This window comes from Myceligenerans halotolerans, from assembly GCF_054782975.1.
In genome coordinates this window covers 52,153-277,562 of record NZ_BAAGRL010000021.1, presented here as the reverse complement: position 1 = coordinate 277,562, position 225,410 = coordinate 52,153, and the positions used below count along the sequence as shown (strand labels likewise).

Sequence of the window (225,410 nt, the reverse complement as noted above, 5' to 3'; positions counted from 1 at the left end):
CTCCTTCCGGCCGCCCTGCCTGCCGAGGGTGAGCCCTTGCCTATCGCGATGGCCACCCGCCTCGGCCTCGCCACCCGGAGCGGCGCCACGACCCGGCACGACCTGCCGCCGTCGTCCGAGAGCCTGGGCGTCTACCGCGGACGCACGCACTACGGCGCCGACGTCGGGGGACTTACCGAGCTCCTGTTGCAGGGTGCCTCGGACATCGTGGACCTCACCCTGGACGACGACGTCCGGCCCACCCTCGCGCGCTTCGGCGCCTCGACGCTGGTGCCGGTCGCGGGAGCGCGCCGTCTGGAGGCCACCGTCGAGACCTGGGGCCACGCCAACTTCGACGACGTGCGGCTGCCCGCCCTGCGGATGGGATCGCTGCGCGGGCTCGGGCAGGTGTGGTCCGTCGCCGGACGCGCCGACGTGTCCGCGCTGTGGGAAGTGACGGGGGAGGGTGCCTGGCCCGGTGAGCCCGCGCCTCTGCGGGCCCTGGCGGGCTGGAGCAGCACCCGCGTCGGCGGGCCCGTCACCTACCGGCGCGGCCTGCCGGTCGACGGACGGTCGCACCACGCGCTGCGCCTCGACGGGCTCGAGGGCTCGGCGAGCGTCGTCGTCGACGGCGTCACGCACGTCGTCACGCAGGACGAACCGTGGCTCTACCTCGCACCCGGGGAGGGAACGGACGTTGCCGTCACGGTGCCGCACAGGCCGGGGGCCGGGCTGCGCGCCGAGCTCCTTCGGGTCGAGCCGGTACGCGGCTGGGACGTCGAGCCGCAGCCCGACGGCGCCCTCCTGGCGCTCGCCGCGACCGCCGCGACAGGCGAGCCCGTGAGCCTCCCGCTCGACCTCGCACCCGGGGACGAGGCCTGGTTCGACGCCGACGTCCCCGCCGGCGGGCTCTCACTGCGGTTCGAGGGACGGCAGGTCCGCGTCAGTGCGTTCGCGGGCGGCGAACTGCTCGGCCGCGTCTGGCTCGACGACGACGCCCGGCCGCGCTTCACCGGAGGCGACCCCACCCGGCTCTGGCTGCCCGCCGCGTGGAATACTGGGGCGGTCCGACTCATGGTCCGTGGCACGCGAGGGAAGGAGTCCCCGCAGCTCGGACGCGTGCGAGCCACTGCGGCCCAGGAGTGAACATGGCCACCCCCAGGAGGACGTCGCGCGACATCCGCAGCGAGTCCAGGCTGGACGTCCTCCACGCCGTCCTCGTCGCGGGAGAGACCACGCGGAACGAGATCGTCCGGGTCACCGGCCTGAGCCCGTCCACGGTCGCGACCATCGTCGGCGAACTGATCGCCGAAGGCATCGTCGCCGAGACGAAGCTGACCGCCGGACGAGTCGGCCGCCCCACCGCCACCCTCACCATGAACGCCGCCCGCGGACGCGTCGTCGGCATCGACGTCGCCGAGACCTACGTGGGCGCCGTCATGTTCGACGCCGCGCTCGGCCAGATCGCCTCCGTCGAGGAACCCCGCGACGAGCACGTCCTCGACCCCGCCACCGTGGTCGAGGGCATCGGGAGCGCGCTCGACGACGTCCTCCACCAGGGAGGCGTCACCCGCGCCGACGTCCTCGGCGTCGGCATCGCCCTCCCCGGACTCGTCCAGGGCGCCTCCGGAGCGTCCGTCGTCGTACCGCACTGGAACTGGCACAAGGTCGAACTGGAACGCCTGCGAGAACGCGTCGGCCTGCCACTCATCGTCGACAACCCCCTCAAAGTCATCGCCACCGCCGAGCTCTGGCTCGGCCGCGGCCGGTACGGCTCCAGCATGATCACCATCAACCTCGGCACCGGCGTCGGCGCCGGAATCGTGCTCGAGAGCCGCATCCTGCGCGGCGCGACCAACTCCGCCGGCGAATGGGGCCACTCCCTCCTCGTCCTCGACGGACGCGCATGCCGCTGCGGGCGCCGCGGGTGCGTCGAGGCCTACGTCGGCGCCCCCGGCATCCAGCAGACCCTCCGCGAGATCGAGCCCGGCCACCCCCTCGCCGACCTCACCATGCAGCGCGACTTCATCAGCGCCATGGCCGACGCCGCCGCACGGCCCGACCCCGACCCCGCCGTCCGGCGCACCATCGAGCGCACCGCCTACTACCTGGGATCGGCGCTCGCGGACCTCGTCGCGATCATCAACCCGGAGATCGTGACGCTCACCGGCTGGACCACGTGGGCGCTCGGCGAGCATCTGCTGCCCGCGACCCGCGCCCGGCTCGTCGAGCAGGCGCCCGGCCGGTCCGCCGACGACCTGCGCCTCGACGTCTCGACCGTCCGCGGCAACCCGGTCGCGACGGGCGTCGGCGCGATCGCGCTGGAACGGTTCCTGACCGACGTCGGACTCCTGACGACGCGGATCCCGATCACGCTCTGACACCACGACACCAACTTGGGGTTGTGTGACACCACGGATGGTGTCATAGTGGTGCCATGGACATCACGCACTACGTCGACGATCTTCAGCGGCGCCTTGTCATCGCGGCGGAGGCCGGGAGTGACGACGCCCGGCAGCTCGCGCAGCGCTTGACCGCGCCGCTCGACGCCGCCGTCCGCCTCGTCCTGCTGGACGCTCTCTCCGAGGCGGCCGGCGAGATCTCCGCCGAGCTCGCGCCCGGCTCGGTCGACGTGCGGCTGCGCGGCGGGGAGCCGGAGTTCGTCGTCGCGCCGGCCGCTCCTGCGGAGCCTGCCGCGGCGCCTGCCGCGGCGAGCGCCGACGTCGACGGTGCGGCCACCACCCGCACCACGCTGCGCCTGCCGGACCGGCTCAAGGCGCAGGCCGAGGTCGCCGCCGCTCGGGACGGCGTCTCGGTCAACACGTGGCTCGTGCGCGCGGTCGCCGCCGCGCTCGAACCGTCCGCCGGCGGCCCGGCCCCGCAGGCCGGCACCGGCCGGCAGGCCCGGAACCGGCACACCGGCTGGGTGCGCTGAGCCCGCCGCGACACCATCTCCTGACCCGCCTGACACCACGCCGACACCACCCCGGAGGTTCCCATGCCCACATTCCCTGCCACCAGCCCCGTCCCCGTCGTCGTCGAGGTTCCCTTCGGCAACCTGCGCGTCGTCGCGAGCGAGCGGGACGACGTCGTCGTGACCGTCCTGCCCACCGACCCGGCCAAGTCCGGCAGCGTGCGTGCCGCGGAGGAGGTCCGCGTGGAGCGCGACGGCGAGTCCGTCCAGATCACCTACCCCGGCTCCTGGAAGCAGTGGGTGCTCCCGTTCGCCGCCGGCACCGCGGACATCACGGTCGAGCTGCCCGAGGGGTCCGACGTCCGGGGCAAGATCGGCTCGTTCTTCGGGGAGGGGCGCTTCGGTGTCGTCGACCTCACCGCGTCGGCCGGCGATGCCCGAATGGACGGGGCCGATCGGGTCGACCTCAAGGTCTCGGCGGGCAACGCCGTCGTCGGCCGGGTGAGCGGCACCGCGAGCGTCAAGGTGAGCACGGGCTCGGTGCGCATCGACGAGTTCGCGGGCGACGGCACGGTCCGGGCTACCAACGGCACCGTCACCGTCGGCGACGTCACCGGGTCGCTGGAGGTGACCGGGGCGCACGCCGAGATCGCGGTGAGCCGCGTGACCGGCACCCTCATCGCCAAGTCGGCCCACGCCGGGATCCGCGTGAACAACGTGGTGTCGGGCAGCGTCACGCTCAACACGTCCTACGGCTCGATCGAGGTGGGCGTCCCCGAGGGGACGGCCGCGTTCCTCGACGTCGCCTCCGAGCACGGCGCGGTCCGCAACCAGCTCACCCCCGCCGAGGCTCCCGGCGAGGAGGAGGCCACCGCCGAGATCCACGCCGGCACGGGCTACGGCGACATCATCGTCCGCCGGCCCTGAACGTCCGCCGGATGATCCCGCGGGGCGGGTGACACCACCCGTCCCGCGCCAAACCCGCACCGCACCGCCCGAGACCCGCATCCGAGAGGCCCCATCGTGTCCGATCCCTACCCGAGCGCGCCCGGAAACGCCCCCCACCCATCTGGAGGAATCATGTCAACCCCAGTGTCCGCCCCGGCGATCGACGTCGTCGGCCTGAGAAAGTCGTTCGGCGACAACGAGGTCCTCAAGGGCGTCACCTTCGACGTCCGGCCCGGCGAGATCTTCGCCCTGCTCGGCTCGAACGGCGCCGGGAAGACCACCACCGTGAACATCTGCACCACGCTGCTCCGGCCCGACGGCGGCCGCGCGTCCCTGGCCGGCCACGACGTCGTCGCGCGGCCCGAGAAGGTCCGCCGTTCCATCTCGCTGACGGGGCAGTTCGCCGCCGTCGACGAGGTGCTGACCGGGCGCGAGAACCTCGAGCTGATCGCGCGGCTCCGCCGGGTCCCGGGACCGCGGACGATCGCCACGGGCCTGCTCGCGCAGTTCGGCCTGACCGACGCCGCGGACCGCCGCGCCGGCACCTACTCCGGCGGCATGAAGCGCCGCCTCGACATCGCCATGAGCCTGGTCGGCTCCCCGGAGATCATCTTCCTCGACGAGCCCACCACCGGCCTGGACCCCGAGGCGCGCCTCGAGGTCTGGCGCACCGTCAAGGGACTGGCCGAGAACGGCACCACCATCCTGCTCACGACCCAGTACCTGGAGGAGGCCGAGCAGCTCGCGAACCGCATCGCGATCCTGCACGAGGGCACCATCATCGCGAACGGCACGCTCGCCGAGCTCACGACGATGTTCCCGCCGGCCACGGTCGAGTACGTCGAGAAGCAGCCCACCCTCGAGGAGATCTTCCTCGCCATCATCGGAAAGAAGGAGGCGAACTGATGCTTCGCGACACCTCGACACTCACCGGGCGCCTGATGAAGCAGATCCTGCGCAGCCCCGACACGATCATCACGGTCGCCATCACCCCGATCGCGATCTTCCTGCTGTTCCGGTACGTGTTCGGCGGGGCGATCGAGACCGGCGGGGCCAACTACACCAACTACCTGCTGCCGGGAATCCTGCTCATCACCATCGCGTCCAGCGTGGCCTACACGGCCCTGCGGATCTTCAACGACACCAGCAAGGGCATCACGGCCCGGCTCAGCACCATGCCGATCTCCCGCTCGGCGGTGCTGTGGTCGCACGTGCTGACCTCGATGGTGTCGAACGCGGTCACCGCGGTCCTCATCGTCGGCATCGCGTTCGCGATGGGCTTCCGCCCGGAGGCGAGCCTCCTCGACTGGCTGGCCGCCCTCGGCGTGCTCGCGCTGTTCACGCTGGCCCTGACCTGGATGTCGGTGATCCCCGGCCTGACCGCCACGACCATGGAGGGCGCGGGCGCGTTCTCCTACCCGCTGATCTTCCTGCCGTTCCTCAGCTCCGCGTTCGCGCCCACGGAGTCGATGCCCGGCCCGGTCCGCTGGTTCGCCGAGAACCAGCCGGTCACCTCCGTGGTCGAGACGCTGCGGGCGCTGTTCGAGGGGCGGCCGGCCGGCGACGACATCTGGGTCGCGCTGGCCTGGATCGTCGGCATCGGGGCCCTCTGCTACGCCCTGGCCCTCCGCACCTACCGCAAGAGGATCTGACCCACCTCAGGTGCCCAGGTGGCGCTCGATCTCGTCGACGATCTCGGCGGGGCCGGGCGCCACGTCGACGCTGATCCCGGGCTCGTCGTCCGCCAACGGTTCCAGCGTGGCGAGCTGGCTGTCGAGCATGGCCGGCTTCATGAAGTGCCCGGCGCGGCCCTGGATGCGCTCGCGGAGCAGGGCGTAGGAGCCGGTGAGGTGCACGAACCACACGTCGTCCCCGGCTCCCGCCCGCCCGGCCGTGCGCAGGATGTCGCGGTACTCGCGGCGCAGGGCGCTGCAGGGGACGACGGCGGTGCGGCCCTCCCGCAGTTCCCCGGCCAGCCAGTCGCGGATCTCGCGCAGCCAGGGGCGGCGGTCGTCGTCGTCCAAGGGCCGGCCCGCCGCCATCTTGGCGACGTTCTCGGGAGAGTGGAAGTCGTCGCCCTCGGCGAAGGCCGCGCCGAGGCGACCGGCGAGGAGGGCGGCGACCGTCGTCTTGCCCGACCCGGCGGTGCCCATCACGACGATCGCCCGGTGCCGCGAGCCGGCAGCGCCGGCAGGTTCAGTGCTCATGGCCTCATCATGGCCGTCGATCGGTGGTGCGCCGTCAGGCCGGTCGCGGAGTGAGTAGCCGCCGCGTCATCCGGGTTTGGGAGAGGGCTCGGACATAGGGGATGATGCTCCGCATGTTGTTCGAGTACTTCGCGAGCCCAGACGACGAGACCGCTGCAGGGACCATCGACGGGCGGTCCCTCGGCGCGACCGTGCAGTCGCACGTCGTCGACCCCGCATCGGTGCTCGGCCAGCTCGAGCGGCTGCTCGGCGCTCGCCGGGACGACGACGGCCTGCTGAGCGCGCAGATGATCGCCGAGAGCGAGGACGGCGCGCGCCTGGTGATCCGGCTCTCCGCGCACATCCTGTCGCTGTACGGGCGCGTGCAGCCGGACACGGTGAAGCTCCTGGTCGACCAGTGGTCGATGTCGCGCCGCTTCCGCCGCGTGTCGAACGGCGAGGACCTGTACCGCTTCGCCGCGGAACTGCACACGCTCTGCCGCGAGGTGCGGGGCGGCGTCTACTGCCGCGCCACGGCCGACGCCTCGGAGCTGGCGGCCCCGCCCGCCCCGGCCCCGGAGTCGATGGTCCAGGCCCGCACGGAGGACGGCGTCCTGAAGCCGCTGCCGCGCCGCGTCTGACGGCCGTCCGGGCGGACGCGCGGCCCTATTCGCCGCCTTCGTTGTCCGGGTCCCGCCACGTGCAGAGGCAGGAGCGGTTGCCCTCGGCATCGGCGAGTACCACGAACGACGGCTTCTCGCTGTCGTCGACCACCCTTCCTCCTGCGGCGACGGCCTGGTCGATACGGTCCTGGACCTGCGACGGGTCGACCCACACGTCCAGGTGCCAGCGCTGCCGCGGCTCCTCGCTGCCCGAGGCCTGGAACCAGACGACGGGCAGGCGGCCCGTCGGGTCTCCGATCTCGTCCCCGGCCCACGGCCGTGCGCCCTCGGCCGCGCCGTCCTCGTAGGCGAGAAGCTCGCGCCAGAACGGCAGCACGCCGTCCTGAGCCGGCGTGTCGAGCGCCAGCTCCACGCGTGACAGGCCGGTGCCGTCCAGGCTTACGCCGGCCTCGCGAGCCAGATCGGTGACGGTGCGGGCCATCGCGATGTCGCGCTCGGTGACGCCGCCGGCGTCGTGGCTCGTCAGGCGGATGTCGACGTGGGGGTAGCGCAGGTCCACGTCGGGGTGGTGGTTCGCCTCCTCGGCCGCGGCGTCGACGGCGTCGACCAGGGCGAGGCCCGCCGCGAAGGTGCCCGTGGCGGCACGCGTGTAGAGGGCGTCCCCGAGGAAGACCCAGCCCGTCAGCCCCAGGTTGTCGATCTGCTTTCCGGTGAGAGTGCTCATGGGACCGATCGTGCCACCGGACACCGACACGGACGACGGGACCGCGGCTGCCCGTGACCCCCACCCGCGACGTCGACGCGGAGGTCGCGCAGTGGCGTGCGCGCCGCGAGGCGCGCCGGGAGTCTCGGACGGCCCCGGCGGCGAGGGCGACGTCGGACGCCGCCCGGCGCGGCACGAGACGGTCTCGCGGGAGCGACGAGGGCAGCCGTGGCAAGGCCCGCGAGAAACCCAGGTGGCGGCCGTGGTGACCCGCGCACGTGATGTGTGCGAGCCCGCTCGGTGCCAGGATGGATCCATGGCGACCGTGACGGGCGAGGCCCCGGACTCCGGCCCGATGTTCGACGGCGTCCGCATCGGCCGGCCGGCGGCCGGCGCACTCCGGCACGCCGGCTATCGCGCGCTCGCCGAGTTGCCGGAGGAGCTCGACGAACTGCTGAGCCTGCACGGAGTGGGACCCAAGGCGATCCGGATCCTGGGGGAGGCGCGGAACACGCGCCGGTCGTGGTGAGCGGGCCGCCGGTGAGTCGCCTCCTCGATTACTGGAGTGGTTGCTCTATTATTGGCGCATGACCACGACGCGCATCCGCCAGTCGCCCGCCGTACCCGTCCTGCTCGTCGGCGGAGGAACGGCGCTCGGCATCCTGCTCGGCCTGTTCGGCCCGCAGCTCGCCCGCGGCCTGACCGCGCTGATCGAGCGGACGCCGTTCCCGGTGCACGGCCTCGTCGAACGGCTCGGCCAGATCGACCAGGCCTGGTCCCTGCCGATCCTCGGCGGCGCCGGCCTGCTCGGCGGGATCTTCCTCGCGATCGTCGCCGCCGGCGATGCCCCCGAGCTGGAGATCGCCCGCGACCACCTGGAGCACCGGCAGCAGAACCGCGAGGTCTGGGTCGAGCGCGCCGAGACCGCGGCCGCGTTCCGCGACCGCACGGACCTCGTGCTCCTCGGGGCCGACGGCGGCCTGCGCGCACGGCTCGACACCACCGACCTGCCCGGGGCGAAGATCCACGCCGCCCTGACGGGTGACGGCTGGCCGGTTCGCGACGACGACCCGTACGACGCCGACTTCCAGCCATGGGCCGACGGCCGGCCCGGATTCACGCCCGAGGAGCACGCGCTGCTGCGTGAGCGCCGCGGGGAGCGCAAGGACAAGGCGGCGCGGCGCAAGACCGACGCGGCGCTCGCGGAGGCCGGCCTGGTGGTGCGGGAGAGGGGCGACCGCCTGCAGGTGCGCCGGGTGCGCGAGGGCGTGCGTGGCGCGGACCGTTGATCCGGCCCGCCACGAGGCGCGACGCCTCGTCATCATCGACGCCGCGCTGACCGTCTTCGCCGCCCGCGGGTACGACGGCGCCACCACGGCGGCGATCTGCCGGCAGGCGCGGATCGGGTCGGGGACGCTCTTCCACTACTTCCCGATGAAGCTCGCCATCCTGCTGGGGATCCTCGAGTACGGTACGCGCGAGGTCCGGGAGTCGGCCGCGGCGTACGAGGGGCGTGACGACCCGCTCGGGGTGCTGCTGGAGATCGTGGGCCAGGGCGCCGACGAGGCCGCCGACCCCAGGATGCCGGGGTTCGTGCGCGCCGCCGCCGGCGTGATGCACCTGCCCGAGGTCGCCACGGCGCTCGAGGCGGACGCGGAGGCGCAGCGGGCGAGGATCCGGCCGTGGGTGGAGCGCGGACAGGAGTCCGGCGAGGTGCGGACGGACCTGGCGGCCGGGCGGATCGTGTCGTGGCTGATGCTGCTGACGGACGGCTTCCTGGAGCGCGTCGCGGTGGAGCCGGGCTTCACCGCGCTCGGCGAGAAGGACCTCTTGGTCGCGACTGCACGCGAGTTCCTCCGGCCGAGGTAGACCGAAGCCGGGCACCGGCGATCGCGGTGCCCGGCTTCGGGTGCGTCCGACCGGTGTCCGGTCGGCGGAGCCCGGACCAGCTGGGTCCGGGCGGGCGGATCAGGCTTGCGAGGTGGCCTCGGCCTTTTCCTCGCCCTCCTTGGCGGCGGCGATGATCAGCGCCGCGGCGACCGCGCCCACGGCCGCGACGGCGGCGACCGACGCGGCGATGGCGACCTGGGCGGCGACGCTCGCCGCGCCCCACTCGCTGCCGGCGATCTCCTCGGCGCGAGCCTCGGCGGCCTTCCGGTCCTCCTTGCCCACCACGTTGCCGACCAGGCCGGAACCGTGCAGCAGGGAGATCAGGGTCGCGGTGCGCTCGTCGGGCTCGGCGCCCTCCACGAGGACCTTCTTGAGGGTCGCGCGCAGGGTGTCCTCGTGCGTCGAGTCGGCGGCGGGCCAGCGGGTCTGCGGGAGCATGCGGAAGAGCTTGGTCTCCTCCTTCTCCAGGATCCCGCGCTCGACCAGCCCGTCCAGGAGGTTCTCCTCGGCGTTCTCGGCGATCCGCTCGACCACCTTGTGCGCGCGGCGCTCCTCGCCCTTGGCGGCTTCGAGGGCCGCGTCGAGCGCCGTGTTGCCGGTGGGGTCGGGGTTGGTGATGAGGATCTTGGCCTCGGCGGCCTCCTTGCGCTCCTCCTTCGTGGCGCCGGCCTCCGGCCCGCCCTGGGTGAGGATCCTGTTGGCGTCGGCGAGGTCGGCCAGAAGGGCGCCGGCGAGGCGGGCGTTCAGGTTGTCGACATTGGCGGTCTTGCCGGACTCGTCGTCGACGGCAAGCAGCAGCAGGTCTTCGGCAATCAGCATGGCCGCACCATATCTCGATTAAGGCGGATAACGACGATTCGTGCCGCGGCCTGTCTCTACCGGCCCAGGTACGTGGCGTCGCCGTTGCTCGTGGAGATCTCGACGGTCCGGTCGGCGTCCGGATCGGTCGGCCCCTCGACGGTCTCGGAGCCGTTGCTGGTGCTGATCGTGAGCCGCACGGGTTCGTCGTCGCCGATCACGGTGACCTCGCCGTTGCTCGTCTCCGCGCGCGCGTCCCCGCCGAAGCCGTCGATCTCGATCCGCCCGTTGCTGGACTCGGCGACGACGTCCCCGCCCACGTCCACGACGCTGGTCCGGCCGTTGCTCGTGGAGGAGTCGAACGTCCCGGCGATCCGCTCCGCCTCGACGTCGCCGTTCGACGTGCTCACCGAGACGTCGCCCCCGGCATCGCGCACGACGACGGCACCGTTGCTGGAGGTGAGGGTCTGGTGTCCCGAGTTGTCCGACGACTCCAGGTCACCGTTGGTCGTCCTCACCTCCAGCGTCCCGGCGAGCCCGGCGGCGATCACCTCGCCGTTGGAGGTGCGCACCGTCACCTCGGTCCCGGCGGGCAGGGTCACGTCGAGCTCGCCCGCGCATCGCGGGAAGCTCAGGAACGGCCGGCACTCGTGCGTGACGACCAGACGGTCGCCCTCCTCGCGGGTGGAGTAGTCCGGGCTCGTGAGGCCGCTGTGCGCGATGGCCTCGACCTCCACGTCACCCTCGGCCGCCCGCACGGCGACATCGCCGTCGGCCACCAGCTCGACCGTGCCGGCCGGATCGTAGGACTGGTGCGAGCTCTCCGTCCGGGCGTTCGACACGTCGGCGTAGAACAGCGCCCCGGCCGCGGCCAGGACCAGCGCGCCGATCCCGCCGACCAGCGCCGCGACCCGCCCGGCCGAGCCCTGCGCGGGCTGCGGCGGCGGGTACGCGCCGGGGACGGGGCCTTCCGGCCTGCTCGGGACGGACTGGGGCGGCTGGCTCTCTGCACTGCTCATGGTTCGACCCTAGGCTCCCGCCCCCCACCGGTCACTGGGGGAGCCCCCTGAACCGGGGTGGGGGGACAACCCCACCCGGGTGCACCGGCACGCACCATGGTCCCGGCCGAGTCGCGGACCGCAGGCTGGGAGCATGACCACCATGACCCTGCCCTCCGGCGCGAGGCCCGCGCCACCTCTCGCCCCGCGCGCCGGGTTCCTCACCGCGCCCTTCCGCACACGGACCTGGAGCGAGTACGGCTACCTGTGGCTCGCGCTGCTCGTCGCCCCGTTCGGCCTGGCGTACATGCTGGCCACCATCGCGCTCACCGCCGGGCTCGCGGTCACCGTCGCCGGACTCTGGGCCGGCGGCGGCATGGTGGCGGCAGCGCGCGGCTGGGGCGCCATGCACCGCGGGCTCATGCTGCAGACACTGGGCACCGAGATCGCCGAGCCGCCCCCGTTCCGGCGCGGGCGCGGGTTCTGGCGGGGCATGGGATCCCTGCTCGCCGACAGCACCGGCTGGCGCGCGCTCCTGTTCCTGTTCGTGGCGTTCCCGGTCACGGTGATGGGGTTCGTCGTGAGCACCGTGTTCGTCTGCGTGACGCTCGGGGCGATCACCTACCCGGCGTGGTACGGCTTGCTCCCGCAGCAGACGAGCGACGCGTACTCGCTCTGGGACCGCTGGTTCCTGCCTCCGGGGGGTGAGAGCTCCCAGGACAGCGCCGCCCCGTTCGGTGACTGGCTCGCGGACGAGCCGGCGCGCCTGGCGCTCACGGCCGCCGCCGGCGTCGTGCTCCTGTTCGTGTGGCCCTGGGTGATGCGCCTGTTCACGACGCTGCTGCGCGTCCTCGCCCAGGCCCTCCTCGGCCCGACCCGCGGCGCCCTGCGCGTCGCCGAGCTGCGCGCCTCCCGGGCCGGCGCCGTCGAGGGCGCCGACGCCCGCCTGCGCCGCATCGAACGCGACCTCCACGACGGCACGCAGGCCCGCCTCGTCGCCGTCGCCATGCAGGTCGACGAGGCACGCGAGCACCTCGCCGACGGCGAGCCCGCCCTCGCGTCCGGCCTGCTCGACACCGCCCACGCCTCCGCGCTCGAGACCCTCGCCGAACTCCGCGAGATCGCGCGCGGCATCCACCCGGCCGCCCTCGACAGCGGGCTCGCCGTCGCGCTGCGGACGCTCGCCGCCCGGGCGCCGCTGCCGGTGACCGTCGACATCGCACCCGACGTCGAACAACCCCGCCTCGCACCCGCCGTCGAGTCCATCGCCTACTACACGGTCGCCGAACTCGTCACCAACGCCGCCAAGCACGCCGCCGCGAGCGCCGTCGGTATCCGGGTGGACCGGCTGGACGGCACCCTGCGCGTCCAGGTGCGTGACGAGGGGCGCGGCGGGGCCGTCGTCGTCGGGGACGGAGGCGGTGAGCGGACCGGACTGGCCGGCCTCACCGAACGGGTGCGCGCCGTGGACGGCGCGTTCGACCTGGTCAGTCCAGCGGGAGGGCCTACGGTGGTGACCGTGACCCTCCCGACCAGCACCCGCCCGTGACGGCCGGGAGCGGCCTGCGCGTCGCCATCGCCGAGGACTCCGTCATCCTCCGCGACGGCCTCGGCGCGCTCCTGCTGCGCCGTGGCCACCAGGTGGTGGCGGCCGTGGGGGACGGCGACGCCCTCGTCGGCGCGGTGGGGGCGCTCGCGGACGCGGGTGCGCCACCGGACGTGGTGGTGGCGGACGTGCGGATGCCGCCGTCGCACACCGACGAGGGGCTGCGGGCGGTGCTGGCGCTGCGGGAGCGGCTGCCGGGCCTGCCGGTGCTGCTGTTCTCGCAGTGGATCGAGACGACGTACGCGTCGCGGCTGCTGGAGGCGGACGCCCGGGGCGTGGGGTATCTGCTGAAGGACCGGGTGGCGGACGTGCGGGAGTTCGTCTCGGCGCTGGGGCGGGTGGCGGCGGGGGAGACGGTGCTGGACCCGGAGGTGGTGACGCAGCTGCTGGGCGCGGCGCGCAGCAGCGCGGATCCGGGCCTGGAGCGGCTGACGCCGCGGGAGCGGGAGGTGCTGGCGCTGATGGCGCAGGGGAGGTCGAACGGCGCGATCGCGCAGGATCTGGTGCTGTCGTACGGCGCGGTGGAGAAGAACGTCGCGGCGATCTTCACGAAGCTGGACCTGCCGCAGGACGCGGCGGCACACCGCCGCGTCCTGGCGGCCCTGCGTCATCTGGGAGCGGACGGGGCGACGTCGTAGGAGCCGTGCCGCTCAGGCGGCGTAGAAGACGAGTTCGAGTCCGAACTCCGCCAGGATCTCCGGGAGGTTGCGGATCAGGTCGCGGTCCTTCTCCTTCTCGGGCGCGGGTAGGTCGTCCCACGGCACGCCGATCATGGGGTGCAGCCGCTTCTCGTCGTCGCGGACCGGGCCGTGCCGCCAGCCGAGCTCGAGGCGCACCGCCTCCCACAGGTCGTGCTCGGCCTTCGCGAGGCGGTCCAGCATGGGGCCCGCGATGGTGACGTCCGTGCCGCCGTCGCGGGGCGCGACGGTGCCGCCCACGCGGGCCAGCCGGTCCGGGAGGCCGATGACCCAGCGGCGGTTGGACTCGCGCAGGTCGTCGGTCAGCTCCTCCCACCGGCGCATCGCGGGGGTGCTCGCCCAGACGACGCCGCGTTCGAGCTGGTTGCGCAGGTAGACGTGGTGCACCGCGCGCGCGAGGCGCTCGTACACGTCCTCGTGGACGCGTGGCTCGGGGTGGCGGGTGTGGGCAAGCAGGTCGTGCACGACGACGGTCCGCAGGCGCCCGTCCAGGTCGTCCAGCACGCGCGTCCCGTTGCCGTCGAACACGCCCGCGAGGCCCGACAGCCGGTCGAGCACCAGCACGAGCGACCCCGGCGCGCCGTGCCAGAGCGCCGGGGTCGTCAGCGTGGTGTGCAGCGCGGCGTCCTCGTCGTCGGGGCAGACGTAGATCCGGTCGAGCGCCATCCCGTCCGGGAGGCTGGTCATCGCCCGCAGGTCGCAGGTGTCGGTGACCGCGCCCCAGCGGTTGGTCAGTTCCTCGGCGACGGTGGCGGCGTCGTCGGCCACGAGCACGATCGTCAGCCGGCTCCGCACGCCGGAGACGAGCTCCCACTCGCTGGCCAGTGCGACGACGAGGGCGCGGGCCAGGTCGCCCGAGCCGATCACCGCCACGGCCGACGCGGCGGCCAGCGACCCCGCCTCGCGTGCGGCGAGGCTCTGCGCGGCGAGCACGTCGAGCGTGAAGAAGTCGATGCCCGAGGTGGCGCACGCGAGGTGGCGCGCCTGCAGCGCGATCGCCAGCTCCGGGTCGCTGACGTGCGCGTACAGCCGCTGCGGGCCGCGGCCGCGCTCGCGCACGGTGTTCGCGACGCCGGCCACGGTCAGCACGTTGACGCTCGGGTTGCCCGAGTCGTCGGAGCACGCGTACAGGACGGCCGCGCCACGCAGGCCGGCGTCGTCCAGGTCGTCCTGCTCGGACGCGCGCAGGACGGTGTGTCCTCCGGTCCGGAGCGCGTCGGCGACCGCGAGGGCGGCATCGGTCTGCCCGACGACGATCGCGTGGCCCCGCGTCCGCCGTTCCCGCATCCGCCGCAGCCGCTCGGCGAACAGCGCGCGGACGGCCTCGACGATCGCCCAGACCGCCGCCGCCGGGGCGATGAAACGGGCAGCCTGGAGCTGCCACGACAGGCTGCCGCCGTCGCTCGCCGGATCGGCGCCCAGCACGAAGAGCTGGAGGTCGTGGTAGAGGACGTCGAGCCAGGTGCGGCCCGGCACGTCGGCGGTGTCGAGCGCGAGCCCCCAGCCGCCGAGCGCGAGTGAGGCGCCGACCAGGCCGACGAATCCGATCCGTGTCCAGGGGAGGCGCGCGCGGGTCACCGGGGAACGGTACCCCAATGTCCTGCTATGTCAGTCATTTCCCGCGCAGGTAGGCCGCGATGCCGTCCAGGTCCGCGAGCCGGCCCACGTGGCCGAGCTTGGCCGGGTTCACCACGCCGTGGGCCGCGACGATCCGCGTGGTGCCGTCGGGCTCCGTGCCGAACTCGAAGGACAGCGTGGCGAGCACGCCCCCGCCGAGAGCTTCGTCGGCCACGACGAGCAGGCCCGGGGCGCCGTTGATGTCCTCCGGCACGTAGTGCGCCAGGCCCGGCAGACCGCGCCGGGTGAAGCCGGCCAGGAGCTTCGCGACGCGCTCGCGGCCGGACATCGGCTTGGTGATGGCGAACCCGGGCGGGACGTTGCCGCCGCCGTCGCCGGTGAAGACGACGTCGTCGGCGAGGATGTCGACGAACGCCTCGATCTCGCCGTCCTCGACGGCGGCGAGGAACCGGCTCACGAGCCGGTTCGCCTCCTCCCTGTCCGCGGGGGCGTGCGTGCGCCGCAGCGTCTCGGCGCGCTTCGCCTCGATCCGGCGCCGCGCCCGTGAGGCGAGCTGGCGGGCCGAGACGGTGGTCGTCCCGATGATCTCGGCGGCCTCGCCGTGAGGGTAGCCGAGGACGTCGTGCAGCAGGAAGGCGGCCCGCTCGGTCGGCGTGAGGGTCTCCAGGACCACGAGGAACGCGGTGGAGAGGTCGTCGGCGAGCTCGGCGTGCGCGGCGGCGTCGGGCGGGGGAGCACCGTGCGCGACGGCGGGCGCCTCGTGACCCGGCCACTCCGCCGTCGTCCCCGGCACGAGCGGTTCCGGCAGCCACGGGCCCACGTACGTCTCGCGCCGCACGCGGGCCGAACGCAGCACGTTGATCGACAGCCGGGTGGTGACGGTCGTGACGAACGCCTCGGGGTTGCGGACGCCGCCGGGCTCGGCCGCCTGCTGCGCGACCTTGAGGAGGGCCTCCTGCACCACGTCCTCGGCCTCCGCCACGCTGCCGAGCATGCGGTAGGCCACCGCGAAGGCGAGCGGCCGGAGCCGGTCGAGCACGTCGTCGTCGATCGTCGGGGTCATGGGGCCATCTTCCCCGCCACCGACGGCGGTGCGGGCGCGGATCGTGTCCATGTCCCGGACGACAGGGTGGCTCAGCGGAATGTGACAGGCGGTCCGAGGTCGTCTGCCATGACGGTCGTCACACCGGGGGATTGGGGCGGTGCATGGCAGGGCTTGGACATATCGCCTAAATCGCTGCGTGTCAATTGCTGCCGTGGTATCGGGCTTTCTGGTGAATCATTACGGTTCGAGCCTGACATCCGGAAGCGTCGACCAGATGGGGTGAGCGGACGTGCGGGTCGCGGTCGTGGGAGCAGGGTTTGCAGGGCTCGCGGCACTCAAGGTGCTGCGGGAGCTGGGGCACGAGGTGGTGGTCTTCGAGAAGGCGCCGGACGTGGGCGGTGTGTGGAGCCGGACGCGTCGGTACTCGGGGCTGACGACGCAGAACAACAAGGACACCTACACGTTCTCGGACCATCCGATGCCGGCAGAGTACCCGGAGTGGCCGACAGGCGCCCAGGTGCAGGCGTACCTCGAGGCGTACGTGCGGAAGTTCGGCCTCGCGTCCGGCCTGCGGCTGTCGACGGAAGTGGTACGGACGGACCTGACCGATGCCGAGGACGGCTGGCTCGTCACGGCACGTCCGGCGGGGGGCTCGCTGCAAGCGCCCGAGCGGTTCGACCACCTCGTGGTCGCCAACGGGATCTTCTCCGACGCGGTGCTGCCGCAGTACAAGGGGTACTCCGACCTGGTGCGGAACGGCGGGCGGCTGCTGGCGCCGTCGCAGCTCAACGACATCTCGGAGGGCGCGGGCAAGCACGTCCTGGTCGTGGGGTACGGGAAGTCGGCGTGCGACATCGCGACGTCGCTGGGGCCCATCGCGGCGAGCACCCGCGTGATCGCCCGCAGCCTCCTGTGGAAGATGCCGAAGCGGATCGGCAACGTCCTGAACTTCAAGTACCTGCTGCTGACGCGGCTCGGCGAAGGGCTGTTCCGCTACATCACGCCGGTCGGGATCGAGAACTTCCTGCACGGCCGCGGGTACCCCGTCACGCGCGCGATGATCGGGTCCATCGCGGGGATCACCACCCGCCAGCTGAAGCTGCGCAAGCTCGGGCTGGTGCCGCACGGTGTGTTCACAGATATCGCCCGGCAGTCGGTCTCCCTGGTCAGCGACCAGTTCTTCGAGCAGATCGCCAAGGGGAAGATCATCGTGCACCGCGAAACGTTGATCGAGCGGTTCCTCGTCAAGGACGGGCGTCCCTGCGCGAAGCTGTCCGACGGACGCGTCGTCCGCGCGGACCTGGTCGTGTGCGGGACGGGATGGCACCAGCGGGTCCCGTTCCTCGACGAGAAGATCCAGCGGCGGCTGCACGACGACGAGGGCAACTTCCACCTGTGGCGGCAGATCCTCCCGCACGACGTGCCGAACCTGACCTTCAACGGCTACAACTCCTCGTACTTCAGCCCGCTGAGCGCGGAGGCCGGTGCCCTCTGGATCGGCGCCCACCTGGCGGGGAAGGTGCCGCTGCCGCCGCTGGGGGAGCGGCGGCAGTTCGTCGAGACCCGGCTGCGCTGGACCGAGGAACGCACCCAGGGGCATCACGCGCGCGGGACGTGCGTCATCCCGTTCTCGATGCACAACGTCGACGAGACCCTCGACGACATCGATCTGAACGTCTCGCGGAGCGTCAAGGTCAAGCAGTGGCTCCTCCCGATCGACCCGTCGGAATACCGGGGCGCGGTGGACCGGCTGAAGGCGCGGCTGGCGGGCACCTGACCACGTGGCGGTCCGGCGGGTAGGGAGCGGGGGTTCCGGGCAAAAGCGCTCGCCGTGGGTCGCGGCCGCCGCTACGGTCGCGGGCATGGTTCCTGACGGATGGATCCCGCACCGGCGGGACGACGGCGAACTGGTCGGCTGGATCCGGCCGGCGGGCGACGACTGGGTGGCGGTGTCGCTGCTCGGTCGGGACGCGTCGGACACCGTCGGCTGGGTCGAGGCCGAGGAGGCCCTGGAGGGGCTCGGGCTTCGCTGGCTGGCGGAGGTCTGGACCCTGGAGCGCCCGGACGGTGACCCGCTGCGGGTGCGGATCGTGGACGTGCGCCCGGGGCGCGTCGTCGTGCAGACCGACGACTTCGGCGCCCTGGACGCCGTCGTCGAACGCGTCGAGCTGGACTGGCCGACGCCGCCGGCCCTGCGCCCCCGCCGCCCGGACGACCCAGTCGTGTTCGGCGCGGCGTGACGACCCGCAGGGCCGGGGCCGCGGCGACCACGCCATTCTGGCGACCACGCGCTTCTGCCTCGTGGGAGCGCGGCCACGGGGCGGAATGGCGTGGTCGCCAAGATGGCGTGGTCGTCAGGCCGGGGAAGCGGGCGGCCTGGCGGCCGGCATGGTCAGCCCCGTCGGCGTAGTAGCAGCCCGCGCAGTAGTGCCGCTTGGCCCGCGTGCTGGGCCTCGTCGTCGAACACGCTGATCAGGCGGACGCCGAGGGAGACCGGCGGGTCCCAGGAGGTGTCGACGATCCGGTCGAGGTCGGTGTCCGTGAGGGCGGAGACGTAGTCGATCGTGCGCTCGTGGACGGCGTCGTGGTAGCCGGTGAGCAGGTCCGGGGAGGTGACGCGGACCGCCGCCACCTCGTCGGTGCGGTGCCCGTAGCCCGTGTCCCGGATCGGGAGCGGGAGGGCGAACCGCTCCGCCCAGCCCTGGTGGGACCAGACCTGGTCCGCGCGCGCGACGTCGGCCACGTGGTCGTCCTGGATCCGCGTGAGGTGCCAGACGAGCCAGGCGACCGAGTTCGCGTCGGGGTCGGCGCGCCACGCGAGCTCGTCCGCGGTCAGCCCCTCGACCGCGGCGTGCACCTCCTCGCGGATCCGGCCGAACGCGTCCACGAGCAGGTCCGCACCGTTCATGTCGATCTCCCCCTCCGCGGCGTCGCTCTGCTGCCACGATGCTATGGGGTGCGGGCGGCGGCCCCGCCCTCGAACTCGCGATCGGCACCGGCCGGATCGCGGCCCGCTCGCCGGGCGTGCCTCGTTCGGTCGTACCGACCACGGCCCGGGCCACGCTTCCGGTGCGGTGCAATTCGGGGAGATCCGGTGACATAGAGACGGTATGAACAGACACCGGGTCGTCCCGGCCTTTCCTGCGGTTCTTCTGATCGGGGCCCTGGCCGCCGGGTGCACCGGCGGAGCGCGGGGTGGCCCGCCTTCCGCGTCAGCGCCCTCGCCGACGATGACGATCTCCCATGGCGTGAACGGCGGCGCGGAGCCCTCGCCGTTCCGGGTGGTGTACGACGGTCATGAGCTGGAGCTCGGCCCGTACACCTATTGCTATGGGAACGAGTGCGCGGACGGGTTCGACCCTGACCCGCCGTCGATCGGGTCGCCCGGGGAGATCCATGTCCAGGTCACCGCGCGGGACCTCGACGAGTTCTCCGTGTCCTCGACCGACGACCTGCGGCCGGACGGCACCGCGAACGAGGACGCGGACTGGTCGGTGGTCCCGGCCGAGCCGGAGGGTGACGGCTGGTGGGTGGTCCGTCCGGACGGGCCCACCGGCGAGTACCTGCTCACGCTGACGGCCCGGGGCGACAGCACCGGGGACATGGTCGCCGACCTGCGGTGGGAGATCCCGGCCGGCGCCGGGTAGGCGGTGGTCACTCCCGGGCGCCGGGCGGTGGCGCGGTGCACCTGCCCGGCCCGGGCGGCTTTCGGTCGTGCTGGTCAGCGGGCTCCGATCGGTTCCTCTTCGCGGGGGCCGTGGGCCGGCGCATCGCCTTCCGGCCGTGGCGTCCTTGCCGGCCGCGATCCCCACAGGACGCCCGTGATGACGAGGGCGGCGCCCGCGAGCTTCAGCGGGCCGACCTCCTCGCCCAGCAGCAGGGCCGCGGAGCTCAGTCCGACCACCGGGACCAGCATCGAGAACGGCGCCACCATGCCCGCCGGGTGCCGGCCCATCAGCCAGGTCCAGATCCCCGAGCCCGCGAGTGTCGCGACGAGCACCGTGTAGGCGAGCCCCCCGAGCGCCGGCAGCAGGCCGGGGCCGGGCGCGAAGGACCGCACGATCGCCGTCGGCCCCTCGACGACCAGCGACAGCAGCGCCATCGGCACGGGCGGCACCACCGACATCCAGAGCGTCACGTGCAGCGGGTTGGGCCGCCGCGCCGCCCCGGCCATGGCACGGGCGTTGGACACGTTGCCGATCGCCCACCCGAACCCGCCGGCGAGGACGAGCAGGAAAGGTGCGAACGCGGCCTCGGCCGCCTGCTGCCAGCCGACGACGGCGAGCCCCGCGGTGGCCACGAGCAGCCCGGCGAGCTGTCGGCCCGAGACGCGCTCGCGGAACACCGTCGCGCCGAGCAGGACCGTGAAGGGCGCCGACGACTGCAGCACCAGCGACGCGAGCCCCGGCGGGAAGCCGGCCGCCATGCCCCAGTACAGGAACAGGAACTGGAGCGTGCCGAATCCGAGACCGTAACCGACCAGCCACTTCACGGATACCTGCGGCCGCGGGATCAGGAGGAGCGTGGGCACCGCGATGGCCGTGAACCGGAGCGCGGCCAGCAGGAAGGGCGGGAACTGCTGCAGGGACGCGTCGATGGCGATGAAGTTCAGACCCCACATGAGGGCGACCGAGAAGGCGAGCAGGCGGTGCGTGAGCGGCATGGCCCGAGTCTGCGGGCCAGTGCTCTGTAGGACAAGTGAAACTTGCTACATCTCTGTGTAGCCTGCCTTCATGGACATTCGGCGAGACGGAGGCGCGGGCCGGCCGCGCCGGATCGACCTGAGCCGTGTCGATCCGCGGCACCTGGACCTGCTGCGCGAGCTCGCGGACCGAGGCTCGGTGACGGCGGTCGCGGCGGCGACGTTCCGCACCCCGTCGGCGGTGTCGCAGCAGCTCCGGACGGCGCAGCGCGAGCTCGGCGGGACGCGGCTCGTCGAGGCCGACGGCAGGGGAGTGCGGCTCACCGAGGCCGGCCGGCTCCTGGCCGACGGCGGTCGCGACCTCGCCCGGGCCGTCGCGCAGGTGCAGGCGAGGTGGGACGCGTACGTGGGCGCGCCGTCGGGCACCGTGGCCGTGGCGACGCTGGCCAGCGCGGCGACGATCCTGCTGCCGGGCGTCCTGGACCGGCTGGCCGGGACCGACGTCCGGCTGGAGTGCACGGACGTCGATGTCGCCGAGACGACGTACGCGGAACTGGTGACGGACCACGACGTCGTGATCGGGCACAGCTTCACCTCCACCGTGCCCGAGGGAGCCCAGCACCTGACCACGATCCCGCTGCTGCGGGAGCCCTTGGACATCGCGATGCGCGCAGGGCGTCCGCTGGCGGCGCGGCCGGAGGTCACCCCGGTGGAGCTGGCCGGCTGCGAGTGGTACGGCGTGCCGGTGGGATACCCGTTCGACAGTCTGCGCCTCGCCGTCGAGACGGCGGCGGGCCTGCCGCTGACGGTCGTGCAGCGGCTGCGCGACAACCGGCTCATCGAGGCGCTCGTCGCGGCGAGCGACCGGGTGGCGGTGCTGCCGCGCTACACGACGTCGGACCCGCGGCTCGCGCTCCGGCCCGTGGCGGGGATCGCGGCGGGCCGGCACATCGTGGCGATGGCGCGCCCTGACCGGGCCGAACGGCTGGCGGTGCGCACGGTCCTGGACGCGTTCCGCGACGCGGGGCGGTCGGTCGGGTGAGGGGCTGGGCGAGGGGCCCTGGTCCCGTCAGTCGTGCTCCCAGGCGGCGATCGCCTTCTCGATCGCCTTGCGGTCGCGGGCGCGGACCCCGTCGAGCAGCGTGAACGGGGGCTCGTCCTTCTTCGGGGTGCGACGCCAGGTGCCGACGAGACGGCCGTCCAGCAGGATCGCCGGGCGGAAGACGCCGTTCGTGAACGGGACGACCGTCCTCATCGCCTCCTTCGAGGCCACGAGTCCGCGGTCCTGGTAGCCGAGCACGATCTCGTCGAAGGCCGGCACGAGCGTGACCTCGGCCCTGGACGGCCGGTGACGGGCCGGATCTGTGTGCCGAGCCGCCCTGTCCGGGACCACGGTGCCGCTCACGAGGGCTTCGGGTTCCCCAGGCCCGAGCCCGTCCTCGGTTCCGAGCTGCTCCCGTGCCGCGAGCATCGGTGTGCCCTCCACCTCGACCTCGTGCAACTCCCGGATTCCACCGGGCTCGTGCTCGGCCAGAACCTCCGTGACTGCCCCGCGCACGGGCGTCTTGGGGAGCCCGAGCCACCAGGCGAGGTCGTCGACCGTGGCCGGCCCGCGGGTGGCGAAGTAGGCGCGGGCGATGCGGCCCAGTTCCTTGTCGGGCGTGCTCGGCGTGCCCGGCGGGCCGGCGACCTGCGCACCCTCGGCGGCCGGCGTCCGGACGGCCGTGGCCGCGCCACGTGTGGCGACCATGAGCTGCTGTGTCCCCGCGAACGGTCCCCAGTGCAGCAGGCCGTCGAGCGCGAGCTGCACGATGAGGTGATAGCCCCGCTGCCCGCCGGTGGGGACGCCTTCCTGCTGCCACAGGTCCATCAGGGTGGCGCGTGACACCGCGCCGTCGGCCAGGGCATCGCGCGCCACCGCCGTGGCCTGCGCCGCGACGACGTCGTCGATCCCCTCCTCCTCGCGGACCTTTCGTCCTTGGTGCTTCACGCGCTCGGCCGTCAGCGACATGAGCGCCGCGAGATCCCGGGGCGTCGTGGCGAAGAGTGTGCCGCGCTGCGTCCAGCCGCGCACGAGCTCGCCGGAGTCGAACGCCGCGCGGACGTCGTCGACCGTCGTGCCGGGACGGGAACGGATCGCGATCGCCCGCAGCACCGCCGGGAGATCCTGCCCCTGCAGCGCGACCATGCGCCGCACCACCTCGGCCGGCGACAGGTCGCCGCGCGGCACCAGTCCTTGCGCGCGCAACCGCAGCCGACGGGCGGCATCCGGGGACAGAACCGTGGGTGATGACATGCCCTGAAGGCTATGCGCAGTGTCTGACACCGGGGTGGGACCCGTGCCGACGGAGTGGCGGGTGCGACGGCGTCATTGGGGGTCAGGCCGCCGCACCCACATGTCACTACGTCGGGCGCCCCCGAATCGTTGGGGCCCAGGCGCGGCGGATCTCCGGCCGTGTCAGTGCCTGCGACTAGCGTGGCTGCGTGACCATGAACAACTCGTCGCGCGGCATGGGGCAGGGCAGGACCATGCGCGGCTTCATGCAGGACCCCACCGTCGCGCGCCACCGGCTCGGGCGCGACACCGTCCGGCGCATCCTCGCGTTCGCCCGCCCCTACCGCGGGCAGCTCGTGCTCTTCGCGATCCTCCTCGTGCTCGACGCCGCCGCCGGCACCGCCGTCCCGCTGCTGTTCCGGTACCTCATCGACGACGGCATCGCCACGGGCGACACCGGCCTCGTCGTGACCCTCGCCGGCGCCGCCGCCGCGCTCGCGCTCGTGAGCGCCGGGCTCGCCGTCGCCGAACGCTGGGTCTCCGCCCGCATCGGCGAGGGACTCATCGTCGACCTGCGCACCGCCGTGTTCGACCACGTGCAGCGCATGCCCCTCGCGTTCTTCGCACGCACCCGCACCGGTGCCCTCGTGCAGCGCCTCAACGGCGACGTGCTCGGCGCGCAGCAGGCGTTCACCTCCACCCTGCAGACCGTCGTCTCCAACGCGCTGACCGTCGTGTTCACGCTCGCCGCCATGTTCGCCATGTCCTGGCAGCTCACCCTGCTCGCGCTACTGGTCACCCCGCTGTTCGTGCTGCCCGCCCGCTGGTTCGGGCGCCGCCTCGCCGACTACACCCACCGCACCTACGAGCTCAGCGCCGACGTCGGCCAGCTCATGAACGAGCGCTTCAACGTCGCCGGCGCCCACCTCGCCAAGGTCTTCGGCGACCCGGCCCGCGAATCCGCGGAGTACGCCCGCCCGGTCGAGGGCCTGCGTGACATCGGCGTCCGCCGCGCGCTCCTGAGCACCTGGTTCCGCGTCGGCCTCACCACGACCGCGTCCCTCGCCATCGCCGTCGTCTACGGACTCGGCGGCCTCCAGGCCATCGCCGGCACCCTCACCGTCGGCATCGTCGTCGCCATGGCCGCCTACCTGAACCGGCTCTACGGCCCCCTCACCGCCATGGCCAACGTGCAGGTCGACATCATGACCGCACTCGTCAGCTTCGAACGTGTCCTCGAGGTCCTCGACCTCGAACCCACCGTCACCGACACCGACGACGCCACCGACCTCCGCGATGCCGTCACCCGGCACGGCGCGAGCATCGCCCTCGACGCCGTCACCTTCCGGTACCCGGCGGCCGGCGACGTCGGGCTGGCGTCCCTCGAAGCCGTCGCCGTCCCCGCCCAGGAGCCGACGTCCGACACCCTGCACGACCTCACCTTCAGCGTCCCGGCCGGCGCCATGGTCGCGCTCGTCGGCCGCTCCGGCGCGGGCAAGACGACCATCGGCCACCTGGTCACCCGCATGTACGACCCGACCTCGGGCAGTGTGGCGATCGCCGGCCAGGACCTGCGCGGCGTCACCCTCGCCTCCCTGCGCGCCACGGTCGGCGTCGTCTCCCAGGAGGCCCACCTCTTCCACGACACCGTCGCCGCCAACCTCCGCTACGCACGGCCCGCGGCGTCCGACGCCGAGCTGGAGCAGGCCATGCGCCGCGCCCGCATCTGGGACCTCGTCTCCACCCTGCCGCAGGGCACCGACACCATCGTCGGCGACCGCGGCTACCGGCTGTCCGGCGGCGAACGCCAGCGCCTCGCCATCGCGCGACTCCTGCTCAAGGCGCCCGACGTCGTCATCCTCGACGAGGCCACCGCCCACCTCGACTCCGAGTCGGAGGCCGCCGTCCAGGCCGCGCTCGACGAGGCGCTCGCGGGCCGCACCTCGCTCGTCATCGCGCACCGCCTGGCCACGATCCGCGGCGCCGACCTCGTGGTGGTGCTCGACGACGGCCGCGTGGCCGAGCAGGGCACGCACGCGGAACTCCTGGCCGCGGGCGGGTTGTACGCGGAGCTGTACCGGACCCAGTTCGCGGCCGCGGACGGCGGCCCGGCCTGAGCCGCCCGGAGGCCGCCCTGCCAGCGCCTGATCCGGCACCCGTCCTGGCCGCGGCTACCGGTCTGCGCGGCCCGGCACCAGCTCCCCGACCGGGACCGGCACCGCGAGCGTATTGCCTGCCTGGGCCAGCGGGCAGGCCCACGCCGGGTCGTACGCGCAGGACGGGTTGTACGCGAAGTTGAGGTCCAGGACGAGGCGGTCGCCGGCGTCGCCGGACCCGCCGCCGAGCCACGCGCCCTTGATCGTGTCCACGAGGTAGCGGCCGCCGCCGTACGTCCCGCCGGGCCGGCCGGCCAGGGCGTCCTTCACGGGGATGAACAGCCCGCCTCCGTACGAGGCGAGGCGCCACACGTCCAGCGATCCGACGCCGGGGAGCTCGGCCACCCCGAGCAGCTCGAACGGGACGACGCCGTCCGTGCCGGTGGGGACCTCCAGGCGCCGCGGCTCGTGCGCGGCGACGATCCGGGCCTCGAACCGCCACGCCGGGTCGTAGGGTGCCACGCGCAGCCCGGCGAACCCGTCGAGGTTCGCGGGCAGGAGGGGCGACGCGGGATGCGTGGCGAACAACTCGTCTCGTCCGGCGACCCACGCCGCGTGCGCGCCAGCCGGGTCGATGTCCGCCCGCGCGCGGACGTCGTCGTACAGGGCGAAGACGCGCCGCCGCCAGTCGGTGACGGCTACGGCACCGGCGACCCCGGCGGTCGTGTCTCCGCCGGTCGTGCCGGAGAAGGGCATCACGTCGGGCTCCACGCCGGCGTCACCGGTTGCCGTACTCGTGCGTCGTCATGGTCGCACCGTGGGCGGAGAGGCCGACAGGGCTGGTCCGCGGCGTGCCGGAGACCTTGAGCCGACCGCGACGATCATCTCCACCGGGGTTCTTGCGAGCGCGATGGCGCTCGACGGCGTCGGCGTTGCCGCACCGCGCGCTGCAGTAGGCGCGACGGCCGTTGCGACTCGTGTCGACGAAGACGGTACGGCAGGTCTCACGCGCGCACGTGCCGAGGCGGGCACCCTCGGCCTCGACCGTGAAGATGGCCAGGCCTCCCGCGGTGACGGCGCGCACACGCCCGCACACGTCCTCGCTGTCCGGCGCGAAATGCAGGTGCGGCCGTAGCGAGTCGTGGGTGGTGAGGTAGACGTTCGCCACACCGTCGTCAAGGAGAGCGTTGATCACCGCGCACCGCTCGGCGGTGCCGACCGCCTCGAAGGCACTCCGCAATCTCGACGACCAGTCCCGCAAGAGGTCCGAGCTTGCCAGGGTCAGCCGGTGCCAGCGGATGTCGTGCGCGCGCAGCACCGCTTCAGCGGCATCGATGGTCCAGTCTCCGGAGCCGACGAGGTTCACCAGGTCGGCCGCGAGCTCGGCGCCCGTCATGTTGTCATGGTTGAACTGCACTGACCCATTGCATCACGGTTGTCGGCGTGCAACTCGTCACCACCGGGATCGTGCCGATCGTCCTCGTCCTCGCTCTCGGCGTCCTGCTGCGCAGGCGCGTCCTCACCGAGCCTGCGTTCTGGCGAGGCCTCGAACGGCTCAGCTGTCGCGTCTTCACCCCGGCACTCTTCGTCAGTTCCATCGCGGGGGCCGACCTTCGCCACCTCGAGCCCCTGCCGATCCTCCTGAGCCTCGCGATCCCGACCGTGGCGGTCGCGGGACTCCTCGCGGCCACCCGGCGCCCGCTGCGCCTCTCCGGCCCCGGGCTCACCTCGATGATCCAGGGCAGCATCCGTATCAATACCTACATCGGCCTGGTCTTCGCCACCGCCCTGCACGGTGCCCCGGGCATCGCCGCGTTCGCGATCGCGTCGGCCGTGGTCGTGCCGCTGGTCAACGTGGTGTGCGTGAGCAGCCTGGCACGCCACGGCGTGCCCGGGCGGACGGCGAGAACACGTCGCCTGTGGCGCGAACTTGTCACCAACCCCCTCATCCAGGCCTGCCTGGCAGGCCTTGCCCTGAACCTCGCCGGCCTTCGCCTGCCGGAAGCGGCCGCCGTCCCGCTCGACCTCCTCGCCGCGCCCGCCCTCGTCACCGGCACGCTCGTTGCCGGAGCGGCCATCACGTTCGAGTTCCGAAGGCGCGACCTGCTCGACGTCGCCCTCGCCTCAGTGCTCAAGCTCGTGGTGATGCCGCTCGCCGCCTGGGCGATCGCGTCCGCATTCGGCGTCGCAGGCCCGACGCTCACGGCGATCGTGCTCATCACCGCCGTTCCGACCGCGCCGTCGGCCACCGTCCTCGCCACCCAGATGGGTGGCGACATCAGGCTCATCGCCTCGATCACAGGAGTGCAGACGGTGCTCGCCATGGCGACACTTCCCGCCGCAATCAGCCTGCTCGCCACCTGAACGCCCCGGCCGGCGCGATCAACAGCGCTCCACCAGATGCTCGCGTCCCGCGGGCGGGTCGTACCGGACAGGCCAGAAGTCGCGGATGGTGGCTACCCTCCCCGCGCCGTCGAACGTGAAGAACGAGATGCCGGTCTCGGACTCGTCGCCGACATGGACCTCGACCCAGGAGACCGCACCGTCGTCGTCCGCGACGATGCGCCGGACCTCGGCGTGCCACTCGCCCGGGTACTCGGAGTTGAACCGGACCCAGGCGTCGCGGCCGACGAGGCGCTCGCGGGTCGGCGGCATGTCGACCACGAGGTCGTCGGCGAAGTACCCGGCGTAGGTGGTCCAGTCGCGGGACTCGGCGGCGGACCAGAGTGCCTCGACCGTGTCGCGGTATTCGTGTGCGGTCATGGCCCCCACCGTAGGGCGGGACACTGACACCGAGCCCGCGGCTATCGGTACGGCCGGCTGGATCGGCGGCATGCTGCGGGGCGACTTGCCTGGCCAGGGCGGAAATTGCGAAACGATTAGGTCGCCCCCGAGGGCTTGACTTCAACGATGTACGGGCTACCGTAAACCGGGCATTGTATCGTTTCAGTGGATGCATCTCGATGAGATCGGAGTGACCTTTGCACTCTCCCTCCTCCCGAAGAAGGAACCGCTGGCGATGGATCGCCGCCTCTCTCGGCGCGATCCTCGTCGCGGTGACCCTGCCCGGATTCACCTCCACGGCCAATGCGGCCGTCAGCCCCGGCACCTGGTACGCCATCGTCAACCAGCACTCCGGACTCGCGGTCGACATCGAGGGCCGTTCGACGGCGAACGGTGCCGCGGCGCTGCTGTGGACCCGCACCGATGCCACCAACCAGCAGTTCCGCTTCGTCGATGCCGGCAGCGGGTACCACCGCATCGAGGCCCGGCACAGCGGCCAGGTGCTCGACGTCTACGCCAGGAGCACCGCGAACGGCGCCGACGTCGTCCAGTGGCCGAACAACGGCGGCACCAACCAGCAGTGGCAGCTCAACGAGCAGTCCGACGGCTCCTACGAGATCGTCAACCGCAACTCCGGCAAGGCCCTGGACAACTGGGAGTGGTCCACCACCCCCGGGGACCGCGTCTCGCAGTACGACCGCAACGGCTCGGCCGCGCAGCGCTGGTGGCTGATCCCTCTCGGGGACGACGGCGGCCAGAGCGGCGACGGCTCGGTCTCGGACCCGAACCTCCAGTACTACGGCCGCTGGGCCGCGGACGGCTCCTGGCGCACGATGGGCTGGGCCGGCGGCTACGTCGAGGCCGCCTTCACGGGCTCCACGATCGGCGTCCACCTGCGGAACTCCATCGACATGTACTACTCGGTCGACGGCGCCCCCGAGCAGTGGCGGCGCAACGCCTCGGGAGACGTCACCATCGCCTCGGGTCTCGGCGGCGGCACGCACACGGTCCGCATCGGGTTCCGCGAGCGGGCCGGCTCGTACAACGGTGACCCGGCGTTCGGCGGGTTCAACCTCGCCTCGGGCGGTTCGACGACGTCGATGGCGCGTCCGGCCGACTTCATCGAGTTCATCGGCGACTCGATCACCGTCGGTCAGCCCAACGGGGACCGGCCCTTCACGGCCTACCCCTACCTGGTCGGCGAGGCGCTCGGCGCCGGCCACACCCAGGTCGCCCAGGGTGGCGCATGCCTGGTCAGTACCTCGGACGGCTGCTACGGGATGATGGACTGGTTCCGCCGCTCCTCGGCCTGGGTGGGCCAGGACGACTGGGACTTCTCGACCTACCAGGCCACCGCCGTCGTGATCAATCTCGGCACCAACGACGTCGGGCACGGCGTCTCCACCCCCGAGTTCCACGAGAACTACGTCGTCATGCTCGAGCGGGTCCGTCAGGCCTACCCGAACGCCGAGATCTTCGCGATGGGCGTCTTCCGGAACCGGTACGTGACCGAGACGCGGAACGCGGTCCAGGCACGAGTCGACGCCGGTGACACCCGGGTCCACTTCGTCGACACGAGCGGCTGGGTCGACCCGGCGACCGATACCCACGACAACGTCCATCCGACCGACGCCGGACACCGGAAGATCGCCGACCTGCTGACCCCGGTCATCGACCAGTACCTCTAGTCCAGAGCGCCATTCCTCCTGGTGGGCCCCGGTGACGGCGCCGGGGCCCACCACTCACCCACCTGGAGCACAGATGCGCACTCCCGAAATCCCCGGCCTGCTCAGCACCGGAGTGACCCGCCGGACCCTGTTCGGCCTCGCGGCCGGCGCCGCCGCCGCGACCGGCGGCCTCCTGGCGGCTTCCCCGGCGTACGCGGCGTTCCAGGCCAACACCTGGTACATCCTCCAGTCGCGCCACTCCGGCCTCGTCCTCGACATCGAGGGGAGGTCGACGTCGGACGGCGCGATGCTCGTGCAGTGGAACCGCACCGACGCGGCCAACCAGCAGTTCCGGTTCCTCGACGCGGGCGACGGCTACTACGAGATCCAGGCGCGCCACTCGAACCAGTTGCTCGACGTCTACGCCAGGAGCACCGAGAACGGGGCCGACGTCGTCCAGTGGCCGAGCAACGGCGGCACCAACCAGCAGTGGCAGATCATCGACGACGGCACCTACTTGCGCTTCGTCAACCGCAACTCCGGCAAGGCCCTCGACCTGTGGGAATGGTCCACCACCCCCGGAGACCGCATCTCGCAGTACAACTCCACCGGCGGCGCCAACCAGCAGTGGCGGGCGATCCCGGTGGGCGCACCGCCGGCGGACGGCACGCCGACGATCTACATCGCCTCGGACTCGACCGCCCAGACCTACAACTCCTCGCGCTACCCGCTGACCGGCTGGGGCCAGAAGCTGGCGACCTACTTCGACGCGAACACGACCGTGGCCAACCACGCCATCGGCGGGCGCTCGTCGCGCTCGTTCATCGAGCAGGGACGACTGGACACCATCCTCGACGCCATCCAGCCGGGCGACTACCTGTTCGTCCAGTTCGGTCACAACGACGCCAGCTCGGGCAACCCCGAGCGGTACACCTCGCCCGAGGACTACAAGCGGTACCTGCGCGACAACTACATGGCCGGAGCGACCGCCCGCGGGGCCACGCCGGTCCTGCTCACGCCGGTTTCCCGGCGCGACTACGACTCGAACGGCCAGTTCCGGGTCTCGTTCCCCGACTACGTCGACAAGGTGTACGAGCTGGTCGACGAGACCGGCGTCGCGATGATCGACCTGTCGGCACGCTCGCGGGCCTACCTCAACTCGATCGGGCCCGAGGCAGCCAGGGACGTCTTCATGCACCTGAGCCCGGGGGAGTACGAGGCCTACCCCGACGGCGCCACCGACGACACGCACTTCCAGGAGTACGGCGCCGACCAGATGGCGCGCCTCGTGTCCGAGGGCGCGGCCGCGTTGTCCCTTCCGATCGCGGACCACGTCCGGTAGCGGCAGGCCTTCTCACGGGCCGGGGCGGGCCCTGGGAGCAGTCCCAGGACCCGCCCCTGTCATCGGGTCATGCGGGCAGTTCGGTCAGGGCTGGATCGTGGGCACGAAGTTGTCCAGGAGGAACTGGCCCTCCTCGCCCGGGGGCAGCTCGCCCAGGAACCGGGTGACGACGCCCGTGCTCGCGGAGCGGACGTAGACCTCGTAGTCGATGTGCCCGGCCGCCCCTTCGACGCCTCCCTGTGCGGCCACGAGCACCGCCTCGGACGCCCCCCCGATCTCGATGGACGAGGCGTGGTAGCCGATCTCGTTCAGCTCGGCGGGGTCAGGCATCTCCTGGAACACGAAGGGCGACTGGACCAGGACCCGCCAGTGGTCCCCGAAGGGGTTGGACTCGGCGATCTCCGGGGACTCCCACTCGTGGCCGCTCCCGCCGTCACCCTCGATGGCGCGGCCGGACCAGTCCGCCGGGACCGCGTAGCCGACACCGGCCGTCTCCGTGGCCTGCCAGTCGTCGGTGGCGCCCGGCGTGGGGTCGCCGAGCTCGATCGGGGTCTCCACGTACTCGGGCTCGTCGGCCCCGTCAGGATCGTCGATCTGGGAGAGCTCCGCGGCCCGCTCGTCCTCGGTGAGCCCGAAGGCGTCGAGTTCGGCGGCCTCGGCAGGGTCGAGCTCGATCGACGGGTCGACTCCGGCGGCCTCCATCGCGGCGGTCTCGGAGGCCAGGGCGTCCTGGGCTCCCTCGATGTCGGCGCGCTGGATGGTGTCGAACTGGGTGGTGTCGAGTTCGGCGAGTCCGGTGGTCTCGTCCGTCGGCGACGGGTTGGAGACTGCGGCGGCGACGGCCGCCGTGCCTGTGGTCAGTCCGACGACGATGCCGGCGGTCAGAAGGATGCTTCGTCTACGTGTGTGTCGCATATCTGCAATGACGCAGCAGGTCAGGGCGAGGTTGTCGCCACCCGCACCGAATTTGTGGTGTCGCGTTGCCGTCTCGACGCACTCCCTCAGTAGCGCTCGACGAGATGCTCACGCCCTGTCGGCGGGTCGTACGAGACCGGCCAGAAGTCGCGGATCGTGTCAACCTTCCCTGCACTGTCGAACGTGAAGAACGAGATGCCTGTCTCGGACTGGTCGCCGATATGGACCTCGACCCACGAGACCGCCCCGTCGTCGTCCGCGACGATGCGCTGGACCTCGGCGTGCCACTCGCCGGGGTAATCAGAGTTGAATCGGACCCACGCATCGCGGCCGACCAGGCGTTCGCGCGTCGGGGGCATGTCGACCAGGAGGCCCTCGGCGAAGAAGTCGGCGTAGGTGGTCCAGTCGCGGGCCTCGGCAGCAGACCACAGGGCCTCCACCGCGCGACGGTAGTCATCAGAGATCATGGCCCCACCGTAGGGCGGGAGGCTGACACTGCCCCGGACAGCCATGAGTCAGTCCTCGCGCCGTGGCCGGGACGAGCGCAGCCGTTTGGTCTCGGAGCGCTGCTTCTTGGCGCTCAGCCGCCGTTCCTGGGAACCGCGAGTGGCGCGCGTGGCGCGGCGAGCCCGCGGGGGAGGAGCCAGCGCGTCGGCCACGAGGGTCGCCAGGCGTCGAGCGGCGGCGTCTCGATTCCGCCGCTGCTCGCGATGCTCGGACGCGACGACGGTGAGCACGCCGTCGGCCAGCCGGTCGGCGAGCCGCTCCATGAGGCGCTCACGCTGCGTGTCGCTCAGGACGGCGGACCGGCCGACGTCCCAGGACAGCTCGACGCGCGAGTCGGTCGTGTTCACGCCCTGGCCTCCGGGGCCGGAGGAGCGGGAGAACCGCTCGGTGAGTTCGGCCCGGGGGATCGTCAGCGCGGAGCTGACCGCGAGACCGGGGCGGACGGGTGAGGGCATGTTCCCATGCTCTCGCATGAATGCTGTACGCCGGGTGCCAGCGACGTCCGACGGCGGCATGCCTGTCCCGCAAAAAGCTGTGCGCCACCGGAGTGACCCTGGCAGTGTGCACAGAATGGACATGACGGATGAGATGACCCAGGCCGCGTGGGCGACGGCGTCGCGCAAGTACGAGGACGAGTACGACGAGCACCTTGACGTGGCACGGACGGTAGAGCTGCTGACCGACGAGGTGGCCGCACTCGGTGACCTGGTCGAGGGAGCCGAGATCGTGCATCCGATGAGCGGTCACGGCCTGGAGGACATCGCCCTGGCCCGGATGGGAGCGCGGTCGGTGCGCGGCCTCGACTACAGCCCTGCCGCCGTCAACAGCGCGCAGCGCCGCGCGGACGAACTCGGCATGCCGTGTCGGTACACACAGACGGTCCTGCCCGACAGCGGACTGCCGGCAGCGAGCGCGGACCTGGTCTACACCGGCAAGGGCGCACTGATCTGGCTCTCCGACCTGCACGAGTTCTTCGCAGAGGTACACCGCCTGCTCCGACCCGAGGGCTGGTTCTACGTCTACGAGGCTCACCCGCTCGTCCCGTTGTGGGCGTGGGACAGCGACGAGATCCGCGTCCGAGCCGATCGCGGCTACTTCGCGTCCAGCCACGTCAACGACTCCTACCCGGGCAACGGCGCGGTGGAGCAGCAGCACACCCTCGCGGAGATCGTCATGGACTGTCAGCGGGCGGGTTTCGAGATCACGCGGCTCGAGGAGCATCCGGAGCCGTTCTGGCGGCCGGAGGGAGTGGCTGCCGCCGCGTGGGACGGGCGGGTTCCCAACAGCTTCAGCATGCTGGCTCGCCGGAGGTGACACGGCGGTGAGCCGCGCGGAGCGCGCGGCGGGCTGAGTTGCGCGGTGGTCAGGCTGATCGGATCTTTTTCGGGAGTCGAGGCTCCTTCGGGGGAAACAGGAGCAACTCAGAAAGCGAGGTGGCGAAGTAGTCGATCGTGCCGTCGGCGAGAACGGGATCCACCGCTGTGCCGGCCCGGGCATGCCCTCGGGCACGGGGGATCGTCAGCGCAGAACTGACCGCGAGACCGGGGCGGACGGGTGAGGGCATGTGCCTATCGTCCCTCCTGTGGGCGCCGGACGTCACGCGGCGAGAAGCTGTGCAACAGCTTCAGCATGCTCGCCCGCCGCCACTGACGCGCCGCGCCCCCGGACACCGGCTTGCGTTCGAGCGCGCTCGAATCCCTACCGTCGGCGTCATGGCGACGACCGACGGCACCAGGACATGGATCATCACCGGCGCGAGCTCGGGCCTCGGCCTGGCACTGGCAGAGGCCGCGCTCGAGGCGGGCGAACGCGTGGCCGGAACCGCGCGACGCGTCGACAGGTTCGACCCGCTCCGGGAACGGTTCGGGGACCGCCTCCTCACGTGCGAGCACGACGTGCGGGACACGGAGGGCGCGGACGCCGTCGTACAGCGCGCCCTGGACGCGTTCGGGCGCGTCGACGTCCTGGTCAACAACGCCGGTACGGGTCAGGTCGGTGCGGCCGAGGAAGTCACGGACGCGCAGCTGCGGGACATGCTCGATCAGCACCTGCTCGGCCCGGCGGCCTACGTGCGGGCGGTCCTGCCGCACCTGCGGGAGCGCGGGTCCGGCGCGGTCGTGCAGATGAGCAGCCAGGGCGGGCGTATGTCGTTCCCCGCGGTCGGCAGCTACTCGGCCGGGAAGTTCGCGCTCGAGGGCTGGTCGGAGGCGCTCGCCGGCGAGGTCGCACCGTTCGGGATCAAGGTGCTGATCGTGGAACCCAGTCGCTTTCGTACGGCGTTCAACGCCTCGGACGTCCTCAACCTGGCGGAACGGAACACCACCTACGACGGCGTGACCGGCGCGGTTCGTGCCGACATGGCCGGCGCCGACGGCGTCCAGGAGGGTGATCCCGCCCGCGCTGCTGCCGTGATCCGCGAGGTGCTCGACGCCGACGACACACCGCTGCGCCTGCCGCTCGGCGCCGAGGCGGTGCGCAACCTGAGACGCACCTACACGCGCGCCCTGGACGACGTCGAGAAGTGGGCCGGCGTCGGCGAATCGGCCGACTTCCCCGGCCTGCCACCCGCCGTCCGGGCATACGGGCAGCGCATCGGCTCGGCCCGCACCGAGTGAACCTAGGCTGGAGAGCATGGCCACCGAAGAGCTGATGTCACGGGCACTGGCCGCGCTGGGCGAGAACGGCGCGCCGTCGGTCGCGGTGATCCACGCGCTCACCGGGCTGAACATGCCGTCCGATCCCATGACGATCGCCCAGGTCGCCGCACACCTCGACGTGTCGCCACACACGCTGCGCTACTACGAGCGCGCCGGCCTGGTCACGGTCGGCCGGGACGCCACCGGCCACAGGGTGTACGACGCCGCGGTGGTGCGCCGCCTCGTGTTCCTCACCCGCATGCGACTGTCGGGCATGCCCATGCGGGACCTGCAGCACTATGTGGCTCTGGTCGACGCGGGGACGCACACCGAGCCCGAGCGGCTCGACCTCCTGATGGAGCACCGCGACACGCTCCGCCGCCGGATCCGGGAACTCACGCTCTCCCTCGCGGCCACCGAGTACAAGATCGCCGCGTACGGAGGGTCGGCCGGACCGGACGTCGCCGCGGAGCCGATCGAGGGGCAGCCCTCGACGGCGGGTTAGGAATCGAAGAAGCCTGCCCGGGTGATCGACCAGATCACGTACACCGCGATCGCGATGATCAGCAGCGACCAGAAGGGGTAGTACGGGATGAAGAAGAAGTTCGACACCGCGGCGACCACCGCCATCGCGAGGGCGACCGCTGCGGCGACGGCACTTTCCGTGAACAGGAAGAACCCGGCGACCGCGACCAGGACGCCGACGATCAGATGGACCCAGCCCCACGCCGTCACGTCGATCTCGAACGCGTAGTTGGGCAGTACCACGAAGAACTCGTCATTGATGATGGCGGCCAGGCCTTCGAGGAACTGGAACAACCCGACCATGATCATGATGGTGGCGGCGAGGACAACGCCGCCGAGAGCCGAACTGGGCACGTCCTTGCGCTCATCGACCATGCCGTCCATGACGCCTCCTACCGAGTCGCACTCCGGTGCCCCACGGGGCGTGGAGCGCCGGATCCACGCTCGCCGAGCCCGCTCGGGCAGCGGATCACCCGCAACGGGTGAGTTCGACGTGGCCAATCGTCCGGTGGTTCGCCAGGTCGTCTGCCGGTCTCAGCGCCCGGCGACCGCGCGCCGCAGGACCGGCTCCGCCGCGGTGGCGGCGTCGGGCCCGGAGATCGCGCCGGACAGCCACAGGGCCGCGAAGCCGTGCGCCACGGACCACGCCGCGCGGGCGGCTTCGGCGTCGGGCGTGAGTCCCGTCAGCGTGGCGGACGCCTTCTCCTCGGCGGCGCGCAGGCCGGCGTCGTCCCCGTGCAGGAGGCTGCGGTCGAACATCACCGCGAAGTGCCCGGGGTGGTCGACGGCGAACGTCACGTAGGCGATCCCGGCGGCGAGAAGGTCGCCCCGGGCCTTGTCGAGCGCCGCCGCGAGCAGCGTGAAGCCCTCGGCCGCCACGGCCGTGAGCACGCCGGCCTTGTCGCCGAAGTGGTGGGCCGGCGCCGCATGGCTCACCCCTGCGAGCCGGGCCAGCTCGCGCAGGCTCAGGCCCGCCGGCCCTCGTTGCCCGACGGCGGTCGCGGCGGCCGCGATCATGGCCCGGCGCAGGTCACCGTGGTGGTAGTTCATCGGCGCTCCAATCTTTCCATTGACAAGATACTAGCCCGGGTGGTGAAGTAGCGCTCGGACTTGTCACCGTCAAGATTGGAACGCCATGCCCGTCCCGCTTCCCGTCATCCTGATTGCCATCACCGTCGTCGCTCGCCTGGTCGGCCTCGCGGTCCCCGCCCTCGACTCGTGGCACGACGCTCTCCGGGTCGGCCTCGCCGCTGTCTACCTGCTGGCGTCCTCCGGCCGCCTCATTCCGCGCGTGCGCCAGGACCTGGAGCGTATGGTGCCGCCCGGCCTGCCGCGCCCGGATCTGCTCGTGGCCGGCACGGGGATCCTCGAGGTGGCCGGTGCGATCGGCCTGCTCGTGCCCGCGACGGCGCCGGCCGCCGCGATCTGCCTCGGGCTCCTCACGCTCGCCCTGACCCCGGCCAACATCTCCGCGGCCCGGCGCGGCGTCCTGTTCGGCGGCAAGCCCGCCACACCCATCGGGCGCCGCCTCGTGGAGCAGGCGCTCTACGTGGGGGCGTGCGCCGCCGTCGTCTGGCTGCCGTTCTGATCGGGGTCAATCGCTCCGGGCGGCGGAGATGGCGAAGTCGACGGCCTCGGCCGGGGAAGCCGCTGTGGGAGGGGCGTCGGGAACGGGGTTGCCCTGCACGTCCAGGATCTGCCGGCCGCTCCACCGTAGCGGTCGGTGTGCCGACCTGGATCGCGAGGTGATCGGTCCTACCGCAGCCCGGCTTCCGCGTCGGCGAGCTGCGCGAACTCCTCCTCGGGGGCGGCGCCCACGACATGGCGGTGGCCCTTGACGGCGAAGTAGACGAGCCCGAGCACGAAGACGCCCGCGGTGATGCCGGCCGCCTGCATGTCGACGAAGAAGGTCGCGACGAGGGCGACGACCGCGAGCACGAGGCCGATGCCGGTCGTGACGACACCCCCGGGCGTCCGGTAGGGCCGCTCCATGTCGGGCTCGCGCAGGCGCAGCACGATGTGCGACAGGTTGAGCAGCACGTACGAGACGGCGGCGCCGAAGACGGCGATGTTGATGAGCTTGTCGCCGTCCTGCACGATCGCGGCGAGCAGGAAGCCGATCGCGCCCGGCACGACGAGCGCCCAGGTGGGGGTCATGCGCGAGTTCGTGCGGCTGAGCCAGGTGGGCAGGTAGCCGGCGCGGGAGAGCGCGAAGAGCTGGCGGGAGTACGCGTAGACGATGGAGAAGAAGCTCGCGACGAGGCCCGCGAGGCCGGCGTAGTTGACGAAGACCGCGAGCCCGTCGTTGCCGACGGCGCGCAGGGCGTCGGGCAGCGGGCTGCCCGACTCGCTCACCAGGGAGCTGCCGGCGCCGCCGGGGGCCAGCACGAGCACGAGCAGGCCGGTGACGACGAGCACCGCCATGGCGACGATGATGCCGCGGGGCATGTCGCGCTGCGGGTTGTCGGCCTCCTCGGCGGCGAGCGGCACGCCCTCGATCGCGAGGAAGAACCAGATGCCGAAGACGAGCGCGCTGACGACGCCGGGGATGCCGTGGGGAAGGAAGGCGGAGGCGCCCGCGGCATCCGTCACGGCCATGTCGAAGAGGTTGGACACCTCGAAGTGCGGGATCATGCCGGCCGCGAACGCGACGAGCGCGACGACGGCGATCGCCGTGATGGCGAACATCGCCTTGAGGGCTTCGCCCACGCCGACGAGGTGGATACCGACGAAGATCAGGAAGCAGGCGAGGTAGACGGGCCATCCGTCGGTGATGCCGAAGAGCCCCAGGCTCTCGACGTACCCGCCGATGAAGACGGCGATCGCGGCGGGAGCGATCGTGTACTCGATGAGGATCGCGAGTCCCGTCGCGAATCCGCCGAGCCGCCCGAGGGCGCGCCGGGCGAATCCGTAGCCGGCGCCCGCCACGGGGAGCGACGACGACATCTCGGCGAGGCCGAACACCATGCAGCAGTACATGAGGCCCATGAGCACGAAGGCGATGAGGAGCCCGCCCCAGCCTCCGGCGGCGAGGCCGAAGTTCCAGCCGGAGAAGTCGCCGGAGATGACGTACGAGATGCCGAGGCTGGCGAGCAGCAGCCAGCCGACGGCACCACGCCGCAGCGACCGCTGCTCGAAGTAGGTCTTGTCAGAGGGTTCCTGATCGGCAGGGGTGACGAGGTTGGTCATGGGTCTGGCCTCCAGAGGGATGGGTCACGACGACGGATGCCGCGAGGCGGTGAAGAGATGGGAAGAGCCGCGGCTCAGGCGAACAGCCAGGTGCGGTTCTCGAGATACCGCTGGGCGACGAGCACGGACCCGGGGATCTGGGCTTCCCAGAGCTCGGCGGGCAGCGCGTCGGCGCGGTGCGTGGTGGTCCAGCCGAGCATCGTGAGCCGGCGGATCATGCTCAGGGCGGCGGCGTGCTCAAGGTCGCGCGCCGTCAGCGGTCGGATCGTCCGGTACCCGGCGACCCAGCTCTTGGCGATGTCGGGCGCGTAGGGCTCGTGCTCGATGAACGACAGCGCGGACGCGAAGTCGTAGAGCAGCCACGAGAATCCGCAGTCGTCGAAGTCGATGACCGTGAGGGCGCCCTCGTGGATCATGATGTTCGACGGCCGGAGGTCGGCGTGCACGAGACCCCAGGTGGCGTCGTCGGTGGTGATGTCGCCGAGCTCGGCGAGCGCCGCGGTCTCGGCGGCCTCGAGTACTTCACGCCGGGAGGCGGTGAGCGTCGCGTCGCGCCAGTCACCCCAGCGGCTGGTCGGGCCGAGCATGTCGTCGAGCGTCCACGAGAAGCGGGTGAAGCCGTCGGGTCGCGACCAGCCCGCCTGGTGGTCGTGCAGCCGGGCGGTGATCGCGCCGATCTCGGTGTAGTAGGGGCGCGGGTCGGCGATGTCCTCGAGGATCTCGCCCGCGACGAAGGCGAAGACGACACAGAACCAGCGGCTTCCGCCCGCGCCGTCGAAGGTGAGCACCAGGTCTCCGGCGGCCGTGGGCACGACGTCGGGCACGGTCACGTCGCACTCGTCCGCGAGCCGGCGCACCCAGGTGAGCTCGCCCTCGATCTGGCGCGTGTCCCCGACGTGGCCGGGACGGTGCACCCGCAGCACGGCGTACGGGGCGTCGTCGACGTCGATGCGGAAGGTGGCGTTCTCGGACACGGCGATGAGCCGGATCCGGGTGCGGGCGGAGTCCAGGGACCATGCCTCGTGGACGGCGGTCGCGACCCAGCCGGGGGCAAGGTCGCCGCGCTGCAGCCCGTCGAACGCCGCGAGCGGTGCCGCGCCCGCGGGGGCGGTGGTCGTGGGGGTGCCGGACGTGCCGGTGACGGCGGTCATCGGATCTCCTCAGCGGGTGAGGAGGGTGGGTTCCGCTGCGCAGCCTGCCACGGCATCCGCCCCCGCCTCCATAGGGCGCCGCAGGATTTCACCGACCCGAAACGCGGGCGGCGTCCCGATACAAACCATTCACGCGCGACGGCGGTTTCGTAACCCGTGCGTCACGGCGGGACGTTCCGGCGCGCGGCGGCCGGGTGGAAGCTGATGCCATCGAAAAATCGTCTCGAGGGATGGGTTCCCGGCACGACCGACGGTTCGCCGACACGGCACCACACGCACCGCCACCGCCACACCGACCGCGACATCGAGGAGGGCCGTATGGCCATCCGGTCCACCATCATGGACAACAACAGCTTCCGGGCCGAGGACGCCGGGGCGCTCGACCCGCGGACCCGCGAGCTGACGAGCCGCCGGGAGGCCGTGCTCGGAGCCTCGTACCGTCTCTTCTACCGAAAGCCCGTGCACCTGGTGCGAGGTGAGGGCGCCTACCTGTGGGACGCCGACGGCCGCCGGTACCTCGACGCCTACAACAACGTCGCGAGCCTCGGCCACTGCCATCCGGCCGTCGTCGCCGCCGTGACGGAGCAGATGCAGCAGCTCAACACGCACACGCGATACCTGCACGAGCGGATTCTCGACTACACCGACGACCTGCTCGCGACGATGCCCTCCGAACTCGACAAGGCCATGTACATGTGCACCGGCTCGGAGGCGAACGACCTCGCGATCCGGGTCGCGAAGGCGTACAGCGACGGCGAGGGCATGATCGCCACGACCGAGGCGTACCACGGCACGAGCGAGCTGACCTCGGGGGTGTCTCCCGCGCTCGGCGCGGGCCAGCCGATCGCGCCGACGACGCGGCTCGTGCCCGCGCCCGACGCCTACCGTCTCGGGGCGCCCGGCTCGGGAGCCCTGGATGCCGCGGGGCGCGACGGCGTGGACGTGGGCCGCTGGTTCGCCGACCGCGTGCGGGCCGCGATCGCGGACATGGAGGCCGACGGCGTCCGGCTCGCGGGCTTCATCGCCGACTCGATCTTCTCGTCCGACGGCGTGCTGCCCGGCCCGGCCGGCTACCTCGCCGAGGCGGTCGAGGTCGTGCACCGCGCGGGCGGCGTCTTCATCGCCGACGAGGTGCAGCCCGGCTTCGCGCGCACGGGCGATGCGTTCTGGGGGTTCCAGCGGCACGGCGTCGTGCCCGACGTCGTGACCCTCGGCAAGCCCATGGGCAACGGCATCCCCGTCTCGGGACTCGTCGCGAAGGGCGAGGTCCTGGCGGCCTTCAGCGACCGCATCCCCTACTTCAACACCTTCGGCGGCAACCCCGTGTCGATGGCGGCGGCCCACGCCGTGCTGACCACGATCCGGGAGGAAGGCCTGCAGGAACACAGCCGCGTCGTCGGTAGCGACCTGCTGACCGCCCTGCGGGGCCTCGCGGCCGCGCATCCCGCGGTCGGCGACGTGCGTGGAGCGGGTCTCTTCATCGGGTTCGAGCTCGTGGCCGACGCCGGCAGCCGGACGCCCGACCGCGACCTCGCGCTGGCGGTGCTCGAGCAACTGCGCGAGCACGGGGTGCTGACCTCGGTGGCGGGCCCGCACGGCAACGTGCTCAAACTGCGCCCGCCGCTCGCGTTCCGGTCTGCCGACATCGACGTGCTCGTCTCGGCGCTCGATGCCTCGCTGACAGCGCTCGGGGCGTGAGGGGGCGGCGCTCGGCGGAGTGTCCAGGATTCGGCGCATGACGGGCGAGGAGATGCGGGCGGGTGCCGGGAGCGCGTCCGATCGCGCCTATGCCGAGCTCGTGCGCTTCTGCCACGCCGAGCGCTTCCACCCCGGTGAGCAGATCGGCAACGAGCGGGCCCTGGCCGAGCGTCTCGGCGTGGGACGTACCGTGCTGCGCCAGGCCATCGACCGCCTGGAGCAGGAGGGGTCCGTGCGCCGCGCGATCGGCCGCTCGGGCGGCCTCTTCTTCCACGACGGACGCATCCAGCGTCACCTCAACACGGTCGAGGGCGTGCCCGACATGGTGCTGCACCAGGGCCGCACGATCGCGACACAGGTGCTGCGGGCCGAGATCGCCGTCCCGGAGCCCGACGAGCGCCGGCGTCTCGCCCTCGATGCCGGGGCCGCCGTGGTGCGGGTGCGGAGGCTGCGTCTCGTCGACGGCGTCTCCTGGTCGCTCGACCACTCCACACTGCCGACGTCGCGGTTCCCCGGGCTGCTGTCGCGCGATCTGACGGGATCGCTGTATCGCGTGCTGGCGTCGGAGTACGCGCTCGAGCTGGATCACGCGGACGAGACGATCGAGGCCGTGCCGGCGACGGCCGAGCAGGCAGCGATGCTCTCGGTGTCGGAGGGTTCCGCGCTGCTCAAGATCTGCCGGGTCGCCTGGGACGTCACGGGCGCACCCGTGGAGTACGCGCACGACCTCTTCCGCGCCGACCGCACCCGCGTGCACATGCAGAACTACGGCACCAACTGGAAGCGGACGGTGCGGCTCGGGCGAGACCAGGCGGAACCGCGTGGCGCCGAACGAACATCGAACGCCTGAGGTCTCACCCGGCACCTACGAGGCGCCGTCGAGCTGGGAGGCGGCGTCCCGGATCAGGCGTACGACGACGTCACCGGAGAGGGCCTCGGCCCAGAGCTTGTCGAAGATCTCGGCGTACCAGCCGACGTACTCGCCGGTGTGCTCGACCTCGCACATGAAGGTCTCCACGGAGACGTAGGTGTCGTCGTAGATGTTGAACGAGTTCTGCGGGATGAGTCCGGCAGGCCGGTTCAGGGGGAGGACCCGGATCTCGACATGGTCGTACCCGGCTGCCTCGGCGATGCGATCGAGCTGCGGGCGCATGATCTCGTCGGGCGCGAGTCGCGCACGAATCAGCGGCTCGTGCAGGAGCGCCCGGTACGTCTTGCCCTGCCGGTCGGCCGTGACCCCTCGCTTCATCCGTGCGGCGACGGCTTCCTCGACGTCCGTGACGTGCACGCCGGGCAGTGCGGTCACCTCCGTCAGGATGCGTCGTGCGTACTCGGGTGTCTGAAGGTAGCCGGGCACGATGTCGGTGAGGAAGGAGCGGAACATCGTCGTCGTGGAGTGCTGACGATTGACTTCCTCCTGGATCGGGACCTCGCCGTCGTGCATGATCTCGGGCCAGGTGCGGACTATGACTGCCACAGCGGTTCTCCTTCTGCTCGGTCGGATGGCCGTCCGTTGGTACGTCGAGAGCCTTCCAGGTCGGGCCATGGTCGGACTCCGCGCGATGCGGGCTCAGTTCTCGGGGAGGTAGCGCAGGAGGACGCAGTCTCCGATGGCGCGGGTTTCGGCGAGGGTCATGCGGTGCGCCAGGCCCTGTGGGAACGTGCCGGGGCGGACGAATCGTGGGGCGTTCTGGTCGCCGACGAAGAATGGTGCGTAGACGAGGTGGAGTTCGTCCACGAGCCCGGCGGTGAGGAACATGGTGTGGATCCCGCCGCCGCCTTCGACCATGAGGCGTTCGATCCCGCGGCCGGCAAGGTCGTTCAGGAGGGCGGCCGGGGCGACGTCCGCGCCCAGAGGGACGACGGTCGCGACATCTGCGAGTCGCTCGGCGAGAGCCGTCGCTGCCTGGTCGGTGGTGTAGACGATCTTGTCGTTGTCGCCGGTGGTGAAGAACCGGGCGTCGGGGTCGAGGTCGCCGCTGGTGGTGAGGGTGATCTTTGCGGGAGTGGCGGGCTTGCCGTCGGCGACGCGCTTGGCGCGGCGTTCTTCGGAGCGGACCATGAGGCGAGGGTTGTCGGCGCGGATCGTGTTCGCGCCGACCAGGATCGCGTCCACCCCTGCGCGTACGGCGTCGACGCGGTCGAAGTCCTCGTCGTTGGACAGCAGAAGCCGATTGGTGCTGGTGTCGTCGATGTAGCCGTCGAGCGATGCGGCCACGGACAGCAGCACGTGCGGGCGTTGCGTCATCCTGGGTTCCCCGTCCTGGTTGAGATGGCTTGTTCGACGATCGCGCCGTAGGCAGCGGCGGTCGCGGCTTGGGTCAACGCGGTGACCGTACCTGCTGGGAGTAGCTGTTGGAAGGACGCTCTGTCCAGGCACGTCGCGGCCGTGCCGCCGGTCCGGGGAAAGGGTAGAACCGCCGTACCGGCGCCGGTCGCGATCGCGGTCTCGGCTGCCGTCCCTGCGCCCCCTCCGACGACCAGAACGAGGTCGACGCCGCCGACGACGTTCGCATGGCCGAAGCGCGCCGTAGTCCCGGTGAAGCCACCGGGCCGGAACTGGTCGGCCACGTACGTGATGACCTCGATCCCGATTCCGATCGGTCCGTGGCTCACATCGACGCCTCTCGACGCGACGATGCGCGCCAGTTCGGCAACCGTCGTGTCCATGAGGGCGGCGTCGTGACCGGGCTGGCGGCTGCCGCAGATCGCCACGGTCATCGCTGAGGATCGCTGAGGTGTGGGCAGGAGGAACTCGTCGAGGTCGTCTGCGGTGATCCCGAGGATCTTGATGATCGTCGGACGTGTCCACGCGGCCGGCTCGCTGATGCCGGATTCCCAGCGGGCCACGGTCGTGCGATCCACGCCGAGACGTTCGGCGAAGGTCTCCTGCGACATGCCCAGCGCCTTGCGCCTGCGGATCAGCCGGGCGCGGCGCTGAGGGGCAGATCCCGATCTACTCACACGGCCCCCTCGTGGCGCTCTGGATGATCGCGACAACGCTGCAACGGCTCGGTTGCGCGCCGAGTCCGTCGATTCTACTGAAAGTCTGCGTATCCGGATGAACAGGACGGCCGCAATGCGCAACGTATCTCCGCAGGTCACAAGCCCCTGTGCGGCAGACGCGCCACAAAAGTACGACGAACTCGCGCTGGTCCCGGCAACTGCACTGCCGTTCGATTGAGGACATTGCGACCGGCGTCCTCCACCGCCCGGTTTGCCTCCCACCATCGCCGAAGCGAACGTCGAAGGGACGGTGCTATGCCCCTGCCCGCAATCCCCACGCACCTCGGACGCGATACGACTCTGCGTGTCAAGGTCGGTGACGCCTGCGGGCTGACCTGCACCTTCTGCCACAACGAGGGCACCCCCGTCACGGCCGACAACCGCACCCAGGCGCCCGGAACGTTCACGGTGACCGGCCCGAGCGGACGCAGCTCCATCTACGCCGACACGAACGGGGCACGATTCCTCCCAGCGCCCATCCCCGCTGACAGGGAGTTCGGCCAGGTTCTGGAGTGCCTGCGAGACGCGCTCAGCCTGAGCGAGGTCCACCTCACCGGCGGTGAACCGACGCTCCACCCGGACGTTGCGGCGCTGACCCGGATCGCGGTCGAGGCCGGCCTGACCGTTGGCATGACGTCCAACGGGGAACGCGGCCGCAAGGTGCTGCCCGCCTGTGCGGACGCAGGCCTGGACCGCGTGAACTTCTCCGTCTTCGGAACCACCGCGGACGAGCTCGCCCAGGTCCAGCACGCCAAGTACCGCAACCCCCGGCTCGCGCAACGAAAGATCGACGAACTGCACGCCTCGATCGCCGCCTGCGACGAGCACGGCATCAAGGCCAGCGCGAACATCGTCGTCATCGACCACACTCACATTCCCCGAGTACACCGGCTGCTGGACGAGTACTCACCGCGCCTGTCAGTGCGGCTGCTCAACTCTCTCGACCACGGACGAGCATCGATCGATGCGATCCTCCAGGTCCTCAAGGAGCGGCGGGCCGTACCCGAGGCGAACTTCGTGACGGCCGGGGTCTCGGGCGCCCGAACCGCCTACAGGCTGCTCGATGGGCGACGCATCTACTTCAAGCAGATCCGGCCCGTCCGCCTGCCCGAGACCTGCTCCACCTGCCGGTTCAACAACGACACCGACTGCCAGGAGGGCTTCTACGGGGCGCGCCTCTACTACGATCGCGACGGCCAGTACCACGTCGGCGTCTGCATCCAGCGCATGGACCTGTGCATGCCCGTCGAGGAGTTCCTCACCAGCCCGCTGCGGGGCGAAATCCTCGCCCTGCGCGAAACAGAACACTCACGCCTCGCGGCACACGAGGCCGCATGACCGCCATCGAGAGTTCCAGGAAGGCCCCCGAATGCCTATCGAGCACGAAGCCAAGATCCTTGACATCGACCCGGCAGCCGTCGAGGACGCGATCCTGGCCCAGGGCGGTGTGAAGCTCGGCGAACGGCTGATGCGCCGTTACGTGTACGACATCGTGCCCGGCGACATGTCCAAGTGGATCCGCCTGCGCGACACCGGCAGCGAGGCCACTCTCACGGTCAAGGAGATCGCCTCCGACGCGATCGACGGCACCCGCGAGGTCGAGACAGTGGTGGGCAGCTTCGAGGACACCAATGCCCTGCTCGGCCTGATGGGCTTCACGCCGAAGTCCTACCAGGAGAACAAGCGCGTCAGCTACCGGCTCGGGAACGTGGAACTCGAGATCGACACCTGGCCACGCATCCCCACCTACCTGGAGATCGAGGCCGACTCCGCCGAGACCGTCATCAAGACCGCCGCCCTGCTCGGCTACACCGAGGACGACTTGACCGGAGAGAACACCGTCAAGGTCTACCAGCGTTACGGCATCGACCTCGGCACCATCCCGCACCTGACCTTCGCCGAGTGAGTGAGGACGATTCATGGGCAGTCTCGTGATCCGTGACGCCGTCGTCGGCGACGCCGAGCAGGTGGCCGTCGTCCATCACTCCACGTGGCGCCACGCCTTTGCCGACCTGCTGCCCGAGGGGCACTGGCTCACCGACACCGTCGAACGTCGCACTCACCGCTGGGGTGCGCGTCTCGGTAACGGTGACCGCGAGGGCTGGCCCGTCGTCGCCGAAGCGGGTGGTCGTCTGGTCGGCTTCGCCCAGGCCGGCCCGGCTCGCGCCAAAGAGGACTTCGCGCCCGTTCACGATCGGGAATTGTGGTCGCTGTATGTCCTGCCCGAACATCACGGGTCGGGCGCCGGCGCGGCGCTTCTCGGTGCAGTGCTTCGGTCCGGACCTGCGCAACTATGGGTAGCGGACCCGAACCCTCGTGCTCAGGCGTTCTACCGCAAGCACGGCTTCAAGCCGGACGGTGCTCGCTTCGTCGATCGAAACGCCATCACTGAGATCCGGATGCTCCGTCCTTGAGGCGCAACGGCGCCGCTACAGCGCGACCCATCGTGCCGTGCGGTCGTCGGCGTAGATGGCGTCGAACCGCTGACGAAGGACGGCGAGATGCTGGCGGGACTCGGCAGCGCGCTTGAGGGGCCCGGTCAGCTGGACCAGGTCGCGCATGCGCAGGAGAAGGTCGAAGGACGAGTCGTCGGTGAGGTCGTACCCGTAGGCGTCGATGAAGTCACGGGTCCAGGCGCGGTCGCGGCCGTAGCGGACCGCGGCGTGCCAGGTCGGGATGAGGTCGATCTCGCGGGGACCGATCGCGACGTTGTCCCAGTCGCCGAGGATCGGCTGGTTGCCGTCCCACAGGAGGTTCCCGGCCCAGGCGTCCGCGTGGATGGGTCCGGTACCCAGCGTCCAGGTGGTCTCCAGGACTTGTCGTGCGACGTCGGCCGTTGCGCGACGCAGCCACCGTGCTTCCTCGTGGGTGAGTCCGTGCGGGGGTTCGTCGTGCGCGAGTTCTGCGCGCAGGGAGGTCAGCGGCTCCCAGGCAGGTAGTTCGGCGTCGACCGCCGGAACGGTGTGGAGCTGGTACAGCAGCGCCGCGAGGTCTGCCGAGGTGAAGGGCCGGCTGCTGGCGGGCTGGGGGTAGTAGTGCCAGAAGGACGCGGCGATACCGGTCGGGAGGCGGACCGGAGGGCAACTGTCCAGGGGCGCCGTGGCTGGGAACGCGTGGTCGTGGACGAGGCGTGCGACGGCGGCTTGGGTGACGTCCAGGAACTGGGACGTGCGGCGGCTCGTGGTCAGCCGCACGACGACGTCGACGGCGGGCAGGACGAAGACGGCGTTGCTGTAGTGGTGCTCGAGGCGCGCGTCCTGGACCGGCAGGTCACGCTCGGCGCACGCTGCCGTCAGGGCCTGGCGCAGGACGGGTTCGGTGAACAGCGTCATGTCAGGCGGCGCCTCCGAGCGTCTGGGCGAGGTCGTGGTCGAACGCGTCGAGGCCTGGCAGGGGGCAGTAGCCGTTGAGTTGCGCGCGGGCAGCCAGGACCGAGGCGGTACCGCGCGGGCTGGACAGATGGGCCACGGTTGGTAGGACGCCGGCCAAGATCTGCAGAGCGCGTTCAGGCTCGGCGCGATGGCCTGCGCTCGGAGCCAGGCTTGCCGGCGGGGCGAACGCGCCGGCGATCGCGGCTGCGGCCAAGACGTGGCGCCGCTGCATCCTGCTGTTGGTGACAAGGACGGCGGGGGTCAGGCGCTCGACCTCTCGTGTGCGACCGAGCGCGCACGTGGCGTACAGGAATTCGGTCTGTAGCTGGACGGGGTCGAAGAATCGGATCCATGCGGGGTCGTCGTCGCGTGGCGGCTGGTCCAGCGCGCGTTCCGCAGCACTCATCATCGCGTTCGAGCCCGTCGCGTCACCCGCGCCCGCACGGGCTCGGGCTGCCAGCGCGGCCGCACGTGCCCGGACGCGGCCCGAGCCCGTCCTGTCGGCGTGGGCGACTGCGCCGTCGGAGAGCGCGACGGCCTGCCCGACCGCCCCGGTCTGGATGGCGTGCATCGTCATGTCCCCGAGGATGTGCGCGGTCAGCACATCGTTCTCGGCAGCGCGGGCCAGGCTGAGGGCCTGCGCGAAGTGGTGCTGGGCGGCCTCGTGCTGCTGGGAGTCGAACGACATGAACCCCGCCAGGTCGTGCAGCCTGCCCGCGGTGGCCAGCAGGGCGCGGCCGACGTCGTCGTCGGTGTGGTCTGCCAGGAGCGGGCGGACCGTCTGGTGCAGGTAGTGGCTGACCGTCGCCGACGCGTGTCCGCCGCCGAGCTGATGATCGGTTCGGGCGAACGCCTCAGCCATCACGTTCATCGCTGCGACATCGGCCAATCCAGCCCGCCAACGGGCCGGAGGCACCTGTTCGACGGACAGGTCCGAGCTGGTCCGATCTGCCGCCGGAACTTGCGGGGGCGTCGCGTGGCCAGACAGCAGCGTGTCGAGGCTATCCGCGGTGATGTCCAGGAGCTGCGCCAGGAGGGGGCGCACCCACGGCATCGGTGCCGTGTCGCCGGCCTCCCATCGGGCAACGGTGGACCGTTCGATCTGGAGCTGGGCGGCGAGGCCCTCCTGGGTCAAACCTCGGCTGCGCCGCCGAGCGGCAAGCTCTGCACGACGTCGTCCCATGACCCTCTCCCTCGGCTCGACTCCGAGCACCCGACGAACGCTCAGGCCGGTCGGGAAGCTCCTCACACCGCATGATCTATGACGGCTGCTCACAGATCCACCGTTGGGCCGTGCTCCAGCCAGGATGCGACATAGATGCCACACCGAGGCGACGATGGCCAGCCGCGCGGTCATGCCCGACGTCGAACCGACGATAGTGCCTGGACTCGCCGCAGTGTGGAGACCTCGCCGAGCAGGGTGCAGCGCACTCCGTGCTTCTCCAGCTCGAACGCGAGCCGGGTGTAGGCCTCGGCCAGGCGGGCCGATCCCGGGACGATCACGACGGCGGCCTGGCGGTGGCGGGCGGTCTCGGTGACCTGGCTGATGGTCAAGCCGTCGCGGGCGTCCTCGAGCACATCCGCCAGAGCGAGGCCTTCTGCCTGCGCGTACGCGGTCACGGCGGTGCGCTGCCGCTGCGCATCCGCGCCGTTGCGGGCGGCGATGTATCCGAGCGCGACCGGCCGCGGCCCGTTCACCCGTCTCTCCCGGCCAGTGCCCGCACGTGGCATTCCAAGCCCGAGACCGTTCCGCACCAGTCGGCCACGGTCGGTACCGCGAGGCGCTGGATGAAGCTCTCGGTGAGGCCGAGGTCGCGGGCAATGGAGGCGCCCTCGGACAGGTGGACGGGTTCGATCGAGACCGTGCCGCCGCGCAACAGCGTCAGGCGGGCGATGCGGTCCTCACCGAGCGTCTCCAGGATCTCGGTCAGCGCGACGAACATCGCGTGCAGTGAGGGCGACTTGGGGTTCGGCATGGTTCACGCTCCAGGGTTCGGCGTGAGCCCACGGGCGATGATCAGGGCGTGCTCTCGTACCGTTCCATCGAACCTGGCGTATGGAGAACTCTGTAGCGCATGCATGACGCGGTCGCTCCGCTTCGATGCCGCACGCTCCACACTTCGCGCGCCCTGGCGGTCGGTGGTGGCGAACTTTCGGAGGTGCCGACGATCTACGAAACCAATTGTCCAGCTGACGGCGAATTTCGTGGGACCGCCGTCCTGCCAGCGTGTGCTCTGCGGTGGCAATCCCCGTACCGGCTGGGTCCCGATCCGGCGTCAACGCGCGTCGCCTCCCACCGGTCTCGGCGACGCCCCCACCCCGCCCGCCCTCACCCAGCACCGCACCCCCGCCCCCACCCGCTCACCCTCCCCGGTCGCCAGCAGATCGAGCAGCGCCCCCCGCAGCACCGCGAGCGCGAGCGTCCGCCGCGCCATCCCTTCCGGGCTGTCCCGCTCACCCTCCGGCTGGCACCCGGCAAGCACGTCGAGCCAGTCCCGGACGGTCGCCTCCGCGAAGCCTGCCCACGCGCCGTCGGGCTCGACGAGCGACCGCGTGTACGCCTCCGCCCACAGCCGCAGGAGCGGCCGGTGCTTCTCGTCCGCGAGCCACGCCCAGACCCGCTCCACCGCCGCGTCCAGCCCGATCGCCTCCTCCTGCCGGTCCCGGAGGCGCTCGACGAGGGCCACCTCGTCCGCGCGCGCCCGCGCCAGCAGCGCCCTGACGAGCCCGTCCTTGTTGCCGAACAAGAACATCAGCACCCGGGGGCTGGAGCCGACGGCGGCCGCCACGGGTCGTAGCGACAGGTCGGTCAGGCCGTGGTCGAGCGCATAGGTGTAGGCGGCCTCCAGCAGCTCGGTCTTCCGGGCCGAGGGCCTTGTCGATTCCTCCGTCACGTGCTTAGCCTATCGTCTACTGAAACGACTGTGTCAGTCGGCGCCGAAGTGAGCGGCGCCGAAGTGAGCGGCGCCGAAGTGAGCACCGCACCGCTGGAGGAACCCATGACCCAAGAGGACACGACCCAAGAACCCATGACCCAAGAACGGCAGTCCCGCGAGGTCACCGTGCGCCCGGCCGACCGCCCGGGTGACCTCGGCTGGATCGTCCTGGCCCACGGCGAGATCTACCACCGGCAGTTCGGCTGGAACGCCGAGTTCGAGGCGATGGTCGCCCGGATCGTCGCGGACTACGCCGCCGGCCACGACCCCGCGCGGGAGGCGGCGTGGATCGCGGAGGTCGACGGCGAGCGCGCGGGGTGCGTCCTCCTCGTCTCCGGCGACGACCCCGGAGTGGCCAGGCTGCGGGTGCTGCTGGTCACCCCGCGGGCCCGGGGCCTGGGCCTCGGCACGCGCCTCGTCCAGGAGTGCGTCGGCCTCGCCCGGGCGGCGGGCTACCGCCGGATGACGTTGTTCACCACCGGCAACCTCACCTCGGCCCGCCGGATCTACCAGGCGGCCGGCTTCGTCCTGGCGGACGAGGAGCGGCGCCACAGCTTCGGCGACGACGTCGTCGCGCAGAACTGGAGCCTCGACCTCCGCCCGGAGTCGCCGTGACCGTGCCCCGGCTACCGTGATCCCGTGACCTTCACCGAGGTGGCCGACGGCGTGCTGGTGCGCACCAGCCGGCGCATGAGCACGACGACGACGCTCGTGCTCGGCCCCGACGACTCCGGTTCCCGAGCGCCCGGCTCCCGGGCGACCGACACGACGCAACCCGGCCCTACCGCGCCCGCCCCGACCCCGCCCCGGCCCGCCCTCCTGATCGACCCCTCCTGGGACCCCGACGAGCTCGAGGCGATCGCCGACGACCTCGACTCGATGGGCGTCGGGGTCGTGGCCGGCCTCGCAACCCACGCCCACCACGACCACCTGCTCTGGCACCCGCGCTACGGCCCCGACGTGGTGCGCTGGGCCTCGGCCGGCACCGTCCGCGTCGTCGCCGAGCACGGACCCGAACTGCTCGCGGAGCTCGCCGACGACGCCCCGGAGCCGTACCCGGACGCGGTCCTCGCCCTGTTCGGCCGGGTGACCGCCCTGCCCGGGACCGACCGGCCGCACAGCACCCGCATCCCCGACCCACACGGGCTGCTCCCGCCCCACGAGGTCGTGGTCCACGCCGCCCACGCCGCCGGCCACGGCGCCCTGTGGCTGCCCGACGCCGGCGTCCTGGTGGCGGGCGACATGCTCAGCGACACCGAGATCCCGCTCCCGTTCGCCCCGGACGACCTCGACGTCTATCTCGCCGGCCTCGACCGCCTCGAACCCTACGTCCGCGCCGCGTCCGTGCTCGTCCCCGGCCACGGCACGCCGTCGTACACGCCGGCCGAACGCCTGGACGCGGACCGGCGGTACCTCGACGCCGTGCTGAGCGGCCACGCGCTCGGCGACCCGCGCCTGAGCAACCCCGGTATGGCCGAGGAGCACGCTCGCGTGCTCCGGATCGTCGCGGGCGGTTCGTGAACGCCGGGCGAGGCCGTCGGAACGTGGAAGCGCGACCATTCGGGCAAACGCGTCCCGATCGAATTCGCGCGCGGCATGACGACGTCGGCGACGTCGCCACGTTGGTGCCAGCCAGGCCTGAACTGTCGGTCACGCCTACCCGACAACGCGAATATCCGCGCTGTCCCATGGACGTGATCAGTACGACCGCCCTAACCTCGACTCAGCAGCAGGGATCGGCCCTGCGCGGGACGAGGGGGCACCATGGCACGAGATGACCTGCACCGACTTACCGGCAACGATGGCGGTCCCGAGTGTGACGCCAACGATTGTCCGAACGTGTATGTCGACAAGTCGGACGGCGGGATCGTCGTTCAGGGCGACCTGTGTTCCGCCTTCCAGCCTCCGACCGGTGAGGCCCTGGTGAAGATCCCCGAGAGCGTACTCAGGGAGGCTGTCCGTGCTCTTGGATGGTGACTCCTGGGACAAGTTCTTTGACGCATTCGAACGTGAGACATGGCGATTCGAGGCGCAGCCGACCTATACCATGCCCAAGGAGCGCGAGAGCGTGACTCGCTTCCTTCGGGGCGAGCCCAAACCGAGTGAGCACAATGCGCGCTGGCACGAACGGGTCCGGAGTTACGTCGAGACCGGGCGCAGCATCGGCCGGGTTCGTGTTGTGCGCCGGCCCCTAACCGACTATCAGCGCTACCAGTTTGCGTGGGGCATTCCGGGGAACATCCAAGCCGGCGAGGACATCCGAGTGTTGGACGTGACGCACGACGACTACAACTTGCCCCTTACTGGTCGCGACTGGTGGATGTTCGACGAACGGCGCATCGTTCACCTGAACTTCCGCCCGGACGGTACACAGATCAACCGAGAGGTGTATGAGGGTGACCCTGCGCCCTACCTGGAATGGAAGAGGATCGCATTGGAGCACGCGGTCCCCTTCCAGGAGTACGTGAAGGGCCTTGACGTACTCCCCTGAGCAGTCGGGACAATCCAAGGCTGACCTAGCTGGATTACTCAAGGGGCTGCGCAAGCGAGCCGGGCTGTCACAGGCTCGGCTCGCTCAGCGCTGCAACATGTCTCAGACGAAACTCAGCAACATCGAGACCGGCCGCGTGGTCCCGAGCCTCGTCGACATCGAGTTGGTCCTGAGAGTCCTTGACGTTCCGCCGGACGTTGTAGCCGAGGTGATGGCGCTCGCGCGACTTGCCAACACGGAGTGGCAAGGTAAGCGAGAGTTATGGCGCAGAGGCATGGAGAAGCGCCAAGCCGAGCTGGCCGGTCTCGAATCGGAAACCACAGAGTTCCGGTATTTTCTCCCCGCGATGGTGACGGGGCTCCTGGCTACACCTGAATACATCAGGGCTAGCCTGAGCCATTCGCCCGGCGATATCTCCAAAACCGTGGCCGGGAAGCTGGAACGGCAGACCGTTCTTTATGACACGGCGAAGCGGTTTACGTTCCTGCTGACCGAGCAGGCCGTTCGATGGCCCATAGTTCCTCGGGCTGCGATGAGTGTCCAGATCGACCGGCTGATCTCGCTGTCCTATCTGCCAAATGTCCGACTCGGTGTGATCCCAATGGGAGTAGCTGCAAGCCGTGGCCCGATGAACACCTTCACGGTCTACGATCAGCGTCTCGTGACTGTAGAGACTTTCACTGGGAGGATAGTGTTTCAGGACCCCAGGGATATTGTGGATTATCTACAAGTGTTCGAACTGTATGAGCGGAGCGCCACGTTCGGTGAGGAGTTGCGGGGTCTGCTGGCGGAATGGGCGGATTCCTGCCGTTCATGATAGATGCCGTGGACGATTCTCTTTACCCGACAACGTGAATTATCCTTGCCATATCGCTGCGCTCGGTTGAACCATCGTGGCCATGGAGACGAAGGCGAATTCTGGCCCGGTAGATTCGACCCGACAGTTGGGCGAAGCATTCGATCACGTGACCACACGGGTGGTCGGTCGTGGCCGCGGAAGGCTGGCTGAGAAAGGTGCAGGACGGGCAGAGCTCCGGCAGTCGATCGGGGCAGCGCTGTGAACTGGCGGGACGCGACCATGACGACCACCACGACCACCCGACCGACGGCGGCGGGTCTGCTCGCGAGCGACATCGACTTCACGCTCCTGGTGACCGGAGGTCGGCCGACACCCAGAGTCGTGGAGGCGGTCGGGGATTTTCAGGCGGCGGGCCACAACTTCGTTCTCGCAACGGGCAGGTCGCTGGTGGGCGCGCTGGCGGCGGCGGTGGACCTGGAGCTCCGGGTGGCGTACGTCGTCGCCTCCAACGGTGCGGTCACCGCCTGGATCGCCGACGGGAAGTGCAAGATCCTCTCGACGCGCCAGGCGCCGGCGGAGAAAGCGTTGCGGCACGTGGCCCGGGCGGTCGTCGATGGCCGGCTCCAGGCCGCCGCCGAGATCGTCGGGCACGGGTACCGGGTCACCTCGAGGTTCCCGGACCACAAGCTGCCTGGCGTCCAGGTGCCTTCGAACCTCGAAGGGCTCTGGGCCGAACCGACACCGCGGATCGCGCTGTACGGGGACGGCGCGGCCGGGTTCGTGCCCGGGCTGCGCGCGCTGGGCGTGACCGCGCACGCGACCCGGCCGGACTGGGTGGACGTGACCTGCGGTGGGCTTTCGAAGGCGACGGCGCTGGGTGCGACACGAAAGTCGCATGTTGTGAGTGGATCACGTTGGAAGGAGGCGCCTGTGATGGTGACGTGATCCCCGGTCTGTGCTCGATGGCCGGTCTCCTCCCTGGCGTGCGTCGCGGGTAACTGCGGGGTGCGGAGCCCAGGGTTCAAGCCGAAGGGGCCTCGTTCCTCCCGAGGACCACGGGTGAGGAGAAGGACGGGCGGGCGAACGAGAGTGAATCCTTGGTTGATGCCTCGTCAGGTCGCAAGGCCCGGGTGGAGGAAAGCAGTACCGGGCCGGAGAGGGACGTGCCGCTGGAAAGCGGCGGATGTCGGCTGCTGACTAGCGAGCGGCTGGTTGAGCACCATCGTCCCCGGGGTATAGAGGGCGCCCATTCCGTCCGTGTCTCATGCATGTGGAACGTGGAAACCCCGTCTGGGTCCAGCCTCCGGGCTGGTAGGCGAACCGTAAGGAATGCGGAATTCCCAGCCGGGACAGGATGACCCGAGAAGCGAATGCCGGTGCGTCGAAAGGCGACGGGAAGGACATCCACGCAGGATGCGGCCGCCTCCTGGTCGTGGTGGGTGTCGAAACCGGCCGGATACGAGCGGTGTGCTCGGCCCGAGAGGGAGCCCACGCGGGTCAGGTGAGTCTGTGAAGAGAGGACGATGAACGCAACGACGGAACGCGCGGGGACGTTGGACGCCGCCACCTCGGTGGCGGTGAACGGACCGCGGGACTTCCCCGAGGACTGGGACCAGATCGACTGGGGCCGGGCTGAGGCGGAGGTACGACGGCTGCGGCAACGCATCTTCACGGCGTCAAGGGCAGGCGAGCATCGCAAGGTGCGTAGCCTGCAGCGGTTGATGCTGCGGTCTCGGGCGAACGCGCTGGTCGCGACGCGCCGGGTCGCGCAGGTCAACAAGGGGCGCAAGACGGCTGGGATCGACGGGCGCACCGCGTTGTGGGGATCGGATCGGGTGGAACTTGCCCGGTGGGTCCAGCAGCACGGACGAACGTCGCAGGTCCGGCCGGTGCGGCGGATCTACATTCCCAAGGCGAACGGCAAGCGTCGCCCGCTCGGCATCCCCGTGATCGCCGACAGGGCCGCGCAGGCCGTGGTGCTCAACGCGCTGGAGCCCGAGTGGGAGGCCCGGTTCGAGATGCGAAGCTACGGCTTCCGTCCCGGCCGGAGCTGTCATGACGCGATCGAGGCGATCTGGCTGGTCTGCAAGGGCAAGAGCCCCCAGCGGGCCTGGGTCTTGGACGCGGATCTGACGGCGGCGTTCGACCGGATCGATCACGACCGGCTCCTCGATCATCTGCACGGGTTCCCTGCCAGGGAACGCGTGGCCAGATGGCTGAGGGCCGGGGTGATCGAGAACGGATCGTTCGCCCCGACTCATGAGGGAACGCCGCAGGGCGGGGTCATCAGCCCGTTGCTGATGAACATCGCCCTGCACGGGATGGAGACCGCCGCCGGAGCCCGGCATTGGACCAGCCGGTCTTGGTACGGCCGGTCGAAGCAGGGCACTCCGGTGCTGGTGAGGTACGCCGACGATCTAGTCGCGCTCTGCTACTCCCAGGAGCAGGCGCAACAGGTCAAGGAACGCCTGGCCGAGTGGCTGGCGCCCCGGGGGCTGTCGTTCAACGAGGACAAGACACGGATCGTGGCCTTGTCCGAGGGGTTCGACTTCCTCGGGTTCAACATCCGCCACTACCGCAACGTCGGGAAACTGCTGATCAAGCCGTCAAAGGCAGCGGTCAAACGGTTCCGCGCCCGGCTGCGTACCGAGGTGCGCAGCCTCCACGGCACGAACGCGATAGCCGTGATCGGCACTCTCAACCCGATCCTGCGCGGCTGGGCCGGGTACTACCGCGCGGTCGTGTCCAAGAAGACCTTCAGCAGCATCGACAACACCCTGTGGTGGACGCTGATGAAGTGGGGCAGACGGCGGCACCCGGCAAAGTCGGTCCGGTGGGTCCTGCACCGCTATTTCGGGCGGTTCAATCCGTCCCGGCAGGATCACTCGGTGTTCGGCGACCAGGAAACCGGAGCCTACCTGGTGAAACTGGCATGGACACCGATCCGTCGCTACCAGATGGTCAACACCGATGCATCTCCGGACGACCCGGCGCTGACCCACTACTGGCAGCAGCGCCGTCTACGCCGAGTACCACCGGACACACCAGCACCCCAACGCCGCACCCCACGACGCCCGACGGGACTTGCTTGAGCCGGATTCGGTGAAAGTCGCACGTCCGGTTCTGAGGGGGCCCCGGCTCGGCAACGAGCCGGGGCTACCCGACAGGCCATCCGCACGGGACTGGGCGTGCACCCGGGCCGCACGGCGGCCATGGGCGACGCCCCGAACGATGTCGAGATGCTGCGATGGGCGGCGACTCCGGTCGTGATGGACAACGCCACCGACGAGGTCAAGGCAGCGGTGGCCGCGCTCGACGGTGAGACCACCGGTTCGGTGTGGCAGGACGGAGCCGCTTTCGCCTTGGACGCCGCATCAGCGTGGATGTCCGACTCGGCCACCTGCCAGTGGTGGACCGACCAGGCCGGACGGCACCGCTGCACCCGCCCCGCGATCGACAAGCTCGGCGCCTACTGGCGCTGCGCCGTGCACACCGACGAAGAACTGCGCCGCCGCGACGACATGGAGCAATGGGCCTCCGACTGGGAGTGAACAGCGCACGTGCTGGTCAGTCGGCGGTCCTCGTGGTGCAGGGCCCGCAGCCGTCGGCGGTTGCGCCCGGCGCTGTCGCCCGATGAGATGAGGCATGGCCACGAACGAGCACCCGACCCTCGCGATCACCGGCGCGACCGGATACATCGGCGGAGCCGTCTTCCAGCACCTGCGCCACTCGGGGCTCCCGATCCGCCTCGTCGTGCGCGACGCCGAGCGCGCGCCGGCCGATGCCGGGGAGGTCGTGGAGGCGTCCTACGGGGACCGCGGCGCAGCCACGGAGGCCCTGCGCGGGGCGGACGTGCTGTTCATGGTGTCGGCCGCCGAGAGCGCGGACCGGCTCGACCAGCACCGGACCTTCATCGACGCCGCCGCGTCCGCGGGGGTGCGGCACGTCGTCTACACGTCGTTCCTCGGCGCCGCCGAGGACGCCACGTTCACCCTGGCCCGCACCCACTGGGCGACCGAGCAGCACCTGCGCGCCTCGCCGATGGCGTGGACGTTCCTGCGGAACTCGTTCTACCTCGACGTCTTCCCGCTGTTCGCCGGTGAGGAAGGCGTCATCCGGGGACCCGCCGGCGACGGCCGGGTGGGTGCGGTCGCGCGGGCGGACGCGTCCCGGACCGCCGCGGCCGTCCTGCGCGACGTCGACGCGCACGCGGGCCGTACCTACGACCTCACCGGGCCCGAGGCGCTCACCCTGACCGAGATCGCCCGTGTCATCGCGCAGGCGACCGGTCGCGCGACCACGTACGAGGACGAGACCCTCGACGAGGCGTACGCCTCCCGCGAGCCCTACGGCGCGCCGGACTGGCAGGTCGAGGCGTGGTTGTCGACGTACACCGCGATCGCGGCCGGCGAGCTCGACGTCGTGACCGACACCGTCGAGCGGCTCACCGGCACCCCGCCGACGAGCCTGGCGGACCTGCTGCGCGGGACGTGACGGCGGGCCGGCCGCGGCCCAGCGCGGCGTGCGCCTGGTAGTTCTGGTTGCCGCCGGAGAGGTTGGCGACGTCGGTGAACCCGAGGTTGCGCAGCACGTTCTGCCCGGCGTTACCGGTGACGCCCTTGTTGCAGTACGTCACGGTCGGCAGCGCCGGGTCCAGCTCGGCGGCGCGTGTGCGCAGCTCGGCCAGCGGGATGTGCACGGAGTCGGGAACGGCCGACTTCGCGCGGTCCTTGGCGGAGCGCACGTCCACGACCTGGAGCTTCTCCCCGTCGCGGCGGCGCCGGTCCAGCTCGGCCGGGGTGATGAGCGGCGCCTGGCCGTGGATCGCGTTCGTCAGGGCCATCCCGGTGTAGTGCACCGGGTCCTTTGTGGTGGCGTAGGTGGGGGAGTAGGCGAGGTCGAGGTGGAACAGGTCGGCGACGTCGGCGCCGAACGTGATGGCCGTGGCCAGGATGTCGATCCGCTTGTCCGCGCCGGACGCCCCGATCGCCTGCGCGCCCAGCAGCCGGCCCGAGGCCCGGTCCGCCACCGCCTTGATCACGAGCGGGCGCCCGCCGAGGTACTCGGGGCGGTCGGGCTTGATGTTGTGCAGCACCTCGACGTCGTACCCGGCGGCGCGGGCCTGCTGCTCGGTCAGGCCCGTCTGCGCGACACCCAGGTCGAACACCCGCACCACGGAGGTGCCGAGGATGCCGCGATGCTCCAGCGCCCCGCCGGTCATGGCGTCGCCGGCGATCCTGCCGGTCTTGTTCGCCGTCGAACCCAGCGGCACCCACACGGGCTCGCCCGTGACGACGTGGAACGACTCCGCGACGTCCCCGACCGCCCAGACGTGGTCCACGGTGGTGCGCTGCCGCCGGTCGACGCGGACGGCTCCGGTGGGCCCGAGCTCGGCCCCGGCCTGCCGTGCCAGCTCGGTGCCGGGGCGCACGCCCACCGAGGCGATCACCAGGTCGGCGGCCACGTGGCCGGCGGTGCCGTCCGGCCCCTGGACGTCCGCGCCGGTCACGCCGTCCTGGCCGGTGCTGATCCCCGTCACCGCCGTGGACACCCGCAGGTCGACGCCGTACTTGCGCAGCTCGGCGTCCACCCGGGCCGACATGTCCGGGTCCATGCGCGGCATCGCGTGCTCGAGCGCTTCGACCACGGTCACCTCCAGGCCGCGGGAGGTGAGCTGCTCGGCCATCTCCAGGCCGATGTACCCGGCCCCGACGATCAGGGCGCGCCGCGCGTCGCGGTCGCGGATCCACACGTCGATCGCCCGCGCGTCGGACGGGGTGCGCACCGGGAAGACGCCCGGCGCGTCGATGCCGGGGATCGGCGGGATCACGGGACGCACACCCGTGGCGAGGACGAGCTCGTCGTAGCCGTCGTCGAACGTGCTGCCCGTGGCCAGATCCCGCACCGTCACGGTGCGTGCCGCGGCGTCGACCGCGACGACCTCGTGCCCGGTGCGCACCTCGACGCCGTACCGCGCCGCGAACCAGGCCGGGTCCCGCGGGGTGAGCCGGTCGATGTGCTCGACCTCGCCGCCCACGAAGTACGGCAGGCCGCAGCCCGAGTAGGAGATGTCGTGGTCACGCTCGTACACCGTGATGCGGGCCGCCTCGGTGTTGCGGCGGGCCTTCGCGGCGGCCGACGTCCCGGCCGCGACCGAGCCGACGACGACGATCCGGGGCGCCGTCGGCCCGTTCTCGGAGTGCTCCGTCATCGCCAGGACCTCCGTCGCCGGGAGAAGCGCTGTATCGACATGGCTCTATATTGACATTCGTCGATGCAGGACGCAACAGTGCGCTCCGAGCGAATCGGCCTGCCACGGCGCATCGTGCGCGCGTCAGGCGCGCGGCCCCGGCCCGTGCCCGCCCGTCGTCGTCCACGGGTTCAGAGCAGCCCGATCGCCGCCAGCACCGTCGCGGCGGCCGAGGCGACGGTCCGCACATGGTTCCAGGCGGTCCACGGGCGGTAGTAGTCGCGCCAGGCCGCCGCCTTGTCGGCGGCTGTCAGCAACCGGTTGTTCAGCGGCACGTTGCGCGCGACGGTGACGCCGAAGGCGCCCACCAGGTAGACGGCGGCCGCGGCGAGGACCCAGGCCGCTCCGCCGTCGTCGGCGACGAGTCCGTAGACGCCGGTCGCCGCCGGGACCAGGAGCGCCCCGAAGAACACGCTCATGAACGCGGGGCGGACGGCGGTGTCGTTGATGCCGGTCATCGCCTCGCCCGCGACCCGGTCGCCGGCCCGGTCGAGGCCGCTCATGACGAACGACGAGAACGCGTGGAAGACACCGGCCGACAGCCCGAGAAGGGCCACGGACGCGACGGTGAGCACCGTGTACATGGGCGTCACGCTAGCGGTGCGCGCTCGCGGGCTGCAACGGTCGCCGGCCGGACCGCGGCGGCGGTCAGGACGCAGCCCGCCGCCACGAGCACGCCGTGCGCGATCCGGATCTCCGGCCCGCCGTAGAACTGGGGCAGGAGGAGCAGCAGGCCGACGGCGAGCGGGACGCCGGCCCATCGTTCCCAGGTGTCCCGCCCGCGTCCCGCGAGGAACAGCGCTACGGCGAGGAGCACCCCCGCCGCCGCGAGGAGCAGCAGGCCCGTGCCGAAGAGGGCCACGGCCCACGGCTGCATGCGCAGCGTCTCGACGTCGGCGAGCATCGGGTCGGCGTCGGCGAGAATCCGAGCGACGTCGCCCGACGAGAGAGCGGCCTCGGCGAGGGTACGGATGCCGAAGATCTCCGCGCCGAAGTAGAGCGACGAGAACCCGGCGCCCGCCCACGCGGCCACGAGCGCCCACGTGGTCGCGGCGGTGCCGGCGGCCCCGGCGAGGACGCTGCGCAGGCCGAGCAGCGCGGGGGCGAGGAAGCCGAGTCCGAGGATCCCGCTCAGGTGCGCCAGGACCCAGCGGTCGGACGCGAAGGCGACGGCGAGGCCGGCCGTGGCGGTGGTCTCGTCGGGCCAGGGGCGCAGTACGGGGAACAGCAGGAAGGCGAGGCCGGCGGCGAGGAAGGCGGTCTGGGTCCGGCGTGCGGTGGTCATGGGGGCTCCTGGGGAGTGGGGTGAGGGGTCAGTCAGGCGGGCCCGGATTCTCGGGGTCGCCGGGTGCGCCGTCCTGCCGGGCGAGCGCCTCGACGCCCGCGACGAGCATCGTGAGCAGCGCGTCGAAGCTCCGGTCGACGTCCTCGCGCATCCGGAAGCCGCCGCCGAGTTCCAGCACGACGAACCCGTGCACGCTCGAGCGGACGGCGCGGATCGCGTCGACCAGCTGGTCGTCGGGGAGGCCGAACCCGTGCAGCACGGACGCGACGGCCTGGACGCTCTCGGCTCCCGCCTCCCGGAGCGGGGCGTCGGCGGGGTCGTCCGGGTCGGCGCCGATCTGCGTGGCGGCGTACCGCCCCGGATGCGCGACGGCGTAGCGGCGCCAGGCGTGCCCGAGCGCGCGGAGGGCGTCGGGCCCGGCCCGCCCGACGGTCGACGTCGTTCCCGCGGCCGTGAGCTCCCGGACGGCGATCACGGCGACCTCCCGCCGCAGGGCGGCCAGGGAGCCCACGTGTTTGTAGAGGCTCGGCGGTGCGACGCCGGCCTCGGCGGCGACCTTCGCGAGGGTGAGCTCGGCGAACCCGCGCGGGCCCGCGGTGTCGACGACGTCGCATGCGAGCCGCACCACGGCGTCGTGCGACAGGCCGGCCCTAGGCAACGTGCCCGCCGTCCTGCGCCGGCCGCGTCGCGGTCTCCCCGAGGCCGGCGAGGAACCGCAGCACGGCGGGTACCACGACGTCGGGCGCCTGGTGCTGCGGGTAGTGCCCGGTGTCGGGGACGAGGAGGGCGGTCGTGGCGGGGGTGCTGAGGGCTTCGGTCATCCGGTCGAGCTCGGCCGCGGGGTCGTCGTAGTCCGGGTCGAGTTCGCCGACGACGACGAGCGCCGGGGCGCCGACCTCGCCGATGCGCGCCTCGACGACCGAGTGGTCCAGGGCCACCGCCAGGTTCCGGAACGACCGCAGGTGTCCGGGCTCGCGCATTGCCTGGCGGACGGCGGCGACGTGCTCGGCGTGCCGCGGTGAGCGGCGCCCCTTCGTGATCGACGAGTAGTAGGACGCCCACGCGGCGGCGCCCCACGGCCCGGCGAAGAGCACGCGGTAGAGCACCCGCAGGAGCCGTTGCGTGCCGGGCGAGACGGTCTCGCGCAGGAACGGGCTGATCAGGACCAGACCGCGGACCAGGTCGGGCCGTTCGGCGGCGGCCCACACGGCGGCCGAGGCGCCCATGGAGTTGCCGAGCAGCACGGCCGGCCCGGCGCCGAGGTGCTCGACGAGCGCGAGGAGGTCGGTGCCGGTCGCGTCGTCGCCGTGGGTGCGGAAGGTGGTGCCGGAGTCGCCGTGGCCGCGCAGGTCGGCGACCGCGACGCGGTACCCGGCCTCGACGAGCGCCGGGACGACGTCGTCGTACGTGGAGCGGAGGTCGCCCATGCCGGGCACGGCCACGACGAGGGGTCCGGAGCCGGTATCGGTGTAGGCGATGGCGCCCTCGGGGCGCCGCAGGGTGTTGATGCTCATGTCCATAGCTAAAAAGCTACGCACATTAGCCAGCTTCTGCAAGAGGCTGGGGCTGCCGACCGCTCCGCCTGCACGCGCGCCGGATGAGCCACGTGGGCCTCGTTGCCCGTCAGGCCCGGGGCGATGTCCGGGCGGAGCGCGTAGTCCTCGCCGTAGTCGCCGCCCGCCAGGGTGCGGTAGGGGATCGGCGTCTCGTCCCCGGCCCCGTGGACGCGCTCGACCAGCCGGTCCACCTCCCGCGCGAACTGCCCGCCCGGCCAGTGGTGCACGCTGCTGAGCAGGTGGGCGGGCAGCGGCGCGGTTCCCGTGTAGTGGAACGTGCCGTGCAGCACGGGCCAGAGCACGTCGTCGATGTGCCCGCTGATGCCGCGCGGCCCGAGCGCTCCGGGCCGGTCGCCCGCGCTGACCACCGCCAGGCCGCGCCGGCCGGCCAGGCCGCCGTCGCCGTACTTACGGACGTGCCCCGTGGCGGGGTCCACCACCCCGAAGGCGAAGCCGTTGACCAGGGTGCGGTCGATCCAGCCCTTGAGGATCGCCGGGACGCCGTACCACCACAGCGGGAACTGCAGCACGAGCAGGTCGGAGCCGCGGATCTTGGCCTGCTCGGCGCGGATGTCGGACGCCAGGCGCCCCTCCTCGTGGCCGGTGCGCTGCCAGTCCGAGACCGGCGTGCCGGGCTGCGGAGGGTCGCCGAGCAGGTCCGCCGCGGTGAGCACCGGATCGAACCCCATCCGGTACAGGTCGGACTCGACGACCTCGTGCCCGAGCTCGCGCAGCCGCGGCACGACGGCGTCCCGAAGCCGCGCGTTGAGGGAGGCGGGGTCGGGATGGGCGAGGACCCAGAGGATGCGCACGGCGGGTCTCCTTCACGTGGTGGCCGGACGGGTGCTCCCAGCCTCGCGCCGCGGTACCGTGGTGACAAGTACGCACTTTCTCGTCCAGTAGTGACGGAACAGATAGCGTGCAGGTCAGAGCGCTACACGGAAGGAGCGGGCCATGACAGCCGAGGCGACAACGGCACAGGCGGAGCAGATGGTCGCGACGGCACCGGGGACGAGGACGGCGCCGCCGGCAACGACACCGGCGGCGCGAAGCGCGCAGGCGACAGAGGCGACCGGGACGGCGGACGCGGGATCCCACCCCGCGATGCGCGAGCCGGTCCGCCGTGCCGCGGAGGCGTGCCCGGTGGAGGTGGCGATCGCCGTCGTGGGCGGGTCGTGGAAGATGACCGTGGTCAAGCACCTGCTCGGCGGGCCCTTGCGGTTCGGCGTGCTGAACCGCGCCGTCGGCCCGGTGACGCCGCGCGTGCTGACCCGGCAGCTGCGCGACCTGGAGGCGGACGGCATCGTGCACCGCGAGGTGTACCCGGAGGTGCCGCCGCGCGTGGAGTACTCCCTCACCCCGCTGGGCGAGTCCCTCGCCGGACTGGTCGAGGACCTGAACCGCTGGGGCAAGACCTACGCGGACCGCCTCGCGGCCACCTGCTGACCCCCGGCCACTGAACGAGAGTCAGTTGCTGGGCGTGCCCGGCCGCAGCAGCTCCGCGATGAACCCGGGCCCGCACCCGCCCCGATCTCACACCGCCCCGCCCGGACGGTGAGATCTCCGTGCCAGAGAGGTTACGCCCGCGGGTGTCGGCGGAAACCGTTCACCCGGCACTCTTCGTGGCAGACCCGAGACGCCGGCCCGCCCTAGCGGGTCCCTACACCCGGAGACCGCATGACCTACGTCAAACCGACGGACCTCGTCACCGCCATGATCGACGCCGGCCGCTCCAAGGTGTTCCTGTCCACCCGGGAGACGCTCGTACGCGCCTTCATGGGCGGCGCGATCCTGGCGCTCGCGGCCGCGTTCGCCGTCACGGTTTCCGTCCGCACCGAGAACCCGCTGGCCGGCGCGATCCTGTTCCCGGTCGGCTTCATCCTGCTCTACCTGATGGGCTTCGACCTGCTCACGGGCGTGTTCACCCTGGTCCCGCTGGCGTGGCTGAACCGCGAGCCCGGGGTGACGTGGCCCGCGATGCTGCGCAACTGGGGCCTGGTGTTCGTCGGGAACTTCGCGGGGGCGTTCCTGGTCGCCGTGCTGATGGCGATCTACTTCACGTACGGCTTCTCCACCGAGCCGGACGCCGTCGGGCAGGCGATCGGCACCATCGGCGAAGGCCGCACCGTCGGCTACGCCGACCACGGCGCCGCCGGGATGCTCACGCTGTTCGTGCGCGGCGTGCTGTGCAACTGGATGGTCTCCACCGGCGTGGCCGCGGCGATGATCAGCAAGAGCGTGATGGGCAAGGTCATCACGATGTGGATGCCCATCATGCTGTTCTTCTACATGGGCTTCGAGCACTCGATCGTGAACATGTTCCTGTTCCCGTCCGGCCTGCTGCTCGGCGCCGACTTCACCGTCAGCGACTACCTGCTGTGGAACGAGATCCCGACGGTGGTCGGCAACCTCGTCGGCGGGTTCACCTTCGTGGGCCTCACCCTGTACCTCGCCCACGGCAGGCGGACGGACGCGGCACCGGCGTCGCCGGCCGCCACGTCGTCGTCGGACCGGGAGAAGGAGCTCGTCAGCTGATCTCGACCGATGAGGTTGCTGACGAACCATGAGGTTGCTTACGTCTCAACGGCCTGAGGCGCAAGCAACCTCATGGTTCGACGGCGCCCGCCCGTCGACAACCACGAGGCCGACTGACGGCCACGAGGTTGCTTACGTCTCAACGGCTTGAGGCGAAAGCAACCTCGTGCTGCGCAAGGAACCTCATGGCTCGCGAGCGAGGGAACGAGGGAGGGGAGCGGTGCGGACGCCGCGGGGGATGCGGACGCCGCGGGGGAAATCGCTGGGTGTCGTGATGCTTCCGCCGGTAGGCTCGGGCGGTTTCCCCCTCGCCACCCTTCAGGAGGTTCCCCGTGTCTGGCGCTGCATCCCGGACGGCCGAGCACACCCGCGGCGCAGGGGCCGAGCGGGAAGGGGAGGAACTGGAACGGGAGCGGGAGTTCCTCGCGGAGGCTCGCGCCGGCCTCGCCCGGATGCGCGAACGCACCGCCTCCCTCGGTGCGGGGCTGGCGGGCGACGCGTTCGGGGCCGAGATGCTGGAGGCGACGCTCGCCCGCCGGCTGGCCCAGCTCGCCGACGACCCTGAGGTCCCGCTGTTCTTCGGGCGCATCGACCACACGGCCGGGTCCGGCGGCGAGACGTTCCACGTCGGGCGCCGTCACGTGACCGACCAGGTGGGCGACCCGCTGGTCGTGGACTGGCGCGCACCCGTCAGCGTCCCCTTCTACCGGGCGAGCCGGACCGAGCCGATGGGCCTCGCGGTCCGCCGTCGCTACGGCTTCGCTCGCGGCGTCCTGACGGGGTACGAGGACGAGGCGATCGACGCGCCGGCCGCGCGGCCCGGCGACGCCCCGCACCCGTCCGCCGACCGCCCCGCCGCCCGCAGCGCGATCCTGGAGGCCGAGATCGAGCGGCCCCGCACCGGCCCGATGCGCGACATCGTCGCCACGATCCAGCCCGAGCAGGACGTCATCGTGCGTGCCGGGCTGGACCGGACCGTCGTCGTGCAAGGGGCGCCCGGGACGGGGAAGACGGCGGTCGGGCTGCACCGGGCGGCGTACCTGCTGTACGCGCACCGGGAGCAGGTGACGCGGCGGGGGATGCTCGTCGTCGGGCCGAACCGGTCCTTCCTGCGGTACATCCGCGACGTCCTGCCCGCGCTCGGCGAGATCGACGCGACCCAGACGACGATCCCCGAGCTCGTCGCGGACCACGGCCGGCTGCGCGGCACCGAGCCCGCGGCGGTCGCGACGCTCAAGGGCGACGCCCGGATGGCCGGCGTGCTGCGCCGCGCCCTGTGGTCGCACCTCGTCGAGCCCACCGAGCCCCTGGTCCTGCCGCGCGGCTCGCGCCGCTGGCGCGTGCCCGCCCACGAGGCGCGCGAGGCGATGGTGCGGGTGGTCGGGCGGGAACCGCGGTACGACGACGGCCGCGGGCACCTCCGCCACGCCCTGGCGCACCGGATCCTGCTGCAGATCGAGGCGTCCGGCGACGCGCTCGACGAGACGGCGTGGGACCGGATCGCCCGCACCCCCGCCGTGCGGAAGTACGCGGCGGAGCTGTGGCCGGCCGTGACACCCGCCAAGCTCCTGCACCGGCTGCTGTCCGACGCGGAGTTCCTCGCCACGGCGGCCGGCGCGGACCTCACGCCCGCCGAGCAGCAGGCCCTGCTGTGGGAGCGCCCGCCCCGGATGCCGGGCTCCGCCCGCTGGACGCTCGCGGACCTCGTCCTGCTCGACGAGATCGCCGACCTGCTCGACCGTGCCACCTCGCTGGCACACATCGTCGTCGACGAGGCCCAGGACCTGTCCGCGATGATGCTGCGCGCGCTCGGCAGGCGCGCCCGCGCCGGCTCGCTCACCGTGCTCGGCGACCTCGCCCAGGCCACCACGCCGTGGGCGAGCACCTCGTGGACCGAGGCCCTGGACCACCTCGGCCAGCCCGGCGGGCACGTCGAGGAACTCACCGCCGGGTTCCGCGTCCCGGGCGACGTCATCGACTTCGCGGCCCGCCTCCTGCCGCACATCGCGCCGGACCTCGAGCCGCCGGTCGCCGTGCGCCGCGCCCGCGGGCAGCTCACGCTCACCACCGAGGCGCTCGGACCGGTCGTCTCCGGGCTGGCCGGTGCGGCGGGTTCCATCGGCGTCATCGTGCCCGACGACGGTCTCGCCGCCGCCCGCGCGGACCTGACCCGGGCGGGGCCGGCGTTCGCCGTCGTCGGCGAGGAACCCGCGGAGGGCGCCGGCGCCCAGGCCGACCTCACCGAGTTCGACGCGCACCTGGACCTCGTCCCGGCCTCCCTGGCCAAGGGCCTGGAGTTCGACCACGTCGTGCTCGCCGACCCCGCCGGCATCGTGGCGGGCGAGCCCGGCCGCGTGACCGGCTTGCGGCGCCTGTACGTCTGCCTCACGCGCGCCGTGACGTCGCTGGTCGTGCTCCACGCGGGCGATCTCCCGCCGGAGCTCGGTGCCGTGAGCGGGGCCCGGCGGTAACGTCGTCGTCGTACCTGTCGATCGGCCGCCCGCTCGATCGTCACCTCGGTGTCCACGCAGTCGCACGACATCGGAAGGAACGACATCATGCGTTACACGATCCTGCTGCACTACCCGGAGATGACGCCCGAGGACATCGGCTCCGAGGGCTGGAGCGAGGGCCAGGACGCGTTCGACGCGTACGCCAAGGCGCTGGACGGCGCGGGCGTGCTGCTGTCCGCCGAGGTGCTGCAGCCGTCGTCGGCCAGCACCACCGTGGCGGTGCGCGACGGCGAGCTGCGCGTCCAGGACGGACCCTTCGCCGACACGAAGGAGCAGCTCGGCGGCACGTTCGTGATCGACGTGCCGGACCTGGACGCCGCGATCGCCTGGGCGGCCAAGGCACCCTCGGTCCAGTGGGGGAGCGTCGAGGTGCGTCCGTCGGCGACCCACTTCGCGGACGGGGCCTGGACCGCCATGGAGGGCCTGGGGTGAGCCCAGGCGCCGACTTGGGCGCCGACGAGGCCCGGGCTGCCGCGGAGACGGCCGCCCGGACCTCGTACGGGCGCCTGCTCGCGCTGCTCGCCGCCCGCGACGGCGACATCGCCCGCGCCGAGGACGCCCTCGCCGACGCGTTCGAGCGCGCCCTGGCCACGTGGCCCGACGACGGCGTGCCGCGCAACCCGGACGGGTGGCTGCTCACCGTGGCCCGCAACCGGCTGCGGGATCTGTACCGGGCGGCGTCGTTCAGGGATGTGCCGCTGTCCGACGGTGGTGCGGGCGGGGGTGCGTCGCCCGGCGCGGCGTCGCGCGGCACTGCCCGTTCCGGCGGCGTCACCGCCGGCGAGCCCGCCGTCACCGCCGAGGAGCCCGACCCGGGCGAGATCGGCGACCGGCGGCTGGAGCTGATGTTCGTCTGCGCGCACCCCGCCGTGGAGGCCGGGATCCGTACCCCTCTCATGCTCCAGACCGTGCTCGGCGTGGAGGCCCGGGACATCGCGCGGGCGTTCGCCGTGCCAACGCCGACCATGGCCCAGCGCCTGGTGAGGGCCAAGCGGCGGATCCGCGACGCCCGCATCCCGTTCCGCGTCCCCGGCCGCCAGGAGGTGCCCGACCGCCTGCCGCCCGTGCTGGAGGCGGTCTACGGCGCGTACGCGATCGACTGGCGCGGCGCCGCGCCCGAGGTGCGCGACTCTCTCACCGGCGAGGCGCTCGTGCTCGCCCTGCTGCTGGCGGACCTGCTGCCCGAGCCCGAACCGCTCGGACTGGCCGCGCTGCTGTGCTTCTCGGTCGCGCGAGCCGCGGCCAGGGTGCGCGACGGCGCGCTGGTTCCCCTCGAGGAACAGGACCCGGCGCTGTGGGACCGGAAGCTGATCGCCCGCGGGGAGGCGCTGCTGCGGCGGGCGCTCGCCGGAGACGACCCGCCGGGCCGGTTCCGGCTGGAGGCGGCGATCCAGTCCGCCCACTGCGCCCGCGCCGGCGCCACCGACTGGCCGGCGCTGCTCACACTGCACCGGGCGCTGGTCGTGGTGGCGCCGACGCTCGGGAGTCGGGTCGCTGGCGCGGCGGTGCGGGGCCGGGTCGACGGGGCCGGCGCCGGGCTGGCCGAGCTCGACGCGATCGCGGCGGGCGACCGGGCCGCGGAACGGTTCCAGCCCTGGTGGGCCGTCCGCGCGCACCTGCTCGCCGAGGCGGGGGACCCGGCGGCTTCCGCGGCGTACGACAAGGCGGTCGCCCTGACGACGGATCCCGCGGCGCGGGCGTTCCTGGCGGCCCGCCGCGGTAGCTGCCGCGAGGCATGAGGTTGCTTTCGCTTCGGCCGCGTTCGGTGAAAGCAACCTCGTGCCTGGGAGCCCGGGAGCCTGGGAGCGGCCTCAGCCCGCCGCCACCCACTTGTCCTCCGGGTCGCGGAACATCTCCGACTCGATCAGCTCGTGCCGCTGCAGGTACGTCGTCGCCATGGCCTGGATCGTCGCGGCGACCGGCAGCGCGAGGAACGCTCCCAGCGCGCCGAACACCGCGCCGAACGCCAGCACCACGAGCAGGCTGACCGCCGCGTTCATCTCCAGCGCCCGTTCCGACAGCATGGGCGCCAGCCAGAGGTTCTCCACCTGCTGGTACGCCACCACGAACACCAGCACCGCCCCCGCCTGCCACAGGCCCTGCCCGGTGAGCGCCACCATGACGGGCAGCGCGCCGCCCAGGTAGGCGCCGATGGTCGGCACGAACTGCGACACCACGCCCACGAACACCGCCAGCGGGATCGCGTACGGCGTACGCAGGATCAGCAGGAAGACGCAGGTCACGACCGTGGAGATGAGGGCGAGCACGAGCCGGGTGTCGATGTAGTCGGACACCTTGCGCTGCACCACGCCCCACAGGTGCAGCACCTCGTCCTGGTAGTCCGTGGGCACCCAGCGGCACACCGCCCGCCGGAACCGCGGGCCGGCCGCGAGCAGGTAGAACGCCACCAGCAGGATGGTGATGGACCAGAACAGTCCGCTGAGCAGGGCGCTGCCGACCACGAGCGCGCTGGCGGCGAGGTCGCTGCCGAACTGGTCCAGGCCCTGCCCGACCAGGTCTTCCTGCCGGGGAAGCGGGAGGTCGACGAACCCGAGGACGAACGTGCGCAGCGTCCCGTAGTACTCGGGCAGGGTGCGGCCGAGCTCGACGACCTGCTGCACGAACAGGTTTCCGAACAGCGCCATGACCCCGACGATCACGGCGAGCGACCCGACGAGCGTGACCGCGGCCGCGGCCGGCCGCTTCCAGCCGCGCCGCACCAGCCACACGGTCGCGGGCTCGAGCGCGAGCGACAGGAAGAACGCGATGAGGATCGCCACCCACAGGCTCTTGAGCGCCCCGAGCGCGTTCCACGCGAAGATCCCGACGAACACGGCGACGATCCCCAGGGCCAGGGCTCGCGGCAGCCACCGCGGCGGATGCTTGGACCCGGCCGATCCGGGGCCGGGCGTCTCCGGTGCACCGTCGCCCGGATCGGCGTCGTCCGTGGTGGCGTCGGTGGGCCTCCCGGCGTCGTCCGTTGCCGGGCCGATCCGCTGCCCGACGTCGTCCGTCGTGCCGTCGGGCTGCTGCCCGACGACGGCCGGGGCGTCGTCGGCTTCTTCGGTGAGATTGGGGGGACTCGCAGTCATGGGCCGCAACCGTAGCGGGAATGTCCGACATGGAGGAGCAAAGTCCGGCGTGGGAGCGGGGGCGCGGTCCGACGGGCCTGTGCGGTCGGTCCCTTCGTGAGTGATCGGCAGTTCGAGCAGGCAGTTCGAGCTGCCGATCACTCGTCGTCGTACCGATCATCCGCCCGGCGGTCGGACACCGAGCGGGCGGCCGTCCCCAGGCGCCGTCGTCGTACGTGCTTCTTTTGACTCGTTCAGGAAAAGGGGTGAGACTGGGGGCGTGAGCACGACCGAGGGGATGCAGCAGCGGCTGCGCGAGGCGGGTCTGCGCGTGACCCGGCCACGTGTGGCGGTGCTGGCCGCCGTGGCGGGGCATCCGCACGCCGACGCGGGCGAGCTGCTCGCGGCGGCGCGCGAGGACCTGCCCGATGTCTCCCACCAGGCCGTCTACGACTCGCTGCACACCCTGACCGCCGCCGGCCTGGTGCGTTGCATCCAGCCGTCGGGGGCCACGGCACGGTACGAGACGCGAGTCGGGGACAACCATCACCACCTGGTGTGCCGCGGCTGCGGCGCGATCGTCGACGTCGACTGCGAGGTCGGCGAGGCCCCGTGCCTGACCCCGGCGGACGATCACGGCTATGCCGTGGACGAGGCGGAGGTCGTCTACTGGGGACTGTGCCCCGAGTGCCGTGCCACGACCGAATGAGCGGTTCCGCGTACCTGGAAGGAAGTCCCCCATGACAGAGAGCACGGCTGAGACCAAGCCCGTCGCCCCGACGGAGAACACGCCCGCGACATCGTCCGGGAGCGCCGAGGGCAAGTGCCCCGTCGCGCACGGCGCGGGCCGCGTGCACCCGACGCGCGGCGACGCCAACACCGAGTGGTGGCCGAATCGGCTGAACCTGAAGATCCTGGCCAAGCACACCGCCGAGCGGGACCCCCTCGACGCGGACTTCGACTACCAGGCGGCCTTCGAGGCCCTCGACCTGGACGCGGTCAAGGCGGACCTGACGGCCGTCATGACCGATTCCAAGGACTGGTGGCCGGCGGACCACGGGCACTACGGCGGCCTGATGATCCGGATGGCCTGGCACTCGGCGGGCACGTACCGGTCGCACGACGGCCGCGGCGGCGGCGGCGCGGGCCAGCAGCGGTTCGCCCCGCTGAACTCCTGGCCCGACAACGGCAACCTCGACAAGGCGCGCCGCCTGCTGTGGCCGGTCAAGAAGAAGTACGGCCAGTCGATCTCGTGGGCCGACCTGATGATCCTGGCCGGCAACGTGGCGCTGGAGTCCATGGGCTTCAAGACCTTCGGCTTCGCCGGCGGCCGTCCGGACGTGTGGGAGGCCGACGACGACGTCTACTGGGGCCCGGAGAAGGTCTGGCTGGACGACGAGCGCTACACGGGCGACCGCGACCTGGAGGCGCCGCTCGCGGCGGTCCAGATGGGCCTGATCTACGTCAACCCGGAGGGCCCGAACGGCAACGGGGACCCCGTGTCCGCGGCCCGCGACATCCGCGAGACGTTCCGCCGCATGGGCATGAACGACGAGGAGACGGTCGCGCTGATCGCGGGCGGCCACTCCTTCGGCAAGACGCACGGCGCCCACGGGGACGACCTGCAGGGCCCGGACCCGGAGGCGGCGCCGCTGGAGGAGCAGGGCTTCGGCTGGAAGAACGGTCACGGCAGCGGCGTCCTGGAGGACGCGCTGACCTCGGGCCTGGAGGTCACCTGGACCCAGACCCCGGCGCAGTGGAGCAACTCCTTCTTCGAGAACCTCTTCGCGTACGAGTGGGAGCAGACCACCTCCCCGGCCGGCGCGATCCAGTGGGTCGCGAAGGACGCCGAGGCCGTCATCCCCGCTCCGAACGAGGGCGGTGCCAAGCGCCTGCCGACGATGCTCACCACCGACCTGTCGCTGCGCGTGGACCCGGCCTACGAGGCGATCTCGCGCCGCTTCCTGGCCGACCAGGACGCGTTCGCGGACGCGTTCGCCCGCGCCTGGTTCAAGCTGACGCACCGTGACATGGGCCCGAAGGCCCGGTACCTCGGCGCCGAGGTACCGGCCGAGGACCTCGCCTGGCAGGACCCGCTGCCGGAGCAGTCCGCGGACACGTCGGACGCCGCGATCGCGGCGGCTCGCCAGGCCATCGCGGACTCCGGGCTGACGGTGCAGCAGCTCGTCTCGACCGCGTGGAAGGCCGCGGCCACGCACCGCACCTCCGACAAGCGCGGCGGCGCGAACGGCGGCCGCATCCGCCTGGCGCCGCAGAAGGACTGGAAGGTCAACCAGCCCGAGCAGCTCGCGCCCGTCATCGCCAAGCTGGAGGAGATCGCGGCGTCGTCCGGGCTCTCGTTCGCCGACGTGCTCGTCCTCGCCGGTGGCGTGGGCGTGGAGCAGGCCGCCAAGGCTGCCGGCGTCGACGTCGAGGTGGGCTTCACCCCGGGCCGCGTGGACGCCACCCAGGAGCAGACCGACGCGGAGAACTTCGCCTGGCTGGAGCCCGTGGCCGACGGCTTCCGCAACTACGACAGCGGCTTCCTCAAGCTCCCCAGCGAGTACCTGCTCATCGACCGCGCCAACCTGCTGGGCCTCACCGCCCCGGAGATGACGGTCCTGGTCGGCGGCCTGCGCGTGCTCGGCAACAACTGGGACGGCTCGAACGCCGGCGTCCTGACCGACGCGCCCGGCACCCTGACGAACGACTTCTTCGCCAACCTGCTCGAGCTCGGCATCGAGTGGAAGCCGGACGCCGAGGAGAAGACGTACACCTCCGGTGACGGCACGTGGACGGCGTCGCGCGTCGACCTCGTGTTCGGCTCGAACTCCGAGCTGCGCGCCCTGGCCGAGGTGTACGCCGCCGACGACGCCAAGGAGAAGTTCGCGCGCGACTTCGCCGCCGCCTGGCAGAAGGTCATGGAGCTGGACCGCTTCGACCTGAAGAAGTAACACCCCGCTGGTCCACGACCCGCGCCGAGCACGACGGTGGCGCCGACACGAAAACGCGTGCCGGCGCCGCCGTCGTCCAGTACGTTTCTGCGGGTGCCCGCCATCCTGAGACCGTGGTCCGACGACGACGCTCCCGCCCTTCTCACCGCAGCCGCGGTTCCCGATCTGGCGACGCAACTGCCCGCGGATGTGGTGGGGAACAAGGACATGCGGCCGGCGGTCCGGGCACCGCACCGGATGGGTCTCCTACTGGCTGCTCCCCGAAGCCCGGGGCCGCGGCCTCGCGGTGCGTGCGCTCGCGACGCTGACCCGCTGGGCCTTCGACGAACGGGGGCTGGAACGGCTCGAGCTCGGGCACCGCGTGAACAACCCCGCGTCCTGCGCCGTCGCCACCGGCGCCGGCTTCACCCCCGAGGGCGTCGAGCGCGGCAAGCTGCTGTACGACGGCGTCCGGTACGACGTCGAGACGCACGCGCTCCTGCACACCGACCCACGTCCCGCCGTCGGACATCTGCGCCTCGTGCCGGCCACGGCCTCTCCCGCGGAGGCGAAGTAGCCGCGTCGCCGGCCGCCCCGCGTGGGCTGCGGCGATACCCCGCCGGCGATCCGTTGCGCAGCCGGCCCGATCCGCCCCGGAACTCGCCGCGACAACGCAACGAAACACCGCCGTCGCGCAACACCGCGCTCGATACCGTCGCAGGCATGACGCACACAGCTACGCGCCATGCCGCGAACCGGCACTTCCTCATGTGCCCACCCGAGCACTTCGACGTCGTCTACGCCATCAACCCCTGGATGGACACGAGCGTCCCCGTCGACACCGCGCGCGCCCTGGCCCAGTGGGAGACCCTCAAGCGGGCCTACGAGACCCGCGGCCACACCGTCGACGTGATCGCCCCCGAACCCGGCCTGCCCGACATGGTGTACGCCGCCAACGGCGGCATCGTCGTCGGCGGGCAGGCGCTCGCCGCGCGCTTCACCTACCCCGAGCGAGCCAAGGAAGGCCCCGCCTACGACGCCTGGTTCACCGGCCCCGCCGCCCGCGGCCGCGGCATCACCGCCGCCGGGCAGTCCGGGGAGACCCAGGAGGGCGAGGGCGACCTGCTGCTGGTCGGCCACACGCTCCTGGCCGGCCACGGCTTCCGCACCACGCGCGCCGCCCACGACGAGGCCGCCCGCCGCCTCGGACTCGCCGCGCAGGGGATCGATTTCGTCCCCCTCGAACTCGTCGACCCGCGCTACTACCACCTCGACACCGCGCTCGCCGTGCTCGACACCGGCGCCGGCGGCAACCCGCCGCTGATCGCGTACCTGCCGTCGGCGTTCACCGCCGAGTCCCGCAAGACGCTGGAGCGGCTCTACCCCGACGCCATCATCGCGTCCGACGACGACGCCGCCGTGCTCGGCCTCAACGTCGTCTCCGACGGCAAGAACGTCTTCCTCACCGACCGCGCCGGCCGCCTCGCCGACGACATCGCCGCGGCCGGCTTCGACGTCGTCCCCGTCGACCTGTCCGAGCTCTTCAAGGGCGGCGGCTCCGTCAAGTGCTGCACCCTCGAACTGCGGCCTGACGCCGTGGCCGAGCCCGCCACCGAGCCAGCAACCCACCTCCAGGAGGTGCCCGCATGACCACCGTCCCCTTCCTCGACGTCGCCGGCGCCGCCCGCTGGGCCGCCCGCCGCGGCCCGCAAGCCGTCATCGCCGGCCTCACCGACGCCATGGATCGCGACTTCGCGGCCTGGCCCGGCCTCGACAAGCGCCCCCGCATCGCCACCCACTCGGCCGAGGGCGTCATCGAGCTCATGCCCACCGCCGACGCCGAGACCTACGGCTTCAAACTCGTCAACGGCCACCCCGCCAACCCCGCCCGCGGCTTCCAGACCGTCACCGCCGTGGGCATGCTCGCCCGCGTCGACAACGGCTACCCGTCCTTCCTCGCCGAGATGACGCTGCTCACCGGGCTGCGCACGGCGGCGGCGTCGGCGCTCGCGGCCCGGTACCTGGCACGTCGCGACTCGCGGGTCATGGCGATGATCGGCGCCGGCTCGCAGGCCGAGTTCCAGGCGCTGGGCATGCGCGCGGAGCTGGGCATCGAGACCCTGCGCGTGTTCGACGTCGACCCGGCGGCGTCGGAGAAGCTCGCGCGGCACGCGAAGGCCCTCGGGTTCGACGTCGTGATCGCGGAGGACCCGGCCGAGGCCGCCCGCGGCGCCGACGTCGTCACCACCTGCACGGCGGACAAGCGCAACGCGGTGGTGCTGTCCGACGCCGCGCTGCGCGACCGCGCGAACCCCGGCGTCCTCGTCAACGCGATCGGCGGCGACTGCCCCGGCAAGACGGAGCTGGAGCCGGCCACGATCGCGCGGGCGAGCGTCTTCGTGGAACACACGGAGCAGACCCGCATCGAGGGCGAGATCCAGAAGCAGGCGCCGGACTTCCCGGTCACGGAGCTGTGGGAGGTCGTCACCGGCGCGAAGCCGGGCCGCCGCTCGGACGACGAACTGGTGGTGTGGGACTCGGTCGGCTTCGCGGTGGAGGACTGGACCACCCTGAAGTTCGTGGCGGCGGACGTCGGGGCGACGTCTCCGGAGCTCCTGACCCACCTGGACCTCATCGCGGAGCCGGAGGACCCGAAGGATCTCTTCTCCTTGGTCGCGGAGGGCTGACCGGCTGACCGGCGTTAGGTGTCAGACGCCAGGTGTCAGATGGGGCAGCAGACCATGCTGACCGTGGTCAGGATCGGGATGGCCGTCACCAGGAGGGGAGCGGCGATCGCGGTGGCGTTGCCGCCGAGGATGGTGCCGAACCCGACGATGCTGGTGTGGGTGGGCTCCTGGAGGAGTCGTTCGATGCGGGCGGCCGTGTCGCCACCACCGGCGGCGAGCGCGCCGGCGTGGGTGGTGCGGGCGGTGGCGACCTCGAGCAAGCTGCGGGCCAGGGTCCGGCGGCCGGATGTCCGGGATGCGGCGTCGTCGGCCGCGAGTTCGACGAGCTGGCCGATCCTGTCGGGCAGGACGGCGAACAGCGGCAGCATGCCCAGGACGCTACGGGCTGCGCGCGCTGCGGCCACCAGGAGGTGGTGGTGTCCGGCGAGGTGGGCGCGCTCATGGGCCAGGACGGCGTCGAGTGCGGGCCGGTCCAGGAGGTCGATCGCCCCGGAGGTGACGACGATGGTGCCGCCCGAGCCGGGGAGGCAGTATGCGGCGGGGCGTGGTGCGGGGACCACGTACGCGCCGACGGCCGGGTCGAAGGCGGCCGGGGTCAGGTGCGCTCGCAGGCGGGCGCGTTCGGCGGCCGTGCGGCGGGCCTGGATCGCGCCCGCGGCGACCGGGAGCAGCGGGACCAACCAGGTCAGCATCGCGGCGAGAACAGCCAGGGTGGGCCCGGCGATCGGGCCGTAGGCGGACCGGAGCGCGGCGACGCAGGCGGCGACGATGCCGGCCGGCCCGCCGTGGAAACCGTCCATGGGCATGACGATCGCGATCCCGGCCAGTGCGACGGCCGACGCCACCGATGCGGCGAGCGTCAGCCAGGTGATGATTCCCAGTCGCGGTGCGTCCCGGGTCCATCGGGCGCGGTCCATCAGCCGCGGGCCACCCGCGGCCAGGGCGCCCGCGTAGGCGAGCAGGACCAGCGCCGTCGTCACGCCGGGTCCGCCCGACCGGTTCGCTCCTGGCCGGAGTCCATGAGCGCCCGCAGGCGTGCCAGTTCCTCGGGCCGGATCTTGCCGATGAAGCGCAGCAGGGTCGCGTCCCGGTCGGATGTCGTCTCCAGCACCGAGGCCATCGACTCGGCGTCGTACTCCTCACGTGGTTGCGCCGCCTCGTACGCCCACGCGCGCCCGACGCGCTCACGAACCACCACGCCCTTGCGGTGCAGGTTGTCCAGCACCGTCATGACCGTCGTGTACGCCGGCTCCGGGTCACGCGCCAGGCCTCCCAGCACCTCCCGTACCGTGTGCGGCCCCGCCGCCGACCACAGCACGTCCATGACCGCGGCCTCGAGCTCACCGAGTCGTCGCATCGTTCACCTCGCTTCCGCAACGGATGGTATCCGCAGGGCCGTCGTCGGCGAGCTTCGCCCCTGATCGCCCCTGCTGGTGGATGCGCTCACGGACGTCCTCACGGGAGGACGATCAGCCGGACCACCACACCCCAGAACACCATCACGGGCAGCATCATCGGCAACATGGCCCAGCTCCAGCCGCCGTCCCACATCATCATGGCTTCGCCCTTTCGTTCAGTCGGCCGGAGGCAAGACGACTCCGGTTCGATCTGCCGCATCGACGTGGCTATCCCAGTTCGGAGAACGTCTCGCCCTCGTCGTCGGAGAGCAGCACCGTGCCGCCCGCCGCCGCGTAGATCTGCGAGGCGGAGATCGCCGTGAGGGCCTCGGGCTGCCCGTCCAGGCGCCCTCGTTCGGTCCAGTCACCGGTCGGGTCGCCGGTCGTGTGGACCACTCCCTCGGGCGTGACCCCGACGAGCGTGCCGTCCTCGGCCCAGGTCACCAGCACCAGCAGCGGCGCGGCGGGCACGACCTCGAAGGTTCGTCCGCCGTCGGTGCTGCGGGCCGGGCCGTCCTGGGTGGTGGCGACCATCACGTCGGCGGACCGGGGGTCCACGGCGAAGTCGGCCATCGGGGTGCGGGTGAGTTCCTCCCAGGTCTCCAGGTCGTCGCTGGTCAGGAGTTGGCCCGTCATCGCGTTGAGTCCGTACACCCGGTCGTGGCGGTATTCGAGTGCGTGGAAGTCGGCCTCGCCGCCGAGCGACGCCTCCGTCCAGGACTCGCCGCCGTCCGTGCTCTCGATCAGCCCCACCGAACTCGGCCCGCCCTGCCCCTCACCCGGGTGACCGCTGGCCAGGAAGTGGCCTGGCCCGGCCGCCGTGAACCCCATGAAGTCCTGCACGTGCCCGCCCACCAGCTCGGGGCCGTCGTCGCCCACCCGGAACAGGCCGTAGTGCGTCCCGGCGTAGACGGTGCCGTCCGCGGGGTCCACGTCGATCCCGTGGATGTGCTCCATGACCGGCGCGTCCTCGCCCCCCGACGACGCGGCGCCGCCGGAACCGCATCCGGCCAACGCCAGGAGAGCAAGGGGCAGGAGAATCAGGGTGCGTGCCGGGCTCGGCAGGGACATGGTCAGGGCCTCTCGATCGTCGCCAGAATCCGACCTACTATATCGGCTAGTAGTTCAGGGGATGGGCGGGCGCTCGGCGCCGTCGCCCCCAGGGGCTCGACGACCGGCCGCTCCAGGTCACCGGCTTTCGCACGTCGTCCCCGTTCGGCATGCTCAGTGCTCGTGACCGCCCTGTTCGAGTCCTTCGAGTCCGGGCAGGCCGTGCCAGGATTCCCCGTCCTGCGTCTGGGCCCGCAGGACGAACGATGCGGTCCGCACGACGTTGTCGTGCTTGAAGTCGAAGAAGAGGTGGTACCGGCCGGGGCTCGGGGCCGACGCATGGAACTGGATCTCGGGGCCTGCCACCTCCGCGTCGTCCGGGGATTGTTCCGGGTGGACGTGCAGGTAGGCCAGGTCCCCCTCGCGCAGGGCCACCAGGTGGCCGTGGGCGCCGAGGTAGGGCTGCAGATCCGTGACCGGATCACCGTCCTTGGCCACCGAGATCGTCAGGGGTGAACTCTCGCCGGGAGCGAGGGTGCCGTCGAGCACGGCCTCGTAGTCGCCGACGTCGGACGACCAGGTTGCCGGGCTCTTGGCCGCCGGCTCGTAGTCGCCCGGCACCCGCAGGTCCGCACCGAGCGTCAGCGGATCCGCACCCGTCGCCTGGAAATCCGCGAAGACGCGCCACTCCCCAGGGGTGAGGTCGAGTTCGGCCCGCCAGGTGCCGTCGTCGCCGAGCACCGGATGCACGTGCTGGAAGCCGGTCATGTCGCGGCGGACGACGATCAGGTGCAGCTTCTTGTCGTGCACGACGTCGAACTCTGTTACCGCCTCCGCGTCCGGGCCGTCGATCGTGAACGACACGGGGGTGTCGCGACCTTGCTCCGCGGTCGTGTTCTCCAGGGCGAGGGTGTATCCGGCCTGCGCGATCTGCAGGCCGCCCGGGACGTCCGCGGAGTCACCCTCGCCGGGCATCGCGTGGCCGTCGCCGCCGTGCATGCCATCCCCGTGCCCGCCGTCCATGCCGTCCATCGGCATGTCGCCGGTCGACATGTGGTCGTCCGCCGGCATCCCGGCCCCCGAGGGGGCCGCGGTGCATCCGGCGGACAGGGCAAGGGCGATCACGGCCGTCGACGCCACTACGGCGCCCCGGACCGACAAGAGTTTCACAGCGCACTTCTCCTCAACGGATCGAATCAACTACTAGGACAAATAGTAGATCAGTGCCCGGAGGTGTTCCACCGGCGCCACGAACAGCGCGACCGCGGGGTCACCCTCCCGGCGTGAGCAGGTCCGCGCGCAACTGCTGCCGCACCTCGAGCACGACCACCAACATCACGAGAACCGTGATCGCGACACGCTTGCGGTGCGGCGTCCACGCGATGCCGGCATCCGCCCACCGGCCGGCCGTCCACCCCGGCGTCGCCTGTGTCGCACCACAGGGAGGACTCATGGCACCCAGGTGGTGCAGCGGCTCATGGAGGTCGACCGGCGGCAGCCCGAAGGCCGCCATCGCCGCAGCCGCCCAGGTCACCCATCGATGAGCGTCGGAACGCCCCCATGAGAGACGCACGAACGGCGGGCCGGGCGTATCGGCGGGCGAGCGGGGCTGATTCAGGTCGTCGCGCACACCGGATCTGACCTGTCGGGCCATGCCGGCTGGCGCGCCACCCCCCCCGCCGATGATCGCGTCTCACCCCGGCTGACCGGCCCCCTCACCCGGCCGACGGCCGGGCGCCACCGCGGCCGCACCCGCTAGGTTGACCACGATGAACAGCGACACCACACCCGCCTCCCGCCGCTCCGGCAGCCCGCTCGAAGTGCTGGGTGTGTTCTCGCGGCTGGGGCTGACCTCCTTCGGCGGGCCCGTCGCCCACCTGGGGTACTTCCGTGAGGCGTTCGTCGTGCGGCGTGGCTGGCTGAGCGACCGGGCGTACGCCGACCTCGTCGCGTTCTGCCAGTTCCTGCCCGGGCCGGCTTCCAGCCAGGTCGGGATGGCGATCGGCTGGCGCCGTGCCGGGATCCCGGGACTGCTCGCCGCCTGGGCCGGATTCACCCTCCCGTCCGCGCTGCTGCTGCTCGGGTTCGCGTACGGGGTCGACGCCGTGGGCGACCTGGAGGGAGCCGGCTGGATCACCGGGCTCAAGGCGGCGGCGGTCGCCGTCGTCGCGCAGGCGGTGCTCGGCATGGCGCGCACCCTGGCGAACACGCGAGCCACCGCCACCATCGCGGGCGCCGCGGTCGTCGTCCTTCTCCTGGCGCCCGCCACCGGGGTGCCGCTCGCGCTGGTCCAGATCGGCGTGATCGTCGCCGCCGGCCTGGCCGGGCTGTGGTGGGTGGCGCCGCCGTCGTCGTCGGACACGGACGACGACGGCCGCCTGGCCGCCCCCATCCGCACCCGCACGGCCGTCACGTGCCTGGCGGTCTTCGCCTTGCTGCTCGCGGGCCTGCCGGTGCTGGCGGCGGTCACGGGCGGCGGGGCCGCCGGGCTCGCCGACACGTTCTACCGGGCAGGATCTCTGGTGTTCGGCGGCGGACACGTCGTCCTGCCGCTGCTGCAGGCCGAGACCGCGGGCGCCGTGACCCACGACCAGTTCCTCGCCGGCTACGGCGCTGCCCAGGCCGTGCCAGGACCACTGTTCACGTTCTCGGCCTACCTCGGCGCGCTGTCGACCACCGGGCCGGGCGGCGCGCTCGGCGCGGCGATCGCGCTGGTGGCAGTGTTCCTCCCGTCGGCGCTGCTGGTGACCGGGGCCCTGCCGTTCTGGGACCGCCTCCGCCGGGCGCGCGGGGCCCAGCGTGCGCTGGCGGGCGTCAACGCGGGCGTCGTCGGTCTGCTGGCGGCGGCGTTCTACGACCCGGTGTTCACCCAGGGCGTGCTCGCAGCCGAGACGCCCGCGACGGCGCTGGCTCTGGCGGTGGTGGCCTATGTGGCACTGGTGGTGTGGCGGACGCCGCCGTGGGCGGTCGTCGTCAGCGCGGGAGTGCTCGGCGCCCTCGTGACCTGAGAGCCCTGAACCGCTGCCGCCCGCTTCGTTCCCGTCTCATCCGTCGCAGTCCTCCGGGCGCGTCAGGATCGAATGCAGTCATCGCCGGAACAGGTGGTGCGCGGGGCGGACAGCTCCGGACGTGGAGGGGACAAATCGCCAAGGTCGGATAGCGTGCGGGCGTGTTCATCACCAATACGGAAACCGTTCCCGGAGCCCGAGTCAGCCGTGTCCTCGGCCTGGTACAGGGCAACACCGTGCGTACCAAGCATGCCGGCCGCGATCTGATGGCCGGGCTGAAGAACCTCGCCGGAGGCGAGCTGCGCGGCTACACGGAGCTGCTCTCCGAGAGCCGCGCGGAGGCGACCCAGCGGATGGTCGAGGATGCCCGGCGGATGGGTGCCAACGCCGTCGTCAACGTCCGGTTCACCACTGCCTCGGTCGCGGCCGGCGCCGCCGAGATGTACGCCTACGGCACCGCCGTCGTCCTGGAGAACGCATGACCGAGTCCGGCGTCGACCCGTTCGCACTGGGCGTTGCGGTCATCCTCCTGCTGCCGCTGCTCGTCCTGCTGCTCACGGGCGTGCGCTTCCTGGTCGGGTTCGCACGCCGGGGCAGGTTGATCAGGTACCTGGACGCCGAGGAGCCGCGACTCGGCCACCTGTTCCGGACCAACGTCGAGCAGCAGCACGACGGCCCGATCTCGCTGGTGGCGGGCAACGTGGCCTATGCCGCCGACGCCCCCTCACGCTGGGCGGCGCAGTGGCGTGCCCTGGTCGGCGGACGGGCCGCGAGCCTCTCCCTGCAGACCGATCTGGCGCGGCGGCTCGCCGTCGTGCGCATGCTGCAGGAAGCCGAGCGGCTCAGCGCCACCGGCGTGAGCAACGTCCGCCTGGAGACCAGTGAACTCGCGAGCGGCGGCGCAAAGAACCCGAGGACGATGGTGATCGAACTCCTGGCCTACGGCAACGCCCTCCTACCCCACCCTTCCCGCTGACCCGGCACGGCCTCGGTGACCACGCCGGTTCGACTGATGGTTGCGCTCTCACCGGTAGCAATGGCGTGGTCGCCGAAATGGCGTTCTCAGCGCTCGCGGTGGGGGTTGTGGATAGGCAGCGGGTGGTGGTTCGGGGTGCTGCGATGGGCGCATGGGTGTCAGGGTCGAGGTGCCGAGCGAACTGGTCGTGGTGGCGCGGCGGCAGGCGGGGCTCGTGTCGGTCGGCCAGTGCGAGGTCAACGGAGTCGGGCCGAACGTCCGTCAGAGACTCATCACGGCAGGTCAATGGTCGAAGGCCGCCCGCGGCGTCATCGACACCGGCCTGACCGATCCGGACCGCCACCCGCTGGACACCGGCCGTCGGCGCATCGTGTGGCGGGGCGTGCTGGCCGTTCGCAACTCCGCCGCGGTGAGCGTGCCCGCCTTGGCGCTGCTGGGTGCCCGGGGGCTGCCAGTGACGTTCGACCCGGAAGTCGGCCTTCCGTTCGGCCGTCACCGGCGCAGCCGAGAGGGCATCATCGTGCGTCAGTACGACTTCGAGATGTCGACCGTGATCATCGACGGATGCCGGGTCGCGACGGCGGACTGGGCCCTCGCGCAGGCTTTGCCGCGGCTCGATCGGTTCACTGCGGTGGCAGTCATGGACTCTCTGCGGTACCAGGGCATCCTGGACGATGTCGGCTTCGAGCGCTCCCGGAAGCTCGCCCGGGGGCGGCGGGGAGTCGCGGGCCGTCACGGCTGGTTCGGCGAGTCGGATCCGCGGGCCGAGTCGCCACCGGAGAGCCGCGCGAGGCTCCTGTGTGCCGACGCGGGGATACCGCCGGACGACCTGCAGCGTGATCTCGTGGACGACGACGGCGAGTTCCTCGGGCGGGGAGATCTGCTCTGGTACCTGGGCTGCGGCCGGTGGCTCGTCGTCGAGATCGACGGTGCGGAGTACCACAGCGGGGAACCGGCGCTGCGCCGCGACACGGTGCGGCAGAACCGGATGATCGGTTCGGGCCGGACCACGATGCTCCGCTTCTACCCGGACGAACTGACCACCGGCGAGTTCACGACCAAGATCCGATCGGTCCTGCGATCGGAGTCCTGGTCCCCGGCCTGCCCCCTCCCACCCCGCTGACCGTGCGCGTGCCGAACACGCCATTGCGCCGACCACGCCAATTCGCTCGATGGTTGCGCTAACACGGGTCGCAACGACGTGGTCGCCACGATGGCGTGTTCGGCGCGCGCACGACGTCGGGCACCGTGGTCAGGCCACCAGGGCCGCCCGGGCCATGCGGGTCAGGAGGTCACGCATCGCGGCGCGGCTGATGCGGGCCGAGTGGGGGGTCGAGTTGAGCAGGCCGAACGCCGCCTGGACCGCCGCCCGCGCCTGCGCCGGCGAGAGATCCGGGCGGTGCGGGCGCAGCGCGCGGGTCCACACGTCGATGTAGGCCAGCTGGCGCTCGCGGACCTGCGCCCGGGTGCGCTCGCCGAGCGATCCCCACTCGCGTTCCTGGATCACGATGAGGGAGGGCTGGGACAGCGCGAAGTCGGTGTGGAACGCGATGAGCGCCGAGAGTGCGTCGTCGGGGACTTCGCCCGCGCGGGGCAGGCTCTCGCGAGCCGCCCCTCCACCGGCGACCACCGCTTCCCGCTCCGGCGCCTCCGCCAGCGCTCTCGCCCCCTCCAGCAACCGCTCCGAGGCGTGCAGCAGGCACTGCCCGAGGATGTCCTCCTTGCCGGCGAAGTGCTTGTACAGCGCCGGTCCGGAGATCCCCACGGCGGCCCCGATGTCTCCCACGCTCACGCCGTGGAACCCGCGGGCGGCGAACAGGTCGGCCGCGGTGTCCAGGATCTGCCGGCGCCGGGGTGTCACGGCCGCAGTCTATGCCGGAAAGCGACCCTGTGGTTAACCACCATTAACCAGCCCGGGTTATGCTGCCCCCATGGCGACCACCACTGCCACGTCACCGCCGACGCAACGCGACCTCGCCGCCGGACTCCGCGAGCGGATCGCTCGCGCTGCCCAGGGCGGTCCCGCTCGATCCCGTGAGAAGCACCTCGCCCGCGGCAAGCTGCTGCCCCGCGACCGGGTACGCCGCCTGCTGGACGAGGGCAGCCCGTTCCTCGAACTGTCCGCGCTGGCGGCCTACGGCATGTATGCCAACGGCGCGAGCGGCCGCCCCGCCGGCAACCCCGCCGGCAACCCCGCCGGCAACCCTGCCGACAACCCCGGCGGGACCGACGGCCTGAGCGACGACGACTTCGCCGTCCCCGGCGCCGGCGTCATCGCGGGCATCGGCATCGTCGAGGGCCGGCACGTGATGGTGGTGTGCAACGACGCCACGGTGAAGGGCGGCACCTACTACCCGGCCACGGTGAAGAAGCACCTGCGCGCCCAGGAGATCGCCCGCGAGAACCGCCTGCCCTGCGTCTACCTCGTGGACTCCGGCGGCGCGTTCCTCCCGCTGCAGGACGAGGTGTTCCCCGACCGCGAGCACTTCGGCCGCATCTTCTACAACCAGGCCCGCCTGTCGGCCGAGCGCATCCCGCAGATCGCCGCGGTGCTGGGCTCGTGCACCGCCGGCGGCGCGTACGTGCCCGCGATGAGCGACGAGACCGTCATCGTCCGCGACCAGGGCACGATCTTCCTCGGCGGCCCGCCGCTGGTGAAGGCCGCGATCGGCGAGATCGTCAGCCCGGAGGAGCTCGGCGGGGGAGAGTTGCACGCCCACCGCTCCGGCGTCGCCGACCACCTCGCCGACGACGACGAGCACGCGTGCGAGATCGTCCGCGACATCGTGCGCACCCTGCCGCCCGACCCGGAACCCGTCTGGGACGTGCTGGCCCACCCGCGGCCGCCGTCGTCGGACCCGGAGGGCCTGTACGACGTCGTCCCCGTGGACGTCAACACCCCCTACGACGCGCACGAGGTGATCTTCCGCCTGATCGACGCCGCGCCCGAACCCGGCCCCGACGGCCCCGTCCCCGACTGGCACGAGTTCAAGCCCGGCTACGGCACCACCCTCGTGACCGGGTTCGCCCGGCTGCACGGCCACCCGGTCGGCATCCTCGCGAACAACGGCGTCCTGTTCGGCGAGTCGGCCCTCAAGGGTGCCCACTTCATCGAACTGGCCGACCAGCGCGGCATCCCGCTGCTGTTCCTGCAGAACATCACCGGCTTCATGGTCGGCCGCGACGCCGAGGCCGGCGGCATCGCGAAGGACGGCGCCAAGATGGTCACCGCCGTCGCCTCCACCCGCGTACCGAAGCTGACGGTCATGGTCGGCGGGTCGTTCGGCGCCGGGAACTACTCCATGTGCGGGCGCGCCTACTCCCCGCGCTTCCTGTGGTCCTGGCCCGGCTCCCGCATCTCCGTGATGGGCGGCCCGCAGGCCGCCTCCGTGCTGTCCACGGTCAAGCGCGACCAGATCGAGGGCGCCGGCGGCACCTGGTCCGACGACGAGCAGGCCGCCTTCGAGGCCCCCGTCCGCGACTCCTACGAACGCGCCGGCAGCCCCTACCACGCCACCGCCCGCGGCTGGGACGACGGCATCCTCGACCCCGCCGACACCCGCCGCGTGCTCGGCATGGCCCTCGACGTGTGCTCCCGGGTCCCGTTCGACGACGCCGGCGCCGGCCCGCGCTTCGGCCTGTTCCGGATGTGAGGGGGAGACGACCATGACCAGCCACCACCTCGCGCCCGGCACCCGCCACGACGACGGCTCGCCCGCCGAGCGCCCGTTCGGCACCGTCCTCGTCGCCAACCGCGGCGAGATCGCCGTCCGCGTCATCCGCACCCTGCGCCGCCTCGGCATCCGCTCCGTCGCCGTGTACTCCGACTCCGACGCCGCTGCCCCCCACGTGAGGCTCGCCGACGACGCCGTCCGGATCGGCCCCGCCCCGGCGACGTCGTCGTACCTCGACATCGACGCCGTCATCGGCGCCGCCCGCACCGCCGGCGCCGACGCCGTCCATCCCGGGTACGGCTTCCTGTCCGAGAACCCCGCCTTCGCCCGCGCCTGCGCGGCCGCGGGCATCACCCTCGTCGGCCCGCCCCCCGAGGCCATGGAAGCCATGGCCGACAAGATCTCCGCCCGCGACCTCGTCGCCGCCCGCGGCGTCCCCGTCCTGCCCGGCACCACCGGCGCGACCGGCACCACGGACGCCACCGGCACCACCGCGGCCTCCGACGACGACCTCCTCGCCGCCGCCCACGACGTCGGCTTCCCCCTCATCGTCAAGCCCGCCGCCGGCGGCGGCGGCAAGGGCATGCAGGTCGCCGACGACGCCGCCACGCTCCCCGCCGCACTCACCTCCGCCCGCCGCATCGCCGCCGCCGCGTTCGGCGACGACAGCCTCCTCCTCGAACGCTACGTACCCAACCCCCGCCACATCGAGGTACAGATCCTCGCCGACACCCACGGCACCGTCGTCCACCTCGGCGAACGCGAATGCTCCCTGCAACGCCGCCACCAGAAGGTCATCGAGGAGGCACCGTCGGCCCTGCTCGCCGGCCTGCCCGACGACGTCGCCGCCACCATCCGCGCCCGCATGGGCGAGGCCGCCTGCGAGGTCGCTCGCGCCTGCGGATACGTCGGCGCCGGAACCGTCGAGATGCTCGTCCCCGGCCTGCCCGACGACGCACGACCGGGCGCGGACACCGGCCCCGCCGCCCTCGACTTCTGGTTCCTGGAGATGAACACACGCCTCCAGGTCGAACACCCCGTCACCGAGGCCGTCACCGGACTCGACCTCGTCGAGCTCCAGCTCCGCATCGCCGCCGGCGAGAAACTCCCGCTCGCCCAGGACGACGTCGTCCTCCACGGACACGCCGTCGAGGCCCGCGTCTACGCCGAGGCCCCCGCCCGCCGATTCCTCCCCGACACCGGCACCGTCCTCACCTACGCCGAACCCTCCGGACCCGGCGTCCGCGTCGACTCCGGCATCACGGGAGGCAGCGTCGTCGGCGGCGACTACGACCCCATGCTCGCCAAGGTCATCGCCCACGGCACCGACCGCGCCCAGGCCGTCGACCGCCTCGACCACGCGCTCGCCGACACCGTCGTGCTCGGCGTCGAGACCAACACCGGCTGGCTCCGCGACCTCCTCGCCCACCCCGACGTCCGCGCCGGACGCCTCGACACCGGGCTCATCGCCCGCGCCGGCGACGCGGGCGAACCCGCACCGGACGACGCCGACCTCACGGCGGCCGCACGGGCGCTCGCGGACGGTGCGGTCCCGCCGCGTGGTCCGTGGGCCCTCGACGGCTTCCGGCCGGGAGCTCCGCCCGAGCCGGTGCGGTACGAGATCGCGGGCCGCCTGGTCACGACGGACGGACCGGCAACCGGCCCCGCGACCGCCGTCGTGCAGGAGTCCGGACGCGCGGCGCGTACCGTCTGGGTGCACCGCGCCGGGCGCACCCTGGCCCTGCCCGCGCCCACGCGCGCGCAGGCGTCGGCCGCGCGACGGGCCGCACGGGCTGCCGCCGCGCAGGGCGACGAGGCGACCGCGCCCGCCGTGCGCGGCGCGCTGCCCGGCACCGTCGCCTGGGTCGCGGCCGACGGCGAGGTCGGCGCGGGAGACACGCTCGTCGTCGTCGAGGCGATGAAGATGGAGCATCCGCTCGTGGCGCCGCACGAGGGCGCCGTGACCGTTCGCGTCGCCGTGGGCGACCAGGTGCGGCGCGACCAGGTGGTCGCCACCGTCACCGCCGCCCCCGCGGCCGGCGAGGATCCCGCCGACGTCGCCGCCGGCTGACAACTTCAGAAGAAGACCCCCGGGCCCGCACACCCCTTGGCGGTCCCGGTCGATCCCGACACCCTGGGAGGAACCATGAAGTACTTGCTCACCGACGAGCAGACCAAGCTGTACGACGAGGTGTGCCGCTTCGCGGACGAGGTGGTCGCGCCGCGCGCCTACGACTACGACACCAAGCGCGAGCTGCCGATCGACATCATCGCCCGGATGGGCGACATGGGGCTGTTCGGCCTGCCGTTCCCCGCCGAGTACGGGGGGCAGGGCAAGGACTACGTGTCGCTGTGCCTGGCCGTGGAGGCGCTCAGCCGCGTGGACCAGTCGATCGGCGTCACGCTGGAGGCGGGCGTCGGGCTCGGCGTCGTTCCGATCTTCCGGCACGGCAGCGAGGAGCAGAAGCGGCGCTGGCTGCCGGACCTGCTGTCCGGGCGGGCGCTGGCCGGGTTCGGGCTGACGGAGGACGAGGCGGGGTCCGACGCCGGCGCCACGCGGACGACTGCCGTGCGCGACGGCGACGAATGGGTCATCAACGGTTCCAAGCAGTTCATCACCAACTCCGGCACGCCGATCACCTCGCTGGTGACCGTCACCGCCGTCACGGGCCGCAAGGAGCACGGCGGCCCGGAGCTGACGTGCTTCGTCGTGCCGACGGGCACGCCGGGGTTCGAGGTGGGGCCCGCCTACGACAAGGTGGGCTGGCACACCTCGGACACCCATCCGCTGACGTTCACCGGCGTGCGCGTGCCGCACTCGGCGATGCTGGGGGAGCAGGGCCGCGGGTACGCGAACTTCCTGCGCGCCCTCGACGAGGGCCGGGTCGCGTTCGCGGCGCTGTGCGCGGGGGCGGCGCTGGGCTGCTACGAGCAGGCGCTCGCCCGGGCCAAGGAGCGCAAGGTGTTCGGCCGGCTGATCGGGGAGAACCAGCACGTCGCGTTCACCCTCGGACGGATGCAGGCGCGCGCCCATTCGGCGCGGCTGGCGTGGATGGACGCGGCGCAGAAGCTCGTGGCGGGTGCCCCGTTCAAGGCGGAGGCGTCGCTGGCCAAGCTCATCGGGTCGGAGGCAGCGATGGACAACGCGCGCGACGCCTCGCAGATCTGGGGCGGGTACGGTTTCCTCAACGAGAACGCCGTGGCCAGGCACTACCGGGACTCGAAGGTGCTGGAGGTCGGCGAGGGAACCACGGAGGTGCAGCTCATGGTGCTGGCCCGGGAGATGGGGTTGCAGTGACGGAGCCGACGACGGAGCGGCCACCGGGCCGCGAGATCCTCCAGCGGGGGCGGTACTTCGAGGAGATGGAGATCGGGGACCGGTACCTGCACCGGCCCGGCCGCACCGCCACCGAGGCCGACGACGTCCAGTTCACCACGCTGACCATGAACGGCCAGCCGCTGCACCTGGACGCGGCGTGGTCGGCGACCCAGCCGTTCGGCCAGCGCCTGATGAACTCGATGTGGACGCTGTCCACGATGGTGGGCCTGTCCACGTGGCAGGTCACGCTCGGCACGCTCGTGGCGAACCTCGGGTTCGAGAGGGTCACGTTCCCGGCGCCGGTGTTCCACGGCGACACGGTGTACGCCGAGACGAACGTGGTGGCCAAGCGGGCCTCCGGCTCCCGGCCGGGCCAGGGGATCGTCACGCTGGAGCACGTGGGCCGCAACCAGGACGACGTCGTCGTGGCACGCGCGGTGCGCAACGGCCTGTTCTGGACGCAGGCGGCGCACGAGGCCGCGGAAGCGGGGGGCGGGCCGGCGCAGGGCTCGGCAGTGCCGGGCGACGTGCCGGACGCGGGGGATCAGTGGTGATTCCGGGACCCGCGCTCCTGTTCTGCCCGGCGGACCGGCCCGACCGGTTCGCCAAGGCCGCGTCCCGGGCGGACGGCGTGATCCTCGACCTCGAGGACGCCGTCGCGCCCGGGGCGCGGCCGGCCGCGCGCGAGGCCCTCGTCGCGGCGGGCCGCGCGGCACGGGGTAGCAGCAGGGTCGGCGGTTCCCGCGGCAGGGATGCGTCCCGTGGCGGCTCCGGCGAGCCGGGGGCCGACGAGGCCCTCGCTCTCGCGCCCGAGCGCACGATCGTGCGCGTCAACCCGCCCGGGACTCCGGATCACGAGCTCGATCTCGCGGCGGTCCGGGCCACGCCGTTCCGCACGGTCATGGTTGCCAAGGCGGACGCGAGCCTGCCGGTGCTGGACGGGCTGGACGTCGTGGCGCTGTGCGAGACGGCGGCCGGTGTCGTGGACGCGGTCGCGCTCGCCCGGCGGGAGGGCGTCGTGGCCCTCATGTGGGGTGCGGAGGACCTGGTTGCCTCCTTGGGGGGTACGTCCAGCCGGTTCGGCCCGGGGGAACGGGATCCGGGGGCGTACCGGGACGTGGCGCGGCATGCCCGGGCGACGGTCCTGCTGGCCGCGGGCGCGGCCGGGAAGCAGGCGATCGACGCGGTCCACCTGGACATCGACGACCTCGACGGCCTGCGCGCGGAGGCCGTGGACGCCGTCGCGTCCGGCTTCGCGGCCACGGCGTGCATCCACCCGAGGCATGTCGGGGTCATCCGGGACGCCTACGCCCCCACCCCGGAGGAGGTGGCGCGTGCCGAGCGGATCCTCGCGGCGGCGGACCACGAGGCCGGGGGAGGCGCGGGGGTGTTCGCGCTGGACGGCGTGATGGTGGACGAGCCCGTCCTGCGCCATGCCCGCGCGGTCCTGGCCCGGGCCGGCGCGTGACGACGCCGGGCTTGCCCCGGTACGGGTGTGCACGTGACCCTGGTGTGATGGATCGGACACGGCGCCGAGCCGGACTTTTGTCGACAAACCAGCCTTCTGCTGCGTAAACTAGGAAAGAAATCGACACGGGGTGCTGCAATCGTGGCAGCTGAGAACACACCCGTCGAACCTGATCCAGGTAGTGCCGGCGAAGGGAATGTCGAGATGCGCGCAACAGGGAATCGTCTCCCGGCCACGGTCATGACGACGGCCATGCCGCTGCCTGCGGCCACGGCGACGGCGGTGGGTGCGGCGGGCGAGCCGGCGGTGGCGTCATGAGAGTCCCGCGCGTGCTGTCGATCGCCGGATCCGACCCGTCGGGCGGGGCGGGAATCCAGGCGGACCTGAAGTCGATCGCCGCCCACGGCGGCTACGGGATGGCCGTGATCACGGCCCTGACCGCGCAGAACACCCAGGGCGTGCGGGCGGTCCACACGCCGCCCGCGGCGTTCGTCGCCCAGCAGCTGGACGCCGTCAGCGACGACATCGAGGTCGACGCGGTCAAGATCGGGATGCTGGGCACGGCGTGCGCGGCCGACGTCGTCGGCGTCTGGCTCGAGCGCGTCCGCCCGCCCGTCGTCGTGCTCGACCCCGTCATGATCGCCACCAGTGGCGACCGCCTGCTGGAGCCGAGGGCGGAGGCGGCGCTGCGGGACCTGCTGTCCCTGGCCGACGTCGTCACCCCGAACATCCCCGAGCTGGCCGTGCTCACCGGCGGGTCCGAGGCCGTCACGTGGGCGCAGGCGCTCGCGCAGGCGCGCGAGGTGGCGTCCGTGCACGACGTGCTGGTCCTGGCCAAGGGCGGCCACCTGCTCGCGTCCGACACGCCGGACGCGCTGGTCTCGGCCCACGGCGAGGTGGCGGGCGTCAGCGGGCCGCGCCTGGTGGCCACCAGCACGCACGGCACGGGGTGCTCCCTGTCCTCGGCGCTGGCGACGCTGCGGGTCGTGACCGGCTCGTGGCCCGAGGCGCTGCGGCGTGCGACGACGTGGTTGCGTGCGGCCATCGCCCGGGGCGAGAGTCTGCGGGTGGGCGGCCCGGGCGGTCACGGCCCGGTGGACCACCTGGGCATGCTCTGGGACGCCGCGGGCGTCCGCGCGCGAGCCCTGGAGTCCTGACCCGCCCGCCGTCCGCTATCCGATGAGGAGGCCGGCGGCCGCGGCGGTCAGGGCGGCCCCGGCGGCGATCCACGCGATGAGCACGTCGCGGCGGGCGCGGGCCTGGACCTGCTCCAGCGCCTGGTGCAGCACGGTGACCTCCTCGCGGGTGGCGGCGAGCTCGCCGACCACCGAGGTGGCCGCCGCATGTGCCGCGGCGGCCTCCTCGCGGGCGGTCCGTGCGTCGGCCCGGGCCCGCTCGGCGGTGATGGCCGCCTGGGACGCGGCGCCGGCGGCCTGGGCGGCGGCTGCCTCGGCTGCCTCTGCGGCGCGGCGCAGGTGCTTGCGGTCCTTGCTCTCGGACGGGGTGGGGGCGTGCACCATCGCGGAGCCGCCGACCCGGGCGCCGTCGGCTCCCGCGGGGTCGCTCATGCCGGCGTCGACGGTGGGCTGGGAGACCGTCGCGTCGCCCGGGTGTCCGGTGTCCGGGTCGTCGGTCCGGGCGAGCTGCGCCTGGACCCCGGCCTTGAGGTCCGCGATGAGGGGCCGGGGATCCCAGGCCATCCGCTGAGGCCTGTGCGCCGCGTGCCGCGGGGAGTCGTCGAGGGGCGCCATGGCGATGAAGGTGCCAGCGCGAACACCGCCCGGGGTGCGCCGGCCGCCTCTCGTCTCAGAGGGCGAACGCCGCTCCGAGGGCGGCCAGTGCCAGCACGACGGCGACGACCGCGACGACGGTGGCCGTGCCCGCCTTCTTCGCCGCACCGGCCGCCGCGTCGCGGGCGGCGGTGGCGGACTTCTCGGCGTCGGCCAGCGATACCGCCAGGCGGGCGAGCTCGTCGCGCTGTGCCTCGGTCTTCTCGCGCAGGCCGGCGATCGCGCGGTCCGCAGCCTCGGTGGCGTCGGTGGTGGCGGTGACCCGCTGCTCGACGTCGTCGATCCGCGCGGCCGCGGTCTCGCGGGCCTCGCGCGTCTCGGCGCGGGCCTCGTCCAGGCCCTGCCGCGCGGCGTCGGCCGTCTCCGCGGCGGCGTCGGCGCGGGCCCGGGCTTGCGCGACGTCCTCGCCGGTGCGGCGGTCGAGCTCGTCGAGCCGGGTCAGGAGCTGGGCGGCGGCGTCGCCACCGGCGGCCGACAGGTCGCGCTTGCCGGTGTCGAGGAAGGCGTCGGCCCAGGTGCGGCGCTTCTTGCCGGTCTTGGTCCGGCGCGGCTCGTCGTCGCCGGCGTGCGCGGCGGCCTCGGCGGCGGCGCGCACGTGCGGCGGGATGTCGACGGACGGCGCCGGGTACTCCTCGGGGTCGCCGGACTGTTCGTCGTCGCGCGCGCCGCTCTCGGAGTCGGGGATCTTGATCGGGGCGGTCAGGAGCTCCCGCAGCCGTTCGATGCGGCCGTCGTCCTCGGTGGCGTCACTGTCGTCAGAGGTGATCTGGCGCTCGTCGCTCATGGGGGAAACGTACCGATCTGGGCGACTCCGCGCGACGTTTCCGCCGTCGTGTCGCGGAATTGGTGCCGGGATCGTCCGCGGGCGTGACGTCCGGCACAGCGCGCGACGGTTGGACATGGGGGAAGTGTCGGCTAACTTAGGTCAGGCATGCCTAACCATTGCCGCGTGGTGCCGGGAGGCCGTCGTGACGGCGGACCGGGGGCGTGCTCGTCCTGTCGGTCCCCATCCGAGGAGCCTCGCGCATGTCCTCAGCCCTGCCCGCAGCAGCCCGCAGCGCCACCACCGTGACGTCGTCGTCCGCCGTTCCCGGCACGAGCCGCACCACCGCGCCGCACGACGGTGCCGCACTGCTGCGCGGCGACACCGCCGCCGACTACGCGCGTGCCACGCGGGCGGTGGTGGACGACGTCGCCCGCCGCGTCGCGGCCGTCAGGCAGCCGTTCAGCGGTGCGGGGCGGGTGGAGCTCGGCGAGCGCTGCGACGCCGTCGATCTCGACGCGCCGGGCATCGGGACCGAGGGTGCGCTGGCCGAGGCGGCCGACCTGTACGCGGGCAACGCGGTGTGGTTCCACCACCCGGCCTACGCCGCGCACCTGAACTGCCCGGTCGCCGTGCCGGCGGTCGCCGCGGACGCGATGGCGTCCGCGATCAACACCTCGCTGGACACCTACGACCAGTCGGGCGCCGCGACCCTCATGGAGCGCCGCCTGGTCGACTGGACGGCGGCGCGCATCGGCTTCCCCGTGGGCCGCGACGAGCGCGGTGAGGCGGCGGGCGCGGACGGGGTGTTCACCTCCGGCGGCACGCAGTCCAACCTGCAGGCGATGTTCCTTGCCCGGCAGCGCGCGCTGGAGGGCCTGCGCGGCGCCGAGCGCGCCGTTGCGCAGTCGCGCCTGCGGATCCTGGCCACGGCGTCGAGCCACTTCTCGGTGGCCAAGTCCGCGCTGCTGCTCGGCCTGTCGGAGGACGCCGTCGTCCCGGTCGACGGGGACGACGACGGCCGCATGGACCCCGACGCGCTCGGCCGCGCCCTGACCGACGTCGCCCGCGCCGGCGACACCGCGATGGCGGTCGTCGCGACCGCCGGCACCACCGACCGCGGCTGCGTCGACCCGATCCTCCCGGTCGCGGACCTCGCCGACGCGACCGGCGCCTGGCTGCACGTGGACGCCGCCTACGGCTGCGGGCTGCTGGTCAGCCCCACCCGGCGCGGGCTGCTGGCCGGCATCGAGCGGGCCCGCAGCGTCACGGTCGACTACCACAAGGCGTTCTTCCAGCCGGTCTCCTCCAGCGCGCTGATCGTGCGCGAGGCCGCCGACATGGCCCGCGGCTCCTGGCACGCCGACTACCTCAACCCCGAGCGGGAGAACGGCGAGCTCAACCCCGACCCGAACCAGGTGGGCAAGTCCCTGCAGACCACCCGCCGGTTCGACGCCCTGAAGCTGTGGGTCACCCTGCGGGCGCTGGGCGCCGACGGCCTGGGGCGGCTGGTCGACGCGACGTACGACCTGGCGGCGGCCGTGCACGCGGACCTTGCCGACGACCCGCAGCTGCGCCTGGTCGCGCGCACCGACCTGTCCACGGTCATGTTCCGCTACGAGCCGGACGGGCTCGCCCCGGAGCACGCCGACGCCCTCGTGTCCCAGGTGCGCCGCGTCCTGTTCGACTCGGGCCGGGCGCTGGTGGCCAAGACGATCGCCGACGGCCGCCCCTGCCTCAAGCTCACCCTGCTCAACCCCGACATGACGCTCGACGACGTGCGCGCCGTCCTGGACCTCGTGCGCTCGGCCGCCCAGGGCCTGCTGGCGGGTGAGGAGCTCGCCGGCCTGGACGTGCCGCCGTGCCGCGACGTCCATCCCCGGCTGACCCGCGAGGAGACCGACTGATGCGCACCTACGACCTGGCCGGGGTCGGAATCGGCCCCATGAACCTCGGGCTCGCCGCGCTCGCCGAGCCCCTCGACGACGTGGACGCCGTCTTCCTCGACCAGCGGCCCGGGTTCTCCTGGCACCCCGGGATGCTCATCGAGGGCACCACGCTCCAGGTGCCGTTCCTCGCCGACCTCGTCACCATGGCCGACCCGACGTCGCCGTACTCGTTCCTGGCCTGGCTCAAGGAGACCGGGCGGCTGTACCAGTTCTACATCCGCGAGTCCTTCTACCCGCTGCGCGCCGAGTACGACGCCTACTGCCGCTGGGCGGCCGGCCGTATCGCCGAGGCCGCCCCGGGGACGCTGCGCTGGGGGCGGCGCGTGACCGCCGTCGCGCACGACGCCGCGGACGACGTCTTCGTCCTGACCGCGCAGATCGCCGGGCCCGACGGCGTGACCGAGGAGAAATACCGTGCCAGGCACCTGGTGCTGGGCACCGGGACGACGCCGCGACTGCCCGCCGAGCTGCGCGACCTGGCAGGAGCCGGGCCCGTGGTGCACACCGGGAACTACCTGCCCAGCCGCGACGCGCTCGCCGCCACGGGCGCCGTGACCGTGGTCGGCAGCGGACAGTCCGCGGGGGAGGTGTACCGCGACCTGCTCGACGGCCTCGCGACCGGGCCCGGCGGCGCCAGCCCCTACCGCCTGGACTGGGTGACGCGCAGCAGCCGCTTCTTCCCCATGGAGTACACCAAGCTCACCCTCGAGATGACCTCGCCCGAGTACACCGACCACTACGTGTCCCTCCCGCAGGACCTGCGCGACCGCCTCGGCCGCGAGCAGCGGAACCTGTACAAGGGCATGAGCGGCGACCTCGTCGACGACATCTACGACACCCTCTACCGCAAGTCGGCTCTCGGGACGACGCTGCCGACAACCCTCCTGTCCGACTGCGAGGTCACCGCCGCCCGCCTCGACCCCGCCGGGGCAGACGGCACCGGCGAGTACGTCCTGACCCTGCGCCACGGCCAGACCGGCCAGGAGACCGAGCACCGCACCCGCGCCGTCGTGGCCGCCACCGGGTACGCACACACCACCCCCGAGTTCCTCGCCCCCGTGCTCGACCGGATCGACCTCGACGCCCGCGGCCGCCTCGTCGTGCGACGCGACTACACCGTGGACGCCGAACGCCGCGTCTTCGTGGCGGGCGGCGAGGAACACACCCACGGCGTCACCGCCCCCGATCTCGGCTTCGCCCCGTGGCGCGCCTCGGTCATCCTCGCCCGCGTCACCGGCCACGAGCCCTACCCGATCGAACGCCGCATCGCGTTCCAGACCTTCGGGCTCCGTTCCCCGGAGCCGGACTGGGACCTGTTGTCCGACACCACCGCCGTCGGCGAGGAGGCAGCGCGATGAGCGACGCGAACAGCACCACGATCTTCCGGGCCGCGACCCGCGTCGGGGAGATGACCGTCGAACCCGTCGACCCCGCCCGCCACGCCGCCCTCCTGCACGACTGGCTCGCCCACCCCGCCTCCCGCTACTGGGAGATGGGCCACCTCACCACCGGCCAGGTCCACGACTACCTCACCGCCGTCACCTCCGACGACGCCCAGAACGGCTGGCTCCTGCGCCGCTCGGGCCAGCCCCTCGCCTACGCCGAGACCTACGACCCCTCCCGCACCGTCCTGGACGGCCTGCCGACCGGCATCCTCGACCACCGGCCCGGCGACCTCGGCATGCACGTCCTGGTCGCGCCACCGCCACCCGCGCAGGGCCCGGAGCCCCGCATCTCCGGCCTCACGGACGCCGTGATGGGCACGGTCATGCGGTTCTGCTTCGCCCCTCCCGCCACGCCCGCGGCGCCCGCCGGTCCCGACGACGACGCCACGCCGACACCCGCCACCACGCCCCGCACGGGTGGCCGCGGCGCCCTGCGCGTCGTCGTCGAACCCGACGCCCGCAACAGCGCGATCCACGCCAAGAACGCCGCCGCCGGATTCCGCGTCCTGCGCGACATCGACCTCGTGACCGACGGCCACGCGAAACGCGCCCGCCTCAGCGTCTGCACCCGCGACGACTTCGACGCCTCCCCCCTCGGCGACGGCACCGGCCCCCTCAGCGCCGAACCTGCCGCACACCTGCGCCCGGCACTCGCCGACGCCGCACACCGGCACCTGGTCGCCAAGGCGCTCGCGGAGTTCACGCACGAGCGCCTGGTCCTGCCGGAGCCTGCGGGGGAGTCCGCCTCCGCGGGCGGTGCCACGGGGGCGGGCGGCGCCGGGACCCGTGGAGCTCGGGCCGGCGGCTCCGCGTTCGAACACGGGTTCGACGCCGCGGCGCGGGCCGTGACGCACGACGAACCCCGCGAGTACGTCCTCGTGCTCGACGCCGCACGACGCCGCCCGGACGGCACAGACGGCACACCCGACGACAGTACGGCGGACGCCACGCCACGCCAGGCCGACGGCGCCGGCCGCGTCACCTACCGGTTCACGGCCCGCCGGTACCTGCTGGAGCACTGGGTGATCGACGAGGCCGGCCTGCGGCGGACCCGCACCGGGCTGGACGGCATCGATCGCCCGGCGCCGGTCGACGTGCTGGAGCTGGTCGCGGAGCTGCAGCCGCTGCTGCGGATCCCGGAGGATCTGCTGCCGGTGTATCTGGAGGAGCTGTCGTCCACGCTGGCCGGGGCGATGGCGAAGCGGGAACGGGAGGCGGTGGGCGCCACGCCGTCGTCGGCGGGCCTGGTGGGCGCGCTGGCCGGGCCGGACGTCGCGGGCGCGTTCCAGGCGGTCGAGTCCGCGATGACGGAGGGCCACCCGGGCTTCGTGGCGAACAACGGGCGGATCGGCTTCTCGCTGTCCGACTACCGCGCCTACGCGCCCGAGCGGGCGGGCCGCCTGCGGCTGATGTGGCTCGCGGCGCGGCGTGAGCACACCCACCTGTCCCTCGGCGCCGGTGAGACCGAGGGTGGGCTGTACGGGACGCCGTCGTCGGGCGGGGAGCTGGCAGGCGCCGAGCGGGCCGCGTTCGCCGACCGGCTGGCCGCGCGTGGCCTGGACCCGGACGACTACCTGTACCTGCCCGTCCACCCGTGGCAGTGGGAGCACCGGGTGGCGATCACGTTCGCCGCCGACGTCGCCCGGGAGGACCTCGTACCTCTGGGCGCGGGCGCCGACGAGTACACGCCGCAGCAGTCGATCCGCACCATGTTCAACACCACCCGCCCGGACCGGCACTACGTGAAGGTCGCCACCGCCATCCAGAACATGGGCTTCCTGCGCGGCCTGTCCCCGACGTACATGCGCGACACCCCGGCGGTCAACGACTGGGTCGCCGGCGTCGTGACCGGTGACGAGACGCTGCGCCGCGCCGGGTTCGGCGTGTTGCGCGAGCTCGCCGCCGTCGGCTACACGGGCGACGTCTACCACCGCACGCGGTTCGGGAACCCGTACCGCAAGATGCTCGCGGCGCTGTGGCGCGAGTCGCCCCTGCCGCGGCTGGCCGAGGGGGAGCGCGTGGCGACCATGGCCGGGCTGCTGCACCGCGACGCGACCGGCACCGCGCTGGCCACGTCCCTGATCCGGGCCTCCGGCCTGGACGCGGAACGCTGGGTGCGGTCCTACCTGGACGCCTACCTCTACCCGCTGGTGCACTGCCTGCTCGCCCACGACCTCGCGTTCATGCCGCACGGCGAGAACCTCGTCCTCGTGCTCCGCGACCACGTCGTCACCAGGGCGTTCATGAAGGACATCGGGGAGGAGGCCGCGGTCCTCGGGCCCCGGCCGCTGCCCGCGCGGATCGAGCGCGTGCGCGCCCTCGTGCCCGACGACGAGAAGGCCCTGGCCGTCTTCACCGACATGTTCGACGGCGTGCTCCGCCACCTGTCCGGCATCCTCGCCGCCGACGGCGCCCTGCCCGCGCACCGCTTCTGGACGCTCGTGGGCGAGGCCGTGGACCGGCACCGCGACGAGCACCCCGGCATCGCCGCCCGCCACGGCCGCGGCATCGGCGTCGACCTGCGCGCCGAGACCTTCGCGCACTCCTGCCTCAACCGGCTCCAGCTGCGCGACACCCGCCACATGGTCGACCTGACCGACCAGGCCTCGTCCCTCATCTACGCGGGACGACTGGCGAACCCGATAGGAGCTACGGTGCCCGCGTGACCCAGACACCCCCCTTCGATCTCTACCGCGACACGCACGGCATCCCCCATGTCCGTGCCGCCACCGAGCAGGCCCTCGCCTACGGGCAGGGCTACGTCACGGCGCTCGACCGCGCCGACCAGATCGAGACCGGCCGCGCCCGCGCCGAAGCGAGACTCGCCGCCCGCACCGGCCCCGACGGCCTCGCCTGGGACCGCTTCGCCGTCCGCGTCCGCCTCGCCGACACCGCACGGCGCACCGCGGACGCACTCGCCCCACCCGAACGCGAATGGCTCGCCGCCTACGCTCGCGGCGTCAACGCCGGCCTCGCCACCAGGAGGGACGACGCCGGCGCCGGCGGAGACCCCGCCGGAGGAGGCGGAGCGAGCGACGGCCCCTGGCAGCCGTGGACACCGATCGGGATGTTCCTCGTCGACCACGTCCTGTTCAACGGGTTCCCCGCCGTGCTCTGGCGCGACCACGTCGCCCGCACCCTCGGACCCCGGTTCCCCGACGTCCCGCCCGCGACCCTCGCCACCTGGTTCGCGGCCGACGGCGGCCCCGGCGCGGGCAGCGCCTCCGGCTCCAACGCCTGGGCCGTCGCCCCGGACGCGACGACGTCGGGCAGCCCCCTCCTCGCGGGCGACCCGCACCGCATCCTGGAACTGCCCGGCACCTACCAGCAGATCAGGCTCGCCTGCACCGCACAGGGCGGGAACGACGACGAGGTCGCGTACGACGTCGTCGGCCTCGCCTTCCCCGGCGTACCCGGCGTCCAGCACTTCGGGTACGCCCTGACCGACGGCGGCACCGGCGTCGCCACGACCGGCGTCGCCTGGGGCATCACCAACGCCATGGCCCACCACGTGGAGGTCTTCGAGGAGCGGCTCCGCCGAGCCCCCGACGGCGGCTGGGAGGCCCAGGGCCCCGACGGCTGGGAACCGGCGGCCGGCGGGCGCGAGACGATCGAGATCCGCGACACCGACGGCGAAGCCGCCGAACGCGGGAGTGCCGGCGGCGACCACGGCACCACCGGCGGCGAGGGAGCCGCCAGCCGACACCGGCGACCCCCGGAGCGGGAAACCGTCCCGTGGATCGAGACCCCGCGCGGCGTCTGGGCCGCCACCCGGGAGGACTCCCGCCCCGGCCACGCCCCACGCCAGTTCACCATCCGCTGGCCCGTACGCATCCTGGCCGACGCCGGCGTACCCACCTGGCGCCGCCTCCTGCGCTCACGATCCGCCCGCGACGTCGCCACCGCGTTCGCCGACGGCTGGGTCGACCCCGTCAACCGCGTCCTCACCGCCGACTCCACGGGCGAAATCCTCAGCCTCACCGCCGGCCGGGTCGCCCACCGCGACCCCGACGAACGCGTCCTGCCCGTCCCGGCATGGACCGACGCCGCCCGCCCACGCCCCTGGACGCGCCTCCCCGTACCCGAGCCCGTGACGTCCGGCATCGCCGTCGACGCCAACGAACGCCCGGCCGCGGCGTCGGACGTGACGACCGGCACCACCGGCTCCACCACACCGGGCACCGACGACGGACAACGAACCGACCGTCCACGCGACCGCCGCCGGCACCGCGAAACCCACGCACTCGGCTGGTCCTACGCCCCCTACCGCGCCGACCGGATCCGCGAACTCCTCGCCGACCCGCCCCCCGCCCGCGAGTCACCCGACACCCAGCACCGCATCCACGCCGACGTCACCAGCCGCGCAGCACTCGACCTCATGGCCCGGCTCGGCACCCCGCCGCAACTCCGCCCCTGGGCACAGGCCGGCGCGCCGATGGACGCCGACAGCCCCGACGCCGCCACCTTCACCCGATGGCGCGACGCACTCGTCCAGCACCTCGCGAACGACCCCCGCCTGCACGCCCTGCGCACCACCGGATCGCCCTACGGCGAGATCTTCGACCCCTGGTTCGTCCCCGAGGTCGCCATCGGATTCGGCCTCCTGCGGCTCCTGGACGCCCTGAACCCCGACACCGAGAACCTCCCGGACGTGAACTCCCCGGACACGGAGACCCCGCAGGCCCACGACACGACGCAGACCCACGTCGCGACGCACCCCGCACCCGACGACACACCCGGCCCCGGCCACACCAGCACGGACACACCCCGCCCCGACCAGCACGGCGCTCGCGGCGGCACCCCCACCACCTGGGGCGACCTGCACACCCTCACCCCGGTCCGCCTCCCCGGCGGCCCCGAACTGGCCTTCCCCGCCGCACCCGTCTCCGGCGACAACGACACCGTCCGGTGCACCGGCAGCACACCAGGGCTGACACCGCAGGGCGCTCGCGGATCGGTGGCGCGCTGGATCTGGGACCTCGCGGACCGCCGCGCGAGCCGCTGGGTGGTGCCGTTCGGCGCGAGCGGCGTGCCCGGCGACCCGCACGTCGCCGACCAGCACGAGACCTGGGCGGCCGGCGGCACGATCCCCGTCGAGACCGACTGGGACCGGCTGACGCCGGTCGACCTGAGCCGCGTGCTCCAGCGACCGTCCGCGGGGACCGGTCGGAGGGGGACCGAACCGAGAAGGAAGACACATGGACAACCTGACTGACGCGGCCCCGGAGCACGAACCGGGTGCGGCCCCGGACGAGACCCCTGCCCCGCCGTCGGCCGAGCCGCCGGACGGTACCCCGGTCCACCCGTCGGACACCCCACGGCCCGGGTCCCACCAGCGGCTCCTGCACGGCCCCCGCGGCGCGGAGGTATGGCGGACGACGACGCCGCGTGGCGTGATCGCCGCGCACGTGCTGGACCCGGTGGCGGACCTCGACGTCCTGCACACCTGGGTGACCGAGCCGCGCGCCCGGTTCTGGGGCCTGGGCGAGCTGACGCGCGACGAGCTGCGCGAGACGTACGAGTTCGTCGACTCCCTGCCCACGCACAACGCCTACCTGGTGCGCTGGGACGGCATCCCGGTCGCGCTCGTGCAGGCGTACCACCCGGAGGACGACCCGGTGGCCACGGCCTACCCCGTCGCCGAGGGCGATCTCGGCCTGCACTTCTTCCGGGCGCCCGCGCTCCCGGAGCACGCCGGCGGGGGAGCGGAGAGCTGGGCGGTGCTGGGTTCGGCGCTGACGGGCTTCCTCTTCGCGGGACCGGGTACGCGGCGGCTGATCGGGGAGCCGGACGCGAACAACGCGGCCGCGCTCGCCCGGATGACCATGTTCGGCTTCGAAGCGGGCGAGCGCGTCCACTTCGAGTCCCCGAACGGCCCCAAGGACGCGGTGATGGCGTACCTGACCCGGGAGCGGGCGGGGCTCTAGGGAGCCCGATGTCCACCCCCGGCTCGACGAATAAAAGTGTGCCAAGCGCGGAGCGCCGACTGTTCGCCCGGGCAAATGACTTGCCTCCGGTGAGATAATTGCCGCGATGCCAAATGACCCCACAGGTACCCCCCTGTCCACGTTCGCATCGATTCGACGCCTCTTTCCGTACGTCCGCTCCGCCATTCCGCCGCTGACCGGCGGCCTGCTGTCCGCCCTCGGCGCGAGCCTCGCGGCGCTGGCGATCCCGCATGTGCTGCAGTACGTCGTGGACGGCCCGCTGACCCGGGGCGTCGCGACGCGCGACTGGACCGGGCTCGCCTGGTCCGTGGCGCTCGTGCTCGCGTTCGGGCTGGCCGAGGTGGGCCTGGTGGCGCTGCGCCGCAACCTCGTCATGTTCCCGGGCACCCGCGTCGAGCACACGATGCGTATGGCGATGTTCCGCCACCTCCAGGACCTGCCCGCCGCGTTCCACGACACGTGGCCCGGCGGCCAGCTGCTCTCCCGCGTCATGGGGGACCTGGGACTGCTGCGTCGCTGGCTGGTGTTCGGCCTGCTGCAGCTCGTGCTGAACGTCTGCACCATCGCCGTCGGCGTGGGCGTGCTGGTCGCGACGGCGGGCTGGCTCGGGCTGATCTACCTCGCCGGCGCCCTGCCGGTGGTCGTGATCGTGTACCGCTTCTCCCGCAGGTACCGCGTCATCTCGCGCCGTTCCCAGGACCAGTCCGGCGACCTCGCCACCACCGTCGAGGAGTCGGTCCACGGCATCCGCGTGCTCAAGGCGTTCGGCCGGGGGCACGACGCGCTGCACTCGTTCACCGGCCAGGCCGACACGCTGCGCCGCACGGAGCTGCACAAGGCGTCCGTCGACGCCCGCCTCATGGCCGCCCTCACCCTCATCCCCGAGGTCACGCTGGGCGTCTGCCTCGTGCTCGGCGTCTGGCTGGCCGGCACCGGGCAGATGACCGTCGGCGACCTGGTGCTGTTCTTCGCCACGACCGCCGTCGTCAACGGGCCCGTCGTCGACCTCGGCATGAGCCTGTCCATGACGATCAACGCCCGTAGCGCCGTCGACCGCTACTTCGAGGTCATGGAGACCGCGCCCGGCCTCACCGACCCCGAGCACCCCGCGACGCTGCCCGCCGGCCGGCGCGGCGACGTCGCCCTGCGGGACGTGGCCTTCGCCTACCCCGACGCCGGTCGCGGGGCCCGCCCCGTCCTGGAGCACGTCGACCTCGACCTGCCCGCCGGGACGACGACGGCCCTGGTGGGCCTCACCGGCTCCGGCAAGTCCACCCTCGCGATGCTCGTCCCGCGCATCTACGACGTCACCGGCGGCCAGGTGCTGCTCGACGGCGTCGACGTGCGCGACCTGACCCGCCACGACCTGCGCGGGCACGTCGCCGTCGCGTTCGAGGACCCCACCCTGTTCTCCGCCTCCGTCCGGGAGAACGTCCTGCTCGGCGTCCCCGAGTCCGGCCCCGACGCCGTCGACGAGGCCGAACGCACCCGCCGCCTGCACGAGGCCCTCGAGGTCGCCCAGGCGGGGTTCGTCCACGACCTGCCCGACGGCGTCGAGACCCGCATCGGCGAGGAAGGCCTCTCCCTGTCGGGCGGCCAGCGCCAGCGACTGGCCCTCGCGCGCGCCATCGCCGCCCGCCCCCGCGTCCTCGTGCTCGACGACCCGCTCTCCGCGCTCGACGTCACCACCGAGGAGGCCGTCACCCACCGCCTGGCGGAGGTTCTGCGCGGCACCACCACCCTCGTGATCGCCCACCGTCCCTCCACCGTGGCCCTCGCCGACCGGGTCGCCGTCCTCGAGGGCGGCCGCATCACCGCCGTCGGACCCCACAGCGAACTGCTCGCCACGAACGCCCACTACCGCCACGTCATTTCCAGCCTCGAGGAGGACTACGTGTCGCACGACCGGCCCGGCCCGTCCGCCGCCCCCGCCGACGAGGAGGTGAGCGCATGAGCGCGCCCGCGGACCGGCGTCGTCCCACGGACGCCGCGCACGACGACGAGACCCGCTTCGACCGCGTCACCTCCCGCGCCGTACGCCGCCGTTCCATCGCGCTGCTCGGTGACCTCCTGCGCCCGCACGTCCGCCTGCTCGCCCTGGCGGCCGTGCTGGTCACCCTCTCCAGCGCCGCGCAGGTCGCCGGTCCCTGGCTGGTCTCCCTGGCGATCGACGACGCCCTGCCCGCCCTGCCCGGCGACGTCGTCCCCCTCGCCGCGGTCGGCGGCGCCTACCTGGCCGCCGCCGTGCTCGCCGGCATCGCGATCGGCGCCTACCGCCGCGTCGCCGCCAGGATCGCCCAGAACGTCCTCCTCGACCTGCGGCGCCGCGTCTTCCGCCAGACCCAGCGCCTCAGCCTCGAGTTCCACGAGTCCTACACCTCGGGGCGGATCATCTCCCGCCAGACCAGCGACCTCGAGGCCCTGCGCGAGCTGCTCGACGGCGGCCTCGTGGGCGTCATCTCGTCACTGCTGGTCATGCTGTTCACCGCCGTCGGGCTGACGATCATCGACCCGCTGTCCGGGCTGCTGCTCATGACCGGGCTCGTTCCCGCCTGGTTCCTCATGCGCTGGTTCCGCAAGCACTCGCAGATCGCCTACCGCGAGCAGCGCACCTGGTCCGCGCGCCTCATCGTGAAGTTCGTCGAGACGATGACCGGCATCCGCGCGGTCCAGGCGTTCAACCGCGAGGCCACCACGGAGCAGGACTACGGCCGGATCGGCCAGGCGTACCGCGACGCCAACCTCCGCATCTTCGGGATCAACGGGCGCTTCGCCCCGGGACTGCTGCTCATCGGCAACGTGACCGTCGTCCTGGCGCTGGCCGCGGGCGGCTGGCGGGTGCTGGAGGGCACCCTGGCGGTCGGCGTACTGGTGGCAGTGCTGCTGTACGTGAAGCGGTTCTTCGCGCCGATCCAGCAGATCGCGATGTTCTACAACGCGTTCCAGTCCGCGGCGGCCGCGCTCGAGAAGGTGTCGGGGCTGCTGGCGGAGGAACCCACCGTCGTCGAGCCCGCCGACCCCGCCGACCTGCCCGCACCGCGCGGCGAGCTGCGGCTGGACGGCGTGCGCTTCGGCTACGGCGACGGCCCCGTCGTGCTGCCCGGCCTCGACCTGACGATCCCCGCCGGGCAGACCGTGGCGCTGGTGGGCAGCACCGGCGCCGGCAAGTCGACGATCGCGAAGCTGGTGACCCGGTTCTACGACGCGACCGGCGGGCACGTCCTGGTCGACGGCGTCGACATCCGCGACATCGCCTCGCCGGTGCTGCGCCGCCACGTGGTGATGGTGACGCAGGAGGCGTACCTGTTCAGCGGGTCGGTGGCGGAGAACATCGCGCTCGGGCGGCCCGCCGCCACCCGCGCGGAGATCGAGGCGGCGGCCCGCGCCGTAGGCGTCCACGAATTCGTCACGAGCCTGCCGGACGGCTACGACACCGAGGTGAACAAGCGCGGCGGGCGGGTGTCGGCGGGGCAGCGGCAGCTGCTGTCGTTCGCGCGCGCGTTCCTGGCCGACCCGACGGTGCTGGTGCTCGACGAGGCGACGTCGTCCCTGGACCTGCCCGGGGAACGGCTCGTGCAGCGCGGCCTGCAGTCGCTGCTCGCGGACCGCACGGCGATCATCATCGCGCACCGGCTGTCGACCGTGGAGATCGCGGACCGCGTGCTCGTGCTGGAGGGCGGCGAGGTCGTGGAGGACGGCACCCCCGAGGAGCTCGTGGACGACGGCGGCCGGTTCGCCGCGCTGAACGCGGCGTGGCAGGACTCGCTGGTCTGACTCAGGCGAAGTGCCGCGCCCGCGACGTGGCCGGCGCCGCCGGGTAGGAGCCCGTCAGGGTCGTCTCCGGCGGGACGTGCGACGGCGGCGCCCAGGCCGGGAGGGGCTCGGGCACGGCGCGCGCGGTCGTCGCGGAGGGGGTCGCCGGCGCGGGGGCGCGGTGCGCGCCGCGGGCGGGCGGCGTCGCGGAGCGCGAGGGCGCGTCGTAGGTGGTGGGTACGGGGTTGCGCGGCTGCGTGTCGGAGAGGTCCGGTGCGAGGGTGTTCGGCGGCGCCTGGTACGCGGGTGCCGGGTTGCGGGGCGCGGGCGCCTGAGGCGTCGGCGTGGACCACGTCTGCGGCGTGTAGGGCCGGGGTGTGTACGGCTCGTGCGGGACATACCCGGCCGCTGGTGTCACCGGGGCCGGGGCCGGGGCCGGGGCCTGCGGCGTGGGCGCGGACCAGGCGCGCGGCGTGTACGGCTCGGGCGTGGCGTGTGCCGCCGGGCGCGCGGAGTGCTGTGCGGAGTACTGCCCGTGCGTCGGCGCGGCCGGCAGCGCCGGGGTCGCGGCGATGCGCAGCTCCTGGTGGATGCGGCCGGAGAGGCTCGCGGCGATCGCGAAGCGCAGCGGGGCGAGGTTCTCCACCGCCATCGACCCGGTCACGGCGGGCGGGGGGACGAAGGCGAAGACCTCGTCGTCGGCGAGGCCCATGCCGCGCTGCTCGGCCTGGTGCAGGGTCTCCTCCAGCAGGTACTCCGCGCGGCCGTCCGGCGATTCGAGCTCCCCGAACATCTCGTCCATGGAGTGCCACCGCATCTCGAGCGTGCCCTCGACGGTGTCGAGGAACCACCATCCCGCCGGCGACTGCAGGAAGATGTCACCGAAGCACGAGGCGAACCGGGGCACCTGATCGGTGACGCCGAGCCAGCTCCACGAGGCGAGAGCGAAGTCGTAGGCGACGGGGGTGAACTCTCGGATCAGGTGCACCCTTCGATGTTGCCATGATCACACTCCGAAAAAAAGGACTGCGACGGACATATCTCTTATGGCCGAAACCTTTTACAGGAGCGTGACACGTTGGCGGAGCCCACAGTGTGCGCCGGAACTCCGGGATGGTACGAACAGCGCCGCGTTCTACCTGGTGAGGCGGCCGGCACGCATCGGCTGCACGACGACGCGCGGTGCCTCGCGTGTCCACCAGTGCCCGGTCGCGGCGCGCTCGGCGGGGGTCGTGTACCGGTAGCGCCAGGCGACGGCGCGGACCCAGCGGGGACGCTCGCCGTCGAAGGGGTCCGTGCGCAGCAGGCGGAGCGTGGGAGCGTCGGCCTCCAGGAGGCGGCGCAGCAGCACGACGAACCAGTCCGAGGAGTGGCCCAGGGGCAGGAACCACATCTGCCAGTCGAGCCGCAGGTGGTACGGCGCCCACTGCGGCGGGCGGCGCGCCGGGTCACCGGGCTTGCCGCGGAACTGGTACTCCCGCCACGCGGCCGGGCTGCCGTCCGGTGCCCGCGACGCCTCGCCGGGCTCCTCGGCGAGCGTGCCCTCGACGACGATCTCGATCCGCCGCTTCGTCATCGACCCGAAGGCCCCGTAGGCGTTGACGAGCCGGAACGGCTCGAACGAGGCGTTCATGCGCTGGTACGGGGAGGCGAGATTGAGCGCCGGCCGGACCGACAGGACGGCCAGCAGCAGCATCGCGGCGCTGACCACGGCCACGTAGGCCACGGGCACGGCGGCGCCGGGCACGGCCGCCCCGGACGTCCCTGCGACGGCGGTCACGGGCAGCCCCGTCCAGCCGAGCAGCCACTCCCACGTGCCGTCCGAGACGACACCGAGCCCGAGCAGGATCGTGGCCCAGTTGAGCCACGCGAAGTTCCCGGTGACCACGAGCCAGCCCTGCGTCAGGACGACGGCGAGACCCGCCACCGACGCGAACGGCTGGGGCAGGAGGAGCAGCCACGGCAGCCCGAGCTGCGTCACGTGGTTCCCGGCCACCTCGACCCGGTGCCACCAGCGCGGCAGGTGGTGCGCGTGCCAGGAGAACGGGCCCGGCATCGGCTGCGTCTCGTGGTGGTAGTCGAGCGCCGTCAGGTCGCGCCAGGCGGGGTCGCCGCGCCACTTGATGAGCCCGGCGCCGAGCTCGATGCGGAACAGGAGCCAGCGCACGGCCAGGATCGTGAGGACCGGCGTCGCGACGCCGTCGGACATGCCGAACGCACCCGGCGAGCCCAGGAACGCGACCACGAACCCGGCCTCGCACAGCAGCGTCTCCCAGCCGAACCCGTAGAACCGCCCGCCGGCGTTCACCACGGACAGGTAGCCGAACCACAGTGCGCCGAAGCAGAGCATCGGCACCCACCAGTCCCCGGCCTGCGGCAGCCCGGCGGCGGCCGCCGCGCCCAGCGTGATCCCGCACCACGCGACGGCCACGAGGAGCCGGTCGGAGTAGCGCACGCGGAACAGGCTCGGGCCGTCGCGCCAGGTCGTGGCAGACAGCCGGCGGGGTGCGGGGATGAGTCCGTGCTCCCCGCACAGGGGGCGGAACTGGCGCAGCACGCCCCAGAACGCGACGACGTAGAGGGCGCCGAACCCGCGCTGGAGCACCTGCCGCGCCACGTCGTAGTCGGTGGTGGTCCACCAGGTCAGCCAGTCGGGCATGGCGGCGCTCCCCGGACTCGCGCGTCAGGAGACCGCGGCGAGCTGATCCTCGTCGGCGAAGCGCTGCCCGACGGCGGCCAGCCGCGCGATGAGCTCGCGCGCGGGCGGCGTGGGCGCGCCGATGGTGAGCGCCATGATCCGCCGGATGGCACCGGGTAGGGGAGCGGTCACCACACCCGGGTCCCGGTGCGCGCGCAGCGTGAGCGCGGGAACCGTGCTGACCCCGGCTCCCGAGGCGACGAGCGCCTGGATGGCGACGTAGTCGTCCGTCTCGAACGCGATGCGGGGGGCGAATCCGGCCTGGGCGCAGCGGGCCAGGAGGTCGGCGCGACAACGTTCGCAGCCGGCGATCCACTCGGCGTCGGCCAGGGTGGCGAGGGGCGGCGCGTCGCAGACTCCGTCGGCGGCGTCCGCGGGCGCGTCGGCGACCGAGCGCACGAGGTGCACGGGTTCGTCGAAGACGTCGGTCACCTCGAAGCGGGACAGGTCCTCGATGCTGCGGGTGTGCTTGACGTCGGTGTGCTCGAAGACGAGGGCGACGTCGACCTTCCCGGCGCGCAGCGCGTCGACGGCCTCCGGCGGCTCGGCCTCGAGCAGGCTGACGGCCAGCCCCGGGAGGTCGGTGCGCAGGTTCGCGACGGCGGCGGGGACGATCGTGGCGAGCGCGGAGGGGAACGCGGCGAGGCGGGCGCGGCCGGCGCGCATCTCGGCGAGGGCCTCCAGTTCGCGGGCGGCGCCGTCCACGCGGGCCAGGATCTCCTCGGCGCGGTCCGCCAGGAGCCGGCCGGCCTCGGTGAGCCGGACGCCGCGCCCGGCGCGCTGCAGCAGGGGGATCCCGGCCTCGGACTCGAGCCGGGACAGGTGGTGGCTGACGGATGGCTGCGCGTAGCCGAGCACGCGGGCCGCGGAGGTCACGGAGCCGGTGCGCGCGACGGCGGCGAGGACGCGCAGCCGGGTCAGATCGAGGTCTGCGGGCATGGCACCAGCCTACGCCCCTTGCATCGGTAATTGCTATATGTTTCGACGAAACCTCGTATTGGACCTATGGTTCGTCGGCGGGCACAGTGGAGTCCATGACCGCCGCACCGATCGCCGTGACCGCGCCCCGTCCCGCCTCCGCCCAGGACATCGTGCCCGGGATGCACGACGTGCTCGCCGCGCACGGGCGGATCGAGGACCTCGTGCTGCGCACGCCGGCCACCTCCTACGCCGAGCTCGACGACGCCACCGGCGCGCACGTCGTCGTCAAGCACGAGAACCTGCAGCACACGGGCTCGTTCAAGGTGCGCGGAGCGCTCAACCTCCTGCTGTCCATGGCGCCCGAGGAGCGTGAGCCCGGCGTCGTCGCCTACTCCACCGGGAACCACGCCCAGGCCCAGGCGTACGCCGCGCGCCACACGGGCGTACCGGCCACGATCGTCATGCCGGCCGGGCCGACCCCGCCGAACCCCCTCAAGGAGCGCGCCGTGCGGGCCCTCGGCGCGCGCGTCGAGCTCGCCGGGCAGTCCCTCACGGAGGCCGCCGGCCACGCCGCGGACCTCGCCGCCCGCGACGGCGCCCGGCTGGTGTCCGCCGCGAACGAGCCCCTCCTCATCGCCGGTGTCGCCACCTGCTACCTCGAACTGCTGCAGCAGGCGCCCGGCCTCGACGCGATCGTCGTCCCCGTGGGCGGCGGCTCCGGCGCGGCCGCCGCCTGCCTCGTCGCTGCCGCGATCGCGCCGCACGTCGAGGTCATCGGCGTCCAGTCCGACGCCGCCCCCGCCGCGCACGACTCCTGGCGGTCCGGCGAGCTCGTCCAACGGCCCGCCACCACCCGTGCCGAGGGGCTCGCGACCGGCGCCGGCTTCAGCCTCACCCAGGCCGTCCTGCGCGACCACCTCGCCGACTTCCTGCTCGTGTCCGACGACGAGATCTCCGCCGCCCAGCACCGGTATCTCACGGCGGCGCGCACCGTGGCCGAAGGAGCCGGCGCGGCCGCCCTGGCCGCCGTCGTCCGGTACCGCGAACGCTTCGCCGGGCGCCGCGTCGGCGTCGTCTGCACCGGCGGCAACGCGTCCGACGCCGAGCTCCGCCGGGCCCTCGGGGACCAGCCCCGCTGAGACGGACCGCCCACGCGGGGAGTAGCGTCACCCCATGTCCCGCTACCTCGAGATCCACCCGCGAGACCCGCAGCCGCGCAGCATCGCCCAGGCCGTCGCCACGCTGCGCGACGGCGGCCTCCTGGCCTATCCGACCGACTCCGGCTACGCCCTCGGGGCGTGCACCGGCAGCCACGACGCCATCGGGCGCATCCGCGAGATCCGCCGGCTCGACGCACAGCACCACTACACGCTGGTGTGCGCCGACTTCGCCCAGATGGGCCGGCTCGTCAAGCTCGACAACAACGCGTTCCGCGCCGTCAAGGCCGCCACACCCGGCCCCTACACCTTCATCCTCCCCGCCACCGCCGAGGTGCCGCGGCGCCTCGCCCACCCGCGGAAGAAGACTGTCGGCGTGCGGATCCCGGACCACCGCGTCGTCGCCGCCCTGCTGCGCGAGCTCGGCGAACCCCTGCTGTCCTCCACGCTGATCCTCCCCGGCGAGACCGAGCCCCTGGCGGACGGGTACGTCGTCAAGGAGGCGCTCGACAAGGTCGTCGACGTCGTCCTGGACGACGGCGAGACCGGGGTGGCCGAGCCGACGACGGTGGTCGACTGGTCGGGTGGTTACCCCGAGATCGTCCGCGAGGGGGCCGGGGATCCCGGACGCTTCGCGTGACCCCGCCGGGAGTCGCATAACCTGGCGCCATGAGCGATGCGACCGCACAGCCGCAGGGCCTGCAGCAGGCACGGGACAAGATGACCGAGGCGGGCGTCGCGCCCGCCGCCATCGAGACGTTCACCAGGTTCTACCGGATCCTGACCTCCGGCGAGACCGGCCTCATCCGCGAGGACGACGTCGAGCCGCTCACCGGTATCCCGCGCCACGCCGACCTCGACATCGATCCGGGCGACGCCGCCGAGGCCCTCGGCCGGACGGCGATCTGCAAGCTCAACGGCGGCCTCGGCACCTCCATGGGCATGGACCGCGCCAAGAGTCTCCTGCCGGTCCGCGTCGCGCCGGACGGCAGCGTCCTCAGCTTCCTGGACATCATCGCGGGGCAGATCCGCGCCGCCCGGCGGGCCACCGGCGCACGCCTCCCGCTCATCCTCATGGACTCTTTCCGGACCAGCGACGACACGCTGGCGGCGCTCGGCCGGTACACCGACCTCGCCGTCGACGGCCTTCCGCCGGACTTCCTGCAGAACCGCGAGCCGAAGCTCCTCGCCGACACGCTCGAGCCCGTCCGCTGGGACGCGGACCCCTCGCTCGAGTGGTGCCCGCCCGGCCACGGCGACCTCTACGCCGCGCTGCACGCCAACGGCATCGTCACCGCGTTGCTCGACGCCGGCTTCCGGTACCTGTCGGTCTCCAACTCCGACAACCTGGGCGCCGCCCCCGACGCCGACATCGCCGGCTGGTTCGCCGCCTCCGGCGCCCCCTACGCCGCGGAGATGTGCGCCAAGACCCCCGCCGACGTCAAGGGCGGGCAGCTCGTGCGCCGCCGGTCCGACGGTCGCATCGTGCAGCGCGAGACCGCGCAGACCCACCCCGACGACATGGCGTACGCCCTCGACGCGACCCGCCACCCCTACTTCCACACCAACAACCTCTGGTTCGACCTCGAGGCGCTCGGCGCGGAGCTGGAGCGCACGGGCGGCGTCCTGGAGCTCCCGCTCATCCGCAACGAGAAGACGGTCGACCCGTCGGACGCCTCCTCGCCCGCAGTCGTGCAGATCGAGTCCGCGATGGGCGCCGCCGTGCGCGTCTTCGAGGGGGCGGCCGCCATCGACGTCCCCCGCAGCCGCTTCCTCCCGGTCAAGACGACGAACGACCTGCTGCTGCTCCGCTCGGACGTGTACTCGCTGGATGCGGACTTCCGGCTGAACGCCGCGTTCGACGCCGGGGCCGGCGGATCCGCGCCGCTCGTCGACCTGGACAAGCGCTACTACAAGCTCATCGACGACTTCACCGCCCGGTTCGCGGACGGCGCGCCGTCGCTGACGGCCGCCGAGTCGCTCACGGTCGCCGGCGACTGGACGTTCGGCTCGGGCGTGCGGGCGGTCGGCAAGGCGGCGCTGCCCGAGCCGTCGGAACTCGGCAGCGCGACGGCGGGCCGGGTGCCCGACGGCGCCACGGTGGGACCCGACGGGATCGCCTGACCTCCCTCGACGGCCGGCCCGCACCACCTCGGTGGTGCGGGCCGCACTTTGCGGGACCGCTGTCGGTCTCCTGGTATACGTTGGCCGCGAGCCCGAAACGTGCCGGAGACGAGTGAGAAGAGCGGTCATGGACATCGGAACAATCATCGTGCTGGCGATCGTCATCGTCGTCGTCATCGTGCTGGCGTTGTGGGTGGTCGGGATCTACAACGGCCTCGTCCGGGCCCGCAACGCCTACAAGAACGCCTGGGCCCAGGTCGACGTCCAGGTCAAGCGTCGCCACGACCTCATCCCGAACATCGTCCAGCTCGCCAAGGGGTCGCTCGTCCACGAACGCTCCACCCTCGAAGCCGTCATCGAGGCGCGGTCCCAGGCCGTCAACGCCCAGTCCGCCGCCTCCGCCGCCCCGGGCGATCCTGCCGCGATGCAGGCACTCGCCGAGGGCGAGAACATGCTGACCCAGGCCATGGGCCGGTTCATCGCCCTCACCGAGAGCTACCCGGACCTCAAGGCCAACCAGACGCTGCTGCAGGCGATGGAGGACCTCCGTTCCACCGAGAACAAGGTCGCCTTCGCCCGCCAGGCGTACAACGACGGCGTCATGTTCTACAACAACAAGCGCGAGGTCTTCCCCGCGAGCATCGTCGCCGGCCCGTTCGGCTTCGCCGAGGCGGCGCTCTTCGAGATCGAGGATCCCGCGCAGCGCGAGGCCCCGCAGGTGGACCTCGGACTGCCTGACTACCCCGCCTGAGCACCGGATGAACTTCTTCGAACGGCAACGGCAGGTCCGTCGTGTCTCCGCCCGCCTCGTGCTCCTCTTCGTGCTCGCCGTGGTGGGCACCGTGGCGGTCGTGGACCTCGCGGTCTGGCTCGCCATCGGCGTCGGGTCCCCGGCCGACACCGTCGTGACGTCGCTGGCCGCGGCGAGCATCCTGACGGTCGCGCTCATCGGGCTGTCGTCGCTGTTCAAGTCGGTCTCGCTGCGCAGCGGCGGGGGAGCGCGGGTCGCGGAGTCGCTGGGCGGCACGGCGGTGCCCGCGGACACGCGGGACCCGGACCTGCGGCGGCTGCGCAACGTGGTGGAGGAGATCGCCATCGCCTCCGGCACGCCCGTGCCCGCCCTGTACGTGCTCGAAGGGGAGCGCGGCATCAACGCGTTCGCCGCCGGATGGTCCCCGGCCGACGCGGCGGTCGCGGTGACGCGCGGGTCCCTGGAACGGCTGAACCGTGACGAGCTCCAGGGCGTGATCGCCCACGAGTTCAGCCACGTCGTGAACGGCGACATGCGGCTCAACATCAAGCTGATGGGCCTGCTGTTCGGGCTGCTGGTGCTGTTCGTCGTGGGGCGGGTGCTGACGATGGTGCGCGGCGGCAACCGCAACCCGGTCCCGTTGATCGGCCTGGCGCTGATCATCGCCGGAGCGATCGGGATGGGTGTCGGCCGCCTCATCCAGGCGGCGGTGTCGCGGCAGCGGGAGTACCTGGCCGACGCGACCGCGGTCCAGTACACGCGCCAGACGGCGGGCCTGGCCGGGGCGCTCAAGAAGATCGCCGGGCTGACCGAGAGCTCGGCGATCCGCAACCCCCGGGCCGACGAGGTCGGCCACATGCTGTTCGGCTCCGCGAAGGGGCTCAAGGGGCAGATGCTCGCCACGCACCCGCCGCTGATCGACCGGATCCGCGTGCTGGAGCCGGACACGCGACCCGAGGACCTGGAGCAGCTGCGGCGCCAGTGGGCGAGCAGGCCGCCGTCGGGCGCGGCGGAGGACCGGGCGATGGGGCTGGCCGGGTCGGTGGCGCGGACGGGGTCGCAGGCGTCCGGCGAGGCAGTGTCGCCGGTGGCCGCCGACCCTGCCGCCGTGGTCGCCGCGATCGGGAGCCTCGAGCCGGACGCGCTGGACCGGGCCGGCGGACTGCTCGACCGGATCCCCGAGCACCTGCGGGCGTCCGCGCACGAGACCGAGGGATCGGTGTCGCTGGTGCTCGCGCTGGTCCTGTCGCCGCACCCGGATGTGCGGGCGGCGCAGCTCGCGGCCGTGGCGCGGCACTTCGGTGAGGCCGCTGCCGGCGAGGTGCGGCGGACCGGACAGGCACTGGCCGGGCTGCCTCCCGAGCTGCGTCTGCCTCTCGCAGAGCTGGCGTTCCCGGCGGTCCAGCACCGTACTCCCGAGCAGCAGGACGCCATCATGGCCACGCTGCACGACATGATCGCGGCGGACGGGCGGCTGGACGTCGTCGAGTACTGCCTGTCACGCCTGCTGCACGAACAACTCCACGAGTCGCGCCACCACCGGCCGTCCTGGGCGGGGCAGCGGTACTCGACGGCCGCCGCCAGGAAGGCCACCGCGACGCTGCTCGCGGTCCTCGCTGACGCCGGGGACGGGGACGCGGGACCTGACGGTGCCGGGACGGCGGCGCAAGCGTTCGCCGCCGGGCTCGGGCGGCTCTACGGGGACGGGCGGGCGATCCCCTACGCCCCGCCCGCCGCCGGCGTCGCCGCCCTCGAGAGCGCCTGGGGCGCGCTCGACGGCATGCCCGCCCGGGCCAAGCAGCAGCTCGTCGAGGCGGTCGTCACGGTGATCGGTCACGACGGCCGGATGACGGTGTCCGAGCTCGAACTGCTGCGGACGATCTGCGCGATGCTGCACTGCCCGCTGCCGCCCGTCGCTCAGGCGCCTGGGCGGGTCGCCTGAGCAGTGTGGTCTGGGCCGAGAGCAACCGGTGGGCCGTTCAGAACGGTGGGCCGTGATCGCGGCTTCCGTCCGGAGCGGTGGTGTCCTGTCCTTTTGGCGGTTGGCCCTTCGCTGGTTGGCCTTCCGGAGGTTGAGCGATCGTGAGCCCGTGTGCGCGGCCATAGCGGATGACGGGGTCGACAATCGCGGGTTCGACCGTGCTGGCCGCACCTCTGGGTGCGGTCCAGCGGGTGATCCCGGTGTCGGGATCGCGGGTCACCTGCCAGTGGGCATGCGTTTTCAAGTTGTGGTGTTTTCTGCATAAGAGATGCAGGTTCGTTGCCCTTGTCTGGCCAGGTTCACCGGGCCTGTAGCGGTGATCCTTGTCGAAGGGCTGGATGTGGTCCAGGTCGGTGGCCGACCTGCCGCCAGTGGTGGCGGGCCGGTCGCAGCCGGGGAACCGGCAGGCGCGGTCCCGTGCGCCGATGGCGGCGCGCAGGATGCCGCCGGGGGTGTAGGTGCGGGTCGAGTAGTCAGTCAGGACACCGGTGACGGGGTCGGTCAGCAGGCGCCGCCAGGTGCCGTCGGCGGCGATGCGTGCGGCGTCGTCCGCTGGGACGGGGCCGATGCCGTCCAGGATGCCCGGGGTCATGTCCTCGGGGTCCAGGAGCATGGTGGCCGGGACGGTGACGTGGACCGTCGCCGGGACATCGATCACGCGCAGGCGGGTGCCCTCCGTGGTGCCGGTCAGATGCACGCCGTCCGGGTCGTGGGGAACGGGGACGAGGTCCGTGTCGAGAACCGGTGGTGTCAGGCCGGGCGGTTCGACACGTGCGTTCTCGCCGGGGTTCTCATCCGGGTCGTTTCCCGGCTCGTCGTCGGGCTCGTCGTCGGGGCAGGGCAGGACGAGGCGTCCGGTCACCAGGGCGGTGAACGCGGCGGCGCGCAGTGCACCCAGAGATCGTGTCTCGCCCGGGGTGTCCTTGAGGGCCTTGGCCGCGGCCTGGACGGCGTTGAACGTCAGGGCGGCGTCGGTGACCGGCAGGTCCGCGATGATGCGTCCGCGGCCGGAACCCGCCGGTTCGGCCCACACGTTGCACCTGTCGGTGATGTCGCGGCGGCGAGCCTTCCTCCCGTGGAGCTCGCCCGCGCGGGCGTTCATCCGTTCGCTGATCCACTTCCACGTCCGCCGCGGCGCGTCCGGCAACAGGTCGTCGATGGCCTGGCCACGCTCGGCGGGGGTCAGGTCGGTACCGGCACGCAGGAACGTGTCGGTCTTCTTCGCGTCGATCCGCCCCGCCGCGAGTGCGTCGGCCAGCTGCGGGTACAGCCCGGTGCCCTCGCCCCGCATTGCGATCTGCCAGGCCTCGTCCGTGGTCACGTGCAGCTCGCCGCTGATCTCCCCGGCCACCGAGTCCCGTGACAGCGGGTGGTCGGTGCGGGCCATGAGCTCACGGGCCACGTCGGCCTGGCCGGCCCGGGCCCAGGAGATCAGCCGTTCCCAGCCCGCTACCACGCGGCGCAGCTCGTCGTCGCCCAGGCGGTCCAGCCGGTCGGGTCGGGTCAGGTCGCGCAGTGCGGCGGCCTGAATCGCATCCGGCGCCGGCCCGGTCACCTCGTCCAGGAGGAGATCGACCGGGTCGACAAGCTCGCCCGGCAGGCCGTCCGGTCCGATCCGCTCCCACAGCGCGGCCTCGGCGGCGATCTGCGGGTCGTCCATCGGGTTGGTCGCCAGGATCGCCGCGAGCTCAGCCTCGGTATGATCCGGTGGCAGGATCGGCAAACCGTGTGCGTCCACGACCTCCACATCCTCGAACGCATCGCCGTCGAACGCGTCCGGCGGGTACGACTCGAGGTGACCAGGGGCGCGCGCCGCGCCGTCGTCGAACATCGGACCTTGCATCAGTACGCACCCCCTGCTTCGTGTGGGCGACCTACCGCCTGGCGGTCGATCTCTAGATCAAGTTCACGTGTTCGATCCTATGGCTCCCGGGTTCGTTCTGCTACCGGACCACTCGATCTGTGGATAACTCCCACCGCGCGGAGGCGCGACACGGAGGGGCGCGACGCGCGAAAGCTACGCCGGCACGTCCACCACGCGGCTGTCGCCGACCTCGCACGTCAGCGTTCCCGACGTCGCCGCGGCGAGGTCCGCCCGCAGCGCGGCCAGTCGCGCGGCCGGGACGAGCAGGTGCAGGCGTGCGACGTCGTCGTACACGGGATCGCCGACGATGCTGCCGTGCGAGCCCGCCCAGTCGCGCAGCAGGTTGTCGATCCGTCCGGCGTCCGCGTGCGGGACCGGCACCTCGACCTCGTGCAGGATCTCGCGCCGCAGCATCGCGCCCGACCCCGCGGCGAGGTCCAGCGCCTGCGAGACCGCACCCGAGTACGCGCGCACCAGCCCGCCCGCGCCGAGCTTCACGCCGCCGAAGTAGCGGGTCACCACGGCGACGACGTCGGACACGTGACGGTGCTTGAGCACCTCCAGCATCGGGACGCCGGCGGTGCCCGAGGGCTCGCCGTCGTCGGAGGAGCGTGCCTGATCCGCCCGTACCCCGAGGACCATCGCCACGCAGTGGTGCCGCGCGTCCCAGAGTTCCTTCCGGATCCGTGCGACGACGACGTCCGCCGCCGCGCTGTCCGCGACCGGCTCCAGGCGGGCCAGGAACCGCGACTTCTTGATCACCAGCTCGTGGTCGACCGGCCGGGCCAGGGTGCGGGGGAGGGCGGGCTCGGTCACGGCGACGAGCCTACGCGAAGGGGCATCCGGAGTGGTCGGCGCCAGCGCCTCGGGTTACCTGCGGCGGGCTGCGCGACGTCGGACGGGGAGGCCCTGCCCGAGCGCAGGCCGCCGCAGCGCCGGCGAGCATCCCGCGAGTACCCTGGAATTAATAGTGTGCCAAGCGTAGAATCACGCCATGGACAGTCAGGACGCCACCCGACCTTCAACTTCCACGAAAACCGGAAGGCCCGCGGCCGAGGAGCCCCGGTACCCTCGTCCGCCGGTCACGCTCGAGGAGGCCGAGTGGGTGTGGCGCGAGCTGGCGTCGGAGGCGGTGCGCCCGGACGCGAAGCCGGAGACGGCGCGGCTCGCCGTGATCACGGGGCTGGTGCGGGCGACCGGCGCGCGCTACGGCGATCTGCTGCGGATGCGCGTGGAGGACCTCGACCTGGGCCCCGGCACGGCGCGCGCCGGCGAGGGCGCCGCGACCGTGCGGCACGGCAAGCACCGTGTGCCGCGCAGGCACCGGCTGCCTGCGGATCTGGTGGTCCTGCTCAGGCACTGGATGTCGGTGCGCGAGGAGCTGGCGGTGGAGCTGGAGGGTTCGACTCCCCGGGCGCTGCTGCTCACCGTGCACCACACGCACGACAACGGCACCACGGTCACGAGTGGCCTGCCGATCACGCGGCAGGGCCTGGTGCTGTCGTGGCGGCGTTTCGTGCACCGGACCAACGCGAAGTACGGCGCGACGCGCACTCCGCTCCCGACCCGGTTCGAGCAGGTCCGCCGCGCCTGGACCGAAGCGGGTGCGGGGGAGGAGGGCTAGTTTCCCGCGTCGGCCGATCCGGGCCGGTATCCGCGCTTCGCCAGCTGGATCTGCTCGTAGACGTGGTGCCGCAGCTCCGTGAACCGCGGCAGGGCGCGGGTCTCGAGCTGGTCGCGCTGGTCGGGCAGGTCGACCACGAGGTCCTCCTGGATCACGGTCGGTGACGACGACAGGATGATCACGCGTGTGCCGAGGTAGACGGACTCGTCGATGTCGTGGGTCACGAACAGGATCGTGACGCCCAGGCGTTCGCGGACCGAGCGCACCAGGTCCTCCAGGTCCGCGCGGGTCTGGGCGTCGACGGCGGCGAAGGGCTCGTCCATGAGCAGCACCTCGGGCTGGTACGCGATCGCGCGGGCGATCGCGACGCGCTGCTGCATGCCCCCGGAGAGCTGCCACGGGTACGCGCGGGGCACGTGGGCCAGCCCCACGCTGTCCAGCGCCTCGGCGACCAGGTCCGCGCGGCGGGCGGCGGGCACCCCGGCGTTGCGCAGCGGGAGGCCGACGTTGTCGGCGACGCGCAGCCACGGGAACAGCGACCGGCCGTACTCCTGGAAGACGACGGCCATCTTCTTCGGCGGGCCGGTGACGGGCCTGCCGTCCAGCAGGACGTCGCCGCTCGTGGGCCGCAGCAGGCCCGCGATGCACTTGAGTAGCGTCGTCTTCCCGGACCCGGACGGCCCGACGAGGCAGGTCAGCTCGTTCCGGCCGAGGTCGAAGGTCAGGTCGCGGACCGCCTCGACGGCGTCGCCGCCGGTCTCGTACACCTTCCGCAGGCCGCGGACGGACAGCAGCGTCTGTTCGGGTGGGAGCGTGCGTCCGCGGTGCACGACGGCGGAGTCGTGGGCGTCCTCAGGAGGCATCGTCGAGTTCCTTCAATCCGTAGTACCAGTGGAGGACGCGGCGCTCGACCAGCTTGAAGGCGATCGAGACCGCGATGCCGATCAGTCCCAGCACGAGGATGCCCGACCACATCTCGGGCACGGCGAAGCGGCGCTGGAACTGGATGATGGAGAAGCCCAGGCCCGACGACGAGAAGAACATCTCGCTGATCACCATGAGCACGATCCCGATGGGCAGGGCCTGGCGCACCCCGGCGAGGATCTGCGGTGCGGCGGCCGGCAGGATCTGGTACCGCACCCGGTTGAACCCGTGGATCCCGTAGGAGCGGCTGGTCTCGGTCTGGACGGCGTCGACGGCCCGCACGCCCTCGACGGTGTTGAGCAGCACGGGCCAGATCGCCCCCGCGACGATGACCGCGATCTTCATGCTGTCGCTGACGCCGATCACGAGGCCGAACACCGGGATGAGCACCGGCGGCGGGATCGCGCGGAAGAACTCGAAGACCGGTTCGCAGAAGGCGCGCAGGCCGCTGTTCAGGCCCGTGACGAGGCCGACGAGGATGCCCAGGACGATCGCCGCGCCGGTGCCGGCCGCGAACCGGGCGAGGCTCGGCAGCACGTCGGTGACCAGGCGGTCGCCGGCCCAGGTGACGACGAGCTCGGAGACGAGTTCCGCGGGCTTCGGCACGAAGATGCTCGTGGTGTCCCGGGTGACGAGCCACCAGGTCGCCACGAGGACGACGGGCAGGCCGAGGGCGTAGGCGAGCGAGACGAGTGTCCGCTTCATGAGGCGTCCCCCCGGACGGACTGGTGCCATGACAGCAGGCGACGTTCGGCGGCCCGCACGCCGAGGTTGATCAGGACGCCGAGCAGGCCGGTGGCGAGAACGAGGGCGTAGGTGGAGGCGTACAGCCCGGCGTCCTTGGCGAGTGCGATCTGGTTGCCGAGCCCGGGCGTGCCGATCACGAGCTCGGCCGTGACGGCCAGGATGAGGGCGACGGCGGACGCGAGCCGGACGCCGGTCATCAGGAACGGCAGAGCCGTCGGCAGCACGACGTCGCGGACGCGCTGCAAGGGCGTGAACCCGTAGCTGCGCGCGGTGCTCATCGCGACGGAGTCGACGTCGGCCACGCCGTACAGCACCTGGACGAAGATCTGCCAGAACGCCCCGTAGACGATGATCAGGAGGCTCTGCTGCAAGGGCTCGGCCAGGAGCAGGACGGCGAGCGGGATGAGGCCGACGGACGGGATCGGCCGGAGGAACTCGACCGTCGACCGGGTGGTGCGCTGCAGGAACGGCCACAGGCCGGCGGCGGTCGCCAGCGGCACGGCGAGCAGCAGCGCGAGGAGCATGCCCAGGGCCCAGGAGGTGACGGTCCGGCCGACCGCCTCCCAGAAGCCGGTGAGGGTGGCGTTGACCGCGAGTGCGACGAGGACGTCGGTGGCGGGTGGGAGGTAGGCGGGGTCGACGACGGCGGTGCGTGAGGCCGTCTCCCAGGCGGCGAGGAAGGTCAGGACGCCTGCGGCGCCGAGCAGGGGGTGGCGTAGTGGCCGCCGCGTGGACGGTCGCCGGGGGCGGTCGCGGGTGCGGCGCTCCTGGGTGGAGGGCGGTGCGGGGGGTGACGTCGTGGGGTTCACGAGTCAGTCGAGGATGATCGTGTCGAGGTCGGGCTGGTTCTCGACGAACTCGAACTGCGTGGCGAGGGTGCCGAGGTCGGTGAGGACCTGGGGGTCGAGGTCGGCGGAGAGCCGTTCGAGGCGCAGGTTGGCGGCCGCGTCCTCGGGCATGCCGGTGAACTCGGCGATGGTGGTGGCGAATCCGTCGTGGTCGGCGGTGGCGGCGTCGAGCACCTCGGTGACGGCTTCGCGCCAGGTGGTCACGAGTTCGGGGTTCTCGTCGGCGAGGCTGCCGGAGGTGAAGGTGACCATGGTGGGGAGACCGGGGAGGGTGTTCTGGTTGGGATATCCGAGGACGCTGTACTTGTCGGGGTCGGCGACGGCGGCGGAGAGGAAGGGTTCGGGGATCCAGACGGCGTCGACGTTCTCGCTGTCGAGTTGTGCGAGGGCGTCGGGGAAGGCGACCTCGAGGAATTCGACGGCGCCGGGGTCGCCGCCGTCGGCCTGGACGGAGCCCATGATGGTGAGGTCGCCCTGGCCGTTGACGGTGTTGACGGCGACCTTCTTGCCGGCGAGGTCCTGCCAGGTGGTGATGTCGTCGCCGGCGCGGGTGACGATGGCGTTGATGTCGTCGCCGTCGGCGAGGGAGGCCGAGTAGCCGGAGGCGATGCGCATGTCGACGCCTTCGCCGGCGGCGATGAGTACCGACAGGGGATTGCCGACGCCGAAGTCGATCTGGCCGGTGGAGACGGCAGGGAGCATCGCGGCGCCGCCTTGGGCGGCCTGGACGGACACGTCGAGTCCGTGCTCGGCGAAGATGCCCTCGTCGATGCCGTACTGGATGGCGGCGGAGGGGGTGATGGTCAGGAGGCCGACGGTGACGGGCGTGAGGTCGTCGTCGGCGGGTTCGGAGGTGGTGGTGCTGCCGCTGGGTGATCCGGTGGTGCATGCGGCGAGGAGCAGGGTGGACGCGGCGAGGGCGGCCAGGGGGAGGGCTCGGGTGGGGGGCATGCTCAGCGACTCCTTTGTGACTGAGGGGGGCCGCGGGTGCGGCGGTCCTCAGTGAAGCAGCAAGTCGTTGAGGGTGTCAATCGTTGCGAATGTCATCGTCCTCGCCAGGGGCGCCCGCGCCCCTCACGCGGGAAACGCCAGGCGGCGCAGCAGGTCGCGCAGGACCTGGCGTTCCGCCTCGCCGAGGGGGGCGAGGAGCTCGCGCTCGGCCTCGCCGGCCGCCGCGAGCGCCGCGGTGTGGATGCGGCGGCCTTCGTCGGTGGCGGCGACGACTTTGGCGCGTCGGTCGCGGGGGTCGGGTTCGCGGGTGACGAGGCCGCGTCGTTGGAGGTCGTCGACGAGGGCGACGACTTGGCTGGGGTCGAGGCGGAGGAGGTCGGCGATGCCTCGTTGGGAGTGTCGTTCGTCGGTGGCGGCGAGGGCGAGGACGGAGTAGGAGCGGACGCGGAGGCCGAGGTCGGCGAGTGCGGCGTGTGCGGATGCGAGGGAGTTCGCGTTTGCCCGCGCCAGGAGGAAGGCGGTGTTGCTTGTCAGGGGTGGCGCGGTGTGCAGCTCGCTGGTCATGTCTCGACTGTACAAGATGGACGCCGTCAATTATTGACATTCTCAAGTACATGCGCTGGGATGGGCACCGATCGAAGGAGACTATCCATGACGCTGAACGGCAAGGTTGCCATCGTCACCGGGTCGGGCCGTGGGCTCGGTCTGGCCTACGCGGCGGAGCTCGCGCGGCGCGGTGCGTCGGTCGTCGTGAACGACGTCGAGGAGGCCGCGGCCGCCGAGGCGGTCGAGGCGATCCGGGGTGCGGGCGGGGCCGCTACCGCCGTCGTGGCGCCGGTGGGTCCGGCGCGGACCGCGCGGGACCTGGTGGACGCGGCGTTCGACACGTACGGCAGGCTCGACGTGCTGGTCACGAACGCGGGTGTCCTGCGGGACACGGTGCTGTGGAAGATGAGCGACGACGACTTCGACGCCGTGGTCGACGTGCATCTGCGGGGCACGTTCACGTGTGTGCGCGAGGCGGCGACCCGCATGCGGGAGCAGGGTGCCGGCGGGCGGATCGTGTGCATCGGCTCGCCGACCGGGCAGCGCGGCAATTTCGGCCAGACGAACTATGCCGCCGCGAAGGCCGGCATCGTGGGCATGGTGCGTACCTGGGCGCTGGAGCTGAGGAAGGCGGAGATCGCCGTGAACACGGTGATCCCGGTCGCCGCCACCGCGATGACCGCGACCGTGCCCTACTTCGCGGCCGCCGTCGAGGCCGAGGAGCAGGGGCGGGCGATGCCTGACTTCTTCCGGCACGACCTGGGCTTCGGCACCGCGGACGACGTCGCGGGGCTGATCGCGTTCCTCGCGTCCGACGCCGCGGCCGGGATCACCGGCCAGGCGATCGGCATCGGCGGGGACCGCCTGCAGCTGTGGAGCCACCCGGAGCCGGTGGCGACGGCCTACCGTGAGGGGGGCTGGACCTACGAGGCGCTGCTCGCCTCGTTCGACGGTGAGATCGGGCCGCTGCAGTCGGTCGGCGAGTCGTTCCCGCCGCTGCCCGCGGAGCTGCGCCCCGACGCGAAGGAGCTGTCATGACGCTGACCGTGCCGTACGACGAGCTGCCTGCCCTCGAGGGGCGCGATCTGGGCTGGACCGGGTGGGCGGAGGTGAGCCAGGAGCGGGTGGACACGTTCGCGGACGCGGTGGACGATCATCAGTGGATCCACACCGACCCGGTGCGGGCCGCGGAGGGGCCGTTCGGCGGGCCGATCGCGCATGGCTTCCTGACCCTGTCGCTGGCGACGCGGTTCTGGAGCGAGCTGCTGGAGCCGCGGGACGTGACCACCCGGGTGAACTACGGGCTGGACAAGGTGCGGTTCGTCTCGCCGGTGCCGGCCGGGGCGCGGGTGCGCATGAACGCCGTCGTGGCCGAGGTGAGCGAGGTCAAGGGCGACGGCTACCAGCTCACGGTCGACCAGACGTTCGAGATCGAGGGTGCGGCCCGGCCCGCCGTCGTGGCTCGTTCCCTCTACCGGTTCTACCGCTGACCCCCGGTGCCGGGCTATCCTCCGGCACACCTCGACGACGAGGAGAGTCACGATGTACCAGCTCGGTATCGGCGGCTGGCCCGCCCGGCGCCGCCTGCGGGACCCGGACAAGCCCGCGCTGATCTGCGGCGACGAGGTGCTGACGTACGGCGCCCTGGCGGACGGCGTCGAACGTCTCGCCGCGGCCTTGTCCCACCGCGGCATCGGCCCGGGCGACGCCGTGGCCTACGTGGGCGAGAACAGTCCCGTCCTGCTGCAGTCCCTGTTCGCGGTCACGCGGCTCGGGGCGGCCTTCGTGCCGGTCAACACGCGACTCGCGACCGTCGAGATCGAGCACGTCCTGACCGACAGCGGCGCCCGGATCGTGCTCCACGACGCCCGGCTCACCGACCGGGTCGCCCCGGCCGCACGCGCCGTCGCCGCGGACCGGATCCTCTCCGACGACGACGGCGAGGACGGATCCCGGCCGGGACTGCGCGCCATCGCGGCCACCGGCCCGGCCGGAACCGTCCCGGACCCCGCACCGGTCACGCACGACGACCCGGCGGTGGTCATGTACACCTCCGGCACGACCGGCAAGGCGAAGGGAGCCGTCCTCACGCACGGCAACCTCACCTGGGTCTCGGTCAACTGCGTCGTCGACTACGACGTCGTCTCCACCGACGTGCTCCTGCTCACCTCCCCGCTGTTCCACGCCGCCGCCCTGGGCATGGGAGCCCTGCCGGTCATCCTCAAGGGCGGCACGATCGTCCTCGAGCGAGGGTTCGACGCCGGCCGCGCCCTGGACCTCATCGAGCGGCACCGCGTCACGATGCTCAGCGGGGTACCCACGACGTACCAGCTCATGGCCGACCACCCCGCCTGGCCACGGACCGACCTGTCCACCCTGGAGAAGCTGACCTGCGGCGGGTCCGCCGTCCCGACACGCATCCTGGACGCGTACGAGGCCCGCGGGCTGGCGTTCTCCCAGGGGTACGGGATGACCGAGACCTCGCCCGGGGCCACGAGCCTGGCCCCGGACCGCACCCGCGACAAGCGTGGCAGCGTCGGCCTGCCGCACTTCTTCATGGACGTGCGCATCTCCGACGGCGCCGGCGGCACCGCGCCACCCGGCGTCGTCGGAGAGATCGAGATCGCCGGCCCCAACGTCTTCCCCGGCTACCTCGGCCTGCCCGCCGCCACGGCCGCGGCGTTCACCGGCGACGGCTGGTACCGCTCCGGCGACCTCGGGTACCAGGACCAGGACGGCTACCTCTACGTCGCGGACCGGCTCAAGGACATGATCATCTCCGGCGGGGAGAACATCTACCCGGCCGAGGTGGAGGACCTCGTCGCCGGCATCGACGGCGTCACCGGCGTCGCCGTCATCGGCGTACCCGACGAACGATGGGGCGAGGTGCCCTGGGCCGTCGTGACCGTGCACGACGACGCCGAACTGACCACCGAACAGGTCCGCACCCTCCTCGACGGCCGCATCGCCCGCTACAAGCTCCCCCAGCGCGTCGTCGTGGTCGACGACATCCCGCGCACCGCCTCGGGCAAGGCCCGCAAAGCCGACCTGCGCGCCCGCTTCACCGGGAACTGATCCCCAGCAGCGGCGCGTCCGGCCGGTGGGACGGAAGCTCCCGGAACCCGTACGCGTCGTAGAACGCACGCGCACCCGCGTTGGCAGGATCCATCCCCAGATGCACCCCCGGGACACCACGCTCCGCGAGCGCCGCGCGCAGCGTGTCCAGCAGCCGGCGGCCCAGGCCCTGCCGCTGCCCCTCGGGCAGCAGGTCGATGTGCAGGTGCGCGGGATGGTCGGCGAGTTCTTGCGGGGTGATGCCGCGCAGCATGCGGTGCGGGTCGCCGCCGTCGCGCACGAGCGCCTCCTCGCTGTAGCGGTAGGCACGCCCCATCGGGCCGGGTCGCGGGTGGCGGGCGCGGAAGCCCGGGGCCCACGCGCGCGCGTACCAGTCGACGAACGCTCTCGTGTCGGCCACGGCGAGGATGTAGCCGATGGCGCGGCCTTCGGCGTCGTCCACCACCCAGGCGAGGTCGGGAGCGTAGGTGACGTACGGGAGGCAGTACACGTCGGGCATGAGGAGGTCGTCCGAGTAGATGCCGCGGGCGTCCTGCCCGCCGGCGGCCGTGCGGACGCAGATCCCGGTGACGGGATCCCGGTCATTGGGCTGGTAGGGCCGGATTGTTGATCCGCTGCCGCGGTGGTTGGCGATCACAGGGGAACAATAACGATTCGAGGGGTGGGCTTGCCCACATCTTGTTGCCGAATTGTGACGGCAACATGACACTGTCAATAAAGTCCGTTACGGTTGATGGGCGATGCAGCCCTCCGACGAAGACCATAACGAAGCACGGACCAGTCAGGACGTGGGACTGAAGGAACCCACCGTCGATGACGGATCCGCCATGTGGCGGATCGCCAGGGATTCCCAGACGCTCGACCTCAATTCGTCCTACGCCTATGTGCTGTGGGCCCGTGATTTCGCCGCCACGTCGGTGATCGCGACGGTCGGCGGACAGCCGGCCGGATTTCTCACCGGCTACGTCCGCCCGGACGAGCCCGCCACGCTGATGGTGTGGCAGGTCGCGGTCGACGCCGCGTTCCGTGGCCGTCGGCTGGCCGCCAGGATGCTCGACCACGTGGTCTCGCGTGTGCCGCGGTGCACGTACGTGGAGACCACCATCACCGCGGACAACGCGGCGTCGATCGCCCTGTTCACCTCGTTCGCGCAGGCGCGTGGCGCCGGCGTGGAACGCACCCCCCTCTTCACCGAGAAGATCCTCGGAGGAGGGCACGACACGGAGCACCTGTTCCGTATCGGCCCGGTCGCCACGGCGGCCTGACAACCATCCTCGATCCATCCACGAGACCGACCGCCGGCCGCCGAACGGCGCAGCCCGCGGTGACAACCATGCCCGGGAGCAGATACCCCATGTCCCAGACCACCATCTTCGACGAGCTCGAATCGCAGGTCCGCAGCTACTGCAGGAACTGGCCGGTCGTGCTCGCGACCGCGGAGGGATCCACGGTCACGACGGAGGACGGGAGGGAGTACCTCGACTTCTTCGCCGGAGCCGGCGTGATGAACTACGGGCACAACCACCCCGAGCTCACCGAGCCGCTGATCGACTACCTGCGCTCCGGCGCGATCGTCCACTCCCTCGACATGCACACGAAAGCCAAGCGGGAGTTCCTCACCAGCTTCCGGGACCACGTCCTCGAGCCGCGGGGCCTGGACTACAAGGTCATGTTCCCCGGCCCGACCGGCACCAACTCCGTGGAGAGCGCGCTGAAGCTCGCCCGCAAGGTGACCGGACGCCAGCACATCCTGTCGTTCACCAACGCGTTCCACGGCATGACGCTCGGCGCGCTGTCGGTGACCGGTAACTCCATGAAGCGCCAGGGCGCCGGCCTGCCGCTGACGAACACCTCGAAGATCCCGTACGACAACTACTTCTCGGGTGCCGTCGAGGACTTCCTGTGGCTCGAGCGCGTCCTGGAGGACAGCGGCTCCGGCGTCGACCTGCCGGCCGCGATCATCGTGGAGACCGTCCAGGGCGAGGGCGGCCTGAACGCCGCCCGCCCCGAGTGGCTGCGCGCGCTGGCCGACCTGTGCAAGGCGCACGAGATCCTGCTGATCGTCGATGACGTGCAGGCGGGCGTCGGGCGCACCGGCACCTACTTCAGCTTCGAGGAGGCCGGCATCACCCCGGACATCGTGTGCCTGTCCAAGGCGCTGTCCGGCTACGGCCTGCCGATGGCCCTCACCCTGGTCCGCCCCGAGCTGGACCAGTGGGAGGCGGGCGAGCACAACGGCACGTTCCGCGGCCACAACCCCGCGTTCGTGACCGGCGCGGCCGCGCTGAAGACGTTCTGGGCCGACGACACCTTCGAGAAGCAGGTCCAGGAGCGCGCCGGGGAACTGCGCGACGGCCTGCAGAAGATCGCCGACGGCTACCAGGACGCCGTCGTCAAGGGCCGCGGCATGCTCACCGGGATCGAGTTCCCCGACAAGGAGGCCGCCGGGAAGATCGCCGCGGCCGCGTTCCGGCGCGGGCTGCTGGTGGAGACGTCCGGCCCCGAGAGCGAGGTCCTCAAGACCATGCCGCCGCTGACCATCACCTCCCAGGAGGTGCGGCGCGGCCTGGACATCATCGCCGACGCCGCCACCGAGGTCCTCGGCGCCCCCCAGGCCGCCGCAGCCTGACCCCCCAGTTCCACCCCCACCCGGCGGGGCCACCAGGCCCCGCCGCCCCAACGAGGAAACGAGTGCACACGCCGTGAAGATCACCTACGTCGAGGACCTCGACGGCACCGACCGCGACGTCACCCCCGCGAACGGCAACTGGCGCAGCCGCCGCATCGTCCTGGCCAAGGAAGGCGTCGGCTTCTCCTTCCACGAGACCATCCTGTACGCCGGCACCGAGAGCGACTTCTGGTACGCCAACCACATCGAGTCGGTGTACTGCGTCGGCGGCGAGGGCGAGCTCGTCAACCGCGAGACCGGGGAGATCCACCCGATCCGTGACGGCATGTGCTACCTGCTCGACGGCAACGAGAAGCACACGGTCCGCGCCAAGACCGACCTGCGCATGGCGTGCGTGTTCAACCCGCCGGTCACCGGTCGCGAGGTCCACGACGAGAACGGCGTCTACCCCCTGATCGTGGAGGACGAACCGACGCCCGGCGCCTGAGACGTGCCGGGCTCCGGGAAGCACCGCGAGCACGGCGAGCACTGGCCCGATCCCAGTCCAGGAGGAATACGCACATGACCCAGTCGAGCGAGAAAGTCGCTGACGTCTATCCCACGCGAACGGGGGGTGAGTTCCTCCTGATGCCGCGGGAAGACTTCGTCGTGCACGGCACGGCCGACGACGGCCCGCTGGACGGCGTCGAGCTGGAGAGCTTCGCCGAGAACGGGTACCTCACCTTCGACGAGTTCCTCACCCCCGCGGAGGTCGCCGAACTCGGCGGCGAGTTCGACCGCATGTCCGGCGACGCGCAGATCCTCGCGCAGGACAGCACCATCATGGAACCGGCCCGCGAGGAGGTGCGCTCGATCTTCGGCGTGCACCGCACCAGCGACGTGTTCCGCGACGTCGCGCACGACCCCCGCCTCGTGGACCGCGCCCGCCAGATCCTCGGCACGGACGTGTACATCCACCAGAGCGGGGCGAACTCCAAACCCGGCCTCACCGGCGGCGACGTGTACTGGCACTCGGACTTCGAGACCTGGCACGCCGAGGACGGGATGCCCCGCATGCGCGCGGTGAGCTTCACGATCGCGCTCAGCGAGTTCCACTCGTTCAACAGCCCGCTGATGATCATGCCCGGCTCGCACACGACCTACGTGTCCTGCGGCGACATCGTGCCCACCCAGGAGGAGAAGGCGCTCCTGGACATGCACGGGTCCGGCACGCCGAGCCCCGCCGCCCTGGCCCAGCTCGCCGACCGGCACGGTATCGAGGTGCTGGAGGGCGAACCGGGCAGCGCCGTGCTGTTCGACTGCAACAGCCTGCACGGGTCCGGCGGCAACATCTCGCCCTACCCGAGTACGACGCTCTACTTCGTGTACAACTCCGTCGAGAACGAGCCCGTCGAGCCGTTCACGGGCAAGGCCCGCCGGCCGGAGTTCCTCGGCGCCCGGGACTTCACCCCCGTTCCCTGACCGGCCCGCAGACTGGCCGACGCAGCCACGGCGCCGCCCGGCGATCCCCGATCGCCGGGCGGCGCCGCCGTCCCGTCAGCCGGCCGTCCCGTCAGCCCTCACGCGGCAGGGCCGCGCCAGCAGAACGGTTGCGATCAGCGGCCGCCTCATACGGCCGCGGGCACCATCAGCCGCTGGGCGTGGACGCCGGCGACCGCGGCCGCCACGAACGACGCCGGATCCTCGTCCAGAACCCGGCCCATCGTGCGCAGACCGGCAGGAGACGTGCGCAGCACCGCCACCAGCGCGTCGTCGGCCACCACGTCCACGAGACGATGCCGCGTCATCCCGGCCCCGCCCCCGCCCGCCGGCTCGCCGCCCGCCGGTTCGGCGGCATCGCGCCCGAGCGCGGCCACCTGCGCCCGGATCCGCCCGGTCAGGTCCGCACCCCATCCCGGCATCCCCTCCACCCCCGGCGACGGGACCGGGACGGGCACGTCGGCCGCCGCGAGCGCCACGTGTCCGTAGGCGGTCAGGGAGTGGTGGGAGACGCCGCGGTGGCGGGTGCGGGGGTCGGCGCCGGAGACGCGCAGGGAGGCGACGGGGCGGCCGTGCAGTGCGGCGGTGGCGTTGACGGCTTCGCCGGCGGCGACGCCGGAGTAGCCCCAGCGGGTGCCGGTGCCGAGGTTTCCGGGGCCTTGGACGACGACGGCGATGTCGGCGTGGGTGACGTGGTGTGCGGCGAGGAGGCCGGTGTGGACGGTGACGGATTCGAGGTCGCCGCCGTAGGCCTGGCCGGCGGTGATGCAGGTGTCGAGCCATTGGGCTTCGCGCAGGGCGGCGACGGTGCGGGAGAAGGCGGCGGGCAGGGCGCCGCCGTCGGTCATGACGTAGGCGATGCGGGGTGGGGGCCGGTGGGCGAGGGCGGCGGCGTGGCGGGTGCCGGCGATGATGGCGGGCAGGGCGGAGTGGAGGTCGGCGACGACGACGGGCATGCCGCGGACGGTGTCGGCGTCGCGGAGGGTGTCGTGGTGGGGTGATTCTTGTTCGTCGACGCCGAGGACGAGGGTCTGCAGGGGGGTGTAGCGGGCCTTGACGAGATGGCCGGGGCCGGGTGGCGGGTCGGCGGGCAGGTCGGTGAGGGGTTCGCCGAGGCGGCTGGCGGGGCCGACGACGAGGGCGTATCCGCCGGTGCCGAGGCCGCGGGCGAGGGCGGAGACGTTGACGAGGAGGGCGTCTCCGGGTTCGGGGTTGCCGACGAGGTGGGTGTAGGCGAGGGCGCGGACCTGGTGGACGGGGCTGCCGGGTTCGGTCTCGGGGGTGCCGGGGGTGTCGTCGGGGGTCGCGGTCAGGGGCCGGTCGAGGAGGATGGTGAGTTCGGTGGCGCCGCGCCACCGCTTGCCTGTGGACAGAACGGTGCCGATGCGCCACGTGATCACGGATCCGAGGCTACCGTTGTGCCGATGCCCGCTTCGACCGCCGCCTCTGTGAATGCCGTGACTGCTGACGTGACTCCTTCGCTGAATCCTGCCGAACGCATGCTGAACCTGGTGATCGCCCTGGTGAACACCGATGTGGCGATGACCCGTACCCAGGTGCGTGCCGCCGTGGCGGGGTATGCGGACGCGTCGAGTGATGATGCGTTCTTCCGGATGTTCGAGCGGGACAAGGACACGTTGCGGTCCCTGGGTATCCCGGTGTCCACGGTGGGGCTGGGGGGTCATACGGACGAGGTCGGGTACCGGATCGATCAGGACGCGTATGCGCTGGGGCAGATCGATCTGACGCCGGCGGAGCTGGGGGTGCTGTCGCTGGCGGCGCAGTTCTGGGCGGACAAGACGTTGCGGACGGACATGGCGCGGGCGCTGGTGAAGCTGCGTGCGGCGGGTGCGCCGCTGGACGGCGGCGGGGGCTCGTCGGCGGGGGCGGGGGATGTGCTGGCGGGGCTGGCGCCGCGGGTGCGGGCCGTGGGGGAGGCGTACGGGCCGCTGCTGGAGGGGGTGTCGCAGCGGCGGGTGGCGTCCTTCCGGTACCGGGCGGCGTCGGACGGTCAGGTGCGTACGCGCAGGGTGTGGCCGTGGCGGATCGCGGCGCGGGGTGGTGGCTGGTATCTGCTGTGTCACGACCTGGAGCGGGATGCGCCGCGGGTGTTCCGGTTGTCGCGGATCGAGGGGCGGGTGCGGCTGTCGGGTCCGCCGGGTGCGTTCGAGGTGCCGCCCGGTCTGGACACGGACCGGATGCTGGGCCGCTCGGGCCGGGAGGTGCCGATGCGTACGGCGTTGCTGGCGATCCGTCCGGAGCGTGCGGCGGAGCTGCGCACGCGTGGCAAGCAGGTCGACGAGCCGCTGGGCGCGGTCGCCGCGTCGGGCGGGGCGGGGCGGGGCGTACCGTCACCCGGCGGCGTGCCGGACGGCGGGCGCCCGGGCGGGGTTGCGGACCTCGCGCGGGACGATCCTCGGGATCTCGTGGAGGTGCCGTTCCGCAGCATCTACGGCATGGGTGCGCACCTGGCCGGGTACGGTGCCGCCGTGCTGGTGCTGGATCCGCCGGAACTGCGCGAGGAGGTGCTGCGCCGGCTGCGGCTGGCGGCCGGGACCGTCGTCGGGCACGAGACGTCCGGTGACCGGGCGGGCCCCGAGGGGGCCGGCCCGGACCCGGGCGGCGTGGCCCGGCCGGTGGAGCGGGACGAACGGACGATCGGTGAAGGAGGCGGGCGTGGCTGAGCGCGCGGACGACCGGCTGGTGCGGCTGCTGGGCCTGGTCGCCTACCTCGACGGGGCCGGGCCGGTGCCGGTCACGGAGCTGGCGGCACGGTTCGGCGTCAGTCCCGCGCAGATCCACGCCGACGTGGACGCGCTGTGGGTCTCGGGCACGCCGGGCTACTGGCCGGACGACCTGATCGACTTCGACGCGCAGTCGATCGAATCAGGGGTGGTGCGGCTCACGGAGTCGCGCGGCATGACCCGTCCGCTGCGGCTGGGACCGAGCGAGGCCGTGGCGCTGGTCGCGGCGCTGCGCGCGATGCGGGAGCTGGACGCGGTGGCCACGGACCCGGCACAGTCCGAGCTCGTGGAGTCCGCGCTGGCGAAACTGACCGACGCGACCGGGGAGGCGGCCGACGCGCTGGACGTGCGGCTCGCCGCGGGCGGTGACCCGCAGGTCGTGGCCACCCTCACGGCCGCGCTGCGCGCCCGGCGGCGCCTGCGGATCCGGTACGTGTCCGGCGCGGACGCCACCAGTGAGCGGGAGATCGACCCGGTGCGGCTGCACACCACCGGAGACCACTCCTACCTGGCGTCCTGGTGCTACCGCGCCGGCGGGCCGCGCACCTTCCGCGTGGACCGCGTCCTCGCGGCCACGGTCCTGGACGCGCCGGTGGCCGAGCATCCCGACGTGGGCGAGGTCGACCTGTCGGGCGTGTCCGCGGCCGAGGCGCCGCTGGCCACGCTCGTGCTGGCGTCCTCGGCGCGCTGGTTCGCCGAGGAGGTGCCCGTCGAGACCGTCACCAACCTGCCCGGCGGGGACTTCGAGGTCACCCTGCACGTCACCAACCCCGACTGGCTGCGCCGCATCCTGCTGGAGATCCCCTCCCAGGTGCGGTCGGTCCGGCCGGCGGAACTCGCCGCCGACGTGCGCGCCGCGGCCCGCGACGCCCTGGCCGCCTACGACACCGCCGGCCTGGGAGCATAGGGTTCCGTCATGTCCGTCTGGTTCTGGGTGACCTTGTGGGCGGTCCTGGTGGCCGCGACCATCATCGGCGCGGTCCTGCTGGGACGGTGGCTGTGGCGGTCGTTCCACGCCCTGATGAGCGAGCTCGACCGCGCCGAGGAACGGCACGGCCCCGCCATGATCCGGCTCGACGCCGCCCTGAACGCGGCGGAGCCGTCGCCCGACGGCGAACCGCACCGGCCGAGCATGTTCTCCGACGACCTGACCACCCACTACGCCCGCCTGGCAACTCTGCGCGAGGCCCGCACCGCCCGCCGGGCCGCCCGCCGCGCCCGTCACGTGCAGACGTGGGAACGGTGGCGGCACTTCAACGACTGACTCCGCGGGGTTACCGCTCGCTGCCCGTTCGTGCGTAGGATCGGCCTTATCAGTCCGTTCGGTGCCGGCGCGCGTCCGGCTCCGGCGCACGCACGTCCTACGAACAAGGAGTCACCATGGGCGCCCTACAGCCGTGGCACTGGATCGTCCTGATCGCCGTCATCCTGCTGCTGTTCGGGTCGACGCGGCTGCCGGGCCTGGCCAAGAGCGTCGGCCAGTCGATGAAGATCTTCAAGCGCGAGATCAACGAGCTGCGCTCGGACGACGACGGCGACACCAAGACGGACCCCGACACCCGGGACGACGCGAGGAAGAACGAGACCACCGCCACCAATGGCGGGGCCTCGAAGGGCGACGACGCCCCCAAGGCCTGAACCGGTGGCACGAACCACGCGCGCGGCCGACGGCCGCATGCCGCTGATCGACCATCTCAAGGAACTGCGCAAACGTATCGTCCTGGTCGCGCTCGGCCTCGTGGTCGGCGCGGTCGCGGGCTGGCTGCTGTACGACCCGCTGCTGCAGGCCCTGCAGCAGCCGCTCGTGGTCGCCGAGGAGATGCGCGGCAACGAGATGACGCTGAACTTCGCGGGCCCCATGGCGGCGCTCGACCTGAAGATCAAGTCCTCCCTGTTCCTCGCCGTGTTCCTCACCTGCCCCTGGTGGCTGTACCAGCTGTGGGCGTTCATCACCCCCGGACTGACCAGCAAGGAGAAGCGGTACGCCTACGTCTTCGTCGGCGCCGCCATCCCGCTGTTCCTCGGCGGCGCCCTCATGGCCTGGTTCGTGTTCCCGCACGCCATCCAGATCCTGTCCGGCTTCCTGCCCGAGGAAGCCACCGGCTTCACCAACGCCCAGGAATACCTGTCCCTCGTGATGCGGCTCCTGATCGCGTTCGGACTGGCGTTCCTGTCCCCGGTGGTGCTCACCGCCCTCAACCTCACCGGCGTGCTCCCGGCCGCCTCCATGGCCAAGGGCTGGCGCTGGGCTGTGCTCGTCGCGTTCACCTTCGCGGCCGTCATGACCCCCACGCCCGACCCCTGGACCATGATCCTCGTCGCCCTGCCCATCTGCCTGCTCTACTTCGTGGCACTCGGCATCGCGTGGCTGCACGACAGGCGCCAGGAGAAGAAGCTCGCAGACCTGTGACCCGCCCCCGGCCGGGAACGACACCACGACCGACGTCCACCGCGCGCACGGCCGTGGCGTTGTTCCCGGTGCCGGAGGTTCGCCCGTAGTGTGTGCACCATGACACGCCGTGCCGACGGGCCCAGTCCCGCCGAAAGGTACGCCGCATCGCGGCGCCGACCGCCCGTCACCACCGTCCCCGAGCTCGACACCTTCCGCGAGAGCATCGGCTTCACCCTCGACGGGTTCCAGATCGACGCCTGCCAGGCCCTCGAAGCCGGCCGTGGCGTCCTCGTCGCCGCACCGACCGGCGCGGGCAAGACCGTCGTGGGCGAGTTCGCGGTCCACCTCGCCCTGGCGGGCGGACGCAAGGCGTTCTACACGACACCGATCAAGGCGCTCAGCAACCAGAAGTACTCCGACCTGGCCGCCCGCCACGGCGCCGCCAACGTCGGCCTGCTCACCGGCGACACCACCATCAACGGCGACGCCCCCGTCGTGGTGATGACCACCGAGGTGCTGCGCAACATGCTGTACGCCGGCTCCGCGGCACTCGACGGGCTGGCCTACGTCGTCATGGACGAGGTCCACTACCTCGCCGACCGGTTCCGCGGCCCCGTCTGGGAAGAGGTCATCATCCACCTGCCCGACGACGTGCAGCTGGTGTCCCTGTCCGCGACCGTGTCCAACGCGGAGGAGTTCGGCGACTGGCTCGAGATGGTGCGCGGCGACACCGCCGTCGTCGTCAGCGAGCGCCGCCCGGTGCCGTTGTGGCAGCACGTGGAGCTCAGCTCGCCCGAGCCGCGGGGGCGGCCGCGCATGCTGGACCTGTACGCGGGGCACGTGGATCCGTTCGATCCGGGGAAGAACCCGCCGATCAACCCGGACCTGGCGGCGGCGTTCCGCGGGAGCCGGTCGGGTGACCACGGCCCGGGTCGTGGACGCAGCCGCGGGTACCGGGGCCGGGGGGATCGTGGCTACCGGGGCCGGGGCGGGCGGAAGGTGAGTGACGACAGCTCGGCCGGTGGGGCGACCGGTGGTGTGGCGCGGCGGCGGACGCCGCCGCGGTTCGCGGTGGTGGACGCGCTGGACGCGGACGGGATGCTGCCGGCGATCTGGTTCGTGTTCTCGCGGGCAGGCTGCGAGGGTGCGGTGGACCAGTGCCTGCGGGCCGGGTTGCGGCTGACGACCGCGGCCGAGGAGGCGAGGATCCGTGAGGTGGTGGAGCGCCGCACGGCGGCGATCCCGCCGGAGGATCTGGACGTGCTCGGGTTCTGGTCGTGGTCGCAGGCGCTGCAGCGGGGTGTCGCGGCGCACCATGCGGGGCTGCTGCCGGTGTTCAAGGAGACGGTCGAGGAGCTGTTCGCCGCCGGGCTGGTGAAGGTGGTGTTCGCGACCGAGACGCTGGCGCTGGGCATCAACATGCCGGCGCGGAGCGTGGTGCTGGAGAAGCTGGTCAAGTGGGACGGGACCGGGCATCAGCCGATCACGCCGGGTGAGTTCACGCAGCTGACGGGGCGTGCGGGGCGGCGGGGGATCGACACCGACGGGCACGCGATCGTCGTCGACCATCACGGTCTGGACCCGCAGGCGCTGGCCGGGCTGGCGTCGCGTCGCCTGTATCCGCTGCGGTCCTCGTTCCGGCCGACGTACAACATGGCGGTGAACCTGGTGGCGCAGGTCGGGCGGGACCGGGCGCGGGAGGTGCTGGAGACGAGCTTCGCGCAGTTCCAGGCCGACCGGGGTGTGGTCGGGCTCGCGAAGCAGGCGCGTGCGCATGCGGAGGCGCTGGACGGGTACGCGCAGGCGATGATGTGCGACCGGGGTGACTTCGCCGGGTACGCGCAGCTGCGTGCCGACATCTCGGCGCGGGAGAAGGAGCTGTCGCGGGCGGCGACGAGCGCACGGCGGGCCGAGGTCGTGGCCGAGCTGGAGAAGCTCGGGCGGGGTGACGTCGTGCAGCTGCCCACGGGGCGGCGGCGCGGCTACGTGCTGGTCCTGGACTCGGGGGAGCCGGGCGGGTTCGACGGTCCCCGTCCGACCGTGCTGACGCAGGAACGGCAGGTCAAGCGGCTCACTCTGGCGGACGTGCCCGGCGGGCTGCGGACGGTGGCGCGCGTGAAGATCCCCAAGGGGGCCAACACGCGCAAGGCGGACGTGCGTCGTGACCTGGCGCTGCGGCTGCGGGCGGCCGTCGGTGAGGCGGAGGCGCGCGGGACGGCGATCGGTGCGGCCCAGGGGGAGGGCGCCGGTTCCGGGCGTGGGGACGCCACGTCGGACGCGGAGCTGAGCCGCCTGCGGTCGGTGATGAAGGCCCATCCCTGTCATGCCTGTCCCGAGCGGGAGGATCACGCCCGCTGGGCGGAGCGGTGGCGCCGGCTCAAGGCGGAGCACGACCAGCTCGTGCGGCGGGTGGAGGGCCGTACCGGCGGTATCGCCCGCACGTTCGACCGCACCCTCGACGTGCTCGCCGAGCTCGGGTACGTGGCCGAGGCCGCCGAGGGGCCGGACCGTGCCGCCGGGCTGCGCGTGACCGGCTCGGGCCGCTGGCTGCGGCGCCTGTACGCGGAGAACGACCTGCTGCTGGCCGAGTGCCTGCGCCGGGGCGCCTGGGACGATCTGGACCCCGCGGGCCTGGCCGCCGTGGTGTCCGCCGTCGTCTTCCAGGGGCGGCGTGACGCCGAGAGCGAGCCGTACGTGCCCGGCGGGCCGCGCGGGACGCTGGCCCGCGCGCTCGACGACACGCAGCGTGTCTGGTCCGAGGTCGACGACCTGGAGGAGGCGCACGGCATCGAGGCCACCGGCCGGCTCGACCTGGGGATCGTGGCGCCCGTGCACCGCTGGGCCAGCGGCAAGCCGTTGAGCGCGGCCCTCGACTCCGGGCACGAGCTGGCCGCCGGTGACTTCGTGCGCTGGTGCAAGCAGGTGCTGGACGTGCTCGACCAGCTCGCCGGCGCCGCGCCGTCCGACAAGCTGCGCCGCAGCGCCCGCCGCGCCCACGACGCGGTCCTGCGGGGCGTCGTCGCCTACTCGAGCCTCTGACCACCCCTGACCGACCGGTGAGTGAGCAGATCGCATAAGGTTCATGCCGTGACATCGATCCTCTACCGTGGTGGCGTCGTGCACTCGGCCGCCGACCCGTTCGCCGAGGCGATCCTCGTCGACGACGGTGTCGTGGCCTGGCTCGGCGCGAACGACACCGCCGACGGCCTCGCCGCCCGCGCGGACCGCGTCGTCGAGCTCGACGGCGCCCTGGTCACCCCCGGGTTCGTCGACTCGCACGTGCACATCCTCGAGACGGGCCTGGCCATGGACGCCATCGACCTGTCCGCGAGCGCCGGCGTCAGGTCGCTCGCCGACGCGCTGGAGGCCCTGGCCGCCGGCGCGCGGCGGCTCGACGCCGCCGACCCGGGCGGCGGCGAGTGCCTCCTCGCGTTCGGGTGGGACGAGCAGGGGTGGCCCGAGCATCGTCCTTTCACGCGCGCCGAGCTGGATGACGTCGCCGGGGGGCGGCCGGTCTACGCCGGGCGGGTCGACGGGCACTCCGCCGTCGTGTCCAGTTCCCTGGCCGTCGCCGCGGGCGTCGACCGGGTGCCCGGCTGGGCGCCCGACGGCGTCCTGACGGCCGAGGCCCATCACGACGTGCGGGACGTGTCGCGGCGCATGGCGTCCGAGCGGCGCACGCGCACCTTCCGTGTCGCGCTGGCCGACTGGGCGCGCCGCGGCGTCGTGTCCGTGCACGAGATGAGCGCCCCGCACCTGGACACGCGCGACGGTCTCGCCGAGATCATGGCCGCGACCGCCGACCCCGCGTCCGGGCTGCCGCACGTGGTCGCCTACCGCGGCGAGCTGTGCGAGACCGCGGAGGACGCCGCCGGGCTGATCGCCGAGCTGCCGTTCCTCACGGGGATCGCCGGTGACCTCACGGTGGACGGCTCCATCGGGTCGCGCACGGCCGCGCTGCGATCCCCGTACACGGACCTCGCCGCCGGGCCCGACGGTTCCGCCTGGCACGGCAACCTGTACCTGTCGGCCGAGGAGATCGCGAACCACCTCACCGCCGTGACCGCCACCGGCAGGCAGGCGGGCTTCCACGTCATCGGGGACCGCGCCATGGACGAGGTCCTCCTGGGGCTCCACGTCGCCGCGCAGGTCGACGGGCCGGCCCAGCTGCGCGGCGGGCGGCACCGCGTCGAGCACGCCCTGTTCGTCGACGCCCAGGCCCTGTCCTCACTGCTGCTGCACGGTGTGTCCCTGTCCATGCAGCCCGCGTTCGACGCCCGGTGGGGCGGCACCACCGGCATGTACGCCAGCCGGCTCGGCCCGGTGCGCGCCGCGGCGCTCCAGCCCTTCGCCGACCTCCTCGGCGCCGGCATCCCGCTCGCGTTCGGCTCGGACACGCCCGTCACGCCGGTCGACCCGTGGGCCGGGGTCCGTGCCGCCACCGCGCACGAGGACCCCGACCAGCGCATGTCCGCCCGCGCCGCGTTCCGCGCCCACACCCGCGGGGGCTGGCGCCTGGCCGGGCTCGACCACACCGGCGCGGGGGAGCTGCGCGTCGGCGCGCCCGCACACCTCGCCGTGTGGCGGGCCGACGAACTGACCGTGCAGACCGGCTCCGAACGACTCAGCCGCCTGTCCTCCTGGAGCCGGGAGGCCCGCGCCGGCCAGCCGCTCCTGCCCGCCCTGACCGGCGACACCCCTGCACCCGAATGCCTCCACACGATGCGCGACGGCGTGGTCATCCACGATGTGCTCTCGGACTAGGCTTCAAGGGTGCATCGGCGATCTTCCCAGAGGCTCCTGAACCTGTTCCTGGCCGTGGCCGGCGGGGTCGCGCTGTGGGCCGCGTTCCCCGATGTGGGCTGGTGGCCCGGAGCGTTCGTCGCCGTCGCGTTCCTGTGGGGGGCGCTGCGTGAGGACCACGCCTGGTGGAACACGCTGCACGGGCTCGTGTTCGGTCTGACCTTCTTCCTGCCGCACGTGCGGTGGGCGATCAACGCGACCGAGGCCGCGCCCTGGATCGCGATGTCCGTCGTCGAGGCCCTGTTCCTCGGCCTGTTCGGCGCCCTGTGGACCTGGGCCCGCCGCGCCGTGCGTGCCGGGCTGCGCGGCCGGGACGTCCCGCTGGGCGCCGGAGCCTGGTACGCCGCCGCGTTCGCCGTCGTGTTCACCGCCGTCGAGCAGTGGCGCAGCGAGATCCCCTTCGGCGGCTTCCCCTGGGGCCGTCTCGCCTGGTCCATGGTCGACGCGCCGCTCGGACAGGCCGCCTGGCTCGGCGGCACCGTGCTCGTCACCTTCGGCGTGTGCCTCGCCGGACTGGGACTCGCCGCCGCCGTGCGGGCGGTCGCCGCCCGCCCGCGTGCCGTGGCGTCCTACGGACGTGCCGCCGGCGTGGTCGTGGCCGCCGCGGCGATCGTCGTCGTCCCCGTGACGCTGCCGCTGCCCGCCTCGTCCGACGCCGGGACCGTCACCGCCGACGACGGCGCGGTCGTGCAGGACGCCGGACGCGACCTGGGGGAGGACGGCGTCCTGTGGGCGGGCGTCGTGCAGGGCAACGTCGACGACCCCGACCTCGGCGTCTTCGCGCAACGTCCCGAACTGTTCGGCAACCATCTCGAGGGCACCTACGAGCTCGCCGAGGACTTCGCCGGCGAGCTCGACGTCGTGCTGTGGCCCGAGGACTCGACCGGCGTCGACCCCCGCACCAGCGCCGCGGCCGGCGCCGCGCTCGACGACGCCGCCGAGGCCGTCGGCGCCCCGATCCTCGTAGGCACGCAGGAGTACCCCGACGACGGCGGACGCTACAACCTGTCCCTGCTGTGGGAACCCGGGCAGGGCGCAACCGAGCTGTACGCCAAGCAGCGCCCCGCACCCTTCGGCGAGTACATCCCGCTGCGCCCCCTCGTGCGGCTCCTGTCCGACCAGGTCGACCGCGTCACCACCGACATGCTGCCCGGTCACGAGCCCGCCGTCATGGACCTGCCCGCCCGCTTCGGCGCCGCCCTGACCGGCAGCGGGGACGGCGCGCGCATCGCCACGATCATCTGCTTCGAGGTCGCCTACGACGAGATCGTGCGCGACGCCGTGCAGCGCGGCGCCCAGGTCCTGGTGGTGCCCACCAACAACGCGGCGTTCGGCTGGACCGAGGAGTCCACGCAACAGCTCGCGATGACACGCATGCAGGCGATCGCCACCGGACGGGCCGCCGTCCAGGTCTCCACCGTCGGCGTCTCCGGCATCGTCGCCCCCGACGGCACGCTCGTCGCCGCCACCGAGCTGTTCACCCACGACACGCTCACCGCGGCGCTACCCCTGCGGCACACCATCACCCCCGCCGTCGCGGCCGGCTACTGGCCCGGGTGGATCGCCGGGATCGGCGCCGGGCTGCTCGTCCTCGCGGGCGTCGTCGTCCAGGGCGTCGCACGCACGAAGCGGCGCCGCCCGGCGCGCACCCGGGCCGACCAAGCAGGCCGGGCGGACGGGGAACGGCCCGCGGCACCGGACCGCGACGCACTCGTGGGCTGACGCCGCCGGTCCTCGCCGGACGGCGCCAGGCAGTACCGGGCAGCGAGAGAGCGCCGCCGGAACACCGGCGACGCTCTCTCGGAACAACTCTCGTCCTTCGACAAACCCTCGGATCAGGCAGTGCCCGATACCGCACTACGCGGAGGCGAGCTCCGCCCGCTCACGCGGAACGGCGCAGCTTGCCCGCACGCAGGAGCTCGAGCCGCTCGTCGAGCAGTTCCTCCAGCTCCTTCACCGTGCGGCGCTCCAGGAGCATGTCCCAGTGCGTACGCTGCGGCTTGCCGGGCTTCGCCTCAGGACGCTCGGCGTCCCGCAGCAGCGCCTCGGCACCGCAACGGCACTCCCACAGGGCGGGCACCTCGGCGTCGGTCGCGAACGGAAGGATGATGGTGTGCCCGTTGGGGCAGTCGTAATAGGCCTGGAACCGCGGGGCGAAGTCCACGCCCTCGTCGGACTCCATGCTCTTCGAGCCGATGCTCATGCCGCGCAGGGAGCGGTCAGCCATGTCGTCCTCCAGGGTCTCGGGAATGGGGGGCTGAAGACTGTCTCTTCGAGAAGGTCCGAAGTTTCAACGCACCGACACGCTGGCGTGTTCCAGGTTTTGCCGGGCGGAAACGATGATTTGTCAAGGCTACGCGTCGCACAGGCGCATGCAAGCCGGATCCCGGCAAACTGGGGGTGTTGTGCGCGATCTCACGGAATGAACCTGGCCAGGGGCACGTTCGAGTCCATGTATGCAAATGCATGAACGGGCGTGAAGTCACGCCAGGTCCTGCAGCAACCACCGTCCCGCAGCAACCAACGAAGGGGAGTCGGCCGTGCAGTTCGGCATCTTCAGCGTCAGTGACGTCACCCGCGACCCGATCGCGGACCACACCCCGGACGACACCGAGCGCGTCCGCAACATGCTCACCATCGCCCGGCACGCCGACGAGGCGGGGCTGGACGTCTTCGCCACGGGCGAGCACCACAACCCGCCCTTCGTCGCCTCGTCCCCGACGACGATGCTCGGCTACCTGGCAGGCGTCACCGAGCAGATCACCCTGTCCACCGCCACGACCCTGATCACCACCAACGACCCGGTCCGGCTCGCCGAGGAGTACGCGATGCTCCAGGTGATCTCCGGCGGCCGCATGGACCTGATGATGGGACGCGGCAACACCGGCCCCGTCTACCCGTGGTTCGGGCAGGACATCCGCCAGGGCATCCCGCTGGCGATCGAGAACTACGCGCTGCTGCGCCGCCTGTGGACCGAGGACGTCGTGGACTGGGAGGGCAAGTTCCGCACCCCGCTGCAGGGCTTCACCTCCACGCCGCGCCCGCTGGACGGCGTCCCGCCGTTCGTCTGGCACGGCTCCATCCGTTCCCCGGAGATCGCCGAGCAGGCCGCCTACTACGGTGACGGCTTCCTGCACAACAACATCTTCTGGCCGATGAGCCACACCCGCCAGATGGTGCGGTTCTACCGGCAACGCTACGAGCACCACGGCCACGGGCGGGCCGACCAGGCGATCGTCGGCCTGGGCGGACAGGTCTTCGTCCGGCCCCGCTCGCAGGACGCCTGGGACGAGTTCCGGCCCTACTTCGACGTCGCCCCCGTGTACGGGCACGGCCCGTCCATGGAGGACTTCACGCGCGACACGCCGCTGACCGTCGGATCGCCCCAGCAGGTCATCGACCGTTACGGCGCGTTCGCCGACGAGGTCGGCTACTACCAGCGGCAGATGTTCCTCGCCGACCACGCCGGCCTGCCCCTGAAGACCGTGCTGGAGCAGATCGACATCCTGGCCGGCGAGATCGTGCCCGAACTGCGCAAGATCGTCGAGGCCAAGCGCCCCGCCGACGACGTCCCGGCGAACCCGCCCACCCACGCCGAGCGCGTCGCGGCCGCCCGGGCCGCCGGCCAGGACGCCGCCGGCCACGTGGGCGACGCCGTCGACCCCTACACCGGAACCGTCGCCGAGGAGGCAGCACTGTGAGCGAGGCACGCACCATCGTCGTCGTGACAGCCGGCCTGTCACAGCCGTCCCAGACGCGGCTGCTGGCCGACCGGCTCGCCGCCGCCACCGCCCGCGAACTGGAACGGGACGGGCACGGCGTGCAGGTGGAGGTCGTCGAGCTGCGCGAACACGCCCACGCGATCATGGACGCCATGCTGACCGGCTTCGCCGGAGGCGACCTGGCCCGCGCGATCGACCAGCTCACCCGGGCCGACGGCGTCATCGCCGTCACCCCGCTGTTCACCACCACCTACTCCGGGCTGTTCAAGTCGTTCGTCGACATCCTCGACAAGGACGCCCTCACGGACATGCCCGTGCTGCTCGCCGCGACGGGCGGCACCCCGCGCCACTCCCTCGCGCTCGACTACTCGATGCGGCCGCTGTTCACCTACCTGCGGGCGGACGTCGTCCCGACCTCGGTCTTCGCCGCCACCGACGACTGGGCCCAGGACGGCAGCACCGGCCACGACACCGACCGGGACGCGAACCCGCTCCCGGGCCGGATCGACCGGGCCGCGCGGGCCCTGGCCGACCGCGTCACGGCGCGCCGCAACACCGGCCCGGCCGACCCGTTCGCCACGACGCCCAGCTTCCTGGACCTGCTCGACGGGTGAGCACGACGACGTCCCGGGTGGAGGCCTCCCCCACGGGGCCCCGCAGCCGGGACGTCGTCAGGGACTGATCGCCAGCAGGGTGCGGTCGGCCGCCTCCAGGCAGTGAGGGCCCGTGCCCGGCCGGAACACCGTGCGCTCCCCGCGCACCAGGCGTCGTCGGCCCTCGGAATCGACCAGGACCGTACCGTCCGCGTCGACGGCGATCAGGTCGCCGCCCGCCCGCAGCAGCACCGGCTCGCCCGGCCCCGGGAAGCGCGCGATCGACGTGCGGCCCGCGGTCACCGCCTCGAGGATCGCCTCGGGCGTGCGCTCCGCGGCCGCGACCCACGTGGTGGGCGTGCCCGGCGGGAAGCCCGCCTCGGGCGTGTGGAAGTCCGACCCGCCCAGCAGCACGGGCACGTCGCGGCCCCGGGACCACTCCCTGAGGAACGCCCACGGGGCGCTGGCCATGGGATTGAGGAACCACGAGATGTGCCAGATCTCGATGGCGGCGCGGGCACGGGCGTCGTCGGACAGACCGTGCAGCCAGGCGCAGTCCTCCTGGACGGGGTGGTTGACCGACAGCAGGCCGCCGCGCGCGGACGCCTGACGCGACCACTGCTCGGCCGGGGCACGGAAGTCGATCCAGCCGACGTCACCGAAGGCGTTCGCGTGGCCCGCGTCCGTGGTGACCTCCTGCCCCGGGAGCAGGCACGTGTCGTAGCGGGCCGCCGCCTCGGGCAGGTGGGCGTGGTGGGAGACCGTGTTGTGGTCGGTGACCGCGAGGAAGTCCAGGCCGCGCGTCGCCGCCGCGGCCGTCAGCTCGTGGAGGGAGAGGCTGCCGTCCGAGTGCGTGGAGTGGGCATGCAGGTCACCGGCGTACCAGGTGAGACCCGCCGGGGCAGGCAGGCCGCGCTCGGAGGCACGCGGGTTGGTCGGCGCCGGGGGCGCCGGCGCCTCGGGCTCGACGTCGGCCGCGTCGTCGTCCGTGACGACCGTGACCGTCACGGGGATCGGGTCGGCCGTCACGGAATGCAGGCCCAGGACCACCGCCCAGCCGCCGTCGGGCAGTGCGCCCGGCTCGTAGCCGGGAGTGGCCCGGGTGGTCCGGATGACGAAACCGTCGCGCGCGATGCCCGACCAGCCCCGCCAGCGCTGCGGGTCACGGCACCCGACCTCGATCGACGCCGCGTGCCGGTCGTACGACACGCGCACTTCGATCGCGTGGGCACCGGACACGTCGAACGGCACCTCGAGATAGCGGTGCGCGATCTGTTCCTCGATTCCCAGTAACAGGCGTTCTACCTGGCGAGTCACGAAAAGCGAGCCTAACGCGAACGGCCGTCACCTGCTTCCCCCGCTGCGGTACGCGAACCCCGGCCCGGCGGTGGCCGACTACCCGGACATCCGCGCGTAGTGCGCGTTGTACATGACGGCCAGTACGTTGCCGAACGGGTCGACGACGGCGGCCGTCACGAAGCCCTCGCCTCGTGGGGTGACGGGCTGATACTCGGTGGCGCCCATCTCCAGGAGGCGTGCGAACGTACCCTCCAGGTCGTCCACGTGCCAGTACATGATCGCCCCGCCCGGTTGCGCCGGCTGGCCGGGCGGCGCGAAGGCGCGGCTGACCAGGCCGAGCTCGGCCTGATGGTCACCGATCCGGAACTCGACGTAGGCGGGCCGCCCGTCCGGGCCGGGCCGGGAGAAATACGGTTCGACGCCGAGCAGGTCCGTGTACCAGGCGGCGGCCGCCTCGACGTCGTCCGCCCAGTAGTTGATGGTGGCAAATCCGCGCAGGCTCACGGTGGTGTCTCCGGTTCGTTCCGACGAGGTCAGGGGCTCATCACAGCACGAGACACTGACATCGACGCCGGGGAGCCTCGACGGCGCGACTCCGGACACGTGCGCAGGCACCGGCACGCTGCCCGTCGCGCGCCTCCTACGCGGACTCCGGCACGTCCGGGGCGGGGCTCCGGTCGTCGCCCGCGCCGGTCCGGGCCGCGCGTTCGGCGGACAGCTCGCCCTCGAGCCGGGCCATCGCCACGGCCTGTGCGGACCTCTCCGCCTCCACCGACGTGCGGGCGGTCTCCGCGACGACGCGGGCCTCGCGCTCGGCGGCGGCCTGCTCGCGCGCCGCCTCGACATCGCGGTTCGCCCGGTCCCGGGCGGTCTCCAGCGCTTCGCGTGCCGCCCGTGCCTCGTCCCGCGCGGCGCGCGCGTCGTCGCGGGAGGCCGCCGCAGCCTCACGGGCCTGGCCGAGATTCTCCCGAAGCGCTTCGAGCGTGGCCTGCGCCTGACCATGGGCGGCCTCGGCGGAGGCGCGCTCCTGCTCCGCGGCGGCCCGGGCGCGCTCCGCGTCGCGCCGTGCTTCCTCGAGACCGGACATCGACGCCTGCGCCTGGACCAGCTCGTCGCGGACCTCGTCGAGCGTCCGCTGGACGGCGGCCGCCTCGCCCTCGGCGTGCGCGCGGGCGGCCTCGGCGGCGGCACGTTCCCGGTCCGCCGTGGTGCGGGCCTCGTCCGCGTGCTCCAGCTGCTCGCGCAGGTGGGTCGCCGTGGCACGAGCCTCGGTGAGCTCGGCGCCCAGGTCGTCCACGGTGCGTGCGAGCTCGTCGGCCTCTCGCCCGGCTCGCTCCAGCGCGTCACGGGCGCGGGTCAGCTCGGCCTCGTGCTGCTCCCGGGCGGTGCGGACGGCCTCCTGCCACAGCGTGGCGATCCCGCGCCGGGCGATGCGCGCGACGACGTCGGGCGGGGTGGCCTCCGCGGACTCCTCGGCCTGCCGCGCGGCCTGGTCCTCGCGCCACTCCCGCAAAAAGCGCGTGGCCGCCGCGCTCGAGCAGCCGGCACGTTCGCGCACGGTCGTCACGGTGGGGGAGATCCCCTCGGCGGTGAGCGCCTCGATGGCTTCGACGACGCGGTCCTTGTCGCGCACGCGGATTCCTCTCGTTCGTGGGGCCGCCCGGCGGGATCGCGCGGATCCCAGTTTTCGGCCTCGTGTAGTAGTACTAGTAGTCGTGCGATACTACCAGTACTCCAGGGCTCACAACAATGACACCCGCTTTCGTAGAGCGGGTGTTGAGTGAGCGGTTATCCCTGAAATCACGCCGAAAACGAGGTGCCGACATCCTGAAGAGCATCCTCAATGTGCACATGGTGAGCAGGCCCGTGCTGGATCGGTGTTCCCTAGCGCGTTTCGTCGCCGGCAGTCTCGTCTTCGGGAGCTAGCTCGTTCGCCGCGCACAGCACCTCCCCGAACCCGACCCGCCGATCTACCTGTACCCGGATCGGCCACATCCCTGGGATGTCCACCGCGACGACGGTCCCGACCGATCCGAGCAGGATCGGCGGGCCGTCCACGCGCTGCACACGGTCGCCAACCTTCCATTGACGCGGAGGCCGGTCGCGCGGATCGACCTCATAGAACGCGCCGTCATCGCTCGACCTCCCGCACTGTCGAGACCGGCACGGTCACGATGCCGTTCCCGCCGTCGATCGGCACACCCAGGTCAACCCCGGCCCGCTCCGGCCCCCGTGCGAGCAGACGACCGGTCATGCCGACGAACCGGCCCGACGTGATGACGACCGTCACGGGCTCCGCCTCCGCCGCGATCACCGCTCGCCCCGCCGTAGGCGCTCTACCCAGTCATCCGAGCCGACGTGCTGCCAGCAATATGCCTCGCCAAGCTCCGCGATGCCGTCACAGTCCGGCGCGTAGCAGCGAGGGCCGAGGGCTCCCACCGGGCCGCGCAACGCGGCCCGAACCTGCACTTCGACGCCGTCCCGCGTGCCGCTCCACACCGTGTATCCGGGGACCGTCGTCCTGTGGTCCAACGGCGAGACACAGCCCAGTTCGCGGGCGATCCGCTCGCCTTCGGACAGGTCGCGGGGGTGCAGGCTCACCCGGTTTCGCGTGGTGGTCACCACGTCGATCCGCTCCGGGCCGATGGCCGACAGCCATCCGTCCACCAGTTCCACCACATCCCTGATCCCGAGCACATTGCCCGGCTTCCCATCGACTCGCATCGCGAGACCCCTTCGTTCGTTCGGTCGATTTCAAGGGTGTTGGCGTGCGACGGGAGCCGGAAGGGCTGGCGCGTTTGCAGGTGTTTGCAACATCGACGTTGCGCAGGTCTCCCCCCGAGGGGGTGCGCCCGGTTAGCCTGAGTTCGTGGCGGAATCCCCGGGACCATTGCTCCGCGCGGCACGTGAGGCCGCTGGCATCACGCTGCGCACGATGGCCGCGAGGACGCACTACAACGCCGGGTACCTGTCGCTGATCGAGAACGGAGAACGGCCCGTGCCCGCTGGCGTCGCGGACGCCTACCAGCGAGTCTTGGGGACGACGGACCTGGGCCGACTGGTCACGGTCACCCGTTCGGCTGCCAGCGTGGACGCCGCCACACTGGACCAGGTCGCAACGATGCTCGGAGCTCTCCGCCGGATCGAGGACACCACGGGTGTCCTGTCCGTCCTACCGGCGGTGCGCGGGATGTCCGCGACCGTGGACCAGCTCGCCCGCGAGGCCAGCACCCCAGTGCGTGAGCGGGCGGTGCACCTCGCGGCCGAGGTCACGCAGTATCGCGGGTGGCTGGAGCATGCCGTAGGCGCGGACACCGCCGCGCGGCGGAGCATGGCCGCTGCGGTCGATCTGGCGGGCGAGGCCGGAGAGCCGAACAGGCTGGCGCACGCGCTGACGTTCGCCGCCACGGTGACGTGGAGCGCCACAGGCGCGCTCGCCGAGACCATCGACCTATCGGACGCGGCACTGTCCGTCGATGGCGCTCACCCGACCCTGCGCGCCTACGCGGCGCTCCGACGCTCCGAGCTACTAGCCAGCCTCGACCAGACCACAGAGGCCCGGGGAGTGCTCAGCATGGCTGACGAAGCGATCGAGGCCGCACGCGACGCGGAGCCACCGCCGGAAGCGCTGTACTGGTTCACTCCCGGCTTCGGTGCCGTGCAGCGCGGTGCCGTGCTGACCCTGTTGGGCGACACGGCACAGGCGATCGAGGAAGCCACCGCCGGGCTGGCCGAGATGCCGCCGGAGCACCGGCGTACCGAATGGCTCGCCTCGACCCTCCGCAAGATCGACCCCGACATGACCGACGCCTGAGCCCCCGTGAGCCCACGGCAGCCCACGCGTCGGTGTTATCGGGGTCGAACTCGTCGATCCTCGGGTGGGGGAGGTGAACAGGGGTTCCTCTCACACCTGGGGGAGAGCTGAGATCCGCGTGGCCGATTCCGCTGGATACCGCGTGCACGCTGGGGGAGGATGCGGCGGTGACCCGTACCGCCGCCCGCGAGCTCGTCGTCCTGGGCACCTCCAGCCAGGTGCCGACCCGCACCCGCAACCACAACGGGTACGTCCTGTACTGGGACGACCGGGCGATCCTGTTCGACCCCGGCGACGGCACCCAGCGCCAGATGATCCGCGCCGGCGTCGCGGCGTCGGACCTCACCCGGATCGCGCTCACGCACCTTCACGGCGACCACAGCCTGGGACTGGCCGGCGTCGTGCAGCGCATCAGCCTGGACGGCGTGGAGCACACGGTACCGATCAGCTTTCCCGCCTCGGGGGAGCCGTGGGTGCGCAACCTGTGCGACGCGACCGCATTCCACCACCGCGAGCGCCTCGCGCTGCAGCCGTTGTCCGGCGGGATGGTGCCGCCGGTGCCGGGGGAGCGCCCCTCCCGCGCGGAGGTGACGCTGACGGCCCGGCGGCTGGACCACGGGATCGAGGCGTTCGGGTACCGGCTGCAGGAGGCGGACTCGGTGTCGTTCGGCCCCGGGCTGCTCGCGGCGCGCGGGATTGCCGGGCCCGACGTCGGGCGCCTGCAGCGTGAGGGTTCGCTGGCGCTGTCCGACGGCGTCGTCGTGCACCGGGAGGAGGTGACCGTCCCGCGACCTGGGCAGTCGTTCGCGTTCGTGATGGACACGCGGCTGTGCGACGCGGTGGGCGAGCTGGCCGACGGCGTCGACCTGCTGGTCATCGAATCGACCTACCTGGACCGTGACGCGCGACTCGCCGCCGAGCACGGGCACCTCACGGCGCTGCAGGCGGCGCGTGCCGCGGCGGAGGCGGGCGTGCGGCACCTGGTGCTCACCCACTTCTCCCAGCGCTACGAGTCCGGCGACGGGTCGGGTGCGGCGGAGTTCGAGCGTGAGGCCCGCCAGGTGTTCGACGGTGCCCTGACCGTCGCGAACGACCTCGATCAGATCGCCGTCCCGAATCGGACGCGATAGGCGTGGTCCGCCCGGGCCGGATCAGCGGGCGGTGTCGAGGAGTCCTGCGAGCGGTCGCGGCACGGTGCCCTGACGCGCGGCAGTGCTAGCGAGCAGGCCGGCGTAGCGCAGGTTGCGTTCCGAGACGCTGCGCACGAACCGGTACAGTTGCGCGTCGATCGGGCGCCCGCGCCACGCCGGCTGCTTCTGGAACGCGCGGAAGGAGCGCAGGTCACGCTGGCTGTCGAAGAGGTCGAGGACTCCGACGACGCCGACGGCACGGATCAGTTCCTGCTCCAGGTCGTCGACGCAGACGAAGAACCCGAGCCGTTCCATGTCCTCCCGTGTGCGCGGCGATGCGATCCCGGTCGCGGCCAGAGCGTCCCGGAACACCGCTTCCTCGCGCCGGTCGCACAGGTCGGCGAGGCGCAGCCCGGGCCGGTTGCCGATCACGCGGGTCAGCACCCGGCCGATCGCGTGCGCGCCGCCGATCGGTGCGACGAGGACGCCGTCCGCGGCGAGGTCTCGTCCGCCGGCCGAGGAGATCGCCGCCAGTGCGATCTGGTCGGTGATGCCCTCGACGATCAGGAGCGTGCCGGCCTCGGGCAGCCTGGCCAGCGCCTCGGCTGCGGCGTGCGCGGACGCGCCGGACCCGCCGACGACGCCGCCGGGCAGGGTGGGGCTCTCCACGCGCTCTCCCGGGACGGCCATAGGACCGATGGTTGCCGCTCGGGGGCGGAGTGGCAACGACAAATCGCCGGGCGCGGGTTCCGGCCTCCACTACTGTTGGTGGTGGTCGTCGAGCCGGCCGTCGCGTCACCGGCCGCCTGACCGGCGAACACCGCGGGTCACCCGTGGATGATGACGATCTCCTGGGCGAGACGCTCGACCTCGTCGGCGAATCGGGTCCAGAGCTCTTGCCGGCGTTCGTGGCTGACGTACTCCAGGGCGGCGGCTTGGTTCTCCGGTGCGGCGATGACGACGCCCTGCCGCAGTGCCCTCTCAAAAGCCTGTGTTGCTTCCTTTGTCAGCGTACGGCCGACGATCCGTTCCACGGCCTCGTCAAGAATCCTGGTGCGCGCGCTGCTCCGCCACGCCTGGGCAGCCCTCTCACCTGCTCGAACTCCGATCAGGTGATTCGCTTTGGTGACCGTCAGATCCCTCGCGACTTCCTCCAGCTTGCCGCATACGAAGTCGAACGCGGCTTTCCGGTGTTCCGGGGTGAGGCCACCGTGCCGGCTCTCGGAGTTCTCGGCGGCAACGATCGCTCCGGAGACCGTGGGCGGGGGTGAGGTGACGAACGCCGGTTTCCCGCGGTCACGGCGCGCCAGTTTGAGCACCAGGGCGAGCACGGCCACGGCGGCCACGAGCATGAGTGGCCCGAGGTTGCCTCGCTCGAGAAAGTCAATGGCCGGGAAGTAGGCGAGCGTGAGCCCTGCTAACGCTGTGAGGATGGCGAACCTGCGGGGAAGGACCAGTACGAAGACAAAGATCAGGCACGCGATGACGATCATGGCGCCGGCAGCTTCCGACACGGTGATCCCCTTTCGACCGGACGTCGACCCATCGGTGCGATACCTGGAATGCGAAAAGTACCAGAATGTACTTTAGGCTACGGTCTCACGACACCGGTACGCAAGAGGCCGTGGCCCTACCCCCAGGCCGCGCCGCGGACCTCAGTGTCGGGACGGCACTGTCAGGACGGCACAGCACGCAGCGGAGCCCGTGACCCGGCGGTGGACGTGCCCGGCGCCCCGGCCGCGAAACCCGCCGACATCACCTCGCCCACCGCGTCCAGGTCGTCCTCGAACAGGCCGGCGTAGGTGGACAGCGTGAGCATCGGGGACTCGTGGCCCAGCAGCCGCTGCACGGCCTTGACGCTGGCGCCGCCGGCGATCGCGAGGGACGCGGCCGTGTGCCGCAGGTCGTGGAGGGTGAGGGTGTCGAAGTCCTCGGCGCCGGGCGCGACGGTGGTGCGTGCGAGCGTCGCCAGCAGACGGGTCCTGCTGACCTTCTGGCCGCGCGTCATGCCGTCGCGGTGCGCTCGGTCGAGACCGGCGAGCACCGTCCAGGTCTCCGGCCCGCAGACGCCGGTGGGCTCGAGGCCGTGCCGGGACTGAAGCCTGCGGACGCGGCCCGCCAGGACGTCGTCGTACACGATGCGGCCGGCCGGGCGGAGGCGGGCGGAGGCGTTCGGTCCGGCGTCGCCGGGCGTGGCAGGGGTGCCACGGAGGACGGCGGTGGGGCGCGCTGCACCGGCCTCGGCAGCGCCGTCGGACAGCGCGCCGTCGGGCGGTGTCCCGTCGACGATCTCCGAGACGACCGAGACCGCCGCGCCGGCGGCGCGCACCGCCGGGCGGAAGGCGGAGCGGTCGAAGCTCTCGCGGCGCAGCGGGCCGCCCGTCGTCGCGCGGAACAGGAGGTCGTCCGGCGCTCGTGCAGTGGTGAGCGCGACGACGTCGTCGGACACGACGGCGGGCAGCGGCACCTCGCGGCGGGCGTGGGTCTTGGTGTCGCCGAGCAGGAGCGTGCCGTCGTCGAGGCGGGTGTAGGCCTTGGTCACGGTGAGGCGGGCGCGCAACGGGTCGACGTCGGCCACGGTCAGCGCGCTGACCTCGCCCCAGCGCAGGCTCGTCAGGGCGGTCAGGAGGATCAGGGTGCGGGCCGGTGACCCGGCGGGGCCGGCGGCGTCGGCGACGCGGCGCAGCTGTTCGTGGGAGAGGTAGCGGTGCGGCTTGGTCTTCGGCGCGCGGGGGAGTGCGGTGACCTTGCCCGACGCCGACCGGGCGGGGTTGGCGGGAAGTCTGCGGGCGTCGACGGCCGAGTCCAGGAGGGCGACGAGCAGGCGCACGGCGTCCCGGCGGCGCGCCGGGGAGGCGGCCTCCCCGCTGGTGGGGGAGGTCATCGTGGCGGACCAGCGGGCGACGTCCTCGTGGGTGACCTGCCGGAGCGGCACGTCACCGAAGCGGGGCGCGACGAGGGAACGGAATCGTTCCCGCTCGGCCTCCAGGGTGCGGGGCGCGCGGTCGGCGCGCCCCGCCTGCCAGGCGTCGAACCAGGCGACGACCGTGATGCGGGACGCGGCCGGGTCGACCCACTCGCCGCGCTTGCCGGCCTCCTCGAGGCGTCGCGCGGTGGCGAGCGCGTCGCGCCGGGAGGTCATCTGCCGGGTGCTGCGCAACCGCCCGTCGACGCGGTACCGGCCCACATGGACGGTGCGTCCGGTGCGGTCGGTCCGGGTCTCCGTGTAGGCCATGCGGGAAGACTAATCGGGCATGGCCGACGGTCCCGGCGCTGACGCGCCGGTCTGGTCCACGCGGTCCAGCCAGTCGTTCCTGTCGACGGCCGGCACCACCGGCCTCGCGATGATGACGTTGCGGGACCGGTCCCGGACGCGTCGAATGGCCGGCTCTTCCGTGAGTGATCGGCAGTTCATCGTGCCGATCACTCACGGAAGAACCGACTACGCGGCGGCAGATCCGGTCCTACTTCTCGCTGACGCTCCGCACCGCGTTCGCCACGGCCTCGGCGACCCGGTGGTCGAACACGCCCGGGATGATGAACGCGCTGTTCAGCTCGTCCTCGCCGACGACGTCCGCGATCGCGACCGCGGCGACGCGCAGCATCTCGGTGGTGATCTCCGACGCGCCGGTGTCCAGCAGCCCGCGGAACAGGCCCGGGAAGGCCAGCACGTTGTTGATCTGGTTCGGGTAGTCGCTGCGGCCGGTCGCCACGACGGCGGCGGTCTCGCTCGCGGCGGTCGGGTCGACCTCGGGGGTGGGGTTGGCCAGGGCCAGCACGACGGCGTCGTCGGCCATCGTGGCGACGTCGGCGCCGGAGAGGATGTTGCCGGCCGACACGCCGATGAAGACGTCGGCCCCGCGCAGGCCCTCTGCGAGGCTCCCGGAAAAGTCCTCCGCGTTGGTGTGCTGCGCGATCCAGTCCCGGTGCGGGTCGCCGCTGAGGCTGCCGGCACGCAACGCGCCGGAACGGCCGAACGCGACGACGTGCTGGGCGCCCTGCGCCTTGAGGAGACGGATGATGGCGTTCCCGGCGGCCCCGACGCCGGAGACGACGATGCGCACCTCCGGCAGCTTCTTGTCCACCACCTTCAGGGCGTTGATCAGGGCGGCCAGCACCACGATCGCGGTGCCGTGCTGGTCGTCGTGGAAGACGGGGATGTCCAGCTCGGCGCGCAGGCGCGCCTCGATCTCGAAGCATCGCGGCGCCGCGATGTCCTCGAGGTTCACGCCGCCGTACACGGGCGCGAGGGCCTTGACGATGCGGATGATCTCCTCGGTGTCCGTGGTGTCGAGGCACACGGGCCAGGCGTCGACGCCACCGAACTCCTTGAACAGCGCCGCCTTGCCCTCCATGACGGGCAGCGCCGCGGCGGGACCGATGTCACCGAGGCCGAGCACGGCCGTGCCGTCGGTGACGACGGCGACGGTGTTGCGCTTGATCGTCAGGTGGCGAGCGTCCTCGGGACGCCGCGCGATCGCCTCGCACACGCGCGCGACGCCGGGCGTGTACGCGCGTGACAGGTCGCGGCGGTTCTTGATGGGCGCCTTCGTGGAGACCTCGATCTTCCCGCCCAGGTGCATGAGGAACGTGGAGTCGCTGACGTTGAGCACGCGCACGCCCGGCAGCACGTCGAGGGTCGCGACGATGCGGTCCGAGTGGTCGCCGTCGACGGCGTCGCAGGTCACGTCCACGACGAGGCCTTCGTGCGTGGAGTGGGCGATGTCGACCGCGGTCACGGCGGCTCCCGCATCGGCGACGGCGCCGACCACGGTGCTGGTGGCGCGCTGCGAGGCCGGGACCTCCACGCGCAGGGTGATGGTGTAGCTGGGACTGGGCAGGGCCAAGGGTCTTTCCTCCTGTGGTCCCGGGCGTTGCGGGACCGCCGGCCGGCGCCGTCGAAACGGTACGGTCGAAACGGTACGAACGGGACTCGTCGTGCGATGAAGCGAGCAGAGAGGCAGATCCGTGGCGTGGGTCGCGGGTGGGCGGACGGCACACGGAGAGAGGCTTGTGGCTCAAGGATGACATCCGCGCCGCCGAAGTGCGAAGTGCGCGCACACGTTGTCGGCCTGCCCAGGTAGATTGCGGCCATGCGCGTTCTCGTCTCCGGTGGTGCCGGCTACATCGGCTCCCACACCGTCCTGTCCCTGCTCGAAGCGGGGCACGACGTCGTCGTCGTCGACGACTTCTCGAACAGCAAGCCCACCGTGCAAGGACGCCTGGAGGCGCTCAGCGGCAAGCACGTGCCGTTCCATGCGTTCGACCTGACGGACGCGGACAAGACGGAGCAGCTGTTCGTGCACGAGCGGATCGACGCCGTCGTGCACTTCGCCGGGCTCAAGGCCGTGGGCGAGTCGGTCTCCGAACCGCTGCGGTACTACCAGAACAACCTCGACGCCACGTTCTCGCTGCTGCGCGCCATGGAGCGCAGCGGGGTCTCCAGGTTCGTCTTCTCCTCCTCCGCGACCGTGTACGGTGAGCAGGCCCCGGTTCCCTACCGCGAGGACTACGAGTACCTGTCGGCCTCCTCGCCCTACGGGCAGACGAAGGTCGTGATCGAGCGGGTGCTGACCGACGTCGCCGCCGTCCACGAGGGCTGGAAGATCGCCCTGCTGCGGTACTTCAACCCCGTCGGGGCCCACCCGTCCGGGCAGATCGGCGAGGACCCGCAGGGCATCCCGAACAACCTCATGCCGTTCATCGCGCAGGTGGCCGTCGGCCGCCGCGAGAGCCTCACCGTGTTCGGTGACGACTACCCGACGGCCGACGGGACGTGCGAGAGGGACTACATCCACGTGATGGACCTGGCCGAGGGGCACGTGGCGGCCCTGGAGCACCTGGACGACTTCGCGGAGCCGGTGCGGGCGTTCAACCTGGGTACCGGGCGGGGTACGTCGGTGCTGGAGATGCTGCACGCGTTCGAGCGGGCGGCGGGCAAGGAGCTGCCGTACGAGGTCGGGCCGCGGCGCCCGGGCGATCTGGCCGCGTTCTGGTCGGACCCGGCGCGCGCGAACTCGGAGCTGGGCTGGACGGCCACCCGCACGATCGACGAGATCTGCGTGGACACGTGGCGGTGGCAGTCGGCGAACCCGCGGGGCTACCCGGACGCCTGAGCGGCCGCGCGAGACGCTGAGATCCGGGAATCCTGGCCAGACATCCGTCCGTCGTCGAAGATCTGGAGCATCGTGCGCGCAGTGGTTCGCAGTGTCCGTGACCGTCTTGCCTTCCTCATGGAGGCCGAGCTCAAGTACGTGCTGGGTCTGCTGGGGCTGGCGGTGGGCGCCTTCGGTGCGCTGCTCGATGGGCCGGCGTGGCTGTACTGGGGAGTGCTCGGACTCAGTCTTCTGCTGAGCGCCGTGATCGCGCTGGCCGAGACGCTCGCGCTGAAGCATCGGTGGTCCCAGTGGGTGATGGCTCCGCGCAGACTTCCCTTGGTGTTCGACGGCGATCCGGCGGTGCCGGGCCTGCCGGTGCTGATCCGCTCGGGTGAGGGAAGTGTCGCGATCGATCCGGAGCTCGATCGCCGGCTGCCGGACACGCCGGTCGTCGCGGAGATGCGCCCGGACGCGTTCGACCTGCCGCCGCAGCTTGCCGGTATCAAGCCGTATGTGCTGTTCCGTAGTGCGCACGGGCAGTGGCCGTTCAACGGGCCGAACGTGCGGCTCGCGACGAACCTGGACGCCGAGTGGCTCGCGCAGCGGCGGCCCGCCGTCGTGCAGGAGAGCGACTTCTTCTCCTTGCTGTGCTCGAACGAGCTCACGAAGTGGGACATCACCTCGCCCGACGGCGCGTTCCGGTTCCGCGAGGAGTTTCTCCTCGATCGTGACGGGGATTTCCGTCCTCTGGAGTCCAGCCACCTGAACAACTCGATCGGCACCTCGACGCTGGCGGTCACGACGGACGACCACCTGGTGGTCACGTTGCAGTCGACGCGGTCGCAGGCGAGTTCAGGGCGGCTGGCGCCGTCCGGTTCGGGGGCGTTGGAGCCGCGAGACCTGACGGCGGGTGCGAGCCTGCAGGAATTCGTGATCGCCGGCGCCGAACGTGAACTGGCCGAGGAGACGACGATTCCGCGGGCCGCGATCGCCGGGAGCTCGGTCATCGGCTACGGGCGCTGGCTCGACCGGGGCGCCAAGCCCGAGTTCTTCAGCGTGACCGCGCTGAACGTGTCATCGCAGGACTACTCCCGCAAGGGCATGATCCACGGGCTGTTGCGCGAGGAGCGGTTGTGGACCCAGACCATCGATTTCACGCCGCTGGATCTCGGCGCTCCCGCTCGCACCGGAACGAGCGGGGGGGGGTCAGCTTCCGGCCGATCGGAGTTGTCCACAGTCCGCTCGCCGTGCTGGGGCGACGTGGGGCTGGCCGACCTTTCCGGCCTCCCCGGCGAGCCGTCCGTCCCGCTGGATGCGGCGCTCGACGCCCTCGTCCGCGCGCTTCGCGGCGACCCTGACCTGTTGACGCGCCTGCGGGGCGGCCCGGCCAGGGCAGGTGCCGCCCGGACGGGGCGTTAGCGGCGGTCCGACGGCCGGTGAGGTCCGCCTCGGTGGACCCGGACCGTCAGTTCTGCTGTTCGCGGGCCTCTTCGAAGGCGCGGACCACGTTCCAGGGGATCTTCTCCTCCGGTTCGATGACGTAGCCGTTGGCCGCGGCCCAGGCGCGGATCGCCTTGGGTCCGGCGCCGGTGGGCGCGGCGGGGCGGCGGCTGCTGCCCGTGTTGTCCACGACCTTCGGGAAGTCGATCGGCGTGGCCTCCACGATGGGCTCCAGCACGACGGACCAGGGCACACCGAGCAGGGTGGCGAGCCGGAACAGCTCCTGGCGTTCCTCCTGCGAGTACCGGTCCTCCTCGATCGCCTGCGCGATCAGGGTGTTGACGAAGCCCCGGTGCACGTTCCCGAGGTCGTCGACGCGCAGGAGCCCGGCGACCTCGCCGAGCAGTCGCACGCCGGGGCTTCCTGCGGCTCCGGCCTTGCCGGGCTGTCCGTTATGGGCGGTGTGCTCGGGCTCCGGGAGCCGCCCCCGGGCCACTTCCTCGGCGAGCAGGGTCAGGTAGGCGTGCTCGTGGCCGGTCGTACCCGCGGCGCCGTCGGCGAGCTGCCGTGCGTTCAGGTGCCGGGGCGCGGCCGCCAGGGTGTACGGCCTGGGTGCGGGGCGGATCCAGGGCCGCGGGCGGGGGGCGGCGGCGCGCGCCGGGCGCTCGGGCCACGGGTACACCCAGGCCCGCAGCGTGACGCCGGTGAGTTCGTGGGCGGGTGCGACGCCGGTGACGCCGCTCAGGAACCGCACGAGCAGTCCGGCCGTGGCTCGTGCCTCGCCGGACGCCTCGCCGTCGGGACCGGCGACGCCGGCAGCGGTGCAGCAGTCCGCGAGCCGACGGCGGCCCAGCCGCGGCAGGTAGCCGAAGCTCGCTTCCAGCGTGGTGGCTTGTGCGATGGCGGGCACCTCCCACCCGGCGCGCGCCAGGACGCGGCGGAGCATCTCGACGCCGAGCCGCCCGTTGTGCGTGACGACGGCCATCTGGGACAGGAGTTCGCGCGCATGGGCACCTTGATCGGCGAACGTGCCCTCGTCGAGGGTGGTGTCCCACTCGTCGACCAGCCCGCCGCGTTCGTCGAGGCGGACGACGGAAAGGTCGCGCACGGTGTCCCGTTCCAGGTCGATCCCGCTGGTGGCGACGCCGAGGACGGCGTATGCGGGCGTGCCGGTGTCCGACCTGGCCAATGTCATCGTCCCGTCAGCTCCCTTGCAGCCTCACCCTGGGTGCGACGGCGCACCGCAGAGGCCGCCGGGGGGCGTGGTGCCGACTGCGGATCACCGTCGGCCATAGAGTGCCACCAGGCCAAATGCTCCGAAAGTCGAATCGTCGCCGGGAGCCCTTCCGCGCTGCGAGGCGACGCCGGCCCGGCCGGATCTCCGCCTCTGGTAGCGCTCTGGCCTGCGCGAATGCACAATGGACAGCGGATTATCACAAGTTGGACAAGGAATTCTGGCCGGCCGTGTCGCCGGTGGACGACAGAGAGCGAGATCAGGCATGGCGAAGCTGACGGTCATCGACTGGCGCGCGCTGGCCGCGCTCGGTCTCGGAATCCCGTACGCGGCCCTCTGGCTCGCCGAGTCCCGGGCCACCGGGACCGGCCTCATGGACAGCGTGCCGGGCTGGGTGGACTGGTGGTCGGACGCGGTCCAGGGCGTCATGCGCAGCGGGGACCTGACCTTTCCGATCTGGTTCGTCGCGCTCGTGCTGCTGCTCGGCGGTGCGGGACTCGCCCTGGAGCCGGCGATCCGCGAGCCCGCCGAGCGACGCTACCCGGTGATCAACCTGGTCATCGCGCTCGGCATGTTCGCCGCGTTCGCCTTCGCGGCGTGGACCGTCGGCACGGACTACTACGCCGCGTGAGGCGACCTCCCGGCGCCGGAGCTCCGGGGACCCGGTGTGCCGCGGAGGTGACGCGCCGCGGCACACCGGCGAGGCCTGCCTCCGCCGTCCGGCGCCTCACAGGGCGCCGAGGGCGGACTTGACCACCTCCCCGAACACCAGGCTCCCCGCGACGACGAGCGCGACGAGCGCGATCGCGGATGCCACCAGCGGGATCCACCCACTGATCTCGCGTGGTGCGGTGTAACGGTCGTCCCCCGGCCCGGGGCCGGACCCGAAACCGGAGTCGGCGAAGTCGTCCCTGCCGATCGTGACGTTGCTCATGGCTCGCATCCCCTCGCCGTCATCGTGCGTGCCGTCGATGACTCCGTGCGTGGCGTTTCCCTGCCGAACGCCTCTCTTCCATGGACGCACGGGATCCGGTTCTCGTTGCGGGCGGGCCGGTCACGGTCCCATCACGATGCCCGGTGCGAAAGGGGCAATGGACGGTTACGCGGGGCAATCCTCCGGCGGTTCTCCTCGGAGCTGCGCACCGCTGCGGGCCCCCGAGGGCGGCAACGGACCGCTTGTGAGGATCGCTGGTGCGGGTCGAGCACCGTGACGACGCTTGCGCGCCAGGAATCTACGCATATGCCGGATTGCGCTTGATAGCATCCGGGCATGGACGGGGCGATGCGGTCGGCGGAACCAGTCACCCACACTCGGATCACTCCCACGGGCGATGCCGTCGTCCTTGTCACAGCCCCGATCCATTCACGTGCCGACGCACTGGCCGTCGTAGCTCCGTTCCGGACGGACGTCGAGCCGGGGGAGCGCCTCGGGGCCGATCTCGTCGTGGTGGAGTCGTCCCTGCCTCAGCTGTTCCGCGGAACCCTCACGTACGACGTTCCGCAACCCCACTGCCTCGAGTTCTCGGCGACCGACCAGTTCCGGGCCAGGATCTCGTCCGCGCTGAACGACCAGGACGTCACGTGCACCGAGGTCACGGTGCTGTTCTTCGATGACGGCTACGGGGCCGTGGCCGTGACGTACCGGATCGCCGCGGGCTGGGAACGCTACGGCCCGGCTCTCAAACACCTCGGGCGCGACAGCCGGGAGGAGACGTGCGAACGTCTGCGAAGCCTTCTCCTCGAAGCCCTCGCGCCCATCTACGAGGAACTCTCCGCGGAGGGTTCGAGAGGGCCGCAGATTCCGTACTTCAACATGACGTACGGGGGAGAAGCCGACGCGCCCGAGCCGGGACGTGCCCGGCTGGCGCCCGGCTACCGGGACCTCGTCTACCCGAACAGTCCAGAACCGCTGAGGTCGATGTCGCCATGGCGCGACCAGTTCTTCTATGCCGGGTACGCCTACAACTTGATCTTCGGACGTGACACCGACGGCCAGGTGCGCAAATTCAGCCGGCTGCTCATGCTGCTCGGCATCACCTACAGCCGACTCGCGCGCACCTCGGCGTCGGCGAAGGGCGCGTTGATCCAGGGACGCGACCATGATGTGGTCTGGTTGCAGGATCTTGCCAGATCGATCCGGTCCAGCTATCAAGACCTGATCACGCCGACCTTCAGCTTCGACTTCCACGCCCTGTGCCTGCGCGATGCCGTCCTCCGGGCGTGGAGCCTCGACGTACTGCACCGATCCGCCGAGGACCTCCTCCTGCTCGTCCGGTCTACTGTTGCAGACAGGATCGCGCGATCGCAGGCGCGGCGTTCGCGATGGATCAACGTCGCACTGGCCGCCCTGACGGCGCTGTCCCTCATCAGCACCATCGAAGCCGCAGTCAACCTCTGGAACATGCCATGACTCTGGGACAAGCCGTGACTGGATCCGCTGTCCATGCGAAACACTCCCGAAGCAACGTCATCGTCTGGGTCGCCGACGGCCGGCCGACACCCGACCTGGACTACGGCGATCGACTCGTCGAGCACCTTCGACGGACCGGTCGCCAGGTGGAGGAGCGGTCCCTGACGGATTTCGACGACGATCGTGTTCCGGGGGCCGCACTGCATGTGCTGACCGGGGGAGCGACATCGGTCAACGACCTGAGGACGTGGATGCCGGCAGGACTCGAGCACGTTCGCCGTCTGCTCGATCTGGCGAACGCCGGCGAGACCTACCTGCTCGGTGTGTGTCTCGGATCCCAGATGATCGCCGAGCGCCTCTGGCCCGGGTCGATCCGGTCCGCCGACAGTATCGAGATCGGCCTGGTCGACATCGACTGGCAGTCGGGCACAGACGGCCCTTCGCCCATGCCTGCCTTCCACTACGAACAGGTCGATCCTCGGTCCGTGACCCGGGGCGGCGGCGAGATCCTGGCATGGAACCAGCATTCCGGTGTGCAGTGCTACCGATACGGGGAACGCGTCCTCGCAACGCAGTTCCATCCGGAGCTGTCTCCTGCCGATGTCGGAGAACTCATCTCCTACAACGAACCGACGATCACGGAGTACGGCGGCGACGTGGCTGCCGCCCAGGCGACCGTCGCCGACAGTGGGAAGTCCTGGGACGAGGATTCCGTGCGGCGGATCCTCGGCGTCGCTGGCTTCGGTAGCCTCCTTCGGGCACCGTAGGCGCCATGACGGCCGAACCGAAGATCCGACTCGATCACGTGAGCAAGACCTATCCGGGGACCGGCACGCCCGCGGTCGCGGAGCTCACCCTCGACATCGCCCCCGGGGAGATCCTCGTCCTGGTCGGTCCGTCAGGCTGCGGGAAGAGCACCACGCTGCGCCTGATCAACCGGATGATCGAGCCCACGGGCGGCCGCATCTACCTGGACGGCGACGACGTCACCGACGTCAACCCGGACCAGCTGCGCCGCCGGATCGGCTACGTCATCCAGCAGATCGGCCTGTTTCCCCACCAGACCATCGCCGAGAATGTCGCCACGGTCCCGAAGATGCTCCGGTGGGACAGGAAGAGGATCTCCGCGCGCGTCGACGAGCTGCTCGACATGGTGGGCCTCGACCCACGCGTGTACGGCGACCGGTACCCCAAGGAGCTGTCCGGCGGCCAGGCGCAGCGCGTCGGCGTCGCGCGGGCGCTCGGCGCCGACCCGTCGATCATGCTGATGGACGAGCCGTTCGGCGCGATCGACCCGATCACGCGGGAGAGCCTGCAGAACGAGTTCCTGCGCCTGCAGGAGGAGCTGAAGAAGACGATCGTGTTCGTCACGCACGACATCGACGAGGCCATCAAGATGGGTGACCGGATCGCGATCCTGGGCAAGCAGAGCGTCGTCCACCAGGCCGACACGCCCGAGCGGATCCTCGCCTACCCGGTGGACGACTTCGTGCGGAGCTTCATCGGATCGGGCACCGCGATGAGGGGCCTGGCGTTCGAGAAGGTCGGAGACCTGGACCTGGCCCCGATCAACGGCGAGCGCGCCGGCGGGACGCCGCCCACCGGCTCGATCACCACGGAGTCCACCTTGTACGAGGCCCTGGAGGAGATGCTCCGCACAGCCACCGGCAAGGCGATGGTCGTGGACGACGACGGCCTCCCGGCGGGCTACGTCGAACTGTCCCATCTCAGCGCCGCGCTACGCACCGCCCAGAACGAGGCACGACTGCACTACGACCGGCTCACGGCCGGCACGCCGGGCACGTGATCGCGTTCGCGGATTCACCGGCGGAGTGCCGCCGGCGGGCCGCGCGGCCGGCTCGCGGACCGCGCGGCGGGTGGACCTGCCGCCGTCGTCCCGCGACCATCGGTACATGACCACATCACCATCCGACCGCGAGCGCCTGCGCACGCTCGCGTCGCTGCGCCGCGTGCGGGACCGGATCGACCGGGAGTACGCGCAGCCGCTGGACGTGGCGGCGCTGGCGGTGGGTGTGCACATGTCGGCGGGGCATCTGAGTCGTGAGTTCAAGCGGGCCTACGGCGAGTCGCCGTACTCGTACCTGATGACGCGTCGGATCGAGCGGGCGATGGCGTTGCTGCGGCGCGGCGACATGTCCGTCACGGAGGTGTGCTTCGCGGTGGGCTGTTCCTCGCTGGGGACGTTCAGCACGCGGTTCACGGAGCTGGTCGGTGTGCCGCCGAGCGTCTACCGGACCGAGGGGGCGGGGGACACGGCGGGGATGCCGCCGTGCATCGCGAAGCAGGTGACGCGGCCCGTGCGCAACGGTGCCGTGCCGGCCCGGAAGCCGGTCAGGAATTGAGAAGCGCCGTCGGCCGCCCGCGTCTAGCGTCGTCGGCATGAGCACCATCACGATTCACCACACGTTCCTTCCGCACGCCGACCCGGAGGAGTCGCTGGCGTTCTACCGCGACGTCCTCGGTTTTGAGGTCCGCAACGACGTCGGGGGCGGTGCGATGCGCTGGATCACCGTCGCTCCGGCCGGTTCGGGCACCTCGGTGGTGCTGACGCCGCCCGGGGCGGACCCCGGCATCACCGAGGAGGAGCGCCGGACCATCGCGGAGATGATGGCGAAGGGCACCTATGCGACGCTCGTCCTGGCCACGCCTGACATCGACGAGACGTTCGACAGGATCCAGGCGGCGGGCGCCGAGGTGGTCCAGGAGCCGGTCGACCAGCCGTACGGCGTCCGGGACTGCGCGTTCCGCGACCCGGCGGGCAACCACATCCGCTTCAACGAGGTGCGGTGACCGGCCGTGACGGAGCAGCAGAGGCAGTACCGGCTGCTGCGGCTCGTGTCAGTGTCCGGCAGTACGGTGCAGGAAACATCACAGGAGTCATGAGCACCGCCGTGGAGAGCGAGACCATGAACACCAGCGTCACGACGGCCGGACCCGCTGTGCCGGGCGCCGGCCGGGTGGACGGCGACGGCATGCCGTCGCCGCATCCCGCCGACGGTCACGAGCTGATCCGGGTGACCGGCGCCCGCGAGAACAACCTGAGGAACGTGGACGTCGAGATCCCCAAGCGCCGCCTGACGGTGTTCACGGGGGTGTCGGGGTCGGGCAAGAGCTCGCTCGTGTTCGGCACGATCGCGGCGGAGTCGCGACGCCTGATCGACGAGACGTACTCGACGTTCGTGCAGGGTTTCATGCCGTCCCTGCCGCGGCCCGACGTGGATCACCTCGAGGGCATCACGACGGCGATCCTGGTGGACCAGGAGCGCCTGGGCGCGAACGTGCGTTCGACGGTCGGCACGGTCACGGACGCGAACGCGATGCTGCGCAACCTGTTCAGCAGGATCGGGCAGCCGTACGTGGGGCCGCCGCCCGCGTTCTCGTTCAACATCCCGACCAGCAAGGCCAGCGGTGTGATGAGCACCGAGAAGGCGGGCGGCAAGGTCGACAAGGCGGTCGTGCGCGAACAGGTCTACCTCGGCGGTATGTGCCCGGAGTGCGAGGGGCGGGGGAGTGTCTCGGACCTCGACCTGTCCGTGATCGTCGACGAGAGCAGGTCGCTGTCCGACGGCGCGATCCTGGTGCCCGGCTACACGGCCGACGGGTGGATGGTGCGCGGATACGCGGAGTCCGGTTTCGTAGACCCGGACAAGGCGGTCAAGGACTACTCCGTCCAGGAGCGTGAGGACTTTCTCTACAAGGAGAAGACGAAGATCAAGGCGTTGGGGATGAACATGACCTATCAAGGTCTCATCCCCAAGATCCGGGAGTCGATGTTCAGCAAGGACCCCGAGTCCCTGCAGCCGCACCTGCGCCGGTTCGTCGAGGCGGCCGCGGTGTTCGGGCCGTGCCCGGCGTGCGAGGGTACGCGCCTGAACGAGTCGGCACGGTCGTCGAGGATCCAGGGCAGGAACATCGCCGAGGTCTGCGCCATGCAGATCACGGACGCCGCCGAATGGGCGCGCAGCGTGACCGACCCGGGGGTCGCGCCGCTGATCAGGAGCCTGCTGCACCTGTTCGACTCGTTCACCGACATCGGGCTGGGCTACCTGTCGCTGGACCGGCCCGCGGGCACGCTGTCCGGGGGAGAGGCGCAGCGGACCAAGATGATCCGGCATCTGGGGTCGGCACTCACCGACGTCACGTACGTCTTCGACGAGCCGACGATCGGCCTGCACCCGCACGACATCCAGCGGATGAACAACCTGCTGATCAGCTTGCGGGACAAGGGCAACACGGTGCTCGTCGTCGAGCACAAGCCGGAGACGATCACGATCGCGGACCACGTGGTCGACCTCGGTCCCGGCGCCGGGACCGACGGCGGCACGGTCTGCTACGAGGGCACCGTCGCGGGGCTGGCGGCGGCCGACACGCTGACCGGGAAGCATCTCGGCTATCGCGCCCGGCTCAAGGAGTCGGTGCGTGAGGCCGACGGCGCGCTGGAGATCCGCGGGGCGGAGCAGAACAACCTGCGCGGTGTCGACGTGGACGTCCCCACGGGTGTCCTGACGGTCATCACGGGCGTGGCGGGCTCGGGCAAGAGCTCACTGGTGCATGGGAACCTTGCCGGGCGGGACGGCGTCGTCGTCGTCGATCAGGGCGCGATCAAGGGATCGCGGCGCTCCAACCCGGCCACCTACACCGGCATGCTCGACGCGATCCGCAAGGCGTTCGCCAAGGCCAACGGTGTCAAGCCGGCGCTGTTCAGCGCGAACTCGGAGGGCGCCTGCCCCACCTGCAAGGGCAACGGCATGATCTACACCGAACTCGGCTTCATGGAGACCGTGGCCACGCCGTGCGAGGACTGCGGTGGCAAGCGGTTCCAGGCCGCGGTGCTGGAGCACCGGCTCGGCGGGCTGAACATCGCCGAGGTCCTGGACCTGTCGGTGAGCCAGGCGCACGAGTTCTTCGGCGCGGCGGACTCCAAGGTGCCACCCGCGCGCAAGACGCTCGGGCACCTGCGGGACGTGGGGCTCGGCTACCTGAAGCTCGGGCAGCCGCTCAACACCCTGTCCGGCGGTGAACGGCAGCGACTCAAGCTCGCCATGCACATGGGGGAGAAGGGCGGCGTCTACCTCCTGGACGAGCCGACCACGGGCCTGCACCTGGCCGACGTCGAGAACCTGCTCGGGCTCCTGGACCGGCTGGTCGATGCCGGGAAGTCCGTCATCGTCATCGAGCACCACCAGGCCGTGATGGCCCACGCGGACTGGATCATCGACCTCGGCCCCGGCGCCGGGCACGACGGCGGACAGGTGGTCTTCTCCGGCACGCCGGCGAACCTCGTCGCGGACACGTCGACGCTCACCGGGCAGCACCTGGCGGAATACGTGGCCCGGTAGGAGCCGGCAGGGAACGGCGGGCGGGGGGCGACGCGGTCCGCCCGCTCCCCGCCCCCGCCGGCCGGTGTCAGTGGTGCAGGACCACCTTCGTGACCTGCAGGGTGACCCGGCACACCGGGTCGTCGTGCACCTGATCGATCGTGATCTCCACGGAGGCGGCACGCGTGGCGTCCTCGATGGACACCACCGCGGGCTCGCCCGACCGCGCCCGCGTCGCGGGCCCCTCGATCCCGTCCACCTCGGCGGCGACCACCATCCGGGCCGGATCGACGCACGACCCGGTCCCGGACTGGTTCGTCAGGTGCCCCACCACGGTGACATGCCCCCGCCCCGGGGGATCACCCGGGAGCCGGAGCCTCGCCCCGGCACAGTCCTCGTGACGCTCCGGCTCGCCGTCCGGACCGTCCACGTAGCAGTCGGCCAGGTCCAGATAGGCCAACTGCTCGATCTCGCCCGTCACGACCTGGGACGACGCCGACGAGTAGAACCAGGCGAGATAGCCACCCGCGCCGAGGACCAGGACGAGCGAGGCCGCCGCCGTCCACGTGAGCCGCGTGTGCTGCCGCGCGGTCCTCGCGATCCGCGTGGTCCACGACGGCGCGTCGACCCGCTGGGCGTACCGCCCGAACTGGAACCCGCGCTCGTAGACGGCGTTCCCGCCCCCGAAGAGTGCGACGTACCCGACGAGCAGCGCGGCGGCGTCGACCAGAGAACCCTCGCCCCGCACGAACTCGGCGACCACCGCGACCACGCACGCCACGATGCCCGCACCGAACACCACACCCCGCCGGGGCGTGACCAGCTCACGTGAGGGATCAGTACGCGATGACGCGCCGCTCATCAGCCCTCGCCCCCGTCGCCGGAACCGGGACACCTCTCGAAGTACCCCTTGGACGGCCGGTGGTCCTCGGGCACCGTGACGTCCGGCAGCGCGTTCTGGAACGCGTCCGTCCACCACTGGTCGATCACGGCCGTGTCGATCGCGTCGGTGAGCGCCTCACACTGGGCAGGAGCCGCGTCGTCGGTCGGCATACCGATGCCGTACAGCTCCTGATGACCGAACGCGGCATCCAGCACGGTCAGCTCACCGCCGGCCTCCTCCTGCAGCGGGGAACTCTCCGCCGCCAGACCGTAGAGGAGCAACTGATCCGTCGAGACGGCGTCGACCGTGCCCGCGACGAGCGCCCGCGTGCACTTGCCGAAACCCTCCTGCTCGTCGAGGACGGACCCGGGCAGGAACTGCACGATCTGCACCGCCGACGTGGTACCACGCGCCGCGCACACCGTCCGCCCGTCCAGGTCGTCCAGGCCCGAGATCCCGGACCCTTCACGTACCATCACACCCTGCTGGGTCGAGGCATAGGGGCCGGCGAACGTGACCAGCTCCTTGCGGTCGTCCGTGATCGAGTACGACGCGATCACAAGATCCACCCGCCCCTCGATCAGAGCGGTCTCCCGCTCGGCGCTCGCGATCGGCGTCGGCACCATGACGAATCCGCAGTGGTCGGCGAGCCAGCGCGCGAACTCGTAGTCGAACCCGCTCCAGCTGGCGTCGTCGGGGGAGTAGCTCCACCCCGGCAGGTCGCTGTGCAGGCCGATCGTGACGCGGTTCTTGTCGTCCCGGGGAACGTCCTGGACGCAGGCCGGCCCCGAGGTGCCCGGCGCGCAGCCCGTCGCCAGAGCCAGTACGATGGCGCACAATGGCGCGCTCACCAGCCTGAACAGGCTCGTTGTCATGGAGGGACGGTAGCAACCGGTGTCATGATGTTCCAGAGATTCCGTCAAGATTCCGATTAAGACCGTTGTGTTGCGCTATACACCGTTGTCTGGCGGCACGTGGCGCTCAGGGTGCCGGAGAGGCGAGGCGCACCCGCGCAAGCTGACGTCCGGGCCTGCGTTCCGAGGCCCGCGCAACGCAGGCCGGCTTCCGACTGGACAACCCGCCCGCGCACGGCGCACGGCGAGCACCACACGGAATCCTGACACCGCACGGATCCTGGCGGGGAGAGCGGCCCGGCGGAAGCGCCGTCGCACACGGAGTGGCGTCGTGCGCGGAAGAACCGTGCGACAGGGTGGTCGCGGGGGCCTTCCACCCCACCTCTACTCCCGCCGAAATGACATAATGTACATTATCGGTTGTCGTCCGTCGCCGGAGTATCAGGCAAGGGCGGCGTCGTGTCAGGTCGTGCCGGCCGGCGCCGAAAGCACGTGCTCCAGGTCCGAGGCGTCCACCAGCGGGTCGTCCAGGTCGACCGTGATGCGTGAGTGCGCCATCAGGCGTGCGCTGCCGGTGATCGTGGAATGCAGCGCCGGGTAGTCGCCGACCTGCGCGTTGTCCAGGACCGTGCCGACGAACCGGCTGCCTCGCGGCGAGATCGTCTCCAGCTCGTCGCCCTCGTGGATCTCGCCGCGCCGCGCCATCAGGGCCAGCCTCGCCGATGTCCCCGTGCCGGTCGGGCTGCGGCAGAGTACGCCGGGATGGACGTACGTCGCCGACGGCGACTCGTACCGGACATGGCCGTCCGCGGTCGTGCCCGTCTCCCGCACGGGTCCCATGAAATGGGCGAAAGGCAGCGGGCCGACGTCGCCCAGCTCCGGGTGCTCCTGCAGCAGGCCCGGGCGCGCCGCGCGTACGAACGCGTCACCGAACGCCGTGAGCGCGATCTGCTCGGACGCTCCCAGCGTGAAGTCGTGGCGTGAGGCGTCGACCATCGCGTAGTAGGCGCCGCTCCACACGAGGTCGAAGCGCACCTCGCCGTAGTACGGCACGTCGACGGCCAGGCCCTCGGCGGCCACGTACGCCGGCTCGCCCTGCGTGGTGATCGACGCGACCCGCCCGTCGACGACCCGCGCGCTGATCCGTGCCAGGCCCGCGGGCGACTCCAGGACCACGCTCTGCAGCCCCTCGCGCATCGGGATCATCCCGCTCTGCAGGAGTGCCGTCGCCGTGCAGATCGTGTTGGATCCCGAGTACAGCGGGTACCCCATCGCCTCCATGATGATGTAGCCGGCCTGCGCCTCGGGATGGGAGGGCTCCACGATCAGGTCGACGGACATCGCCGGGTCGCCGTACGGCTCGGACAGCAGCAGCCGCCGCAGCCCGTCGCCGTCGCTCTGCAGGTACCGGGCCTTGGCGAGCACCGAGGCGCCGGGCAGCGGGCCGACGCCGGCCACGACGATCCGGCTCACGTCTCCCCCGGACTGCGTGTCCAGCAGCTCCAGGGTCCGTTCACGATGCCGCATGAGGCGCTCCCACCGTGCTCCAGTGCCGGTCGGGCACGACGACGAGTTTGCCGACGTACGACTTGCCCAGGAAGGCCCGCTGCGCCTCGTGGAAGTCGGACAGTCGGAACGTGCGGTCCAGCAGCGGCCGGACGTCCCCGTTCTCGATGTATCGCACGAGCCGGCGGAACGCCGTCCGCGTGCCCTGCGAGGATCCGTGCAGTTCCAGCTGCTTGAGGTACACGGTGCGCAGGTCGAGCCCGACGACCGGCCCGCCGATGGCGCCCGCCGTCGTGTAGCGGCCCTCGGGCCGCAGGATCCGCAGCAGGTCGTTGAACATCGGGCCCGCGACCAGGTCGGCGACGACGTCGACCGGGCCGTCCACCATGTCCTCGACCGCGGCCACCAGGTCGGGGACGTCGCGCAGGACGACGTCCTCGGCGCCGATCGCCCGTAGCGCGTCCTCCTTGCCGGCGCTCGAGACGGCGTACGGGACCGCGCCGCGCACCCGGGCGAGCTGGAGGATCGCCGAGCCGACACCCCCCGACGCTCCCGTCACCAGCACCCGCTCCCCCGCGTCCAGGCGTGCCCGGTCGAGCATCTGCTCTCCCGTCAGGTAGGCGCAGCAGAACGTGGCGAGCTCGGCGTCGCCGATGCCGGAGGTGATCTCGTAGGCGTTCTCGGCCGGCACGGTCACGTACTCGGCGTAGCCGCCGTCGCGCCCGTGGCCGATGTAGTCGATGTCGGCGAGGCTGTCGTCGCCCTCGGGACGGTTGTAGATGCTGAAGTCCACCATCACGCGTTCCCCGACCCGCCCGGCGGGCACGCCCTGTCCGGTCGCCACGATCTCGCCGACCGTGTCGGTGCCCTGGATGCGGGGAAAGGTCAGCGTGGAGCGGCCGCGCCGCCAGGTGGAGACCGAGCCCGGGTCGGTCTCGGTGCCGTAGGCGCCCTCGCGGACCCAGACGTCGGTGTTGTTCATGCCGCAGGCGTGGACGTCGATCAGGACCTCGCCGGGCCCCGGCTCCGGTGTCGGGACGTCGTCACTGTAGACGAGCTGGTCGAGGCCCCCGTGACCGAGGAGCCGCACCGCCTTCATCACCGCGGGGATCGGTGTCATCTGTGCGAGCATAGGGGCACATCCGGGTCGGCGCCGACCGCACCATGCACCCGCCCCGCACGACGGGTCCCGCTGCTCGCGCGTATCGCTCGCGTGAATGTCGATGTCAGTGTCTGCACATAGTCTGACCTGCATGGTTGCACCACCCCGTCTGGAACGCATCACCGTGGACGAGGCCGTCCGCCGCTATCTCGCCGCCGTCGAGGTCGACACCGTGCGCGACATCCTCTCCCCCGCCACCGCACGCAGCTACACCCGCGACGTGGCGGAGTTCGCGCGCCTGACCGGCCCCGCCACCGTGCTGGACGACATCAGCGGTGCCGACGTGGACGCCATCCTCGTGCGCTACCAGGCCGCGCCGGATGCCCGGTTCACCGACCCGGGCGCCAAGGCGGGCCCCGGCCGCTCCACCGCAACCGTCAACCGGTTCCGGCAGTCGGTGTCGCGGTTCTTCTCCCATGCCGCCCGGGAGTGCTGGGTGCAGGCCGATCCCATGCAGTGGGCCTCGCCCCCGGCCAGGAGCCGTGAGCCGCTGCGTACCGCGCGCACCGCTCTGTCCGCGGGCGCGGCCCGCTCCCTCCTGTCGGCCGGCGATGCCGCGCCCGCCCGCGCCGACCAGAACCTCGCCGCTCGCGACCGGCTCGTCCTCGCGCTCCTCCTGGTCCTCGGCCCGCGTGTCTCGGAGCTGGCGCGGGCCGACGTCGCGGACGTCACCCGGGACGAGGACCACGTCACCTGGCGCATCCGCGGCAAGGGCGGCGCGACCCGGACCGTCGCCCTCAGCCCCCCGCTCGCCGAGGCGCTCGACGCCTACCTGACCGGCCTGCGGCCGGGTCTCGCCGCACGCCGGCCCGACGACGCCGACGCGCAGCGGGCGCTCCTGCTGTCCTGGCGCGGACGGCGCATCGACACCCAGGCCGTCCGCGGCCTGCTGCGCCGCGCCGTCGACCGCATGCCCTCCCGGACACGCCGCGAGGCCACCCCGCACGCCCTGCGTCACACCACCGCGACCCTGCTCGTCGCCGAGGGCTGGGACGTCAAGGTCGTGGCGGAGCTCCTCGGGCACGCGTCCATCGCGACCACCGGCGTCTACCTCGACCGGATCGACGGCGAGCTCGCCGCGGCGATCCGGTCCCACCCCCTGGCGGCAGCGATCGAGTGAGAGCGGGAGCCCCGGCATCGGATTCACCCGGCCGGACGGGCGATCCCGAATGTGTTCTCGCACACGGCGGGCCAGACTCGGAGGGGAGGCCGCGCGCCGCCTGCGATGATGCTGCCCGCTCGCGCGGCCTCCTGGATCCCGACCAAGGAGCCTGCCGATGCGGATCGTCCGATGACCTCCCTTCTCGTGACAGGTGCTGGCGGTCCCGCGGGCCGCGCGCTCGGTGCACTGCTCGCGGCCCGCGCCGCGGCGGGCGCCGACGTGACCTGGGTCGGGGTCGACATCGCTCCCGTGACGGACCGGCACTTCCCGGTCACGGATCTGGCGCCCCGCGCCGACGCGTGGGACTACGTCATCGGCATGCGGGACCTCATCGGCAAACACTCGCCCGACCTCGTGATCCCCACCGTGCAGGAGGAGTTGCCGCGGATCGCCGTCCTCGCCCGGACACTGGGCCTGCCTACCTGCGGCGGGCCCGCTGCCGGTCTCACCGGTACGCCCGATACGCCCGGCCCGGTCGGCACCGTGGTGACCGCCGACCCGGGGCCCGCCGCGATCGCCGCCGACAAGCTGCTCACGATGCTGGCGCTCGACCGTGCCGGGGTGCCAGTCCCCCGGTACGCCCCGGCCACGGACTTCGCCGACCTCCGGGAGGCGCTCGCCTGGGCCCGCGGGCCGGTCGTCGTCAAGCCGCGGGTGTCACGCGGCGGGCGGGGCGTCAGGCTCCTCGAGTCCCCGGCGGACCTGCCCGGCCCGGCGGCCTGGGCCGGACTCGACGCCTCGTGGATCGTGCAGTCTTTCGCGGGCGGCACCGAGTACTGCCCGCAGGCGTACCGCGCGCCCTCCGGCACGTGCACCGTGGTGGTCCTGGAGAAGACCGTCCTGAGACAGGGCCGGGTGGGCAACGCCGACGCCGTCGTGGGTTGCGCCGACGCCGCGTCCGACGTCCGGGAGACCGCCCACCGGGCCGTCGACGCGCTCGGCCTGACCGGCCCCGTCGACATGGACGTCCGCCGCGACGCCACGGGCAGGCCCGTCGTGCTGGAGGTCAACGGCCGGTTCGGCGCGAACTGCTCGCACGCCCCGGAACTGCTCGACGAGGTACTCGCCGCCTCGGCCCTGCCGGGTCGCCACGACCCGCGGTCCGCGTCGCCGCACCGACCATCGTCCGGCCGGGGACTGCGATGACCGGGATCCTCGCCGCGGCGGCCCTCGTGTCCGGCATGACGATCCTCGCCGTCGGCCTGGTGCGGCTGCTGGTCGTACCGTGCGCCATCTGGTTCGGGGCACGCCACCGGCGTCCACCGAGAGGCACCAGCCGGCACGTCCGGGCCGCCCGTGGCCAGCTGCCGGTCGACCCACCCTCGATCTCCGTCATCGTGCCCGCCTACAACGAGGCCGTCGTGCTCGACGCCTGCGTGCGGTCCATCGCCCGCAGCGACTACCCCGACTTCGAGGTGGTGTGCGTCGACGACGGCTCCACCGACGACACCTACGCCCGGCTCGTGGCGCTCGAGACCAACCTGCCACGCGTCCGTGCCCGCACGCAGCCCAACGGCGGCAAGGGCGCCGCACTGAATCACGGCATCAGGCTCGCACGGGGCGAGATCCTGGTGCTGGTCGACGCCGACGGCGTCTTCCGGCCCGACACGCTCGCCGAGATGATCCACGCCTTCACCGACCCCGGCATCGGCGCCGTGTGCGGGGACGACCGGACCGTGAACCTCGACCGCGTGCAGACCCGGTACCTTGCCCTGATCAGTCACGTCGGGACCGGCCTCGTGCGCCGCGCCCTGGACGTGCTGCACTGCCTGCCGATCGTCTCGGGCAACACCGGCGCGTTCCGCCGCGACGTCCTGGAACGCACCGGCCTGCTGCGTGAGGACACCGTGGGTGAGGACCTCGAGCTCACGTGGCGGGTCTACCGGGCGGGCTACCGTGTCGCGTTCGCCCCCCGTGCGCTGGTCCACGCCGAGTCGCCCTCCACGCTGCGCGGACTGTGGAGGCAACGCGTGCGCTGGAGCCGCGGCCTGCTGCAGGCCGTCCGGCTGCACCGCGGCATGATCGGCAACCCGCGCTACGGCATGTTCGGCCCCTACCTGGCGTTCAACCTCGTCGCGCAGGTGCTGCTGCCCCTGATCCAGGTCGCCGCGTTCGCGGTCCTCGCCGCGCTCGCGTTCCTCGGCGCGCCGTCCGCCGTGCCGGACACCTTCTGGGCGGTGGTCCTGTTCGCCGGGCTACCGCTCTCCCTCGCGCTGCTCCTGCTGGCCGTCCTCCTCGACCGTTCCCCGCGCGACCTCCGGCATGCGTGGACCCTGCCGCTGTGGCCGTTCTACTCGGCGCTGCTGAGCCTGGTCATGATCCGCGCGATCTGGCTGGAGCTGCGCGGCGTCGAGAACCGGTGGAACAAGCTGGACCGGACCGGCACCATCTCCATCGACACCGGATAGATCCGTCTCCGCCGGCTTCCGGCGAGCGCCAGGGCAGGACCGAACGGGACAGAGGACGGAACCCATGGACCATCACCGCACGCTCCGTACCGGGACAACGGGCGCGACCGTCGCCCTTGCCACCGCCCTCGCCGTGCCGCTGTCCGCCTGCACCGCGGATCCGACCCCGCCGACGGTGGACCGCCCGCTGCTCGTGGCACCCGACTTCCAGTCGATGAGTTTCGGCATCGAGGACATCGTCGATCCGGAGCAGGACTGGGACGCCGTCGAGGAGCGGCTCGACGACGCGCACGTCAACGCCGTCACCCTCGCGGCCGGCCGGGTCGAGTGGACGGCGTTCGACTGGCCCGACCACCCCGAGGTCGCCGCAGAGCCCGGCCGGGATCACCTGGCCCACGCGATCGACAATCTGGCGCACGGGTCCGACGACGAGCCGCGGTTCGTCGATCTCCTGATCGACGCCCTGACGCCCGCGTGGATCGCGCGGGACCCGGCGGTGGGCGGAATCGGCGCCGACGGCGAGCCGGCGGTCAGCCAGCCGTCGGCCACCGCGGTGCACGACGGTCCCGTCGGTGATCGCTACCTCGAGCTGCTGGAGGAACTCGCCCGCCGGTACGAGCCCGACCAGATCACGTTCACGGAGCTGAAGTTCGACGACGAGACCTTCGGTGACGACGACGCAGCCCTGTACCGGGAGATGACGGGCGCACAGGACTGGCCGCGACGGGACGGCGGAAGCATCGACACGGAGGCGCCGGAGATCAGTGCCTGGCGGTCGCGGGTGCTCGCCGGCTTCGTGGGCCGCGCGGCCACGGTGCTGGACGAGGTGGCCGCCGAGACGGGTAGACGGCCCAGCCTCGCGGTGGACGTCCTCGTCGACTGGGACGACCCGCACGCCGAACGGCCCGATGCCGGTCATGACTACGGCCTGCTCGCCCGGCACGCCGACCGGCTGGTGCTGTGGGCCTTCGTCGGGATCCCCCGCCGGAACCGGACGCCCGACGACGTCGATCGGCTCACCGCGGCACTCGCTCGTTCCGATGTCCCGATCGACAGCTTCACCGTCTCGGTGGGGCTCTGGGAACTTGAGGGGGGACGGGCCTCGACCATCGAGGAGCAGGCGAAGATCACGCCCGGGGAGATGACCGGCGCGCTCCGTGGCGCCCGCACGAACGGCGTCACGGCGGTCAACGTCACTCCGTACGTCCTGATGACGGACGAGCACTGGACCGCGCTGAGCGAGGTGTGGACCCGGCGTCCGCCGACGAGTTCGTCGGCAGTGTCACCCTGACGCGGGTTCCCTCGCCGGGGGCGCTGTGCACCTCCAGGCCGCCGCCGTGCGCGTTGGCGATGGCCTGCGCGACGGGCAGGCCCAGCCCGATGCCGAGAGCCTGCCGGCCCTGCGCGTGGCGCGTGCGACGGAGGCGCTCTGTGAGCCGGTCCAGCTCGGCGCGCCCCATACCGGCCCCGGTGTCCGCGATCTCGATCACCGCCGCCCCGTCGCGCGGACTGGCCCGCAGCGTGACCGCACCACCGCGCGGCGTGGACGTGATCGCGCGACTCAGCACGGTCTCGATCACCTGCGCGAGAAGCTCCGCATCGCCCCGCACCGGCACCGGGCCGTCCGCCACCACCGTGACCGACACGCCGGCCGCCCGAGACGCCGGATCGAGCCTCTCACGGCAGTCACGCGCCACCCGGCCGAGGTCCAGGCCCTTCCGATCCATGCCGAGCTCTCCTGCCGAGATCTCCGCGCCCACGATAAGCTCGTCGATCGAGCGCAGCAGGCGCCGCCCGTTGCGCTCGATGACGTCCACGTACTCGCGCTGCTCGTCGGTCAGTTCCTGGGCGCGCAGGAGTTGCGCGTAGCCGAGCACCGAGGCCAGCGGCGAGCGTAGTTCGTGGCCGACCGTGCCGATGAGGTCGTCCGGCGGTGGCGTGCTCACCGGTGTCCCCGTTCTCCCGTGGCGCCGTGTGCGGGGTATTCGGCGGCCGGTGCCAGGCGCATCGTGGACCGCACCGTCTCGAGCGGTTCCGCGTACCGGCTGCGCGTGAATCGTGACCAGTACCGGGCGGTGGCCAGCACGATGTCGTCGGCCATGTAGGCCCGGTGCGCCTGCGAGGCGAACGCGCGCAGCATGCGCAGCTCGGTCTCCAGGTGCTCGGCGATGTCGACGAACCGGTCGGGCCGGTACTCGATCGTCGACGAGGGGCTCTGGAAGCACGCCACGTCCATGACGGCGCGGGCGGCGACCTGCACGGTCTGGTGCACGGCCCGGTGGTCCTGGTGCCGGTCGTGGTCGCTGTGGGTGTAGACCTGGTCCGGCCGGAACTCGCGGATCACCTCCTCCACCGCGGTGATCGGGCCCGACGCCGGGTCCAGGTGGGTGTCCTCGAAGCCGAGATGGATCAGCCGGGCGCCGACGATCTCCGCGGCGGCCTTGGACTCCAGGTACCGGGCCTCGGCGGTCCCGCCGACGGCGCCGCCCGACATCGTGAGGATCACCAGCCGGTCCCCCGCGTTCGCGTGTGCGGCGAGCGTTCCCCCGACGCCGATCTCGACGTCGTCCGGGTGGGCGCCGACCGCGAGCACCGTCTTCGTGCGGTTCGCCTCACGTCGTGCGCGGCCTCGGCGGGCAAGCGTGCTGGCGCGTTCGGCGAGCAGTTCGACGTCCACGGGTTTGACCAGGAAGTCGTCGACGTCGCCGCGCAGGGCGTCGACGGCGTAGTCGACCCGGTTGTGCGCGGTCAGGATGATGACCGGGACGCCCGCGGCCAGCCGGTGTACTTCCGGCAGGATCTGCAGGCCCGAGCGGCCGGGGAGCTGGATGTCGATCACGACGAGGTCGAAGCTCTCGACCCGGAGTGCTGCCAGTGCGGTTTCCGCGTCCTCCGCCACGACGGTGGTCAGCCCGGCGTTCTTCTCGAGCACCGTGCGGGTGAACGTTCGTGAGTCCGGGTCGTCCTCGACGATCAGGGCGGACCAGGTCTCGGATGCAGTACCTGTGGTGTCGTCAGTCATCGGCCCTTCTTCGCTCAGGGGGCATCGGTGCCCTCGGCCGCTCCGTCTACTCCGACGGTAGGCATGAACGGCCCCGGCCGCCTGTCTGGGCGCGCCGGATGCCCGTCGGAGGGGGTGCGGGTACCCGTTCCCGTGGGACGATGAAGAGCCAGCTGCCCTCGCACAGGTGCCGCCGATCGGGTGGGGTGCGGCTGGCTGGGAGGGCAGATGCCGGAATTGCTCGGGACGGCCGGCACGGAGGCGTTCCGATGAGCCGCCGGATCCTGGTGGTCGACGACGAGGAGGCGATCCGCGATATCGTGCGGACCGGACTGGAGATGGTCGCCGGATGGGACGTGGACGTCGCTGCCGACGGCGTCCAGGCGGTGGCGATGTGCGGGGCTGATCCACCGGACGCGGTCCTGCTGGACGTCATGATGCCGACCATGGACGGGCCGACGACGTTCGCCCGCCTCCAGGAGGATCCGCGCACCAGGAGCGTGCCCGTGATCCTGCTGACCGCGAAGGTGCAGCCGGCGGAGCGTCGCCGGTACGAGGAACTCGGCGTCGCCGGTGTGCTCGCCAAGCCGTTCGATCCGCTCACCCTTCCCGACCAGATCGCCGGCCTCCTCGGATGGCGCTGACCGGCGCCTCCCTGATGGCCGACGGGTGTGGCGTGCACGGCTGAACTGCCGGTCCTGCGGTAGTGCCCTACGCTCGGGCGCATGGCGTCGGGGCTCCCGGCCGCGCGGCCGGGGAACGGATTCGCTCGTTGGTGCTGGGTGGCCGGCATCGCGATGCTCCTGCTCGTCCTCACGTTGTCCGGTCCCCTTGACCGGGACATACGCGAGCAGGTGTCCACGTCGGCGCTCGTCGGCGCAGGCGTCGTCACGGCGGTGAGCTGTGGGTGGCGTGCCGCGCAGTCGAAGGAGCGCCGCCGGCGGGCATGGGGGTTCCTGTCGCTCGGCGCGGTCGTCGGGCTGGCCGGCAATGTCTACGCGGGCTGGTCGGCGACCCGGGGGCGGGCGACGGCATCTACATCACCGCTCTCCTGCTCGGTGTGGTCGGCCTCTCCCTCTTCCCGGATGTCTGGTCGTTGCCGTCGTCGTCCGCCAGATCCTGGTCGTCCTGGACAACGATTCGCTGCGTCACGGGCTCGAGCGGCGCGTGCGTGACCGCACCGCGCAGTTGCGCTCGCTCGCGAGCGAGCGTGAACGGACACTGGAGTCGGTAGCCGAGGGCATCTACGGGGTGGACCCCGTGGGGCGGGTGACCTTTGTCAACGCGTCCGGCGCGCACACGCTCGCGGCCACCCCCCGCGAGCTCGTCGGGCGTGACGCACACGCCACCTTTCACGCGCCTGGTGATGACGGCATGCCGTTCCCGGCGGAGGACTGCTACATCACCCAGGCGCTGCGCGACGGGGTCACGGTCACGGCCGAACAGGACGTCTACCGGCGCCTCGACGGGTTGGACGTCCCGGTCGAGGTCACCGCGAGCCCGCTGCGCGACGACGGGGGCATCCGTGGTGCCGTCGTGGCCTTCCGCGACGTCACCGAGCGGCGCGAGATGGAGCGCATCAAGGACGAGTTCGTGTCCGTGGTGAGCCACGAGCTGCGCACCCCGCTGACGGCGATCCACGGCGCGCTCGGCCTCCTCGACAGCAACGCCCTCGACGGCGCGCCCGAGCAGGCGGCGCGCATGGTCCGTATCGCGCTCACGAGCAGCGAGCGGCTCGCCCGGCTCGTGGACGACATCCTCGACGTCGAACGCCTGGACGCGGGCACGACGCCGCTGCAGCTGGCGGAGCACCGGCTCGACGCGCTCGTCGCCGCCGCGGTGGACCAGGTCTCGGTCCTCGCGGACGAGGCGGGGATCCACCTGAGCTTCGACGGCTCCGCGGACGTGGTCCGCGCGGACGACCGGCGCATCGTGCAGACGCTGACCAACCTCCTGGGCAACGCCGTGCGGTTCTCCGCCCGCGGCAGCACCGTCCGCGTCACGGTCCTGCCCGCCGGGGATCTGGTCGAGCTGCGCGTCGACGACGAGGGCCGCGGCATCCCCCCGGACAAGCTGGAGGCGATCTTCCGCCGGTTCGAGCAGGTCGACACCTCCGACACGCGCGAGCGCGGCGGCTCCGGGCTCGGGCTGGCCATCGCCCGCACCATCGTCGAACGACACGGCGGGCGGCTGTGGGCCGTCAGCGAGGGAGAGGGCCGGGGTTCGAGCTTCCGGTTCACGCTGCGCCGCGCCGCCCTGCCGCTGACCCGCATCCCCGGACGGCAGCCGGACGACGTGCCCGTCACGACGCGCGTGGTCGTGGTTGACGACGACCACGCCGTCGTCGACGTGCTCCGCACGGTGCTGGAGGAACGCGGGTACGACGTCGTCGGCGTCACCGACGGGCGGGCGGCGCTCGAGGTCATCGAGGCCGAGCACCCCGCCGCGATCGTGCTCGACCTCGCGATGCCGGGCACCAGCGGGGCCGAGGTCCTCAGCCGGCTGCGGCAGTCGGCCGCCACCGCCGACGTGCCCGTCGTCGTCCTGTCCGGCACCCGCCCGAGCGCGGCGCTGGAGACCGCCGCGCTGGCCGACGACTGGCTCGTCAAGCCCGTGGACCCCGCGCGCCTCATCGAGACCGTCCGTGACGTCATCCGGCGCCAGCCGCACCACAACAGGGTCCTCGTCGTCGAGGACGACGACGACCTGCGCACGGTGGTGGCGACGGTCCTGGAGCACGGCGGGCTCGCCGTCGCGCAGGCCCGCACGGTGCGTGAGGCACGGGACGCCCTCGCCCACGGCGCCGACCCGGACCTCGTCGTCCTGGACCTGACGCTCCCGGACGGCAGCGGGCACGAACTCGTGGCCGACCTGCGCCGCGACGGCCGCCTGCGGCGGGTCCCCCTCGTCGTCTACTCGGGCGCCGAGGTCGGCGCGCAGGAACGCGCGCACCTCCACCTGGGCCGCACCGTCTTCCTCAGCAAGCACCGCGCGGCCCCGGACTCCGTCCTGCGTTCCGTGCTCGACCTCCTGGACGCCGCCACCGGTCACACCGGCGAGACCGGGAGACTCCCCTCCTCAAGGACGCCGTGAACGCCCCCCTGACGATCCGCCTGAGCTCCGGCACCGGCACGGGCCGGACCGCACTCGCCGCGTTCGACGCCGCCCTCGCCACCGCGGGCGTGAGCGACTTCAACCTCATCCGCCTCAGCTCCATCATCCCTCCCGGCAGCCACGTCCTCGAGGTCGACGGCCGCGAGCAGCTGCCCGGCACCCACGGGGACGCCCTGTACTGCGTGTACGCGCGGGCGCACGCGGTGTTCCCGGGCCACGAGGCCTGGGCGGGCATCGCCTGGTCGCGACGCGACGACGGCAGCGGCGCGGGACTCTTCGTCGAGCACGACGGACCCTCGCGCGAACAGGTCACCGCGGACCTCACCCACAGCCTCGAGGACCTCTCGGCCACCCGCGGCGGCGCCTACCGCCCGGAGGGCCGCCAGGTCGTGGGCGCTACCTGCGTCACCCTGCCGGTGTGCGCCGTCGTCGTCGCCGCCTACCGGCGGGCGGGCTGGGAGGACCTCGACCGTGGACACTGACATCACCTTCGCCACGACCGTCCGCGGTGAGCTCGCCGACCACCTCTGGGAGCTCTACCTCCGCGCGTTCGAGCCGTTGCGCACCCGCGCCGCCGCCCGGCACGTCCTGCACCGCGGCGAGTTCGACGACGAACTCGCCGACCGGCGCGTGACCAAGCTCCTCGCCCGTGACGAGCACGGCGCCGCCGTCGGACTGACCACCCTCGCCACCGACCTCGCCGCCGTGCCGTGGGTGAGCCCGGAGTTCTTCGCCACCCGTTACCCCGAGCACGCGGCCCGCGGAGCGATCTGGTACATCGGATTCACGCTCGCCCACCCGGGCCGGCGCTCCACCCGCACCTTCCTGGACATGATCGACGCGCTCGCCGCGCACCTCGCCGAACATCGCGTCGTGTGCGCCTACGACACCTCCCGGTTCAACGACGACTCCCTGCGATTCGCCGACCACCTGCGCCGCCACCTCGAACGCACCCGCGACGTGACCGTCGAGACCGTCGACCGGCAGACCTACCATGCCGCCACGTTCCACTGACGGGACACCACCGTCGGGCCCGGAAAAAGTCCCGCGGGCTTCCCGGGCTCCCGGTAGCGTGAGCCTCGTGCCGTCTCGCAACATCTCCGGACTCACCATCGACGTCGCACCCGACCTCCTCGGCCGGGCGCGGAAGTTCGCCGTGCGCGCCGGCCTCGTCGCCGCCGCCGTCCCCGTGACCGTCGCGGCCGCCCTGACGATCACCGACGCGGTCCGCCGGCGCATGCACCCCCTCACGGCGACCTTCCCCACCGAGAAGCCCCTCACCGAGTACGTCGAAGAGACCGCCACCACCATCTACACCTACGGCGCCGACCTGTACGAGTCCATGCTGGAAGCCATCCACGGCGCCCGGCACACCGTCATGCTCGAGACGTACATCTGGAAGGACGACACCGTCGGCCGGCAGTTCAAGCAGGCCCTCATCGACGCCGCCGCCCGCGGCGTCAAGGTGTACGTCGTGGTCGACGGCTTCGCCAACCTCGTCGTCCCCCACTCCTTCTTCCGCTTCCCGCCCGACGTGCACCTGCTGCGCTTCCCCGCGTTCCGGCCCGGCATGATCGCGCTCAACATCCGCAAGTCCGGCCGCGACCACCGCAAGATCCTCGTCGTCGACGACCGCATCGGCTACGTCGGCGGCTACAACATCGGCTCCCTCTACGCCACCCAGTGGCGCGACACCCACATGCGGCTCGAAGGCCCCGCCGTGTGGGAACTGCGCAACGCGTTCGTCGACTTCTGGAACCGCCAGCGCACCGGCCGGCTCCCGCAACTGGTCGACGTCGGCTCCGACACCTGGCTCCCCCACCTCAAGGCCGCCCGCAACGCCCCCTCCGAGCTCGTCTTCCCCATCCGCGGCATCTACCTCGACGCCATCGACCGCGCCACCAGCCACGTCTACATCACCCAGGCCTACTTCATCCCGGACCACGACATCCACGACGCGCTCCTCGCCGCGGCCGCCCGCGGCGTCGACGTCCGGGTCCTGGTCCCCCACCGCTCCAACCACGTCGTCGCCGACTGGCTGGCCCGCGGCCTGTACACCTCGCTCCTGCGCGGAGGCGTGCGGATCTTCCTCTACCAGGACGCCATGGTCCACGCCAAGACCGCCACCGTCGACGCCCGCTGGACCACCATCGGCACCGCGAACATCGACCGCCTCAGCCTCACCGGCAACTACGAGGTCAACCTCGAGATCGTCGACCCGGCCCTCGCCGCCCGCATGGAGGACGTGTTCCGCCTCGACCTCACCAACGCCCGCGAGCTCACCATCGACCAGTGGGAGCGGCGCTCGCGGCTCGCGAAGCTCGGCGAGGCCCTCATCTCACCGCTGCGGCCGCTGCTGTAACGCGTACGTCAGCCCGCCGCGTACGTCAGCCCGCGTTGCGCGCCTTGTCGCGTTCGAGGCGGCGGCGGGTGAACTCGTCGTCGCTCCCGGTGAGGCCTTCGCCCTGCCCGGTGCCGGCGTCGGGCCCGAACGTCTCGGTGGGCAGCTCCGCGAGCGTGCCCTCGATCTCGCGCCACACCCGTCCGACGGCGATGCCGAACACGCCCTGGCCGCCCTGGACGAGGTCCACGACCTCGTCGGCGGACATGCACTCGTACACCGACGCGCCGTCGGACATGAGCGTGATCTGCGCGAGGTCCTCGACGCCGCGCTCGCGCAGGTGGGTGACCGCGGTGCGGATCTGCTGGAGGGAGACGCCCGTGTCGAGGAGTCGCTTGACGACCTTGAGCACGAGGATGTCGCGGAAGCTGTAGAGCCGGTGCGTGCCGGAGCCGGTGGCCGGCTTGATGCTCGGCTCGACGAGGCCGGTGCGCGCCCAGTAGTCGAGCTGCCGGTAGGTGATCCCGGCGACGCTGCACGCCGTCGTCCCGCGGTAGCCGGTGGACGCATCCCGTTCGGTCAGGTTCTCGCCGAAGAGGAGACCCTGAGCGCCGTGCGGGATCGGCTCGCTTGCGGCTCTGACCTCACCATGGGTGTTCACTGTGCCTCCTGGAAAGTCTCATGACCACGCTAGGGCTGCCCGCCGCGTTCCCGGGCCAAGCCGCTCGGCGTGTCGCGCCGCGATGTTGCCGTCCGGGTGCGGCGGCCGGTTCACTGGCCCGGTGGACCGGAGAAGTCCTCCGGGCTGACGTGGTCCAGGAAGGCGCGGAACTTCTCCATCTCCTCGCGCTGCTCCACGTCCACGATCTCGACGCCGGCCAGCGCCACGATCTCGGCGGAGCACAGCACGGGGCTGCCGGTGCGCACGGCGAGGGCGATCGCGTCCGACGCGCGTGAGTCGAGCCGGGCCCCGCCGGACAGGACCAGCTCGGCGAAGTAGATGCCGCCCTCCAGGGCGACGATCTCGACCCGTTCCAGCTCGACGTTGACCGCGGCGAGCACGTCGCGCAGCAGGTCGTGCGTCATGGGGCGGGGGGTGGCCAGGCCTGCCTGCGCCATGGCGATCGCGCTGGCCTCCCGCGGGCCGATGACGATCGGTACCGCGAGATCGGCAGCGCTGTCCAGCAGCAGGACGACGATCTCCTGATCGCGCTGTTGCTGGCGTACGCCGAGGATCTCCACGGGAACCATCGGTACGTCTGACGTCACCGTTTCACGGTATGCCGCGCGTCAGAGATCCGCCACACCCTGGCGGACCCAGATCGCGTGCAATCGGGTCAGGAGTTCCCCGATCTCGGTGGCCATGGCGGCGGCCTGGCCCTGTGCGCCGGCCGCCTGCCGGCCGCGCCAGGGCGCGACCACCTGGTCGGCCAGGGCGACCTGACGGTCCGCGGCGCCGCGCAGGGTGCGCAGGTGGCGAGGTTCGATCCCGTGCTCGGCCAGCGCCACGGCGATCCGGACGACGTCGACCGACCCGGCGCCGAGCATGCCGTGGCCGGTCTCCTCGACGGCGCCGGCCCGGATCAGGTCGTCGACGAGCTGCGGCGACGCGCCGGCCGCCTCCGCGACCTGCTCCTGCGTCCAGCGGCGGCGGGCCGACGACTCCGCGGGCGCGAGACGCGGGGCGGGCCGCGCCTCGTCGTCGCCCGCGTCCATCGCGGCCAGCCGCTCCTTGATGACCTTGAGCGGCAGGTAGGAGTCACGCTGCTCGGTCAGGACGTACCGCAGACGCTCGACGTCGGCCTGGCTGTACTGGCGGTAGCCCGACGGCGTGCGCACCGGCGTGATCAGCCCCTGCTCCTCCAGGAAGCGCAGCTTCGAGTGCGACACGTCGCCGAACTCGGGGGCGAGCGCCCGCAGCACGTCGCTGATCCGCATCGTGGCCTGGCGGGAGATACCCCGCGGCCACGGCTCGGTGTCCTGCCCGGTGGCTCGCCCGACCGGCCGCGGGTCGTCCGCGGCTCGGCGGGCGGCCCCCGGCCTCACCGCTGCGGCACCCCCGGGAAGGCCTGCGGCGCGGCCTGCGGGCTGGCGTGGAAGGTGAGGCGGAACTTGCCGATCTGCACCTCGTCGCCCGTGGTGAGCACAGCGCCGTCGATCCGTTCCCGGTTGACGTACGTGCCGTTCAGCGAGCCGATGTCCCGCACGGTGAACGTGTCGCCGGCGCGCACGAACTCGGCGTGCTTGCGGGAGACCGTGACGTCGTCGAGGAAGATGTCCGCCTGCTCGCTGCGACCTGCCACGCACCGGTCGGTGTCCAGGAGGAAACGGGCGCCGAAGCCGGGGCCGCGCTGCACCACGAGCAGGGCGGAGTGACGCGGCAGCGCGGCGACGGCCGCGGCCTCCTCGGGGCTGAGGGCGGTCCGTCCCGCGGCGGCGGCAGCGTCGTCCCCGGTCGGGAAGACGATACGGCCGAGGTTGGCCGTGGTCGCCGTGGGGTCGGGGCCCGGATGAGGCTGGCCACTGGGGTCGGTCATCGGGTCTCCTCGGTGTGGGAACGGTTCGGGCGTCTCGCCCGTGTGGCGCCGGGCGGCGGCACGGGTGCTGTCACGTGCGGGTTCACGGGTAGCCCGGTCCGAACCAACCTACATGGCACCGGCGGGGATCGGCTACTCTTCGCTCGGTTCGGCGTGCTCGGGATCGGCAGGGGTCCGCGTCGCGTCGACGACGACGTGCTCCTGCCGCGTCACCTCCGCGGTCGCCCCGGCGTCGCGCAGCGTGGGCAGCGCGCCGCCCGGGATCTCCAGGGCGCGGTCGACGGTCTCCGGGTCCCCGATCGCCACCCATGTGTACGGCGCCTCGAGCAGATGGCCGTCCAGGAGGATCCGCGCGTCCTCGTCGACCGTCTCCTCGAAGTGGCTGCTGGTGACGATCCTCACGTCGTTGACCTGCTGGGCCTCGACGCCGGCGTTGCGCAGCTCCTCGAGCATGTTGAACATGTTCGCCGCCGTGACGGTCCCGGGCCGGGCATGGATCTCGACGAGCACGCCGGGGCCCTGCGCCGGCAGGCGCCCGGACAGGATGCCCTCGTACTCGGCGCGCTGCTCGGCCAGCTCACGTGCCGCGCGGTCCTGGCCGTCGGCCGACAGCAGGTCGTCACGCGCCTCGGTCAGGTTGGCGACCTCGTCGTCGAGCTGCTCGCCGCGCTGGGTGACCTCGTCGAGCAGGCGGACGAGCTCGTCCTGCCGCAGCGAGGCGAGCTGATCGCCGGTGGACTGCGCCACCTGCACGGCGAGCGCGAACCCGAACGCGACGCACAGCGCGGCGGCGATGTACTCGGCCCGCCGGTTGCGCGGCCGGAACACCTCCCACAGCCGCCGGGGCCCTCGGGCACGCACGGGCCGGGCGTCACCGGGGTCGCCGTCACCGTTGCCGGGGGCGTCCGCGCCCCGGCTGGACGACGGCACGGCCGCGGACGGCACCGCCGTGTCCGGCACCGCGTCGTCCGGCACCGCTGCGTCCGGCACCGCTGCGTCCGGCACCGCTGCGTCCGGCACCGCGTCATCCACGATCGCTGTCGTGTCGCGGTTCTCGTTCCGCGGAGCCTCGGCCCCGCCCGTCCTGGTGTCGTCGCCACCTCGGAGCGCGATCGGTGCCGTGGCCGGCTCCGGAATCGGGGCCGTCCCGGTGCCGTCCTCCCGTGGCGCGGCCGCCTCGGCCGGGTCCGTCCCCGGCTTCGTCTCCTCGGTCCGCTCCGGCGCCGGTTCGGGAGCGGCGCCGGTCTGTGCCGCTCCCGCGGCGGGGAGGCCGCCCTCGGGCTGTCCCGGGCTGTCGTCCGGAAGCGCCGAGGCTTCGGCGTCGTCCGGCTCGGCGTCGTCCGGCTCGGGGCCCTCGGGCGCGGGCGGTCCGAGCGGTTCGCGGTCGCCGGACCGCGGCTCGGGGTGCTCGGCCGCCGGCGCCTCCGCGGCCGTCTCCTCGCGCGGTTCGGTCTCCGCGGTGCCGTCGCGGTCCGGAGCCGGCTCGTGGTGGTGCTCGTCGCTCATGCTCAGGCCTTGAAGATGTTGCGGCGGATGGACGCGGCGTTGGAGAAGATCCGGATGCCGAGCACCACGATGACCGCGGTGGACAGCTGCGAACCCACGCCGAGCTGGTCGCCGAGGAACACGATGAACGCGGCGACGAGGATGTTGAACAGGAACGAGGTGAGGAACACCCGGTCGTCGAACATGCCCTCGAGGGCGGCACGCAGGCCGCCCGCCAGGGCGTCGAGCGCGGCGACGACGGCGATCGGCAGATAGGGCTGCAACGCCACCGGCACGGTGGGCTGCAGGATGAGGCCGGCGACGACGCCGACCACGAGGCCGATGACTGGGATCATGCTCCGTCCTTCGCTGTGTCGTCCTGCTCGTTCTGGTCCGTGCCGGAGCTTGCCGGCCCGGCCGGTTCCCCCGCCCAGCGCAGCGTCTGCGGCCGCCCTGCGGGCAGGTGCAGCTCGTCGGCGCCCTGGACGCCCGACTCGATGCCCTGCGTGCCGAGCACCTGAAGGAACGCGGGGCCGCTGGAGCGGGCGAACTCGACCTGGAGCTTCTCCGGGTCCCCGATCGCCTCGACCCGGTAGGAGGGCCCGTTCAGGGGCTGCAGGTCGACGAGGATCGCGTCGCCGGCGCTGCGGATGGCGCTGACGGCGGTGAGGCGCTCCCCGCCGACGGCGATCGCCTCGGCGCCCGAGGCCCACAGCGCGTTCACCACGAACTGCAGGTCGGTGTCCCACACGCGCTGGTCGCCGTCGTCGTCGGCGAGCCCGCCGTCTGTCAGGGTGACCACGACGCCGGGACCGCTGACCGCGGTGGTGCCGTTGGCGAGCGTGTCGAGGTCGTTGGTCTCGCGCAGGGAACTGGGCAGCGTGCCGGCGCCCTCCAGTTCGTCGACCTCGGCGGCGAGCGCGACCGACCGGTCCGTGAGGGCCTCGATCTCCAGGCTGCGTTCGACGACCTGGTCGGCGAGCAGGGAGCGGGCCTGGGTGGCGGCGGGCTGCGGGGCGCGCAGGTGGAGGACCGCGCCGGTGACGACGACACCGAGGCCGACGGCCACGAGCATGGCCACCACGAGGGAGGGGACGCGCGGTTCGGTGCTTTCGCCGGCGGCGGCGCGCCCGGCGCGGCGTTCCGCGGCGGCGGCGTATCCGGGGTCGAGCGGGCGTTTCATGACCTCGTTGAGGAGGGTCATGGAGGCGTCGGGACGACGCCGGGGCGGGGGCGCCGTGTCGTTCGTGCCGTCGCTCATCCGCGGGCCGCCAGACGCCGTACCTGAGCCACGTACTGCAGTCCGGCGAACCAGTACAGGGCGACTCCCCACCAGGTGAAGGCCCAGCCGACGACGTGGGCCGTGGTGCCGACGGCGCCGCCGGCCTCGGCGAGCAGGAGCAGCGGGAACGCGTACAGGAGGGCGAAGGTCGCGACCTTGCCGGCCTGGCTGACGTTGAGCGTGCCGTAGCCGAGGCGGGCGAGCACGGGGACGGTGAGGGCGAGCACGAGGTCTCGCGCGAGGATCGCGGCGACCAGCCAGAGCGGCACGATCTCGCGCCAGGCGAGGCCGAGCAGGGTGACGAAGATGAAGAGCCGGTCGGCGAGCGGATCGAGCATCTGCCCCAGACGGCTGACCTGGTGCAACGACCGGGCGAGCACGCCGTCGAGCCAGTCGGTGACACCCGAGACGGCCAGCACCACCAGGGCCCACACGTCCTGGTGCGCGACGATCAGGACCGCGAACACCGGGACGAGCGCCAGGCGCACCATGCTGATCGCATTGGGCACGGTGAGAACCCGGGAGCTGATCTCCTGTCCCCTGGACACATACACCGCCTCACGCCTGCTGTTCCTTCCCGTGCGCGCCATCCTACGGGCCGGGTGTTGCCGATCCGCACAGGGCCTCCGGGCGCGTCCCCGCCCGGCGTCTGCCGGCGTGGTGCCGCACGTCACCCCGTCCCCGTCTGGCCTGCGCCGTGACCCTCCGCGTAGGATGGTGTCCGATCCCCCTGGAGTTGGTCGCCTTTCTGCGCGTGTCGGCGTGAGTCGCCGGAGCGAGTGTGTGTTCGCCGAGTGAGCGACCGGGGCCAGGCGCCAGAGGCGCCACGTGGCCCGGACTCCCTCTCGACGACGAACGGTTCGATACCCCTCATGCCCGTTGCTGCCCTGACCACCCCTGCGCCCGAAACTCCGGCCGACCCGGCCACCGAACCTGCGACGACCGAACCCTCGACGCCCTCACCGGCGACGGCGGAGCCCGCCACGTCCGCCCCGGCCGAGCCGGAGCAGCGGTTCGACGACCTCCCCCTGCCCGCCGCGCTCCTGGCCGCGACCCGCGACCTGGGCTTCACCACGCCGTCGGACATCCAGGCGGCCGCGATCCCGCCGCTGCTGGACGGCCGCGACATCACCGGCGTCGCCCAGACCGGCACCGGCAAGACCGCGGCGTTCGGCCTGCCGCTGCTGGCCGCCGTCGACCCGGCCGCCGACGTCGCCCGCGGGCGCGTCCAGGCACTCGTGCTCGCCCCCACCCGCGAACTGGCGATGCAGGTCGCCGACGCGATCGAGTCCTTCGCCACCCACCTGCCCGGCATGCGCGTCCTGCCCGTGTACGGCGGCGCGCCCTACATGCCGCAGCAGCGGGCGCTGCGCGACGGCGTGCACGTCGTGGTCGGCACCCCCGGCCGCATCATGGACCACATGGAGCGCGGCTCGCTCGTGCTCGACGACGTGAAGTTCCTCGTCCTGGACGAGGCCGACGAGATGCTCCGCATGGGCTTCGCCGAGGACGTCGAGAAGATCTTCTCCACCGCACCCCGCGAGCGTCAGGTCGCCCTGTTCTCCGCGACCATGCCGCCGGCGATCCGCAAGGTCGCCGACCAGCACCTGAACGACCCGGTCGAGATCGCCGTCACCCGGCAGTCCTCCACCGTGACGTCCGTCCGCCAGACGTACGCCGTGGTCCCCTTCCGGCACAAGACCAGCTCCCTCGTGCGCGTCCTGGCCACCTCCGACGCCGACGCCGCGATCGTGTTCACCCGCACGCGCGGCGCCGCCGAGGACGTGGGCTCCGCGCTCCTGGAGCGCGGCATCTCCGCCGCCACCATCTCCGGCGACGTGGCCCAGAAGGACCGCGAGAAGATCGTCGAGCGGCTGCGCTCCGGCGCCCTGGACGTCCTGGTCGCCACCGACGTCGCCGCCCGCGGCCTCGACGTCGACCGCATCGGCCTGGTCGTGAACTTCGACCTGCCGCGCGAGCCCGAGGCCTACGTGCACCGCATCGGCCGTACCGGCCGCGCGGGCCGCACCGGCAAGGCCCTCACCTTCGTCACCCCGCAGGAACGCGGCCTGCTGCGCCGCATCGAGCGCACAGTCCGCACCCGCCTCGAGGAGGCGGACATCCCCTCACCGCGCGACGTGTCCGCGCACAAGTTCGCCACCCTCCTCAAGCAGGTCTCCGCCCGGCGCGACGCCGGACGCCTCGACCTGTACGCCGACATGCTGCGCACCTACCTCACCGAGAACACGGCGAGCACGCCCGGCACGGAGGACACCACGAACGCGGACACCACCGCGGACACCACCACCACGCCGGCGGACGTGTCCGCCCCGGCGGGCGACGAGATCGTCCAGATCGCCGCGGCGCTCGCGGCGATGGCCGTGGGCGACGACGGCCCGCAGGCGCGCGCCGAGCAGGAGGAGTACGAGCGCGAGCGCACGCAGGCGACCCGGCGCATCACGCACGACGCGGAGCGGCACGACCGCTCCGGGGAACGCACGGGACACCGGGACCGTCCGGCTCGCGGGCCGCGCGACCACAGCCGGTCGGGCACGCGCTACCGCCTCGCCGTGGGCCACACGCACGGGGTGAACCCGGGCGGCATCGTGGGCGCGCTCACCAACGAGGGCGGGCTGACGGGTTCCGACGTCGGCAAGATCGACATCTTCGGGTCCTTCTCGCTGGTCGACATCAGCGCACCGCTCGACGAGCCGACCATGGACCGGCTGAGCCGGGCCCGCGTCGCGGGCCGGGCGCTGCGCATCCAGGTGGACCGGGGTGCCCCGGCCCGCCGCGAGGGATTCGACCGTGACGGGTTCGACGGCGACCGCCGGGGCGGCTTCAGCCGTCGTGAGGGCGGCCGGGATCGGGGTCCGCGGTCTCACCGTGCTCCGCGATGAGCCCGACGAGGCGTCGCGCCTCGCTCATGCCGTGCTCGCCGTCGGCCCGCTGGATGGCCATGACGGCGAGCACGGTCCCGTCGGCCAGGTCGAGGTGCACCCACGGGTCTCCTGACCCGAACCGCACCGCGATGATCTCCGCCCACTCCAGGCGCCGTCGTCGGACGTAGTTGACGACCGTCAGACCCGTCCGGTCCGGTTCGGCGCGCACCGCGGCGAACCGGACCGTGAGCAGAGCGAAGAACAGCCCGACCGCGATGATCGACACGCGGTTCAGGGTGCTGGTGGCGCCGGGTCCCTCGGCGATCAGGACGACCAGCACGCAGCCGGCCGCGAGGGCGACCCCCATGGACCACGCCGTCGGCGTGGTGAACCGGCCGCGGAACGTGCGGTAGCGGACCGGGTCCGGGCCTTGCGGCCCTCCCCGGTCGGCGTCGTGTCCGCCCTGCTGGTCGCCGTTGTCCCCGGGGGTACCCACGTGCGGTCTCCTTCTACATGCGGCTGGCGTGGATCGACGTCACGATGATGGCGCGTGCGCCGATGTCGTGCAGGGCGTCCATCACACGGTTGGTGTCGCCGCGCGGCACCATGACCCGGACCGCCGACGCGTCACGGTGGTGCTGCGGCGAGACCGTGGGCGACTCGAAACCCGGCGTGATCCGCACGGCCTGCTCCAGCAGCTCGTTCGGCACCACGTAGTCCATCAGAACATAGGAGCGCGCCGTGATGACGCCCTCGAGACGGCGCGTCAGGGTACGCACCCCGGGCGGCGCGACGGCGTCGGCCTGCCGGATCAGCACGGCCTCGCTCGTGAGGATCGGGTCGCCGAACACCTCCAGGCCGGCGGCCTTGAGCGTGCTGCCGGTCTCCACGACGTCGGCGATGAGGTCCGCCACCCCCAGCCCGACGGAGCTCTCCACGGCGCCGTCCAGGTGGACCACCTCGGCCGGTTCGACGCCCTGCTTCGCCAGGTGGTCCGCGACGAGCGTCGTGTACGACGACGCCACCCGGCGCCCCGCGATGTCGCTCACCTCGCGCATCGTCCCGACGGGCGCCGCGAACCGGAACGTGGACCGCGCGAACCCGAGAGCCAGGTGCTCGACGGCGTTCGCCCCGGAGTCCAGCAGCAGGTCACGGCCGGTCACCCCGGCGTGCACGGTGCCCGCGCCGACGTAGACGGCCACGTCACGCGGACGCAGGAAGAAGAACTCGCACCCGTTGTCGGGATCGGCGAGCACCAGCTCACGGCTGGAGCGGCGCTGCCGGTAGCCGGCCTCGCGCAGCATCTCGGACGCGGGCTCGGACAGGGACCCCTTGTTGGGAACCGCGATACGCAACATGTCTGTGTTTCCTTCTCAGGCGTGCGGGAACTCGGCGAGCGGACTTGCCGACCCCCGCTTTCCTTGTCGGACGGACGGCTGGGCTGCGAGCGGGCCTGCGGAACCCGGCGGTCGGGCCATCGGTGGCCGGACCGCCGGGACCTGCCCGCTACAGATGCGCGTACACGTCCTCGAGGGTGAGTCCCTTCGCGAGCATGATCACCTGCAGGTGATACAGCAGCTGGGAGATCTCCTCGGCGGTGGCGGCCTCCGACTGGTACTCCGCGGCCATCCACACCTCGGCCGCCTCCTCGACCACCTTCTTGCCGATGGCATGCACGCCGGCGTCCAGCTGCGCCACGGTGCCCGACCCTGCCGGACGGGTCGCGGCCTTCTCGGAGAGCTCGGCGAACAAGGACTCGAAGGTCTTCACGGCCCCGAGCCTAATCGCTACCGCAGGGCCACGGCCGTGGCGACCGCAGCCTGGACAGCCTCGTGCCCCTTGTCCTCCCGGCTGCCCGGCAGACCCGCCCGGTCCAGCGCCTGCGCCTCGTCGTCACACGTCAGGAGCCCGAACCCGACCGGGATCCCCGTGCGCACGCTCACGTCCACCAGGCCCGTGGTCGCGGCCGAGCACACGTAGTCGAAGTGCGGGGTACCGCCCCGGATCACCACACCGAGCGCCACCACCGCGTCCGGCCGCCGTGCCAACGGGTCGCCCATCCCCGCCACCGCGTCCGGCAGGCCGGCGACCCGCGCGACCGCCACCGGCAGCTCGAACGACCCCGGCACCCGCACCTCGCTCCACTCCGCCCCGGACTCCCGCAGCGCCCGCCGCGCCCCGTCCAGCAGCCCGTCCATCACCTGCGTGTGCCAGCTCGCCGCGACCACCACCACGTGCAGTCCCCGGCCGTCCACCGTCAGCGACGGCGCTCCCGCTCCGCTCATCGTGCCACCTCCAGCATGTGTCCCATCCGATCCCGCTTCGTGCTCAGGTACGTCACGTTGTGCGGTCCGGCACCCACCTGCAGCGCCCGCCGCCCGACGACGTCGACCCCCGCCGCCCGCAACCCCGACGTCTTCGCCGGGTTGTTCGTCAGCAGCTCCACGCGGTCGATCCCCAGATCGCCCAGGATCGCCGCCGCCGCGCCGTACTCCCGCGCGTCCACCGGCAGCCCCAGGGACGAGTTCGCGTCCACCGTGTCCAGCCCGCCGTCCTGCAACGCGTACGCCGCGATCTTGTCCGCCAGCCCGATCCCCCGGCCCTCGTGCCCCCGCAGGTACACCACCGCGCCCGGCCGCCCCTCGGCCGCGGACGCCGCCACCACCTCCAGCGACGCCGCCAGCTGCGGACCGCAGTCGCACCGCAGCGAACCCAGCGCATCACCGGTCAGGCACTCCGAGTGCATCCGCACCAGCGCCGGCCGCGCGGAGTCGGTACCCGCGACCGCACGCGCCGCACCGGAACCGGCAGCTGCCGGACCAGGAACAACAGCCGCCGCGGCCTCGGGGAGAGCCGTCCCGGCCTCCCGACCCGCACGCCCGGGCTCGGCGCTCGCCGCCAGGTCTGGGGTCGTCGCTCCCGGAGCGGGCACGAGCGCCAGGTGCTCGGCGCCCGTGACGGTGTCACGGTAGGAGGTGACGCGGAACGTGCCGTGCGTGGTGGGCAGGAACGCCTCGGCGACGCGGACGACGCGGTGCTGCTCGCCGCGCCGCGCGGTCTCCCCCCGGCCGCCGAGCGGCGACCCGTCGGCAAGCTCGCCGTCCTCGGACGTCGTCGTGACCGGGAAGACGTCGTCCGTGCCGTGGCCGGCCGAACCGCCGTGGTCCGGGCCCGGTGCATGCTGCCGGTATTCCACGACGTCCGACACCGTGATCAGGACCAGTCCTTCGGCGTCGGCCAGCCGCAGGGCGTCGTCGTGGCGCAGCATGGCGCCGTCGTCGGCGACGAGTTCGGCGATCGCCGCGACGGCGCCGGCGCCGGTGTCGAGGCCGGCGAGGCGCACGAGGTCGACGGAGGCCTCCGTGTGACCGCGTCGTTCGGCGACCCCTCCGGGGCGCGCGCGCAGCGGGAGGACGTGGCCGGGACGCATGAGGTCGGCGGGCCCGGTGGCGGGGTCGGCAAGGGTGCGCAGCGTCAGGGCGCGGTCGGCCGCGCTGATCCCCGTGCCCACGCCGCGGGCGTCCACGGACACCGTGTACGCGGTGCGGCGCGGGTCCTCGCTGTCCTCCCACATGAGCGGCAGGCCGAGCGCGTCGGCCCGGTCGGCGGGCATGGGCGCGCACAGGTAGCCGGAGGTGTGCCGCACGGTCCAGGCGACCCACTTGGTGGTCGCGTGGGCGGCGGGCAGGACGACGTCGACCTCGTTCTCGCGGGTCGCGTCGTCCGCGACGAGAACGGGCCGCCCTGCACGCAGCGCGTCCAGGGCGGCGGCGACGGTGTGCTCGGGGCGCCCGCCCGGCCGCGGCTGCGCGGCCGCCCCGGTCTGCGTGGCCGGTTCGGTGTGTGCGGTGTGGTCGGGGACGACGGCGGTCATGCGGGCACCTCCGAGTTGGCGTGCGTGCTCGACGAGGGAGCATCGGGTGCGGGAACGGCGTGCCCGCCCGGGCCGGACCCGGCGGCGTGCGGGCGTGCTCCCGTGCCCGCTCCCATGCCTGCGAGAAGCCGTTCGGTGTACTTCGCCAGGACGTCCACCTCGACGTTCACGGCCGATCCGGGCGTGAGCTCACCGAGGGTGGTGGACTCCAGGGTGGTGGGGATGAGGGAGACGCCGAACGTGCCCCGCCCGGGAGCGGCTCCGCCGGCAGCGCCGGTCTCACCGGTCCCGTCTGCCTGGCCGGGTGCGTCCGGCGCGTCGGACACGTGCGTGACGGTCAGCGAGACGCCGCCCAGCGCGATGGAGCCCTTCTCGGCGACGTAGCGCAGCAGCCCGGCCTCGGCCGCGAAGGTGAGTTCGTCCCAGCGGGGGCCCGGGTCGCGCCGCAGCAGGGTGGCGGTGCCGTCGACGTGCCCCTGCACGATGTGTCCGCCGAGGCGGCCGTTCGCGGGCAGTGCGCGCTCGAGGTTGACGCGCGCCGCGGGGGTCAGGGCGCCGAGGGTGCTGCGGCGCAGGGTCTCGGGCATGACCTCGAACGTGATGGTGCCGGGGGCGGCGGTCGCGTCGTCGTCCCCGGACAGGCGGGTGACGGTGAGGCAGACGCCGTCGACGGCGATGGAGTCGCCTGGCCGCGCGTCGGACGCGGCGAGGGGTGCGACGACGGTGAGGACCGCGTCGGTGCCCCCCTCGTCGGGATGGACGAGGGAGCGGACCGTGCCGGTCTCCTCGACGATGCCGGTGAACATCAGTGGTTTCCCTCCCAGAGCGTCGATGCTCCGGGGGTTCGCCGAGTAGCCGCCCGTTCGCCGGGCCGGGAACCTCCCGGACGACGGCTCGGACGACGGCGCCGGCCACGACGGAGAGCCCACCCCATGAGGGTGCGCCCGACGACGCGGCCGTACGTGCTTCCTCCCATCCGGACTTTCACCGTCGGCCCTGGAATTCCACCAGGTCAACCGGCCTGCCGTGAGGCAGGACGCGGGTCGCGGACTATCACCGCCGGTTCGGAATTACACCGACCCCGGAGCACGTATGTTGCGTAGTGCTGACACCAGCAAGCATGCCACAGCCCGTGTGCGGGGCGGGAGTGGCGTTCGTCTCACGGACCGGACTGTCCCGTCCCGCGGCCGTCGGCTACCGGCCGGGGACCCTGTTGAACCCTTGTCAGTGGGTGTGGCGCGAGGCCAGGTCGCGCAGGGCCGCGATCTCGCCGGCGACGTCGTCGGCCCCGTAGACGGCCGAGCCGGCGACGAACACGTTCGCGCCCGCGTCGGCGGCACGGTCGATGGTGTCGCGGGAGATGCCGCCGTCGACCTGTACCCACACGTCCAGGCCGGACTCGCCGATCGCCTGCCGCGCGCGCCGGATCTTGGGCAGGGTGCCCTCGATGAACGACTGCCCGCCGAATCCGGGCTCGACCGTCATGACGAGGATCATGTCGACCTCGGTCAGCAGGTCCAGGAACGGCTCGACGGGCGTCGCGGGCCGCAGCGCGACTCCCGCACGCGAGCCGAGACGCCGCAGTTCCCGGGCGAGGCGCACCGGCGCCGCGGCGGCCTCGGCGTGGAACGTCACCGATGCCGCGCCGGCCTCGGCGTAGGCGGGCGCCCAGCGGTCCGGGTCCTCGATCATCAGGTGCGCGTCCACGGGCACCGGCGACACCTTGGTCAGCCGCTCGAACACGGGCAGGCCCAGGGTCAGGTTCGGCACGAAGTGGTTGTCCATGACGTCCACGTGCGCGAAGTCGGCGTCGGAGATGCGCTGCAGCTCGCTCTCCAGGTTCATGAAGTCGGCCGACAGGATGCTCGGTGCGATGAGGGCGCTCATGCGGCCAAGCCTATGGCGGGTCCGCCGCGAGGAGTCCCGGCAGGCGTGCGGATTACTCGCAGGGACCCGGAGCACGGCAGAATCTCGTGCCGTGACGGAACTCCTGGGGATCTCGCCGCTCGAAGCCGTCGCCGTCGTGCTGGCGACGGTGGGCATGTACGCGGCGCTCGTGGTGCTGGTGCGGCTGCTCGGGCAGCGCATGCTGGCCGGGCTGTCGGCCTTCGACCTGGCGGCGATCATCGGCATCGGCTCGATCATGGGCCGCGCCGCCCTCGGCGAGGCGCCGCGGCTCGCGGGCGGCATCCTCGCGCTGGCCACGCTGGCGGCATGCCAGCTCGTGACGAGCCGCATCCGCGGCTGGGGCGCCCGCGCGATCACGACGCGTCCGGTGGTACTGATGGCCGGGCCCGAGATCGTGGAACGCAACCTGCGGCGCTGCCGCGTCGCGCCGCACGAGCTCGCGGGCCGGCTGCGGCAGGCCGGGATCCGCAACGTCGACGAGGTCGCGATAGCCGTGCTGGAGCCGTCGGGCACCATCAGCGTCATCCGGCGCGGCGAGCCGCTCTCCCCGCTCCTGCTCGACGGCGTGGACGGCGCGGAGCTGGTCCCGGACACGCTGCGCGCCGGGCGGAGCACGTAGGCCCCGCCGGGGCGAGCTGCCGGGCGACCCGGTGGGGGGCCGTGCCGGGCGGGTCGGGTCAGCGCCTGCGCAGCAGGGTCAGGTGCATCGCGTCGGTGCCGTGGACGTGGGGCCACAGCTGGACGTCGTCGCGGGCCGCGGCGCCCGACGGCAGCGGCAGGTCCGGCGTCGTGCCGCCGGGTGCGGTGCGCAGCACCGACCGCACGGCGCGGGGCGTGTCGAGGCGTTCGACGTCGTCCCGCTTGCGCAGCACGTCCGTCACCACGAGCTGCGTCTCGGCCAGGACCGGTGAGCAGGTCACGTAGGCGACCACTCCCCCGGGCCGGACCGCGTCGAGCGCGGAGTCCAGGAGCTCGCGCTGCAGGCCGGTGAGGGTCGCCAGGTCCGCGGGGGTGCGGCGCCAGCGGGACTCGGGGCGGCGGCGCAGCGCGCCCAGGCCCGTGCAGGGCGCGTCCACGAGGACCCGGTCGTAGGCGCCGGGTTCGTCGGTGCCGATGTCGCGGCCGTCGCCGGTGCGCACCTCCTCGACCGCGCCCTCGGGGACGGAGGCCAGCGCCCGCCGCACGAGCCGTGCCCGGTGCGGCTGGATCTCGTTCGCCACGAGTGTCGCCCCCCGCTGCGCGGCCAGGGCCGCGAGCAGCGCCGCCTTGCCTCCCGGCCCGGCACACAGGTCGAGCCAGCGCTCGCCCCCGCCGCCGGGAGCCTCGTCCAGCGTCACGCCCGCCAGCGCGAGCGTGACGAGCTGGGAACCCTCGTCCTGCACGCCGGCCCGCCCGTCCCGCACGGCGGGGACGGCGCCGGGGTCGTTGCCCTCCAGCACGAGCGCGGTGGGCGCCCACCGGCCGGGGACCAGGTCGGCATCGTGCCAGGCGCCGTCGTCAGACACGTCGGCCAGGCCCGGCCGGGCGACGAGCGTCACGCGCGGCGCCACGTTGTCGGCCGCCAGCAGATCCCCGATCTCGGCCGCGTCCCGGCCGTGACCGGCCAGCGCCTCACGCATCGACCGCACGACCCACATCGGGTGGGACTCCACCGCGGCCAGCCCCGTGAGGTCGTCCGGAGCCCCGGCGGTGATCCGCGCCAGCCACTCCTCCAGGCTCGCCTCCGACACGCGGCGCAGCACCGCGTTGACGAACTGCGCCGGCCCGGCGCCCACGTTCGCGCGCGCCAGCGCCACCGTCTCGGACACCGCGGCGTGGGAGGGCACGCGCATCCCCAGGAGCTGATGCACGCCCAGGCGCAGCACGTCGAGCACGCCCGCGTCGAGGTCGTCCAGGGGCCGGTCCACGCAGTGGGCGAGCACCGCGTCGTAGCGGCCGCGCATGCGCAGCGTGCCGTAGGTCAGCTCGGTGGCGAACCCGGCGTCGCGGCCGCGGATGCGCCGGTCGGCGAGCAGCGGCGGCAGGACGAGGTTGGCGTACGCGTCGGACTCGTCGACCTCCCGCAGCACGTCGAACGCGGCCGTACGCGCCGGGTCGGTGCGCTTGACGCGCTGCCCCGGCGCCTGCCGGGACGCCGGCCGGTCACCCCGGAACCGGGCGGCGGACCGCTGCCGCCCGCGGGAGTCGCGGCGTCCGCCGTCGTGCGCGTTCACGCCCGGACCTCCGATCCGCCCAGGACGAGCCCGGCCTCGATGGGTGCGCGGCCCGCGCCGCGCGCCCAGTCGGGGGCGGGCATGGGCTTCTTGCCCGGTGGCCTGACCTCGCCGAGGGCGACGGCGTGGGTGGCGGTGCCGACCAGGACGCGCTGCTTCTCGGCGCGGACCTGGCCGGGTGCGAGGTCGGTGACGTCGGGGGCGGGCGTGACGGGGCCGAGGCCGAGCCGCGCACCACCACCGGCCCCGCCACGGCCGTCGCCGGGCAGCGTGGTCCACGCTCCCGGCGCGGGTGTGCAGCCCCGCACGAGGCGGTCGACGGCGAGCGCGGGGTCGTGCCAGCGGACCTCGGCGTGCTCGGGGGTGAGCTTCGGGGCGATCGAGACGCCGTCGGCGGGCTGAGGCTGCGGGGAGAGGGTGCCGTCCTCCAGGGCGTCGAGCGTGCGGACCAGGAGCTCGGCGCCGGAGACGGCCAGGCGGCCCAGGAGGTCGCCGGAGGTGTCGGCGGGCCGGATCGTCTCGGTGGTGGTGCCGAGGACGGGGCCGGTGTCCATGCCTTCGTCGAGGAGGAAGGTGGTCGCGCCGGTCACCTCGTCCCCGGCGATGACGGCGTGCTGCACGGGCGCGGCGCCACGCCAGGCGGGCAGCACGGAGAAGTGCAGGTTGACCCATCCGAGGCGCGGGACGGCGAGGACGTCGGGGCGCAGGATGTGCCCGTAGGCGACCACGGGCGCGGCATCGACGTCGAGCTCGCGCAGCGTGGCGAGGAACTCCTCGCCACGCGGCCGGTCGGTGATCACGGGGATGCCGGCGTCCTGGGCCCGGACCCGCACGGGGCTCGGGGTGAGCTTCCTGCCCCGGCCCGACGGCGCGTCGGCGCGGGTCAGCACGGCCACCACCTCGTGACGGGAGGCGATCAGCGCCTCCAGGGAGGCGACGGCGGGTTCGGGGGTTCCGGCAAACAGGAGACGCACCGGGCAAGTCTACGAGCGGGCGCGCGCCCGCGTTGCCTCAGGGGCACCGCCCTGTGCTCCCTCGGTGCCCGCTCGTCCCGGATCCGGTCCGCCACGACGCGTCAGACGGCGACGCCCAGCCTTCGCAGCTCCCGGCGCAGCGCCGGCGCGTCGGTGAACCGGATCGCGTGGAAGCCGCAGCTGCGGGCGGCGTCGATGTTCTCCTGCTTGTCGTCGACGAAGACGGCGCGTGCCGGGGCGACGTCGAACCGCCGCGCGAGGAGTTCGTAGATGCGCGGGTCCGGCTTGGCGAGCCCGACGCGGCCGGACACGACGACGTCGTCGAGCAGTCCGATCGCGGGGGCGGCGGGCTCGGCGTGCCGGAACGTCTCGGCGGACCAGTTCGTCAGCCCGTACAGGCGCAGGCCGAGGCCGGCGAGGTCGTTCACGAGCGTCTCCGAGCCGGGGACGGGGCCGGTCAGGGTGCGGGCGTAGCGGTCGACGTACACGGCCAGGTCGGCGGCCCGGTGCGGGTGGGTGCGCTCGAGCTGGGCGACGATGTCCGCGAACGACCGGCCGGCGTCGGCCTCGTGGTTGAGGGCGGCGAACCCGATCTCCTCGAAGAACGCGCCGGTGTCGGCGGTGGTCCAGGTGTGGCCGGCCGCGTCGGTGTGATCCGCGTAGGCGGCGTACGGGTCCCAGCCGACCAGGACGTTCCCGAGGTCGAGGACGACGGTCTCGATCGTCGCGGCGTCCCCGGTGGTGTTCCGGAGCGCCTTCTCGACGGTGTTCTCCACGGTGAAGGTGTTCTCGCTCGGGTTCCGGCTCACAGCATCTCCTCGGGGTCCAGCCTGGTGCGGGCGGTGCCGCGTTCTCGCCTCGCCGATCGTACGGCCATCGACGCGCGCAGTCGTCGCGCGAGTTCGTCGCCCTGGTCGAGCGGCACGCGCAGCACGGTCCGTACCGGCCGGGCCACGTCGAACGCCTCCTGGGCGGCGGCCGCCGCGGGCCGTTCGCCGCGGGGCGTGCCGGCGGCGCGGCGGGTCACGGTGGGTGACGGGTCGTCCACCTCGACCGGCCCCAGGACGTTCTCTCCCGCCAGGCCGACCCGCCCGACGACGGCGGCCACGGCCTCGCGGTCCCCGGTGACGGCGGCGACCCGGACGGCGGGCGGCAGGCCCAGGGCGGCGCGTTCGTCGAGCTCGCGGGCGGCGAACCCGCCGGGATCCCAGCGCACGAGGGCCTGGCTGGGTCCGGGTGCGCCGTCTCCGACGAGGAGCACCTGGCCGTCGGGCCGGGCCAGGGCGGCGGCGGACAGCCAGCGGCCCAGGGCCTCGGTCCCGGCGGCCAGGTGCGTGCCGCCGGACGTGACCGCGGCGTCCAGCAGGAGCACGGCGGCGTAGCCGCCGCCGGCCACGGGTTCGGCGCCCGGGGTGGCCACGACCAGCGCGGGCTCGCCCGGCACGGTGTCGAGCACGCCGGCCGGGGCGGAGGCCGCCGAGAGGCGCACGGGGACGCCGGTGAAGGCGCGGCCGAGTTCTTCGGCGGTGCGTGCGGACCCGACGCGCACGGACCGCAGCCCGGTCCAGCCGCACTCGGGGCACGACCAGCCGCCGGCCATCCGGCCGCACCAGGTGCACTGGGGGGACGCGTCGGCGCGCGGCAGGCCGAGCGGGCCGTGGCAGGCCTCGCAGCGGGCGGCGGTGCGGCAGCGGGAGCAGGCCACGACGGGCAGGTAGCCGCCGCGGGGCACCTGCACCAGCACCGGGCCGTGCTGGAGGGCGTCGCGCGCGGCACGCCACGCCACGGACGGGAGTCTGGCGGCGGCCGCGGCGCCGTCGCGCGCCAGCTCGACCGATGTCAGTGCCCGCACGCGGGGCGTGTGCGCGCGCAGGGTGTCGCGGGCGGGGGCGAGCTCACGCGCCCACCCGCTCACGAGCAGGGCCTGGGCCTGGGCGGTGCGGCCGGGTGCGCCGAGCAGGAACGCGGCGGGCGCCTGCGTGGCACGGATCGCGAGGACGTCGCGGGCGTGCGGGTAGGGGGCGTGCGGCTCGGCGAGCGTCTCCTCCCCGTCGCCCCACAGCACCACCAGCCCCAGGTCCCGCACGGGTGCGAACATGGCGGCCCGGGTGCCGACGACCACGGATGCGTGACCGCGCAGGGCGGCGAGGTAGGCGCGGTAGCGGGGGGCGGGGCCGTCGTCGGCGGTGAGCCGCACGTGCCCGCCGGGCCCGGCGCGGATGCCGGCGGCGTCGAGCGCGGCGCGCACGCGGGCGACGTCGCGCGTGTCGGGCACGACGACGAGCGCGCCCCGGCCGCCGGCCACGCACGCGGTGACCGCGTCCGCCACCGCCGTCGCCCAGCGCGGGACGGGTGTGCCCGTCCCCGTGCCGGGACGTGGCCCGGCCGGCTCGTCGGGGTCACGTGCGCCGCCGGCCGCCGGGCCGCCGGGCCGTGTGTCGTCGACGCCCGGCAGCGCGGACCACACCGCCCGCGGCGCGTCACCGCCGAGCACCCGCCGCAGGAACGCCTCCCCGCCCTGGTACGGCGCCCAGGCGGAGGTTCCCGTACCGCCCGGATCGGTCGACCAGTCCCCCGCCGCCGCGCCCTCGCCGTCGCCCTCGGGGGCTTGGGCCGGGTCCTCCTGCTCGACGCGGGCGTGCCGCGGCGGAACCGCCAGGCGCAGCACGTCGGCCAGCGTCCCCCCGTACCGGGCGGCCACGGCCCGGCACAGGTCCAGCACCTGCGGGGTCAGCACCCGCTCGGCCGACACGACGCGCTTCAGGGGGACCAGCCGGCCCTCGTGATCCGACTCCGCGAGACGGGCCACGACGAACCCGCCGGCCTCCTGCCGCCCGAACCGCACCTTGATCCGCACGCCCGGCTGCGCGTCGCCGTCCATCGACTCCGGGACGAGGTAGTCGTACGGCTGGTCGAGATGCGCCGGCTGCAGGTCCAGGGCGACCCGCGCCACCGGCAGGTCCGCGGCGATCGGCACGCCACCGGTCTCGGCCGTGGCCTGCTGCCCGGGGGACGTCTTCCCCGCGGCACCCTTCCCGCCGGACCGCGCGCCACCGCCCGGGGCCGCCGTCACGGCGGCTCCGTCCAGCCCGGGAAGCGGCTCCTGATCCACGGGTGCTATCCCACCACGACTGACGGACATCGACGAAGGACCCACCAGGGCCCGCGCGCCCGCGCGCAGCGGTCACACCGCCGCGAGCAGCGCCTCCACCCGATCCGTGCGCTCCCACGTGAAGCCCGGCAGGTCACGGCCGAAATGACCGTAGGCCGCCGTGCGACGGTAGATGGGACGCAGCAGGTCCAGGTCACGGGTGATCGCCGCCGGGCGCAGGTCGAACACCTGGCGGATCGCGGCCTCGATACGCGCCGGCGGCACCGTCTCGGTACCGAACGTCTCCACGTACAGGCCCACCGGGTGCGCCTTGCCGATCGCGTACGCCACCTGCACCTCGCACCGGCGCGCCAGCCCTGCGGCCACCACGTTCTTCGCCACCCACCGCATCGCGTACGCCGCCGACCGGTCCACCTTCGACGGGTCCTTCCCCGAGAACGCCCCGCCACCGTGCCGCGCCATACCGCCGTAGGTGTCGACGATGATCTTGCGGCCCGTCAGCCCGGCGTCACCCTGCGGCCCCCCGACGACGAACTTGCCCGTCGGGTTCACGATCAGGCGCGCACCGTCCACCACGAGCCCCGACTCCGCCGCGGCGTCGGCCAGCACCGGACCGATCACCTTCTCCGCGACCTCGCGCGCGAGCTTCTCCTGGATGACGTCCGGATCGTGCTGCGTGGACAGCACCACCGTGTCCACCGCCACCGCACGATCGCCGTCGTACCCGATCGTCACCTGCGTCTTGCCGTCCGGCCGCAACCCCAGCAGCTCCCCCGACTTGCGCACCGCCGACAACCGCTCCGACAGCCGGTGCGCCAGCCACACGGGCAACGGCATCAACGACGCCGTCTCGTCCGACGCGTACCCGAACATCAGCCCCTGATCGCCCGCACCCTGCACGTCCAGCGGATCGCCCTCGACCCCGGGACCGGACGAGTCGTCCCGGCCCTCCAGCGACTTGTCCACGCCCTGGGCGATGTCCGGGCTCTGCTGACCGATCGACACCGACACCCCGCACGAGTCCGCGTCGAACCCGATCGCGCTGGACGTGTACCCGATCTCCCGCACCACGTCCCGCACGATCTGCGGGATCTCGACGTACGCCTCCGTGGTCACCTCACCCGCCACATGCACCAGCCCGGTGGTCACCATCGTCTCCACCGCGACCCTCGAGGCGGGGTCCTGCTCCAGCAGGGCGTCCAGGATCGCGTCGGAGATCTGATCACACACCTTGTCCGGGTGCCCCTCGGTCACGGATTCCGAGGTGAACAGACGCAGATCACTCATGGACACCAGACTACGGTCTCAGCACGCGAATGCCGACATCCGACAGGTGAGACGCCCCTCACCAGCGACCCACGAGCCCGCCGCGGGACCCGGCATCAGCGGACCGACTTCAGCACCGCGTCCCACACCGCGTCCGCCACCACGCGCTTCGACCCCGCAGCCCGCGACACCACCTCACCCGCCCCGTCCAGCACCGTCACCTCGTTCGACGCCGTACCGAAACCCCGCCGTTCCCCCACCGCGTTCACCACCAGCAGATCGGCCCCCTTGCGCCGCGCCTTCGCCCGCCCGTGCTCCAGCACGCCCCCGGCCGCGTCGCCCGTCTCCGCCGCGAAGCCCACCACGACCTGGCCGGGCCGGCGGCGCTCGCGGGCCAGGCCCGCGAGGATGTCCGGGTTCTCGACGAGCCGGATCGGGTCGGGCGCCCGGCCGGGAGTCTTCTTGATCTTGGCGTCCGGGATGGTCTCGGGGCGGAAGTCGGCGACGGCGGCTGCCATGACCACGACGTCGGCCGTGGCGGCGGCCTCGTGCACGGCGTCGGCCAGCTGTGCGGTGGAGCCCACGGGGACGACGGCGACGCGCTCGGCGGCGCCGGGCTCGGTGGTCAGCGGTTCCAGGACGGACTCGTCGATGTTCGCCGCCACGAGGGTGACGCGGGCCCCGCGGGCGGCGGCGGCGGCCGCCAGGGCCACGCCCTGCCGGCCGCTGGACCGGTTGCCGATGAACCGCACCGGGTCGATCGGCTCGCGGGTGCCGCCGGCGGAGACGACGACGTGCTTGCCGGCCAGGTCGTCGGTACTCGTTCCGCGCGCCGCGGCGTCCTCGTCCCGCCTCCCGGCGACGCTCAGGGCCTGGCGGGCGATGTCCTCGGGTTCGGGCAGGCGCCCGGGTCCGGTGTCCTTGCCGGTGAGGCGGCCGCTGGCGGGCTCGATGACGTGCACGCCACGCTCGCGCAGGGTGGCGACGTTGGCGCGGGTGGCGGGGTGCTCCCACATCTCGGTGTGCATGGCGGGGGCCATGACCACGGGGCAGCGGGCGGCGAGCAGGGTGCTGGTGAGCAGGTCGTCGGCGCGGCCGGCCGCGGCCCGCGCGAGCAGGTCGGCGGTGGCGGGGGCGACGACGATCAGGTCGGCGCCCTGGCCGAGCGCGACGTGCTGCACGCCGGGGACGTCGTCGAACACCTCGGTGGTCACGGGTTCGCCGGACAGCGCCTCGAAGGTGGGCGCGCCGACGAACCGCAGGGCGGCCTCCGTGGGGATCACGCGGACCGCGTGACCCTGTTCGCGCAGCAGGCGCAGCAGGAGGACGGCCTTGTAGGCGGCGATGCCGCCGCTGACGCCGAGCAGGATCCGCATGGATGGCCTCGAGTGGTCGGGCTGCGGGTGGGAGGGCTGCGGGTGGTCGCGCTCGCGCGCGGCCTCAGCCCGGGAACTCGGGCAGCGCCTGGGCGGCCTCGGCCTCGGCCTGCTTGCGGGCCTCGATCTCGGCGGGGTCGACCTCTTCGATGGTCAGGAGGCCCTGGTTGATCTCGCGCATGGCGATGGACAGGGGCTTTTCCTGGTTGCGGGCCTCCACGAGGGGGCCGACGTTCTCCAGCAGGCCCTCGTTGAGCTGGGAGTAGTACGCGTTGATCTGGCGGGCCCGCTTGGAGGCGTACAGCACGAGGCCGTACTTCGACTCGGTGTGGGCGAGCAGTTCGTCGATCGGCGGGTCGGTGATGCCCTCGGGCCGTGCGACGGATCCAGCCATGATGCAGCTCCAGGAGGTTGGGGATTACGGGGAAAAGTCCGCAGGACAGTCTACCTGCCCGTGCGACCGCCGACACGGCGGAGGGAAGGTCGTGCGCTGTTGCGGGCGCCGGTCGGTGGACGGGCAGGCGCGGGCCGGTGTCACCGGTTCCCGGCGGCCGGTCGGGTCGCGCCGACGTGATGACGCGATGCGGGAGCGCCCGCCGCGGCGGAGCCCGGCGGCTCGGGAGGGCCCTGGGGGCCTGTCGGTTCGGGACGGCTCCGGAGGTCCCGCGACCCGGGGCGGCCCTGTCCGGGATGGCCTTGTCCGGGACGGCTCTGCTCGCGGGAGCTGAGTGCCACGGACATGAGTTCGTCGGTGGCGCGGTGCACCTCGTCGTTGACGATCGTGACGTCGAACTCGCTCTCGGCGGCGAGTTCGACGTGCGCGGTGCGCAGCCGGCGGGCGCGTTCCTCGGCGCCCTCGGTGCCGCGCCCGACGAGCCGGCGTTCGAGCTCGGCGAAGCTGGGCGGGGCGAGGAACACGAAGCATGCGTCGAGGCCGTCCATCGCCTGGACGGCCTCGCGCACCTGCCGCGCGCCCTGGAGGTCGATCTCCAGGAGCACCGGCACACCGGCCTTGAGCTTCTCCTCGACGGGTCCGCGGGGTGTGCCGTACCGGTTCCTCCCGTGGACGACGGCCCATTCGAGCATCTCGCCGGCCTCGACGAGCCGGTCGAACTCGTCGTGGCTGACGAACCGGTAGTGGACGCCGTCCACTTCCCCGGGGCGTGGCGACCGCGTGGTCGCCGACACCGAGAGCCACACCTGCGGGAACCGGTCACGCACGTCCGCGGACACGGTCCCCTTGCCGACTGCCGTCGGCCCGGCCAGAACCGTCAGCCGGGCGGGGTCTGTGGTGGAAATTTCAGCCGAACCTCTCGATCAGGGCCGCGGACTGGTGCGGCCCCAGGCCGCGCACGCGGCGCGTCTCGGCGATCCCGATCTCCTCCATGATCGCCTTCGCCTTCACCTTACCCACTCCGGGCATGGACTCCAGCAGGGAGACGACCTTGAGCTTGCCGACGACGTCGTCGGTCCGACCCTTCTCGATGACCTCCTTGAGAGAGCCCTGCGAGTACTTCAGCTTGTTCTTGATCTCGGCGCGCACGCGACGGGCTTCGGCCGCCTTCTCAAGTGCGGCTGCACGCTGCTCAGGGGTGAGGGGAGGGAGTGCCACGCAAGTCACCTACTCAGGTTGTGGACGGTTGGCCCGTCCGTGGGTCTTTCGAGACTGCTGCCTCGAAAGTAGTCATGACTTCCCTGGTCGGCAATCCAGAACCCCCCGCGTGGCGCACATTTCCGCAACCCTTCACGTCTGCCGAACATCCCATCAAGAGCATTTCACCGTAAAGGGTATGCAGAATGCGCCAAAAGTCCTGGTCGCCGCCGTGTCAACCCTCGTGAAGGCGGCAGGAGTGTGATGTCCGTCACGTGATACGGGTTTTCCCGGAGGCCGGACGTGCCGGAGGTCGCCCGGCACGCTGGTCAGGCGACCCGCACGCCCGCCCCACGGGCCACCGCCGGGCACTCGCGGTGCCGGCGATGCCCGCGGGGCGCCGAGTGGTGAAGGTCTCAGCCGCGCAGGGCTCGTGCGGCCGCCTCGGCGGCCTGGCCGGCGGCCGCTCGCAGCCCCTCGGGTGCGGGGCCGGCGCGCAGGATCCCGCGGGAGGAGGACGCGAGGACGCGTTCTCGCGCGTCGCCGAACGTCGTGGCCAGTTCCTTCTCCCCCGCGCCCTGCGCGCCGACGCCGGGGGCCAGCAGAGGCCCGTTCACGGCGGGCAGGTCGGTGCCGGTGGCCGCGACGGCGTCGCCGATGGTGGCGCCGACGACGAGGCCGACCGATCCCATCGGCGTGGCGCCGGCGTTGAGCGCGGCCGCGCGGGCGGCCACGTCCGCGGCGACCGACGTCCCCGGCCCGCTGTCGCCCGGCGCGGCATCCGAGCGTGCGTGCTGCACCTGCGGGCCCTCCTTGTTGGAGGTCAGGCACAGCACGAACACGCCGCGGCCGGTGGCGGCGGCGAGGTCGAGCGCGGGCGTCAGGGAGCCGAACCCGAGGTAGGGCGAGACGGTCAGGGCGTCACCGGCCAGCGGTGAGCCGTCACGCAGGAACGCGTCCGCGTAGGCGGACATGGTGGAGCCGATGTCGCCGCGCTTGGCGTCCACGATCGTGAGGGTGCCGGCCTCGCGGGCGGCGGCGAGGGTGTCCTCCAGCGCCGCCAGCCCCGCGGACCCGTGTCGCTCGTAGAACGCGGCCTGCGGCTTGAACGCGGCCACCCGCCCGGCGAGCGCGTCCACGACGCGCAGCGAGAACTCCCGCACGCCGGCGGCCGTGTCGTCCAGCCCCCAGGCCTCCAGCAGGGTCGCGTGCGGGTCGATCCCGACGCACAGCGGCCCGTGGGAGTCCATCGCCGCGGCCAGCCGTGCGCCGAACGGCGCCGGGCTCATACGAGCACCTCCCGTGCCGCGCTGCGGCCCGGGTCACCGGACTCCCCGGTGCCGGGATCCGACCCGGCGCGGCGCGCGAGGGTCGCCGCGGTGTGCTCCTGCAGGCTGCCCACGGCGAACGGTCCGCCGCGAACCGCTTCGATGCCCTGGACGGCCGCCGCGAGCTGGTCGACGGTGGTCACGATGGGCCGGTCGGTCGCCGTCGTCGCCGCACGGATCTCGTAGCCGTCCGCGCGGGCACCCTGCCCCGAGGGGGAGTTCACCACGAGGTCGATCTGCCCGTCGAGGATGAGGTCGACGATGGTGGGCTCGCCCTGCGGGCCCCTGCCGGCCGAGTACTTGCGCACCACCTGCGCCTCGATGCCGTTGCGCCGCAGCACCGTGGCCGTGCCGGCCGTGGCCAGCACGGTGAACCCGATCTCCGCCAGCCGCTTGACCGGGAACACGACGTGCCGCTTGTCCCGGTCGGCCACCGACACGAACACCGTGCCCGACGTCGGCAGCCCCCCGTAGGCGGCCGCCTGCGACTTCGCGAAGGCGTGCGGGAAGTCCTTGTCGAATCCCATCACCTCACCCGTGGACCGCATCTCCGGACCGAGGACCGTGTCCACCACGATGCCCTCCTTGGTGCGGAAGCGCTTGAACGGCAGCACTGCCTCCTTCACCGCCAGGGGCGCGTCCAGGTCGAGCGTGCCGCCGTCACCGGTCGCAGGCAGCAGCCCGTCCGCGCGCAGCGCGGCGATGGACTCGCCCACCATCACCCGCGCGGCCGCCTTCGCCAGCGGCGTGCCCGTGGCCTTGGACACGAACGGCACCGTGCGCGACGCCCGCGGGTTCGCCTCCAGCACGTACAGCACATCCGACACCAGCGCGTACTGCACGTTCAGCAGCCCGCGCACACCCACGCCCTTCGCGATGGCCTCGGTCGAACGACGGATACGCGCGATCTCCGCCTCGGACAACGACACCGGCGGCAGCACGCACGCCGAGTCACCCGAATGGATCCCCGCCTCCTCGATGTGCTCCATGACACCACCGAGGAACAGCTCCTCACCGTCGTACAGGGCATCGACGTCGATCTCCATGGCGTCGTCCAGGAACCGGTCGATCAGCAGCGGCGCGGGCAGCGTGCCCGGCGCGCCCTGGTGCGTCGCGTCCTCGAGCGCCCGCTCCACGTACTCGGCCAGCTGCCCGTCGCTGTACACGATCTCCATGCCGCGCCCGCCCAGCACGTACGACGGACGCACCAGCACCGGGTAGCCGATCCGCTCGGCGATCTCCGTGGCCTGCCCGAGCGTGCGCGCCGTACCGAACGCCGGGGCCGGCAGGCCGGCGTCGTGCAGCACCTGCCCGAACACGCCACGGTCCTCCGCCGCGTCGATCGACTCCGGGCTCGTGCCCAGGATCGGCAGGCCCGCGTCCGCCAGCCGCTGCGCCAGCCCGAGCGGCGTCTGCCCGCCCAGCTGCACGATGATGCCCTTCACCGGCCCCGCCGCGGCCTCCGCCTGATACACCTCCAGCACGTCCTCGAACGTCAGCGGCTCGAAGTACAGGCGATCGGACGTGTCGTAGTCCGTCGACACCGTCTCCGGGTTGCAGTTCACCATCACCGTCTCGTAGCCCGCGTCCGCCAGCGCCATTGTCGCGTGCACGCACGAGTAGTCGAACTCGATACCCTGCCCGATCCGGTTCGGCCCCGACCCCAGAATGATCACGGCCTCCCGCTCCCGGGGAGCCACCTCCGACTCCTGGTCGTAGGACGAGTAGTGGTACGGCGTCGTCGCGGCGAACTCCGCCGCACACGTGTCCACCGTCTTGTACACCGGCCGCACACCCAGCGCGTGCCGCACCTCCCGCACCGTCGCCTCACCCGCCGGACCCATGTTCCGCAACCGCGCGATCTGCGCGTCCGACAACCCGTGCCGCTTCGCCTCCCCCAGCACGTCCGCCGTCAGCGTGGCGCTCGCGGCCACGGCCGCCGCCTGCTCGTTGACCAGGAGGATCTGGTCCAGGAACCACGGGTCGATGCCCGTGGCGGCGTACACCCGCTCGATCAGCTCCCCCGCGTCCGCTCCGCCCGGCTGCCCGGCCGCGCGCAGCACCTGCTGCACCTGCACCAGCCGCGACTCCGTGGGCCGCTCGATCTCGGTCAGCAGCCGCGCCAGCTCCTCGCCCGACGGCGCCGCACCGTCCCAGTGGAACGTGACCCCGCCCTTGTCGATGGACCGCAGCGCCTTGCCCAGCGCCTCGGTGAAGTTGCGGCCCAGCGCCATCGCCTCACCCACCGACTTCATCGTGGTGGTCAGCGTGTCGTCCGCGGCCGGGAACTTCTCGAACGCGAACCGCGGCACCTTCACCACCACGTAGTCCAGCGTCGGCTCGAACGACGCCGGCGTGACCCGCGTGATGTCGTTCGGGATCTCGTCCAGCGTGTACCCCACCGCCAGCTTCGCGGCGATCTTCGCGATCGGGAACCCCGTCGCCTTCGACGCCAGCGCACTGGACCGCGACACGCGCGGATTCATCTCGATCACGATCACCCGCCCCGAGACCGGATCCACGGCGTACTGGATGTTGCAGCCACCCGTGTCGACACCCACCTCACGGATCACCGCGATCCCGATGTCCCGCAGGTTCTGGTACTCCCGGTCCGTCAGCGTCATCGACGGAGCCACCGTCACCGAGTCACCCGTGTGCACACCCACCGCGTCCACGTTCTCGATCGAGCAGACCACCACGACGTTGTCGTCCTTGTCGCGCATCAGCTCCAGCTCGTACTCCTTCCACCCGAGGATCGACTCCTCCAGGAGCACCTCCGTGGTCGGCGAGTAGTGCAGCCCCTGCCCCACGATCCGGCGCAGATCCGTCTCGTCGTAGGCGAGACCCGAACCCAGGCCGCCCATCGTGAACGACGGACGCACCACCATCGGATACCCGAGCACGTCCGCGGCCTTCAGCGCCTCCTCGACCGAGTGCACGATCTCGCTGCGCGCCGACTCACCCCCGCACCGCTCCACGACCCGCTTGAACTGCTCACGATCCTCACCCTTCTGGATCGCGGCGATGTTCGCGCCGATCAGCTCCACGTCGTACTCGGCCAGCACCCCGGCCTCGTGCAACGCGATCGCCGCGTTCAGCGCCGTCTGACCACCCAGGGTCGGCAACAACGCGTCCGGCCGCTCCTTCGCGATGATCGAGGTCAGCACCTCGGCCGTGATCGGCTCCACGTACGTCGCATCCGCGAACTCCGGATCCGTCATGATCGTGGCCGGATTCGAGTTCACCAGGACGACCCGCAGGCCCTCCTCCTTCAGCACCCGGCACGCCTGGGTACCCGAGTAGTCGAACTCGCACGCCTGACCGATCACGATCGGGCCCGACCCGATCACCAGGACCGAGGAAATGTCGTTCCGGCGAGGCATCAGTGCTTCTCCTCAATGTCGTAGGCAGTCTCGTCAGCCGTCTCACCCGCGGCAGCAGCATCCGCAGCCAGCCGTGGCGGCCACGCCCCCGGACCCGTCAGCAACCCGACGAACCGATCGAACAAGTACGCCGCATCATGCGGACCCGCCGCCGCCTCCGGGTGGTACTGCACCGAGAACGCCGGCAGATCCAGACACGTCAGCCCCTCCACCACAGAATCGTTCAACCCCACGTGCGAGACCACCACACGCCCGTACCGGCCCCCACCGTGCGGCGCCACCGACACCGCCGCACCCCCCGACTCGTCGAACACCGGCGCATCCACCGCGAACCCGTGATTGTGCGCCGTCACCTCCACCTTCCCCGTCGTACGATCCTGCACCGGCTGATTGATCCCCCGATGCCCGTACCCCAGCTTGAACGTCCCGTACCCCAGCGCACGCCCCAGGATCTGATTCCCGAAACAGATCCCGAAGAACGGGATCCCCCGATCCAGCACCTCACGCAACAACCCCACCTCATGCTCCGCCGCGTCCGGATCCCCCGGACCGTTCGAGAAGAACACCCCCCGCGACGCCCCCTCCGGCAGTCCGGCGAACACCGCCAGCACGTCCTCGATCGACGAACTCTGCGGCACCACCACCACCCGCACCCCACGCTCCGCCAGCCGCTGCGGCGTCATCGACTTGATCCCCAGATCCACCGCCACCACCGTCGCCACCGGAACCCCGCCCGCGAACTCACCCGACGGCTCCACCACGTACACCTCACGCGTCGACACCTCCGGCGCCAGATTCGCCCCCGCCATCTGCGGCGACGCCCGCACCTGCGCCACCAGGTCCGACACCGGGCGCTCGCGGGTGCGTCCTCCGGGGCCCTCCTCGAGCAGGGCGTCGCCGGAGAAGATGCCGGCGCGCATCACGCCCTCCTCACGCAGTCGCCGCGTCAGCGCCCGCGTGTCCAGGCCGCTGACACCGACGACGCCCTGCGCCACCAGTTCCTCGTCCAGGGAGCGGCGCGCGCGCCAGCTCGACACCCGCCGGGCGGGGTCGCGGACCACGTAGCCCGACACCCAGATGCGGCCCGACTCCGGGTCGTCGTCGTTCACGCCCGTGTTGCCCACGTGCGGAGCCGTCATCACGACGATCTGCCGGTGGTACGACGGATCCGTGAGCGTCTCCTGGTAGCCGGTCATGCCGGTGGAGAACACCAGCTCGCCGAACGTCGAACCGGTCGCACCGTAGGCGCGTCCCGTGAAGGTGCTGCCGTCCTCCAGGACGAGCGCGGCGCGCGTGGCGTCGATCGTCGGATCAGTTGTTGTCGTCATCGAAGGTTCCCCCGGTGTTGCTGGGTGTCTGGTGGTGATCGGTGTTGTCATACGCCGCGTCGTCGCGCGTCGTGTCGTCGTGCGCCGCGGCATCGGCCCGGCCCGCGGCGATCAGGTGCCGGACGGCGTCCACGAGGGCGCCGCGATCGGTGGCGTGCCGGGTGCGCAAACCCGTGTCGAGCAGGACGGGACCTGCCCCGCCCGGAGCGTCGTCGGGCACCGCCCACGACACCACGACCAGCCCGTCCGCGCCCACGTACTTGCCCGCCATGCCGGGCGCGAGCTGCGCCGAACGGATCGCCCGGACAGGGATCCACACGTCCCGCGTCCCGTCACGCTCCACGAACACGCCCGAGTCCAGCACGCTCACGCACGCCAGCGCCCGGTCGCCCAGCTGGTGCGCACCGACGCGCGCCAGCCAGTCGCCGTGCAGCGTGCTCGACACGTACGTCGCCTCGACCGGGCCGAACAGCGGCTCCGGGCCCGTCGTCAGCGCGCCCCCGAACGACGCCGCGACCTCCGCCGGAACCTCCGGCGGCAGCGGAACCTCCGTCCTGGTGCGCGACGCCAGCCGCCTGCGCCCCGTCAGCACCAGGTACAGCAGCACCAGGCCGATCACGACCCAGATCGCCACGGCCACCGGCATCGGAAGATTCACAGCAGCACCCCTTCCGTCTCGCTCGCGCCGCCCACCGGCACCCCGCCGAGCACCGTCGCCCGGCCCCGCAGGAACGTCGCCACCACGACACCCGGCAGCTCCATCCCCTCCAGCGGCGTGTTCACGCTCGCCGTCACCTGCTCCGCACCATGCACCGTCCGGGACGCGTGCGGATCCACCAGCGTCACGTTCGCCGGCTCACCGACCGCCAGCGGTCGGCCGTGCACCGCGTCGATCCGCCCGATCCGCGCCGGAGCCTGCGACAGCACCCGCGCCACGTCCCCCCACGACATCCTCCCCGGGTCCACCATCACCTTCTGTACCACCGACAGCGCCGTCTCCAGCCCCGTCATCCCGAACGCCGCCGCGGCCCACTCGCAGTCCTTGTCCTCCACCGGATGCGGCGCGTGATCCGTCGCCACGATGTCGATCGTGCCGTCCGCCAGCCCCTCACGCACCGCCTCCACGTCAACGGCCGTCCGCAACGGCGGATTCACCTTGAACCGCGCATCGTACGACCGCGCCCGCTCATCGGTCAGCAGCAGATGATGCGGCGTCACCTCCGCCGTCACCGCCACCCCCCGCGACTTCGCCCACCGCACGATCTCCACGCTCCGCGCCGTCGACAGATGACACACGTGCAACCGCGACCCCACATGCTCCGCCAGCAGCACGTCCCGCGCGATGATCGACTCCTCCGCCACCGCCGGCCACCCCGCAAGCCCGATCGCCGCCGACACCACACCCTCGTTCATCTGCGCCCCCTCGGTCAGCCGAGGCTCCTGCGCATGCTGCGCCACCACGCCGTCGAACGCCTTCACGTACTCCAGCGCCCGCCGCATCAGCACCGGATCGTGCACACACTTCCCGTCGTCCGAGAACACCCGCACCCGCGCCGCCGAGTCCGCCATCGCACCCAGCTCCGCGAGACGCTCACCACCCAGACCCACGGTCACCGCCCCCACAGGCCGCACGTCGACCCAGCCCGCATCCTGCCCGAGCCGCCACACCTGCTCCACGACACCCGCCGTGTCCTGCGTGGGAGTCGTGTTCGCCATCGCGTGCACCGCCGTGAAGCCGCCCGCGGCCGCCGCGCGCGTCCCGGAGTACACCGTCTCGGCGTCCTCACGGCCCGGCTCCCGCAGGTGCGTGTGCAGGTCGACCAGACCTGGCAGCAGGACCAGACGCCCGCCACCGTCGATCTCGACGACCTCCTCCCCCGTGCCCGACGACGACGCCCCCGTCGCCGCCTCGCCCCCGGTCACACCCGGCACGGCCGACGCAGCCGTTCCCGGCGCTCCCACCTGCGTGATCCGCCCACCGGACAGGACGACGTCGGCGGGCTCGCCACCGAGCGGGCGCACCCCGCGCAGAATGTACGTGGTGGTCACAGGCTGGTCCTCTCGTCAGGGGCGTCATCACTGCCCGCAAGCAGCAGATACAGGGACGCCATACGTACCGCGATACCGTTCGCGACCTGCTCCACGATCACGGACCGCGGATGATCGGCGGCGTCGGCACTGATCTCCAGACCGCGGTTCATCGGCCCCGGATGCATCACGATCGCGTGACCAGGAAGCCGCGCAAGACGCCGCGCACCCAGACCGAACTTGCGGCTGTACTCCTGCGCACTCGGGAAGAACGCGCCACCCGCCCCACCGCTCATCCGCTCCCGCTGCACACGGAGCATCATCACCGCGTCAGGCTTCGCCCGCTCGATCGTCTCATCGAGATGGTAAGAAACCTCGCACGGCCACGTCTCGACACCGATCGGCAACAACGTCGGCGGAGCCACGAGCGTCACCCGGGCACCAAGCGTGTGCAACAGATGCACATTCGACCGCGCCACCCGCGAGTGCAGCACATCACCCACGACCGCCACCCGCAGACCCGCCAGGTCCCTACCCTCGGTCCCCTCGTCCGACCCACCACCCACCAGATGCCGCCGGATCGTAAACGCATCCAGCAACGCCTGGGTCGGATGCTGATGCATCCCGTCACCAGCATTCAGCACCGCCGCATCCAGCCAGCCCGCATGCGCCAGCATGTGCGGCGCCCCCGACGCCTGATGCCGCACGACGACGGCATCCGCCCCCATCGCATGCAACGTCAAAGCCGTGTCCTTGAGCGACTCACCCTTCGACACACTCGACCCCTTGGCCGAGAAGTTGATGACATCCGCCGACAACCGCTTCGCCGCGGTCTCGAACGAGATCCGCGTCCGCGTCGAATCCTCGTAGAAGAGATTGACGACCGTACGCCCCCGAAGCGTCGGCAACTTCTTCATCTCACGGGACTGCGTAGCCGCCATCTGCGCGGACGTATCCAGGAGAAGAATCGCATCGTCCTTCGCAAGATCGGCAGTGGACAGGAGATGCTTCATCGCGCACCCTCCCCGCCACCCGGCAACGGCTCGCCGTCGCCGCCCGCGCGGCCGACCCCGCCGGCGCTCGCAGCGGGGTGCTCGCCGATGGTGACCGAGTCCTCCCCGTCCGTCTCCGTCAGGCGCACGCTCACGCGCTCCGAGCGGGACGTGGGCAGGTTCTTGCCCACGAAGTCGGCCCGGATCGGGAGCTCGCGGTGCCCGCGGTCCACGAGGGCGGCGAGTTGCACGGCGCGCGGCCGGCCGACGTCGTTCAGCGCGTCGAGCGCCGCGCGGATGGTCCGGCCGGAGAACAGCACGTCGTCGACCAGCACCACCGTGCGGCCGTCGACGCTGCCCGGGATGCGTGTCGCGCCGACGGCGCGGGTGGGGTGGCGACGCAGGTCGTCGCGGTACATGGTGACGTCGAGTTCGCCCACGGCCCCGGCGTCGTACGTGGGCTCGATCGCCGCGAGGCGCTCGGCGAGGCGGCGGGCCAGCGGGACGCCGCGCGTCGGGATGCCGAGGAGGACGACGCCGGCCGCCCCCTTGTTGCGCTCGGTGATCTCGTGCGCGATGCGCGTCAGTGCGCGGGCGATGTCGGGGGCTTCGAGAACCGTGGTTCCCCGGGGGTTCTCGCTCGGCCTGTTTCCGGGCAGAGCGGTGCTAGGACTCATTCTCCTGGCCTCCTTTTCCGCCTCACTGGACGGGCTTAAAGGGAGTCTGACACCGCCACCATAACCCGCCACACGGACACGAGAACGCCGCTCGCCGCGATGCGGCGAGCGGCGTTCCTCACACCGTCACGCGAGCAGGCTGGGCTTCATGTCCTTGATCCGGCCGAGCAGGCCGTTCACGAATGCCGGCGACTCGTCCGTCGACAGGCCGGCGACGAGCTCGACCGCCTCGTCGACGGCGACCGCGTCCGGCACATCGTCGTTGAACAGCAGCTCCCACGTGCCGATGCGCAGCACCGCCCGGTCGACGGCCGGCATGCGCCGCAGCGTCCAGCCGTGCGAGTACGTCTCCAGGGCCTCGTCGATGCGGTCCAGCCGCTCCAGGACACCCTCGACGATCTCGACCGTGTACTGCGGCACCGGCGCCTCCGTGTACGGAGTCCTGACACGGTCCGCCAGCAGCTTCGCGGTGTCGACGTCCCGCTGCTCGGCCTCGAAGAGGATGTCGGCGGCGCGCTTGCGCGCCTTGGTCCGGGCGCCCATCAGTCGTTGACGCGTCCCAGATAGTCGCGCGTGCGGGTGTCGACCTTGACCTTCGTGCCCTGCTCCAGGAACAGCGGGACCTGGATCTCGGCACCGGTCTGCAGCGTCGCCGGCTTCGTGCCACCGGTGGAACGGTCGCCCTGCAGGCCCGGCTCGGTGTAGGTGATCTCCATGGTCACGGCCTGGGGCAGCTCGATGTACAGCGGCTGGCCCTCGTTGGTGGCGACCATGACCTGCATGCCCTCGAGCATGAAGTCCTTCGCGTTGCCCACCGTCGCCGGGCTGATCATGATCTGGTCGTACGTCTCGTTGTCCATGAACACGTAGTCCGTGCCGTCCATGTACAGGAACTGGTAGTCGCGACGGTCCACGTTCGCGGTCTCGACCTTGATACCCGCGTTGAACGTCTTGTCGACGACCTTGCCCGACAGCACGTTCTTCATCTTGGTACGGACGAACGCGCCACCCTTGCCCGGCTTGACGTGCTGGAACTCGATGATCGTCCAGAGCTGACCGTCGATGCGGAGCACGGTGCCGTTCTTGATGTCGTTCGAGGTTGCCACGTTCGTCTTCCTGTAGTTCGGATCTGGTCCGGGCGCGACGAACACGACGTCACGACCGAGAAGTTCGGGAGTAGCGCCTCAGTCTAACGGCGAGCGGGCATCGCGCTCACATCGGTGTCGCCCGAACCACGATCCCGATCGCCCCGGACGCGACCATCAGCACCACCGAGGCCGGGTAGTAGCTCAGCGCGCGGCGGATATGGGCGTGCTTCCGGGTCGATATGTCGGCGAGGTTCTTGACCTGAACCCAGGCTTCGCGGCGGTCCGTCTCCGCATCACGCTCGGTGAGCTCGTCGACCGAGGCGCCGACGATGTCGGGCAAGGAGTACCGGGAGAACTCCCGGTACGCCATGCGCGGCCGCAGCGAGAGGACCAGATGAAAGCCGGCGACACCGCAGAGCACGATCGCGATCACCCCGAGCACCGCACCCAGGACGGCCAGCCCTGCTCCCGGGACGAGCGCTTGCTCGAACGGGATCGCGGGCGTCCCGACACCGAGCGTCAGGGCTATCGCTGCGACGAGGACGCTGGTCTTGACGTCGGCGTTGGTGATCGTGAGCTGGAGCATGGACTGGACGAACTGGGCGTCGGCGCTCGCCGCGCCACGGTCGATCGATCCCTCGGCCCCGGACCGGTCTGTCAATCGACGTGCATCGCGCTGCAGGCGACCGGAACTCCACCAGCTCACCGGCTCCTCCTCCCGCTCGTCGAGCATCCGACCCGCGGTCCGGACGCCGATCCGCTGTCATCGCGACGAAACGCCAGCAGCGCCTCCCCAACGGTTCGCAAGATCGTATTCGTACTGATCACTGCCGCGCAGCCATCTCCCATGTCGCCGGCCCACCTGTACTGTTGCGGATGCGCCACAATGAGCGCAGCGCTTAAGTCTCGACGTCTTAAGGGGACGGCCCTCGGTCATGTTCACGCTCATCGGTGACCTCATCGGATCCCGCGAGGTTCCTGACCGCGCCGCGGTTCAGCGGACGATCGGCGAGATCCTGGGCCGGGTGAACGACGCCGTCGACACGGCACAGCTCCTGGAGCCGACGATCGGCGACGAGATCCAGGGCGGGTTCACCACGATCGGCGACGCGACGCTCGCGACGCTCCTCATCCGACTCGAGCTCGCGCCGGCCGTCGACATGCGCTTCGGCCTCGGGTACGGCGACGTCACCGTGCACGACGACGACCGTCGTCCGCTCCTTCAGGACGGCCCCGGCTGGTGGACGGCCCGCGAGGCCATCGACAAGCTCAAAGGCAAGCACGGCACGTGGTACGTGGGACCGGAGGACGGCGGCGATGCCCCGGATCCCGCATTCGTCAACGCATTCCTGCTCGCTCGCGATGCACTCGTCGCGATGCTGAACGAACGCCAGCACCGGATGCTTCTCCTCGCCTTGAGGGGCAAGTCCCAGCGCGCGATAGCGCAGGCCGAGGACATCACCGAATCGGCCGTCAGCCAAGCGTTCGCCCGCGGCGTCCGGGCCGCACACGACTCGCAGGTCACCTTCGGAAAGGCAGGATGATGGCAATACTGGGAGCGTTCCTCGGCGCGCTCGGCGTGAGCGACCTGTTCCGCGCGTCGAAAGACGACACCTCGATGCGTCGGCGGTCCATCGTCCTCGCCGTAGGGGTCGTCACCCTCGGACTACTGCTCGCGGCCGGCGGTACCGCCGGGACCGGCTGGCTCCTGGCCGTCCCGCTCGTTCTCGCGCTGGCGGCCTGGACTCTCGGATCCGCTGACGCTCTTGCCACGCGCACACGACGGACCCCACGCATCGTGGCGTTCACGGGCCTTGCGGTCGGTGTGGCGGTCAGCCTCCTGCTGGCCGACGGCAATACCGGCCGGTGGCCGGCCATCCTCTCCGGCCCGCTCACCGCCATCCCGTACGACCGGGCCGTTCTGGTGCTCGGTGTCGCGCTGGCCCAGCTGGCCACGGCGAACGTCATCGTTCGCCTCACCCTCGAAACCGTCGGTGTACCGACGACCCCCGGAGAAAAGCGGCTCAAGAGCGGGCGGGTGCTCGGCTCGATGGAGCGCTTGTTCATCCTCGGGCTGGGCATGACCGGAGCCTTCACAGCGGCTGCGGCAGTCGTCGCCGCCAAGGGTCTGCTCCGCTATCCGGACGTCAAGGCCGATCACAAGGCAGCCGCGGCAGGGGCCCGCCCCAACCCCGTATCGGAGTATTTCCTGATCGGCAGCTTTGCGAGTTGGCTGGTGGCGGTCGCCGGACTCGCCGCCGTCGGGCTCGACGCCGCGATCGCCGGTGGCACCTGGTTGTGAGCCATCGCCCACAGATCCCTTAAGTCGGCGATACTTAAGCCTCTAGCTTCAGTCGCAATGGAAGGGCGGCACGCCCGGGCGGTGTCACGAGCGCCGGATCGGCATCTCCGCGCGCCGCTTGACCTCAACCGGGGTTGAGGTAGTGCACTGGCGCACATGACCCTCGAGCACGCCCCGAACCCCGCGCACGGCGCCACGACCACCACCCACGACTGGCGTCCCGACCGCCTCGACGTCGGCGGCTACCTCGCCCGGCTCGGGATCCCGGCGCGGCCGCCGAGCCTCTCGGCGCTCGCCGAGATCCACGAGCGGCACGTGGGCACCTTCACGTTCGACAACGTCGACGTGCTCCTGCGGCAGCACCCGGGAGTCGGCCTCGACGCCGTGCGGGAGAAGTTCGTCGGGCGCGGACGCGGTGGCTACTGCTTCGAGCACTCGACCCTTCTGGCCGCGGCGCTGGAGCAGCTCGGGTACCAGGTGATCCGGAGGCTCGGGCGCGTCGGGGACCCCGCCAAGGGGCCGGTGAGCTCGCGCACCCACCTTGTCGTCGAGGTGGTCCTGGATGGCGAACGCCTGCTCTGCGACCCGGGTTTCGGGATGAGCATCGTGCGGCCCGTTCCGCTGATCGACGGACACGAGGAGGAACAGGCCGGCGAGCGGTTCCGGGTCGTGCGGGCCCGCGAGGGCGACGTCGTCGCCTGGCAGCTGCAGCGGCTACGCGAGACGGGCTGGGAGGTACAGCACACGACCGACGAGCTCCCGGTGCACCCGGCCGATGTCGAGGACGGCCACCACGCGACGAGTACCTCTCCGGCCTCGCACTTCACCAGGGGCCTGATCGTTGCTCGGCGCCTGCCGGACATGCACGTGACACTCACCTCCGACAGCGTGACGATCCGGCGTCCGGGCGCCCCGACCGAGCACCGCGACATCGGCGCCGGCGAACTCGCGAGTGGCTCGACGTCGTCAACCCGCACCTGTCCGCGGACGAGATCGAGCGCCTGATGGCATGGAACGCCGCGCACCGGATCGCCGGATAGTTCATACCCAGGGCAGAACAGCCTCACCCGACGCGCGACGCCACCGCCTCCAGGGCCAGGCGATAGCTCTCGAAACCGAAGCCCGCGATCGTGCCCGTCGCCACCCCGGCGACCACCGACAGATGACGGAACGACTCCCGGGTCGCCGGGTTGGACAGGTGGACCTCCACCAGCATGAGACCGGAGCCGGTCACCTGGGCCGCGGCGTCGCGCATGCCGTAGCTGTAGTGCGTGAACGCCGCCGGGTTGAGGACGACGTGAGCGCGGGCGTCGACGGCCTCGTGCAACCAGCCCAGAAGTGTCGCCTCGTCGTCGGTCTGGCGGACCTCGACGTCCAGGTCCAGGCCAGCCCCCCACTCCCCCGCCGCCTTCTCGAGGTCCGCCAGCGTGGCGCGGCCGTAGATCTCCGGCTCCCGCACGCCGAGCCGGCCGAGGTTGGGTCCGTTGAGGACGAGCACTCGCGTCATGGACATGAGGGTAGGTGACCTCGGGACCTGCCGTGGAGACGTCTCGCCGCTTGGCACACTTTTTATAACTGGTGAGTCGTGTCGTTCGGAGATGCCTGAGTTCCTCGAGATCCCCGTTGCCGGACGCGCCCCGCTCACAGTCCGGCCGCTCACGCACGACGACGAGACCGCCGCCCGCGCTGCGCACGCGAGCTTCCCGAACTGGACATTCCTGTTCGTGCACGACGGCGAGACCTGGGCGAAGCATCTCGAACGGCTGGACCAGGAGCGGCGGGGCGAGAGCGACCTCCCCGGAGCGCGCTGCCCGCGGGCGCGGCCGTGAGCGGTCGCCCGGAAACCCGTAGCGCCCGCGCGCAGCCACGGCGTTCTGCTCGACGGCCGCGCTCCCACCGACCGAGATGGCGCGGCCGGCGCCGGCGGAAGGCTCCCGACAGCCACTCAGACCCGCACGCCGCCGGCACCCGTGCCGTCGTCGTCCTCGACACCGTCGACCAGCAGCCGGCGCGGGCCCGTGCCCGTGTCCGAGAGCTCGTCGTGCGGGTTGTTCAGCCCGCAGGTCCGCAGCGAGAGACAGCCGCAGCCGATGCAGTCGGTGAGGGTGTCGCGCAACCGCTCCATCTGCTCGATGCGCGCGTCCAGGTCCTCGCGCCACGCGCGCGACAGGCGGGCCCAGTCCTTCTTGTTCGGCGCCCGGTCCGCCGGCAGCGTCGCCAGCGCCTCACCGATCCGCGCGAGCGGGATCCCCACCCGTCGCGAGGTGCGGATGAACGCCACCCGGCGCAGCACGTCGCGGCGGTAGCGCCGCTGGTTGCCCCGGGTACGGCGACTCGTGATCAGCCCCTGCCGCTCGTAGAAGTGCAGCGCGGAGACCGCGACACCGGAGCGCCGGGCGACCTCCCCCACGGTGAGCTCCGAGTGGTCCCAGGGGGCCGGGCTCGCGGCCGTCGCGGCTTCGGCGTCCGTCATTCGTCACTCGAGCCGCTTGGCACACTTTTTTGCGTCTGGTCGTCCGAGCTCGCCGTCGACGGGACCGGAACCGTGCCGGTCTCGCGGAGGCTCGCGCCCAGCGCGTCCTCGCCCTCGAAAGGCGTCACGCACGACGACGTCGACGGCGCCGTGGCGCTCACGACCGGCTCGGTGCCG

The 225,410-nt window shown here is 72.2% G+C and carries 223 protein-coding genes, 1 pseudogene and 2 riboswitches (2 of these 226 only partly in view); of the genes and pseudogenes, 114 read left to right on the top strand and 110 right to left on the bottom strand.

The genetic code is table 11. From position 1 onward, the window contains the following. The 6 genes from ACYVK5_RS14830 to ACYVK5_RS14805 form a co-directional block, all read left to right on the top strand. Positions 1–1,125, top strand: the end of a protein-coding gene (locus ACYVK5_RS14830; RefSeq protein WP_460706269.1) for a beta-galactosidase. The gene continues 1,485 nt to the left of window position 1, outside the view; only the last 1,125 of its 2,610 coding nucleotides appear in the window; the start codon falls outside the window, past its left edge; its stop codon occupies positions 1,123–1,125. Positions 1,126–1,127: 2 nt separating this feature from the next. Then, the gene (locus ACYVK5_RS14825) at positions 1,128–2,360 is read left to right on the top strand and encodes an ROK family transcriptional regulator (RefSeq protein ID WP_460706267.1); all 1,233 of its coding nucleotides are present in this window, start codon (positions 1,128–1,130) and stop codon (positions 2,358–2,360) included. A 56-nt stretch (positions 2,361–2,416) separates the two neighbouring features. Further along, the gene (locus tag ACYVK5_RS14820; protein WP_460706265.1) at positions 2,417–2,914 is read left to right on the top strand and encodes a toxin-antitoxin system HicB family antitoxin; all 498 of its coding nucleotides are present in this window, start codon (positions 2,417–2,419) and stop codon (positions 2,912–2,914) included. Positions 2,915–2,977: 63 nt separating this feature from the next. Then, on the top strand, positions 2,978–3,820 hold the full coding sequence (locus ACYVK5_RS14815) for a DUF4097 family beta strand repeat-containing protein (protein WP_460706263.1): 843 nt from the start codon (positions 2,978–2,980) through the stop codon (positions 3,818–3,820). A gap of 153 nt (positions 3,821–3,973) precedes the next feature. Beyond that, a complete protein-coding gene (locus tag ACYVK5_RS14810) occupies positions 3,974–4,747 on the top strand; it encodes an ABC transporter ATP-binding protein (protein ID WP_460706261.1) in 774 nt (257 codons plus the stop codon). Continuing rightward, a complete protein-coding gene (locus ACYVK5_RS14805; protein ID WP_460706259.1) occupies positions 4,747–5,493 on the top strand; it encodes an ABC transporter permease in 747 nt (248 codons plus the stop codon). Before ACYVK5_RS14810 ends, ACYVK5_RS14805 begins: the two co-directional genes overlap by 1 nt. Positions 5,494–5,499: 6 nt before the next feature. Here the strand turns inward: ACYVK5_RS14805 and ACYVK5_RS14800 are convergent, their stop codons facing one another. Then, entirely contained in the window at positions 5,500–6,048 is a 549-nt protein-coding gene (locus ACYVK5_RS14800) for a gluconokinase (protein ID WP_460706257.1), read from the bottom strand. A gap of 113 nt (positions 6,049–6,161) precedes the next feature. On the opposite strand from ACYVK5_RS14800, the gene ACYVK5_RS14795 reads away from it, so the two are divergent. Beyond that, on the top strand, positions 6,162–6,668 hold the full coding sequence (locus ACYVK5_RS14795; RefSeq protein WP_460706255.1) for a hypothetical protein: 507 nt from the start codon (positions 6,162–6,164) through the stop codon (positions 6,666–6,668). A 25-nt stretch (positions 6,669–6,693) separates the two neighbouring features. Here the strand turns inward: ACYVK5_RS14795 and ACYVK5_RS14790 are convergent, their stop codons facing one another. Further along, positions 6,694–7,374 carry a 4a-hydroxytetrahydrobiopterin dehydratase gene (locus ACYVK5_RS14790; RefSeq protein ID WP_460706253.1) on the bottom strand — a complete coding sequence of 227 codons (681 nt, stop codon included), beginning with the start codon at positions 7,372–7,374 and terminating at the stop codon, positions 6,694–6,696. A gap of 295 nt (positions 7,375–7,669) precedes the next feature. Here ACYVK5_RS14790 and ACYVK5_RS14785 point away from each other — a divergent pair, with 295 nt between their 5' ends. The 3 genes from ACYVK5_RS14785 to ACYVK5_RS14775 are packed head-to-tail and all read left to right on the top strand — an operon-like array spanning position 7,670 to position 9,222. Then, positions 7,670–7,882: a helix-hairpin-helix domain-containing protein gene (locus tag ACYVK5_RS14785; protein ID WP_460706251.1), complete on the top strand. Its 213-nt coding sequence runs from the start codon at positions 7,670–7,672 to the stop codon at positions 7,880–7,882. A gap of 58 nt (positions 7,883–7,940) precedes the next feature. Next, entirely contained in the window at positions 7,941–8,642 is a 702-nt protein-coding gene (locus ACYVK5_RS14780) for a YqeB family protein (protein ID WP_460706249.1), read from the top strand. Further along, a complete protein-coding gene (locus ACYVK5_RS14775) occupies positions 8,626–9,222 on the top strand; it encodes a TetR/AcrR family transcriptional regulator (protein WP_460706247.1) in 597 nt (198 codons plus the stop codon). Before ACYVK5_RS14780 ends, ACYVK5_RS14775 begins: the two co-directional genes overlap by 17 nt. Before the next feature lie 99 nt (positions 9,223–9,321). Here ACYVK5_RS14775 and ACYVK5_RS14770 read toward each other — a convergent pair whose 3' ends face one another. Both ACYVK5_RS14770 and ACYVK5_RS14765 read right to left on the bottom strand, forming a co-directional pair. After that, positions 9,322–10,062, bottom strand: a complete 741-nt coding sequence (locus tag ACYVK5_RS14770) for a GOLPH3/VPS74 family protein (protein ID WP_460706245.1) — start codon at positions 10,060–10,062, stop codon at positions 9,322–9,324. Positions 10,063–10,118: 56 nt separating this feature from the next. Continuing rightward, on the bottom strand, positions 10,119–11,060 hold the full coding sequence (locus ACYVK5_RS14765; RefSeq protein WP_460706243.1) for a DUF4097 family beta strand repeat-containing protein: 942 nt from the start codon (positions 11,058–11,060) through the stop codon (positions 10,119–10,121). 133 nt (positions 11,061–11,193) lie between these two features. Between ACYVK5_RS14765 and ACYVK5_RS14760 the strand changes: the two genes are divergently transcribed. Together ACYVK5_RS14760 and ACYVK5_RS14755 are read left to right on the top strand one after the other, a co-directional pair. Further along, entirely contained in the window at positions 11,194–12,588 is a 1,395-nt protein-coding gene (locus ACYVK5_RS14760) for a sensor histidine kinase (RefSeq protein WP_460706241.1), read from the top strand. Between the two features lie 14 nt (positions 12,589–12,602). Then, complete coding sequence (locus tag ACYVK5_RS14755; protein ID WP_460706315.1) at positions 12,603–13,283, top strand: response regulator; 681 nt, start codon at positions 12,603–12,605, stop codon at positions 13,281–13,283. A gap of 12 nt (positions 13,284–13,295) precedes the next feature. Here ACYVK5_RS14755 and ACYVK5_RS14750 read toward each other — a convergent pair whose 3' ends face one another. Together ACYVK5_RS14750 and ACYVK5_RS14745 are read right to left on the bottom strand one after the other, a co-directional pair. Continuing rightward, on the bottom strand, positions 13,296–14,921 hold the full coding sequence (locus ACYVK5_RS14750; RefSeq protein WP_460706238.1) for a RyR domain-containing protein: 1,626 nt from the start codon (positions 14,919–14,921) through the stop codon (positions 13,296–13,298). Positions 14,922–14,955: 34 nt separating this feature from the next. Next, a complete protein-coding gene (locus ACYVK5_RS14745) occupies positions 14,956–15,984 on the bottom strand; it encodes a sigma-70 family RNA polymerase sigma factor (RefSeq protein WP_460706236.1) in 1,029 nt (342 codons plus the stop codon). Between the two features lie 286 nt (positions 15,985–16,270). Here ACYVK5_RS14745 and ACYVK5_RS14740 point away from each other — a divergent pair, with 286 nt between their 5' ends. Together ACYVK5_RS14740 and ACYVK5_RS14735 are read left to right on the top strand one after the other, a co-directional pair. Further along, on the top strand, positions 16,271–17,743 hold the full coding sequence (locus ACYVK5_RS14740; RefSeq protein WP_460706234.1) for a flavin-containing monooxygenase: 1,473 nt from the start codon (positions 16,271–16,273) through the stop codon (positions 17,741–17,743). Between the two features lie 85 nt (positions 17,744–17,828). Further along, positions 17,829–18,206, top strand: coding sequence for a hypothetical protein (locus ACYVK5_RS14735; protein WP_460706231.1), 378 nt, complete (start codon positions 17,829–17,831; stop codon positions 18,204–18,206). Between the two features lie 152 nt (positions 18,207–18,358). Here the strand turns inward: ACYVK5_RS14735 and ACYVK5_RS14730 are convergent, their stop codons facing one another. Then, on the bottom strand, positions 18,359–18,874 hold the full coding sequence (locus tag ACYVK5_RS14730) for a mycothiol transferase (RefSeq protein WP_460706229.1): 516 nt from the start codon (positions 18,872–18,874) through the stop codon (positions 18,359–18,361). 322 nt (positions 18,875–19,196) lie between these two features. On the opposite strand from ACYVK5_RS14730, the gene ACYVK5_RS14725 reads away from it, so the two are divergent. Further along, positions 19,197–19,613, top strand: coding sequence for a hypothetical protein (locus tag ACYVK5_RS14725; protein WP_460706227.1), 417 nt, complete (start codon positions 19,197–19,199; stop codon positions 19,611–19,613). A gap of 74 nt (positions 19,614–19,687) precedes the next feature. Here the strand turns inward: ACYVK5_RS14725 and ACYVK5_RS14720 are convergent, their stop codons facing one another. Then, positions 19,688–20,629: an EamA family transporter gene (locus tag ACYVK5_RS14720; RefSeq protein ID WP_460706225.1), complete on the bottom strand. Its 942-nt coding sequence runs from the start codon at positions 20,627–20,629 to the stop codon at positions 19,688–19,690. A gap of 70 nt (positions 20,630–20,699) precedes the next feature. Between ACYVK5_RS14720 and ACYVK5_RS14715 the strand changes: the two genes are divergently transcribed. Then, a complete protein-coding gene (locus tag ACYVK5_RS14715; protein WP_460706223.1) occupies positions 20,700–21,650 on the top strand; it encodes a LysR family transcriptional regulator in 951 nt (316 codons plus the stop codon). 27 nt (positions 21,651–21,677) lie between these two features. Here ACYVK5_RS14715 and ACYVK5_RS14710 read toward each other — a convergent pair whose 3' ends face one another. Continuing rightward, complete coding sequence (locus ACYVK5_RS14710; RefSeq protein ID WP_460706221.1) at positions 21,678–22,904, bottom strand: winged helix DNA-binding domain-containing protein; 1,227 nt, start codon at positions 22,902–22,904, stop codon at positions 21,678–21,680. A gap of 194 nt (positions 22,905–23,098) precedes the next feature. Between ACYVK5_RS14710 and ACYVK5_RS14705 the strand changes: the two genes are divergently transcribed. Next, positions 23,099–25,000: an ABC transporter ATP-binding protein gene (locus ACYVK5_RS14705; RefSeq protein ID WP_460706313.1), complete on the top strand. Its 1,902-nt coding sequence runs from the start codon at positions 23,099–23,101 to the stop codon at positions 24,998–25,000. 54 nt (positions 25,001–25,054) lie between these two features. Here the strand turns inward: ACYVK5_RS14705 and ACYVK5_RS14700 are convergent, their stop codons facing one another. Then, positions 25,055–25,735, bottom strand: coding sequence for a DUF1684 domain-containing protein (locus ACYVK5_RS14700; RefSeq protein ID WP_460706311.1), 681 nt, complete (start codon positions 25,733–25,735; stop codon positions 25,055–25,057). Between the two features lie 22 nt (positions 25,736–25,757). Continuing rightward, positions 25,758–26,396 carry a CGNR zinc finger domain-containing protein gene (locus ACYVK5_RS14695; RefSeq protein WP_460706219.1) on the bottom strand — a complete coding sequence of 213 codons (639 nt, stop codon included), beginning with the start codon at positions 26,394–26,396 and terminating at the stop codon, positions 25,758–25,760. A gap of 26 nt (positions 26,397–26,422) precedes the next feature. On the opposite strand from ACYVK5_RS14695, the gene ACYVK5_RS14690 reads away from it, so the two are divergent. Further along, positions 26,423–27,343: an AEC family transporter gene (locus tag ACYVK5_RS14690; RefSeq protein ID WP_460706217.1), complete on the top strand. Its 921-nt coding sequence runs from the start codon at positions 26,423–26,425 to the stop codon at positions 27,341–27,343. A gap of 18 nt (positions 27,344–27,361) precedes the next feature. Here the strand turns inward: ACYVK5_RS14690 and ACYVK5_RS14685 are convergent, their stop codons facing one another. After that, positions 27,362–27,742: a nuclear transport factor 2 family protein gene (locus ACYVK5_RS14685; RefSeq protein WP_460706215.1), complete on the bottom strand. Its 381-nt coding sequence runs from the start codon at positions 27,740–27,742 to the stop codon at positions 27,362–27,364. Between the two features lie 293 nt (positions 27,743–28,035). Between ACYVK5_RS14685 and ACYVK5_RS14680 the strand changes: the two genes are divergently transcribed. Both ACYVK5_RS14680 and ACYVK5_RS14675 read left to right on the top strand, forming a co-directional pair. Beyond that, complete coding sequence (locus ACYVK5_RS14680) at positions 28,036–29,451, top strand: RICIN domain-containing protein (RefSeq protein WP_460706213.1); 1,416 nt, start codon at positions 28,036–28,038, stop codon at positions 29,449–29,451. A 73-nt stretch (positions 29,452–29,524) separates the two neighbouring features. Beyond that, positions 29,525–30,772: an RICIN domain-containing protein gene (locus ACYVK5_RS14675; protein WP_460706211.1), complete on the top strand. Its 1,248-nt coding sequence runs from the start codon at positions 29,525–29,527 to the stop codon at positions 30,770–30,772. Between the two features lie 84 nt (positions 30,773–30,856). Here ACYVK5_RS14675 and ACYVK5_RS14670 read toward each other — a convergent pair whose 3' ends face one another. The 3 genes from ACYVK5_RS14670 to arfB all read right to left on the bottom strand — a co-directional run bounded on the left by ACYVK5_RS14670 (position 30,857) and on the right by arfB (position 32,649). After that, positions 30,857–31,687 carry a hypothetical protein gene (locus ACYVK5_RS14670; RefSeq protein WP_460706209.1) on the bottom strand — a complete coding sequence of 277 codons (831 nt, stop codon included), beginning with the start codon at positions 31,685–31,687 and terminating at the stop codon, positions 30,857–30,859. A gap of 86 nt (positions 31,688–31,773) precedes the next feature. Then, entirely contained in the window at positions 31,774–32,154 is a 381-nt protein-coding gene (locus ACYVK5_RS14665; RefSeq protein ID WP_460706207.1) for a nuclear transport factor 2 family protein, read from the bottom strand. A gap of 48 nt (positions 32,155–32,202) precedes the next feature. Beyond that, entirely contained in the window at positions 32,203–32,649 is a 447-nt protein-coding gene (gene arfB / locus ACYVK5_RS14660) for an alternative ribosome rescue aminoacyl-tRNA hydrolase ArfB (RefSeq protein ID WP_460706205.1), read from the bottom strand. A gap of 121 nt (positions 32,650–32,770) precedes the next feature. On the opposite strand from arfB, the gene ACYVK5_RS14655 reads away from it, so the two are divergent. The 3 genes from ACYVK5_RS14655 to ACYVK5_RS14645 all read left to right on the top strand — a co-directional run bounded on the left by ACYVK5_RS14655 (position 32,771) and on the right by ACYVK5_RS14645 (position 35,335). Continuing rightward, positions 32,771–33,508 carry a class I SAM-dependent methyltransferase gene (locus tag ACYVK5_RS14655; protein ID WP_460706203.1) on the top strand — a complete coding sequence of 246 codons (738 nt, stop codon included), beginning with the start codon at positions 32,771–32,773 and terminating at the stop codon, positions 33,506–33,508. 398 nt (positions 33,509–33,906) lie between these two features. Beyond that, positions 33,907–34,809 carry an SDR family oxidoreductase gene (locus ACYVK5_RS14650; protein ID WP_460706201.1) on the top strand — a complete coding sequence of 301 codons (903 nt, stop codon included), beginning with the start codon at positions 33,907–33,909 and terminating at the stop codon, positions 34,807–34,809. Positions 34,810–34,825: 16 nt separating this feature from the next. Beyond that, positions 34,826–35,335, top strand: a complete 510-nt coding sequence (locus ACYVK5_RS14645; RefSeq protein ID WP_460706199.1) for a MerR family transcriptional regulator — start codon at positions 34,826–34,828, stop codon at positions 35,333–35,335. Here the strand turns inward: ACYVK5_RS14645 and ACYVK5_RS14640 are convergent. Both ACYVK5_RS14640 and ACYVK5_RS14635 read right to left on the bottom strand, forming a co-directional pair. Next, entirely contained in the window at positions 35,332–35,739 is a 408-nt protein-coding gene (locus tag ACYVK5_RS14640) for a DUF7144 family membrane protein (protein WP_460706197.1), read from the bottom strand. The two genes, ACYVK5_RS14645 and ACYVK5_RS14640, sit on opposite strands and share 4 nt — an antisense overlap. Positions 35,740–35,889: 150 nt before the next feature. After that, a complete protein-coding gene (locus ACYVK5_RS14635) occupies positions 35,890–36,405 on the bottom strand; it encodes a TetR/AcrR family transcriptional regulator (protein WP_460706195.1) in 516 nt (171 codons plus the stop codon). Between the two features lie 85 nt (positions 36,406–36,490). Between ACYVK5_RS14635 and ACYVK5_RS14630 the strand changes: the two genes are divergently transcribed. Then, positions 36,491–36,943 (top strand): DoxX family protein, encoded by a 453-nt coding sequence (locus ACYVK5_RS14630; protein ID WP_460706193.1) that lies wholly within the window; start codon positions 36,491–36,493, stop codon positions 36,941–36,943. 167 nt (positions 36,944–37,110) lie between these two features. Here ACYVK5_RS14630 and eat read toward each other — a convergent pair whose 3' ends face one another. Further along, positions 37,111–38,544 carry an ethanolamine permease gene (gene eat, locus ACYVK5_RS14625; RefSeq protein WP_460706191.1) on the bottom strand — a complete coding sequence of 478 codons (1,434 nt, stop codon included), beginning with the start codon at positions 38,542–38,544 and terminating at the stop codon, positions 37,111–37,113. 74 nt (positions 38,545–38,618) lie between these two features. Continuing rightward, positions 38,619–39,695: a phosphotransferase enzyme family protein gene (locus ACYVK5_RS14620; protein ID WP_460706189.1), complete on the bottom strand. Its 1,077-nt coding sequence runs from the start codon at positions 39,693–39,695 to the stop codon at positions 38,619–38,621. A gap of 318 nt (positions 39,696–40,013) precedes the next feature. On the opposite strand from ACYVK5_RS14620, the gene ACYVK5_RS14615 reads away from it, so the two are divergent. Beyond that, positions 40,014–41,393 (top strand): aspartate aminotransferase family protein, encoded by a 1,380-nt coding sequence (locus ACYVK5_RS14615; RefSeq protein ID WP_460706187.1) that lies wholly within the window; start codon positions 40,014–40,016, stop codon positions 41,391–41,393. 37 nt (positions 41,394–41,430) lie between these two features. Beyond that, positions 41,431–42,243 carry a GntR family transcriptional regulator gene (locus ACYVK5_RS14610; RefSeq protein WP_460706185.1) on the top strand — a complete coding sequence of 271 codons (813 nt, stop codon included), beginning with the start codon at positions 41,431–41,433 and terminating at the stop codon, positions 42,241–42,243. 15 nt (positions 42,244–42,258) lie between these two features. On the opposite strand, the gene ACYVK5_RS14605 is transcribed toward ACYVK5_RS14610, so the two are convergent. From ACYVK5_RS14605 to ACYVK5_RS14595, 3 genes are all read right to left on the bottom strand, one after another. Further along, positions 42,259–42,870, bottom strand: a complete 612-nt coding sequence (locus ACYVK5_RS14605) for a DUF5753 domain-containing protein (protein WP_460706183.1) — start codon at positions 42,868–42,870, stop codon at positions 42,259–42,261. A gap of 93 nt (positions 42,871–42,963) precedes the next feature. Further along, a complete protein-coding gene (locus ACYVK5_RS14600; protein WP_460706181.1) occupies positions 42,964–43,641 on the bottom strand; it encodes a RibD family protein in 678 nt (225 codons plus the stop codon). Continuing rightward, entirely contained in the window at positions 43,638–44,624 is a 987-nt protein-coding gene (locus ACYVK5_RS14595; protein WP_460706179.1) for a helix-turn-helix transcriptional regulator, read from the bottom strand. Before ACYVK5_RS14595 ends, ACYVK5_RS14600 begins: the two co-directional genes overlap by 4 nt. Before the next feature lie 30 nt (positions 44,625–44,654). Between ACYVK5_RS14595 and ACYVK5_RS14590 the strand changes: the two genes are divergently transcribed. Genes ACYVK5_RS14590 through ACYVK5_RS14580 form a run of 3 tightly spaced genes read left to right on the top strand, consistent with a single transcriptional unit; the run spans position 44,655 to position 46,813 of the window. Continuing rightward, positions 44,655–45,737, top strand: coding sequence for a radical SAM protein (locus tag ACYVK5_RS14590; RefSeq protein WP_460706177.1), 1,083 nt, complete (start codon positions 44,655–44,657; stop codon positions 45,735–45,737). 31 nt (positions 45,738–45,768) lie between these two features. Then, positions 45,769–46,305, top strand: a complete 537-nt coding sequence (locus ACYVK5_RS14585) for a class IV adenylate cyclase (RefSeq protein WP_460706175.1) — start codon at positions 45,769–45,771, stop codon at positions 46,303–46,305. A 25-nt stretch (positions 46,306–46,330) separates the two neighbouring features. Beyond that, complete coding sequence (locus tag ACYVK5_RS14580; RefSeq protein ID WP_460706173.1) at positions 46,331–46,813, top strand: GNAT family N-acetyltransferase; 483 nt, start codon at positions 46,331–46,333, stop codon at positions 46,811–46,813. Between the two features lie 15 nt (positions 46,814–46,828). Here ACYVK5_RS14580 and ACYVK5_RS14575 read toward each other — a convergent pair whose 3' ends face one another. From ACYVK5_RS14575 to ACYVK5_RS14555, 5 genes are all read right to left on the bottom strand, one after another. Next, positions 46,829–47,731, bottom strand: coding sequence for a phosphotransferase (locus ACYVK5_RS14575; RefSeq protein ID WP_460706171.1), 903 nt, complete (start codon positions 47,729–47,731; stop codon positions 46,829–46,831). A gap of 1 nt (position 47,732) precedes the next feature. Further along, a complete protein-coding gene (locus tag ACYVK5_RS14570) occupies positions 47,733–48,953 on the bottom strand; it encodes a helix-turn-helix transcriptional regulator (RefSeq protein WP_460706169.1) in 1,221 nt (406 codons plus the stop codon). A 170-nt stretch (positions 48,954–49,123) separates the two neighbouring features. After that, positions 49,124–49,468 carry a hypothetical protein gene (locus ACYVK5_RS14565; RefSeq protein ID WP_460706167.1) on the bottom strand — a complete coding sequence of 115 codons (345 nt, stop codon included), beginning with the start codon at positions 49,466–49,468 and terminating at the stop codon, positions 49,124–49,126. Next, positions 49,465–49,746: a hypothetical protein gene (locus ACYVK5_RS14560; protein ID WP_460706165.1), complete on the bottom strand. Its 282-nt coding sequence runs from the start codon at positions 49,744–49,746 to the stop codon at positions 49,465–49,467. The genes ACYVK5_RS14565 and ACYVK5_RS14560 overlap by 4 nt, the downstream gene beginning before the upstream one ends. A gap of 300 nt (positions 49,747–50,046) precedes the next feature. After that, entirely contained in the window at positions 50,047–50,664 is a 618-nt protein-coding gene (locus ACYVK5_RS14555; protein ID WP_460706163.1) for a TetR/AcrR family transcriptional regulator, read from the bottom strand. Between the two features lie 105 nt (positions 50,665–50,769). Here ACYVK5_RS14555 and ACYVK5_RS14550 point away from each other — a divergent pair, with 105 nt between their 5' ends. The 9 genes from ACYVK5_RS14550 (at position 50,770) to ACYVK5_RS14510 (ending at position 58,490) form a co-directional block, all read left to right on the top strand. Continuing rightward, positions 50,770–51,321 carry a GNAT family N-acetyltransferase gene (locus ACYVK5_RS14550; RefSeq protein WP_460706161.1) on the top strand — a complete coding sequence of 184 codons (552 nt, stop codon included), beginning with the start codon at positions 50,770–50,772 and terminating at the stop codon, positions 51,319–51,321. A 24-nt stretch (positions 51,322–51,345) separates the two neighbouring features. Then, positions 51,346–52,227 carry an MBL fold metallo-hydrolase gene (locus ACYVK5_RS14545; protein ID WP_460706159.1) on the top strand — a complete coding sequence of 294 codons (882 nt, stop codon included), beginning with the start codon at positions 51,346–51,348 and terminating at the stop codon, positions 52,225–52,227. Between the two features lie 243 nt (positions 52,228–52,470). Further along, entirely contained in the window at positions 52,471–52,683 is a 213-nt protein-coding gene (locus ACYVK5_RS14540) for a hypothetical protein (protein ID WP_460706157.1), read from the top strand. Then, on the top strand, positions 52,667–53,197 hold the full coding sequence (locus ACYVK5_RS14535; RefSeq protein ID WP_460706155.1) for a DUF6879 family protein: 531 nt from the start codon (positions 52,667–52,669) through the stop codon (positions 53,195–53,197). Before ACYVK5_RS14540 ends, ACYVK5_RS14535 begins: the two co-directional genes overlap by 17 nt. Beyond that, positions 53,181–54,014 (top strand): helix-turn-helix domain-containing protein, encoded by an 834-nt coding sequence (locus ACYVK5_RS14530; RefSeq protein ID WP_460706153.1) that lies wholly within the window; start codon positions 53,181–53,183, stop codon positions 54,012–54,014. Before ACYVK5_RS14535 ends, ACYVK5_RS14530 begins: the two co-directional genes overlap by 17 nt. Before the next feature lie 261 nt (positions 54,015–54,275). Continuing rightward, on the top strand, positions 54,276–54,941 hold the full coding sequence (locus ACYVK5_RS14525; RefSeq protein ID WP_460706151.1) for an HAD family hydrolase: 666 nt from the start codon (positions 54,276–54,278) through the stop codon (positions 54,939–54,941). A gap of 578 nt (positions 54,942–55,519) precedes the next feature. Continuing rightward, positions 55,520–57,088: a group II intron reverse transcriptase/maturase gene (gene ltrA, locus ACYVK5_RS14520; protein ID WP_460706149.1), complete on the top strand. Its 1,569-nt coding sequence runs from the start codon at positions 55,520–55,522 to the stop codon at positions 57,086–57,088. A gap of 78 nt (positions 57,089–57,166) precedes the next feature. Then, entirely contained in the window at positions 57,167–57,547 is a 381-nt protein-coding gene (locus ACYVK5_RS14515; RefSeq protein ID WP_460706309.1) for an HAD family hydrolase, read from the top strand. A gap of 94 nt (positions 57,548–57,641) precedes the next feature. Beyond that, a complete protein-coding gene (locus ACYVK5_RS14510) occupies positions 57,642–58,490 on the top strand; it encodes an SDR family oxidoreductase (RefSeq protein ID WP_460706147.1) in 849 nt (282 codons plus the stop codon). On the opposite strand, the gene ACYVK5_RS14505 is transcribed toward ACYVK5_RS14510, so the two are convergent. From ACYVK5_RS14505 to ACYVK5_RS14480, 6 genes are all read right to left on the bottom strand, one after another. Then, the gene (locus ACYVK5_RS14505; RefSeq protein ID WP_460706145.1) at positions 58,441–60,207 is read right to left on the bottom strand and encodes an FAD-dependent oxidoreductase; all 1,767 of its coding nucleotides are present in this window, start codon (positions 60,205–60,207) and stop codon (positions 58,441–58,443) included. The two genes, ACYVK5_RS14510 and ACYVK5_RS14505, sit on opposite strands and share 50 nt — an antisense overlap. Before the next feature lie 170 nt (positions 60,208–60,377). Continuing rightward, positions 60,378–60,830 carry an anthrone oxygenase family protein gene (locus ACYVK5_RS14500; protein ID WP_460706143.1) on the bottom strand — a complete coding sequence of 151 codons (453 nt, stop codon included), beginning with the start codon at positions 60,828–60,830 and terminating at the stop codon, positions 60,378–60,380. Positions 60,831–60,835: 5 nt separating this feature from the next. Further along, entirely contained in the window at positions 60,836–61,531 is a 696-nt protein-coding gene (locus ACYVK5_RS14495; protein ID WP_460706141.1) for a hypothetical protein, read from the bottom strand. A gap of 28 nt (positions 61,532–61,559) precedes the next feature. After that, positions 61,560–62,189: a TetR/AcrR family transcriptional regulator gene (locus ACYVK5_RS14490; RefSeq protein ID WP_460706139.1), complete on the bottom strand. Its 630-nt coding sequence runs from the start codon at positions 62,187–62,189 to the stop codon at positions 61,560–61,562. Then, a complete protein-coding gene (locus tag ACYVK5_RS14485) occupies positions 62,182–63,045 on the bottom strand; it encodes an alpha/beta fold hydrolase (RefSeq protein WP_460706137.1) in 864 nt (287 codons plus the stop codon). Before ACYVK5_RS14485 ends, ACYVK5_RS14490 begins: the two co-directional genes overlap by 8 nt. Before the next feature lie 8 nt (positions 63,046–63,053). Further along, on the bottom strand, positions 63,054–63,899 hold the full coding sequence (locus ACYVK5_RS14480; RefSeq protein ID WP_460706135.1) for an NAD(P)H-dependent oxidoreductase: 846 nt from the start codon (positions 63,897–63,899) through the stop codon (positions 63,054–63,056). A gap of 142 nt (positions 63,900–64,041) precedes the next feature. On the opposite strand from ACYVK5_RS14480, the gene ACYVK5_RS14475 reads away from it, so the two are divergent. From ACYVK5_RS14475 to ACYVK5_RS14455, 5 genes are all read left to right on the top strand, one after another. Then, positions 64,042–64,533, top strand: coding sequence for a winged helix-turn-helix transcriptional regulator (locus ACYVK5_RS14475; RefSeq protein WP_460706133.1), 492 nt, complete (start codon positions 64,042–64,044; stop codon positions 64,531–64,533). A gap of 231 nt (positions 64,534–64,764) precedes the next feature. After that, complete coding sequence (locus ACYVK5_RS14470; protein ID WP_460706131.1) at positions 64,765–65,622, top strand: formate/nitrite transporter family protein; 858 nt, start codon at positions 64,765–64,767, stop codon at positions 65,620–65,622. Between the two features lie 332 nt (positions 65,623–65,954). Beyond that, positions 65,955–68,093, top strand: coding sequence for a HelD family protein (locus tag ACYVK5_RS14465; protein WP_460706129.1), 2,139 nt, complete (start codon positions 65,955–65,957; stop codon positions 68,091–68,093). An 87-nt stretch (positions 68,094–68,180) separates the two neighbouring features. Continuing rightward, positions 68,181–68,567 carry a YciI family protein gene (locus tag ACYVK5_RS14460; RefSeq protein WP_460706127.1) on the top strand — a complete coding sequence of 129 codons (387 nt, stop codon included), beginning with the start codon at positions 68,181–68,183 and terminating at the stop codon, positions 68,565–68,567. Next, the gene (locus tag ACYVK5_RS14455; protein ID WP_460706125.1) at positions 68,564–69,874 is read left to right on the top strand and encodes an RNA polymerase sigma factor; all 1,311 of its coding nucleotides are present in this window, start codon (positions 68,564–68,566) and stop codon (positions 69,872–69,874) included. Before ACYVK5_RS14460 ends, ACYVK5_RS14455 begins: the two co-directional genes overlap by 4 nt. A 72-nt stretch (positions 69,875–69,946) precedes the next feature. Here the strand turns inward: ACYVK5_RS14455 and ACYVK5_RS14450 are convergent, their stop codons facing one another. Beyond that, positions 69,947–71,227, bottom strand: a complete 1,281-nt coding sequence (locus ACYVK5_RS14450; protein WP_460706123.1) for an AI-2E family transporter — start codon at positions 71,225–71,227, stop codon at positions 69,947–69,949. Positions 71,228–71,504: 277 nt separating this feature from the next. On the opposite strand from ACYVK5_RS14450, the gene ACYVK5_RS14445 reads away from it, so the two are divergent. The 5 genes from ACYVK5_RS14445 (at position 71,505) to ACYVK5_RS14425 (ending at position 76,826) form a co-directional block, all read left to right on the top strand. Continuing rightward, entirely contained in the window at positions 71,505–71,915 is a 411-nt protein-coding gene (locus ACYVK5_RS14445; protein ID WP_460706307.1) for a Fur family transcriptional regulator, read from the top strand. A gap of 31 nt (positions 71,916–71,946) precedes the next feature. Continuing rightward, the gene (gene katG / locus ACYVK5_RS14440; protein WP_460706121.1) at positions 71,947–74,160 is read left to right on the top strand and encodes a catalase/peroxidase HPI; all 2,214 of its coding nucleotides are present in this window, start codon (positions 71,947–71,949) and stop codon (positions 74,158–74,160) included. A gap of 187 nt (positions 74,161–74,347) precedes the next feature. Beyond that, positions 74,348–74,716 (top strand): GNAT family N-acetyltransferase, encoded by a 369-nt coding sequence (locus ACYVK5_RS14435; RefSeq protein ID WP_460706119.1) that lies wholly within the window; start codon positions 74,348–74,350, stop codon positions 74,714–74,716. Between the two features lie 146 nt (positions 74,717–74,862). Continuing rightward, a complete protein-coding gene (ddaH, locus tag ACYVK5_RS14430; protein ID WP_460706117.1) occupies positions 74,863–75,789 on the top strand; it encodes a dimethylargininase in 927 nt (308 codons plus the stop codon). Beyond that, a complete protein-coding gene (locus tag ACYVK5_RS14425) occupies positions 75,786–76,826 on the top strand; it encodes an ornithine cyclodeaminase (RefSeq protein ID WP_460706115.1) in 1,041 nt (346 codons plus the stop codon). The genes ddaH and ACYVK5_RS14425 overlap by 4 nt, the downstream gene beginning before the upstream one ends. A gap of 35 nt (positions 76,827–76,861) precedes the next feature. On the opposite strand, the gene ACYVK5_RS14420 is transcribed toward ACYVK5_RS14425, so the two are convergent. From ACYVK5_RS14420 to ACYVK5_RS14400, 5 genes are all read right to left on the bottom strand, one after another. Then, positions 76,862–77,806: a M56 family metallopeptidase gene (locus tag ACYVK5_RS14420; RefSeq protein WP_460706113.1), complete on the bottom strand. Its 945-nt coding sequence runs from the start codon at positions 77,804–77,806 to the stop codon at positions 76,862–76,864. Continuing rightward, positions 77,803–78,183: a BlaI/MecI/CopY family transcriptional regulator gene (locus tag ACYVK5_RS14415; RefSeq protein WP_460706111.1), complete on the bottom strand. Its 381-nt coding sequence runs from the start codon at positions 78,181–78,183 to the stop codon at positions 77,803–77,805. Before ACYVK5_RS14415 ends, ACYVK5_RS14420 begins: the two co-directional genes overlap by 4 nt. Before the next feature lie 268 nt (positions 78,184–78,451). Continuing rightward, the gene (locus ACYVK5_RS14410) at positions 78,452–79,294 is read right to left on the bottom strand and encodes a F510_1955 family glycosylhydrolase (RefSeq protein WP_460706109.1); all 843 of its coding nucleotides are present in this window, start codon (positions 79,292–79,294) and stop codon (positions 78,452–78,454) included. Positions 79,295–79,447: 153 nt separating this feature from the next. Next, entirely contained in the window at positions 79,448–80,443 is a 996-nt protein-coding gene (locus tag ACYVK5_RS14405) for a hypothetical protein (RefSeq protein WP_460706107.1), read from the bottom strand. 100 nt (positions 80,444–80,543) lie between these two features. Continuing rightward, positions 80,544–80,903: a hypothetical protein gene (locus tag ACYVK5_RS14400; protein ID WP_460706105.1), complete on the bottom strand. Its 360-nt coding sequence runs from the start codon at positions 80,901–80,903 to the stop codon at positions 80,544–80,546. A gap of 139 nt (positions 80,904–81,042) precedes the next feature. Here ACYVK5_RS14400 and chrA point away from each other — a divergent pair, with 139 nt between their 5' ends. From chrA to ACYVK5_RS14380, 4 genes are all read left to right on the top strand, one after another. Then, the gene (gene chrA / locus ACYVK5_RS14395) at positions 81,043–82,281 is read left to right on the top strand and encodes a chromate efflux transporter (protein WP_460706103.1); all 1,239 of its coding nucleotides are present in this window, start codon (positions 81,043–81,045) and stop codon (positions 82,279–82,281) included. Between the two features lie 161 nt (positions 82,282–82,442). After that, the gene (locus ACYVK5_RS14390) at positions 82,443–82,763 is read left to right on the top strand and encodes a YbjQ family protein (protein ID WP_460706101.1); all 321 of its coding nucleotides are present in this window, start codon (positions 82,443–82,445) and stop codon (positions 82,761–82,763) included. Further along, positions 82,760–83,257, top strand: coding sequence for a YbjQ family protein (locus ACYVK5_RS14385; protein ID WP_460706100.1), 498 nt, complete (start codon positions 82,760–82,762; stop codon positions 83,255–83,257). Before ACYVK5_RS14390 ends, ACYVK5_RS14385 begins: the two co-directional genes overlap by 4 nt. Before the next feature lie 151 nt (positions 83,258–83,408). Continuing rightward, a complete protein-coding gene (locus ACYVK5_RS14380; RefSeq protein WP_460706098.1) occupies positions 83,409–84,380 on the top strand; it encodes a type IV toxin-antitoxin system AbiEi family antitoxin domain-containing protein in 972 nt (323 codons plus the stop codon). A 129-nt stretch (positions 84,381–84,509) separates the two neighbouring features. On the opposite strand, the gene ACYVK5_RS14375 is transcribed toward ACYVK5_RS14380, so the two are convergent. After that, on the bottom strand, positions 84,510–85,118 hold the full coding sequence (locus ACYVK5_RS14375; protein WP_460706096.1) for a TetR/AcrR family transcriptional regulator: 609 nt from the start codon (positions 85,116–85,118) through the stop codon (positions 84,510–84,512). Positions 85,119–85,188: 70 nt separating this feature from the next. Between ACYVK5_RS14375 and ACYVK5_RS14370 the strand changes: the two genes are divergently transcribed. The 6 genes from ACYVK5_RS14370 (at position 85,189) to thiD (ending at position 92,875) form a co-directional block, all read left to right on the top strand. Next, positions 85,189–86,910 carry a carboxyl transferase domain-containing protein gene (locus ACYVK5_RS14370; RefSeq protein ID WP_460706094.1) on the top strand — a complete coding sequence of 574 codons (1,722 nt, stop codon included), beginning with the start codon at positions 85,189–85,191 and terminating at the stop codon, positions 86,908–86,910. Positions 86,911–86,923: 13 nt separating this feature from the next. Then, entirely contained in the window at positions 86,924–89,002 is a 2,079-nt protein-coding gene (locus ACYVK5_RS14365; RefSeq protein WP_460706092.1) for an acetyl/propionyl/methylcrotonyl-CoA carboxylase subunit alpha, read from the top strand. Between the two features lie 75 nt (positions 89,003–89,077). After that, positions 89,078–90,229, top strand: coding sequence for an acyl-CoA dehydrogenase family protein (locus ACYVK5_RS14360; protein ID WP_460706090.1), 1,152 nt, complete (start codon positions 89,078–89,080; stop codon positions 90,227–90,229). A gap of 65 nt (positions 90,230–90,294) precedes the next feature. After that, a complete protein-coding gene (locus ACYVK5_RS14355; protein ID WP_460706305.1) occupies positions 90,295–90,804 on the top strand; it encodes a MaoC family dehydratase in 510 nt (169 codons plus the stop codon). Beyond that, positions 90,798–91,718 (top strand): HpcH/HpaI aldolase/citrate lyase family protein, encoded by a 921-nt coding sequence (locus ACYVK5_RS14350; protein ID WP_460706088.1) that lies wholly within the window; start codon positions 90,798–90,800, stop codon positions 91,716–91,718. The genes ACYVK5_RS14355 and ACYVK5_RS14350 overlap by 7 nt, the downstream gene beginning before the upstream one ends. A gap of 116 nt (positions 91,719–91,834) precedes the next feature. Continuing rightward, positions 91,835–91,932: riboswitch (TPP riboswitch) on the top strand. A gap of 100 nt (positions 91,933–92,032) precedes the next feature. After that, on the top strand, positions 92,033–92,875 hold the full coding sequence (gene thiD / locus ACYVK5_RS14345) for a bifunctional hydroxymethylpyrimidine kinase/phosphomethylpyrimidine kinase (RefSeq protein WP_460706086.1): 843 nt from the start codon (positions 92,033–92,035) through the stop codon (positions 92,873–92,875). Between the two features lie 15 nt (positions 92,876–92,890). On the opposite strand, the gene ACYVK5_RS14340 is transcribed toward thiD, so the two are convergent. Together ACYVK5_RS14340 and ACYVK5_RS14335 are read right to left on the bottom strand one after the other, a co-directional pair. Beyond that, positions 92,891–93,469: a hypothetical protein gene (locus ACYVK5_RS14340; RefSeq protein ID WP_460706084.1), complete on the bottom strand. Its 579-nt coding sequence runs from the start codon at positions 93,467–93,469 to the stop codon at positions 92,891–92,893. A 55-nt stretch (positions 93,470–93,524) separates the two neighbouring features. Beyond that, positions 93,525–94,292 carry a hypothetical protein gene (locus ACYVK5_RS14335; RefSeq protein ID WP_460706082.1) on the bottom strand — a complete coding sequence of 256 codons (768 nt, stop codon included), beginning with the start codon at positions 94,290–94,292 and terminating at the stop codon, positions 93,525–93,527. 242 nt (positions 94,293–94,534) lie between these two features. Between ACYVK5_RS14335 and ACYVK5_RS14330 the strand changes: the two genes are divergently transcribed. From ACYVK5_RS14330 to ACYVK5_RS14300, 7 genes are all read left to right on the top strand, one after another. After that, the gene (locus tag ACYVK5_RS14330) at positions 94,535–96,178 is read left to right on the top strand and encodes a pyridoxal phosphate-dependent decarboxylase family protein (protein WP_460706080.1); all 1,644 of its coding nucleotides are present in this window, start codon (positions 94,535–94,537) and stop codon (positions 96,176–96,178) included. Beyond that, positions 96,178–97,578: a lysine N(6)-hydroxylase/L-ornithine N(5)-oxygenase family protein gene (locus ACYVK5_RS14325; RefSeq protein ID WP_460706078.1), complete on the top strand. Its 1,401-nt coding sequence runs from the start codon at positions 96,178–96,180 to the stop codon at positions 97,576–97,578. Before ACYVK5_RS14330 ends, ACYVK5_RS14325 begins: the two co-directional genes overlap by 1 nt. Then, complete coding sequence (locus tag ACYVK5_RS14320; RefSeq protein WP_460706076.1) at positions 97,575–100,331, top strand: GNAT family N-acetyltransferase; 2,757 nt, start codon at positions 97,575–97,577, stop codon at positions 100,329–100,331. The genes ACYVK5_RS14325 and ACYVK5_RS14320 overlap by 4 nt, the downstream gene beginning before the upstream one ends. Beyond that, the gene (locus tag ACYVK5_RS14315; protein ID WP_460706074.1) at positions 100,328–102,880 is read left to right on the top strand and encodes a penicillin acylase family protein; all 2,553 of its coding nucleotides are present in this window, start codon (positions 100,328–100,330) and stop codon (positions 102,878–102,880) included. Before ACYVK5_RS14320 ends, ACYVK5_RS14315 begins: the two co-directional genes overlap by 4 nt. After that, positions 102,864–103,592 carry a GNAT family N-acetyltransferase gene (locus ACYVK5_RS14310; protein WP_460706072.1) on the top strand — a complete coding sequence of 243 codons (729 nt, stop codon included), beginning with the start codon at positions 102,864–102,866 and terminating at the stop codon, positions 103,590–103,592. The genes ACYVK5_RS14315 and ACYVK5_RS14310 overlap by 17 nt, the downstream gene beginning before the upstream one ends. Before the next feature lie 106 nt (positions 103,593–103,698). Next, entirely contained in the window at positions 103,699–105,567 is a 1,869-nt protein-coding gene (locus ACYVK5_RS14305; protein ID WP_460706070.1) for an ABC transporter ATP-binding protein, read from the top strand. After that, on the top strand, positions 105,564–107,387 hold the full coding sequence (locus ACYVK5_RS14300) for an ABC transporter ATP-binding protein (protein ID WP_460706068.1): 1,824 nt from the start codon (positions 105,564–105,566) through the stop codon (positions 107,385–107,387). Before ACYVK5_RS14305 ends, ACYVK5_RS14300 begins: the two co-directional genes overlap by 4 nt. Before the next feature lies 1 nt (position 107,388). On the opposite strand, the gene ACYVK5_RS14295 is transcribed toward ACYVK5_RS14300, so the two are convergent. From ACYVK5_RS14295 to ACYVK5_RS14285, 3 genes are all read right to left on the bottom strand, one after another. Further along, entirely contained in the window at positions 107,389–108,354 is a 966-nt protein-coding gene (locus ACYVK5_RS14295; RefSeq protein WP_460706066.1) for a T6SS immunity protein Tdi1 domain-containing protein, read from the bottom strand. Between the two features lie 147 nt (positions 108,355–108,501). Beyond that, positions 108,502–110,025, bottom strand: a complete 1,524-nt coding sequence (locus ACYVK5_RS14290) for a lipase maturation factor family protein (RefSeq protein WP_460706064.1) — start codon at positions 110,023–110,025, stop codon at positions 108,502–108,504. 24 nt (positions 110,026–110,049) lie between these two features. Further along, a complete protein-coding gene (locus ACYVK5_RS14285) occupies positions 110,050–111,003 on the bottom strand; it encodes a LysR family transcriptional regulator (protein ID WP_460706062.1) in 954 nt (317 codons plus the stop codon). A gap of 95 nt (positions 111,004–111,098) precedes the next feature. On the opposite strand from ACYVK5_RS14285, the gene ACYVK5_RS14280 reads away from it, so the two are divergent. From ACYVK5_RS14280 to ACYVK5_RS14260, 5 genes are all read left to right on the top strand, one after another. Then, on the top strand, positions 111,099–112,124 hold the full coding sequence (locus ACYVK5_RS14280; protein ID WP_460706060.1) for a threonine ammonia-lyase: 1,026 nt from the start codon (positions 111,099–111,101) through the stop codon (positions 112,122–112,124). A 34-nt stretch (positions 112,125–112,158) separates the two neighbouring features. Beyond that, a complete protein-coding gene (locus ACYVK5_RS14275; protein ID WP_460706058.1) occupies positions 112,159–112,782 on the top strand; it encodes an L-threonylcarbamoyladenylate synthase in 624 nt (207 codons plus the stop codon). A 29-nt stretch (positions 112,783–112,811) separates the two neighbouring features. After that, positions 112,812–114,266 carry a UTP--glucose-1-phosphate uridylyltransferase gene (locus ACYVK5_RS14270; protein ID WP_460706056.1) on the top strand — a complete coding sequence of 485 codons (1,455 nt, stop codon included), beginning with the start codon at positions 112,812–112,814 and terminating at the stop codon, positions 114,264–114,266. Positions 114,267–114,393: 127 nt separating this feature from the next. After that, positions 114,394–115,017 (top strand): LemA family protein, encoded by a 624-nt coding sequence (locus ACYVK5_RS14265; protein ID WP_460706054.1) that lies wholly within the window; start codon positions 114,394–114,396, stop codon positions 115,015–115,017. Positions 115,018–115,024: 7 nt separating this feature from the next. Beyond that, positions 115,025–116,959 (top strand): M48 family metalloprotease, encoded by a 1,935-nt coding sequence (locus tag ACYVK5_RS14260; protein WP_460706052.1) that lies wholly within the window; start codon positions 115,025–115,027, stop codon positions 116,957–116,959. A 37-nt stretch (positions 116,960–116,996) separates the two neighbouring features. Here ACYVK5_RS14260 and ACYVK5_RS14255 read toward each other — a convergent pair whose 3' ends face one another. Together ACYVK5_RS14255 and ACYVK5_RS14250 are read right to left on the bottom strand one after the other, a co-directional pair. Beyond that, on the bottom strand, positions 116,997–118,841 hold the full coding sequence (locus tag ACYVK5_RS14255; protein WP_460706050.1) for an HNH endonuclease signature motif containing protein: 1,845 nt from the start codon (positions 118,839–118,841) through the stop codon (positions 116,997–116,999). Positions 118,842–119,015: 174 nt separating this feature from the next. Then, positions 119,016–119,678, bottom strand: coding sequence for an IMPACT family protein (locus tag ACYVK5_RS14250; RefSeq protein WP_460706048.1), 663 nt, complete (start codon positions 119,676–119,678; stop codon positions 119,016–119,018). 178 nt (positions 119,679–119,856) lie between these two features. Between ACYVK5_RS14250 and ACYVK5_RS14245 the strand changes: the two genes are divergently transcribed. Continuing rightward, positions 119,857–120,486: a tyrosine-type recombinase/integrase gene (locus ACYVK5_RS14245; RefSeq protein WP_460706046.1), complete on the top strand. Its 630-nt coding sequence runs from the start codon at positions 119,857–119,859 to the stop codon at positions 120,484–120,486. Here the strand turns inward: ACYVK5_RS14245 and ACYVK5_RS14240 are convergent. The 5 genes from ACYVK5_RS14240 to ACYVK5_RS14220 form a co-directional block, all read right to left on the bottom strand. After that, positions 120,483–121,349 (bottom strand): ABC transporter ATP-binding protein, encoded by an 867-nt coding sequence (locus ACYVK5_RS14240; RefSeq protein ID WP_460706044.1) that lies wholly within the window; start codon positions 121,347–121,349, stop codon positions 120,483–120,485. The two genes, ACYVK5_RS14245 and ACYVK5_RS14240, sit on opposite strands and share 4 nt — an antisense overlap. Next, a complete protein-coding gene (locus tag ACYVK5_RS14235) occupies positions 121,339–122,115 on the bottom strand; it encodes an ABC transporter permease (RefSeq protein ID WP_460706042.1) in 777 nt (258 codons plus the stop codon). Before ACYVK5_RS14235 ends, ACYVK5_RS14240 begins: the two co-directional genes overlap by 11 nt. After that, positions 122,112–122,966: an ABC transporter permease gene (locus tag ACYVK5_RS14230; RefSeq protein ID WP_460706040.1), complete on the bottom strand. Its 855-nt coding sequence runs from the start codon at positions 122,964–122,966 to the stop codon at positions 122,112–122,114. Before ACYVK5_RS14230 ends, ACYVK5_RS14235 begins: the two co-directional genes overlap by 4 nt. Positions 122,967–122,969: 3 nt before the next feature. Continuing rightward, on the bottom strand, positions 122,970–123,956 hold the full coding sequence (locus ACYVK5_RS14225; RefSeq protein WP_460706038.1) for an ABC transporter substrate-binding protein: 987 nt from the start codon (positions 123,954–123,956) through the stop codon (positions 122,970–122,972). A gap of 123 nt (positions 123,957–124,079) precedes the next feature. Then, positions 124,080–124,520: a MarR family winged helix-turn-helix transcriptional regulator gene (locus tag ACYVK5_RS14220; protein WP_460706036.1), complete on the bottom strand. Its 441-nt coding sequence runs from the start codon at positions 124,518–124,520 to the stop codon at positions 124,080–124,082. Between the two features lie 87 nt (positions 124,521–124,607). Here ACYVK5_RS14220 and ACYVK5_RS14215 point away from each other — a divergent pair, with 87 nt between their 5' ends. Genes ACYVK5_RS14215 through ACYVK5_RS14205 form a run of 3 tightly spaced genes read left to right on the top strand, consistent with a single transcriptional unit; the run spans position 124,608 to position 127,577 of the window. Further along, entirely contained in the window at positions 124,608–125,540 is a 933-nt protein-coding gene (locus ACYVK5_RS14215; RefSeq protein ID WP_460706034.1) for an SDR family NAD(P)-dependent oxidoreductase, read from the top strand. Next, positions 125,537–125,992, top strand: coding sequence for a MaoC family dehydratase (locus tag ACYVK5_RS14210; RefSeq protein WP_460706032.1), 456 nt, complete (start codon positions 125,537–125,539; stop codon positions 125,990–125,992). The genes ACYVK5_RS14215 and ACYVK5_RS14210 overlap by 4 nt, the downstream gene beginning before the upstream one ends. A 52-nt stretch (positions 125,993–126,044) precedes the next feature. Then, complete coding sequence (locus tag ACYVK5_RS14205) at positions 126,045–127,577, top strand: acyl-CoA synthetase (protein WP_460706030.1); 1,533 nt, start codon at positions 126,045–126,047, stop codon at positions 127,575–127,577. Here the strand turns inward: ACYVK5_RS14205 and ACYVK5_RS14200 are convergent. Further along, the gene (locus ACYVK5_RS14200; RefSeq protein WP_460706028.1) at positions 127,564–128,214 is read right to left on the bottom strand and encodes a GNAT family N-acetyltransferase; all 651 of its coding nucleotides are present in this window, start codon (positions 128,212–128,214) and stop codon (positions 127,564–127,566) included. The two genes, ACYVK5_RS14205 and ACYVK5_RS14200, sit on opposite strands and share 14 nt — an antisense overlap. A 151-nt stretch (positions 128,215–128,365) precedes the next feature. On the opposite strand from ACYVK5_RS14200, the gene ectA reads away from it, so the two are divergent. The 4 genes from ectA to ACYVK5_RS14180 all read left to right on the top strand — a co-directional run bounded on the left by ectA (position 128,366) and on the right by ACYVK5_RS14180 (position 131,667). Continuing rightward, a complete protein-coding gene (ectA, locus tag ACYVK5_RS14195) occupies positions 128,366–128,842 on the top strand; it encodes a diaminobutyrate acetyltransferase (RefSeq protein WP_460706026.1) in 477 nt (158 codons plus the stop codon). A gap of 89 nt (positions 128,843–128,931) precedes the next feature. After that, positions 128,932–130,206, top strand: a complete 1,275-nt coding sequence (ectB, locus tag ACYVK5_RS14190; RefSeq protein WP_460706024.1) for a diaminobutyrate--2-oxoglutarate transaminase — start codon at positions 128,932–128,934, stop codon at positions 130,204–130,206. A gap of 73 nt (positions 130,207–130,279) precedes the next feature. Next, entirely contained in the window at positions 130,280–130,693 is a 414-nt protein-coding gene (locus ACYVK5_RS14185; protein ID WP_460706022.1) for an ectoine synthase, read from the top strand. Between the two features lie 74 nt (positions 130,694–130,767). Continuing rightward, the gene (locus ACYVK5_RS14180) at positions 130,768–131,667 is read left to right on the top strand and encodes a phytanoyl-CoA dioxygenase family protein (RefSeq protein ID WP_460706020.1); all 900 of its coding nucleotides are present in this window, start codon (positions 130,768–130,770) and stop codon (positions 131,665–131,667) included. Between the two features lie 146 nt (positions 131,668–131,813). Here ACYVK5_RS14180 and ACYVK5_RS14175 read toward each other — a convergent pair whose 3' ends face one another. Beyond that, complete coding sequence (locus ACYVK5_RS14175; RefSeq protein WP_460706018.1) at positions 131,814–133,085, bottom strand: DUF3866 family protein; 1,272 nt, start codon at positions 133,083–133,085, stop codon at positions 131,814–131,816. 69 nt (positions 133,086–133,154) lie between these two features. Between ACYVK5_RS14175 and ACYVK5_RS14170 the strand changes: the two genes are divergently transcribed. The 8 genes from ACYVK5_RS14170 to lnt all read left to right on the top strand — a co-directional run bounded on the left by ACYVK5_RS14170 (position 133,155) and on the right by lnt (position 143,346). Continuing rightward, complete coding sequence (locus ACYVK5_RS14170; RefSeq protein WP_460706016.1) at positions 133,155–134,369, top strand: helix-turn-helix transcriptional regulator; 1,215 nt, start codon at positions 133,155–133,157, stop codon at positions 134,367–134,369. Then, complete coding sequence (locus ACYVK5_RS14165) at positions 134,362–135,336, top strand: helix-turn-helix transcriptional regulator (protein WP_460706014.1); 975 nt, start codon at positions 134,362–134,364, stop codon at positions 135,334–135,336. The genes ACYVK5_RS14170 and ACYVK5_RS14165 overlap by 8 nt, the downstream gene beginning before the upstream one ends. A 9-nt stretch (positions 135,337–135,345) precedes the next feature. Continuing rightward, on the top strand, positions 135,346–135,693 hold the full coding sequence (locus ACYVK5_RS14160; RefSeq protein WP_460706012.1) for a hypothetical protein: 348 nt from the start codon (positions 135,346–135,348) through the stop codon (positions 135,691–135,693). Positions 135,694–135,809: 116 nt separating this feature from the next. Further along, positions 135,810–136,067, top strand: coding sequence for a Sec-independent protein translocase subunit TatA (gene tatA, locus ACYVK5_RS14155; protein WP_460706010.1), 258 nt, complete (start codon positions 135,810–135,812; stop codon positions 136,065–136,067). A gap of 4 nt (positions 136,068–136,071) precedes the next feature. Next, a complete protein-coding gene (gene tatC, locus ACYVK5_RS14150; protein WP_460706008.1) occupies positions 136,072–136,839 on the top strand; it encodes a twin-arginine translocase subunit TatC in 768 nt (255 codons plus the stop codon). A gap of 99 nt (positions 136,840–136,938) precedes the next feature. Continuing rightward, positions 136,939–139,860, top strand: a complete 2,922-nt coding sequence (locus tag ACYVK5_RS14145) for a DEAD/DEAH box helicase (RefSeq protein ID WP_460706006.1) — start codon at positions 136,939–136,941, stop codon at positions 139,858–139,860. Between the two features lie 48 nt (positions 139,861–139,908). After that, complete coding sequence (locus tag ACYVK5_RS14140; RefSeq protein WP_460706004.1) at positions 139,909–141,585, top strand: amidohydrolase; 1,677 nt, start codon at positions 139,909–139,911, stop codon at positions 141,583–141,585. A gap of 9 nt (positions 141,586–141,594) precedes the next feature. After that, entirely contained in the window at positions 141,595–143,346 is a 1,752-nt protein-coding gene (gene lnt / locus ACYVK5_RS14135) for an apolipoprotein N-acyltransferase (RefSeq protein ID WP_460706002.1), read from the top strand. Positions 143,347–143,506: 160 nt separating this feature from the next. On the opposite strand, the gene ACYVK5_RS14130 is transcribed toward lnt, so the two are convergent. Further along, positions 143,507–143,851 (bottom strand): RNA polymerase-binding protein RbpA, encoded by a 345-nt coding sequence (locus tag ACYVK5_RS14130; RefSeq protein WP_123814580.1) that lies wholly within the window; start codon positions 143,849–143,851, stop codon positions 143,507–143,509. 313 nt (positions 143,852–144,164) lie between these two features. Between ACYVK5_RS14130 and ACYVK5_RS14125 the strand changes: the two genes are divergently transcribed. Both ACYVK5_RS14125 and ACYVK5_RS14120 read left to right on the top strand, forming a co-directional pair. Next, positions 144,165–145,325 (top strand): LLM class flavin-dependent oxidoreductase, encoded by a 1,161-nt coding sequence (locus ACYVK5_RS14125; RefSeq protein WP_460705999.1) that lies wholly within the window; start codon positions 144,165–144,167, stop codon positions 145,323–145,325. Next, entirely contained in the window at positions 145,322–145,960 is a 639-nt protein-coding gene (locus ACYVK5_RS14120) for an FMN reductase (RefSeq protein ID WP_460705997.1), read from the top strand. The genes ACYVK5_RS14125 and ACYVK5_RS14120 overlap by 4 nt, the downstream gene beginning before the upstream one ends. Before the next feature lie 57 nt (positions 145,961–146,017). On the opposite strand, the gene ACYVK5_RS14115 is transcribed toward ACYVK5_RS14120, so the two are convergent. The 6 genes from ACYVK5_RS14115 to ACYVK5_RS14090 all read right to left on the bottom strand — a co-directional run bounded on the left by ACYVK5_RS14115 (position 146,018) and on the right by ACYVK5_RS14090 (position 149,962). Beyond that, positions 146,018–147,256, bottom strand: coding sequence for a CehA/McbA family metallohydrolase (locus ACYVK5_RS14115; protein ID WP_460705995.1), 1,239 nt, complete (start codon positions 147,254–147,256; stop codon positions 146,018–146,020). A 78-nt stretch (positions 147,257–147,334) separates the two neighbouring features. After that, positions 147,335–147,742 carry a VOC family protein gene (locus ACYVK5_RS14110; RefSeq protein ID WP_460705993.1) on the bottom strand — a complete coding sequence of 136 codons (408 nt, stop codon included), beginning with the start codon at positions 147,740–147,742 and terminating at the stop codon, positions 147,335–147,337. Positions 147,743–147,878: 136 nt separating this feature from the next. After that, the gene (locus ACYVK5_RS14105; protein ID WP_460705991.1) at positions 147,879–148,871 is read right to left on the bottom strand and encodes a DNA-binding protein; all 993 of its coding nucleotides are present in this window, start codon (positions 148,869–148,871) and stop codon (positions 147,879–147,881) included. 251 nt (positions 148,872–149,122) lie between these two features. Next, complete coding sequence (locus ACYVK5_RS14100) at positions 149,123–149,305, bottom strand: hypothetical protein (RefSeq protein ID WP_460705989.1); 183 nt, start codon at positions 149,303–149,305, stop codon at positions 149,123–149,125. A gap of 64 nt (positions 149,306–149,369) precedes the next feature. After that, entirely contained in the window at positions 149,370–149,528 is a 159-nt protein-coding gene (locus ACYVK5_RS14095) for a hypothetical protein (RefSeq protein ID WP_460705987.1), read from the bottom strand. Between the two features lie 20 nt (positions 149,529–149,548). After that, positions 149,549–149,962: a hypothetical protein gene (locus ACYVK5_RS14090; protein ID WP_460705985.1), complete on the bottom strand. Its 414-nt coding sequence runs from the start codon at positions 149,960–149,962 to the stop codon at positions 149,549–149,551. 145 nt (positions 149,963–150,107) lie between these two features. Here ACYVK5_RS14090 and ACYVK5_RS14085 point away from each other — a divergent pair, with 145 nt between their 5' ends. Together ACYVK5_RS14085 and ACYVK5_RS14080 are read left to right on the top strand one after the other, a co-directional pair. Continuing rightward, positions 150,108–151,052: a helix-turn-helix domain-containing protein gene (locus ACYVK5_RS14085; protein WP_460705983.1), complete on the top strand. Its 945-nt coding sequence runs from the start codon at positions 150,108–150,110 to the stop codon at positions 151,050–151,052. A 167-nt stretch (positions 151,053–151,219) separates the two neighbouring features. Next, positions 151,220–152,182, top strand: a complete 963-nt coding sequence (locus ACYVK5_RS14080) for a ribonuclease Z (protein ID WP_460705981.1) — start codon at positions 151,220–151,222, stop codon at positions 152,180–152,182. Between the two features lie 21 nt (positions 152,183–152,203). On the opposite strand, the gene ACYVK5_RS14075 is transcribed toward ACYVK5_RS14080, so the two are convergent. The 4 genes from ACYVK5_RS14075 to ACYVK5_RS14060 all read right to left on the bottom strand — a co-directional run bounded on the left by ACYVK5_RS14075 (position 152,204) and on the right by ACYVK5_RS14060 (position 157,029). Beyond that, a complete protein-coding gene (locus ACYVK5_RS14075) occupies positions 152,204–152,872 on the bottom strand; it encodes a toprim domain-containing protein (protein WP_460705979.1) in 669 nt (222 codons plus the stop codon). A gap of 137 nt (positions 152,873–153,009) precedes the next feature. After that, positions 153,010–153,696 (bottom strand): hypothetical protein, encoded by a 687-nt coding sequence (locus tag ACYVK5_RS14070; RefSeq protein WP_460705977.1) that lies wholly within the window; start codon positions 153,694–153,696, stop codon positions 153,010–153,012. A 161-nt stretch (positions 153,697–153,857) separates the two neighbouring features. Beyond that, positions 153,858–155,417, bottom strand: coding sequence for a tyrosine-type recombinase/integrase (locus ACYVK5_RS14065; RefSeq protein WP_460705975.1), 1,560 nt, complete (start codon positions 155,415–155,417; stop codon positions 153,858–153,860). Positions 155,418–155,646: 229 nt separating this feature from the next. Beyond that, a complete protein-coding gene (locus ACYVK5_RS14060; RefSeq protein ID WP_460705973.1) occupies positions 155,647–157,029 on the bottom strand; it encodes a malic enzyme-like NAD(P)-binding protein in 1,383 nt (460 codons plus the stop codon). 246 nt (positions 157,030–157,275) lie between these two features. Between ACYVK5_RS14060 and galE the strand changes: the two genes are divergently transcribed. Both galE and ACYVK5_RS14050 read left to right on the top strand, forming a co-directional pair. Then, positions 157,276–158,298 carry a UDP-glucose 4-epimerase GalE gene (gene galE, locus ACYVK5_RS14055; protein ID WP_460705971.1) on the top strand — a complete coding sequence of 341 codons (1,023 nt, stop codon included), beginning with the start codon at positions 157,276–157,278 and terminating at the stop codon, positions 158,296–158,298. 81 nt (positions 158,299–158,379) lie between these two features. Further along, entirely contained in the window at positions 158,380–159,699 is a 1,320-nt protein-coding gene (locus ACYVK5_RS14050; protein WP_460705969.1) for a hypothetical protein, read from the top strand. 46 nt (positions 159,700–159,745) lie between these two features. Here ACYVK5_RS14050 and ACYVK5_RS14045 read toward each other — a convergent pair whose 3' ends face one another. Beyond that, complete coding sequence (locus ACYVK5_RS14045; RefSeq protein WP_460705967.1) at positions 159,746–160,915, bottom strand: hypothetical protein; 1,170 nt, start codon at positions 160,913–160,915, stop codon at positions 159,746–159,748. A gap of 304 nt (positions 160,916–161,219) precedes the next feature. On the opposite strand from ACYVK5_RS14045, the gene ACYVK5_RS14040 reads away from it, so the two are divergent. After that, positions 161,220–161,585, top strand: a complete 366-nt coding sequence (locus tag ACYVK5_RS14040) for a hypothetical protein (protein WP_460705965.1) — start codon at positions 161,220–161,222, stop codon at positions 161,583–161,585. Between the two features lie 96 nt (positions 161,586–161,681). Here ACYVK5_RS14040 and ACYVK5_RS14035 read toward each other — a convergent pair whose 3' ends face one another. Then, complete coding sequence (locus ACYVK5_RS14035) at positions 161,682–161,888, bottom strand: hypothetical protein (protein ID WP_460705963.1); 207 nt, start codon at positions 161,886–161,888, stop codon at positions 161,682–161,684. A 336-nt stretch (positions 161,889–162,224) separates the two neighbouring features. Here ACYVK5_RS14035 and ACYVK5_RS14030 point away from each other — a divergent pair, with 336 nt between their 5' ends. The 6 genes from ACYVK5_RS14030 to ACYVK5_RS14005 all read left to right on the top strand — a co-directional run bounded on the left by ACYVK5_RS14030 (position 162,225) and on the right by ACYVK5_RS14005 (position 168,724). Further along, positions 162,225–163,364, top strand: coding sequence for a hypothetical protein (locus ACYVK5_RS14030; protein ID WP_460705961.1), 1,140 nt, complete (start codon positions 162,225–162,227; stop codon positions 163,362–163,364). 14 nt (positions 163,365–163,378) lie between these two features. Further along, on the top strand, positions 163,379–164,131 hold the full coding sequence (locus tag ACYVK5_RS14025) for a type 1 glutamine amidotransferase (protein ID WP_460705959.1): 753 nt from the start codon (positions 163,379–163,381) through the stop codon (positions 164,129–164,131). 5 nt (positions 164,132–164,136) lie between these two features. Then, positions 164,137–165,171, top strand: coding sequence for an ABC transporter ATP-binding protein (locus ACYVK5_RS14020; protein WP_460705957.1), 1,035 nt, complete (start codon positions 164,137–164,139; stop codon positions 165,169–165,171). A gap of 106 nt (positions 165,172–165,277) precedes the next feature. After that, complete coding sequence (locus ACYVK5_RS14015; protein WP_460705955.1) at positions 165,278–165,727, top strand: helix-turn-helix transcriptional regulator; 450 nt, start codon at positions 165,278–165,280, stop codon at positions 165,725–165,727. 37 nt (positions 165,728–165,764) lie between these two features. Continuing rightward, a complete protein-coding gene (locus ACYVK5_RS14010) occupies positions 165,765–166,175 on the top strand; it encodes a VOC family protein (protein WP_460705953.1) in 411 nt (136 codons plus the stop codon). Between the two features lie 116 nt (positions 166,176–166,291). Then, on the top strand, positions 166,292–168,724 hold the full coding sequence (locus ACYVK5_RS14005) for an ATP-binding cassette domain-containing protein (protein WP_460706303.1): 2,433 nt from the start codon (positions 166,292–166,294) through the stop codon (positions 168,722–168,724). Between the two features lie 67 nt (positions 168,725–168,791). On the opposite strand, the gene ACYVK5_RS14000 is transcribed toward ACYVK5_RS14005, so the two are convergent. The 4 genes from ACYVK5_RS14000 to ACYVK5_RS13985 all read right to left on the bottom strand — a co-directional run bounded on the left by ACYVK5_RS14000 (position 168,792) and on the right by ACYVK5_RS13985 (position 173,066). Further along, the gene (locus ACYVK5_RS14000) at positions 168,792–169,565 is read right to left on the bottom strand and encodes a hypothetical protein (protein WP_460705951.1); all 774 of its coding nucleotides are present in this window, start codon (positions 169,563–169,565) and stop codon (positions 168,792–168,794) included. Next, positions 169,565–170,461: a transporter substrate-binding domain-containing protein gene (locus ACYVK5_RS13995; RefSeq protein WP_460705949.1), complete on the bottom strand. Its 897-nt coding sequence runs from the start codon at positions 170,459–170,461 to the stop codon at positions 169,565–169,567. The genes ACYVK5_RS14000 and ACYVK5_RS13995 overlap by 1 nt, the downstream gene beginning before the upstream one ends. Positions 170,462–170,902: 441 nt before the next feature. Continuing rightward, a complete protein-coding gene (locus ACYVK5_RS13990; protein ID WP_460705947.1) occupies positions 170,903–171,967 on the bottom strand; it encodes a proline racemase family protein in 1,065 nt (354 codons plus the stop codon). Continuing rightward, entirely contained in the window at positions 171,954–173,066 is a 1,113-nt protein-coding gene (locus ACYVK5_RS13985) for an alcohol dehydrogenase family protein (RefSeq protein ID WP_460705945.1), read from the bottom strand. The genes ACYVK5_RS13990 and ACYVK5_RS13985 overlap by 14 nt, the downstream gene beginning before the upstream one ends. 133 nt (positions 173,067–173,199) lie before the next feature. On the opposite strand from ACYVK5_RS13985, the gene ACYVK5_RS13980 reads away from it, so the two are divergent. The 4 genes from ACYVK5_RS13980 to ACYVK5_RS13965 all read left to right on the top strand — a co-directional run bounded on the left by ACYVK5_RS13980 (position 173,200) and on the right by ACYVK5_RS13965 (position 177,969). Next, the gene (locus ACYVK5_RS13980; protein ID WP_460705943.1) at positions 173,200–174,228 is read left to right on the top strand and encodes a tyrosine-type recombinase/integrase; all 1,029 of its coding nucleotides are present in this window, start codon (positions 173,200–173,202) and stop codon (positions 174,226–174,228) included. A gap of 171 nt (positions 174,229–174,399) precedes the next feature. Continuing rightward, on the top strand, positions 174,400–175,416 hold the full coding sequence (locus ACYVK5_RS13975; RefSeq protein ID WP_460705941.1) for an ATP-grasp domain-containing protein: 1,017 nt from the start codon (positions 174,400–174,402) through the stop codon (positions 175,414–175,416). Continuing rightward, entirely contained in the window at positions 175,413–176,678 is a 1,266-nt protein-coding gene (locus tag ACYVK5_RS13970; RefSeq protein WP_460705939.1) for a glycosyltransferase family 2 protein, read from the top strand. Before ACYVK5_RS13975 ends, ACYVK5_RS13970 begins: the two co-directional genes overlap by 4 nt. Before the next feature lie 64 nt (positions 176,679–176,742). Next, positions 176,743–177,969, top strand: a complete 1,227-nt coding sequence (locus ACYVK5_RS13965) for a hypothetical protein (RefSeq protein ID WP_460705937.1) — start codon at positions 176,743–176,745, stop codon at positions 177,967–177,969. Here the strand turns inward: ACYVK5_RS13965 and ACYVK5_RS13960 are convergent. Together ACYVK5_RS13960 and ACYVK5_RS13955 are read right to left on the bottom strand one after the other, a co-directional pair. After that, positions 177,872–178,624, bottom strand: coding sequence for a sensor histidine kinase (locus tag ACYVK5_RS13960; protein ID WP_460705935.1), 753 nt, complete (start codon positions 178,622–178,624; stop codon positions 177,872–177,874). The genes ACYVK5_RS13965 and ACYVK5_RS13960 overlap by 98 nt on opposite strands. Continuing rightward, complete coding sequence (locus ACYVK5_RS13955; RefSeq protein ID WP_460705933.1) at positions 178,621–179,700, bottom strand: PIG-L deacetylase family protein; 1,080 nt, start codon at positions 179,698–179,700, stop codon at positions 178,621–178,623. The genes ACYVK5_RS13960 and ACYVK5_RS13955 overlap by 4 nt, the downstream gene beginning before the upstream one ends. 248 nt (positions 179,701–179,948) lie before the next feature. Between ACYVK5_RS13955 and ACYVK5_RS13950 the strand changes: the two genes are divergently transcribed. The 5 genes from ACYVK5_RS13950 to ACYVK5_RS13930 all read left to right on the top strand — a co-directional run bounded on the left by ACYVK5_RS13950 (position 179,949) and on the right by ACYVK5_RS13930 (position 185,155). Beyond that, the gene (locus tag ACYVK5_RS13950) at positions 179,949–180,323 is read left to right on the top strand and encodes a response regulator (protein WP_460705931.1); all 375 of its coding nucleotides are present in this window, start codon (positions 179,949–179,951) and stop codon (positions 180,321–180,323) included. A 523-nt stretch (positions 180,324–180,846) separates the two neighbouring features. After that, complete coding sequence (locus ACYVK5_RS13945) at positions 180,847–182,772, top strand: response regulator (RefSeq protein ID WP_460705929.1); 1,926 nt, start codon at positions 180,847–180,849, stop codon at positions 182,770–182,772. After that, entirely contained in the window at positions 182,769–183,275 is a 507-nt protein-coding gene (locus ACYVK5_RS13940; protein WP_460705927.1) for a pyruvoyl-dependent arginine decarboxylase, read from the top strand. Before ACYVK5_RS13945 ends, ACYVK5_RS13940 begins: the two co-directional genes overlap by 4 nt. Further along, positions 183,265–183,807, top strand: a complete 543-nt coding sequence (locus ACYVK5_RS13935; RefSeq protein ID WP_460705925.1) for a hypothetical protein — start codon at positions 183,265–183,267, stop codon at positions 183,805–183,807. The genes ACYVK5_RS13940 and ACYVK5_RS13935 overlap by 11 nt, the downstream gene beginning before the upstream one ends. 67 nt (positions 183,808–183,874) lie before the next feature. After that, the gene (locus ACYVK5_RS13930; RefSeq protein WP_460705923.1) at positions 183,875–185,155 is read left to right on the top strand and encodes a phospholipase D-like domain-containing protein; all 1,281 of its coding nucleotides are present in this window, start codon (positions 183,875–183,877) and stop codon (positions 185,153–185,155) included. A gap of 25 nt (positions 185,156–185,180) precedes the next feature. Here ACYVK5_RS13930 and ACYVK5_RS13925 read toward each other — a convergent pair whose 3' ends face one another. The 8 genes from ACYVK5_RS13925 to ACYVK5_RS13890 all read right to left on the bottom strand — a co-directional run bounded on the left by ACYVK5_RS13925 (position 185,181) and on the right by ACYVK5_RS13890 (position 190,986). Continuing rightward, on the bottom strand, positions 185,181–185,795 hold the full coding sequence (locus ACYVK5_RS13925) for a MerR family transcriptional regulator (RefSeq protein WP_460705921.1): 615 nt from the start codon (positions 185,793–185,795) through the stop codon (positions 185,181–185,183). A gap of 110 nt (positions 185,796–185,905) precedes the next feature. Next, positions 185,906–186,385, bottom strand: coding sequence for a bifunctional nuclease family protein (locus tag ACYVK5_RS13920; protein WP_460706301.1), 480 nt, complete (start codon positions 186,383–186,385; stop codon positions 185,906–185,908). 39 nt (positions 186,386–186,424) lie between these two features. After that, positions 186,425–187,180 (bottom strand): transcriptional regulator FtsR, encoded by a 756-nt coding sequence (gene ftsR, locus ACYVK5_RS13915; RefSeq protein ID WP_460705919.1) that lies wholly within the window; start codon positions 187,178–187,180, stop codon positions 186,425–186,427. Continuing rightward, positions 187,177–187,671: an FHA domain-containing protein gene (locus ACYVK5_RS13910; protein ID WP_460705917.1), complete on the bottom strand. Its 495-nt coding sequence runs from the start codon at positions 187,669–187,671 to the stop codon at positions 187,177–187,179. Before ACYVK5_RS13910 ends, ftsR begins: the two co-directional genes overlap by 4 nt. Before the next feature lie 132 nt (positions 187,672–187,803). Next, positions 187,804–189,177 carry a DUF881 domain-containing protein gene (locus tag ACYVK5_RS13905; RefSeq protein WP_460705915.1) on the bottom strand — a complete coding sequence of 458 codons (1,374 nt, stop codon included), beginning with the start codon at positions 189,175–189,177 and terminating at the stop codon, positions 187,804–187,806. 2 nt (positions 189,178–189,179) lie between these two features. After that, on the bottom strand, positions 189,180–189,512 hold the full coding sequence (locus ACYVK5_RS13900) for a small basic family protein (protein WP_460705913.1): 333 nt from the start codon (positions 189,510–189,512) through the stop codon (positions 189,180–189,182). Then, on the bottom strand, positions 189,509–190,417 hold the full coding sequence (locus ACYVK5_RS13895) for a DUF881 domain-containing protein (protein WP_460705911.1): 909 nt from the start codon (positions 190,415–190,417) through the stop codon (positions 189,509–189,511). The genes ACYVK5_RS13900 and ACYVK5_RS13895 overlap by 4 nt, the downstream gene beginning before the upstream one ends. Next, complete coding sequence (locus tag ACYVK5_RS13890; protein ID WP_460705909.1) at positions 190,414–190,986, bottom strand: CDP-alcohol phosphatidyltransferase family protein; 573 nt, start codon at positions 190,984–190,986, stop codon at positions 190,414–190,416. The genes ACYVK5_RS13895 and ACYVK5_RS13890 overlap by 4 nt, the downstream gene beginning before the upstream one ends. Positions 190,987–191,310: 324 nt before the next feature. Between ACYVK5_RS13890 and ACYVK5_RS13885 the strand changes: the two genes are divergently transcribed. Then, positions 191,311–193,338, top strand: coding sequence for a DEAD/DEAH box helicase (locus ACYVK5_RS13885; protein ID WP_460705907.1), 2,028 nt, complete (start codon positions 191,311–191,313; stop codon positions 193,336–193,338). Here ACYVK5_RS13885 and ACYVK5_RS13880 read toward each other — a convergent pair. From ACYVK5_RS13880 to rpe, 7 genes are all read right to left on the bottom strand, one after another. Beyond that, a complete protein-coding gene (locus tag ACYVK5_RS13880; protein ID WP_460705905.1) occupies positions 193,280–193,816 on the bottom strand; it encodes a PH domain-containing protein in 537 nt (178 codons plus the stop codon). The two genes, ACYVK5_RS13885 and ACYVK5_RS13880, sit on opposite strands and share 59 nt — an antisense overlap. 13 nt (positions 193,817–193,829) lie before the next feature. Continuing rightward, positions 193,830–194,678, bottom strand: a complete 849-nt coding sequence (gene hisG, locus ACYVK5_RS13875; RefSeq protein WP_460705903.1) for an ATP phosphoribosyltransferase — start codon at positions 194,676–194,678, stop codon at positions 193,830–193,832. A gap of 148 nt (positions 194,679–194,826) precedes the next feature. Next, the gene (locus tag ACYVK5_RS13870; RefSeq protein ID WP_460705901.1) at positions 194,827–195,090 is read right to left on the bottom strand and encodes a phosphoribosyl-ATP diphosphatase; all 264 of its coding nucleotides are present in this window, start codon (positions 195,088–195,090) and stop codon (positions 194,827–194,829) included. Between the two features lie 17 nt (positions 195,091–195,107). Beyond that, a complete protein-coding gene (ribH, locus tag ACYVK5_RS13865; RefSeq protein WP_460705899.1) occupies positions 195,108–195,605 on the bottom strand; it encodes a 6,7-dimethyl-8-ribityllumazine synthase in 498 nt (165 codons plus the stop codon). After that, positions 195,602–197,194: a 3,4-dihydroxy-2-butanone-4-phosphate synthase gene (ribB, locus tag ACYVK5_RS13860; protein WP_460705897.1), complete on the bottom strand. Its 1,593-nt coding sequence runs from the start codon at positions 197,192–197,194 to the stop codon at positions 195,602–195,604. Before ribB ends, ribH begins: the two co-directional genes overlap by 4 nt. Continuing rightward, entirely contained in the window at positions 197,191–198,000 is an 810-nt protein-coding gene (locus ACYVK5_RS13855) for a riboflavin synthase (protein ID WP_460705895.1), read from the bottom strand. Before ACYVK5_RS13855 ends, ribB begins: the two co-directional genes overlap by 4 nt. Positions 198,001–198,152: 152 nt before the next feature. Further along, positions 198,153–198,288, bottom strand: a riboswitch (FMN riboswitch). Between the two features lie 130 nt (positions 198,289–198,418). Continuing rightward, the gene (rpe, locus tag ACYVK5_RS13850; RefSeq protein WP_460705893.1) at positions 198,419–199,081 is read right to left on the bottom strand and encodes a ribulose-phosphate 3-epimerase; all 663 of its coding nucleotides are present in this window, start codon (positions 199,079–199,081) and stop codon (positions 198,419–198,421) included. Positions 199,082–199,172: 91 nt separating this feature from the next. On the opposite strand from rpe, the gene ACYVK5_RS13845 reads away from it, so the two are divergent. After that, a complete protein-coding gene (locus tag ACYVK5_RS13845; protein WP_460705891.1) occupies positions 199,173–199,721 on the top strand; it encodes a DUF421 domain-containing protein in 549 nt (182 codons plus the stop codon). Positions 199,722–199,779: 58 nt separating this feature from the next. Here ACYVK5_RS13845 and ACYVK5_RS13840 read toward each other — a convergent pair whose 3' ends face one another. The 19 genes and pseudogenes from ACYVK5_RS13840 to ACYVK5_RS13750 form a co-directional block, all read right to left on the bottom strand. Beyond that, on the bottom strand, positions 199,780–201,315 hold the full coding sequence (locus ACYVK5_RS13840) for an RsmB/NOP family class I SAM-dependent RNA methyltransferase (protein ID WP_460705889.1): 1,536 nt from the start codon (positions 201,313–201,315) through the stop codon (positions 199,780–199,782). After that, positions 201,312–202,289: a methionyl-tRNA formyltransferase gene (gene fmt, locus ACYVK5_RS13835; RefSeq protein ID WP_460705887.1), complete on the bottom strand. Its 978-nt coding sequence runs from the start codon at positions 202,287–202,289 to the stop codon at positions 201,312–201,314. The genes ACYVK5_RS13840 and fmt overlap by 4 nt, the downstream gene beginning before the upstream one ends. A 101-nt stretch (positions 202,290–202,390) precedes the next feature. After that, positions 202,391–203,098: an HAD family hydrolase gene (locus ACYVK5_RS13830; RefSeq protein ID WP_460705885.1), complete on the bottom strand. Its 708-nt coding sequence runs from the start codon at positions 203,096–203,098 to the stop codon at positions 202,391–202,393. Further along, positions 203,095–205,401 (bottom strand): primosomal protein N', encoded by a 2,307-nt coding sequence (locus ACYVK5_RS13825; protein WP_460705883.1) that lies wholly within the window; start codon positions 205,399–205,401, stop codon positions 203,095–203,097. Before ACYVK5_RS13825 ends, ACYVK5_RS13830 begins: the two co-directional genes overlap by 4 nt. A 72-nt stretch (positions 205,402–205,473) precedes the next feature. Continuing rightward, positions 205,474–206,688, bottom strand: coding sequence for a methionine adenosyltransferase (gene metK, locus ACYVK5_RS13820; RefSeq protein ID WP_460705881.1), 1,215 nt, complete (start codon positions 206,686–206,688; stop codon positions 205,474–205,476). Positions 206,689–206,783: 95 nt separating this feature from the next. Then, positions 206,784–208,043, bottom strand: coding sequence for a bifunctional phosphopantothenoylcysteine decarboxylase/phosphopantothenate--cysteine ligase CoaBC (gene coaBC, locus ACYVK5_RS13815; RefSeq protein WP_460705879.1), 1,260 nt, complete (start codon positions 208,041–208,043; stop codon positions 206,784–206,786). A gap of 64 nt (positions 208,044–208,107) precedes the next feature. After that, positions 208,108–208,437, bottom strand: coding sequence for a DNA-directed RNA polymerase subunit omega (gene rpoZ, locus ACYVK5_RS13810; RefSeq protein ID WP_460705877.1), 330 nt, complete (start codon positions 208,435–208,437; stop codon positions 208,108–208,110). A gap of 341 nt (positions 208,438–208,778) precedes the next feature. Then, positions 208,779–209,342 (bottom strand): annotated as a pseudogene (gene gmk, locus ACYVK5_RS13805) (guanylate kinase); the annotation flags it as partial. A gap of 1 nt (position 209,343) precedes the next feature. Next, positions 209,344–209,655, bottom strand: coding sequence for an integration host factor, actinobacterial type (gene mihF, locus ACYVK5_RS13800; protein WP_123814648.1), 312 nt, complete (start codon positions 209,653–209,655; stop codon positions 209,344–209,346). 395 nt (positions 209,656–210,050) lie between these two features. After that, positions 210,051–210,923 carry an orotidine-5'-phosphate decarboxylase gene (pyrF, locus tag ACYVK5_RS13795; RefSeq protein WP_460705875.1) on the bottom strand — a complete coding sequence of 291 codons (873 nt, stop codon included), beginning with the start codon at positions 210,921–210,923 and terminating at the stop codon, positions 210,051–210,053. Further along, positions 210,920–214,345: a carbamoyl-phosphate synthase large subunit gene (gene carB / locus ACYVK5_RS13790; protein ID WP_460705873.1), complete on the bottom strand. Its 3,426-nt coding sequence runs from the start codon at positions 214,343–214,345 to the stop codon at positions 210,920–210,922. Before carB ends, pyrF begins: the two co-directional genes overlap by 4 nt. After that, positions 214,345–215,673 carry a glutamine-hydrolyzing carbamoyl-phosphate synthase small subunit gene (gene carA, locus ACYVK5_RS13785; protein WP_460705871.1) on the bottom strand — a complete coding sequence of 443 codons (1,329 nt, stop codon included), beginning with the start codon at positions 215,671–215,673 and terminating at the stop codon, positions 214,345–214,347. The genes carB and carA overlap by 1 nt, the downstream gene beginning before the upstream one ends. Next, positions 215,657–216,331: a PH-like domain-containing protein gene (locus ACYVK5_RS13780; protein WP_460705869.1), complete on the bottom strand. Its 675-nt coding sequence runs from the start codon at positions 216,329–216,331 to the stop codon at positions 215,657–215,659. Before ACYVK5_RS13780 ends, carA begins: the two co-directional genes overlap by 17 nt. After that, positions 216,328–217,722 carry a dihydroorotase gene (locus tag ACYVK5_RS13775; protein ID WP_460705867.1) on the bottom strand — a complete coding sequence of 465 codons (1,395 nt, stop codon included), beginning with the start codon at positions 217,720–217,722 and terminating at the stop codon, positions 216,328–216,330. The genes ACYVK5_RS13780 and ACYVK5_RS13775 overlap by 4 nt, the downstream gene beginning before the upstream one ends. Beyond that, complete coding sequence (locus ACYVK5_RS13770) at positions 217,719–218,714, bottom strand: aspartate carbamoyltransferase catalytic subunit (RefSeq protein WP_460705865.1); 996 nt, start codon at positions 218,712–218,714, stop codon at positions 217,719–217,721. The genes ACYVK5_RS13775 and ACYVK5_RS13770 overlap by 4 nt, the downstream gene beginning before the upstream one ends. Further along, the gene (gene pyrR / locus ACYVK5_RS13765; protein WP_460705863.1) at positions 218,711–219,370 is read right to left on the bottom strand and encodes a bifunctional pyr operon transcriptional regulator/uracil phosphoribosyltransferase PyrR; all 660 of its coding nucleotides are present in this window, start codon (positions 219,368–219,370) and stop codon (positions 218,711–218,713) included. The genes ACYVK5_RS13770 and pyrR overlap by 4 nt, the downstream gene beginning before the upstream one ends. A gap of 126 nt (positions 219,371–219,496) precedes the next feature. After that, complete coding sequence (nusB, locus tag ACYVK5_RS13760; RefSeq protein ID WP_460705861.1) at positions 219,497–219,913, bottom strand: transcription antitermination factor NusB; 417 nt, start codon at positions 219,911–219,913, stop codon at positions 219,497–219,499. Continuing rightward, positions 219,913–220,476 carry an elongation factor P gene (gene efp / locus ACYVK5_RS13755; protein ID WP_460705860.1) on the bottom strand — a complete coding sequence of 188 codons (564 nt, stop codon included), beginning with the start codon at positions 220,474–220,476 and terminating at the stop codon, positions 219,913–219,915. Before efp ends, nusB begins: the two co-directional genes overlap by 1 nt. Before the next feature lie 106 nt (positions 220,477–220,582). Continuing rightward, a complete protein-coding gene (locus tag ACYVK5_RS13750; protein ID WP_460705857.1) occupies positions 220,583–221,164 on the bottom strand; it encodes a Pycsar system effector family protein in 582 nt (193 codons plus the stop codon). A 229-nt stretch (positions 221,165–221,393) separates the two neighbouring features. Here ACYVK5_RS13750 and ACYVK5_RS13745 point away from each other — a divergent pair, with 229 nt between their 5' ends. The 3 genes from ACYVK5_RS13745 to ACYVK5_RS13735 all read left to right on the top strand — a co-directional run bounded on the left by ACYVK5_RS13745 (position 221,394) and on the right by ACYVK5_RS13735 (position 223,765). Beyond that, positions 221,394–222,002, top strand: a complete 609-nt coding sequence (locus ACYVK5_RS13745; RefSeq protein WP_460705855.1) for a SatD family protein — start codon at positions 221,394–221,396, stop codon at positions 222,000–222,002. After that, a complete protein-coding gene (locus ACYVK5_RS13740; protein ID WP_460705853.1) occupies positions 222,002–222,760 on the top strand; it encodes a hypothetical protein in 759 nt (252 codons plus the stop codon). Before ACYVK5_RS13745 ends, ACYVK5_RS13740 begins: the two co-directional genes overlap by 1 nt. Before the next feature lie 156 nt (positions 222,761–222,916). Beyond that, the gene (locus tag ACYVK5_RS13735) at positions 222,917–223,765 is read left to right on the top strand and encodes an arylamine N-acetyltransferase family protein (protein ID WP_460705851.1); all 849 of its coding nucleotides are present in this window, start codon (positions 222,917–222,919) and stop codon (positions 223,763–223,765) included. A gap of 58 nt (positions 223,766–223,823) precedes the next feature. Here the strand turns inward: ACYVK5_RS13735 and ACYVK5_RS13730 are convergent, their stop codons facing one another. Next, positions 223,824–224,267, bottom strand: a complete 444-nt coding sequence (locus ACYVK5_RS13730) for a type II 3-dehydroquinate dehydratase (protein ID WP_460705849.1) — start codon at positions 224,265–224,267, stop codon at positions 223,824–223,826. Between the two features lie 91 nt (positions 224,268–224,358). Between ACYVK5_RS13730 and ACYVK5_RS13725 the strand changes: the two genes are divergently transcribed. Next, complete coding sequence (locus ACYVK5_RS13725; protein WP_460705847.1) at positions 224,359–224,589, top strand: hypothetical protein; 231 nt, start codon at positions 224,359–224,361, stop codon at positions 224,587–224,589. Between the two features lie 116 nt (positions 224,590–224,705). Here ACYVK5_RS13725 and soxR read toward each other — a convergent pair whose 3' ends face one another. Together soxR and ACYVK5_RS13715 are read right to left on the bottom strand one after the other, a co-directional pair. Beyond that, positions 224,706–225,233: a redox-sensitive transcriptional activator SoxR gene (gene soxR, locus ACYVK5_RS13720; protein WP_460705845.1), complete on the bottom strand. Its 528-nt coding sequence runs from the start codon at positions 225,231–225,233 to the stop codon at positions 224,706–224,708. Beyond that, positions 225,230–225,410: the end of a serine/threonine-protein kinase gene (locus tag ACYVK5_RS13715; protein WP_460705843.1), read on the bottom strand. 1,466 nt of this gene lie beyond the right edge of the window; 181 of the gene's 1,647 nt are visible here — the last part of the coding sequence; the start codon falls outside the window, past its right edge — the gene reads right to left on this strand; its stop codon occupies positions 225,230–225,232. Before ACYVK5_RS13715 ends, soxR begins: the two co-directional genes overlap by 4 nt.

Coding starts and splice junctions, on each gene's coding strand:
- ACYVK5_RS14825 (WP_460706267.1), top strand. CDS start 1,128: ATGGCCACCCCCAGGAGGACGTCGCGCGACATCCGCAGCGAGTCCAGG.
- ACYVK5_RS14820 (WP_460706265.1), top strand. CDS start 2,417: ATGGACATCACGCACTACGTCGACGATCTTCAGCGGCGCCTTGTCATC.
- ACYVK5_RS14815 (WP_460706263.1), top strand. CDS start 2,978: ATGCCCACATTCCCTGCCACCAGCCCCGTCCCCGTCGTCGTCGAGGTT.
- ACYVK5_RS14810 (WP_460706261.1), top strand. CDS start 3,974: ATGTCAACCCCAGTGTCCGCCCCGGCGATCGACGTCGTCGGCCTGAGA.
- ACYVK5_RS14805 (WP_460706259.1), top strand. CDS start 4,747: ATGCTTCGCGACACCTCGACACTCACCGGGCGCCTGATGAAGCAGATC.
- ACYVK5_RS14800 (WP_460706257.1), bottom strand. CDS start 6,048: ATGAGCACTGAACCTGCCGGCGCTGCCGGCTCGCGGCACCGGGCGATC.
- ACYVK5_RS14795 (WP_460706255.1), top strand. CDS start 6,162: ATGTTGTTCGAGTACTTCGCGAGCCCAGACGACGAGACCGCTGCAGGG.
- ACYVK5_RS14790 (WP_460706253.1), bottom strand. CDS start 7,374: ATGAGCACTCTCACCGGAAAGCAGATCGACAACCTGGGGCTGACGGGC.
- ACYVK5_RS14785 (WP_460706251.1), top strand. CDS start 7,670: ATGGCGACCGTGACGGGCGAGGCCCCGGACTCCGGCCCGATGTTCGAC.
- ACYVK5_RS14780 (WP_460706249.1), top strand. CDS start 7,941: ATGACCACGACGCGCATCCGCCAGTCGCCCGCCGTACCCGTCCTGCTC.
- ACYVK5_RS14770 (WP_460706245.1), bottom strand. CDS start 10,062: ATGCTGATTGCCGAAGACCTGCTGCTGCTTGCCGTCGACGACGAGTCC.
- ACYVK5_RS14765 (WP_460706243.1), bottom strand. CDS start 11,060: ATGAGCAGTGCAGAGAGCCAGCCGCCCCAGTCCGTCCCGAGCAGGCCG.
- ACYVK5_RS14760 (WP_460706241.1), top strand. CDS start 11,194: ATGACCACCATGACCCTGCCCTCCGGCGCGAGGCCCGCGCCACCTCTC.
- ACYVK5_RS14745 (WP_460706236.1), bottom strand. CDS start 15,984: ATGACCCCGACGATCGACGACGACGTGCTCGACCGGCTCCGGCCGCTC.
- ACYVK5_RS14735 (WP_460706231.1), top strand. CDS start 17,829: ATGGTTCCTGACGGATGGATCCCGCACCGGCGGGACGACGGCGAACTG.
- ACYVK5_RS14730 (WP_460706229.1), bottom strand. CDS start 18,874: ATGAACGGTGCGGACCTGCTCGTGGACGCGTTCGGCCGGATCCGCGAG.
- ACYVK5_RS14725 (WP_460706227.1), top strand. CDS start 19,197: ATGACGATCTCCCATGGCGTGAACGGCGGCGCGGAGCCCTCGCCGTTC.
- ACYVK5_RS14720 (WP_460706225.1), bottom strand. CDS start 20,629: ATGCCGCTCACGCACCGCCTGCTCGCCTTCTCGGTCGCCCTCATGTGG.
- ACYVK5_RS14715 (WP_460706223.1), top strand. CDS start 20,700: ATGGACATTCGGCGAGACGGAGGCGCGGGCCGGCCGCGCCGGATCGAC.
- ACYVK5_RS14710 (WP_460706221.1), bottom strand. CDS start 22,904: ATGTCATCACCCACGGTTCTGTCCCCGGATGCCGCCCGTCGGCTGCGG.
- ACYVK5_RS14705 (WP_460706313.1), top strand. CDS start 23,099: ATGAACAACTCGTCGCGCGGCATGGGGCAGGGCAGGACCATGCGCGGC.
- ACYVK5_RS14700 (WP_460706311.1), bottom strand. CDS start 25,735: ATGCCCTTCTCCGGCACGACCGGCGGAGACACGACCGCCGGGGTCGCC.
- ACYVK5_RS14685 (WP_460706215.1), bottom strand. CDS start 27,742: ATGACCGCACACGAATACCGCGACACGGTCGAGGCACTCTGGTCCGCC.
- ACYVK5_RS14675 (WP_460706211.1), top strand. CDS start 29,525: ATGCGCACTCCCGAAATCCCCGGCCTGCTCAGCACCGGAGTGACCCGC.
- ACYVK5_RS14670 (WP_460706209.1), bottom strand. CDS start 31,687: ATGCGACACACACGTAGACGAAGCATCCTTCTGACCGCCGGCATCGTC.
- ACYVK5_RS14665 (WP_460706207.1), bottom strand. CDS start 32,154: ATGATCTCTGATGACTACCGTCGCGCGGTGGAGGCCCTGTGGTCTGCT.
- arfB (WP_460706205.1), bottom strand. CDS start 32,649: ATGCCCTCACCCGTCCGCCCCGGTCTCGCGGTCAGCTCCGCGCTGACG.
- ACYVK5_RS14655 (WP_460706203.1), top strand. CDS start 32,771: ATGACGGATGAGATGACCCAGGCCGCGTGGGCGACGGCGTCGCGCAAG.
- ACYVK5_RS14650 (WP_460706201.1), top strand. CDS start 33,907: ATGGCGACGACCGACGGCACCAGGACATGGATCATCACCGGCGCGAGC.
- ACYVK5_RS14645 (WP_460706199.1), top strand. CDS start 34,826: ATGGCCACCGAAGAGCTGATGTCACGGGCACTGGCCGCGCTGGGCGAG.
- ACYVK5_RS14640 (WP_460706197.1), bottom strand. CDS start 35,739: ATGGACGGCATGGTCGATGAGCGCAAGGACGTGCCCAGTTCGGCTCTC.
- ACYVK5_RS14635 (WP_460706195.1), bottom strand. CDS start 36,405: ATGAACTACCACCACGGTGACCTGCGCCGGGCCATGATCGCGGCCGCC.
- ACYVK5_RS14630 (WP_460706193.1), top strand. CDS start 36,491: ATGCCCGTCCCGCTTCCCGTCATCCTGATTGCCATCACCGTCGTCGCT.
- eat (WP_460706191.1), bottom strand. CDS start 38,544: ATGACCAACCTCGTCACCCCTGCCGATCAGGAACCCTCTGACAAGACC.
- ACYVK5_RS14620 (WP_460706189.1), bottom strand. CDS start 39,695: ATGACCGCCGTCACCGGCACGTCCGGCACCCCCACGACCACCGCCCCC.
- ACYVK5_RS14615 (WP_460706187.1), top strand. CDS start 40,014: ATGGCCATCCGGTCCACCATCATGGACAACAACAGCTTCCGGGCCGAG.
- ACYVK5_RS14610 (WP_460706185.1), top strand. CDS start 41,431: ATGACGGGCGAGGAGATGCGGGCGGGTGCCGGGAGCGCGTCCGATCGC.
- ACYVK5_RS14600 (WP_460706181.1), bottom strand. CDS start 43,641: ATGACGCAACGCCCGCACGTGCTGCTGTCCGTGGCCGCATCGCTCGAC.
- ACYVK5_RS14595 (WP_460706179.1), bottom strand. CDS start 44,624: ATGGTGGGAGGCAAACCGGGCGGTGGAGGACGCCGGTCGCAATGTCCT.
- ACYVK5_RS14590 (WP_460706177.1), top strand. CDS start 44,655: ATGCCCCTGCCCGCAATCCCCACGCACCTCGGACGCGATACGACTCTG.
- ACYVK5_RS14585 (WP_460706175.1), top strand. CDS start 45,769: ATGCCTATCGAGCACGAAGCCAAGATCCTTGACATCGACCCGGCAGCC.
- ACYVK5_RS14575 (WP_460706171.1), bottom strand. CDS start 47,731: ATGACGCTGTTCACCGAACCCGTCCTGCGCCAGGCCCTGACGGCAGCG.
- ACYVK5_RS14570 (WP_460706169.1), bottom strand. CDS start 48,953: ATGGGACGACGTCGTGCAGAGCTTGCCGCTCGGCGGCGCAGCCGAGGT.
- ACYVK5_RS14560 (WP_460706165.1), bottom strand. CDS start 49,746: ATGCCGAACCCCAAGTCGCCCTCACTGCACGCGATGTTCGTCGCGCTG.
- ACYVK5_RS14550 (WP_460706161.1), top strand. CDS start 50,770: ATGACCCAAGAGGACACGACCCAAGAACCCATGACCCAAGAACGGCAG.
- ACYVK5_RS14540 (WP_460706157.1), top strand. CDS start 52,471: ATGGCACGAGATGACCTGCACCGACTTACCGGCAACGATGGCGGTCCC.
- ACYVK5_RS14525 (WP_460706151.1), top strand. CDS start 54,276: ATGACGACCACCACGACCACCCGACCGACGGCGGCGGGTCTGCTCGCG.
- ltrA (WP_460706149.1), top strand. CDS start 55,520: ATGAACGCAACGACGGAACGCGCGGGGACGTTGGACGCCGCCACCTCG.
- ACYVK5_RS14510 (WP_460706147.1), top strand. CDS start 57,642: ATGGCCACGAACGAGCACCCGACCCTCGCGATCACCGGCGCGACCGGA.
- ACYVK5_RS14505 (WP_460706145.1), bottom strand. CDS start 60,207: ATGACGGAGCACTCCGAGAACGGGCCGACGGCGCCCCGGATCGTCGTC.
- ACYVK5_RS14500 (WP_460706143.1), bottom strand. CDS start 60,830: ATGTACACGGTGCTCACCGTCGCGTCCGTGGCCCTTCTCGGGCTGTCG.
- ACYVK5_RS14495 (WP_460706141.1), bottom strand. CDS start 61,531: ATGACCACCGCACGCCGGACCCAGACCGCCTTCCTCGCCGCCGGCCTC.
- ACYVK5_RS14485 (WP_460706137.1), bottom strand. CDS start 63,045: ATGAGCATCAACACCCTGCGGCGCCCCGAGGGCGCCATCGCCTACACC.
- ACYVK5_RS14475 (WP_460706133.1), top strand. CDS start 64,042: ATGACAGCCGAGGCGACAACGGCACAGGCGGAGCAGATGGTCGCGACG.
- ACYVK5_RS14470 (WP_460706131.1), top strand. CDS start 64,765: ATGACCTACGTCAAACCGACGGACCTCGTCACCGCCATGATCGACGCC.
- ACYVK5_RS14460 (WP_460706127.1), top strand. CDS start 68,181: ATGCGTTACACGATCCTGCTGCACTACCCGGAGATGACGCCCGAGGAC.
- ACYVK5_RS14450 (WP_460706123.1), bottom strand. CDS start 71,227: ATGACTGCGAGTCCCCCCAATCTCACCGAAGAAGCCGACGACGCCCCG.
- ACYVK5_RS14445 (WP_460706307.1), top strand. CDS start 71,505: ATGCAGCAGCGGCTGCGCGAGGCGGGTCTGCGCGTGACCCGGCCACGT.
- katG (WP_460706121.1), top strand. CDS start 71,947: ATGACAGAGAGCACGGCTGAGACCAAGCCCGTCGCCCCGACGGAGAAC.
- ACYVK5_RS14435 (WP_460706119.1), top strand. CDS start 74,348: ATGTGGTGGGGAACAAGGACATGCGGCCGGCGGTCCGGGCACCGCACC.
- ddaH (WP_460706117.1), top strand. CDS start 74,863: ATGACGCACACAGCTACGCGCCATGCCGCGAACCGGCACTTCCTCATG.
- ACYVK5_RS14425 (WP_460706115.1), top strand. CDS start 75,786: ATGACCACCGTCCCCTTCCTCGACGTCGCCGGCGCCGCCCGCTGGGCC.
- ACYVK5_RS14415 (WP_460706111.1), bottom strand. CDS start 78,183: ATGCGACGACTCGGTGAGCTCGAGGCCGCGGTCATGGACGTGCTGTGG.
- ACYVK5_RS14410 (WP_460706109.1), bottom strand. CDS start 79,294: ATGTCCCTGCCGAGCCCGGCACGCACCCTGATTCTCCTGCCCCTTGCT.
- chrA (WP_460706103.1), top strand. CDS start 81,043: ATGAACAGCGACACCACACCCGCCTCCCGCCGCTCCGGCAGCCCGCTC.
- ACYVK5_RS14385 (WP_460706100.1), top strand. CDS start 82,760: ATGACCGAGTCCGGCGTCGACCCGTTCGCACTGGGCGTTGCGGTCATC.
- ACYVK5_RS14380 (WP_460706098.1), top strand. CDS start 83,409: ATGGGTGTCAGGGTCGAGGTGCCGAGCGAACTGGTCGTGGTGGCGCGG.
- ACYVK5_RS14370 (WP_460706094.1), top strand. CDS start 85,189: ATGGCGACCACCACTGCCACGTCACCGCCGACGCAACGCGACCTCGCC.
- ACYVK5_RS14365 (WP_460706092.1), top strand. CDS start 86,924: ATGACCAGCCACCACCTCGCGCCCGGCACCCGCCACGACGACGGCTCG.
- ACYVK5_RS14360 (WP_460706090.1), top strand. CDS start 89,078: ATGAAGTACTTGCTCACCGACGAGCAGACCAAGCTGTACGACGAGGTG.
- ACYVK5_RS14355 (WP_460706305.1), top strand. CDS start 90,295: ATGGAGATCGGGGACCGGTACCTGCACCGGCCCGGCCGCACCGCCACC.
- thiD (WP_460706086.1), top strand. CDS start 92,033: ATGAGAGTCCCGCGCGTGCTGTCGATCGCCGGATCCGACCCGTCGGGC.
- ACYVK5_RS14340 (WP_460706084.1), bottom strand. CDS start 93,469: ATGGCGCCCCTCGACGACTCCCCGCGGCACGCGGCGCACAGGCCTCAG.
- ACYVK5_RS14335 (WP_460706082.1), bottom strand. CDS start 94,292: ATGAGCGACGAGCGCCAGATCACCTCTGACGACAGTGACGCCACCGAG.
- ACYVK5_RS14330 (WP_460706080.1), top strand. CDS start 94,535: ATGTCCTCAGCCCTGCCCGCAGCAGCCCGCAGCGCCACCACCGTGACG.
- ACYVK5_RS14325 (WP_460706078.1), top strand. CDS start 96,178: ATGCGCACCTACGACCTGGCCGGGGTCGGAATCGGCCCCATGAACCTC.
- ACYVK5_RS14320 (WP_460706076.1), top strand. CDS start 97,575: ATGAGCGACGCGAACAGCACCACGATCTTCCGGGCCGCGACCCGCGTC.
- ACYVK5_RS14310 (WP_460706072.1), top strand. CDS start 102,864: ATGGACAACCTGACTGACGCGGCCCCGGAGCACGAACCGGGTGCGGCC.
- ACYVK5_RS14305 (WP_460706070.1), top strand. CDS start 103,699: ATGCCAAATGACCCCACAGGTACCCCCCTGTCCACGTTCGCATCGATT.
- ACYVK5_RS14300 (WP_460706068.1), top strand. CDS start 105,564: ATGAGCGCGCCCGCGGACCGGCGTCGTCCCACGGACGCCGCGCACGAC.
- ACYVK5_RS14290 (WP_460706064.1), bottom strand. CDS start 110,025: ATGCCCGACTGGCTGACCTGGTGGACCACCACCGACTACGACGTGGCG.
- ACYVK5_RS14285 (WP_460706062.1), bottom strand. CDS start 111,003: ATGCCCGCAGACCTCGATCTGACCCGGCTGCGCGTCCTCGCCGCCGTC.
- ACYVK5_RS14280 (WP_460706060.1), top strand. CDS start 111,099: ATGACCGCCGCACCGATCGCCGTGACCGCGCCCCGTCCCGCCTCCGCC.
- ACYVK5_RS14275 (WP_460706058.1), top strand. CDS start 112,159: ATGTCCCGCTACCTCGAGATCCACCCGCGAGACCCGCAGCCGCGCAGC.
- ACYVK5_RS14270 (WP_460706056.1), top strand. CDS start 112,812: ATGAGCGATGCGACCGCACAGCCGCAGGGCCTGCAGCAGGCACGGGAC.
- ACYVK5_RS14265 (WP_460706054.1), top strand. CDS start 114,394: ATGGACATCGGAACAATCATCGTGCTGGCGATCGTCATCGTCGTCGTC.
- ACYVK5_RS14260 (WP_460706052.1), top strand. CDS start 115,025: ATGAACTTCTTCGAACGGCAACGGCAGGTCCGTCGTGTCTCCGCCCGC.
- ACYVK5_RS14255 (WP_460706050.1), bottom strand. CDS start 118,841: ATGCAAGGTCCGATGTTCGACGACGGCGCGGCGCGCGCCCCTGGTCAC.
- ACYVK5_RS14245 (WP_460706046.1), top strand. CDS start 119,857: ATGGACAGTCAGGACGCCACCCGACCTTCAACTTCCACGAAAACCGGA.
- ACYVK5_RS14240 (WP_460706044.1), bottom strand. CDS start 121,349: ATGCCTCCTGAGGACGCCCACGACTCCGCCGTCGTGCACCGCGGACGC.
- ACYVK5_RS14235 (WP_460706042.1), bottom strand. CDS start 122,115: ATGAAGCGGACACTCGTCTCGCTCGCCTACGCCCTCGGCCTGCCCGTC.
- ACYVK5_RS14225 (WP_460706038.1), bottom strand. CDS start 123,956: ATGCCCCCCACCCGAGCCCTCCCCCTGGCCGCCCTCGCCGCGTCCACC.
- ACYVK5_RS14220 (WP_460706036.1), bottom strand. CDS start 124,520: ATGACCAGCGAGCTGCACACCGCGCCACCCCTGACAAGCAACACCGCC.
- ACYVK5_RS14215 (WP_460706034.1), top strand. CDS start 124,608: ATGACGCTGAACGGCAAGGTTGCCATCGTCACCGGGTCGGGCCGTGGG.
- ACYVK5_RS14210 (WP_460706032.1), top strand. CDS start 125,537: ATGACGCTGACCGTGCCGTACGACGAGCTGCCTGCCCTCGAGGGGCGC.
- ACYVK5_RS14205 (WP_460706030.1), top strand. CDS start 126,045: ATGTACCAGCTCGGTATCGGCGGCTGGCCCGCCCGGCGCCGCCTGCGG.
- ectB (WP_460706024.1), top strand. CDS start 128,932: ATGTCCCAGACCACCATCTTCGACGAGCTCGAATCGCAGGTCCGCAGC.
- ACYVK5_RS14180 (WP_460706020.1), top strand. CDS start 130,768: ATGACCCAGTCGAGCGAGAAAGTCGCTGACGTCTATCCCACGCGAACG.
- ACYVK5_RS14160 (WP_460706012.1), top strand. CDS start 135,346: ATGTCCGTCTGGTTCTGGGTGACCTTGTGGGCGGTCCTGGTGGCCGCG.
- tatA (WP_460706010.1), top strand. CDS start 135,810: ATGGGCGCCCTACAGCCGTGGCACTGGATCGTCCTGATCGCCGTCATC.
- ACYVK5_RS14145 (WP_460706006.1), top strand. CDS start 136,939: ATGACACGCCGTGCCGACGGGCCCAGTCCCGCCGAAAGGTACGCCGCA.
- ACYVK5_RS14130 (WP_123814580.1), bottom strand. CDS start 143,851: ATGGCTGACCGCTCCCTGCGCGGCATGAGCATCGGCTCGAAGAGCATG.
- ACYVK5_RS14090 (WP_460705985.1), bottom strand. CDS start 149,962: ATGCGAGTCGATGGGAAGCCGGGCAATGTGCTCGGGATCAGGGATGTG.
- ACYVK5_RS14075 (WP_460705979.1), bottom strand. CDS start 152,872: ATGGCCGTCCCGGGAGAGCGCGTGGAGAGCCCCACCCTGCCCGGCGGC.
- ACYVK5_RS14065 (WP_460705975.1), bottom strand. CDS start 155,417: ATGGCCTACACGGAGACCCGGACCGACCGCACCGGACGCACCGTCCAT.
- galE (WP_460705971.1), top strand. CDS start 157,276: ATGCGCGTTCTCGTCTCCGGTGGTGCCGGCTACATCGGCTCCCACACC.
- ACYVK5_RS14045 (WP_460705967.1), bottom strand. CDS start 160,915: ATGACATTGGCCAGGTCGGACACCGGCACGCCCGCATACGCCGTCCTC.
- ACYVK5_RS14040 (WP_460705965.1), top strand. CDS start 161,220: ATGGCGAAGCTGACGGTCATCGACTGGCGCGCGCTGGCCGCGCTCGGT.
- ACYVK5_RS14035 (WP_460705963.1), bottom strand. CDS start 161,888: ATGAGCAACGTCACGATCGGCAGGGACGACTTCGCCGACTCCGGTTTC.
- ACYVK5_RS14030 (WP_460705961.1), top strand. CDS start 162,225: ATGGACGGGGCGATGCGGTCGGCGGAACCAGTCACCCACACTCGGATC.
- ACYVK5_RS14020 (WP_460705957.1), top strand. CDS start 164,137: ATGACGGCCGAACCGAAGATCCGACTCGATCACGTGAGCAAGACCTAT.
- ACYVK5_RS14015 (WP_460705955.1), top strand. CDS start 165,278: ATGACCACATCACCATCCGACCGCGAGCGCCTGCGCACGCTCGCGTCG.
- ACYVK5_RS14010 (WP_460705953.1), top strand. CDS start 165,765: ATGAGCACCATCACGATTCACCACACGTTCCTTCCGCACGCCGACCCG.
- ACYVK5_RS14005 (WP_460706303.1), top strand. CDS start 166,292: ATGAACACCAGCGTCACGACGGCCGGACCCGCTGTGCCGGGCGCCGGC.
- ACYVK5_RS14000 (WP_460705951.1), bottom strand. CDS start 169,565: ATGAGCGGCGCGTCATCGCGTACTGATCCCTCACGTGAGCTGGTCACG.
- ACYVK5_RS13995 (WP_460705949.1), bottom strand. CDS start 170,461: ATGACAACGAGCCTGTTCAGGCTGGTGAGCGCGCCATTGTGCGCCATC.
- ACYVK5_RS13990 (WP_460705947.1), bottom strand. CDS start 171,967: ATGCGGCATCGTGAACGGACCCTGGAGCTGCTGGACACGCAGTCCGGG.
- ACYVK5_RS13985 (WP_460705945.1), bottom strand. CDS start 173,066: ATGACACCGATCCCCGCGGTGATGAAGGCGGTGCGGCTCCTCGGTCAC.
- ACYVK5_RS13980 (WP_460705943.1), top strand. CDS start 173,200: ATGGTTGCACCACCCCGTCTGGAACGCATCACCGTGGACGAGGCCGTC.
- ACYVK5_RS13975 (WP_460705941.1), top strand. CDS start 174,400: ATGACCTCCCTTCTCGTGACAGGTGCTGGCGGTCCCGCGGGCCGCGCG.
- ACYVK5_RS13970 (WP_460705939.1), top strand. CDS start 175,413: ATGACCGGGATCCTCGCCGCGGCGGCCCTCGTGTCCGGCATGACGATC.
- ACYVK5_RS13965 (WP_460705937.1), top strand. CDS start 176,743: ATGGACCATCACCGCACGCTCCGTACCGGGACAACGGGCGCGACCGTC.
- ACYVK5_RS13955 (WP_460705933.1), bottom strand. CDS start 179,700: ATGACTGACGACACCACAGGTACTGCATCCGAGACCTGGTCCGCCCTG.
- ACYVK5_RS13950 (WP_460705931.1), top strand. CDS start 179,949: ATGAGCCGCCGGATCCTGGTGGTCGACGACGAGGAGGCGATCCGCGAT.
- ACYVK5_RS13920 (WP_460706301.1), bottom strand. CDS start 186,385: ATGGTTCCCGTGGAGATCCTCGGCGTACGCCAGCAACAGCGCGATCAG.
- ACYVK5_RS13910 (WP_460705917.1), bottom strand. CDS start 187,671: ATGACCGACCCCAGTGGCCAGCCTCATCCGGGCCCCGACCCCACGGCG.
- ACYVK5_RS13905 (WP_460705915.1), bottom strand. CDS start 189,177: ATGAGCGACGAGCACCACCACGAGCCGGCTCCGGACCGCGACGGCACC.
- ACYVK5_RS13900 (WP_460705913.1), bottom strand. CDS start 189,512: ATGATCCCAGTCATCGGCCTCGTGGTCGGCGTCGTCGCCGGCCTCATC.
- ACYVK5_RS13895 (WP_460705911.1), bottom strand. CDS start 190,417: ATGAGCGACGGCACGAACGACACGGCGCCCCCGCCCCGGCGTCGTCCC.
- ACYVK5_RS13885 (WP_460705907.1), top strand. CDS start 191,311: ATGCCCGTTGCTGCCCTGACCACCCCTGCGCCCGAAACTCCGGCCGAC.
- hisG (WP_460705903.1), bottom strand. CDS start 194,678: ATGTTGCGTATCGCGGTTCCCAACAAGGGGTCCCTGTCCGAGCCCGCG.
- ribH (WP_460705899.1), bottom strand. CDS start 195,605: ATGAGCGGAGCGGGAGCGCCGTCGCTGACGGTGGACGGCCGGGGACTG.
- ribB (WP_460705897.1), bottom strand. CDS start 197,194: ATGACCGCCGTCGTCCCCGACCACACCGCACACACCGAACCGGCCACG.
- ACYVK5_RS13855 (WP_460705895.1), bottom strand. CDS start 198,000: ATGTTCACCGGCATCGTCGAGGAGACCGGCACGGTCCGCTCCCTCGTC.
- rpe (WP_460705893.1), bottom strand. CDS start 199,081: ATGAGCGCCCTCATCGCACCGAGCATCCTGTCGGCCGACTTCATGAAC.
- metK (WP_460705881.1), bottom strand. CDS start 206,688: ATGAGTGATCTGCGTCTGTTCACCTCGGAATCCGTGACCGAGGGGCAC.
- coaBC (WP_460705879.1), bottom strand. CDS start 208,043: ATGCGGATCCTGCTCGGCGTCAGCGGCGGCATCGCCGCCTACAAGGCC.
- rpoZ (WP_460705877.1), bottom strand. CDS start 208,437: ATGGCTGGATCCGTCGCACGGCCCGAGGGCATCACCGACCCGCCGATC.
- pyrF (WP_460705875.1), bottom strand. CDS start 210,923: ATGAGCCCGGCGCCGTTCGGCGCACGGCTGGCCGCGGCGATGGACTCC.
- carB (WP_460705873.1), bottom strand. CDS start 214,345: ATGCCTCGCCGGAACGACATTTCCTCGGTCCTGGTGATCGGGTCGGGC.
- carA (WP_460705871.1), bottom strand. CDS start 215,673: ATGACGACAACAACTGATCCGACGATCGACGCCACGCGCGCCGCGCTC.
- ACYVK5_RS13770 (WP_460705865.1), bottom strand. CDS start 218,714: ATGAAGCATCTCCTGTCCACTGCCGATCTTGCGAAGGACGATGCGATT.
- pyrR (WP_460705863.1), bottom strand. CDS start 219,370: ATGAGTCCTAGCACCGCTCTGCCCGGAAACAGGCCGAGCGAGAACCCC.
- nusB (WP_460705861.1), bottom strand. CDS start 219,913: ATGGGCGCCCGGACCAAGGCGCGCAAGCGCGCCGCCGACATCCTCTTC.
- ACYVK5_RS13745 (WP_460705855.1), top strand. CDS start 221,394: ATGTTCACGCTCATCGGTGACCTCATCGGATCCCGCGAGGTTCCTGAC.
- ACYVK5_RS13740 (WP_460705853.1), top strand. CDS start 222,002: ATGGCAATACTGGGAGCGTTCCTCGGCGCGCTCGGCGTGAGCGACCTG.
- ACYVK5_RS13735 (WP_460705851.1), top strand. CDS start 222,917: ATGACCCTCGAGCACGCCCCGAACCCCGCGCACGGCGCCACGACCACC.
- ACYVK5_RS13730 (WP_460705849.1), bottom strand. CDS start 224,267: ATGACGCGAGTGCTCGTCCTCAACGGACCCAACCTCGGCCGGCTCGGC.
- ACYVK5_RS13725 (WP_460705847.1), top strand. CDS start 224,359: ATGCCTGAGTTCCTCGAGATCCCCGTTGCCGGACGCGCCCCGCTCACA.
- soxR (WP_460705845.1), bottom strand. CDS start 225,233: ATGACGGACGCCGAAGCCGCGACGGCCGCGAGCCCGGCCCCCTGGGAC.